The following is a 230,686-nucleotide window of genomic DNA, read 5'->3' as shown; positions in this document are numbered from 1 at the left end:
ACCGTGGTGCTGGTTATGTCACCAGTCGTGTACTGGTGCCTGAGCAGGCCATCGAGGGCGGACGTTTCCGCATTGCCGTGGTGGAAGGCTTCATTTCCAGCATTGTGGTGCAGGGCGATATCGGTCCGGCCAAGGCCGCGATCGAGCGGTTGCTTGCGCCGCTGGTCAATGTCACGCCGGTGAATGTCGCGGAGATCGAGCGCCGCTTGCTGCTGGCGAATGACCTTGCCGGCCTGACCGTCCGTGGCAACCTCGAACCGGCTGCGAATACGCCTGGTGCCTCGGTCATGGTGGTGAAATCTGAGCGCAAGGATTATGACGCTTCGCTGACCCTTGATAACCGCAACTCGCCCTATCTCGGCGGCGCGGAATGGCTCGGCTCGGCAAGCTGGAATTCCTTTGGCAGCAACGCCGATCAGCTCAGCCTGCGGCTCAAGCAATCGTCCCCCTGGGGCCGTTCCTGGTCAGTGGGTGGCGGCTATAGCGGGCTGTTCAGTGACGATGGCCTCACCGCCAGCTTCAATTCCAGCTTCGCCCGTTCCTATCCGGCCAAGGAGCTGAAGCGCCTGGAAATCCAGAGCGACGTGCTGACCAATGCTGCCTCGGTCACCTATCCGTTGATCCGCTCGCGCATGGAAAACCTGCGCCTTACCGGTGAATTCGAATACCGCATGGTGGATACGGACCTCTCGCAGGCGCCCTACAATCGCGACCGCCTGAGCATCCTGCGTGCCGGCATCAGCTATGACCGTACCGACAGCTTCGATGGCATCAGCGCTATCCGCGCCACCATGCATCGCGGCCTCGATATCCTGAACGCCACAGATGCCGGCGATCCGCTGGCCTCGCGCAGCGATGGCCATAGCAGCTACACCAAATGGAGCCTCGACCTGACCCGCGTGCAGCAGCTGCCCGCCAGCTTCAGCCTGCTCGGCACTGCCACCGGGCAGTATACCCGCACGCCTCTGCTGGCCAGTGAGGAAATCGCGCTAGGTGGCCCGAGCTTCGGCCGTGGCTTCGATACTGGCGAAGTTTCCGGCGACAATGGCTGGGCGGTTTCGCTCGAATTGCGCTATACGCCGGAATGGCTGCAGGCAGCCTTCCCTGATGGCATGCAGCTCTACACGTTCATTGACCGCGGCCAGGTCTGGAATATCGGCAGCGTTACGCCGACCAATGACCGCATCAACGTCACCACCGCTGGCGGCGGTTTCCGCGTCAATATCACGAAGAATCTGTTTGCATCGCTGGAGCTGGCTCGTGGCCTCAGCAGGCCGCAGGCGACCATTTCGGATAAGCCGAAGGTCTTCTTCAGCATCAATACCCATTTCTGAGGGCGGTAGTATGGATCGCGCGCGCTACTTCACTTCGCCCTGCTCTGGCCACAGCCTTAAGTTCCGTCTGCTGGCATCGGTTACCAGTTTCCTACCACAGCCGCAGCAGCGAGCGGGAATTGCCGGCGGCAGCCGCAATGCCCGGCGCAAGAGCGCTGCGCTTACCGCCGCTGCCGGTGCTTATGCACTGTCCTCACTTATCACCGGTGCGCAGGCCCAGACCCTGCCGCAGGGCGGCAATGTCGTTGCGGGCTCGGCCAGCATCAACCAGGCGACGCCGAATTCGCTCAACATCGTCCAGTCCACCAATTCGGCGATCATTAATTGGCAGTCCTTCAACATTGGCGCCGGCCAGAGCGTCAATTTCCAGCAGCCGAGTGCCAGCTCCATCACGCTGAACCGCGTGCTGGGCAACGACCCTTCCGCCATTTTCGGCACGCTCACTGCCAATGGCACAGTGATGCTGGTGAATCCGAATGGCGTGTTCTTCGGCCCCGGCTCGCGCGTCGACGTAGGCGGCCTTGTCGCCACCACGGCGAATATCAAGGATGCCGATTTCATGGCCGGCAAGTACCTGTTCGGTACGCCGGGTAATGCCAATGCCCAGGTGGTGAACCAGGGCGATATCAGCATCAAGGATACCGGTCTGGCTGCCCTCGTGGCGCCGCAGGTGCATAATTCCGGTGTGATCCGTGCACGGCTCGGCAAGGTGACGCTCGGCGCTGCCCAGAGCTTCACGCTCGATTTCTATGGCGACGGCCTGCTTTCCTTCGGCATCGGGGCTGAAGCCTCAAACGCCCTGGTGGTGAATAGCGGCCAGATCGCCGCCGATGGCGGTGTGGTGGAGCTTTCCGCCCGCGCCGTGAAGGGCGTGATCGACAATGTGATCAACACGTCCGGCGTGGTGCAGGCCAAGAGTGTTGGCGTACAGAACGGCAAGATTGTTCTCTCTGGCGGCTCCTCCGGCAAGGTGGAGATTTCCGGCAGTGTCGATGCCTCCGGCAGCAATGCCGCTGAAACCGGCGGCAAGGTGATTGCCACTGGTGCCGATATCGTGGTGGGCAAGGGTGCCAGCATCAATGTTTCCGGCCAGGCCGGCGGCGGCCAGATCGCGCTGGGCAGCGATGGCAGTGGCGAACGCGGCCGCGCTGATGGCGTGTGGTCGGATACCGTCACCGTGGCGGGTGGCGCACAGCTCAAGGCCGATGCCATGGATAGTGGCAATGGCGGCCTGGTCACGGTGCTGTCGAATGACCGCACCGTGTTTGCCGGCAGTATTTCGGCGCGCGGCGGTGCCCAGGGCGGCGATGGCGGCTTTGCCGAAATTTCCAGCCATAAGGACATCCATCTCACCGGCTCAGCCGACATGCGTGCGCCGCAGGGCAAGACTGGCACGCTGCTGATCGATCCGACCACGCTCAAGATCGTCAGCGGTTCGGGCGGCACCCAGGATACCGCGGGCAACGATGGCACCATTTCCGCTGGCGACAGCGACAGCGGCGCCAACACAATCTCTCAGTCGTTGCTGGAAAGCCTCACCACCAATATCGTGCTGGAAGCCAGCGGCCTGATCACCGTCGATACGATGACCAACGGCAAGCTGAGCGTGCTGCAGGGCATCACTCTGCGCTCCACCACCAGCGGCGGCATAACGTTCACCGATTCCGCCACCGAAATCTACAGCGCATCTGGCGCCATCAAGCTGGAGGCCAATGGTCCCGGCAGCAACATCACCAATGTAGGCAAGCTGACCACCAATGGCGGCGACATCACTCTGCTGTCGACGGGCTCTATCTCGCTTGCCAATGAAATCCTTACCGCTGGCGGTACGCTGACGCTGCAGGCCTCCAATGGCAACATCACGACCGCCAATTCTTCTCGGCTGAGGGCGGATACCGTTAATCTGATTGCCAGCGGCAGCATCGGCAGCGCCAGCCAGTCGGTGGCGCTGAATACTGGCACGCTGAGCCTCAAGCTGGGCGGTAGCTTCTACATTAATAATATCATCGGCTTGGATGCACTTAACGTCAACGCCACGCATGCTTCGGCCAGCGCCACGAACGCCTACGTGCTGACGGCAGGTAGCCAGACTTACACCATCACCGATTCCACTAGCGAAACTGCCATCGCTGTCACCAATGGCATGAATCTTGGCTGGATCAGCGATCGCACGATCAAGAGCAATGGCCTCAACATCGCCGGCACCTTAAAGCTGACATCGACTGGTGGCGATATCCTGCAGGGCAGCGGTTCTATCAGTGCCACGTCCTATGAGCTCACTGCGAAGGGCAGCACCGGCAGCAACGGCGCGATTGGCAGTAGCGGCAGCAAGCTCAGCCTCCAGGCCAGTGGGGCAGGCAATGTTTCTGCGATTGCCGGCAGTGGCGGTATATATCTTGCCGATCAAGCCAACTCCGGACTGGCGCTGAATAACATTATTGCCAGTGGTAGTAGCAGTATCTCGTCAGGCGGTACGCTGACGGTCGGCAATGTGGCGCTGGGCAGCAATGCGCTGACTCTCGCTTCGACGGGTGGCAGCATTCTCAACGATTCCAATGCTGCTACCACTATCACGGCCGGTTCGCTTGCGTTGCAAGCCGGCGGCAGCATAGGCACGAACGGTACCGCACTCACCACTTCGGCCAGCTCGATTTCTGCGAGTGGCGGAACAGGTGGCATCTATATCACCACCTCCGGCTTTGCCTCTTTCTCCAGCGTTTCGTCCACGTCTGGCGTGATCGCCCTGAATGTTGGCGGCAACGCCACCATTTCGTCGCTGACCAACGACAGCACCAGTGCTGTTACCGTCACCGCGTCTGACGGCATCTCGATTGGCACGCTGAATGCCGGCAATGGCGATGTCACGCTCAATTCCGTCAACTCGATCACCAGCAGTGGTGGAAGCGGTATTACCGCGAACAAGCTGGTGATGACGGGCTCCGGCAGCGGCGGTGCGATCAATGTAACTACAGCGGCCAAGGACATCACTGCCTCGATCTCTTCCGGTATCACCATCAATAATACCGGCAATGTGACTTTGACCGAGATCATCAGCCAGACCGGCAGCATCTCGGTTACCGGCAGCGGCGATATCACGGTCTCCAAGCTGACGACTAAAGGCTCGTCCACTGCCGTGACGCTTAACGCGACCAGCGGCAATATCATCGGCGCTACGGGCAACAAGATCGTCGGCGATGGTCTTTCTATACGATCGAAGGATGTTGGTAGCTCCAGTACCCATATCAACACCTCGGTGGGCACGCTTAGTGTCGAGAATACCGGCAGTTTCTATGTTGATAATACCAACGCGCTGCTGAAATCCCTGGTGATCAAGAATAGCCATAACGGCTCGACACCGAACACCCTGCATTTGACCTCGCCGGGAATGGCGTTCACCGTCACCGACGACGGCAGCAAGACCACGCTCTCGGAAATCAACAGCGCCTTCCTGACCAATCTGATCTTCACCAGCGACAAGACCCTGGTGGTTGGGCAGCTTGATCTGGAGAATGCCTCTTCGGTCGCACTGACCAGCGCCGCTTCTATCATCGACGACGCCAACAAGAATACCCGGATCACCGGCCAGAAGATCACGCTTACGGCTGGTGAAAATGTCGGCGAGAGCGGCAATGCCATCGGCATCAACACCACTTCCTTCGTGGTGACCACCGCCGGCAACCTGTTGATCGATAATATCAATCATTTCGAAGAAATCGGCATCACCAGCACGCATAAGGACAGCGGTGCCAACTACACCTACGCGATCACTGGGCGGCATCTTGATATCGCCCTGACGGATTCCGCGAATGGCTACACCTTCACGCGTCTGATCGACAGCGGTTACGGCGCCGATGGCGCGCTCAAGACCTTCACCTTCTCCGGCGACCGCAGCATTACGCTTGGCAAAATCAATGTCGGTGCGCAGCAGGTTGAGTACACGTCGGATTTCGAGCCCATCACCACGAATTCATCCGTCTCCTTCACCTCCACTGGGGCGATCAAGGATGATGGCAGCGACAGCACGGCAGTACAGGCCGGCTATATCCGGCTGAAGGGCAGCAGCATCGGCGCTTCCGATGCGAATATGGATATCGATATCGTGGCCAAGGGCATCTCTGCCCAGGCTACGGCCGGTGACCTTTATATCACCGCGCACCGCACCGTTAACAACGATGGCCTTGATACGCCGTTGCTGGTTGGCTCCGGCGGCACGATGACCAATGGCTTCAGCGCCACCGGCAATGTGTCGCTCAAGCTACTGGTTGGTGATATCCAGATCAGCAGTAATATCCAATCCGGCGGTACGACAAGCCTGCAGGCCGATGTCGGATCGATTCTTGGCAGCAGTTCAATTTCGTCGAGCGGCAAGCTGACGCTGAAGGCCAGCGAGTCGATTGGCACCGCAACCGCCAGCGTCAACTTCTCTGCCAGCGAAATCGATGCCATAGCCACCAATGGCGTGGTCGCTCTCTACACCTCAAGCAGCAACACCAAGTTCAACGAAGTGACTTCCGGCGGCGCCATCAAGCTCACCGGCAGTTCTGGTAATTTTATACTCGGCAAGATTATCGCCAATACCGGCGCCAGCAGCATAACGGTTTCTGGCGCTTCCACGATCAATGATGACGGCAATGATGCCACAGTCATCCAGGGCAGTGAAATCAGCCTGTCGGCTCAGAGCGGCCTTGGCAACACGAACCAGTTGAAGCTGAACACCACAAAGCTCACTACTTCTTCCTCTGGCGCGGTGAATATTGCCTCTTCGCAGGCTCTCACCGATCTTAGCGTGACGCGGACCAGTAGCTCGGGCGGCGTTTCGATCACCGGCACGGGCCAGACCTTTACCCTGGCCGAAACGGGCAGCGCCTACACCATCAGCACGCTTACTAGTGCCAGCAATCTGAACTTCGCCTTGGGCGCTCAGGGCAGCAATGTCGTGAATGTCAGCGCTGCCAATGTAGGCACTGGCAAATTCACCCTGTCGAGCGGTGGCGGTATTGCCTATGTCGGTTCAGGCAGCGACAAGATCGTCGCTGGTGAGGTCAGTCTGACAGCCGGCAGTACCAGTTCCATCGGCGCATTCAACGCCGCCATTCAGACCAGCACTGGCAAGATGAGCTTGAGCGCTGGTCGCGACATTTATGTCAACAGTTCTGCGGCACTGACTCACGTCTACGTCACCAGCACTAACAGCACGACGGCTAGCGGCACGGCGAGCAAGTTCGGCATCACCGGTGCATCGGGCGCTGCCGTTTCCATCACCGACAGTGGCACCACCCAGACTGTTGATGTTACGGGCAACATCACCGACTTCAGCCTGATCAATCAGAAGAACATCAGTGTTTCGGAAATCGTTGCCACTGGCGCGGTGGTATTGACCACGGCGAGCGGCGGCGCGAATTCCAACATCACCATGGTGGGCGGCGGTGCCATCACCGGTTCGAGCGTTACCCTCTCGGCCAATGGCACCGGTACCGGCAATGGCTCCATCGGCAACAGCACCCGGGCCGTGAAGACCAGCGCGGCGACGCTGAACCTCACCAGCAATGGCAATATCTATATCGATAATAGCAGCACTGCTGTCACTAAGCTGCATGTTGCCAGCACGCACAAGACCGCTGCCACATCCGACGTCAATACCTACAGCTTCAGCAATCTCGGCACCGGTCGTACTTTCACGGTCGCAGATGCCTCTGGCGTCCAGACCCTGGAGATGCAGTCCAGTGGCGCCATGGATTTCAGCTATAGCGTCGATCGTGCGATTCTCACCCGCACCATAACCACAGGTAATATAAACAGTGGCAAGGTCAGCCTTACTTCAACTGGCGGCGCTACTGGCGTAGCCGGCACTATCAATCGGGATAATGGTGGAATTACATCTGCTGAAATAATTCTTTCTGCAAATACGACTGGTTCCAATATTGGCGGTTCCAGTCAATTGCGCATGCTGACATCGAAACTGACGTTGATTTCCGGCGGTAGTATTGATGTCAGTAATACCACCGCCACACTGACTAATCTTTCCCTGGATGTCAGCTTTAGGGCTACCGGCACGCCAAGCAGCGGTACCTATACGTATAACATTGTGTCCGACGGCCTGACTGCAACGCTGGAAGATGTGATCGTCAGCAGCAGCGTCTCCGCTTTCAAGCTGACCAATGTTTCGCAAACCGGTCTGAACCTGAATGTCAATTCAAGCAGGACAATCCAGGTCACCTCGGTCAATGTTGGCAGCGGCACGGTAAAGCTGAATGCCAATAATGGATCTTCTTCGATAAACGCCACCACGACGGGCAGCAGCGTCATTACTGCCGGCCGGCTTGAATTGACGGCGAATTCGATTGGCAACACGAATACCGGCTATTCGACTTTTTATGGCACAGTCGGCACGCTCAAGGCAGTGGCGTCCAGCATCAATTTCCAGAACCAAGGCAATCTGGCGGTAGACGGTATTTCCGGCAGTGGCTCCACGCCCAGCGATTCCATTTCGCTGAAGGTGAATAGTGGTTCGCTGACCCAGGCGAGCAGCTCCACAGAGCGGCTATCGGCAAATGTTGTGAACCTCAATGTCGCCAATGGCAGCATTGGCACCAACACATCCTCGGTGTTGATCAATGCTGGGCAGTTGAGCCTGACCAGCGGCCTGAATGTTTATCTCGACAACAGCGCCGACCTGTCCTCACTGAATTGGACGCTGGGCCATAGCTCCACCACCAATAATTACGGCTTTACCGGCAAGAATCTGTCGGCGACTATTGGCACCAGTACGGCCTCCGGCACCACCACTTTCACCCAGTTCCTTGATACGTCTGGCCTCGATTTCACGCTTTCGGTGGATACCAACCTGGCGTTGGGCACGATCACCGCGCAGTCGGGCCGAGCGTTGAGCCTCACTACCACGGGCACCACCAAGAACATCACCACCACCAATACGTCCCTGGCGTTGACGGCGGATAAGATTTCGCTCACTGCCACGGGCAGCGTCGGGGCTTCGGGTACTGCGATCCAGACTGTAGCGCGCGATCTCGTCGTCAATACTGCTGCAAATGTGCACCTCAACAACGGCACACTTGACCTGCAGACCCTGTCGATCACCAGCAGCCAGGCCACGGGCGGCTCAGCGCCGACTTTCGGCGTGACTGGCGAGAACCTGACTTTCTCGATTGCCGAGACGTCCGGTACCGCCGCCGTGGCGGTGAGCGATACCACTGGCCTTGACTTCACCTTCGCCACTGTGCGGCCGCAGAAGCTGGGGGTGATCAACCTCACCAGCACCGGCAAGGCGACTCTGAGCAGCACAAACAGCATCCTGGGCAGTACATCGAACACCGACCGGCTTACTGCCGGCAATGTGACGCTCAAGGGGGCGGCGCTGGGTTCCAGCACCGACAAGCTTTATATCGATGCGCCGATCCAAACGCTGACCACGGATGGCAATATCTATATCGATTCTGGTGTACATGTTGAAAAGCTGAAGCTGACAAATTCCAGCACCAACAGCACTGCGAACCGCACCTTCTCGATCTCGGGTCTCAAGCTCGATGGCAGCAGTGGCATGTCGGTGCAGGCTACGCATACAAATGCTGGCGGCACGGTGTTCACCACTATCAGCGACACCAGTGGTCTGGATTTCGAACTGGTCAATGATCGCATCATTGAGATCGGCACGATCAATCTCGGCAAAGCCAATCGACTTAGTTTAACCTCTGCTCCGGGTATCAGGGAGACGGACGGTACCTCAAGCATCCTTGCTGGCGATGTGGCGCTTGTCTCAGCTTCTGGTGCTATTGGTCAGACTTCCGGCACCGGTGGCGGCCTGATTGACGTCACTGCTTCCAATTTGTCGGTTACCGCCAATAACGGCGCCTATGTCGATATGAAGCAGCGGACCGTTCTGACCACCACGGTCGGCGGTACCAGTCAGTACAAGGTCAGCGATGGTGATCTGGTAATTGGTAGCGGGAATTTGTCGCTGAATGGCGCAACCACTACTTTGGAAGCAGCCAATGGCTCTATCCTCAATGGCGGTGGCAGCATCTATGGCGCTGGCACGCTGACCCTCACTGCTTCGGGTTCAATTGGCGAGCAGAACAAGGTTTTGTCGCTCCAGGCCAACAGTGGCGGCACCACAACCTTGAGCGCCACCGCCAATGGCGGCGGTATCTATATCACCGAAAGCTATGGCCTCACCGTGTCGTCGATGACTGCGGCCGGGGATATCGTGCTGCAGAGCGGCTCTTCGGGCAGCTCGAGGAATATGACGATTGCCGGCGCGATCACGGCTAACGGAAAGTCGGTGAGCCTTACGGCAATCAATGGCGCCATCAAGTCGACCACCAGCAGCAGCATCGACGCTGCCGCGCTGACCCTGATCAGCAGGGATGGATCGATTGGTGAATCGACCAGCAGCACCACCAAGGTCAAGACCACCGCGACCAAGCTGACCCTGAACAGCAGCAAGGATATCTACGTCACGTCGACTGGGGATCTTACCGATCTTTCGATCGACCGTGCACCGAGCACCGGCACGTCCAACAGCAACGGCGCTCTCACCATCGAGGCCAGCAATCTGACCTGGTCTGCTGCCGACAACGGCACCGCCACGACCTTTACCAATGTGACGGATACCACCGGCCTGAATTTCACCTATCTGTCGCGCGGAAATATTATTGTCGATAAGATCAGCGTCGGCAGTGGCGATGTCACGTTGCAGGCGCGGCAGGGTGTCAGCACAACCGCTGCCACCATCACCGGCACTGGCACTAACAAGATTACCGCTGGCAACCTGAAGCTCTCAACCAATTCCGTGACCAATGCCGATATCGGCTCGTCTGGCACGGCACTGGGCCTGAATGTCTCTAGCCTCAACGCCACCGGAACCAATGTCTATGTCAAGAATGATGGTGCGCTGAGCGCAACGCTCAGCAGTTCAGGCGATCTGAGCGTTACGGCCAATACCGGCGATCTGACCATCAACTCGTTGTCCTATGGTTCCACCAAGGCGCTGACGCTGAAGGCCACCGCTGGCGCCATCAATTATGGCGGCTTACTGACGCTCAGCAGCGGAAGTATTACGCTCGAATCCGCCACCGGTATCGGTTCGGCTTTCGATGCTATGGATATTTCCGTTTCCGGTGCCGGCACGCTGAGCACCACCACAACCGGATCTGGCGGTACCTACCTCAATATCTCAGGCAATCTCTCCGGCGGCCTCACGGCCACTTCCGCTAACGGCCCGATCAATGTCACTGGCAGCGGCAGCCTGAAGCTGACCAGCGCCACCGTAACCGGCGATGCCATCGGCAACGATATCACGGTGAAGGCTGGCACCACCCTGTCTGTCGGCGAAGTCACCGCTGGTGCGAATTATGGCGCCGCAAATCTTATTGCCGGCACCACGATCACCCAACTAACGGGCAGCACGTCGATTGCCGCTAGCAAGATCGGCATCACCGCCGGCTCGGGCATCGGTTCCTCGGGCACACCGTTCGCCGTAGCCGGCAAGTCGGTGTCGCTGTCGGCCAACAACAACGCGATTTATGCCCAGGTGACGGGTGCTACGACTCTGGCCTCGGTGGCCGCGGGTACTGGTGCCGTTACCATCACCACCGGCACCGGCCCGTTCACCTTGCTCGCCAGCAAGATTTCCGGCAGTGCCATCACCATGACGGGTGGCGCCAATACGCTGATTCTCGGCGATCTCAATGCCGGCACTGGCTCTGTCGCGATTACGGCCTCGACCAGCGGCGGCAAGATCCTGGACGATGGCCTCACAAATACCCGCATTGTCGGCGGTTCGGTCAGTCTGACAGGCGATGGCGGCGTCGGCACCAGCACCGCGCGGATGCAGACCACCACCGCATCGCTTACGGCTAATTCCAATACGTCAGGCCCGGGCATTTTCATAGACGACAACGGCACCAGCGAAATCACGCTTTCGGCGCGGGCACGCGGTGGCGATGCCGATATCACGACGGCGGCTGCCACCAAGGTCACTTTGCTCAAGGCGGATGTCGGCAGCGTCAAGCTGGTTGGCAGCAGCGGCGATATCACGCTCACCAGCGTTTCTGCCGATACCACATCGGGCGTGATCGAGATCAACTCGGCCGGCAAGATTCTTTCTACCGGCAGCAGCGATCACATCACCGGCCATACCCTGAAGCTGACTTCGGCCAGCGGTATCGGCACGCTCACCAATTTTGCCGCCGGCACCGGCAGCCCGGTGAAAATCAACGTTTCCAGCATCAACACGCTCTCCGCCACTGGCGCCAGCAGTGTGATCAACATTGCCAATACCGGCAATTTGTCGCTGAACGGTGGCATCCTCAGCCTGGGCAGTGGCGGCAGCGCCTATATCGCGGCCACCGGCAACCTGACCCTGACCCATGCGGTCGATACCTCGATCCCGAACCTGGCGCTGGTTTCGGGCGGCACGCTCACGCTGCCGAATGCGGCGATTTCGACCACCGGCGCGCTGGTGATCAGCGCTACCACCGATGTGGTGAAGAGTGGCGGCGCAGACCGCGAATTCACCCTCTCGGGCGACACGGTGAAGTTCAGCAGCGGTTCGGCCGGTGGCGACACCACACTCAAGACCACCACCGCCAGCCTGGATGCCAGCCTCACCGGTACCGGTGGCCTGATTGTCAGCAACACTGGTAACCTCGCCACCGGCAAGTTCTCCACCACCAACGGCGATATAAGCGTCACCAGCAGCACTGGCATAACTGCCAGCAACGTTAGCGTTGGCGGTACAAACAAGACGGCGACGATCAAGGCGACTACCGGTGATGTCACTGTTGAAACGCTGAATGCTGGCGGCACCGGTACGATCAAGTTGATCGCCGAGGCCGGATCGGTGTTGATGGGCACTTCGCCGTCGATGACCGGCAACACGCTGGATATCACCAGCTTCTCCAGCATCGGCAGCTCGGCCAATCCGTTCACCACCAGCTTTGCCAACTTCGCCGCCAAGGTCACTGGCGCCGGCGATATCCATCTTGGCTTCAGCGGCACTGGCACCACCGGCACGCTGATTACCAGCGATGGCGATATTTATGTCACTGCCAACGGCACTTTGACGGTGGATGGCAGCAAGATCACCGCCGGTAACAGTGGCAATTTGTCGCTGAAATCTACCGGCGCTGTGGCGCTGAACAATGGCTATACCAGCAATGGGACCAATACTGCCAAGTCTGGCGTGACCATCGAAGGCAATGGCATCACGCTTTCGACGATCAGCACCACGGGTGCCCAGAGCTATAAGGGCGATACCTTTACCCAGGGCAACCTTACCGCTAAATCGATTCAGATCACCGGGGGTCTGTATTCGGAAAACAAAGGCACTTTCGATACCAGTGCAGCAAACGGCGATATTCAGGTCACCGGGCAGTTCGATGGTCGTACCAATGACGCCACCTTCACCGCTGGCAGCGGCAAGGTCAGCTTCGGCAACACGGCTTTCAATCTCGGCATCCTGAGCATCACTGCTGGTACGATTAGTCTGGTTGGCGTTGAGACAGAAGGAGCGCAGAGCTACACCGGCGCCACCGAGATCACTGGCAGCTACACCTCGATCGGAGGGGCTATCGATTTCAAGGGTGCCACCAAGCTGATGGGAGATACCACCATCTTCACGAATGGCGGCGCGTTGACTTTCGACTCCACGCTCGATGGCGGCAACGCCCTAAGCATCGAAAGCGGCGCCGGCAACGTCAAGTTCGTGGGCGCGGTGGGCAACACCACCCGGCTTGGCAATCTGCAGATCAACTCCTCAGGTGCCACCAGCTTTGCAAGCACAGTCAAGGTGGCGTCGATCAACACCGATGAGGATGGTACGCTGGCGATCAATGGCGGCTCGGTGGATGCCACTGGCAGTCATACATACAACGAGATTGCTTTCCTGGGCGCCAACACCACGCTTACCGGCACCACCATTACTTTGGAAAAGGGTGTGCAGGGCGTCGCTAACCTGGCGATTGCCGGCAACCTGGCGCTGAACGACAAACTGAGTGTCGACTCAAACCTGGGCACCCTCACGGTCAGTGGCACAACGAGGCTGTACAACGGCACGATCAATACCACCGGCACCCAGACCTACACGGGCTTGGTCACGCTGAACCAGAATGCTACCTTCACCGGCACGACTGTCACGTTCCAGGGTGGTATTGCTGGCGGCAACAGGACGTTGAGTGTCGTCGGCAATGCCGTCTTCACCGGCGATATCGGCGCAGGTTCAGCGCCGAATAACTTCCAGGGCCAACAGGCACCGGCTCCCACCTCTGGCCCGCTGACATCGGTTTCGGTCAGCGGCACCACTGTGCTGGCTGGTGGCACCATCGTCACCTCCGGGAATCAGACTTATACCGGCGCGACCAATCTCACCGGCAACCATTCTCTGACCACCAACACTGGCAAGATCACCTTTGGCAGCACGGTGGATAGCACCAGCCACAGCAACTTGACGCTTAATCTTGGCGATGTCGCGCATACCTTCAGCCACGCCCTGGGTGCCAGCAATGCCCTGGGTACGCTGACGATCAATGCTGGCAGCAATGGCAGCATCAGCTTTGATAACACGGCAACGATCAAGACCACCGGCAATTTGACCTTCACCGGCGGTACCACGCTATTGCTGCCGGCCGATATCAATGCCGGCGGTGCGATCACCGTGGGTGTTCTCACCAGCACCACTGGCGAACCGCAGGCGATCAGCGGTATCACGCCGACGCTGGCCGCCGGCGAGGTCAAGATCAAAGCGGGTGGCAACATCGTGATGGCCGGCCTTTCGGGCAGTGAGACCGACCTGACGATCAGTTCCAGCGGTGGCTATATCAAGATCGGTAGCAAGGATACCGATCAGACCGGCCTGCAGCCGACCAAGAAGATCGTGGTCAAGACGCTGAAGTCCGACCAGGCCAGCAGCATCGACATGTACGGCACCGTGGCTGACCGTTCCGACGCCACGGCCGCTTACATCGTCGGACCGCTGAAGGGGCCGCCGTATTACATCAACGATATGCGCTGGGGTCCGATTGAAAATCAGGTCACCATCCCGCAGAGCGTGGTGCCGCCTCCGACCACCATCCCGACCTCGCCGCAGGCCGGTGCCCTGTTCACCCGCACAGTGGATGCTGGTGGTCTGAATCCGAACGCACTCTTGGCCTTCACCGCACCGACCGTGCTGAACGTCTCACCGGCCCCAACCTTCACGGTTACGCCTTCCGCACCGCAAGGTGGTGGTATCAATCCTGGCACCGTCACGCCGACTACCAGCGGTTCTCCGCTGGGCACCGGCGGCTCTTCGCAGAGTGGCGGCACAAATCCGGGTGCCATCGTACCATCTTCCAGCGGCAGCCCGGTGGGCAGCACTGGTGGCGCGACCGGCAGCGGCGGTGCCGGTACTGGTGGCGGCACGGGCGGCGGTACTGGCGGTGGCACCGGTGGTGCAACTGGCGGTAGCCAGCCTGGCCAGCCGAACTCCGAGCAGCAACAGCAGCAACAGCAGCAGCAGCAGCAGCAGCAGGGTGCAGCAGCGCAGTAAACTGCTATACTGCTGCCATGCCGCGTAAGTCGAAAAGAGGTTCCGCGTTGAACACCCCAGCAGCCACCGACAGTGCCGCCCCCGCGGCGGCGCTGCCGCTTTTCTATAAGCAGCCGAGCCCGCTTATTGCCGACCGTGATGCCGAGCTGACCATGGCAGGTACTGGCGATTACCGTTTTGCCAGTATCACCAATTCGTTGCCGCTGGTGGCGAGCGAATTGCCGCTGGCCTGTAAATTCTATCCGATCCTGTTCAGCGAGGGGGCGGCGCCGCAGATGGTCGCCTTGCTCGGCTTGCGCTCGGGCGAGAACCTATTCGTCGATGCCAACGGTCGCTGGAGCGAAGGCAGCTACATTCCGGCCTATGTGCGGCGCTATCCGTTCATCTTTCTGGAAAATGACGAGCGTACGGAATACACGCTGTGCATAGACCTGGCGGCCCCGGGTGTTGGTACTGGCATTGGCAACCGCCTGTTCGAGAATGGCGAGCCGACCGAATTCACTCGTGCGGCGCTGGATTTCTGCCGCGAGTACCAGGCGCATTTCCGTTTCACGGCGGAATTCACCACCGCGCTGCATGAAGCCAATCTGCTGGTCGATAACCGCGCCGATGTCACCCTGGCGGATGGCGAACGCCTCAGCCTCTCGGGCTTCCAGGTGATCGACGAAGCCCGCTTCAATGCCCTGCCGGATGAAACCTTCCTGCAGTGGCGCCAGCGCGGCTGGCTGCACCTAGTTTATTGCCATTTCATTTCCGTAGGCAATTGGGGCGCTCTGGTGGATCGCTCCGTGCCGAAGGCCGTCTAAGCCGGCTTGCGAGGTATCGTCATGCTCAAGCACATCTTCTCGGTTTTCGTTCTGATTGCGGGTCTCGGTATATTGCCGGCGCAAGCCCAGGACAAAGCCAGCGTTGAAGGCTTCCGCAGCGCCAAGTTCGGCATGGACGAGGCGGCGGTGCGCAAGGCCGCGACCGCCGATTTTGGCAAGGCCGCTGCCGCCATCACGGTGGAAACCAACCAGCTCGAAAAGACCAAGGTATTGTCGCTGAATGCCGATGATCTGGTGCCGGGCACCGGGCCGGGGCGGGTGTCCTACACCTTTGGCTTTACCAGCCAGAAGCTGATGCAGGTGAGCATCGCCTGGATCGGCAAACAGGCCAACGACCAGGAAAATACCCGCCTGCGCAACATCGCGGCGGCTTTGCAGGCTTATTTCACGCAGCAGGGCTATGTGAAGGACAGCGTGATGCTGGAAGGCACGCTGCAGGACGGCACCCAGGTCGGCTTCCGTGGCCTGGATGAGAAGGGCCGCATGACGTTGCTGCGCTATTCCATCGGTCGCACCGACGACAAGGGCAAGCAGGATCTTCCGGTCGTGGTGCTTACCTACACCGAGAATCCGAAGAACCCGGATATCTTCCGCATCAAGCCAGGCTCGTTCTGAGCCGGCTCCGTCGGTAGCGTGGCCAGTTCGGCGGCGCGATCCCACTCAAAAAGTTAGGTTTTAGGCAGCGGTGGGGCAGGGAATGTGGGCCCTGGAAGCCTGTGCGTATTCGTATCGTATTTTAATACATTAAATCTTATATTGACCTTTAATATCCAAACATGTATCTGAATCCCTGGTCATATTCGGGCGCTGGCCATTGTCGGCACCATTGGGGAGACAGCAGGAATGAAGCACGCCAATAAGATAGCCATCGTCACCGGTGCCGCGCAGGGTATCGGTTTTGCCTGCGCCGAACGGCTGCATCAGGAAGGCGCCACGGTGTGGCTGGCCGATCTCAAGGCCGACAAGGTGATGGAAGCGGCGGCGAAGCTGGACCCGGAAGGCAAGACCGCTTTCGGCATGGCCTGCGATGTATCGAAGCGCGCCGATGTTGCCGCCGTGGTTGCCGCTGCCGTGGCCAAGGGTGGCCGGCTCGACATCATGGTCAATAATGCCGGCATCACGGTGTCGAAGTCGGTGCTGGACCTCACCGATGAGGAATACAGCCACGTGCTGGGCGTGAACCTCAACGGCACCTTCTACGGCACCCAGGAAGCCGCCCGCATCATGGCAGCGCAGGGCGGCGGCTCCATCGTCAACATGTCGTCGATGCAGGCCATCCTCACCATCCCGACCAATGTGCCCTACGGCATTTCCAAGGCCGGCATCAACCAGATGAGTCGCATCTTCGCGGTGGCGTTGGCGAAGCAGAATGTGCGCGTGAATGCCGTCGGTCCCGGCACCATTCTCACCGACTTGACGCGCAATGGCGTGCTCTCGAACGAGGAATCCTATCGCCGCATCCTGTCGCGCACGCCGATGGGCCGCTGTGGCGAGCCTGAGGAAGTGGCGAGCGTGGTTTCCTTCCTCGCCAGCGACGATGCCTCCTATGTCACCGGCCAGGTGCTCTACATCGATGGCGGCCGCATGCCGCTGAATTATACCGTGCCGGTGGATGCGCTGCCGGGCGCCAAGAGCTGAAGCGGAGGCCGCTATGACCATCACTCGTATCGGCGCCGGGCCGCGCATGAGCAAGGCCACCCACACCGACAGCCTGGTTTTCACCTGCGGCGAAGTGGCTACCGACAAGACCAAGGATGCCTACGGTCAGACCGTGGAAATCCTGGCGCAACTGGATGCTTCGCTGGCCGCCGCAGGCAGCGACAAGACCAAGATCCTCAGTGCCACGGTGTGGCTGGCGGATATCGCGGAATTTCCCGAGATGAACCGCGCCTGGGATGCCTGGGTGCCGCAGGGCCACACGCCGGCCCGTGCCACCGTGGAAGCAAAACTGGTTTCGGCCACGGCGAAGGTGGAAATCGCCGTGATCGCGCTGCGCTAAGCCGTGCAGATGATGCAGCAGGCAGTAGTGCAGCAGGGGGGGAGCGGGGCGGCACCCTTGGCCGTGGAAATGGCCGAGGTGTGCAAATGGTATGGCGATTATCAGGTGCTGCATGATGTGGACCTGCAGGTACAGCGCGGCGAACGCATCGTCATCTGCGGGCCGTCCGGCTCTGGTAAGTCGACGCTGATCCGCTGCATCAACCGGCTGGAAGAGCATCAGAAGGGGCGTATTGCCGTCGGTGGTATCGAACTGAACCAGGATAGCCGCAACGTCGATGAAATCCGCCGCGATGTCGGCATGGTGTTCCAGAGCTTCAACCTGTTCCCGCATCTCAGCGTGCTGGAGAATTGCATGCTGGCGCCGATCAAGGTGCGCGGCATGACGCGGCGCGAGGCCGCCGATCTGGCGATGCGCTATCTCGAGCGGGTGCGGATTCCGGAGCAGGCCGGCAAATATCCCGGCCAGCTTTCCGGCGGCCAGCAGCAGCGCGTCGCCATCGCCCGCGCGCTGGCGATGAATCCCAGCGTAATGCTGTTCGACGAACCGACCTCCGCGCTTGATCCGGAGATGGTGAAGGAAGTGCTCGATACCATGATCGAGATGGCGGAAGACGGCATGACCATGCTCTGCGTCACCCATGAGATGGGTTTCGCGCGCCAAGTGGCCAACCGCGTCGTGTTCATGGATGCGGGCCGCATCGTGGAAGAGGCGGCGCCGGAGGACTTCTTCTCCAATCCGCGCCATGAGCGCACCCGCAGTTTCCTCGCCCAAGTTATCTGATTATCCTGCCGCACCAGGCGCGGCGCCCAGGGAGCAAGACGTGACCAGCAAGACAAAAGCCACACATCCGCAGGCGATGACACCTGGCGCGCCGCAGGCGATGACAACCGCTGAAGCGGTGGTGGAACAGATCATCCGCAACGGCATCGACACGATCTATGCCCTGCCGGGCGTGCAGAACGATTATCTGTTCGATGCCTTTGCCGGCGCCACCGACCGGCTGCGTTTCATCCATACCCGCCATGAGCAGGGCGCCGCCTATATGGCGCTGGGTGCCGCACTCGCCACCGGCAAGCCACAGGTTTTCACCGTGGTACCAGGCCCCGGCATCCTGAATGCAACGGCGGCGATCTGCACCGCCTATGCGCTGAATGCGCCGGTGCTGGCATTGACAGGGCAGATCAGCAGCAATGCCATCGGCCGTGGCCTTGGTCTACTGCATGAAATCCCCGATCAACTTGGCCTGCTGCGTTCATTGACCAAATGGGCCGACCGCATCCATGCGCCGCATGAAGGCCCGGCCAAGGTTAACGAAGCCTTTGCCCAGATGCAGAGCGGCCGGCCGCGCCCGGTGGCATTGGAATGCCCGCTTGATGTCTGGCCGCGCCGCGCGCCTGTGGAATTGCTGCCGGCCGGCGAGGCGCTTACGGCGCCGATCGACCTCGATGCCGTGAAGGCGGCGGCGAAGCTGCTTGCTGGCGCCGAACGGCCGCTGATTATTGTCGGTGGCGGTGCGCTGGATGCCGGTGAGTCTCTGCGCGAAGTCGCGGAAATCCTGCAGGCGCCGGTTTCGAGCCACCGCACCGGCCGTGGTGCGCTGGACAGCCGCCACCCGCTCAGCGTCAACAGCGCCATCGGGCATCGTTTCTGGGGCAATGCCGATGTAGTGCTGGCCGTCGGCACGCGGCTGCAATTGCAGCAACTGCAATGGGGCCTGGACGACAAGATCAAGATCGTGCGCATCGATGCAGATGCCGATGAACTGAACCGCGTGCGGGCTGCGACTGTCGGCATTGTCGGCGACGCGCGGCTGGCGTTGCAGGCATTGGCCAGCGAACTCGGCAAGATCGCGGCCAAACGTGCTTCGCGTGCCGATGAGGTGCAGCAGGTGCGGGCGCTGTCCGATGCCGATTGGGCGCGTTGCCAGCCGCAGATGGCGTTCCTCGATGCGATTCGCGCCGAATTGCCGGAAGATGGTATCTTTGTCGATGAACTGACCCAGCTCGGCTATGTCAGCCGGCTGCATTTCCCGATCTACAAGCCGCGCACCTTCATCACGCCGGGCTACCAGGGCACGCTAGGCTGGGGCCTTGCCACTGCCATGGGCGTGAAGGCGGCGATGCCGGATAAGGCGGTGGTGGCGGTCAGCGGCGATGGCGGCTTCATGTTCAATGTGCAGGAAATCGCCACCGCCGTGCAGCACCGCATCCCGGTGGTGGTGGTGCTGATGAATGATGGGGCCTTCGGCAATGTGCTGCGCACTCAGACCGAGGATTTCGGCAACCGCCGCATCGCCACCAATCTGAACAACCCGGATTTCGTCAAGCTGGCGGAAAGCTTCGGCGCCCTTGGCCTGCGCGCCAAGACGCCGGAAGAGTTACGCGCTGCGCTGCGCCAGGGCCTGAAATCGGGCCTGCCGACCATCATCGACGTGCCGGTCGGCCCGATGCCAAGCCCGTGGAATGTGTTGCGCTTCGGCCGTTCGCGGCCCTGACCCCGCATCCTTCATTCTGGTCGATTGAATTGATGCGGCATGCCACTCCAGCGGTGGTGTGCCGCTTTCTATTTATGCCGTTTCTATAGTTCGTATCGAAATATGATATAAAATATTCTATATTGACCCATTATATTTATTACTATATTAGGTAAGCAGGCACTCAAGCTGCCAGCAAACACAAGCAACGGAGGGGGTACGGTATGAAATTCAATATCGCTTTGATTTGCGGGTTGCTGCTCTTCGGCACCGCCTCCCAGCAAGCCATGGCCCAGGGCGCGACGCTCGATGCCATCAAGCAGCGCGGTGCGCTCCAGTGCAGCACCATCTCCGGCGGCTCGCCGGGCTTCTTCGAACTCGATGACAAGGGCCGCTGGCACGGCTTCGATTCCGATATGTGCCGCGCCGTCGCCACCGCCATCCTCGGCTCGCCGGACAAGGCCAATTTCGTGCCGCTGAGCTGGCCGCAGCGCTTCCCGGCCCTGCAGTCGGGCAATGTCGATATCGTGGTGAACCACACGAGCTGGACGCTGCAGCGCAATTCCTCGCTCGGCTTCCAGTTCACGCTGCCGTACTTCTTCGGCGGCACCCAGTTCATGATCAAGAAGAGCGCCAACGTCACCACCGCGACGCAGCTCAACGGCGCTACCATCTGTGTGCCTGCCGGCACCACCACCGAGCGTCTGACCGCCGACTACCTGACCTCGAAGGGCCTGCAGTTCAAGATGCTGCCTTTCGAGAAGACCGAGGATGCCCGCGCCGCTTATATCGCCGGCCGCTGCGACACCATCGCGGGCTGGGGCCCGACCCTGGCGGTGTTCGGTGCCCGTCGCGCCAATGATGCGACGCCACATGTGGTGCTGCCGGAAGTGCTGACCAACGAGCCGGTTTCGGCCGTGGTGCGCCAGGGCGACGAGAAGTTTCTGATCCTGGTCAACTGGGTGATCGCGGCGCTGATCGAAGCCGAAGAACTGGGAATCACCAGCGCCAATATCGAGAAGATGAAGGACGACACCGATCCGCGCGTCGCCCGCCTGCTGGGCAAGCTGCCGGGCTTGGGCAAGGGCATCGGTCTGCGCGACACCTGGGCCTATGACGTGATCAAGCATATCGGCAACTACAACGAAATCTTCGAGCGCAATCTGGGCAGCCAGTCGCCCTACAAGCTCACCCGGGGCTTGACCAAGCTGTGGAAAGATGGCGGCGTATTGTACGCGCCGGTTTTCGACTGAGGCTTGAAGGATGCGCACTGTAAGTGCAGGTGGTTCGATCTGGATTATGGTGCGCAGCCTTTGGTTTAATCGGCAGCTTCGGCGCTATCTGCTGCAGGGTTTGTTCCTCGGCGCCGTGTTGGTTGTGGTGGCGAGTTCGCTCGCCAATGTTTACGCGAACCTAGTGCGCCAGGGGATGGCCTATGGTTGGGACTTCCTCTGGCGGGCCACCGGCTGGAAACTCTCCGTTTCCATGCTGGATCAGGGTCTGACCGATCCCTATTGGTGGACCATCCTGATGGGGGTGGCGAATACCCTGGTGCTGGGCCTGCTCTGCATCATTACCGCCACAGTGATCGGCTGCGGCATCGGCCTGCTCCGGCTTTCCGACAATCTCATGGTGCGCACCGTCACCACGGCCTATGTGGATCTGCTCCGCAACGTACCGGTGATCATGCAGATCTATTTCTGGTACGAGGTCTGCAAGCATGCACCCGCCGAGCGGCAGGCTTTCTCTATTCTCAACAGTTTCTTCGTCAGCAATCGCGGCTTCTACTTTCCGTCCCTGCAGATCGAGCCGGGGCAGGGCTATTACCTGCTCGGGCTGCTGCTGCTCTCCTTGGCTGCCATCGTGGTGGCACTGAAGCGCCGTATGCCGCAGGTGCTGCTGGCGATCCCGGTGGCTTTGCTCGCCTATGGCCTGTGGCAGGGCAATCCGCTGTCGCTGCAATTTCCGGCCCTGCAGGGCTTCGGCTTTCGCGGCGGTCATCGCATGCCGGTGGAATTCCTGGCGCTCTACATGGCCATCACCATCTATGCCAGTGCCTATATCGCCGAGATCGTGCGCGGCGGCCTGCTGGCGGTGGACAAGGGCCAGATCGAGGCCGGCCGTGCGCTCGGCCTCAAGGAATCCAGCATCCACTGGAATATCCGTCTGCCGTTGGCAATGCGCAGCGCGCTGCCACCGCTCGGTAACCAGTATCTCATCACCATGAAGGTGACGTCGCTTGGCGCCGCCATCGGCTATGCCGATCTCTTCTCGGTGATTTCCACCAGCATCAACCATGCCGGCCAGACCATCGAACTGCTGGTGCTGATGATGGCCGGCTACCTGGCGATCAATTATGTCATCGCTCAAGGGGTGCAGTATCTCAACCAGCGTTTTGCGCTGAAGGGTAACCGCTCGACGCAGGCCAAACCCTCCTTGTTCAGCCGGTTCGGCGCGCTGCTGCGCGGCCAGCCCAAGCCGGTGCGGTGACAGTATGAAGAATCCCGCCGCCCTGCCTTCCTGGCGCAAGCAACTTTTCGGCACGCCGGGCAATACGCTGCTCACTGTGCTGTTTTCCGCCCTGATCGTGCTGGCGCTGATCTACGTGGCGCGCTGGGCTTTCATCAACAGCATGTGGACCGAGCTGCGGGAAGGCGATTGCGGCACTGTCAGCGGCGCCTGCTGGGCGGTGATCAAGGCGCGCTACCGCCTGATCCTGTTTGGCCTCTATCCCTATGAGGAACACTGGCGTTCGGCCTTGGCCTGTGCCGTGGCGCTCGGCGTGGTGGCGCTGAGTTGCATGCCGTTTTCCTGGACGGCCCGGCGTCTGGCGCTGATCTGGCTCAGCGGTGCGGTGGTATTCATCCTGCTGATGCGCGGCGGCCTGCTCGGCCTGGCGCCCGTCACCACCGACAAATGGGGCGGCTTGGCGCTGACGCTCTATGTCTATCTCGCCACCGTGATCATCGGCGTGCCGCTCGGCATCCTGTTCGCCCTGGCGCGGCAATCCGATCTGTCGGCGATCCGCCATGTCATCACCCTGCTGATCGATTTCGTGCGCTCGATCCCGATTCTCACCGTGGTGTTCTGCGCCGCCTTGTTCGCGCCGTTCATCCTGCCGGGCTGGCTCAATCCCGATACGCTCTATCGCGTCATTGCTGGCTTCTCGGTGTTCTTCGCCTGCTACTACGCCATGATCGTCACCGGCGGCATGCAGGCGGTGTCGCCCGGCCAGTATGATGCCGCCGCAGCACTCGGTTTGGGCTACTGGCATTGTCGGTTTCTCATCGTGCTGCCGCAGGCTTTGCGCACCGCCTTGCCCGCCACCATCAACCACATGGTGATTACGCTCAAGGAAACCTCGGTGCTGATCATCGTCGGCATGTTCGAGTTGACCGCCTCCGGCAATGCCGCGTTCCAGACCGGCAAGTGGCAGGAATACTACATCGAGGTCTACATCTTCGTGTCGCTGATCTATTTCACGCTGTCCTTCACGCTCTCGCGCTATGGCGCCTATCTGGAGCGGAAGATGCGCGTCGGCTACGCCGCGCACTAGCATTGAATTCACGTCCAAGGGAGAGTTCGCCATGTCAGAGCAGAAGACCGTCATCATCACCGCCGCCAGCCGCGGCATCGGCGGCGCCTGCAGCCGCATGCTGGCCTCCAAGGGCTGGCGCGTGGTGCTGATGTCTACCTCCCAGGATTGCGAGACCCTAGCTGCCGAGCTTGGTGGCTTCGCCAGGCGTGGCTCCGTGACGGATACGGCGGATCTTGCGGCCCTGGTCGACCTGGCGATGGAAAAGACCGGCCGCATCGATGCCGTGGTGGCCAATACCGGCCATGGCCCCGGCCTCACTGATGTGAAGGTCGGCCCATCTTATGGCCCGGACGCGCCCGGCCATCTGCTCGATATCGACGACGCAGACTGGTATGCGGCGCTCGACATGTATGTGATGAACGTGATCCGTCTGGCCCGCCTGGTGACGCCGATCATGATGCGCCAGGGCGGCGGTGCCATTGTGGCGGTGTCCTCCAAGATCGCGGTGGAGCCGAAGGCGACGTATCCGACCAGCGTACTGCGCCTCGGCCTGCATGCCTTCGCCAAGCTCTATGCCGACCGCTATGGCCGCGCCGGTATCCGCATGAACTGCCTGCTGCCGGGCCTGGTGGAGAATTGGCCCGTACCGGAAGCTGCCTTGCAGGCGTTGCCGCTGGGCCGCGCGGTGAAGCTCACTGAGATTGCCGAGACCGTGGCTTTCCTGATTTCCGATGCCGCCGGCGGCGTCACCGGCCAGAGCATCCTGGTGGATGGCGGTTCGGCGCGCGGTGTGCGTTAAACGGAAGAGTGTGCGCTAACATAGATCGGGCAGGAGCGGCAGCATGTACACGAATATCCAGTTGCAGATCGCAGGCCAGTGGGTCGGCGGTGCCGCCGGCGCAACGATTCAAATTCTGAACCCGGCCACCGGCGAGGCCATAGGCACGGTGGCAAAGGCCGAGAAGGCCGATCTTGACCGTGCGCTTGCCGCCGCCGAGGCTGGCTTCCGGGTGTGGAAGAAGGTCAGCGGCTTCGACCGCTACAAGATCCTGCGCAAGGCAGCCGACCTGCTGCGCGCCCGTGCCGAAGCCATCGCGCAGAACATGACGCTGGAGCAGGGCAAGCCGCTGGCCGAGGCGCGCATGGAGGCCAATGCCGCCGGCGATATTGTCGATTGGTTCGCCGAGGAAGCCCGCCGCACTTATGGCCGTGTCATCCCGGCGCGGGTTGAGAGTGTGCAGCAGCTTGTCATCAAGGAACCGGTGGGTCCGGTTGCCGCCTTCACGCCGTGGAATTTTCCGATCAACCAAGCTGTGCGCAAGGTCTCGGCCGCCCTTGCTGCCGGCTGCTCGATCATCCTCAAGGGCCCTGAGGAAACGCCGGCCGCCTGCGCCGCTTTGGTGCAGGCCTACCTGGATGCCGGCGTGCCGGAAGGCGTGGTGCAGCTCGTCTACGGCGTGCCGTCGGAAATATCAGAATACCTCATTCCGCATCCGGTGATCCGCAAGATCACGTTTACGGGCTCGACCCCGGTGGGCAAGCACCTCTCGATGCTGGCCGGCGCGCATATGAAGCGCATCACCATGGAACTAGGCGGCCATTCGCCCGCCATCGTCTGCGAGGATGCCGATATCGACCGCGCCGTGGCCTTGCTCTCGGCGGCGAAATTCCGCAATGCCGGCCAGGTCTGCACCTCGCCAACGCGCTTTCTGGTGCATGAGAGCGCCTATGAGCGTTTCGTCGCTGGCTTCGTGCAGGTCGCCAAAGGCCTCAAGGTTGGCGATGGCATGGACAAGGATACCCAGATGGGTCCGTTGGCCAATGACCGCCGTGTGCAGGCGATGGAAATGTTCGTCAGCGATGCGGTGTCCAAGGGCGCCAAGATCCAGGCCGGCGGCAAGCGCATCGGCAACAAGGGCAACTTCTTCGAGCCGACGGTGATGACCGAAGTGCCGCTGGATGCCCGCATCATGAACGAGGAGCCGTTCGGTCCCGTGGTGCCGATCCTGCCGTTTCGTGATCTCGATGCGGCGCTGGTTGAAGCCAACCGGCTGCCCTATGGTCTGGCGGCCTATGCCTATACCCGCTCCAGCAACACCATCGCCACGCTCTCCGCCGGCTTTGAAAGCGGCATGGTGTCGGTGAACCATCATGGCCTGGCCCTGCCGGAAGCGCCGTTTGGCGGCGTGAAGGATTCCGGCTACGGCTCGGAAGGCGGCATCGAGGCGATGGAAGCCTATCTCAACGCCAAATTCGTCACGCTGGCGGCAAGCTGAGACGTTAGGGCGCCTCGGAGGCGGAAGCGGGGAAGCCGCCGCCCAGCACGCGGCTGGCCTGTTCAGCGATCGACACCGCGAGCAGGCCGACGCGGTCGAAATCCTCACGCGGCAGAGTGGCGGCATCGCTGGTCAGCACGATGGAGCCGACCGGCAGCGGCCCCGCACCCCAGACGGGCGCGGCCACGCTGCTGATGCGCGAGGTGGAGCCGCGTTCCGAGGTGGCATAATGCCGCTCGCGGATCATGGCGCATTCGGCGGCGAGGTTGGCATAGTCGCCGGCATCGCTGCGCGTCTCGATCAGGCTCAATGCCTTGGCGATCTTCTCTTCTTCGAGGAAGGCCAGGATGGCGCGGCCCGAGGCAGCGGCATACATCGGCGACCGCTGGCCCGGATCGGAGGAATTCGGCCGGCCTTTCTCGCCTTCCACCTTGTCGAGATAGATGATGTCCGGGAAATCCGCCCAGGCGAAATAGCAGGTGAGGCTGGAGACCTTGGCGGCATAGCGCAGGATCGGCCGGATCAGGCGGCGCGTTTCATTCTGGGCAATGACGCTGGCGCCCAGCTCCCACAGCCGCAGCGTCGACTTGTAGCGGCTGGTGCCGGGTGCCTTCTCGATATAGCCCTCATCGGCCAGGGTCTGGAATATGCGCTGCACCGCGCTCTTGTTCATCTTGATCTCGCGCGACAGCTCGGAAATGCCGCGCGGCGCTTCCGAAGTGGCCAGCACTTCAAGAATTCTCAGGCTTTTACGCAGCGTGGTGCTCATTCGGCGACTCGTCGATCTGGTGTGATGCAGGCTTACCCAGGCTTGCTAGGTCAATTTTGTGTCCGAGTCAAATGTTTGGTTCATAATTCGATACGATTCCGCGTTATAATTTCGCGAAACTAGCCGGCTCATGCTCGAATGACTAGGTGTCAGTGGCCCTGCAAGCAGCGTTTACTAATGAAACTCTTTTTTATATCATTGACTTAACCGTATCTTGTGGGGAGTTGGTAAAAAGGTCGGCAGAAAAATCAGAAAATCATATTGCGATATGATGGTTCTTTATATAAAACGTAATCTCACTAGGTGAGCATGTTTGTTCATAAATGACCGGCGGCCCGCTGGGCTGGCCGGGACGACATAAAATCGTTGGGAGTTGCACGCATGGCCGATGGGTTGGGTTTGCCGTTGGGTAGTTGGCAGTTGCCGGATGAACTGGTGATGCTGCGCGATACGGTCCGGCGCTTCATGCGTGAGGAAGTGCGTCCCATCGAAGACCGCCAGCCGCATGATTGCCACGCCCTGCCGGCCGCCGACCTCAGCATGTTGCAGGCCAAGGCGCAGGCGCTTGGCCTGTGGTGCCTGGCGTCGCCCTCTGAATATGGCGGCGGCGGCCTTGGGCTGCTGGCGCAGGTGCTGGTGGCCGAGGAAGCCGCGCGCTGCAAGATGGGCGCCTATGTGCCAGCCTGTGGTGCTTTCGGCATCGATCCACCCAGCGTGATCTGGCTTGGCAATGCGCAGCAGATCGAACGCTACGGCGTCGCCGGCATCAAGGCCGGCAAGAAAAGCTTTGTGGCGATTTCGGAAGCCTCAGGCGGTTCCGACCCGGCGCGCTCGATTTCCACCCGTGCCGTGCGCAAGGGTGACAAGTATGTGCTGAACGGCACCAAGCTGTGGATCACCGCCGCCGACAAGGCGGAATGGGGCTTGGTCTTCGCCCGCACCGGCGAGGCCGGCGACCGTGGCGGCATTTCCTGCTTCATCGTCGACCGCCATGTGCCCGGCATCAGCGTCAAGCCGATCCCGGTGATCCGCTCCTACGAACCCTTCGAGGTTCACTTCAACGATGTCGAGATTCCGGTGGAGAACCGCCTCGGCGAGGAAGGCGAGGGTTTCGCCGTCTGTCAGAAATGGCTGGTGCATGCCCGCGTGCCCTATGCCGCCGGCGTCATCGGCGTTGCCCAGGAAGCCCTGGAACTCGCCATAGCCTGGGTCAAGCAGCGTTCCACCTTTCGCACCAAGCTGGCCGACCGCCAGTCGATCCAGTGGATGATTGCCGATTCCGAGATGGAGCTGCGCGCCGCCCGCCTGCTGGTCTATCAGGCCGCCTGGCAGGCCGATCTTGGCCACGACATCAAGCTGGAAGCGTCCATCGCCAAGGTGACGGCCACCGAAACCGCCTGGCGCGTGGTGGACCGCTGCGTACAGATGTTTGGTGCGCTCGGCATCGCCAAGGAATTGCCGCTGGAACGCTGGTATCGCGAATTGCGCATCAAGCGCATCGGCGAGGGGCCGTCGGAAGTGCAGCGCATGGTGGTGGCGCGCGCGCTGCTGTCTGGTGCCGCCTGAGGAGGGTTAAGGCATGTCGATCGATTTCGTTGTCGAGGATGGCGTTGCCACCATCACCATCAATCGGCCGGAACGGCGCAACGCGCTGGATGCCGAGCATTATGATGGCCTATCGCGCTGCTGGATGCAGGTGCGCGACGATCCGGCGATCAATGTGGCGGTGATCACCGGGGCCGGCGACAAGGCTTTCTGTGCCGGTGCCGACCTGAAATCCTGGGTCGGCCGCGAGGCCGAGCTGGCGGAATTGTGGCTGACCCAGAAGGGCCAGTTGCTCAACCGGGGCCTGGAAATCTGGAAGCCGGTGATTGCGGCGGTGAACGGTGTCTGCGTTGGCGGCGGCATGACCCTACTGCTCGCCACCGATATCCGCGTCGCCTCCGAGAATGCCATCTTCAGCCTGGCGGAAGTGAAGCGTGGCATCATTGCCGCCAATGGCGGCACGCAGCGCATCATGCAGCAACTGCCCTATGCCATTGCCATGGAAATGCTGCTTACCGGCGACAGCATCGACGCCCAGACCGCACTCCGCTGGGGCCTGATCAACAAGGTGGTGACGCTGGCCGAACTGCCCGATGTCGCCAAGGAATATGCCGACCGCATCGCCGCCAATGCGCCGCTGGCCCTGCAGGCGGCGAAGGAACTGGCGATCCGCTCGCGCCATATGGATATCGCCACCGGCCTGCGCATGGAGCAGTTGACCAACCGCATCCTGCATCATTCGGAAGATACCAAGATCGCCAAGGCTGCCTTCGCCGAGAAGCGCAAGCCGAAATTCACGGGCCGCTGATGCCATGAGTGCGCAGGCCGCCGAAATAGAAAGTGATCTACCGCTCGCCGGCATCCGGGTGCTGGACCTGACGCAGATCTACAATGGTCCCTATGCCACCTTCCTGATGGCGATGGCAGGGGCCGAGGTGATCAAGGTGGAGCCGCCGGGTGGCGAATTCCTGCGCCGCCGCGATGCCCGCAGCGGTGCCGGCGTGCCTTTCGCCATGCTGAACGCCAACAAGAAATCGGTGTCGCTGAACCTGAAGGCAGCGCGCGGCAAGGAACTGTTCCTGGAGCTGGTGCGCACTGCCGATGTGGTGGTGGAGAATTACGCACCCGGCGTGATGGATCGCTTGGGGCTCGGCTATGAGGTTTTGCGGGCACAGAACCCGACGCTGATTTTTGCCAGCGGCAGCGGCTACGGCGTCTCCGGTCCTTACCGGGACTACCCGGCAATGGATCTGACCGTGCAGGGCATGTCCGGCGTGATGAGCACCACTGGTTTCCCGGAGAACCCGCCGGTGCGTTCCGGTGCTGCGCTCTGCGATTTCCTCGGCGGCGTGCATCTTTACGGAGCCATGGTCACGGCACTGCTGCGCCGTGAGCGCACCGGGCGCGGCGTGCAGATCGACGTGGCGATGCTGGAAACCGTTTATCCGACGCTGGCTTCCAGCATCGGCATGACCTATGGCGAGCGCGACGACATTCCGCTCCGCACCGGCAACCGCCATGGCGGCTTGTCGCTCTGCCCCTATAACGTCTATCCCACTGCCGACAGCTATATCGCCATCATCTGCAACAGTGACAAGCACTGGCATGCCCTGCTGGATGCCATGGAGCGGCCAGAGCTGAAGTACGCCGAGCAATATGCCGGCATGCGCCAGCGCGTGGCGCATATGGACGAGGTTGATGCCATGGTGGCGGCCTGGACCTCCGGCTTCCAGCGCGATGCGCTGTTTGAGCGGCTGGTGAAATTCCGCGTGCCGTCCTCGCCGGTGCGCAGCCTGCATGAAGTGATCGCCGATCCGCATATGCATGCGCGTGGCATGCTGCTGGAAATCGATCATCCCACCTATGGGCCGATCACCGTCAACCGCAGCCCGTTGAATTATCTCGGCATAGAGCAGCCGGAATATCGACCGAGCCCGGCCTATGCCGAGGATAACGCCGCGATCTATGGCCAGCTTGGCATCAATGCCGCCGGCCTCAGTGCGTTGCAAGCGGAGAGTGTGATCTGATGCCGGGACAAAGTGTCATCGCCGGGATCGGCAACACGGCCTATGGCAAGCATCCCGGCCGTGACCGCGTGTCGCTGATCGTCGAAGCCTGCGCCAATGCCCTGGCCGATGCAGGTATCGAGAAGGATGTGGTGGATGGCGTGCTGGTCAAAATGGCCAATGCCGAGCCGTCTTTCCTCTATGGCCAGAAGGTGGCCGAGGCCCTGGGTCTCAAGCCGCATGTCGGCGCCTCGCTGGATCAGGGGGGCGCTGCGAATATTGGCCTGATCAGCTATGCCGCCATGGCCATAGAAGCCGGGCTGATGCAGGTGGCGATCATCTGCTATGGCGACACGCCGCGCACAGGCAGCCGCAGCGTCTATCAGCGCCCACGCGGCGACGATGCGGTCTATGGCTGGTATTCCACGGCGGCGGGCTATGCCATGGTGCATCAGCGTTACCGCCAGGAATTCAGGATCCCGGATGAGCATTTCGGCGCTGTAGCCGTGGCCTGCCGCGCCAATGGCGCGCGCAATCCGCAGGCGCATCTGCGCCAGGCCATCACCTTGGATGAATACATGGCTTCTCCCTTCGTGGTCGAGCCGCTGCGCCGCGATGATTGTTGCCTGCTCTCGGATGGCGCCGCCGCCGTCATCGTCACCTCGCGGCAGCGTGCGAAGTCGCTCGGTATCGACAAGGCGGTGCCGATCCTGGGCTTCGGCCAGGGCCAGGAATCCTGGGATGTGCATTTGCGTCCCTCGCTTACCAGCACGCAGGCCAGTGTCTCCGCCGAAAAGGCTTTCCGCATGGCCGGTATCGCGCGCAAGGATATCGATGTGGCGCAGCTCTATGATTGTTTCACCGTCACGCCGCTGCTGACGTTGGAGGATTACGGCTTCTTCGCACCGGGTCAGGCGGCGGCTTTCGCCGGTGCCGGCGGCCTGGCACTGGATGGCGATCTGCCGCTGAACACCAGCGGCGGCCTGCTGTCGGAAACCGGTACGCCCGGCCTGCAATTGGTGATCGAGGGCGTGCGCCAGATGCGCGGCAGCGCCGTATCGCAAATCACCGGCGCGCGTCACTGCCTGATCAGCAACCAGGGCGGCACGATGCATACCCATGCCACCCTGATCCTGGGGGCCGCGGCATGAGCTTTCCGCAGCCCGATATCATGCCGTTGAGCGCGCCCTACTGGGATGGCCTGAAGCAGGGCAAGCTGCTGTTCCAGCAATGCCGCGCCTGCGGCAACCGCTGGCTGCCGGCGCGCGATGCCTGCCCGAACTGTCTCAAGCGCGAGGCGGAATGGGTGGAATCCTCTGGTCGCGGCAGGATAGTGAGCTGGGTGGTCTACCATGTCTCCTACAACGATGCTTTCAAGGACCGCGTGCCATACGACGTGACGCTGGTGGAGCTGGATGAAGGCCCCCGGCTGCTCAGCAATATCGTGAATGGTGATGCGGGCAGGAAATTGAGCCTGCATGCGTCGGTGGCGCTGCAGATCGAGCACGAGGGCGATCTCGCGCTCGCGCGGTTCAAGCTGGTTTAGATTTATTGGTCGAGAGGCGATGATGTCGAAAGTACTGCCCGAATTCATGGTCCATAATGGCAAGCTGACGCCCTATGGCGAAGTCGTGACCCATGTCATGTCGCCGGCGGTGAAGTATGGCCTGTCGGTATTCGAGGGCCTGCGTGGCTACTGGAATGCCGAGGAACGGCAGATGTATGTGTTCCGGCTGCAGGAGCATACCGAGCGCCTGTTCCAGTCGATGAAGCTGCTGCGCTTCGATGCGCCCTTCACGCCGGATGAGATCAACGCCAAGACCCTGGAATTGCTGCGTGCCAACAAGGCAGAGGAGGCAGTGCATATCCGCACCATCGCCTATCTGGATGGCATGGGCGAGCAGGATGTGCGTGGCCCGGTGAGCTATTCCATCTCGGCGCTGGAAAAGGCGCGCAACAAGAATGTGTCCAAGGGGATCCGCTGCCAGGTCAGTGCCTGGCTGCGGCTTTCCGACCTGGCCATGCCGCCGCGCATCAAATGCGGCGGCAACTACGTGAACAGCCGTCTGGCGCGGTTCCAGGCCAAGCAGGATGGCTATGACGAAGCCATCCTGATGAATCAGAGTGGCCATGTCGCCGAAGGTCCAGGTTCCTGCATCTTCATGGTACGGCATAACAAGCTGGTGACGCCGGACCTGACCAGCGGCATCCTGGAAAGCATCACGCGTGACAGCGTGATGGAACTGGCGCGCGATCTCGGCATTCCGGTGGTGGAGCGCACCATGGACAAGACCGAGCTTTATGCCGCGCAGGAACTGTTCCTGGTCGGCTCGGCGGCGGAAGTCGTGCCGGTGGTGAATGTGGATGGTATCCAGGTCGGCAGCGGCAGCCCCGGCCCGATCACCACGCAATTGCAGCAGGCCTATTTCGATGCCACCACCGGCGTGATCGCCTCCAAGCGCCATTGGCTCACCCCGGTGCATCAGCGCTGAGCATGCAGGACCCGAACATGCAGGAGGTTGGCATGCAGGACCTGGCAACCCGGCTCGACAGCCTGAAGGCGGGCGAAGCCACGCCGACGGCAATGTTGCAGGCGCTGGCGGCGGACATTCTGGCTGCCGCCGGGCTTGCCACTGCCGATGCCGCGACTGCCGCCGCCATTCTGGTGCAGGCACAGCTTCAGGGCATTGATTCCCACGGCTTGGCGCATCTGCCGGTCTATGTGCGGCGGCTCTGCGAGCGGTCGATCAAGCCCGATGCGGCGATGGTGCTGAGCCAAGCCGGTCCGGCGGCGAGCGTGCTGGATGCCGGTAACGGCTTCGGTGTGCTGGCGGCTTACAAGGCGATGGTAGAGGCGGTGCGCCTGGCGGCCGGGCAGGGCATCGGCTCCTGCGCAGTGCGCAATTCCAGCCATTTCGGTGCCGCGAACTATTTTGCCGAGATGGCGGCGAAGCAAGGCATGATCGGCATCGTGCTGTCCAATGCGGCGCCGACCATGGCGCCCTGGGGCGGCCGCGAAGCCATCCTCGGCACCAATCCGCTGGCTTTCGCTTTCCCGCGCGATGGCCAGCCGCCGATCGTGATCGATATGGCGACCAGCGTGGTGGCGCGTGGCCGTATCCGCAAGGCAGCGCAAGCCAAGGCTGCGATCCCTGCCGACTGGGCGCTGGATGCCGATGGTGTGCCGACCACCGATGCCGAAGCCGCATTACAGGGCACAATTCAGCCGATGGGTGGGGCCAAGGGCTATGCCCTGGCTTTGGCCATCGAACTGCTCTGCGCTGGCCTGGCCGGCGGTCGTCCGGGTTTCCTGGTGCGCAATCCGCATGACCCGGGGCCGGAGCCGAGCGGCACCAGCCATTGCTTCATCGCCATCGATGCCGGGCATTTCAGCGGCCGTGCCGCTGCGCTACAGGCAGTGGAAGCGGTGGCTGGCCGCATCCAGCAGAGCCAGCCTGCCGCCAACGCGGCACCGCGCCTGCCGGGCCAGCGCGCCGCTACGATGTATGCCGAACGCAGCCGCCATGGCATACCTGTTTCGCCGGCATTGCTGGACAGCCTGAAGGCTGCCGCGGCCATGGTTATGAGGGCAAGCACGTGACGTATCAGATCGCCGTCGATGTTGGCGGCACTTTCACCGATGGCGTGATGCTGGAAGCGGCCACCGACACGATCTGGGTGGCCAAGGCGCTCACCACCCCGGCTGATCCGGGCAAGGGCATCGCGCGCGTCATCGAGATGCTGCTGGAGCAGCTTCCGGCCAGCGTCGCCGAAGGCCGCAAGGCGGTGCATCGCGTGGTGCACGGCACCACACTGATCACCAACACATTGCTGGAACGCAAGGGCGTGAAGACCGCCCTGGTGGTAACCGCTGGCACTGAGGATGTGCTCGATATCCGCCGCGAGACCCGCTACGACACCTACGATCTCGAAATCAGCTTTCCCAAACCGCTGGTCGAGCGCGGCCAGCGCTTCCCGCTCGCCGAGCGTATTGGACCGGCTGGCGAGAACTGGAAGGAAATCGACGACACTGAACTGCAGCAGTTGGCCGAAAGGCTGGCGCGCGAGGATGTGGCGGCGGTGGCGATCTGTTTCCTGCATTCCTGCGTCGATGGCCGCCATGAGCGCCGGGTGCGCGATGCGCTGCGCCAGGCGATGCCGCAGCGCAGCTATTCGATTTCCTCCGAAGTCGCTGCCGAGATCGGCGAATACGAGCGCATGTCCACCGTCGCGGCGAACGCCTATGTGCAGCCGATTGTCGAGCATTACATGAATGCGCTCGGTCGTCGCCTCACCGAACTGGGGCTTGAATCACGGTTGGATATCATGGTGTCCAACGGCGGCTTCACCGAGGCCGAACAGGCGGGCCGCTTCCCGATCCGCCTGCTTGAATCCGGCCCGGCCGGCGGCGTGCTCAGCGCCATCAATTGCGCCGCGATCCATCAGGTGAAGAATATCCTGGCCTTCGACATGGGCGGCACCACGGCAAAATCCTGTGTTGCCGTGGATGGCGTGCCGGCTATCACGCATACCTTTGAATTCGCCCGCGTGCGCCGCTTCCGCAAGGGCAGTGGCCTGCCGGCGGTGAGCCCCAGCATCGACCTGATCGAGATCGGTGCCGGCGGCGGCAGCATCGCGCGGGTCAGCACCATGGGCCTGTTGCAGGTGGGGCCGGAAAGCGCCAGCGCGGAACCCGGCCCGGCCTGCTACGATCTTGGCGGCAGCGATGCGACAGTGACCGATTCCGATCTTTTCCTCGGCCATCTCGATGCCGAGAATTTCCTCGGCGGCCGCATGCGCCTCAGTCTCGCCAAGGCCGAACAGGCGCTGGCTGATTTGGGGCAGCGGCTCGGCGGTATGTCTGCCGAGAAAGTCGCCTGGGGCATCCATGATATCGTGAACGAGAACATGGCCGCCGCCGCGCGTACCCATATCGCCGAGCGCGGCCATGATGCGCGGCATTTCACCCTTGTCACCACCGGCGGCGCCGGTCCGGTGCATGCGGTGGATGTGGCACGCCGCCTGCGTATCGCCCGCGTGCTTTGCCCGGTGGCCTCCGGCGTCGGTTCCTGCCTCGGCTTCCTGGCGGCGCCGGCCCGCGCCGACCAATCCTGGTCGAAGCTGGAAGCGGTTGACCTGATTGACTGGCACGATCTGGGCGACCGCCTGGAAACGGCGCGCAGCGCGCTCGCCAGTGACCTTTCCCATGTCGGCATCGCTGCCGGTGATATCCAATGGCATCTCTGTGCTGAGATGCGCTACCAGGGCCAGGGCGCCAAGGTGGAGGTCGATCTCGGCGATATCGCCTTCGAGGCGCTGAACCAGACGCTGCTGCAGGAGCTGTTCCTCAAGGAATATATCCGGCTGTTCAAGCGTCCGGTGCCGGGCGGCAAGCCGGAAGTGGTGACCTGGCGCGTGGTGGCGCAGTCGCGCGAACGCCACCGCCGCTATGCCTTCCCCGCCAGCGCCAGGCGCCAAACCGAAGCCAAGGCTTCGTCGACGCGCCGGCTCTATCTGCCGGGCGAGAAGAAATTCGCCACTGCGCCGGTTTATGACCGGCATCAGTTGCCGCCGGGCGCGAAGCTCGCCGGACCGCTGGTGGTGGTGGAACCGGAATCGACTCTTGTGGTGGCCTATCCGGCAACGGTGACGGTGCTCGGCGACGGCACGCTGGAAGTAGTGCTGAAGGGAGATGCGTGATGCAGGACAAGCAGGGCATCGATCCGATCACGCTGGAAATCCTCTGGACCCGCCTGATCAGCATGGTGGACGAGGCGGCGGCGACCTTTGTGCGCACATCCTTTTCCACCCTGGTGCGCGAAGCCAACGACTATGCCGTGGTGCTCACCGACCGGCGCGGCCGCAATGTGGTGCAGTCTTCCCAGAGCATCCCGTCCTTCATCTCGACCTTGCCCGCAACCATTCGCAGCTTCATCGCCAAGTTTGGCATCGAGACGATGCAGGATGGCGATGCCTATATCACCAATGATCCCTGGCTTGCCACCGGACATCTGAACGATGCCACCCTGGTGATGCCGATTTTCCACAAGGGCGAAATAGTCGGCTTCGCCGGCGTGGTCAGCCATCTGCCCGATATCGGCGGCCGCCTGCGCAATCCGGCGAACCGCGAATTGTTCGAGGAAGGCCTGCAGATTCCGCCGATGCGCATCCTGCAGGCCGGTGTGCAGAATGATGTGCTGGTGGAAATGATCCAGACCAATGTGCGCCTGCCGGATGAGACTATGGGCGACATCTGGGCTCAAGTGTCCTGCTGCACGTCGCTGGGCGAACTGCTTTCCGCCCTGATCGACGAGACCGGTATCGACTTTGAGCGTTTGACCGACGAGGTCTGCCAGCGCACCGAGACCGCGATGCGCGATGCCATCCGCGCCACGCCGGATGGCGTCTATCAATATACCGTGGAGAATGACGGCCCAGCGGAAATGCCGGGCGGCGTCATCACCATTGCCTGCAAGGTTACGGTTTCCGGCGATGAGGTGCTGGTGGATTACACAGGCTCCAGCGGCCAGGTGAATCTCGCCATCAACACGGTGATGAACTACACCTATGCCTACAGTGCTTATGCGCTAAAAGCCCTGTTCGCGCCGTGGATTCCGAATAACGAAGGCAGCTTCGTGCCGATCCGCATCACCGCGCCAGCCGGTTCGATCCTGAATCCGACGCGGCCCGCGCCCTGCGGTGCGCGCGGCATGATCGGCCATCTGCTGCCGCCCGCGATCATGGGTGCCATGGCGCAGGCACTGCCGGACCGCGTGCAGGCGACGCCCGGCTCACCGTCCAACAACATGCAGGTGGCGGGGCTTGGCGGCACCCGGCGCTATTCCGTTTCCGGCTTCCTCGGTGCCGGCGCTGGTGCCAGTGCGCGTCATAACGGTCTGTCGGCGATCAGCTTCCCGAGCAATCTTTCCAACACGCCGATCGAGGTGCTGGAAAGTCAGGCACCGATGGAAGTGCTGTGCCGCGAAATTCGCCACGGCTCCGGCGGGCGCGGCGAGAAGAATGGTGGCGATGGCATCCGCTTCGCCTTCCGTATGCGCGGCGAGGGCATGGCGATCTCCTCCTTCATGGTCAACCGCATCAAGCGGCCGGCGCCGGGCTTGTTCGGCGGCGAGGATGGGGCAGCGGCCTCCTTTGCCGTCAATGGCAAACAGCGCGAGCCGACCGGGCAACTGGTGCTGCAGCCCGGCGATACCGTGCTGATCGAAACCGGCGGCGGCGGTGGCTACGGCAAACTGAAAAAGTAATCGCATAACGACAAAGTTAGGGTGGGAAACATGGAAGCCTGCATCATCACTGTTGCCATCACCGGCTCGGTACCGCGCAAGAAGGACACGCCGGCGGTGCCGGTCACGGTTGCCGAACAGGTCGAGTCGACCCATGAATGCTATGAGGCCGGTGCCGCGCTGGTGCATATCCATGTGCGCAACGACGATGAGTCCTCGTCTTCCGATCCGGATCGTTTCCATGCCGTGCAGGAAGGCGTGGAGAAGCATTGCCCCGGCATGATCGTGCAATTCTCCACCGGCGCGCGCGGGCGCAAGCTGGAAGAACGTGGCGGCATGTTGAAATTCCGCCCCGACATGGCTTCGCTCGCCACTGGCTCGGTCAACTTTCCCACCTTCGTGAATGAGAACCCGCCGGACTTCATCAAGGGCCTGGCCCAGACCATGAAGGATTACGAGGTCAAGCCCGAGGTCGAGGTGTTCGATCTGGCGATGCTCTACAACGCCGCCGATCTGGTGCGCGAGGGGCTGATCCCGGAGCCGGCACATGTACAGTTCGTCATGGGCGTGAAGAATGCCCTGCCGGCACGGCGCGAGATCCTGGAATTCGAAGTGGCGCAGCTACGCAAGCTGATGCCGGAAGCGACCTGGACCGCCGCCGGCCTCGGCCGACATCAGCTCGAAGTGAACCATTGGGCGCTGGAAATGGGCGGCCATTGCCGCACCGGGCTTGAGGACAATATCCGCTTCGATAACACCCGACTGGCTGCCAGCAATGCGGAGCTGGTCGCCCGCGTCGCCGGCCTCTGCGCCGAGTATGGCCGTCGCCCGGCCACGCCGGATGAGGCCCGCCGGATCCTGGGGCTGCGGCCAGCTTAAGCGGAATAGAACGCCCAATCTGCTATGCCTGTCATGCACCCCGCCGGGAATACCGGCGGGGCGTGCGGTTTGTGCCGCCATTGCCGAGCCCCCTGACTGTAAACTAATGTTACCCGAAGATCATTCAGGGGGCAGGCTGCGGGCTATTGTTGCCGACCCCAGTCATTTGAGCGAGCGGGTCGGGTCATGCTCGATATCACCACAAGCATTCTGATGATCACGCTTACCCTGTTGTTGCAGGGCTGCGTGTTTCTGGTTGTCTGGCTGACGCAGCGCCAACTGCACATCCTCAAGTATTTTGCAGCCGGTTTTATCTGCTATGGCATTGCCATGCTGTTGCTGATTTTTCGCGGCATTTTCAAAGACTATATGAGCCTTAATATCATTGCCCACAATGTTATTATTACGGTAGCCAGTGCATTGATCGTGTACGGCCTGGGCAGACTATTGAAGCAATCGGGTTATCCCCGCTTTCTGCTCGGCTGCGTCGCCTTTGCCGCCATATTCTGGCCGGTCATCATGCTGGTCGATCCAAGTAATGTCGGGCTGCGCGTGCTTGCAAGTAATGCCCTCGGGATGCTGATAGCGGGGGCCATATTCGCAATTCTGTGGCGGGACAGCAGCCAGCCGCGCCTGATCCAATGGATCGGCCTGGGGGTGATAACCATACAATTCTGCGCTCTTTGCTTGCGCAGTATCATCACCATCCGGTTGATGTATTGGGGCAGCGGGACATACGAATCAATTCTTCAGGGCTGGTACTATTTCTTTTTCCATTTTGTTACGAGCTGCCTGTTTCTGGTCATTCTGGGCATGGTGGGATATCGCCTGCAGGCCGACTTGCATGCGCGTAATATTGCCCTGTCGCGCGAGGTCGAAGAACGCAAGCAGCTTCAGGAAACTGCCGCAAAAGCCCTGGAAGCGGAAAAGGCCGCACGCAAGGAGCAGCGCCAATTGCTGCGCATGGTAACGCATGAATTCCGCACCCCCTTGAGTATTATTGATCGCGCTGCCGAGATGATCGACGTGGTAACTGAAAAGTCGCTGCCGGCGGTTACCCAGCGTGTAGAGACCATTCATGGTGCTGTATTGCGCCTTGTCCGCTTTACAGAGCGTTTTCTGGTGGCGGACCGGCGCGAAAAGGATGCGGCGCAGCCGGAAGAATTGGCGTTGCCTGATCTGGTTTCCAGAATGCAGCAGCATTTTCAGGGATGGGATGATGCCGGCCGGCTCCGCTTTTCTCTTGCGGAGGGACTGCCCCGGTATATTGGCGATCCCCAGATGCTTGCTACCGCCCTGATCAATTTGATCGACAACGCATTCAAGTATTCACCGGACGACACTGCAGTAGAGGTGACGGTGTTACGGCAGGCGGATGAGATTGTTCTATCGGTCCGGGATTATGGCATCGGTATACCAGAGGAGGAGGCCTCATCGATTGGAAGCCGATTTTTCCGTGCATCGAACACCACGGCGGCCACCGGCACCGGCCTTGGCCTTTACAATACCCGGAGATTGCTGGATTTTCATAACGGGCGGCTTATCCTGCGGCCTGCACCGGGCCGGGGAACGATAGCGGCAATATACTTGCCCTTACCCGGCATACCATTGAACAACGCTGCTGTGTCGGCATGAACCGAATCTTGATCGTTGAAGATGAACCGGCTTTACGACGGGATCTCGTCGAGTATCTCTCCCTGCTGGGTTATGCCAGCAAGGGGGTGGCAAGCTGCCAGGAGATGAACGAAGAACTGGAGGCAGGGTCTCCTCCCGATGTCATAATACTTGATATCGGCCTGCCTGATGGCAGCGGCTTCGATATGGCGCGGGATATCCGCCGCCGCTGCGATTGCGGCGTGATCATGCTGACCGCGTTGGGTGACAGCGAAGACCGCACGACAGGCTTTGACAGCGGCGCCGATATATATTTGGTCAAGCCGGCTTCTTTGCAGGAAATCCGCGCTGGCGTGCAAAGCCTGCTGCGGCGTCTGCCGAATGCGGGGAAGGCAGCGGTCCATGAAGCTGGGCCTTGGCGTCTTAACGCTGTGGATTGGCACCTGGCCGCGCCCAGTGGCAAGACGATCAAGTTGACGGCCACCGAATTGTCTTTTCTCACCGCTCTTTTCGAGCGTGTCGGCCAGCCCTGTTCCAGGGATTGGCTGGTGCAGGCCATTATCCGGCCACAAGCGGCTGCCGACATACGTAATCTGGACACGGTCGTTAACCGCCTTCGGCGCAAAATACGACAGGCTGTAGAGGTCGAGCCGCCGATCAAAATGATATATGGCCAGGGTTATATATTTAGCGCGCCGTGCCGGATTGAGCGCTGAAAATACACGCCAAATTCGCCATGAAAGATTCTGAAAGAATCCACAAGAATTGAATTGTTGATGCTGGCAAATGCTCGGCGCTAGCTTGGCCCGGTTCCATTGGCCAATAGTCGAGCGTTCCTGTGGGTTTACGTATAATTTATGCCCGAACAGGCGTGTGGATTGACGCCTGTAAAATGCATGTTGTGACCGGCACTGCCTGTGTGTCAGCCCTGCTGCTTGCCTGCGCTATTTCCATGCCGGTTGCGGCTCAGGATGCCGGCAGCATTCTGCGTGAGACGGAGCGTGCAACGGGCCGGAGCCAGCCTGCGCCGGCGCCTTTGGCGCCAATGACACAGCCGCCGCCAGAACAGCCTTTGCCCGAGAAGAAGGGCCAGACCGTCTATGTGAAGGAATTCCGCATCAAGTCGGATGGCATTCCGGCGGAGGAACTGGCACCGCTGCTGCAGGGTTATACCGGCAAGCGCCTGAGCTTTTCGGAACTGCAGGCGGCGGCGCGCAAGCTGAGTGACTACAGCCGCAAGAAGGGCAAGCTGGCGCATGCCTATCTGCCGCCGCAGACAATCCGCGATGGCGTGGTCGAAATCGTGGTGATGCAGGGCAAGCTCGGCAAGGTGAAGGTCGATCCGGCCAGCAAGAGCAGGCTCGATAAAAATCTGGCGACCGGCATTATCGAACACCGGCTGAAGCCGGGCGAGACGCTGGACCTCGGCATCATGGACGAGGCCATCGCAGTGTTGAAGGATGTGCCGGGCGTGAAGGCGGAAGCCTCGCTGCGGGCCGGCGAGCAGGAAGGCGAGACCGACGCCATCCTGCTGCTGGATGACAAGCCGCTGTTCAGCGGTTCGGCAACCCTCGACAATGGCGGCTCGGAGAGCACCGGCGTGGTGCGCGGGCTGGCGACGTTCTCAGTGGAGAACCCGTTTGGCGCCGGCGAGAAATACTCGGCGGTGGCCTTGGCCAGCGAAGGCACGCGCTATGGCCGGCTCGCGATGGCGATGCCGGTGGGTTATTCCGGCCTGGTGTTGGGCATCAATGGCTCGGCCCTGGAATACGAGGTTGGCGGCCGCTTCGGCAATCTGGGACTGAATGGCTACAGCGTCAGCGCTGGCGGCAACGCCACGTACCCGCTGCTGCGTGGTAATGAACTGTCGTTGACGCTTTCGAGCGCCTACGACTTCAAGATGATGCAGGACCGCGCCGTCAGCGCGACCCTGAATGACAAGCGGATCAACAGCGCCTCGCTGGGTCTTTCGGCAACGGTAGTGGATGACTGGTTCGGCGGTGGCAACAACAACCTGTCGCTGACCGGCACGTTAGGGCATCTCAATCTCGACCGCTCGCCCAGCACGGCCGCCAATGATCGTGTCACCGCCGGCACGGCAGGCTTCTATGCCAAGCTGGCGGCCAGCGCGACACGCGAGCAGAAGCTGGACGATGACTGGACCCTTATCACCACGCTGGAAGCGCAGACTTCCGGCAACAACCTGGACAGTTCGGAGAAGTTTTCGCTTGGCGGTATCGACCGCGTGCGCGCCTATCCCAGCGGCGAGGGCAGCGGCGACAGCGGCGGGCGACTGGCGCTTGAGCTGCACCGGAAGATCGGCGACGAACTGAAGCTCTCCGGCTTCTACGATCTTGGCTTTGTGCGCCAGCATACCGATCCCTGGATCAACTGGCAGCCGCGCAGCGACATGCCGAACAATTATGCCATCCAGGGCTTCGGCATCGCCTTGGCCTGGAGCCCGATCCAGGCCCTCACCATCACCACCACGCTGGCCAAAGTGATCGGCCGCAATGCTGGCCATGATGCCTCGGGCAATGACAGCGATGGTGAGAAAAACCGCTACCGTGCCTGGATTCAGGCCGTGTTGCAGTTCTAGGGGTGGGAGCGATGCAAAATATCACGCTCCGGCTCCTCGCCACCACGGCATTACTGGCTTCAGCTACGGTGCAGGCCCAGACGCAGCCGACCACACTGCCGACTGGCGGCAGCGTGGCCGCCGGTGCCGCCACAATCACTCAATCCGGCAGCCGCATGGATGTGACGCAGAGCAGCCAGCGCGGCATCATCAACTGGCAGAGCTTCAATATCGGCAGCCAGGCCTGGGTGAACTTCAACCAGCCGAACAGCAATGCCGTGACGCTCAACCGCGTTACCGGCGGCAATGTTTCGGAGATTCTCGGCAAGCTGACCGCCAATGGCCAGGTATTCCTGGTCAACCCATCCGGTATCGTGTTCGGGCGCGATGCCCAGATCAATGTCGGTGGTCTGGTCGGGTCGACCATGAGCATCCGCGATGACGACTTCATGGCCGGCAATTACCGCTTCCAGCGTAATGGCAGCACCGGGCAGATCATCAACCAGGGCAGCCTGACCGCCAGTGAACGCGGCTATATCGCCCTGCTGGCACCGGAACTGCGTAACGAGGGCCTGATTTCGGCTCGCCTCGGCACGGTGGCGCTCGCCGCCGGCGAGACCGTGGTCATGCAGATCGGCCAGAATGTCTTGCTGCAGGTGGAGCCGGCGACGATCCAGACGCTGATCGACAACCGCGCCATGGTGGTGGCGGAAGGCGGTCGCGTGATCCTCACCGCCAAGGCGCTGGATGCATTGACCAGCAGCGCCATCAATACCTCCGGTGTCATCCGCGCCGACAGTCTGGTGGAACGTGGCGGCGAGATCGTGCTGGAGGCCAGCGGCTCGCTGAATGTCAGCGGCATTGTCTCCGCCAGCGGTACCAGTGGCGGCACGGTGACAGCCAGCGCCAACGGCCCGATCACACTGACCGATGCCAGCATCACCGCCGATGGCAGCCAGGGTGCTGGTGGCAAGATCGAAATCGGCAGTTGGGCTACATCCGCCACCACGGTCAATGCCGGCACCCTGCTCTCGGCCTCGGCAGGGCAGAATGGTGATGGCGGCAGCATTACCCTGTTCAGCCAGGATACCCGCTTCAGCGGCCGGGCGCTGGCTCGCGGTGGCAGCCAGGGAGGCGATGGCGGCTTTATCGAAACCTCCGGCATCCTGCTGGATATTGGTGCCGGCGCGGCAGTCGATGCCAGCGCAGCCAGGGGCCAGGCCGGCGAATGGCTGCTGGACCCGAATGATCTGACGATTGGCTCGACTGGCGCCGCCGCGCTTAGCACGGCGCTGGCCACCACCAATGTCACGCTGAACACCAGCGGCTGTCCCAGCGCCTATGCCTCCTGCGTTTCCGGCACCGGTAATGTGTCCATAAATTCCAGCATCACCCCGACAGTGACAGCCGGCAACACCGTCTTCACCGTGCGGGCCGATGGTGGCGTATCATTAGCCGACAATACGTCCATTGCCGCCACCTCGGGCAGCAACCCCCTGACGGTGCAATTCCAGGCCGGCAATAGCGGCGGCATTTATATCGGCAGCAACTCCTCGATCATCACCCGAGGCGGCGGCGTGATCATGACCGGCGGTGGCACCTCCAGCACCGCGCAAGGTGTTGCCGGCAGCAATGGCGGTCGCGGCCTGTTCATCAATGGCAGCATCATTAATGCCGGTGGCGGTTCGTTGAACCTGCGCGGCAAGGGCGCGGATGGCGTTGCCACGTCCATCGGCATCGATATCGCCAGCGGCTCGCAGATTTCCACCAGCGGCAGCGGCCAGATCCAGCTTACCGGTATCGGCGGCGATAGCACCGGTGGCCCAAATGGCTTCAGCTCCGGCATCAATATCGGCAGTGGCGTGGAGATTTCCACCACCACGCAGGCCATTACCATCTCGGGCACGCAGGCCACCACCAGCACCAATCCGGCCTATGGCATTTCCTTCGATGGCGGCACCCAGCAGACCGCGATCTATTCTGGCAGTGGCGGCATCGGCCTGACCGCCACGGGTGGCAAGATCGGGTTCTCGACGCCGAATGGCAGCGCCACAGTCGCGCTGGGTTGGGATGGCGTCAGCAGCAGCCCAACCACCAACTATGTCAATTTGACCGCCAGCGATGTTCAGCTCGACTCGACAAGAGCCGTGACGCTGAAGGCCGCAAACGTCAATATCAGCGCCAACAGCCTCGCTGTCAGCAGCACCACGACGGCGACGGCAAGCACGCAGGCGACGATTTATCCGTCCACCTTCCCCGGCAGCATCGGCATTGGCACCGGCGCCGGATTGCTGAGCATCAGCGATGCGGTGCTGAGTCGGTTCCAGACCTCCACCTTGCTGAATATTGGCGGCATGTCCAATGGCCCAGTCACCATTGGCGGCACGCTGTCGGCTTTCACTACGCCAGTGCGGATCATGAGCAGCGGCGCCATCACACTGGATAATGGCGCCGCCATCAGCAGCACCGCCACGGGCACCGCGATCACGCTTGCTGGCGCCAGCTTCATCAATAACGGCGGCACGGTCGATGCGACCAACGGGCGCTGGCTGATCCGTTCCGTCAATCCGGCGAATGATACGCGCGGCGCATTGACCGGCTTTGAGCGCTATAGCTGCTCGAATTTCCCGACCACCAATTGCTCGAATGTCCCGGCCAGTGGTAACGGCTTCACCTATACCATTGCCGGCACGGATGTCGGCAATCTGGGCGGCGGCGGCGGTGGGTCAAGCTCGAGCGATTCCGTAGCCGACCAAGCGCGGCGTACTCAGGCTTCTACCGATAGCGCCTCGATCAGCCGGGATGTTGGCAACGCTGTGCAGGTGGCTTCGCTGTCGCTGCCGGATGATGGCCGCCCCAGGCTCTCCGACTTGCTGGCGCTTGGTCAGTCGCCGCTCATCGCGCTTGAGTTTGGCTACACGATCAGCAATCTGCGTTCCGCCGGCTATACCGTCGAGGATTTGCGCGCCGCCGGCATTCCCCTGGCCGAAATCAGGGAAGGGCGGTATTCCCCGGTCTTTATCAGGGAAGCCGGATACAGCATCAATGACATGCTGGCTGCCGGGTATAATATCAAAGACCTGAATGCTGCCGGTTATTCGCTGTCTGACCTGAAGGCAGATGGCATCCCGCTCACCACCCTGAAGGCGAATGGCTATCCCCTGGCAGACTTGCTGGCCGCTGGCTATCCGCTCGCCGATTTGCGCCAGGCTGGCTACGAGCCGGCAGAGTTGGCTCAACAGGGCTATTCCTCCGCGCAATTGCTTGATGCCGGCTACTCGCTCGCAGACCTAAGACAATCGCTCGACCTGACCGACAGCGAGTTGCATTTTGCTGGTTTGCCTGGCCGCTATTTCCAACAGGCCGGTTACAATGCGACCGCTCTGCATGATATTGGCTTCAAGGCGCGCGAACTCCTCGCCCTGGGCTACCCCCCCTCTGAACTGAAACGCTCCGGCTTTTCCGCTGCTGATCTGAAAAGCGAGGGCTTCGATCCGGCCAGTTTGAAGCAGGCCGGCTATGATGTGACCGAATTGCGCGATACCGGCACGCCGCTGCAGACGTTACGGCAAATCGGTTTTGGTACCCCGGAGTTGCGCAATATTGGCTACACAGCATCGCAACTGAAATCCGTTGGCGTTCCGCTCGCCGAGCTCAAAGCCGCCGGCTTCCCACTGGCAGAGCTTCTGGAATCGCAATTCACCGCCACCGAACTGCGGCGCTCGGGCTACCCTGCGAGCGAATTGCGCACCGCCGGTCTTGATATCGTTCAGCTTCGCAGCGCCGGCTATCCTCTCGGTGATCTGGTAAAGGCGGGTTTCCCGCTGCAGGATTTGCGCGGCGCCGGCTATTCCGCCACGGATTTGCGCCGCCAGGGATATAGCATCGGCCAACTGGCATCGGCGGGCTATGGCCCGGCCGATTTGAAACAGGCTGGCTATAGCGCACGTGACTTGCTCGATGCCGGATATGACCTTTCAACCTTGAAGGCATTGAATTTCAGCTATGGGGATTTGCAGCAGGCCGGGCGCAATACAGCAGCGTTGCTGGCTGCCGGATTCAGCCCTGAAGATCTGCGTAAAATGGGGGCGCCAGCTAGCGAATTACGCAATGCCGGCTACTCCGTTGCTGACCTGGCGAGTTTTGGCTACGACCGCAACCAGATCATCCAAGCCGGTTATTCCGTAGGTACATTGTGGCGCAGCGGCTACAGCTTCGATGACCTGTGGATGCTGCCGGGGGCCAATGCAATCCTGTTCCTGCGTGGTGTTACGCCGGAAACAATCACACAAGAGCAGAAGCAGTTGCTTCAGTTTGCTTTCCCTGTTGCAGAAATGCTGGATCTGGGGCTTACCAGCGTCGCCGATATCCTGAGGACAAACCGCTATGCCATCGGCCCTGGGGTGAAATATGCCGACGAGTTGAAGGCGGCAGGCCTAACGCCGCAATCGCTGAAAGATCAGGGCTTCGAGGCAAGCGATTTCCGCAAGGCGCGCTTCCCGATCACGGAAGTGGCGCCGCTCGGTTATTCATTCGGTGATTTGCGCAGCGGTGGCTATCCAGCGAGAGACCTGGTGACGGTTGGTGCCAGCTACAGCGATTTGCGCGGCGTCGGTTATTCCGCTGCCGAAGTGAGGGGAGCGGGCGCCGATCTGAAGGAGTTGCTGCAGGCGGGCTATCCCCTGGCGGAAACCCGCGGCGCTGGCTATGGCCCGAAGGACTTCAAGGCCAATGGCATACCCGTGCAGGATCAGCGCGCAATCGGCCTGACTGTGTCCGAGATGGCGGCGGGCGGATATAGCCTGAGCGACCTGCGGCTCGGTGGCTATCCTGCTGGAGATATCCGCAAGGCCGGCTATGGCGTGTCCGACTTCCTTAAAGGTAGCTATCCTGCGGCTGAATTGAGAGGCGCTGGCTATTCAGCCAAGGAAGTGCTGGCGGCCGGATTCGACAGCGCCATGTTGAAGGCCAACGGCTATACCCCGAAAGAGCAGCGGGCAGCCGGTGTTGATGCCAAGACCCTCAAAGGGCTGGATTACTCATCTTCCGACCTGCGCAATGCAGGCTACAATTCGGCTGATCTGCGGAATGCGGGTTACAGTCTGAGCGACCTGCTGGCAGCAGGCTTTCCACTCAGCGAATTGCGCACGCAGGCTGGTTATTCCGCCAGCGACCTGATCAAGGCGGGCGCTGATATTTCGGTCGTGGCGAAGGCTGGCTATCCCGCTGACGAAATGCGGGCGAATGGTGCTCCCGCGACATTACTGCGCGACGCGGGGTATCACATTCAAGACATCGTCGGCGCTGGCTATCCGCTACCGGATCTCAAAGCGGCCAATGTGCCCGCCTACGATTATCTATACCTAAACCTTCGGCGTACCTACGAGAGTGCGGCCCGCTATGATGAGGTCGTTACCAGTATGCTCAAAGCTGGCTACACCCAGGCCGAAGTAACCAGTGGCATGCAGTCCGCTGGCTGGCCGGTCGGTGCCATCGGCCCTAAAAGCCGTACGAGTCTGGCGCAGTTGCTGAAGGACGGTATTTCCCTGCCGACATTGCTGGCGGTTGGCCACACGGCCGGCAGTCTGTTCCAGAACGGTGTGTCTTTGGCGCAGTTGAGCGCTCTCGGTTTCACCCCGAAGGACTTGTTGCAGCAAGGCGTCTCGGCGCCGAAGCTGGCGGCGGCGGGCCTCGACAAGGCGGCATTGATGAATCTCGGCGTGCCGGAGGCCGATGCCGCCTTGGCGGTGAGGCCGGTGCAGGATATCCGCAAGGCCGGCTTCCCGCCGGCTGCGATGCTGAAGGCTGGTTTCACCGTTGGTGATGTGCTTGCTGCCGGCTATTCCGTCCAGCAAGTCCTGGATTCGGGCATCACATTGAAGCAGATCAGTGAATTCTCTGCCGATCTCGGCCGAATCATGCGGCCAGATAAGGGGCCGGAGAACAACCTGATGAAGTTCTTGCTGCCGCTGAAGCTTAACGTCAGTGAAATGTCGCAGCTTTTCCCAAGTTACAACTCGATGTACAGCGCATTGGCGACTGCGGACGTCAGTTATGACGATGCCGTCGCGATGGGCTTCATGCCGCATTTATTGAGGAAAGCGGGCATCTACAAGAAAGAGAGCTTTTTCTTCGGCCTGATCGAGTTGACCCTGGACGGGCCGGGCAGACCGCAACAATTCTAAGCACCAGAAATACTGATACCGCTGTTATTTGCCAGCAGGACTCTGCTTGCGCCGATGGATTGTCGAAAATCCAAATAATTCAATAGGCTGTGGGAATGTATGGCGGAGAGGGTGGGATTCGAACCCACGGAACGCTTGCACGCTCAACGGTTTTCGAGACCGCCCCGATCGACCACTCTGGCACCTCTCCGCAAGGGGGACCTACTGGGTCCGGCTGGGTGGCCGGACGGGGTCGAAAGCGGCGCGGACCTTAACGTAAGCCACCCGCCCCCGCAAGGCTTGTCCGGGGGTTAAGCTGCACCCCGTTTCCGGCTAGGATCGGCCCCTGGAATCAAGGCCTTGGCAGGCCGCTAGGGACAGGGAGAGACGGGGTAAATGCAGGCGCTGGACGATATCGTGGTGCTGGACCTGAGCCGGGTGCTGGCCGGCCCCTGGGCGACGCAGAATCTGGCCGATCTGGGCGCCACGGTGATCAAGGTGGAAAAGCCCGGCGAGGGCGACGACACCCGCCGCTGGGGCCCGCCCTTCCTCACCGACCCGGAAACCGGCGAGCCGGGCGATGCCGCCTATTATCTCTCGGCCAACCGCGGCAAGCGCTCGGTGACGGTGGACATGGCGACGCCCGAGGGCCAGGAGATCATCCGCGCGCTGGCCGCCAAGGCCGATGTGCTGGTGGAGAACTACAAGTTCGGCGGCCTGAAGAAATACGGCCTCGATTACGAGAGCCTCAGCACACTGAACCCGCGCCTGGTCTATTGCTCCATCACTGGCTTCGGCCAGACCGGCCCCTATGCGCCGCGTGCCGGCTACGATTTCCTGATCCAGGGCATGGGCGGCCTGATGAGCATCACCGGCGAGCGCGACGACCTGCCGGGTGGCGGGCCACAGAAGGCCGGCGTGGCCTTGGCCGATGTGATGACCGGGCTTTACTCCACCATCGCCATCCTCGGCGCGCTGCACCAGCGGGCGCGCTCGGGCCGGGGGCAGTATCTCGACATGGCTTTGCTGGATGTGCAGGTCGGCACGCTCGCCAACCAGGCTTTGTTCTATCTCGTCGGTGGCAAGCCGCCGGTGCGGTTCGGCAACGGCCATCCCACCGTGGTGCCATATCAGAGCTTCCCGACCAGCGATGGCTTCGTGATCATCGCGGTGGGCAATGATGGCCAGTTCGCCAAGCTTGCCGCCGAGCTTGGGCACCCGGAATGGGCCACGGATGAGCGCTTCAAGTCGCCCGGGGCGCGGGTGGTGAACCGCGATGCACTCATTCCGCTGATTGCCGCCGAGACCGCCAAGCGCAGCATGGACGACCTGATCCTGGCGATGGAAAAGCGCGGCGTGCCCTGCGGCCCGATCAACACCGTGGATAAGGTGTTTGCCGATCCGCATGTGCAGGCGCGGCAATTGCGCCGCGATGTGCCGCATAGCCGCTTGGGCCACGTGCCGAGCGTGGCGAGCCCGCTGCGGCTGTCGGATTCGCCGGTGGCCTATGACCGCGGCCCACCGCTGCTGGGCGAGCATACCGACGAGGTGCTGGCCGAACAGCTTGGTTTCGATGCCGGCAAGCTGAAAAGTCTGCGCGAGCGTGGCGTGATATAAAAAAGACCATCGGGAAGGGGAGGAAACCATGCAATTGATGTCGGTGAAGGGTTCGCCCTATGCCGCCCGCGTGCGGCTGCAGATCTATCGCAAGAATCTGCCGGTCGAGGTCATCTTCCCGCCCCAGAGCGGCCTGAAGTCGGCGGAATTCCTCAATCTCAATCCGATCGGCAAGATTCCGCTGCTGTTGCTCGATGATGGCACGCCGCTGCCGGAATCCCATGCCATCCTGGAATACCTGGAGGACAAATTTCCCGAGCCATCCCTGCGGCCCGAGGCGGCGGAGGCACGCGCCCGCATGCGGCTCTTGATGCAGGTCGGCGACCTCTACCTGTTCGCGGCAATCGGCAAGCTGTTCCGCCAGGCCAATCCGGCCAAGCGCGATGCGGAGGCCGTCGCCAAGGCCGATGCTGAAATGCGCCGCGCCCTCGGGCTGGTGGAAAACTGGCTTGGGCCGGGACCGTTTGCGGTGGGTGATGGCTACACGCTGGCCGATTGTTCGCTGCTGCCGGTGCTGTTCTTTGCCGCGCTGATGGCCGAACATATTGGCCTCGAAAGCTGCTTCGCCACGCCTCGGCTGGCGGCCTACTGGGCGGCCCTGCAGGCCGATGCGGTCAGTGCCAAGGTGCTCGCGGAACTGGATTACGGCGCCCGCAAGATGCTGGCGAAATGATCCTCTTGCCAGCCGGCGCGGCTTGACCGAGACTTAACGGCGCATTTCCGGGAGGGAAAGCCATGGGTGGCGGAACATACCGGCTGGTGACGCGCAGCGACTTCGATGGCCTGGCCAGCGCCGTGCTGCTCAAGGAGCTTGGGCTGGTCGATGAGATCAAGTTCGTGCATCCGAAGGATATGCAGGATGGCCTGATCGCCATCGGGCCGCGCGATATCATCACCAATCTGCCCTATCAGCCCGATTGCCACCTTTGCTTCGACCATCACCTGAGCGAAGCCTTCCGCGTTGGCAAGGCGCCGGCCAACCATATCATTCACCCGGCGGCGGCCTCTGCCGCCCGCGTGGTGTGGGAGCATTTCGGCGGTCACCAGCGCTTTCCAGTGAAATTCGATGCCATGATGGCGGCGGTGGACAAAGCCGATTCCGCCGCTTTCACGGTGGAAGATGTGCTCGAGCCGAAGGGCTGGGCGCTGCTTTCCTTCCTGATGGATGCGCGTACCGGGCTTGGCCGCTTCAAGCAGTTCCGCATCTCCAACTACCAGTTGATGCTGGACCTGATCGAGCTTTGCCGCTCCAGCACCGGTATCGATGAAATCCTGGCGCAGCCCGATGTGGCCGAGCGCGCCACGCTGTTTTTCGAGCATGAAGCGCCGTTCCGCGAGCAATTGCTGCGCTGCGGCCAGGTGCAGGGCAATGTGGTGGTGCTGGATCTGCGCAACGAGGAGACCATCTGGGCGGGGAACCGTTTCATGGTCTATGCGTTATACCTGCGCTGTTCCGTTTCGGTACATGTGCTGTGGGGGGTGAACCGCCAGAACACCGTGCTTGCCGTGGGCAAGACCATTTTCGGCCGTGCGCCGGGCCTCGAGATCGGTCCGCTGCTGCTGCATTACGGCGGCGGCGGCCATGCCGGGGCCGGCACCTGCCAGGTCGAGAATGCGGAAGCCGACCGCGTGCTGCGCGAGATCGTTACCAGTTTGCGGGAGGATTTGTAGCCGTCCATCACGTTTAGCCGGGAAACCATAGAGAGCGAGGAGGAAGCGTCATGAATGTCGCGATGATCCTGAAGGACAAGGGTGGGGCCATGATCTCGGCCCGTCCAGGAGATACCGTTGCCGCTGCCTGCCGGCTGCTTGCCGGGCATGGCATCGGTGCAGTGCTGATCCTCAATCCCGATGGTGCCATCGCCGGCATCCTGTCGGAGCGTGATGTGGTGCGCGGCCTGGCGCAGTATGGTGCCAGCCTGCTCGAGCGCGATGTCGATGTCTTGATGACACGCAATGTCATGGTCTGCTCGCCCGGCGATACGATTGAAGATGTGATGCATGTGATGACCAAGCGGCGCATCCGCCATCTGCCGGTGGTGGAGGAAAATCGGCTGGTCGGCATGATCTCGATCGGCGACGTGGTGAAGCGCCGCATTGCCGATACCGAATTGGAAGCCGAAGCGTTGCGCCAGTATATTGCCACCGGCTGATAGGTTGTCTGGCTGATAGCTTTACTGGGCGCTTCGCCGAAGGTCGGGATGGCTGCGCAGGCGGGCTTACGCTATAAGATGCCGATGAAACAGGGTGTATCCGCGATTGTTGCGCGCCGCGACCCGCCAGGTGTTGATCGCCTGGGCGTGGGAGGGCCGTGATGCGCCGCATCCTGGGGGTGATCCTGGCCGGTGGCATGGCGCGGCGCATGGGCGGCGGCGACAAGGGGCTGAAGCTGCTTGGCGGCCGGCCCTTGCTTGAGATCATCATCGAACGCCTGCGGCCGCAGGTGCAGGATACCATCCTCAATGCCAATGGCGATCCGGCGCGTTTCGCGGCCTATGACTTGCCCGTGGCCCCCGACCTGGCGCCGGATTACTCCGGACCATTGGCTGGTGTGCTGGCCGGCATGCACTGGGCGCGAGAGAACCAGCCGGAAATCACGCATATTGTCACGGTGCCGGGCGATGGCCCGTTCCTGCCGCGCGACCTGGTGGCGCGGCTGGAGCAGGTTTGCGAAGCGATGGGGGCCGAACTGGCCTGCGTCGCTTCTGGCGGCCAGCCCAATCCGGTGGTCGGGCTGTGGCCGCTGGCGCTCTATGGCGATCTGCACGCGGCAGTAACGCGTGACGGCATCCGCAAGGTGGATATCTGGACCGCACGGCACCGCCTGGGCGTCACCGATTTCGTCACCGACCCGGTCGATCCCTTCTTCAATGCCAATACGCCCGAGGAACTGGCGGAAGCCGAAGCGCTCTGGCAGCGCTTTGGTGCCAATCTTTAGGCTGCCAGTCTTTAGCCTCGCAGCATCTCCAGGATGGCGCCTGTAAGCGGCTGGCGCGCGTCGCTCGCGGCATACAGCACCGAGAAATGGTTGGTGCCGGCAATGGTCATGGCATGGGCCGGGGTGCCGGCATCGCGGCAGGCGGCATGAAAGGCAAGGCTCTGGTCCAGCCAGGCCTGCGGCTCCAGGCCGCCGACCGCCACCAGGGTCCTGGCCTTCAGCTTCAGCGGCTGGCGCAGCAACGAATTGCGCGCCGCCATGGCGCCATCCAGCCGCACTTCCTGGTTCACGCTGATATGCAGCACCGGCTCCAGGTCATAGACGCCGGAAACCAGCGCCAGGCCGGCGGGATCAGGGCGGGTGCCAAGATCCGCGGGCCAGGGCAGGGCATAGGCGGCAGCGGCGAGATGCGCGCCGGCGGAATGGCCAAACAGCACCAGCTTCCCGGCATCGGCATTGTATTCGCCGGCATGTTTCGCCAGATGCGCCACGGCCTCCTGGGTCTGGCGCACGATCTGGTCCACCGTCACCGCCGGGCAGAGATCGTAATTGATATTCGCCACCGCGCAGCCGGCGGCGAGATAAGGCTCGATCATGAAGCTGTGCAGGTTCTTGTCCAGCCCGCGCCAGTAGCCGCCATGCACGATCACGAAGAGCGGCGCACCGGGCTTCGCCCCCGGATAGAGATCGTAGGTCTGCAGCGGCCCTGTGCCATAGCGGATGTCGTAGCGCCCGAGATGCTTGGCGCGGGTCTGCTCCGAACGCTCCTTGTAGGCCTTGAAATGGATCTCGAAATCCGGCACCGCGCGGCGCGGATTGTATTGCGCTTCAAGCTCATCCGCTGTCAGGCCACGCCATTCCATGCCGTTCGCTCCGTTGCTCGTCGCTGTTTCAGTTCACCGCCGCACGGCGCCGCGCCAGCGCCAGCACCAGGTCGATGGTCGGTGTCTCAAGGCCCACCATGCGGCCGAGTTCGCTGATCACGCCGGTGATCGACTCAATTTCCATCGGCCGGTGCGCTTCCAGGTCCTGCAGCATGCTCGGCTTATGCGCGCCGATGGCGGCGGAATGGGCGATGCGTTCGTCCACCGTGCCAGGAAGCCGGACGCCGAGCGCTTCGGCCACGGCTTGCGCCTCCACCATCATGGCGCGCGCCACGGCGCGGGTGGCCGGATCGCCGGCAAGCTGGCCCAAGGTCGACAGCGTCAGCACCGCCAGCGGGCTGAAACTCAGGTTGCCCCACAGCTTGTGCCAGATCTCCTGGCGGATATCGGCTCGCAACGGCGCTTCGATGCCGGCCTTGATCAGCGCAGCGGCAATCGCCTGCACGCGCGCCGATATGCTGCCATCCGGTTCGCCGAGCGAGACGCGGTTGCCGTGTTCGCGCCGCACCAGTCCCGGCTCGGGCACGCTGGATGGCAGCCACAGCACGCCGCCGATGGCTTGCGCCGGCGGCAGGTCGCGCCACAGGGTGCCGGTGGGGTCGCAGCTCAGCAACGTCTTGCCGTCATGCTGGCCGCCCTGGCCGTAGAAATACCAATACGGAATACCGTTCATCGCCGTCACCCAGGCGGTATCGGGGCCGATCATCGGTTTCAGGCGCGGCGCCAGTGCGGGCAGGGCGGGGGCCTTCACGGTGATCAGCAGCGCATCCTGCGGCCCCAGCGCGGCCGGATCGTCGCTGGCTTTAGGCTGCACGGTGAAGCGGTCGATGCCGCCATCCTCGGTCGGAAGCTCCACGGTCAGGCCCTTGGCCTGGATCGCCGCCAGATGCGCACCGCGCGCCAGCAGGCTTACTTCCAGATCGGCGCCCTGCTGTGCCGAGCGCGCCAGCATGCCGCCGATATAGCCGCCGATGGCGCCGGCACCGATAATGGCAATCCTCATGCCGAAGGTGTCTCCGTCAGGTTCGGCCGGTTGGCGGCCATCCAGGTTTGCAGCCGCTCGCGTTGCACCGCGCTCATGCGCAGGCCGCATTTGGTGCGGCGCCAGATCACGTCATCGGCTTCGCGTGCCCATTCCTGGCGCATCAGCCAGGAGACTTCCGCCGCATAGAGCCCGCCGCCGAAATGCTCACCCAGATCGCTCATCGCTTTGGCATCGCCGAGGATGGCATCGCAATGGCTGCCATGGCGCCGGGCCAGGCTGTGCAGCCAGGGCTGGTCGAGGCCGGCATGGCGCCGTGCCAGTTCGGCGGCGAAACCGCTGAATTCGCCTACATTGCCGCCGGGCAGGATGCCGGTGGCGGTCCAGCCGCTGCGCATGGCGGGGTAGAAGGGTTTGAGCTTGTCCATGGCGTGTTCGGCCAGGCGCCGGTAGGTGGTCAGCTTGCCGCCATAGACCGAGAGCAAAGGTGCCGCATCGGCTTCAAGATCCAGCACGTAATCGCGGGTGATGGCGGAAGGATCGTTCTCGCCATCGTCATAGAGCGGGCGCACGCCGGCATAGGACCACACGATGTCGTCGCGCTGCACCGGCTTGGCGAAATACTCAGAAGCCGAAGCCAGCAGGTAGTCGATTTCTTCCTCGCTGATGCGCGGCGGGCCATCCAGGCTTTGCAGCGCCACATCGGTGGTGCCGATCAGCGTGTAATCCTGTTCGTAGGGAACAGCGAACAGCACGCGGCCATCGGCATTCTGGAAGATGTAGCAATGCTCGCCCTCGAACAGCCTGCGTGTCACGATATGGCTGCCCTTGATCAGGCGCACGGCATTCTTCGGGTTGCGGCCAAAGCCGCCCACCAGCAGGTCGCGCACCCAGGGGCCGGCGGCATTGACGATGCCGCGCGCCGTCACCTCGCGGCTCTGGCCGCTATCCTGGTCCACCAGAGTGGCGTGCCACAGGCTGTTCTCGCGCCGCGCGGCGGTAACGGCGGTGCGGGTATGCACCTCGGCGCCAAGCTCGCGCGCGCTCATGGCGTTCAGCACCACCAGGCGGGAATCATCGACCCAGCCGTCGCTGTATTCAAAGCCGCGCGTGAAGCTGGGTTTCAGCGGTGCGCCGCGCGGATCATTTCTGAGCGAGATACCAACCGAACCCGGAAGACTGACCCGGCTGGCGAGATGATCGTAGAGGAACAGGCCAATGCGGATCATCCAGGCTGGGCGCAGGCCGGGATGATGCGGCAGCACGAAACGCAGCGGCCAGATGATATGCGGCGCCAGGCGCAGCAGCACCTCGCGCTCGGCCAGGGCCTCGCGCACCAGGCGGAACTCGTATTGCTCCAGGTAGCGCAGGCCACCATGGATCAGTTTGGTGGCTGCCGAGGAGGTGGCGCCGGCAAGGTCGCCGCGTTCGGCCAGGATGACGCTGAGGCCGCGGCCGGCGGCATCCCGGGCGATGCCGGTGCCGTTGACGCCGCCGCCAATGACCAGAAGGTCAGCAGGGGGCTGCTGCATGGGGGAAAACAACCACTCAGGTGCTGTGAAATCGACCGTGTTTTATACGGTTAGGCTGAACTTCTGCGCAAGGTCGATGTCCAGCTTGCCGCGCCCGCCATTCTCCCGGTAGGCGAGCGTGGCGGCCTTGCGCGTCTCGCTGTCGGGGGTGGTTTCCTCGGTCTGGGCCAGGCTTTGGGTATGGAAGGTGTTCAGGCCCTTGGCCTCGCGCCAGGCGCGACGGCGCTCCATATGAGCCGGCAATTCGATACCCGGCGCCGGCGGGCCGCCAGCGTCGGTGCGGCGGCGCAGCTTCGGGATGCCGGCCTCTGCCGCCTCGGCGCGGCGCTCCACCACCGCCTCGGCGGCCTTGCGGTCGGCCTGCTGGCCGGCACTGGCCTCGCTGGCGGCGGCGGCGAAATCGGTACGGGGAGCGGTATTGTTGCGTTCGGCAGCGCGGTCCGCCGCATCGCTGGTCCGGCGGTTGCGGGGGTCAACGGCATCGGGTCTGGACCCGGGCGAAGGGGTGATGATCACGCTGCTGCTCACAGCCTGACTCATGACGCCCAAAGCTTAAAAGCCGGTTAAGAGGCGCCATCCTCGGGCGGCAAGGCCGGAATCGACGCCAGGCGGTAGATCTCGACCTCGGCGGCGCGGCCCTTCACAGCGATGCTGCCGATTTCCGGCGGCAGGCTGTCCAGTTCGGCCAGTTCCACGGTGGCATGGCTGGCCAGCACCACCACATCGTCGGTTGCCGCCATATGCTCGCGGCCCAATTGTTCCAGGCGCTGGGCGATATTCACCGTGTCGCCCACCACGGTGTAGTTGATCCGACCAGGGGCGCCGATATTGCCCACCACCACGGGGCCGGAATGCAGGCCGACGCGGATGCGCAGGGCCGGCAGCCCGGCGGCACGGCGCAGCCGGTTATCCTCGGCCAGGGCGGCGGCGGCGTTCAGCACGGCGCGGCAGGCATTCTTGGCATGGTTCTCGTCGCGCTTGATCGCGCCCCACACCGCCATCACGGAATCGCCGATGAACTTGTCGATTACGCCGCCATCGGCCTCGATATGGCCGGCCAGCAGGGCGAAATGGTGGTTCAGCAATTCGGCCACTTCCGGCGCGGTGAGGTGTTCGGCCAGCGAGGTGAAGCCGACGATGTCGGTGAACATCACCGTCACCTCGCGCTGCTTTGACAGATTCACCGCATCCTCGCCCTCGCGCATCAGGCGGCTGACCAGGCGGCGCGGCACGTAATGGCCGAACCAGTTCAGCGCTGACGTAGCGGCATTCACCGCCTGCGCCGCTTCATCCAGTTCGCGCAGGCGCTGGCGCTGCAGCAGCGGCCCATCGAAATCCAGCGCCTGCAGGCGATGCGCCGCGGCAGCCAGTTCGCGCACCGGCTGGCCAATGATGCGGCCCAAGCGCCAGGCGATCAGCAGCGACAGGATCAGTGTGACACCGCCGATAGCGCCTGCGAATTGCAGGCGCTTCACTTCATTCTCGATCTCGTCGAATGGGAAATAGCGCCCGACCAGCCAGGGCCGTTCACCATAGCCTTCCAGTTTCTGATAGAGGAAAATCCAGGTGCGGCCCTCGGCCTCCACCAGATGCGCATCCTGGTCGCGCATCATCGAGCGCGCCAGCAGGCTGTCCTTGCGCCCGCTCCAGATGCGGTGCAGTACCGGATCATGAACTTCCTCCAGGAAGGGCAGCGGCTTCTCATAGGAGAGATAGTATTCGTCGGTCACCAGGCTGGCATGGGCCAGTACGTAATTGTCGTCGTAGAGGATGAAGCTTTGGCCCTCGCCATCGAGCCAGTTATGCCCTTCGGCATCGTCTTTGAGCGCCTTCGATAGTGAGCCGAGCGAGACCAGCGCCGCCATGCCGCCGACGAATTCATTATTCACCAGCAACGGCGCGCGCAGGTTCACCAATGCCTGGCGTAATTCCTGTTCCCAGATCAAGTCGCCCCAAAGCAGCAGCTTGGTGGTCTCGCCTTTGGCCCGGAGTGCGTCCACGATCTGCTCGCCGCTGCGCATCCGCTCCGCCGTGCCGGGCACGCCAAGAAGGCTATCCTGCAGCACATACACACGACCCTTGATGCGGGCAGCCCGCGTGGCGCTGAGGTCCTTCTTCACCACGCCGACAGCATCGAGCTGCGGCACGCCATCGAGCATGGCGGTCAGATAATCGCCGACACGTTTCGGATCATCGATCGAGAGGCCGCCATGCTCTATGCGGTCGCGCAGGCCCTCGAGATGCTGGCGCACCGGCTCCAGCTTGCCGCGGATGCGCTCCATCGAGCGCTCGATGATGCGCTGGTTGCGGTCGCGCAGCAGCTCCACGGTATTGGCGCGACCAGACAGCATGGCGATGCCATAGGCAATGCCGGCCAGGGTCACCAACAGGCCGATACCCAGCACCAGCGCCTGAGCGATGCTCGGGCGCACACGGACGAACCGAAGAGCGGCCATTAAACCAGGGCTTTTACGTCTTGTTGCGCGCCAGCGCTTCCACCTGCTTGCGCAGTTCCTCGAGCTGGCGCTGCAGCATCTCGGCATCGGTGGGCGTGGCATTGCCGGCGCTTGCCGGCGGTTGCATCGGCTTGCCCTCGGCGCTGCTGCCATCGGGCATGCCAAAGGGATTGAACATGGTCATGGCGCGCTGGAACATGGCGATGTTCTGGCGACCCATTTCTTCCAGGCTGCGGAACGGGAACATCTCGCCGAAGGCTTCGGCCATGTATTGCCGCATGTGTTCCTGGTTGCGCTGGAACGAGGCCATCGAGACATCGAGATAGCTCGGCACCAGGCTCTGCAGGCTGTCGCCGTAGAACGAGATCAGGCGGCGCAGGAAACCGATGGGCAGCAGGTTCTGCCCGGTCTTGCCTTCTTCCTCGAAGATGATCTGGGTAAGGACGGAACGGGTGATGTCCTCGCCGGTCTTGGCATCCTCAACGACGAAATCCTGGCCGTCCTTCACCATCTGGCACAGGTTCTCCAGCGTCACATACGAGGAGGTGGCGGTGTTGTAGAGGCGGCGGTTGGCGTATTTCTTGATCTTGATTGCAGGGGCCGCGCCGGTCGCATTCTGGTTATCGCTGGTCGCCACGTTTGCGTTGCTCCGCTGATTATCCACCCTGACATCACATATATCACTCGTATTTACGTTGCAGCGCAAGAGCCAGGGAACGTCCCTGAGGTGCGGTGCGGAAAAGCTGGCGGCACGGGCATGCTCGGCTATACTCTGACCATGGATGACAAAGCCGATGGCCCTTCCGATGCCAAACCCGACGCGGGCGCGCTTGCCAAGCGCTTCCTCGACCTGTGGCAGGAGCAGGCCAGCCTCATCGCTACCGACCCGAAACTGGCGGAACTCTCCGGCATGTGGATGGCGATGTGGCACAAGATGGGCCAGGTAGGCCTGCATGGCGGCGGCCCGGTCCCATCCCCCAATCCAGCCGCAACCGGCCCCGCAGCCGGGCCAAAGCCCGGCAGTGCGCCCGGGGCCGCGCCCGCTGCCGCTGCACCTGGCCACGGCCAACCTGATCTTGCTGAGCTCACTCGCCGCCTGGCCGAGTGCGAAAAACGGCTCGGCGCCCTGGAATCCAGAGCAAAACCCGCTCCACGCCGCGCTCCGCGAAAGCCTAAAACAAGTGCCGCCGGAGCTGTTCCTGGACGCCCTGCTGCAGGAGGCGACGAGTAGGCTCGGCCGCATGGCGCTGGGTATCGGCGCCTATCGCGACCATGCCTATCACCGCGACCTGCCCGATCCGCCGGTGATCTGGCAGGAAGGCACCACGCGGCTGCTGGATTACGGCACGAATGCGGGCGGCAAGGCGGTGCTGCTGGCGCCCTCCCTGGTAAACCGCCATTACGTGCTCGACCTGGCGCCCGGCCAAAGCCTGGTGCGCTATCTCGCCAGCCAGGGGCTCAGGCCGCTGCTGCTCGACTGGGCGGCGCCGGGGCCTGAGGAATTGCGTTTTGATCTCACCGCCTATATCGCCCGGCTCGGCCGGGCGCTGGCCGCCGCCCGTGCAGCACAGGGCGGCAGCCCGGCGGCCCTGCTCGGCTATTGCATGGGCGGCAATCTGGCGCTGGCCGCGGCGCTTCGCCATCCCGATGACGTTTCCGGCCTGGCGCTGCTGGCGACGCCATGGGATTTCCATGCCGGCGGCGCGCATCAGGCCGCCCTGGTGCAGCAACTGGCGCCGCAGCTTGCGCCGCCACAGCCGGATCCTGGCGCCGAGCCGCAGCCGATGGCGGTGGATATGCTGCAGGCCTTCTTCTGGGCGCTCGATCCGCTCACCGTGCTGCGCAAGTTCACCGGCTTCACCCGCACCGACCCGGAAAGCGAGGCGGCGCAGCGCTTTGTCGCCATGGAGGACTGGCTGAATGACGGCATCCCGCTGGCCAATGCGGTGGCGCGGGAATGCCTGGAAGGCTGGTATGGCGGCAATACCCCGGCGCGCGGTGAATGGCGGGTCGGCGGCGAGGTAATGCAGCCGGCGCGCTGGCGCAAACCGGCCCTGGTGGTACTGCCCGAGCGCGACAAGCTGGTGCCAAAACCCTCGGCCGAGGCGCTGTTCCAGGCCCTGCCGGGCGCCTGGCGCCATGATGCGCCGAGTGGCCATATCGGCATGGTAGTGGGGCCACGCGCCGAAACCGGCCTGTGGCAGCCACTGGCCGAGTGGCTGCGCGACTGGGCCTGAGGCTTCCCGGCCAGATGCTTTCCGGCCAGATGCTTTCCGGAATGGCCCGCTCGCCCTAAGTCTAAGGTGTGCAAACGATCCTGTTCCCGCCCGGCTCTTGCCGCACAGCGCTCTCCCCCGGTATCGTTCGCACAAGCAACACAACTTTTTCGACGGATCAGGAGGAAGTCCCATGACCGATATCGTCATCGCCGCCGCAGCGCGCACCCCGGTAGGCTCTTTCAACGGCAGCTTGAGCGGCGTGCCGGCCCATTATCTCGGCCAGGTGGCAATCGATGGCGCGCTAAAGCGCGCCGGCGTGGCGCCGGCTGATGTCTCCGAAGTCATCATGGGCCAGATCCTCACCGCCGCGCAGGGCCAGAACCCGGCCCGTCAGGCCTCGATCAATGCCGGCCTGCCGAATGAAGTGCCGGCCTGGAACGTCAACATGCTGTGCGGCTCCGGCCTGCGCGCCGTGGCGCTTGGCTTCCAGGCGATCAAGAACGGCGACAGCTCGGTGGTGGTTGCCGGCGGCCAGGAAAGCATGAGCCAGGCACCGCATGCCGCCTATCTCCGCGCCGGCCACAAGATGGGCGATCTCGGCTTTATCGACACCATGATCAAGGACGGCCTGTGGGATGCCTTCAATGGCTACCATATGGGCCAGACCGCCGAGAATGTGGCGATGCAGTTCCAGATCACTCGCGAGCAGCAGGATGAATTCGCGGTGAAGAGCCAGAACAAGGCCGAAGCGGCGCAGAAGGCCGGCAAGTTCAAGGACGAGATCGTGCCGGTGACGATCAAGGGCCGCAAGGGCGATACCATCGTCGATCAGGATGAATACATTCGTCATGGCGCCACCATCGAGGCGATGAAGGGCCTGCGCCCGGCTTTCGCCAAGGATGGTTCGGTCACGGCTGCCAATGCTTCAGGTATCAACGACGGCGCTGCCGCTGTGGTGCTGATGAGCGCCGAGGAAGCCAAGAAGCGCGGCATCAAGCCGCTGGCCCGCATCGTGAGCTGGGCGCAGTCCGGCGTTGATCCGAAGATCATGGGCACCGGCCCGATCCCGGCCAGCCGTGCGGCGTTGAAGAAGGCTGGCTGGAGCCACAAGGATCTCGACCTGGTGGAAGCCAACGAGGCTTTCGCCGCCCAGGCCTGCGCCGTGAACAAGGAACTCGGCTGGGATACCGACAAGGTCAACGTCAATGGCGGCGCCATCGCCATCGGCCATCCGATCGGTGCCTCCGGTGCCCGCGTGCTGGTGACGCTGCTGTATGAAATGCAGCGCCGCGATGCCAAGAAGGGTCTCGCCACCCTGTGTATCGGCGGCGGCATGGGCATCGCCATGTGCGTCGAGCGCGACTGATTGTTCCAAGCGGCGCGGGTCACAAAGCCCGCGCCGTTTTAGTATCTGCTTTTTGTTTCAGTTCAGGCGGCACATAAAAAAACCGAGGAGGCTCATCATGTCGCGCGTAGCAATCGTTACCGGTGGTACCCGAGGCATCGGGGCTGCGATTTCCAAACTGCTGCACCAGTCGGGGTACAAGGTTGCCGCCAATTATGCCGGCAACGAGGAGAAGGCGCGCGCCTTCGAAGCCGAGACCGGGATCAAGGCCTACAAGTGGAGTGTGGCTGATTTCACCGCCTGCGCCGAGGGCGTGAAGAAGGTGGAGCGCGAACTCGGCCCGGTCGACATCGTGGTCAACAATGCCGGCATCACGCGGGACGGCACCATGCACCGCATGAGCGAGCCGCAATGGCAGGAAGTGATCGACACCAACCTTGGCGGCTGCTTCAACATGTGCCGCGCCACCATCGACGGCATGCGCGAGCGCGGCTTTGGCCGCATCGTCAATATCGGCTCGATCAACGGCCAGGCCGGCCAGTATGGCCAGGTGAACTATGCCGCCGCCAAGTCCGGCATCCATGGCTTCACCAAGGCGCTGGCGCAGGAAGGTGCGGCCCGCGGCATCACCGTGAACGCCATCGCGCCGGGCTATATCGACACCGACATGGTTGCCGCCGTGCCGGCCAACGTGCTGGAGAAGATCGTCGCCAAGATCCCGGTCGGCCGCCTTGGCCGCGCCGAGGAAATCGCCCGCGGCGTGCTGTTCCTGGTCGCTGATGAGGGGGGGTTCATCACCGGCTCGACACTCAGCATCAACGGCGGCCAGCATATGTATTGATCCGGCCTGAAGCAGGCAAAAAAAGAAGCGGCGGCCGTGAGGCCGCCGCTTTTGTTTTAGCGATGGTTCCGGATCAGCCGAGGTTCTTTTCGGCGAAGCTCCAGTTCAGCAACTGGTCGATCACTGCGTTGGCATAATCCGGGCGGCGGTTCTGCCAGTCGAGGTAATAGGCATGCTCCCACACGTCGATGGTGAGCAGCGGCTTCACGCCGGTGACGGTCAGCGGGGTTTCGGCATTCGGGGTCTTGCGGATGGTCAGCTTGCCATTCTCGAGGCACAGCCAGGCCCAGCCGGAGCCGAACTGGCCAACGGCGGCGGCGGCGAAATCAGCCTTGAACTTGTCATAGCCGCCGAAGCTGTCCTTGATCAGGTCGGCGATGCGGCCGGTCGGCTTGCCGCCGGCCTTCGGCGCCAGCGAATCCCAGTAGAAGTCATGGTTCCAGACCTGGGCGGCGTTGTTGAACACCGCCACCTTGTCGGCCTTGCCGGCGCTCTCCTTGATGATCTGCTCCAGGCTCTTGCCCTGCAGCGAGGCGTCGTCGGCGGCGAACTTGTTCAGGTTGTTGAGGTAGGTGGTGTGGTGCTTGCCATAGTGAAAGCCGATCGTGCCGGCATTCACCACCGGGCTCAGCGCGTCATCGGCATAGGGGAGGGGCTTCATCGAGAAGGGGGCAGTCATAGGTTCCGTCCTTTATTTTTTGCCAGTCGTCTGGTCCAGAGGGAAGGTCTGGCGGCGAGGGGGAAGATAGCGCGCTGGCTGTGGGATGAAACTGTTCCAGGGGTGAAAAATTGCCGGTTCCTGGCCTTGAAATACGATGCCTCGGCACGGAGCAGGCGAGGTCCGGCGCTTTGCACCCTCATGGCTGGTTCTGATGCCGCGAAAGTCCTATGTTTCGTTGCTATGAAACCGGATCCTCGGTGAGTGGGCGGTGTCCATGAAAGTACGGGCAGTGGCATGAATGTGCTGGGCATCGCCGGCTGGAGCGGGGCGGGCAAGACCACCCTGCTGGAGAAGCTGATCCCGTTGCTGATCCAGCGCGGCCTCAAGGTTTCCACCATCAAGCATGCGCATCATGCTTTCGATGTTGACGTGCCGGGCAAGGACAGCTACCGCCACCGCGAGGCCGGCGCCAGCGAAGTGCTGATTGCTTCCGCGCAGCGCTTTGCGCTGATGCATGAGCATCGCGGCGATGCCGAGCCCGGCCTGGCGGAGCTGCTGCAGCATCTGAGTCCGGTGGACCTTGTGCTGGTGGAAGGCTTCAAGCGCGATACCCATGCCAAGATCGAGATCTGGCGCCAGGGTACCGGCAAGCCGCTGTTGCAGCCTGATGACCCGGCGATCATCGCCGTTGCCTGCGATGCCGAGCCGCCGCATCTCACCGCGCCGCGCCTGGATATCGACGATACAGCCGGCATTGCCGATTTCATCGTCGCCTGGTGCCGTTCAGCGGCGGCCGGCGCTGCGCAGCCCTGGCGCAAGCTGAAGCAAGGCACTTAGTCGCAATAGCCTGCTCTAGGCGGCCTGGTAGCCATAGCTGAGATCGAACAGCAGGTGGCGACGGATCGCCTCGTTGCAGGGATAGGCATAGGCCTGCATGCGGATGATCCATTCAATCGTGGTGGCGCCGGCCGCCGTGAAGCGTTCCGTGGCATAGCGGTGCAGCACTGGATAGGCCGGGCTTTCCACCACGCTGTTGGGCTGCGCCAGGGTCACGATCACCAGCAGTGCAACGCCTGAACCCATCAGCGCCGCGCGTGGCAGGCCTGAATGCCAGGCCGGTTTGCCCTGCCGGCGCGGGAAGATGATCAGCAGCAGCAGGAAGCCGAGCTTGAACAGGTGCCCGAGGCCGCCGGCCAGCGAGAAGCCGAGTGCAACCGGTGGCACGATAACGCGTTCAGCGGCTTCGCGGCCGCGTTCGCCGAGCCGGCCTTCGTCCTCGTAATCGGCCAGCGGTGCCAGCAACGGCTCCATCTGTGCCTCGATCAGCGGCTGCAGCAGCGGTTCGAACACGCGGCTTTGCACCTCGTTTTCATCAGCCACCGCCGGCAGCATGGGGAGCGACGCCGCCAGCGCCTGAAAGGGCTGCGGCAGCAGCGTATGCATGCGTGCCTGGATCGTCGGATGGCGGAAGAAATCCTCAAACCGCACCAGGTTCAGCGGCAGGTCAGCGCCGAAACTGTCGCGCATGATGCTCTGTGCCGCATGGTCGGCTTCCTGCTCCACACGGTTGCGCACCGCCAGGTCGATGGCGGCGCGCTCGGCGGCGCTGCCCTGGCGGATCTTGCGGCTGGCGAGGTATTCGCGCCAGGCGGCTTCCTGGCGCTCCGGGATCAAACGCCGCGCGGCGTGATAGGCCTGGGCGCCATCGCTGTAGCGGGCATAGCTCTCGACCACGCGCAGATAAAGCGGCAGCCATACCATATCGTGAAAATCCGCCGCCGTGCCGAAGCAGCCCGGCGTCCCTGGTTCGCAGGCTTCCGTGATGCGCCGGCGCAGCAATTGCCGCATCACGCTCAGCGCGTCCTGCTCCAGGTCGGGCTTGGTCAGCGCCAGGGCCGGGAAGGCGGCGACGAAAGCCTTGGCCGAGGGCGAGCCGCTGCCTTCCGGCCCAAGATCGAGTCGTGCCACGCGCATTTCGCCATTGCTCAAGGCCACGGCGGCGAGCGAGAGGAAAACCGCGTTGCGGCGGTCGCGGGCATCGAGTTCCTCGGTGAGTTCGCGCACCAGCCAGCTCTGGAACCAGAACATGCCGCCGATGCAAAGCGCGGTGAGCAGCAGCGCGCCGCCGAGCTTGGCCCGCCAGGACAGGTCGGCGCGGTTGAGCAGCAGGGGCAGCAGCGCCAGCGCCAGCGCCAGGCCGGACAGGCTGCGGCCAATGCGCTCGACATCCTTGAGCATCTCGGGCGACACGGTGCCGCTCGACACATCAAGCAGTCGCGCCGAAAAGCCGAGTTCGAAGGCGAGATAGAGCAGGGTGAGCCACAGGATCGGCTGGCGGAAGATCGCGAGCCGACCGCCTTGGTTCTTCGCTTGCGACGCTCGGGCGGGGGAGGGCATCAGCCCCCCTTGCGGCTTTCCGGATCGAACAGCACCGGTTCGGGCTGGCGCCGTGTGCCCTCGGCCCGTTCTGGCCGCAGCGGCTTCGGCAGCGGAATGCTGGCGGTCGATTCGAATTCCGGCGCCTCGGCCGCCAAGGTCTGGGCGGGGGGCTGTGCCTGCGGGTTTGGCGGCAAGGCGCCAGCGGGCGCACTGGCCAGGGCTGTCGGTGCCACGATTGCCGGCTTGGCCGGTATCGGCTGCCGCTCCTGCTTGGCCTGCTGCGGCTTGCGGCGGGCAAGATCGGCAAGGCGCCGCTCCATCTGGGCGCGGCGCTTCATCTCGGCCAGTTCGCGGCGGCGCTGTTCGCGCTCGACATTGAGCTGGTTCACCAGGGCATTGGCGTATTGCTGCGTCAGTTTCGCTTCCGCCGAGGCATCGGGATTGAGTGGCAGCGGCGGCTCGCTGTTGTTATTTGCCACCGCGCGCACCGTCGTTGCCGTGGTTGCGCCGCTAGCGAACTGGGGCACGGCATCATCCATCGCGCAGGCCGAGGCCAGCGGCGCGAGCAGCAGCAGAAACAGGCGGTTCAAGCGGCGCAAGATCGTTGTCCCGTGGGGCGTGTTCCCGACCGGATCCACGCCATGACATGCAGCCGGAGCCTAATATTGTGCAGTGCAAAAGGCAGGTAAAATTGCCATAAAACCGCGTCACTTCTGCGCTAGTTGTATTGGGCCGGCGCCATGCTGGTTGACGCTGTGCAGATGGCCCGTGGCAATGGCGAGCTGGGCCAATAGCCGGCTATCCGTCTGTCCCGGGGTGTCGATCAGGTCGGCCACCGCCTTGCCGACAAGGTAGGTGAAGCCAGCGCTGCTGCCCGCCGTAATGTCTTCCGGCCGCTCGACATCGGACAGCACACTTTCCAGGTGATGCAGATGCACCCGCTTGGCGAAATTGGCCAGGGCCTGCTGGCGCCGTGCCGGGTCGCTGTCGCAGAGCAGCAGGCTGGTGGAGAAGGCATGGCAGCCGGTATCGGCGAACAGGTCCACGAGGCGGGAATCCGGCGGCAATTGCAGGATGCGGGTGCCGCCGAAAGGTTGCAGATAGGCCATGATCTCGGCGATGCGGCTGCCCGGTGTGCCGGTGGGAATGTCATGCAATGCGAAGCCGATATATTTGGCCACGGCACTCGGGATTTCGCGCAGGCGGGTGAAATAGGCTTCGCGGTGGCGCGGTACCGACAGGGTGCCATAACTGACATTGGCCACCACTATGCCGCGGCCGCCGCTGCTGAGCATGCGGTGCAGACCGAGCAGGGCGGAAGTGAGCACGTAGCGGTCGATCTGGAAGAGCAGATCCTCGGCATCCTCGACCAGCGGATCCTGCACCAGATGCGCTGGCCGGCTGCTGGGATCATGGATGGCAATGGCGAAATAGGGCGAGAAGGAATGGCGCTTGATGCTGTAGGCGGGATAGAAGCCGGCACGGCATTCCTTGAGGAAAGCGGCCAGCGTCTTGTGCTGGAACAGGCCACCGAGCGGCTGGTCCAGGTCGGCGAGGTCCGGGCCGGCGCCGGTCGCCACCGGGCCGCGCCGCGCTTCCTGCGGCAGGCTGCCTGGCGCTAGCGGTGGTTCATCCTCGAACAGCAGCACATCGCCTGGCGGCGGGCTCGGCAGCGCCGGGTGCAGTGCCTCGGCTTCCGCTGCCGAGCGCACATATTGCACGAGGTCCGGCAGGCTGTGGATCTTCTCCAGGATGATGCCGCGATCCACTTCCGCCACAGCTGACAGCACCGTCACGCCGCTGCCTTCGGGTATATCGCCAAGCACCAGCTTTTCGATCTCGTCGGCGATCACCTTGGCCTTGAAACCGGCTGCACGGCGGTCCAGCCGCGTAAACAATATGAGATAGGTATCCGCCCCGACACGGTAATGCGCATCGGTGACATCAAGGCGTCGGCGCAGCACATTCTCCACAACTGATGCGATGCGTTCGGCACTCTGCTGCCATTTCTCGCCCAGCCGTTGCCTCAGGCCATCGAGGCCGATCAATTGCATGGTGCCGGCCGGCACCTTGACGCTGGCCGGATGAGCGGGCTGCACCTCCACCGCCGGCTCTGGCTGTGCCGCCTGGCGCGGGCGCGGCGGCACAGCCAGCGGCTTCTGGGCCGGCGGCTCATCCTCGCCGAACAGTAGATCGCCCAGGCGATCTAGCAGGGATTTCTGGTCTGAGTGGCTCATCTCGCTGACCGTGACCTATAGATCAACGTCAGCCTATACCCAGTTTATGCAACCGCCAGTGCGGATAAACCGGTATTAACGAAATTTAGCACTACGAAACCGGGAAAATCCGCCCGATTAGCAGAAAATCACAGGATGGTCGGGTTCGGCGCGTCGCCATACACCGCCTTCGGGTCGAAGGTCTTTTCCTTCTCCTCGAAGGTCAGGGCCACCGGGGCCTCTCCCGCAGACTGTTCCGGGCCGGTCGGTACCGAGCGGTAGAAGCAGGAGCGGTAGCCGACATGGCAGCTCGCATCGCCCGGGATGCGCACGCGCAGCCACACGGCATCCTGATCGTCGTCGATGCGCAGTTCCACCACCTTCTGCACCAGGCCGGAAGTGGCGCCCTTGTGCCACAGGGTCTTGCGGCTGCGGCTGTAGTAATGCGCCTCACCGGTGGCGATGGTGCGCTTGAGGGCTTCCTCGTTCATGTAGCCGAGCATCAGCACCTCGCCGGTATCGGCGGCGGTGGTGACGCAGGGCAGCAGCCCGTCGGCGTCGAATTTCGGCGCTAGTTCGTTGCCTTCTTCGACCTGCTCGATGCTGATGCGCTTGGCGAACACGGCTTTCTCTCCTGACCGGATGTCCAGGACCAGTTGTCCTGGGGAATTGGGCCGTTATATATCGTTCAGACCCCCGGTGTTCAACCCGCACCCCAGGAAGGGTTCCGGACCGCCCCATGCTGAATGCCCTGTATAACGAGAAAATCCTTGGATTCGCGGCACATATCGGCCAGACCGAGCGCTTGGCCGACCCCGATGCCACGGTCACCCAGCAAAGCCCGCTCTGCGGCAGCCGCATCACCGTGGACCTCAAGATGGAGGGCGACCGGGTGGTCGGCTATGGCCAGTTGGTGAAGGCCTGTGCGCTCGGCCAGGCTTCAGCCTCGATCTTCGGCCAGCATGTGGTGGGCCAGGATGCCGCCACGCTGCGGCAATTGCTGGCGCGGATGCGGGCGATGCTGAAAGAAGGCGGCCCGGCCCCCGATGCCGAATTCGCTGGCGGCGAATTCACCGATCTGGAAGTGCTGACCCCGGTGCGCGACCACAAGGCCCGTCACAATGCCGTGCTGTTGCCTTTCGAAGCCACGGTGAAGGCCATCGACCAGATCGAGGCCAAGCGCCAGGCGGGGTGAGCTTGCTGGATACGCGAGAGGCCACACACCGCAGGGTTCGTCACCCGCGGACTTGAGCCGCGGGTCTCATGCCGGGATGGCGGCAGTATCGATGCAAGAGACCATTTCTGCTTGAGATCCTCGGGTCAAGCCCGAGGATGACGGCCTAGGGAAGGGGTGCGCCCCTTCTCAATTCACGCCTTGGCCTTCAAGCCGCCGCCTTGGCGACGCTCTGGATCAGATTGATCATGCCTTTGAGGCCGTTGATGCGGTTCGACGTGATATTCTCCCACACGCCAATGCGCTCCAGGAAATCCGGCGGGTTGTCGATGATTTCGCGTGGCGTGCGGCCGGAATAGACCTTGAGCAGCAGGGCGATCAGGCCGGCGACGATCTCGCTCTCGCTGCTGGCCTGATAATAGACGCGGCCATCGCGTGCCGCGCCATGCAGCCAGGCGCGGTTGATGCAGCCCTTCACGCGCCATTCATCGGTGCGCAATTCGTCCGGATAGGGCGGCAGGGCGCGGCCCAGATCAATCAGGTAGCGGTAGCGGTCCATCCAGTCGTCGAACAGCGAGAAGTCGTCGACGATCTCTTCCTGCGCTGCCTTGATGTCGGCCATCTCCGCCATCGTCAGGCACGCCGCCAGGTGGTTTCGCCGCCTTTGTCCTCGAGCAGGATACCGCGGGCCGCCCATTCGTCGCGGATGCGGTCGCTTTCGGCCCAGTTCTTCGCGGCGCGCGCCGCCTTGCGGGCGGCAATCGCGGCCTCGATGGCGGCAGCCTCATCGGCATCGCCGCCTTGCAGCCAAGCCGCCGGCTCCTGCTGCAGCAGGCCGAGCAGCCAACCGGCGGCAACCAGCTCGCCCTTCAGGCGGGCCCGTTCGGCCGGCTCCACCGACTTGTTGGCGGCATTGGCGATGGCATGCAGTTCGGCCAGCGCCTTGGGCGTGTTGAGATCGTCGGAGAGCGCCTCGACGAAGGCCGCCGGTGCCGCCACATCGGCGGCAGCCACATCCTTCAGGCCATCCAGCGTGCGGTAGAGGCGATCGAGCTGCGCCTTGGCTTCGCGCATGCCGGCCTCGGTCCAATCCAGCGGCTGGCGGTAATGCGCCGAGAGCAGGGCGAGGCGGATCGCTTCGCCGGGCGCAATGCCGATCAGGTCGCGCACCAGCAGCACGTTGCCGAGCGACTTCGACATCTTCTCGGCATCAACATTGACGAAGCCGTTATGCAGCCAGTAGCGCGCGAAGGGTTGGCCGCCCAGCGTGCCCTTGTTGGCGCAAGTGCTCTGGGCGATCTCGTTTTCATGATGCGGGAAGATCAGGTCGTGCCCGCCGCCATGGATGTCGATCGGGCCGGAGCCGAGATTGCGGTCGATCATCGCCGAGCATTCGATATGCCAGCCGGGGCGGCCGCGGCCCCAGGGGCTGTCCCAGCCCGGCATGTCATCGGGCGACGGCTTCCACAGCACGAAATCGGCCGGGTCCTGCTTGTAGGGTGCCACATCAATGCGGGCACCAGCGATCATCTCGTCGCGATCACGGCGCGACAGGGCGCCATATTCCTTGAAGCTCGGCACATTGAACAGCACATGGCCATCCGCCGCATAGGCATGGCCGTTGCCGATCAGTCGTTCGATCATGGCGATGATAGCGGCGATATGCTGCGTCACCTTCGGCTCGATCACCGGCGGCAGCACCCCCAGCGCGCCCATATCGGCATGGTAGGCGGCGAGGTAGCGCTCGGTGATGGTGCCGATCGGCACGCCTTCGGCCTTGGCGGCATTGTTGATCTTGTCGTCCACGTCGGTGACGTTGCGGGCATAGACCACAGACGGATACTGCCGCTGCAGCAGGCGGTAGAGCACGTCGAAGGCCACCGCCGGCCGGGCATTGCCGATATGGGCGAAGTTGTAGACCGTCGGGCCGCAGACATACATCGTCACCCGGTTCGGATCGAGCGGGGTGAAGGCCTCCTTGCGGCGGCTGAGGGTATTGTAGATCTGGATCGCCATGGCCCCGGAATATAGGGCTATGGCGATACAGTGCAACCGTCTGAAAGCCCCGCTTACCGCAGGTAATTCACCAGCGAGAGCTGCAGGGTGTCGCGGGTGATGGTGTAGGTGGCTTCCAGCGAGGTCTGCAGCGCCTTGATCAGGGTGGCGGTCTCGGCCGGGTCGGCATCCTCGATGCTGCCGATGCGCTTTTTCAGCACATCGACGGAACGGTCATGGCGGGCCTGCAGTTCCACCAGGCGCTGCTCGGTATGGCCGTTGGTCGAGGCGGTGGTCTTGAGGCTCTGCAGCGAGCTGCGGAGCGAGGCCAGGGCGTCGTCGACGCGCTGGGCATACAGCGTCGGGTCCGAAATATCCTGGATCGCCGAGCGGAAGCGGGTCAGGGAGTCGACAAGCTGCTGGATGCCGGGATCGGTGGCGCTGATGCCATACTGCACACGCTCGTTGTCGTCGGCATAGACCGAGATGAAGTTGTCTTCCGGGGCACCGTTGGTGCCTGTCGTGTCGAAATAGTAGTTGTCCAGTTCGTCGGTGTTGGTGACGTTCAGCCACAGGGGCTGGCCGCCGACGCCGCTGCCTTCATTCGATACCGTGAGGGCCGGCGGCACGGCGCCCGCCGGGCTGTCGGCGACCACGTTGGAAAGCGGCGACAGCACCGGGTTGGTGCCATAATTGCGGCCGGCGAAGAGGTAGCGTTCGCTGTCCTTGGTCTGCAGGAAGGTGCCGACGCGGTCGAGCAGCACGTTGATCTGCGCTGTTGGCGCCGAGGTCGAGGCAAAGAACGAATCGCGGTTCTTGATCATCAGATCCTGCGCCTCGGTAGCCACCTCGATGAGCTGCTCCATGGTGATGGAGTAGAGGCGCACGCGGTTCTGCGCCGTGGTGACGGCGCTCTTGTAGGCGTTGGCGCTCTGCAATTCCGCCTTGAGATCGCCGAGTTCCTGCGCGCGAGTGGAAACGCCGACCAGACCGCCAAGGATGCGGCCAGAGGAAAACTGAGCCTGCTGATTGGTAAGTTCCTGGTTCAGGTTCCGGATCAGGCGGGTCTGGTCGAGGATGCGGGCAAATTGGGTGGAGCCAGTGATAGCGACCATGATTACCTCCCGATATTGACCAGCGTGTCGAACATCTGGGTGATGTTGTTCAGCACGTTGGCCATGGCGGCATAATTGTTCTGCAGGATCTGCAAATTGGCGAGTTCGGTATCAATATCGACGCCGGTGAGGTTGCGCAGCTTCTGATCCATCGTGTGCTGGATCTGCTCGGCGCTGTCGGAATTTTCGGCATTCACGGCGGCATTGCGCGCGTGATAGGCCAGCACATTGTCGACCAGGCCGAAGATGGTGAGGTTGCCGGTGGTCAGGCCGTTGCTCTCGGCGCCGAGGCGGTTGACGTCGGCGGCGCTGATCTGCGTGTTGCGCATCGCCTGCTGCACGTCGCCGGCGGCCAGCACCTTCAGGCTTTCGGTGCCGTTCAGCAGGTTCGCGTTCACCGCGATGCCCTGGGCTTCCTGGCTGGTCAGGCCGCCGAAGGTGAAGAAGTCGGTGCCTTCCGGCGGCACGGGTGCCGGTATGGCGGCTTCCGCCGCGTTGTAGGCGTTGTTAACGATGGTCACCAGGTTGTAGGCGATCGCATCAAGCTGGTTCACATACTTGGCCAGCGTGCCGAGATTGGGATCGCTGGAGCTGACCGCCGTCGTGCTCGGATCGAGATAATCCAGCGCGGCGCGGATCGAGCCGTTGAGGAAGCCGCCGTTCAGCGAGGTGGTGGCGCCCTGATAGGTGATGGTGCCGGCCGAGCCGGTGGAGGAGGGCGTGTAGGTGAATTGCTGCGCGATGGTGCCGGTGATCTGCACGCCGGCTTCGGTATAAACCGTCATCTCGCCGCGATCATTGGTCAGCGTGCGGATGCTGACCAGTTCGGCGATGCGCGACACTTCCTTGTCGCGCAGGTCTTCCAGGTCGCCGGTCGGCTGGCCCGAACCGAGCGCCGAGGCGATCTGCACGTTCAGCTTCTGGATCTGCACCGAGGCATCGTTCAGCGTGTTGACCGAGGTCTGCACCGCGTCATCGGCGCGGGTGCGGAGCTGGGTCTGCTTGGCGTTGAGCTGATTGATGTACACCGCCACATCCTGGCCGCGGCGGATTACTTCGTTGGCAAGGTCGGAATTTTCCGGATTGGCTTCCAGGTTCTTCCAGGCAGCCTCGAATTGCGACAACAGACGCGCCATCGCCGGCTGTTCGCCGGTGGTGATGGTGGCATCGAGGATTTCCGCCAGATCGGCGGTCAGCGTCTTCTGCGTACCGGTGCGGCCGTAATCGGCGCGGGCGGTGTAGAGATCCTGCTGCACTTCCGGCGCCGCGACGCGGCTGATCTGCGAGATCAGCGGCGAGCCCGGCAGGCCATCGATGGCCGGCGTGGTCAGCGTCGCCACCTTGCGCGTGTAGTCCGGGTTCTGCGCGTTGGCGACGTTTGCCGACAGCAGACGGGTCTGCTGCTGCAGGGTGCCAAGGGCGGCGACAGAAGAGGACAGGGCGGCGGTGAGCGACATGGTGGAGTTCCTTCCTTAAGCGGACGGCCCGTTCTGGGCCGCCCCCGGTACGGAATTAGCGGCGGATATTGATCGTTTCCTGCAGCAGTTCGTCGGCCACCGTGATCAGGCGGGCGTTGGCCGAGTAGGCGCGCTGGGCAACGATCATCTTGGAGAATTCCTCCGCGATATCGACGTTGGACTGTTCGATGGCGGCGGAAACCAGATTGCCGACGCCAGAGCCGCCCACCTGGGTCAGCACCGGCGAACCGGAACCGGGGGTTTCGAGGAAGGCGTTGCCATCCACGCGGTCAAGCTCGGTCGGATCGCGGAACTTGGCGAGCTGAAGCTGGTAGAAGGGCTTCACGTTGCCGTTGTCGAAGGTCACCGAGACCTGGCCGTTATTGTCGATCGCCAGGCTCTTGAAGTTGCCGCGCGGCACGCCGTTCTGGCTGAAGTCGTTCAGGCTCAGGGTGGTGCCGGCGAACTGCGTGGTGCCGATGGTTTCGCCATAGGAACCGAAGTCGATGCCGACCGCCTGGGCGCCGGAGCCGAAATCCATCGCCAGGGTGAAGTTGGCATTGTCGCCCACGGCGGCCGGGGCCACCAGGGTGATGTTGCCGTCAGCGGTGGTCATGTCGGAGATGGTGCCGGGGGTCACGGTGGTGGCGCCGATGGTGCCGCCGAAGGTCACGGTGATCGGGCCATAGGTAGCCGGCGTGGAGTTGGCGGCGTTGACCGTCAGGTCCCAGCTATTGGTGGCGGTGCGGGTCCAGTCCAGTTCCAGCGTCTGCGGGTTGCCGAGTGCGTCAAAGATCTGGATCGAGCTGGTCGGCAACGTCACCGGCAGCGCGCCGGTGGAGTCCAGCACGTTGGAGGGCAGGTTGGCCGAGTATTCCACCGAGGTGGTGGCCACCGGGCTGTCGAGCAGGTTGGAGACGCGCACCTCGGTCGGCGTCGCAGAGGTGGTCAGCGCACCGGTAGTCGGATCCTCGGTGATGGCGAAGCCGCGCAGGAAGTAGCCCGAGGAATTGACCAGGTAGCCATCCTCGTTCTGGATGAAGTCACCCACGCGGGTGAAGTAGGAAGTGGTTTCGAAGGTCGGCAGGCCCGTATTCGAGTCGATGCCGGTCTTCTTCGATACCGGGATGAAGCCCTGGCCCGACACCGCGACAGAGGTGGTGGAATTCACCTGCTGGATGGCGCCCTGGGCATTGTTGGCGAAGAAGGGAGAGTTCAGCGCACCGCCCGGCGAGTGGGTGTTGGCCTGGGCAGACGACTGGGTGACCAGCGTGGCGAAGCGCGATTCCACCTTCTTGTAGCCATTGGTGGTCGCGTTGGCGACGTTGTCGGAGATGAAGCCAATCGCGGTCGACTGGCCGTTCAGGCCGGTAATCGCGGTTTGCAAAGCGCCACTGATCGTCATTGTTGCCTCCAGGCAGCGGGTAGTACGGTTTGGCCTGATAAAAGCAAACCCCGTGCCAAGCCGTTTTGGAGGTTCAATGTATTGATTCTGTTTGATATTTCATGCCGACCTCGCTAGGCAGAAATTGCCGGGCGGCAGGGCGTCGGGAGGCCGGGGCAGCTTTTGCCGGGCATGAAAAAAGCCGCCGGCTGGAAGGCCGGCGGCTGCTTCTACTCAATATATCCAAGCATCAGTGCTGCTGCGAGGCATCCTCGCGGGCCTCGGTCTCGCCCTGGCCTTCGCGGGGGGCGCTTTCCAGCACCTGCTCCAGCTCCATTTCCAGGCTGGGCTGCGGCTCGCCTTCGGAGAAGGGAGCGCCACCAGCCTGCTGCTGCGGCTGCTGCTGGTGCGGCTGGCCGTTACCATTGCCGTTCTGCTGCGGGCCATTGGCGGCATTGGCGGCGCGCTGCGCCGGGGCCACGCCTTGGGCCAGCATGATGCGGTAATAGTGTTCCGCATGCTGCAGGAAGCTTTCCGCCTGCACGCGGTCGCCGGAGGAATTGGCGTCGCGGGCGAGCTGGCAATAGCGTTCGAAGATATGGCTGGCAGTGCCACGGATCTTTACGTCCGGGCCATTGCTGTCGAAATTGCGGTGCGCATTGTTGCTGTTCATGCCGCCGTTGTTGCCACCGCCGCCGCCGCCACCACCATGGGGACGACGGCCTTGGGGACGGCCACCGCGTTGACGATTTTTATTCACAGGATCATCTCGCTCTGGATCGCATAGGGCGTTGCTGCTTGGGCAGCCAGGCCGCATTGGCGGCATGGTCGGCCTTTCGATACATCCGCCAGCCGCGCGGTCAGGCGCGGATTCCCGGCGGGGCTTCGATACCAGGGCGGGTCAGGCCTTAGGAGTCTGTATCGAGAGAGCGGTGGCGCTGCCGAGATTATCGGCCCTTCTCCGACCGGCCCTTGGCTTAGCCAATTGGCCGGCTGATACCAGTACGCTGGTTCATGTCGAAGGATCATTCCCGGGGGGCAGCACCACCCCTGCGCCCCAAGATAAGCGGCTATGGGCAGCCTGCCAATAGCCAAATTGGGCTTTTTTATCGGGACTTGCGCGCCAGCAGGGTCCGAATCGTGCCGCCGAGGTCGGCTGCCATGGCCACCGCCCCGAAGCCGGCGCGTTCCAGCAGGGCAGCCACCGCCGTTTCCTGGCCCTGGCCGATCTCCAGCGCCACTAGGCCATCCGGGGCCAGCAGCCTTGCCGCATCGGGTATCAGCCGGCGATAGGCCTCAAGACCATCGGCCCCGCCATCCAATGCGCTGAGCGGTTCATGGCGGGCAACTTCCGGTGCAAGAGCGGCAATCGTGCCGGACCCTATATATGGCGGATTGCTGATTACGATCTCAAAAGCTCCTGCGAGGCCGCTGCCCCAGTCGCCAAGCTGGAAGGTGGCGCGGGCCTCAAGCCCGAGGCTCGCCGCATTGCCGCGTGCCACGACCAGTGCCGCCTCCGACTGGTCGATGCCAAGGCCGTGCGCCTCGCGCAGTTCATGCAACAGGCTCAGCAGCAGGCAGCCCGAGCCGGTGCCGAAATCCAGCAATCGCAATTTTGCCTGGCGATCGGCCACGCGCTCGAGCACGGCGGCAACCAGGGTTTCGCTGTCCGGTCTCGGGTCCAGCACATCGGGCGTGACGCGAAAAGTCAGGCTCCAGAATTCGCGCCGGCCCAGAATCTGCGCCATTGGCTGGCGTGCGGCGCGGCGCACCAGCAAGGCTTTGAAGCGGGCTTCGGCCTCGGGTGCGATGTCGCGATCCGTCTCGATGCGCACGCGGTCGGGCGCAAGGCCGGTGGCTTCGGCCAGCAACAGCACCGCGTCCAGCCTCGGGCTGTCGCAGCCAGCGGCTTTCAATGCCGCCGTGGCCTGGCGCAGGGCTGTATCTATCTTGCTCAATCGTTGAGGGCGGCGAGCCGCCCGGCCTGGTCTTCCGCCGCCAGCGCTTCGATCACTTCGTCCAGCGCCTCGCCGGTGATGATCTGGTCGATCTTATAGAGCGTGAGGTTGATGCGGTGATCGGTGACGCGCCCCTGTGGGAAATTGTAGGTGCGGATACGCTCCGAGCGGTCGCCGGAGCCGACCTGGCCCTTGCGGTCGGCGGCACGTGCTGACGCCAGCTTCTCGCGTTCGGTCTCGAACAGCTTGGCGCGCAGCAGCTTCATCGCCTGCGCCTTGTTCTTGTGCTGGCTGCGCTCGGTCTGCTGCGCCACCACGATGCCGGTGGGAATATGGGTGATGCGCACCGCCGAGTCCGTGGTGTTGACATGCTGGCCGCCGGCACCCGAGGAGCGGTAGACATCGATGCGCAGGTCGCTTTCATTGATGTGGATGTCCACATCCTCGGCTTCCGGCAACACCGCTACGGTGGCCGCCGAGGTATGAATGCGGCCGGAGGCTTCCGTGGCCGGCACGCGCTGCACGCGATGCACGCCGCTCTCGAATTTCAGCCGTGCATAGACGCCACGGCCGGAAATCTCCGCCACGGCTTCGCGCACGCCGCCGAGTTCGGTATCGGCAATACTCATCACCTCGAAACGCCAGCCCTTCTGCGCCGCATAGCCGCGATACATGGCGAACAACTCGGCGGCGAACAGGGCCGCCTCATCGCCGCCGGTGCCGGCGCGGACTTCGAGAATCGCGTTCTTTTCGTCGGCGGCGTCTTTCGGCAGCAGCAGGATCAGCAGGCCGCGCTCGATCTCCGGCATCGCCGCCTGGGCATCCTTCCACTCGGCTTCCGCCAGCTCGCGCATCTCGGCATCGGCTGACGGATCGTCCTTCATCGCCGCGAGGTCGGTGAGTTCGGCACGCTTCGCCTGCCAATGGCGGATACCCTCCACCAGCGGCTCCAGCTCGGCATATTCCTTCGACAGCTTGACGAAGGCTTCGCCGGCGCTGCCCGAGGCCATCTCGGATTGCAGCCGGTCGAACCGCTCGAGCACCTTCTCGAGCTTCGCCTCGGGCAGGGCAGGGAGATCCATGTTATTTCAGCCGCGACGCCAGATCGTTGCGCGGCACTTCCGCCTCGCTGCCGGCCTTGAGGTCCTTCAGCTTCACCACACCCTTGGCCAGTTCATCGCCGCCGAAGATCACGGCGAAGCGGCAACCGAGCTTGTCGGCACGCTTCATGCGTTTGCCGGCATTGCCCTTGTAGCCGAGTTCGACCGCGATATTCGCAGCGCGCAGTTCAGCGGCAAGCTTCACGGCTTCCGCTTCCGCCTGTTCGCCAATCGGCACGATGGCAACGGCTTCGACGGGCGCCACCTGCGGATCGCTCAACAGCACCAGGCGCTCGATGCCGCCGGCCCAGCCGATGCCGGGTGTCGGCTGGCCGCCGAGCTGCTGGATCAGGCCATCATAGCGGCCGCCGGCAATCACCGCGCCCTGGGCGCCGAGATGCGTGGTGACAAACTCGAACGCCGTGTGGGTGTAGTAATCCAGGCCGCGCACCAGGCGGGGATCGACCACGAAGGGCACACCGGCGAGCGTCAGGCCCTGCTTCACGGCGCTGAAGAAATCGCCGGCGGCCTGGGTCAGGTAATTGTCGATCAGCGGTGCATCGGCCACCAGTTTGCGGTCGCCTTCATCCTTGGAGTCGAGGATGCGCAGCGGATTCTTCTCCAGCCGCTTCAGGCTGTCTTCCGACAGGCTGGCCTTGTGCACGGAGAAATACGCCACCAGCGCCTCGCGGTAGGCGGCGCGGCTTTCCGGGTCGCCCAGCGTATTGAGCTGCAGGGTGCATTTATCCAGGATGCCGAGGCGGCGCAGGATATCGGCACCGAGCGAAATCACTTCCACATCGGCCTGCGGTTCGGCGGCGCCGATCACTTCCACGTCGATCTGGTGGAACTGGCGCTGGCGGCCCTTCTGCGGCCGTTCGTAGCGGAACATCGGGCCCCAGGCGAAAGCCTTGAACGGCACATGCTGCTGCAGGCCATTGGAGATGAAGGCGCGGCAGATGCCGGCGGTGTATTCCGGGCGCAGCGCCAGATTCTCGCCGCCGCGGTCGTTGATGGCATACATCTCCTTCGACACGGCATCCGAGGTCTCGCCCATCGAGCGGGCGAAGACATCGGTGAATTCGAAGATCGGCGTCGCCATCTCGCGGTAGCCATAGAGGCTGGCCGCGAGCCGCGCGGTATCGACTACGCTGCGGAAGCGGGCATAGTCATCGGGCAGAAGATCATGGGTGCCGCGCACGGGCTGGAACTGGGCCACGGGTCGCTCCTTGGGTAAAACGGATTGATAGCTAATCAGCCGCGTCGGCGGCCGTGTCCTTGTCGGCCTTCGCGGCCTCTATTTCGCGCGCCTTGGCCTCGACCAGGCGCACAAGATGCTGCACGATATCTTCGTTCTGCAGCCGGTGCGCCGGCTGGCCGGCGAGATAGACCTGATGCGAGCCCTTGCCGCCGCCGGTGAAGCCGATATCGGTTTCACGCGCCTCGCCAGGGCCGTTCACCACGCAGCCGATCACGCTCAAGGTCATCGGCGTGGTGATATGCGCCAGGCGCTGTTCCAGCACTTCCACGGTCTTGATGACGTCGAATTGCTGCCGCGCGCAGGACGGGCAGGAGATGACGTTGACGCCGCGATGACGCAGGTTCATCGACTTCAGCATGTCGAAGCCGACCTTGACCTCTTCCTCCGGCGCCGCCGAGAGCGAAACGCGCAGCGTGTCGCCGATGCCGGACCACAGCAGCATGCCCAGCCCGATGGAGGATTTCACCGTGCCGATACGCTGGCCGCCGGCCTCGGTGATGCCAATATGCAGCGGATAGTCGCAGGCTTCCGCCAGGCCCTGATAGGCGGCGACAGCGAGGAACACGTCGCTTGCCTTCACGCTGATCTTGAATTCGCGGAAGTCATGGTCTTCCAGGATGCGCGCATGGTCCATGGCGCTTTCCACCATGGCTTCCGGGCAGGGCTCGCCATACTTTTCCAGCAGGTGCTTTTCCAGCGAGCCGGCATTGACGCCGATGCGCATGGAGCAGCCGTGGTCCTTGGCAGCCTTCACCACTTCGCGCACGCGCTCGGCCGAGCCGATATTGCCCGGATTGATGCGCAGGCAGGCGGCGCCGGCTTCGGCCGCCTCGATAGCGCGCTTGTAGTGGAAATGGATGTCGGCGACGATCGGCACCCGGGCCTGGCGCACGATCTCCTTCAGCGCCGCCGTCGAGGCTTCGTCGGGGCAGGAGACGCGCACGATATCGGCGCCGGCTTCCTCGCAGCGTCGGATCTGTTCCACCGTCGCCTTGACGTCGCTGGTCAGCGTGTTCGTCATGGTCTGCACGGTGATCGGCGCGTCGCCGCCCACCGGCACCTTGCCGACGAAAATCTGCCGCGACTTGCGCCGCTGGATATCGCGATAGGGGCGGATGCTCATAATGGGGCGTAAGATGGCGCCTTTGGGCGCCGCTCGCAAGAGCGCCTACTCGACTTTCAGGGCGGTTTTCAGGCCGTCCGCATCCAGGGTTACGCCGCGTTTCACCTCGCCGGTATCCCCTAAGCGCGGCAGGGCTTTGCCATCCAGCGTCAACAGGATGCCGCCTGCATTCCCGGTGGCCAGCGTCAGGCCCTCGCGGCCCGGCACGGCATAGGTTTCGCCCGGCGCCATCAGCCGGGTAAACAGCGGCTCGTTATTCGGCCCGCGCACCTGCACCCAGCTTTGCGCTTCGGCCCGGATCACCACGCGGCCAGGATCGCTGCCGAACCGTATGGTGCTGGCGCCTGTAGCAGGCGGCGTGGCCGGGGCTGTTGCCGGAGTTGGGCTCGTGGCGGCCACCACAGGGGCGGGGGCCGCAACAGGCGGAACCGGTGGCGCAGGCGGCACGGTTGCGGCGGCTGCTGGCTGCGACGAGGGCATGGGTTGAGAGGTTGCCGGTGCCGGCGATTTGGGGGGCGGCACAGGCAGCGGCGCGACGGAAGCCACGGCAGCAGGCTGCGCGGTGGCGGCAGGCGCCGTTGGGCTGGATGATGTCGTCGGGGGCGCGTCGATCGGGGCCACCGGCGGCATGGCCGGACGCGGCGCCGCCATGATCGGTGTCGGCGGCGGCACCAGATCGGCCAGGCGGCCGGGCACCGCCTTCACCAATTCGGCGCCGCTGCGGAAGGTTTCCTGATAGCGATACCACACCGCATAGGCGCCGGCGGCGACAGCCAGGGCCAGCAGCACCAGCAGCAGGCGCGGGGTGCGCTGTTCCGGGCGCGGCATTGGAAAAACCAGTTCCTTGCGCTGGCGCGCGATATCGCTTTCGGACTGGAAATTCTGCACCACCTGCTCAGGCTCGAGGCCGAGCGTTTCGGCATAGGTGCGCAGGAAGCCGGTGATATAGATCGGGCCGGGCAGTTCGGTGAAGCGGCCACCTTCGATGGCATCAAGATGCTGGCGACGGATGCGGGTGCGCGCGGCTACATCGACGAGTGACAATCCCTGTCGCTCGCGCACGATCTTCAGGCTGTGGCCGACGCCCTCGTAGGGCCCAGCGATAGAAGCGGCCGGCTTGTCTCCGGCTTCTGCGCTCATGACCGGCTTGATCCCCTTGCGCAACACTGAACTCTACCGCCTAACTCTACAGCGCCATGCTTCGGCAAGTGGCCCGATTTCAGTGAAACGGCCCGACTCAATCGAACGAAAAGAAAACTTTCGGCTCGATTCACAACTGCCAATAGCGGGGCGGATTATTTAAACTATCACACCGTTTTCGCGCGCAAATTCTTCTAATCGTGCACGCAGGCTGTGGTCGGGGAGATAGTAGAGGCCCTCCAAAAATTCCGCAAGCGAGAGAACATCCAGGCTACGGAGCATTTCCTTCACCGGGCCAATCGCATTGGCTGGCATGGAGAGGCGTTCGAAGCCAAGACCGAGCAGCGCCATTGCTTCCAAAGGCCGGCTGCCCATCTCGCCGCACATGGTGAGCGGCTTCTCATACGTTTTGCATTGCTGCACCACCCAGCGCAGGAAGCTGACCATGCTCGGGCTCAACGGATCGTAGCGATCCACCATGCGCGGATTGCCGCGGTCGGTGGCGAACAGGAACTGCATCAGATCGTTGGAACCGACCGAGACGAAATCGACCAGCGGCAGCAGGGCCGGCAACTGCCAGGCCAAAGCCGGCACTTCCAGCATGGTGCCGACCTTCACATCGCGCGGCATCGGCCGCTTCAGCGCCTTCAGCCGCGCCACCTCGCGGTCCAGCATCTTGCGCGCGCGGCGGAACTCGTCCACCTCGGCGATCATCGGGAACATCACATGCAGCACATGGCCTTCCGCTGCCTGCAGCATGGCGCGGAGCTGCACTTTCAGCAAAGCCGGACGGTCCAGCGAAATGCGGATGGCACGCCAACCCATGGCCGGGTTTTCTTCCGGGTGCTTGGCGAGATAGGGTAGCACCTTGTCGCCGCCGACATCGAGCGTGCGGAACACCACCGGGCGTTCGCCGGCATGCTCGATCACGCGGCGGTAAATCTGCTGCTGCGCATCGGCCTTCGGCATGGTCGGGCGCACCAGGAACTGCAATTCGGTACGGTAGAGGCCGATGCCATCGGCATTGGTCTCGTCCAGATGCGCCAGATCGATCAGCAGGCCGGCATTGACCAGCAGCGCGATGCGCTTGCCGTCGCGGGTGATCGGCGGCTCGTCGCGCTGCGCGGCGTATTTCGCCAATCGCGCCTGGCGCAGATGCAGGCTCTGCTCGAAGGCGCGCACCACATCGGGGCCAGGACGCACGAAAATCTGCGCGTGGTCGCCATCCACCACCACCTGATCGCCGGGCTCGACGCGGGCGATGGCGCCGCCGATGCCGCCGATCACCGGGATGCCGAGGGCGCGCGCCACGATGGCGACATGGCTCGCCGCCGAGCCCTCCTCCAGCACCAGCGCCTGTAGTCGGCGGCGGTCATAATCCAGCAGTTCGGCCGGGCCCATCGCCTTGGCGAACAGGATGGCGTTATCGGGCAGGTTTTCCGCCACCGTGCGGGCGGTCTTGCCGGAAAGATGTAGCAGCAGGCGGTTGGCGAGATCGTCGAGATCGGCCAGGCGTTCGCGCAGGTAGGGATCGGTGATCGCCTGCATGCGGTGGCGCGTGTCGCCCTGCACGCGCAGCACCGCCGCCTCGGCGGTAAGCCCGGATTCCACCGCGCCATGCAGCTTGGCGAGCCAGCCGGTGTCATGCGCGAACATCTTGTAGGTTTCCAGCACGTCGCGGCTCTCTCCGACGATATCGTCGTCGGGCGCGTCGAGCATCTGGTTCACCTGATCTCGCATCGAGGCAACGGCGGCATCCAGTCGGCTCTTTTCCAGCGGAATGTCGTCGGCGATGGTCTTGGTGATCTGGATGCGCGGCTCGTGCAGCACCGCCTGGCCGATGGCGAGACCTTCCGAAAGCACGCGACCATCGGCGCGGAAGGGCAGCGACGGCGCCCGCGCCACGGCGGCCACATCCTCGGCGCCGATAAGCTGGCCCGAGGCCACCATCTCGGCCAGCACCATGGAGATGGTTTCGAGGACTTCGACTTCCTCTTCAGAATACTGGGTGCGGGTCTTGTTCTGCACCACCAGCACGCCGATCACGCGGGCATCACGCTGCAGCGGCACGCCGAGCAGCGAATGGTAGATCTCTTCGCCGGTTTCCGGCTTGTAGGCGAATTGTGGGTGGTTCTGCGCGTCCGCCAGCGCCAGCGGGCGGGCATGGGCGGCAATGTCGCCGACCAGGCCTTCGCCGACCTTCAGCCGCGTCTTGTGGATCGCTTCCGGGTTCAGACCTTCGGTGGCGTAGAGTTCCAGCTCGTCGTTGCGCAGCAGGTAGACCGAGCAGACTTCCGCCACCATGTTGGCGGCGATGGAGCGCACCACGCGGGCAAGGCGTTCGTCGACGCTGCCGGCCTCCGCCATGATCTCGCGGAGGCGGCGCAGCAGGCCGCGCGGGCCGGGCGATGGAGCGCGCGCGATCATGCCGGGTCTCCCCGGTCCTGATCGCCCGTCCGGATCACTCCGCTCGGCCTGGCGTCGCCCCCAAAATACATCTAGCCCCCTGCATGGCTCGGCGCGATATTACTCGGCGTCGAGACCGAAAGCGGTGTGCAGCGAGCGCACCGCCAGTTCCGTATAGTCGGCGGCGAGCAGCACGCTGACCTTGATTTCAGATGTGGTGATCGCCTGGATGTTGATGCCCTTGTCGGCCAGGGCCTTGAACATCGTATGCGCCACGCCGGCATGGCTGCGCATGCCCACGCCCACCACGCTCACCTTCACCACGTTCTTGTCCGGCACCAGCTTGGCCCAGTCGAGCTGGCCCTTCATCTTCTCAAGCTGCGCCACGGCGCGGTCGAGATCGGCACGGCCGAGCGTGAAGGTCATGTCGGTTTTCTTGCCGTCTTCCGAGATGTTCTGCACGATCATGTCGACATTGATGCCGGCATCCGACAGCGGGCCGAAAATGGAAGCCGCGATGCCCGGCCGGTCGGCCACGCCGATCAGCGTGATCTTGGCCTCGTCGGCAGAATAGGTGACGCCCGATACGATCTGCTTTTCCACGATCTCTTCCTCATCCACAACGAGCGTGCCGGGCTGATCGGCAAAGCTCGACAGAACCTGCGTGCGTACCCGATGGTTCATCGCCATCTCGACCGAGCGGGTCTGCAGCACCTTGGCGCCCAGCGACGCCAGCTCCAGCATCTCCTCGTAGGTGATCTTATCGAGTTTGCGCGCTTTTTTCACGATGCGCGGATCGGCGGTATAGACCCCGTCCACGTCGGTATAGATATCGCAGCGGTCGGCCTGCAAAGCGGCGGCCAGCGCCACCGCCGAGGTATCCGAGCCGCCCCGGCCCAGGGTGGCGATGCGGTCTTCCGGGCCCATGCCCTGGAAACCGGCCACCACGGCCACGGTGCCGCCGGCCATATCGGCCAGCAGGCGCTCGCCCTCGATGCTCTCGATGCGCGCCCGGCCATGCATGGCATTGGTGCGGATCGGAATCTGCCAGCCCTGCCAGGAGCGCGCCTTCACGCCCACCGCCTGCAGCGCGATGCTCAAGAGGCCGGTCGTCACCTGCTCGCCGGAAGCCACCACCACGTCGTATTCGCGCTGGTCATGCACCGGGTCGATGGCTTTGCACAGATCGACCAGCTTGTTGGTTTCGCCCGACATGGCGGAGACCACCACCGCGACCTGGTGGCCGGCCTCGACTTCGCGCTTCACCTTTTGCGCGACATTCTTGATCCGCTCCACCGAGCCGACCGAAGTGCCGCCGAATTTCATCACCAAGCGCGCCATGCGGCTCGTCCCGTGTCTTGTTCCGTTATAGACTTCCCCTCCCACCGGCTGGCCCGTCCGCCGCCGCGCCGAAGCCCCTGAAAGGGCAGCGTAAACGGAGACGGGAAGGGGCCGGAAAAAGGCGCGTATTAATACGCTTGCGCCGTCTGTTTAAGCAAGCCGAGAGGCGAGATAAAGTTGCCAGCATGAGTGTCCAGGCCGCCAGTGTCGATCCAGCCGAAATAGAGCGGTTTTCCGCGCTTTCTGCCGAGTGGTGGAATCCAGTGGGAAGTTTCCGCCCGCTGCACAAGTTCAATCCGGTGCGGCTTGGCTTCGTGCGCGATGCGGTGGCCGGGCATTTCGGCCGCGATCCCCTCAGCGACTCACCGCTTGCCGGCCTGCGGCTGCTGGATATCGGCTGCGGCGGCGGCCTGGTCTCGGAACCCATGGCCCGGCTGGGTGCCAGCGTGATCGGCGTTGATGCCTCGGAAAAGAATATCGGCGTTGCCCGGCATCATGCCGCCGAATCCGGCCTGGAAATCGATTACCGCTGCACGGCAGCCGAGGAACTGGTGGCGGCGGGCGAGCGCTTCGATGTCATCATGGCCTTGGAAGTCGTGGAACATGTCGCCGATCCGGCGGGTTTCTGCCGTGCACTCGGCCAGATGCTGAAGCCCCCATCTGCCGGGTATCCGGGCGGGATATTGGTCGCGGCGACGCTGAACCGCACCCCCAAGGCCTATGCGCTCGCCATCGTCGGCGCCGAATATATCCTGCGCTGGCTGCCTGCCGGCACCCATGATTGGAAAAAATTCCTAAAACCTCATGAGCTGGCCAAGCTGCTGCGCGATGCCTCGCTCAGCGTCACCCAGGTCGCCGGCGCCAGCTATGCGCCTCTGTCGGAACGCTGGACAATAAGCCGCGATACCGATGTGAACTACCTCATGGTGGCGGTGAAACGCTAAAAATAGTGTTCCCATCCTGTTTCACGTGAAACAGGATGATTGTTCCCTGGGTGTTTCACGTGAAACACGGCCGCCTGAGTTAACCTTTGCGGCGGAAATGCCCTGTTTTGCCCGCACCCTTGCCCCATTACCCCGTTCCGATGGCCTGGTCGTTTCCTGAAACAAGGAGAAAGATCATGCTGTATTGGGCCGTTGTATTCTTCGTTCTGGCCATGGTGGCCGCCCTGTTCGGCTTCGGCGGCATCGCCGCCGCTGCTTCCAGCATCGCCCAGATCCTGTTCTTCATCTTCCTGGTAATCTTTTTCATTACCTTGGTGATGAGCCTGCTGAGCGGCCGCCGACCGCCTCTCTCGTAACCCCATAACCCGCCCCGCCTTGGCCCCGGCTTTTGCTCTGGGTCAAGGCGGGGTCATTTTCGGGGCGTAGGATGGCCGCATGCGCATCCAGCCGAACCCGTCCGATCTCGACCTGCTGTTCACCGATCCAGCCTTGGAGCGTGTCGTCGAGACCCATATCTCCCGGCTCTTTCTCTGCGGCGACCGCGTGTTCAAGCTGAAACGGGCGGTGCATCTGCCTTATGTCGATTTCTCTACGCTGCGACAGCGCCACGACGCCGCGTGCCAGGAACTGGCGCTGAATCGTCGCACCGCGCCGGATCTCTATCTCGGGCTGCGCGCCGTGATCCGGGATGCGGCAGGCCGGCTGCAGCTCGCGCCGCGTGATGCCGAACCGGCCCATGCGGTCGAATGGCTGGTGGAGATGCGGCGTTTCCCGGATGACGCGACGCTCGACCGCCAGCTTGGCATGGGCCGCCTGACTCCGGCACTGATCGAGGCGACGGCAGAAGCGGTTGCCGGTTTCCATGCTGGCCTGGCGCCGCTGGATGGCGATGCCTTGGAGGCGGCGCGGCGCGTGGCGGCAATGAACACGGAGAGCTTTGCGCGGCTCGATCCGGAAGTGCTGCCGGAGATATTCCTTGCCGACCTGCGCCAGGAAACCGAGGAGGCGCTGGCACAACTGGCCGTGCCGTTATCGCGCCGGGGCGCCGAGGGCCGTATCCGCCACGGCCATGGTGACCTGCATCTGCGCAACATCTGCCTGCTGGGTGGCAAGCCTTTGCTGTTCGATTGCCTGGAATTCGATGCCGCGCTGGCGCGCACCGATACGGCGTACGACATCGCTTTCCTGCTGATGGATCTGCTGGCGCATAACCGCGCCGATCTCGCCAACCGGGCGCTGAACCGCTACCTGGAGCAGAGCGGCGATGATGGCGCGCTGCCACTGCTGCCACTTTATATTTCGCTGCGTGCCGCGATCCGCGCCCATGTCGCCGGGCTGCAGCCGCAGCAATGGCCGGAAGCGCGGCGCTACCTGGCGCTGGCGCGGCGCGTGTTGCGCCCGGCCACACCGCTGCTGCTTGCCATCGGCGGCCGCTCCGGCACCGGCAAGACCACGCTGGCCCGCGCGCTGGCGCCGCGCTTCGACGCGGTCTGCGGCGCCGTGGTGCTACGCTCCGATGTGCTGCGCAAGCGGCTGGCAGGTGTTGCGGCCGGTACGCGCCTGCCGCCGGAAAGCTACACGCCGCAGGCCAGCATGCGGGTTTATGCCGCCTTGCTGGAACATGCCCATCAATTGCTTGCAGCCGGTGTGCCGGTGATCCTGGACGCGGTATTCGGCAAGCCGGGCGAACGCGATGCAGCGGCCAAGCTGGCCTTGCACTGCAATGCCGTGTTCCGCGGCCTGTGGCTGGAAGGCGGCACCGATCTGCTCTGCCAGCGCGTGGCGGCACGACGCGGCGATGCCTCGGATGCGACCCCGGACGTGGTGCGTTTCCAGGCCGAAGCGATCGAGCCGCCCGCCGACTGGCTGCATCTCGATGCCGGACAAAAAAGCGGCGACCTAGCTGCCCAGGCCGCCGCGCGGCTTAATCTCGACTAGCGTTTACTCCGCCGCCGCCTTGCTGTCCGGCGCCGGCTTCCAGCGCAGCACCGGCTTGCGCGCGGCCTGGGTTTCGTCCAGGCGGCGGCGCGGGGTCAGGCGCGGTGCACCCTGGAAGTATTCCGCGTTGCCGCCCGCGCGGGCGCGTTCGGCGAGGCCGCGCAGCACGCCGATGAAATGATCGAGCGCATCCTTGCTCTCGCTCTCCGTCGGCTCCACCAGCAGTGCGCCATGCACCACCAGCGGGAAGTAGACGGTCATCGGGTGATAGCCCTCATCGATCAGCGCCTTGGCGAAATCCAGCGTGGTGACGCCGGTATCCTTCAGGAAGGCGTCGTCGAACAGGGCTTCGTGCATGCAGGGGCCTTCGAAGGCCGGGCTCATCACGTCGCCGCAGGTTGCCATCACATAGTTGGCCGCCAGCACGGCATCTTCCGCCACGCGCTTGAGGCCGTCGCCGCCATGGCTGAGCATGTAGGCCAGCGCGCGGATGAACATGCCCATCTGGCCGTGGAACGCCTTCATGCGGCCGAAGCTCATGCCGTTCATGTCGATTTCCACCAGCTTGTAGCCGGCCTGGGTCAGCATCACGTAGGGCAGCGGCACGAAATCGGCCAGCGCTTTCGACAGCACCACCGGGCCCGAGCCGGGACCGCCACCGCCATGCGGTGTCGAGAAGGTCTTGTGCAGGTTGATATGCATGGCATCGATGCCAAGATCGCCCGGCCGCACCTTGCCGACGATGGCGTTGAAATTGGCGCCGTCGCAGTAGAAGAAGCCGCCGACGCCATGGATCAGGTCGGCCACCTGCTTGATCTCGCGCTCGAACAGGCCGCAGGTATTCGGATTGGTCAGCATGATCGCCGCCACATCCGGCCCCAGCTTGGCCTTCAACGCTTCCAGGTCGACGCGGCCATCGGCGGTAGCCGGGATCGGATCGACTTCATAGCCGCACATCGCCGCCGTGGCCGGATTTGTCCCATGCGCGGACTCTGGTGCAAGAATCCGCTTGCGCGCATCGCCGCGCGCGATCAACGCCGCGCGAATGGCCATAAGGCCGCAGAGTTCGCCATGGGCGCCCGCAGCCGGGCTCATCGCCACCGCCGGCATGCCGGTGAGGCATTTCAGCCAGTCGGCCAGTTCACCGATCAATTGCAGCGCACCCTGCACGGTACTCACCGGCTGCATCGGATGCAGGTCGCCGAGGCCCTTCCAGCGCGCCAGCTTCTCGTTGAGGCGCGGATTGTGCTTCATGGTGCAGGAGCCGAGCGGGAACACGCCCATGTCGATGGCGTAGTTCTTGCGGCTGAGCCGCACGAAATGGCGGATCACCTGCGGTTCGGAAAGGCCGGGCAAACCAATCGCGCCCTTGCGGCGCAGGCCGCCAAGGCGCTGGGTTACAGCCGGCGGCTCCGGCAGATCGACGCCGCAGCGGCCTTCCTCGCCCTGCTCGAAGATCAGCGGTTCTTCGTGATCGAGGCCGCGATGACCGCCAATGGTGCCAAGCTGCGCGGTTTCACTGGTGGCGTTCGGGGTGGTGGGACGTCCCTGGCGGTTCAGCATCACAGCACCTCCTCGAGCGCGGCGACCAGCGCCTCGACATCCTCATCCGTGTTGGTCTCGGTGGCGGCGAGCAGCAGCAGGTTTTCCGCTTCCGGCTCGTCGGGCCACAGGCGCGAGGCCGGCACGCCGCCAAGGATGCCCTTGGCCGCCAGCGCCTCGACAACTTCCTTGGCCGGCTTCGGCAAGCGCAGGGTGAATTCGTTGAAGAAAGCCTGGTTCACGACTTTGGCGCCCTTGAGGCCATCCAGGCGTTCGGCGAGTTCGACCGCCTTGCCATGATTGATCTCCGCCAGCCGCACCAGCCCGGCCTCGCCGAGCAGGCTCAGATGGATGGTGAAGGCGAGCGCGCAGAGGCCCGAGTTGGTGCAGATATTCGAGGTCGCCTTCTCGCGGCGGATATGCTGCTCGCGGGCGGAAAGCGTCAGCACGAAGCCGCGCTTGCCGTCCTGGTCCACGGTCTCGCCACAGAGCCGGCCCGGCATCTGGCGCAGGAACTTTTCCTTCGCCGCGAACAGGCCGACATACGGCCCGCCGAAGCTCAACGGCACGCCGATGCTCTGGCCCTCGGCGACGACAATGTCAGCGCCCATCTCGCCCGGCGGCGTGATCAGGCCCAGCGACACCACTTCGCTTACCGCCACCACCAGCAGCACGCCCTTGGCCTGGCAAGCCTTGGACAACGCCGTGAGGTCGCGCACATGGCCGAACAGCGACGGGTTCTGCACCACCACGCAGGCAGTCTGGTCGTCGATCAGCGTGCTCAGATCTTCCGTGCCGGCCACATCCATCGGCGCGGCGACGAAGGGCTGGTCGGTCTGGCGCATCAGGGTGGTGACGACATCGCGGTAATGCGGATGCAGGCCGCCGGACAGCACTGCCTTGTGCCGCTTGGTGACGCGCTGCGCCATCAGCACGGCCTCGCCGCAGGCAGTGGCGCCGTCGTAGAGCGAGGCATTCGCCACATCCATGCCGGTGATCAGCGCCACCTGGGTCTGGAATTCAAACAGATATTGCAGCGTTCCTTGAGCGATCTCGGGCTGATACGGCGTGTAGGAGGTGAGGAATTCGCTGCGCTGGATCAGATGGTCGGCGGCGGCCGGGATATGGTGGCGATAGGCGCCGGCGCCAAGGAAGCAGGGCGCGTCGGCGGGGGAGAGATTCCTCGCCGCCAGCGCCGCGATATGGCGTTCCACTTCCAGCTCGCCGCGATGCGGCGGCAGGTCGATCTCGGGATTCAGCGCCTCCGGTGGCACATCCTTGAACAGAGCATCGATATCGCTGACGCCGATGGCCGCCAGCATGGCTTGGCGGTCGGCGGCGGTCTGACCCAGGTAACGCATGACAGAACCTCAGAGCGTGGCGAGATAGGCGTCGTAGGCGGCGCGGTCCATCAGCGCATCCAGTTCGGCCGGATTGGCGATGGTCATCTTGAAGAACCAAGCACCGCTTTCAGCGGCGGCATTCACCAGCGCCGGATCGGCTTCCAGCGCGCTGTTATTCTCGGTGATGGTGCCGCCGACGGGTGCGTAGATTTCGCTCGCCGCCTTCACGGATTCGACCACGGCGATCTCGCCGCCGGCATCCACCTGGCGACCGGCCTGCGGCAGTTCAACGAACACCACGTCGCCAAGCTGGCTCTGGGCGTAATCGGTGATGCCCACGGTGCCGGTGTTGCCGTCCACGGCGATCCATTCATGATCCTTGGAGTAACGAATATTGGGCATGGGGTTCCTCAGGCTTTGGCGTAACGCTTGGTGATGAAGGGAAGGGTGACGATCTTGGCCGGCAGCGGCTTGCCGCGCACGATGAGCTGCACCGGCGTGCCGGCGGCGGCAGCGGCGGTTTCGACATAGCCCATGGCGACCGGGGCATCGACGCTGGGGCCGAAGCCGCCCGAGGTGACGATGCCGATCTTGCGGCCATCCAGATTCTGCACCTCGGTGCCCTCGCGGGCCGGGGCGCGGCCTTCCGGCTGGATGCCGACGCGTTTGCGGCTTACGCCATTGCTGAGTTGCTGCTGCACCACGGCGGCGCCAGGGAAGCCGCCCTCGGCGCGGCGGCGCTTCGAGATGGTCCAGTTCAGCCCGGCTTCGATCGGTGTCGTGGTGGTGTCGATGTCGTGGCCATAGAGGCAGAGGCCGGCTTCGAGGCGCAGGCTGTCACGCGCACCAAGGCCGATGGGCTTCACTTCCGGCTGGCTCAGCAGCCAGCGCGCGAAGGCTTCGGCTTCACGGGCGGCCAGCGAAATCTCGCAGCCATCCTCGCCGGTATAGCCGGAGCGGGTGACGAAGCAGGCATGCGGCCCGAGCTTCATCTCAGCGCCTTGGCCGAATTGCAGGTCGCTGACCATCGGGTTGAGCCGGGCCAGCACTGCCACGGCCTGCGGCCCCTGCAGAGCCAGCAAGGCCTGATCGGCCAGGTATTCCACTGTGCAATCGGGCAGGCCGCTTTTGAGCAGGGCGATGTCCTGCTCCTTACAGGCGGCGTTGACGATGACGAACAGGTCATTCGGCCGCTTGTTCACCATCAGGTCATCCAGGATGCCGGCGGCATCGTTGGTGAACACGGTGTAGCGCATGCGGCCGACTTCCAGCGCCACCAAGTCGCCGGGCACCAGCCGCTCCAGCGACTTCGCCGGATCGGCGCCGGTGATCAGCACCTGGCCCATATGCGACACGTCGAACAGGCCGGCGGCGGCGCGCGTATGCTTGTGCTCGGTGAGGATGCCGGTGGGATACTGCACCGGCATCTCGTAGCCGGCGAAGGGCACCATCTTGCCGCCCAATTCCTTGTGCAGCGCGTTGAGCGGCGTGAGCTTGAGGTCTTGTGAATCTGCGCCTGGTGTCGCCACGGGTCCTCACGGAGCAAAGAGTCGGTACGGCAAACGGGCTTTCACCCGTCTGCGCCCCCTCTGTCCGTGGACCTGAGAGATTCGTCGGCTTTCCGTAAGGACAGGTGTCCTTTCGGGACGCGACTTACTCCGTCGGTGGGCGGCAGGCCGGGCCTGACACCGCTTTCCAGAGCCTCGCAACGATCCCACGGTCCTTCGGCCTGAGAGTTTCCGGGGCGGTTGCTCCTTCGGCGCGTCGGGCTCGGGTTCCAGTAGCTGGAGCCGCCGACGGCTCTCCCACGGGATCTGAGCGATGGGGCGAGCATAGGCGGGCGGCCAAGCGAGTCAAACCCTTTCGCCCCGCAACGCAAAAAGCCTGGGGAAAACCCAGGTTGACAGGCAAAAACGGCAGAGTAGGGTTGAGTTATACACAAGCCCGCGCCGCCGACTCGGCAGGGGCCATAAAGCTTAAGCCGGGAGAAGTCAGATGAATCCGTTCTTCGTCGAGCAGATGGCAATGTATTCCGCCTATCACCGCGATGCGCGCAACCGCGCCACCCATTTCATCGGCATCCCCTCGATCGTCTTTGCGTTGTTCGTGCCGCTGGCCTGGATCAATCTTGGCAGCGTGGCGGGCCTGCCGCTCACCGGCGCGGTGCTGCTCTGGGCTGTCACTGGCGTGTTCTATCTCTGGCTCGACCGCCTGTTCGGTTTCCTCATGCTGCTGGTCAGCCTGGCACTGCTCACTGCCGCGCATCAGATCGCCATGTTGGGCAGCATGATGGGCTGGAGCGTGTTCGCCATCGCCTTTGTCGGCGGCTGGGTGTTCCAGCTTGTCGGGCATGCCTTCGAGGGCCGCCGCCCGGCCCTGGCCGACAATCTGCTGCAGGCGCTGATCGGCCCGATGTTCCTGGTCGCTGAAACCGCCTTCGCCGCCGGCCTCAAGCCGGAGCTGCATGAGGCGGTGGAGGCGCGCTGGCAGCATTACTCGGTCGGTGCCATGCAGGAACGTGCTGCTGCTGTGAATTGACGCCCCCGAATTGAGGCTGGCATGAATCCGCGCTGGAAGCGTCGGCCCGCAGGGTCGACCTGGGGCGATTTCGGCCCGGACGATCAACTCGGCCGGCTCAACCTGATCACACCGGAAAAGACCCGCCAGGGTATTGCCGAGGTGCGCGAGGGGCGGCGTTTCTGCCTGTCGCTGCCGCTGGAATATCCCGGCGGCAATATCCTCAACCCGCGCCGCCACCCACCGCAGCTTTTTGCCACCTCGCGCGGCGATGTCGGCAACATGGTGCATCGCCTGTCGCTCTACGATGTGCGCCACAACGATGTGATCTGCGATGATCTGGCGCTGATCTACCTGCAATACTCGACGCAATGGGACAGCTTCGCCCATGCCGGCCAGATGTTCGATGCCGATGGCGATGGCGTGCCGGAGCCGTGTTTCTACAACGGCTTTCGCGGCGGCGTGGAGATACCGGAAGCCATCGACCGGGGCGCAATAGGCGAGCGGCGCCCTGACCGCTTCGAGCAATCCGGCGTGAAGGCACTCGGCATCGAGACTTTCGCGCGCCATGGCCTGCAGGGGCGCGGCGTGCTGGTGAACCTGTTCGATCTGGTGGGCCTGCCGCGTACATGGGTCGGCTATGACATCATGATGCGGGCCATCGAGGCGCAGAATGTCATGGTCGAGAGCGGCGACATGCTCTGCCTTTATACCGGCTTCGGCGACACGCTGCTGAGCATGCAGGCCAAGCCGGACCGGCAACGGCTGGAAAATTCCAATGCGGTGATCGATGGCCGCGACGCCCGGCTGCTGAACTGGATCACCGACAGCGGCATCGCGGCATTGATCGCCGACAATTATGCCGTCGAGGGCCTGCCCTCCAAAGAGGGCGGCGAGGAAAGCCACGCCGCGCTGCCGCTGCATGAGCATTGCCTGTTCAAGCTTGGCGTGCCGCTGGGCGAAATCTGGTATCTCTCCGAACTCGCAGCTTACCTCAAGGCGGCGGGCCGCAGTCGCTTCCTGCTTACCGCGCCACCGCTCCGGCTGACTGGCGCGGTCGGCTCGCCGGTGACGCCCATTGCCACGGTATAATGGCCGTGGGTGCGCAACCTCTAATTCGGTTGGTCTCTACATTTGTTCGTGAACCAACAGACAATCGCTAGCTGATTCCGCATCGTATCCGTACCGTTGCTGTAAGCTTTTTGCCAAATACAGACGGGAGGTGCGTCATGGCCTGGTTCCGGAATCTTGGTCTGCTCAGCAAGCTGCTTGGCGTTGTCGGTATCCTCATCTTCACCGCCGGCCTGATGGCCTATGGCGGGGTCAGCGCGCTTGGCAAGATGGAGCAGGCGCTGATCCGCATCGATGATGCTTCCACTCGGCTGGAACATGCCGGGCGCGGCACGGTGAACCTGGTGCAGTTCGTGCGCATGGCGGAAGCGATGACCCGCCGGCTGGACCCGGCCCTGCGCGATACCGTGATCAAGACCGCCGACGATGAACTGCGCCGCTACCAGAGCCGCATGGATCGGCTGAAGCCGCTGATCGACACCGATGCCGACCGCAAGGATTTCGCCGACATGCAGGCGGCAGTGGACCGGTATATCCCGCTCTACCGTGCCGCGCGCGAAGCCAGCGACAAGGGCGATTTCGCCACTGCCGAAGCCGGCATCATCGCGGCATCGGCGCAGTTCAATGCCGCGCGTCAGAGCCTGCGCAACATCGAAGACCGCTACAACAAGCAGCAGGAGGAGGTGCAGAAGGCGGCCCTGGCGGAAGCCAGGATGACGCGCACCGAGTTGATCGTGGTTGCCATTGTCGGCTGTGCTGCAGGCTTGATGCTTGCACTGGGTATTGTCTTGATTGGTGTCACCCGCCCGTTGCAACGCATGATCACCGCGATGCAGCACCTCGCCGATGGTCGGCTCGATGCCCAGGTGCCGGTGTTGCAGCAGACTGACGAGGTCGGTCGCATTGGTGCGGCGCTGGCGGTGTTCAAGGAAAATGCCGTGGAGAAGCAGCGCGCCGAAGCCGAGATCGCGGCGCGACGCCAGGAGGCCGAGGCGCAGCGTGAGGCGCGCGAAGCACGCGAACGTCAGGCGGCGGCGGAAGTTGCCGAGCTTTGCCGCCGCATCACCGCCGGCGACTTGTCAACGCGGCTCAATGAAACCGACAAGGAAGGTTTCCTGCTCACCTTGAGCCAGGAACTCAACCGCCTCTCGGGCACGCTCGGCACCGTCACCGGCGGGCTCGCCAGCGTGATGGAGACCATGGCCAATGGCGACCTGACGCGACAGGTCGATGGGGAATACCAGGGGGTGTTCGCGACGTTGAAAAACAGCGCCAACGGTATGGCGGCGCGCTTACGCGAATTCGCCGGTCGGCTGTTGCAGACAACCGAGGCGGTACATGGCGCAGCAGCGGAAATCTCCACCGGCAGCCAGGATCTGGCGCAGCGCACCGAAAGTCAGGCCGCCAGTATCGAGGAGACGGCGGCGTCGATGCATGAAATCACCACCACGGTGAAGCAGAATGCCGACAATGCCCAGGCCGCCAACCAGTTGGCGAGCACGGCGCGCGACACCGCCGAAACCGGCGGCAAGGTGGTGGGCGATGCCGTGGCGGCAGTGACCCAGATCGAGGCCAGCGCACGGAAGATTTCCGACATCGTGGCACTGATCGACGAAATCGCTTTCCAGACCAACCTGCTGGCACTCAATGCCTCCGTCGAGGCGGCGCGGGCTGGCGAGGCCGGTAAAGGATTTGCGGTGGTGGCGCAGGAAGTGCGGGCGCTGGCGCAGCGTTCCGCCAGCGCTTCGAAGGACATCAAGGCGCTGATCTCCGAATCCAATGCCCAGGTGAAGACCGGCGCCACCCTGGTCAACCGTGCCGGTCAGTCGCTGGTCGATATCGTCGCGGCGATCAAGAAGGTGTCGGATATTGTCGCCGAGATCGCCGCCGCGAGCCGCGAGCAGGCGACGGGTCTGGACCAGATCAACACCGCTGTTGGCAGCATGGACGAGATGACCCAGCGGAACGCGGCACTGGTCGAGGAAACCACGGCGGCGGCGCAGTCGCTCACCACCCAGGCACAGGAACTCGCGGCCTTGGTGCGCTTCTTCAAAACCTGAGCCGGATCGGCTACACCTTTCCTTCCCCAAGCTGAAGGAGAGGGTGCAGTATGAACGGCGCGGAAAGTCTGGTGCGGTCGCTGGTGGCGAGCGGCGTGGAAATCTGCTTCGCCAATCCCGGCACGTCGGAGATGCATTTCGTCGCCGCACTCGACCATGTGCCGGGTATCCGCTGCGTGCTGGCGCTGGCCGAAGGCGTGGTGACGGGTGCCGCCGATGGCTATGCCCGGCTTGCCGGCAAGCCCGCCGCCACCCTGCTGCATCTCGGCCCCGGCCTCGCCAATGGCGTGTCCAACCTGCATAACGCGCGCAAGGCCAATTCGCCCATCGTCAATGTGGTTGGCGAGCATGCCACCTACCATCTGCAATACGACGCGCCGCTGACCTCCGATATCGAGGGCATCGCCCGGCCGGTCTCGGCCTGGATCGGTCGCGCCGAGACGGCTTCAGAAGTCGGGCCGCTGGGTGCCCAGGCAGTTGCTGCGGCGATGACCGGCGCCGGCGGCGTCGCCACCATGATCCTGCCTGCCGATACTGCCTGGAACGAGGCGGAAGGTGTGGCCCCGAAGGTGGCGGTGCCGGCGCGGCGCAAGGTCGACGATGCCGCTATTCGAGCCGGTGCCGAGGCCCTCAAGAAAGGCGGCAAGAATGCCATGCTGCTGCTCGGCGGCAAGGCGCTGCATGCGCGCGGCATCATGCTGGCCGGCCGCATCCAGGCCGCCACTGGCTGCCGCCTCTCCGGCCAGGGCAGCAACGCGCTGATCGAGCGCGGCCCGCATCTGCCGGAAGTCGGCCGCATTCCCTATGTGCTGGAAGTGGCGTTGGGCTATCTCAAGGATGTGCAGCAGCTTGTCATGGTCGGTGCGCGCAATCCGGTGGCTTTCTTCGCCTACCCCGGCAAGCCCAGCGAATTGCTGCCCGAAGGCAGCGCGCGCGTGCCGGTGGCCGCCATCGAGGACGACCTGGAGGATGCGCTGGAGCGCATCGCCGCCGCGCTGAACGCGCCGGAGCGTTTCACGATAGCGCCGAAGCCGGCGATGCCGGCGATGCCGAGCGGCCCGGTGACGCTGGATGGCATCGCCGCCGTGCTGGCCAACCTGATGCCGGACAACGCCATCGTGGTGGATGAATCGATCACCACCGGGCGCGGCATCTTCGCCGCCCTGGCTGCCGGCCCGCGCCATGACTGGCTGCAGAATATGGGCGGCTCGATCGGCTATTCGCTGCCCGTGGCGCTCGGCGCGGCACTGGCGGCACCCGACCGCAAGGTGGTGGCGCTGACCGGCGATGGCAGCGCCTTCTACACCGAGCAGGCATTGTGGAGCTTCGCGCGCGAGAATGCCGATATCACGGCGGTGATCTTCGCCAACCGGCGCTATGCCATCCTGCAGGGCGAACTGACCAATGTCGGCGTTGGCAATCCGGGGCCGCGCGCCGTCGATATGCTGACCCTCGACCGCCCCAATCCCGACTGGGTGAAGCTTGCCGAGGGCCATGGCGTTGCCGCCGAGCGCGCCACGGACCTGGACGGGTTCGCGGCGGCGCTCAAGCGGGCTTTCGGGCAGCGTGGCCCGCGCCTGATCGAACTGGTGTTCTAGTCTTACGAAGCGACCCCGAGCGCCTGCAGCAGTGGCAGGCGGTCGAGGAAGATTTTGGCGTCGGCGGCAAGCTGGGCGATGTTTTCATCCTCGCTCTGCAGCGTCTTGCCGTCCTTCACCACGCGCTGGCCGATGCTGGTCATAATCGCCCAGGCACCCTTGGCGAGCGCTGCGGCGTCTGGCGTCTTCTTACTTTTCTGCTCGCCCAGCACGGCCAGGAACATCTGCTGCAGGCGCGGCACCGGCACGCCGGCGCCGAGCACCGGCGAGGCCATGCACATCACCTCGGTATGCTCGCGCGCCATCTTCAGCAGGGCAGCGTTGAATTGCTGCGCGGCCGGGGCGGCTGCGGCGGCTTCCTCGGCGCTTTGTGCCGCAGTGGCATGGTTGGCGCCAACCAGCAAGGTCACCGCCTGGATGATCTGCAGCGGGTTGATATTCTTCGGCGCCAGCACCGGCACCAGTTCGCCGAGCGTCTTGGGCCGGTAGTTATCCGCCGCCAGGGCCTCGATCAGCGGCGTGTAGACGGCGGGACTGAGGTTCACCTCGCCCACCGCGGCATTCAGCTTCAGCGGCACTTCATTGGCCAGCACGGTCAGCGCCACGCGGCTCTGCATCAGCAGGGCGGTGCGTTCCGGCATGTTCAGCAGGCGCTGGCCACGGGTGAAGATGTCGCGGCGGAACACCTGGTTGACGATGAAATCGCGGGTGCTTTCGCGCAGCAGCGGATTCTGGATGCCGACCAGCATCTGCCGCGACTGCTCGCTGAAATTCACGTTGTCGATATGGTCGAGCAGGTTGGACGAGGCCGCGAAGCTCAGTTTGGCGGTTTCCAGATGCCGCACCGCATCGGCGAAATACATCGGCTTCCAGTCGGCGTTGAAATACTCATGCGCCAGATAGTTGGCCGGCTTGTCCTTCAGGCCCTTGAGGCGGTCGCGGGCGCCGGGCACCTGGCGGAAATAGGCGGCGCCGGCATTATCCACCTGCTCGCCGAAGGCAATCGCCGCCTGGATGCGCTTCTGGATGCCCTGTTCGGCGCTGCCGGCGATATCCTCGTGCAGCTTCATCAGGTGGCGCACCGGCATCGAGGCCGACCAGCCGGGCAAGGTGTTGTAGGACATGTACACCGCGCCGCCGACCGCCAGATGCTTGCGGATGATCGCCACGATCGTGTCGCGGTGCTTGTCCGAAACCCAGGTCCAGATGCCGTGCAGGGTGATGAAGTCGAATTTCGGCAGGTCGTCGCGTTCCAGCAGCTCGGCGAAGCCGTCATCGAGCAGGTTGGCGCCATTGCCGCCGGCCTTGGCCAGCGCGCGGGCGCCAGCGGCCTGATTCGGGTTGAAATCGGTGCCCCAGAAGGAGCCGCGGTTGGAAGCGGCATGGATATTGACGCTGACGCCCTGGCCGAAGCCCAGTTCCAGGTAGTTCACCGGGCCTGAGGACGGCGGCGCAACGCCACGCAACGCCAGGGCAAAGCGCAGATGCGCCGGCGCCAATTCGCGGTAATAGCCATAGGTATAGTCGATTTCCGCGACGTATCCGGCGGTCCAGTCAGGCTGCACAGGCCTCTCCCAAGTAATTCAACCCTAGGAGTGTAGCAAAAAGCCTTCCGATTTATTAAGCCGCAGCCGGAAACCGGGGGCTTTTTCGCCGTTGACAGGCCCGGACCGGCTTTGTATGTTCCGCCCGCTTTTCGCGCCGGTGCGGCTAGCTGCGCCGGCTTTATCATTGCCCGTGTATGGGTTCGACGAGATCTAGGGTTCGTGTCATGAAGGTCATCAATTCGCTGAAGTCCGCCAAGACCCGCCATCGCGATTGCCGCGTGGTGCGCCGCAAGGGCCGCGTCTACGTCATCAACAAGACCAACCCGCGCTTCAAGGCCCGCCAGGGCTAATAGCTGCGGCGGCGCTGGATTTCTGGCGCTGGCTCAAGAGTTTCTCCGTAAACGGCCTGGACGATTCGTCGTCCGGGCCGTTTGTCGTTCGGGGCTTGACGGGCAAGGTTCCACGGGATAGTTGTCAGCTTGTCTGACAAATTTTCGGGAATCGATGCTGCATTTCAGCCAGAGCCATAGCCTGAGCCAGACGGGCGACCTGCCGCGCCCGAGTGGCCTGGGCTCGGCTTTGGCCGACAGGTTGTTGGCGGCGATTCGCGAGGGCGGCCTGGCGCCAGGCGACAAGCTGCCGACAGAGAAGCAGCTTGCCGAGGCCCACAAGGTGAGCCGCGCCGTGGTGCGCGAGGCCATCGCCCGGCTGAAATCCGAAGGCTATGTCGAGACCCGCCAGGGGGCGGGGGCCTTCGTGCTGGCGCGGCCGGGACAGACCAGTTTCCGCCTGACCGCGCCGAATGGCATGGAGACCGGCGACCTGCGCCATGCCTTCGAGTTGCGCGGCGCCATCGAGGTAGCTGCCGCCGAACTGGCCGCGCGCCGCCGCCAGCCCGCCGATCTCGCCGCCATTGCGGCGGCCTTCGCGGCAATGGAAGCAGCCCTGGCCGAAGGCCGCGAGGCGGCCGCAGCCGATGATGCCTTTCATGCCGCCATTGCCGCCGCCACCGGCAATCCGCTGATCCAGCGATTCAGCGATTTCCTGGCGCACCAGTTTTCCGAAACCCGCCAGCTCACCTGGAGCGAGGCCGCGCGTCAGCAAGGCAAGGCCGCCGCCGCACAAGGCGAGCACCAGGCATTGCTGCGCGCGATTGAGGCCGGCGATGCCTTTGCTGCCGCAGATGCCGCGCGGGCCCATGTTGCCGCCGCCGCCGCGCGTTTCGGCTTTGGTTCTGACTGAGGATGCCCCCATGCTGATGCCCGCCCCAGACCCGAAAATCCTCGAACAGCGCGAGGCGCTGATTGCTGATCTGCGCCGTATCGTGCCGGGCGAGGGCGTGATCGTGGATGAGCGATCCTTGCGCGCCTATGAATGCGATGGGCTGACGGCCTACCGGCAATTGCCGCTAGTGGCGGTACTGCCGAGCAATATTGAGCAGGTCTCGGCGGTGCTGAAGCTCTGCTATGAGCGTGGTGTGAATGTGGTGCCGCGCGGCGCCGGCACCTCGCTTTCGGGTGGCGCATTGCCGCTGGCCGATGGCGTGCTGCTCGGCATGGGCAAGTTCAACAAGGTGCTGGAAGTCGATTGGGATAACCGCTGCGCCGTGGTGCAGCCCGGCGTCACCAATCTCGGCATCACCCGCGCCGTGGAGCATCGCGGCTTCTACTACGCGCCGGATCCCTCCAGCCAGATCGCCTGCACCATCGGCGGCAATGTGGCGGAGAATTCCGGCGGCGTGCATAGCCTGAAATACGGCCTCACCACCAACAATATCCTTGGCGTGCAGATGGTGCTGATCACCGGCGAGGTGATCCGGCTTGGCGGCAAGCATCTCGATGCGGAAGGCTATGACCTGCTCGGCGTGGTCTGCGGTTCGGAAGGTTTGCTCGGCGTGGTGACGGAAGTGACCGTGCGCATCCTGCCGAAGCCGACCACCCAGCGCGCCGTGCTGGCCGGCTTCGCCACCTCGGAAGCGGCTGGCGATTGCGTCGCCAAGGTGATCGCCGCCGGCATCATTCCGGGCGGCATGGAGATGATGGACCGTCCGGCGATCCATGCGGCGGAGGATTTTGTTCATGCCGGTTATCCGCGCGATGTCGAGGCCCTGCTGATCATCGAACTGGATGGCCCGCCGGCGGAAGTGGATGACCTGCTGAGCCGCGTCGATCTGATCGCGCGCGGCTGCGGCGCGGTGTCGCTGCGTGTTTCCGAAAGCGAGGAGGAGCGGCTGCGCTTCTGGGCCGGACGCAAGGCGGCCTTCCCGGCGGTAGGCCGCATCTCACCGGATTATCTCTGCATGGACGGCACAATTCCGCGCAAGAAGCTGCCCGAAGTGCTGACGCGCATGGCGCAGCTTTCCGAACGCCACGGCCTGCGGGTGGCGAATGTGTTCCATGCCGGCGATGGCAACCTGCATCCGCTGATCCTCTACGATGCCAATAATCCTGGCGAACTGGAGAAGGCGGAGGAATTCGGCGCCGATATTCTCCGGCTCTGCGTCGAGGTCGGCGGCGTACTCACCGGCGAGCATGGCGTCGGCGTTGAGAAGCGCGACCTGATGCCGGCGATGTTCAACGAGGCTGACCTGGCGCAGCAGGAGCGTGTCAAATGCGCCTTCGATCCCGATCACCGGCTTAATCCCGGCAAGGTGTTTCCGACGCTGCATCGCTGCGCCGATATGGGCGCCATGCATGTCAGCCGCGGCAAGCTGGCCTTCCCCGACATTCCGCGTTTCTAAGGGGTGGGGGCTAAAATGACCGACACATTTCTTCCCGCCACCGCTGAAGATGTACGCCAGGCAATTGCCTGGGCCGCCAACGAGGGCAAACCGCTCAGCCTGATCGGCCATGGCAGCAAGGCCCGGCTTGGCCGCCCCCTATCATCAAATACAGGGGGGCAAAGCGCCCATCTGCTCGATCTCTCCAAGCTCTCCGGCGTGGTGGAGTATGAGCCTGCCGAACTGGTGCTTACGGCCCGGCCCGGCACGTTGATCAGCGATATCGAAGCCTTGCTGGCTGAGCAACGGCAGATACTGGCCTTCGAGCCGCCGGATTTCGGCCCGCTCTGGGGCATGCCGTCGGGGCGTGGCACGCTCGGCGGTGCCATCGGCGCCAACCTCGGCGGCCCGCGCCGCTTCAAGATCGGCGCCATGCGCGACCATCTGCTCGGCTTCCAGGCCGTCACCGGGCGCGGCGAGCTGGTGAAGAATGGCGCCAAGGTGGTGAAGAACGTCACCGGCTACGATCTTTCCAAGTTGCTCTGCGGCGCTTTCGGCACGCTCGCCGCCGTCACCGAGGCGCATGTGAAGGTGCTGCCGGCACCTGAAAAGACTCGCACCGTGGTGGTGTTCGGCCTCGATGATGCCGCCGCCATCCGTGCGCTGGCGGAAGCGGCGCAGTCGCCGCATGAAGTCTCCGGCCTGGCGCATCTGCCGGCCATGCTGGCGGCGCGCTCCGGCATCAGCCGCATCGCCAGTTCAGGCCGTGCCGTCACGCTGGTCCGCGTCGAAGGCACCGATGTATCGGTGACGGCGCGCTGCGATGCGTTGCGCGACCTGTTGGGCAAGCATGGCGAACTTGATGAACTGCATTCGCTCAATTCATCCTGGGCCTGGCGCGAAATCCGCGATGCCAGCCTGCTCGCCCAGCCGCTGGAGCGCGTGCTGTGGCGGGTCAGTGTCGCCCCGAGCAAAGGCCCGGCCCTGGTTGCCGCCTTGCGCGAATGGCATCCCGAGATCGCGTATTTCTACGACTGGGCTGGCGGCCTGATCTGGCTCGCCATCCTGCCGAGCCGCGATGCCGGCGCCGCCGATCTGCGCCGTGCTGTTGCCGAAGCCGGCGGCGGCCATGCCACGCTGTTCCGCGCCGATGACGCCGTGCGCGCCGCTGTTTCCGTGTTCCAGCCGCAGGAGCCGGCGCTGGCGGCCTTGAGCCGCCGCGTCAAGGACAGCTTCGATCCCCAGCATATCCTCAATCCCGGCCGCATGGAGGCGGGTCTCTGATGCAAACCGCTTTCACGCTCGCCCAGCTTGCCGATCCGAATATCGCCGAAGCCAATACCATTCTGCGCAAATGCGTGCATTGCGGCTTCTGCACCGCGACCTGCCCGACCTATGCTTTGCTCGGCGATGAGCGCGACAGTCCGCGCGGCCGTATCTACCTGATCAAGCAGATGCTGGAAGGCGGCGAGGCGGCGACGGAAGAAACCGTGCGCCATGTCGACCGTTGCCTCTCCTGCCTGTCCTGCATGACCACCTGCCCGAGCAGCGTGCATTACATGCATCTGGTGGATCACGCCCGCGCTCATATCGAGCAGACCTACAAGCGGCCCTTCCTCGACCGTGCCTTGCGCGGCCTGCTGGCCTGGCTGCTGCCCTATCCGGGCCGCTTCCGCCTGGCCTTGCGCGGCGCCATGCTGGCGCGGCCGTTTGCTGGATTGCTGCCGGCGAAGCTGCGCGGCATGGTGCAGATGGCCCCGAAGCGGCTGCCCAAGGCTTCGACGCAGGATCGCCCCGGCATCTACAAGGCCCATGGCGAACGCAAGAAGCGCGTGGCGCTGATGACCGGCTGCGCGCAGCAGGTGTTGGACCCGGCGATCAACGAGGCAACGATCCGCCTGCTGAACCGCCATGGCTGCGAGGTGGTGGTGTCGCCGGGCGCGGGCTGCTGCGGTGCGCTGACGCATCACATGGGCAAGGAGCATGACGCGCACCAGAAGGCCAAGGCGAATATCGCCGCCTGGTGCGCCGAGGCCGATGGCGAGGGATTGGATGCCATCGTGATTAATGCGTCGGGCTGCGGCACCACGGTGAAGGATTACGGCTTCATGCTGCGCAACGATGCCGCCTGGGCGGAGAAGGCGGCGCGCGTTTCCGGTCTGGCGAAAGACATCACCGAATTGCTGCTCGATCTCGACTTGCAGCCCAACGGCGCCGTGCCGGCGATGACCATTGCCTATCACTCGGCCTGCTCCTTGCAGCATGGCCAGAAGATCACCACGGCGCCGAAGCAGTTGCTCAGCCGCGCCGGCTTCCAGGTCAAGGATGTGCCGGAAGGGCATCTCTGCTGTGGCTCGGCCGGCACCTACAATCTGCTGCAGCCCGAACTCGCCGGGCAACTGCGCGAGCGCAAGCTGCGCAATATCCAGAGCACCGGCGCCTCGGCGGTAGCGGCGGGCAATATCGGCTGCCTGGTGCAGATCGCCAATGGTGCTGAGGCGACCGGCAACAAGCTGCCGGTGCTGCATACGGTGCAATGGCTGGATTGGGCGACCGGCGGGCCAAAGCCCGAGGGGCTGGACTAGGGCCTGATTGCAGGCCCGACACCTGGCACGTCGTCATGCGCGGACTTGATCCGCGCATCTTGTTCCACTGGGAAAATGTTTACAAACAGTCGAAAAATGAGATGCCCGGATCAAGTCCGGGCATGACGACCTATATGAGGCTCGCACTTATATGGCGCTCTAGCTTTTACTTCTTGCTATCGGCATAGGCGCGGCATTGCTGCTCGGCCTGCATGCGCTGATGCGAGGTCATGGTCTGGCCGGTCTTCAGGCCCTTCTGGATGTCGGACATGCATTCCTGCACCAGCTCGGCATGGGTTTTCTGTACTGGTTGGCCAGGCTTGGCCTGCTGTGCCAGGGCGGGCGCGGCAGCAGCAAGCAGCGCGAGCATGAGAAAAACGCGGATCATGGCAGCTATCCCTGGACGATGTATATCGGTTATAGCACGCCGCCGAGGTAGCTGAAGAGGCGAGCTTCTTAGCATTCGTTAACAGCCGAGAGTGTTGCGGATATGCGCCAGCAATCCGCTGGAACCGGCATGACAGAGCCGGATCACCAGATCGAAACCATCGGCATTGCCGTAATAGGGATCGGGCATCTCGCGCAGCGGCTGTGCCGGCGCGAAATCGAGATAGAGTTTGGCCCGGTTGCGCAATGCCGGCGGCGCCAGCCGTTGCAGGCCCTGCAGGTGGCCGCCATCCATCGCCAGCAGCAGATCGAAATGCTCGAAATCGGCGCGGCTGACCTGGCGGGCACGCAGACCGCTGATATCGACGCCGGCGTTGCTGGCATGGCGGATGCTGCGCGGGTCCGGCGGATCGCCGATATGGTAATCATGGGTGCCGGCGGAATCGACCCGCACGCGGTCAGCCAGTCCGGCCTCGGCAAGGTAGTGCCGCAACATGCCTTCGGCGGTGGGCGAGCGGCAGATGTTCCCTGTGCATACCATCAGAATATTCATGGCGGCATTTTGCCCGGCGCCGGCTCTACCGCAAGCCTCCCGAGGAATAGTAAACTGCCGCCATGCGTGGAGACGAAACCGCCCTGCTTTTTGCCAACGAAGCCTTCTACAACGCCTTCGCCGAGCGCGACATGGTGGCGATGGCGGCATTGTGGGCCAAGGAGAAGCCGATCGGCTGCATCCATCCCGGCTGGCCGCCGCTTTTCGGCCGCCAGGCGGTGCTGGATAGCTGGGAGCGCATCCTGTCCAATACCTCGGCCCCGGATGTGGAAACCGCCGGCGCCGAAGCGGTGTGCTGGGGCGATGTCGGCATCGTCACCTGCTACGAGAAGGTGGACGACACCTATCTGGTCGCCACCAACACCTTCGTGCGCGAGGGCAAGACCTGGAAACTGGCCTATCATCAGGCCGGCCCGGTCTCGACGCCGCCGCCGGGCGGCGCCAGCAACGACGAAGACGACGACGAGGACGAGGATGACGACGAGGCCGTGCTGGCCGAAGCGGAAGCCGGCCTCGAAGACGACGATGACGACGATGATGACGATGACGACGGCGACGATACGCCGCCCTCGCGCTCGATCCATTAAATTTTAAGTTTTCGGCTTCACCAGCCAGTCGATGCGCGTGGCCGCGCCCGGCTCGCGGCCCAGGCGTTCGTTCAGGTATTGCAGCGGCGCGCGAAGCTGTTCGTCCAGCTTCCAGGGCGGGTTGAGCAATAGCAGGCCGGAACCATTCAGCTTGGTGGCATCCCGCGCCGGGCGTATCAGCAATTCCACCCGCAGGGTTTCCGGCAGCGAGGGCGCCAGCGCCTTGGCCCAGGCATCGGTGCTGTCGCGGTCCTTGATCGGATACCACAGCGCGATCTGCCCGGTCTGCCAGCGGCGATGGGCGGCAACCAGTGCCTTGGCCGTCTGGTCGAATTCATCGCGCTGCTCGAAGGCCGGATCGATCAGTGCCAGGCCGCGCCGTGGCGTCGGCGGCAGCAATGCGCCGAGCGCCTCGAAGGCATCGCGCTTGTGAATCCCGATCCTGGCATCGCGGCCCATGTTCCGGCGCAGTGCCTCGTAGGTATCGCCATGCAATTCCACCAGGCTCAAGCGGTCCGGCTCGCGCAAAGCGCGGCGCAGCAGCCAGGGTGAGCCGGGATAATGCCGCAGGCCACTGCCATCGGCTTTCAGTTCCGGATTGAGTTCCTTGAGCGCGGCGAAATAGAGCGGCAGCGCCTTGGCGGCCCGGGCATCGGCCAGCACGGCGCCGATGCCGAGGCGGTATTCGCCGCCGCGCTGTGCCTCGTCGCCGGCCAGATCGTAGAGCCCGGCGCCGGCATGGCTGTCCAGCAGGTGAAACGGCGTCGGCTTGGCGCGCAGCGCTTCCAGCAGATGCAGCAGCACCACATGCTTCAGCACATCGCCGTGGTTGCCGGCGTGAAAGGCGTGACGATAGTTCACCGCGCTTACGCGGGTTTCAGCTTGGCAAGCTCGGCCTCGATGGCCTTGGTCACTTTCGCTTCCGTCGGCTTGGTGGCGGTGGAGAACCAGTCCACCGCGCTGCCATCGCCGGCGATAAGGTATTTGTGGAAGTTCCAGCGCGGCTTGGCGAGTTCGCCGAATTCTGCCGCCAGCCACTTGTAGACCGGGTGAGCCTCGGCGCCGCTTACCTTCTGCTTGTCGGCGAGCGGGAAATCGACATCGAAATTCACCTCGCAGAATTCCTTGATCTGCGCCGCCGTGCCGGGTTCCTGGCCGCCGAAATCGTTCGACGGCACCCCCAGCACCACCAGGCCGCGCTCGCGGTATTTCGTCCACACCGCCTGCAGGTCGGTGTATTGCGGCGTGAAACCGCATTGCGATGCGGTGTTCACCAGCAGCACTACCTTGCCCTTGTACTGTTTCAGCGGCAGCGGCTTGCCGTCGATGCCGGTTAGGTCGAAGTCGTGGAAGCTCATGCCGGTTTTCGCTCGCGCTCGAAAGGGAAGGGCGGCCACGGATAGGAATACGAGGCCGGCTTGCAGGAGACGACGCCTGATCAGGGCCATGACATTTGCCATCGGTTAAGTCTGCGTTAACGCTGCTCAGATAAGCTTGCTCCTTCCCAAAGGCAACGTCCAGTGCCCGAAAGGCATATCAAAAGCCGTTGAGCCGCTGCGGAGGCACGCCATGCCCAGTATTCCCGGTTTACTCAGTTTCATCGCCTGCGGTCTGCTCGGCCTGATCGGTGCTGTCAGCCTGTCGCGCCTGGCGCCGGGCTGGGTGCCGGGCGAAGTGATCCTGCTCAGCGCCGCCTTCGGTGGTCTGCTCTGGGCCTTGCGCGAGCGCTATGAGCGCTTCCGGGTACAGAATCTGCTGCTGGACGAGATCGACCGCCTGGTGCAGGCCGGATCCATCGCGATGCCGGTGCCGGCGCCGCTGCAAGCCAATGACAGCCGGGTTATCGAGAGCCGGCCGGAAGCCCGCGCCGAAACCCGGGCCGAGCCGCGCCTGGCGATGCCGACCATCCTGCCGGATCCGGAGGAAGCAGAGGTTGCGGAGACCGAGATTGCCGACGACACCGCCATCTTCGCCGCCGTGCGCGACGCCCTGAACAACAACCGTGTCGAACTGCATGTGCAGCCGGTGGTCCGCCTGCCGGCGCGCAAGCTGCGCTTCGTCGAATTGTTGGCCCGCGCCCGCGATGCCGAGGGCCGCGAATTGTCGCCGGGCGCCCATATGCCGGCCCTGCAGGCGGCAGGGCTGGCCGCCGAATTCGACGCCCTGATGCTGCTGCGCGGCGTGCAGCTTGTGCGCAAGCTGGAAGCCCGCGCCCGCCATCTCGGCTTCTTCTGCAACATCTCGCCGGCAGCCCTGGCCGACGCACGGGCCTTCGAGACGCTGTATGAATTCCTGCGCCGCGAGCGCGAGCGTGCCGGCACGCTGATCCTGGAATTCGCCCATAGCGGCCTGCGCCAGCTCGACCGCGCCGGCTGGCACCGCCTGGAACGCCTCGCCGGCCTTGGCTTCGGCTTGTCGGTGGATGGCTTCGAGAGCCTGGATATCGATATCGCCGCTTTGGGCAAGCTCGGCGTGCGCTATATCAAGCTGGATGCGCAGTTGCTGCTCGATCCGCGCCATGCCCGCAGCGCGCCGGTGGCACTGGAAGACCTGCTGGAAATCTGCCGCCGCCACGAGATCGAGCCGGTGATCGCCAAGGTGGAGACCGAACGCGATCTGGTGCAACTCGCCGAATATGGCTTCGAACTCGGCCAGGGTCATCTGTTCGGTACGCCGAAGCTCGCCCGCGTGGCTTGACTACTTACCTCGTCATGCGCGGACTTGATCCGCGCATCTCATCAACGAGATCCTCGGGTCAAGCCCGAGGATGACGATGTTGGTATAGTGGTAAGTCACCCCAGCAACATATCCGCCAGTTCGACGAAGCCGCTGCCGCCTTCACCCATCGTGATGAATTTCGGCTTGGCGCTGATGCGGTCGAGAAACGGCCGCACATTGGCGACGCCGACCGAAAGCGGGAAATAGCCGAACATCGGCGCGTCGTTCGGGCTGTCGCCGGAAAACACCACGCTGTCGCGCGCCGCATCCAGGTCGATGCCGAAGCATTCGCTGAAAAACGCCCGCGTCATGCTCAGTTTGTCCCACGCCCCGAACCAGCCGTTGACATGGATCGAGCTGACCTTGGCGGTGGCACCGGCCTGTTCGAACAAGGCCACGATGCGGTCGATGTCGCTGGCGGGGAGTGCCGGCACGTCCTCGCAGAAATCGATGGCGAGGTCGCATTCGCGATATTGCTGGTCGGAGGCGAGCGCCGTGCCCGGCACTTCGCGCAGGATGGTCTCCGCCAGTTGCGCCAGCTTGGCCCGCGACGCCTGGCGCTCGGCCTCGGATTGCCAGAAGCGGCGCTGCATCTTTTTCGCGCGACGGTCATAGCGCATGTAGAGCGCGCCATTCTCGCCGACGATGCCGCTCACCGGCCAGAAGCGGGCGATCATGTCGCACCAGCCGGCCGGGCGGCCGGTGATCGGCACCACGCGGATGCCGGCTGCCTCCAGCCGCTCGAGCGCGGCATAGGCCTTGGCCTCGAGTCGGCCATGGCTGGTCAGCGTGTCGTCGATATCGGTGAGCAGGTAATGGACCTGCTTGCGGACGGGCTCTAGCGCGGCAAGGGATTGCATGGACTGCGGATTTCGACATTTAGAGGGGGTACGAAAGGGTGAGGGGGCGGTGCTTGCCGGTATTTTGGGCAAAAAGTATAGTCGCGCCCCCGATCCGCCGCGTCAACCGCGCCCGGTTCGGCCGGTGGGACTATACAGGATGAAGCGTGCCACGATGAGCCAGCATGGGTTTTACCTTGAGGATTTGTCCGTCGGCATGTCCGCCGTGTTCAGCAAGACCGTCACCGAGGCCGACATCCTGATGTTCGCCGCCGTCTCCGGCGATACCAACCCGGTGCATATCGACCAGGATTTCGCCGCCAGCAGCATGTTCAAGGGCCGCATCGCCCATGGCATGCTCTCGGCCAGCTTGCTTTCCACCGTGTTCGGCACCAAGCTGCCCGGGCCCGGCTGCATCTACCTGTCGCAGGATCTGCGCTTCAAGGCGCCGGTGCGTTTGGGCGAAACCGTAGTGGCCAGGGCGACCGTGACCGAGATCGTGCAGGAGAAGCGCCGCGTGAAGTTCATCTGCGAATGCAAGGTGGGCGATACCGTGGCGATCGAGGGCGAAGCGACGCTGATGGTCAACCGCCGTCCCCATTGACGGCGATGCAGATCATCCGTTCTGCCGCCGAACTGCCCGCCGCCTTGCGCGGCGCCGTGGCGGCGATTGGCAATTTCGATGGCGTGCATCGCGGCCACCGTGCCCTGGTGGCCGAGGCGCAAGCCGTGGCTGCCGGCAACAAGCCTGTCCTGGTGATGACATTCGAGCCGCATCCGCGGCGTTTTTTCGTGCCTTCGGCGCCGCCCTTCCGGCTTGATGCGCTGGAGACCAAGGCGCGTATCCTGGACGGGCTGGGCGTGGATGCCCTGCTGGCTTTGCCGTTCAATGCCGGCCTGGCCGGCCTGGGGCCGGAGGATTTTGTTGCGCGGATTTTGCAGCACGATCTCGGATTGGCCCATGTGGTGGTGGGCTATGACTTCACCTTCGGCAAGGGCCGCGCCGGCGATACCGCCATGCTGAAAGAACTGTGCGCAGCCAGGGGCATCGGCGTCAGCGTGGTCAAGGCGCATGGCGATGGCCATGGGGCTTTCTCGTCCTCGCGCATCCGCGCCCTGCTGCAAGAGGGCAAGCCGGAAGAAGCTGCCGTATTGCTTGGCCGGCCCTGGGAAATCATTGGCGTTGTCGAGCATGGCGACAAGCGTGGCCGCGAGCTTGGCTTTCCCACCGCCAATGTGGCGCTGACCGATTTCCAGATTCCGAAATTCGGCATATACGCCGTGCGCGCCGTCATTGATGGCGAGCGGCATGATGGCGTCGCCAGCCTGGGTATCCGCCCGACCTTCAACCAGACCGATGTGAAACTGGAAGTTTATCTGTTCGACTTTGCCGGCGACCTCTATGGCCGCTCCATGCGGGTGGAATTCCACAACTTCCTGCGGCCCGAGTTGAAATACGAGGGGCCGGAACCGCTGAAGCGGCAGATCGCCGCCGATGTCGAGGCGGCCAGGGCCATGCTGGCGGCCAAAGGTTAATAGCCTCCGGGGGCTGAGAAGTTAACTGTCCCCGGAGGTTAACAGCCCCCGGGAGGTTAACGGCGCTGTCTCGACAGCGTCCGCCGGGGGTGCTAAACCTCGGGCATGACAACCGAAACCGGCCATACGCGCCACTCCGTGGCCCTGCGAATTAGCCGCCCGGTCCTTCTTTAAGGGCCGGGTTCTCTCGCCGTTTTCACTTATATATCCGCGTGTTCCCGACGCGACGCCCTAGGGCCGCCAGCCGAGTGATGTCATGACCAAAGACTACCGCGAAACCGTATTTCTGCCCGAGACCGCTTTCCCGATGAAGGCCGGCCTGCCGGCCAAGGAGCCGGAAATCCTGGCTCGCTGGCAGAAGAACGACCTGTACCGCCAGCTCCGCAATGATTCAAAGGGCCGCGAGAAATTCGTGCTGCACGATGGCCCGCCCTATGCCAACGGCAACCTGCATATCGGCCACGCGCTGAACAAGATCCTCAAGGACGTGATCAACCGTTCGCGGCAGATGATGGGCTATGACGCCAATTACGTGCCGGGCTGGGATTGCCATGGCCTGCCGATCGAATGGAAGATCGAGGAGAAGTACCGCGCCGCCGGCAAGAACAAGGACGATGTGCCGATCGACGAATTCCGCAAGGAATGCCGCGATTTCGCCGAGCATTGGATCGCCGTGCAGAGCAAGGAATTCCAGCGTTTCGGCGTGATCGGCGACTGGAAGGATCCCTACACCACGATGAGCTTCGCGGCCGAAGCCCAGATCGTGCGCGAGATCCAGAAATTCGTGATGAATGGCGGCCTGTTCAAGGGCTCGAAGCCGGTGCTGTGGTCGATCGTCGAGCGTACTGCGCTGGCTGAGGCCGAGGTCGAGTACCAGGAACACACCTCGCATACTATCTTCGCCAAATTTCCGGTGATGAAGGCCAGCAACCCGGCGCTCGAAGGCACCAGCATCGTGATCTGGACCACCACGCCCTGGACCATGCCGGGCAACCGGGCCGTGGCGCTTTCGCATGACGCAGAGTATGTGCGCCTGCGCGTCGATGCGGTGGGTGAGAAGTCGCTGGCCAAGGTCGGCGATGATGTGGTGGTGGCGAAGGACCTGGCAGAAGCCGTGGCCAAGGCCTGCGCCATCGAGAGTTATAGCGTGCTGGCGACGCTGAAAGGCGCCGAGCTGCTTGGCAGCGTCTGCGCGCATCCGCTGCGCGGCCAGGGCTACGATTTCGACGTGCCAGTGCTGGCCGGCGATTTCGTCACGCTCGATGCCGGCACCGGCTTCGTGCATATCGCACCGGGCCATGGCGCCGACGACTACAATCTCGGCGTTGCCAATGGCATCGAAGTGCCGCACACGGTCGATGAGGATGGCAGCTACTTCCCGCATGTGCCGCTGTTCGCTGGCAAGCGGGTGCTGGACGATGCCGGCAAGGAAGGCGAGGCCAACCGGGCGGTGATCGAAGCGATCACGGCGGCGGGTGGCCTGCTCGGCCGTGGCCGGCTGCGCCACCAGTATCCGCATTCCTGGCGCTCCAAGGCGCCGCTGATCTTCCGCAATACGCCGCAATGGTTCATCTCCATGGCCACCAACGACCTGCGCAAGAAGGCGCTGGCGGCCATCGACGCCACCGCCTTCTATCCGCCGCAGGGCCGTAACCGGCTTTATGCGATGATCGAGCAGCGCCCGGACTGGGTGATCAGTCGCCAGCGTGCCTGGGGTGTGCCGATCACCGTGTTCGAGAACAAGCTGACCGGCGAAATCATGCGCGACGAGGCCGTGAACGAGCGTATCGTGCAGGCCTGCCTCAAGGGCGGCGCCGATGCCTGGTTCACCGCCAAGCCGGAGGATTTCCTTGGCAACAGCTATAATCCGGCCGAGTGGAAGATGGTGACGGACATCCTCGATGTCTGGTTCGATTCCGGCTCGACCCACAGCTTCGTGCTGGAGCAGCGGCCCGACCTGCAATGGCCGGCCTCGCTCTACCTCGAAGGCTCCGACCAGCATCGCGGCTGGTTCCATTCGTCGCTGCTGGAAAGCTGCGGCACGCGCGGCCGTGCGCCCTATGATGCCGTGCTGACCCATGGCTTCACGCTGGACGAGAAGGGCCGCAAGATGTCCAAGTCGCTCGGCAACACCGTCGAGCCGCAGAAGGTGATCGATCTGTTCGGCGCCGATATCCTGCGGCTCTGGGTGGTGTCGTCGGATTACTCGGAAGACTTGAGCGTCGGCGACAATATCATCAAGGCCCAGGCCGACGCCTATCGCCGCCTGCGCAACACACTGCGTTACCTGCTCGGCAATCTTGCCGGCTTCCAGGAGGCCGAGCGCCTGCCGGTGGCCGAGATGCCGGAACTGGAGCGCTGGGTGCTGCATCGCCTGGCCGAGTTGGGCCGCGTGGTGCGCGAAAGCTGCGAGGCCTATGATTTCCACCGTATGTATGTGGCGCTCTACAATTTCTGTGCCGTCGATCTCTCCAGCTTCTATTTCGATATCCGCAAGGATGCGCTGTATTGCGATGCGCCGGGCACCGTCCGCCGCCGCGCCGCGCGCACGGTGCTGGATGAATTGTTCAAGTGCCTGACCATCTGGCTGGCGCCGTTCATCTGCTACACCGCCGAGGAAGCCTGGCTGACCCGCTATCCCAGCGAGGATGGCTCGGTGCACCGTCAGGTGTTTCCGGCTTTGCCCGACGCCTGGCTTGATCCGGCGCTCGGCGCCAAGTGGGAGCGGGTGCGCCGCGTGCGCCGCGTTGTCACCGGTGCGCTGGAAATCGAACGCGCCGCCAAGCGCATCGGCTCCAGCCTGCAGGCTTCGCCGCAGGTCTTCGTCGCGCCGGAGGATGTGGAGGCGCTGCAGGGCATCGACTTCGCCGAAATCTGCATCACATCGAGCATCGCGGTGGAGGTCGGCGAAGGCCCGGCCGATGCCTTCCGGCTCGAGGATGTGAAGGGCGTTGCCGCGCTGCCGCGCCAGGCCAGCGGCATCAAGTGCGAACGCTGCTGGCAGGTGCTGGACGAGGTGGGCCATGTGCCTGGCCATGATGACCTCTGCAAGCGCTGCGCCGAGGCGGTAGCGGCCTGATGCCGGATCAGGCGCCGGAAAAGTCGAAGCAGGCGCGGCTGCTGGGCCTCGTCATCGCGGCACTGATCGTGATTTCCGATCAGCTCAGCAAGCCGTTCCTGCTCGACCTGATGGAGAAGAATCCCGGCGGCATCGAGGTGACGCCGTTCTTCAATCTGGTGATGGTGTGGAATCGGGGCGTCAGTTTCGGCATGTTCAGCGGCGCCGGTGACGAGCGCCGCTGGATTCTCATTGCCGCTGCCGCTGCCGTCACCGTCTGGCTGCTGATCTGGCTGTGGCGCGGGCCGGCGCGGCTGGTGACGGTGGCGCTCGGTTTGGTGATCGGCGGCGCCCTGGGCAATATCGGCGACCGGCTGCGCTTCGGTGCGGTTGCCGACTTTTTCGACTTCCACGCCTTTGGCTGGCATTGGCCAGCTTTCAACATTGCTGACTGCGCCATTGTCGTCGGCGTCTGCCTGCTGCTGCTCGACTCCTTGCTGCCCCGGCCCAACGGTCAGCCCTAGGCTGGGCCGGCCCTAAACCAGGGGTATGGATCGCGCCACCCTTCGTTGCACAAGGGTGGAAAAGGTGTCAGAGTTTCCACAGCAACAAGCTGCGGAGTGGGGATGGGCTCGGCCCGCGCAGAGATTGATCCGATCAGGCGGGGCGTATGAGTATTCCCTGGCATCGCCGACTATCGGTCAAGCAGGTGCAGGTCGCCGTGCTGGCGGCGCTGGTGCTTGGCTTCATCTCCAGCATTTTCCAGCTTATCCTCGATGTGCGCAGCGAACTCTCCAGCCGCGATACTGCGATCAATCAGGTCATGGACATGCTGAACGAGCCGGCGGCGCAGGCCGCCTATGCGCTCGACGAGCAGCTTGCCGTGCGCGTGGTCAATGGCCTGCTGCTCTATCGCCCGATCCTGCGCGCCGAAATCCATGACAATTACGGCCGCCGCATGGCGGTGCAGCAGCGCGAGGATACCGAGGGCAACTGGTTGACGCATCTTGTCGGCGCCGAGGACGAGGTGCGGACCCGGCCACTTTATGCCGCGCGCGGGCAGGAGTTGGTCGGCGAATTGCGCGTGGTGGTGGATGGCGACCAGTTCGCCGCCAATGTGGTGAACCGCATCGGCGTGGTGCTGGTCACCGGCTTTGTGCGCAATTTCTTTCTCGCCCTGCTGCTGACGGTGCTGTTCTACTACACCCTGACGCGGCCGTTGCTGGCCCTGGTGGAGCAGTTGAGCCGCGTCGATGCCGAGGACCCCACGGCTTCGCGGGTGCAGATTCCGGCACATCACCGCAACGATGAATTTGGCCTTCTGGCCAGCCGTATCAACGATATCCTGGTCGCGGCGGCGCGGCATTTGAGCGACCGCGACCGCGAGCGCGAATTGCTGCGCATGGTGCTGGATAACCTGCCGGCCCGCGTCACCTTGAAGGATACCGACCGGCGCTACATGCTGCTCAACCACCCGGCCGAATTGCTGTTCGGCATCGAGAATGCCGCCGCTGTCGGCCGTCGTGTCGATGATTTTCCGCTCACCTCGCTGGACAAGGCGAGCCGCCGCGCCTTCGTCGAACAGGCCAATATCAACGACCGGCAGTTGTTCGAGAGTGGCCAGCCGGTGATGAATTTCGAGAATACCTATCTCGACCGCGATGGCCACACCATCACCGCGCTGGAAAGCAAGGTGCCTTTGCGCGATGCCGAGGGCCGCGTGCGCGCGCTGCTCACCATCGCCACCGATATCACCGAACGCAAGCAGGCGGAGCGGGCGCTGGATGCCGCCAACACGCGGCTGCGTGCCCAGGCGCAGGATCTCGAGCGGCTGGCCGGCAGCCTGGCGCGCGAGCGCGAGCATGCCATCGCGGCCAACCGGGCCAAGAGCGAATTCCTCGCCAATATGAGCCACGAATTGCGCACGCCGCTGAATGCCGTGATCGGTTTTGCGGAAGTGATCGGGCTGCGCATGTGGGGGCCATCCTCCGAACGCTATTTTGACTACGCGCAGGATATCGTGGTGAGCGCGCGGCATCTGCTGAATGTGATCAACGATATCCTCGACATGTCGAAGATCGAGGCCGGGCGCTACGAGCTGTCGCTTGAGCCCACCGATGTTGCCCAGGTGGCGGAGGATTGCCTTACCATCGTGAAGGGCAGGGCGCGGGAAAACCGTATCGTGCTGATCAACGAACTGGGCGGCGCGGCCCTGCCGCTGCTGGAGTTGGACGCCCGTGCGGTGAAGCAGGTGCTGCTGAACCTGCTATCCAATGCCATCAAATTCACCCCGCCAGGCGGCCAGGTGCGGCTGGCCGGGGCGGTGGCCGCCGATGGCAGCGTGGAATTGCACGTGAAGGATACCGGTATCGGTATCCGCAAGGAGGATCTGGGCCGCATCTTCGAGCCGTTCTGGCAGGGCGATCCCAGCATCCGCCGGCGCACCGAGGGCACCGGCCTCGGCCTCGCCATCAGCCGCAAATTCATGGAACTGCATGGCGGCAGCCTCGAGATCACGTCGAAGGTTGGCGAAGGCACCGTGGCGATTGTCCGCTTTCCGTCACAAGTTCCTGTGAAATAACATAGATTCGCCGCTGCCCGAGTTGCCCGGCTGCCCTTGTAAGTTGGCGCCCGAGAGGCGATATTAGGCACGGATTACCTGAAGCCTGGGAGGCACTCCATCATGAGTCGACCGATCCGTGCCGGCCGACGCCATCTGGCCCTGCTTGTCTTGCTTGCCCTGCCTCTGGCGCTGACGGGCTGCGACACCGCGCGCGAGGCGCTGGGCCTGAACAAGAAGGCGCCGGATGAATTCGCCGTGGTGACCAAGGCGCCGTTGGTACTGCCGCCGGAATTCGGTCTGCGCCCGCCGGAACCCGGTGCGCCGCGACCGCAGGAAGTGACGGCGCGCGAGCGTGCCCAGGCCGCATTGAGCGGTGGTCGCGGCGAAGCCGCCGGCCAGTTGAGTCCGATGCAGCGCAGCGCCCAGGCCCAGGCCACGCCGCGCAGCCCGGGTGAGGCGCAGTTGCTGCAGCTTGCCCGCGCCAGCAATCCCGACCCGGATATCCGCCGCAAGGTGAATGACGAATTCACCCAGCTTGCCGAGCGCGACAGCCGCCTGGTCGACCGCCTGATCTTCTGGCAGAAGCCGCAGGACCCGAGCGGCACCGTGGTCGATCCGGCCAAGGAAGCCCAGCGCCTGCGCGAGAATGCCGCCCAGGGCAAGGCCGCCAATACCGGCGATGTGCCGACCGTGAAGCGCCGCGAGCGCGGCATTCTGGAAGGCATCTTTTAAGCCGCTGCCGGCTGCCCTATATGCTGCATGACAGGCCCATCCCGGTGGCCTGCCTGCCGCTGCAATAGCCCGAATGCCTTGAGGGGATCCGATGCGCCGTCTGCTCTTCGCTCTGCTCCTCGCCGGCCTGGCCGGCTTCTCTGTTGCCATTCCCGCTTCCGCCCAGGTCTTCAATCCCACCCGCTTCACGCTCGGCAATGGCCTGGAAGTGGTGCTGATCGAGGATCACCGCGCCCCCATCGTCAATCACATGGTGTGGTACAAGGTTGGCGCTGCCGATGAGGCGCCGGGCGAATCCGGCGTGGCGCATTATCTCGAACACCTGATGTTCAAGGGCACGCCCAGCGTGCCGGCGGGCGAATTCTCCAAGATCGTGGCGCGCGAAGGCGGCCGCGACAATGCCTTCACCTCGTCGGATTATACCGGCTATTTCCAGACCATTGCGCGCGACCGGCTGGAACTGGTGATGCGCATGGAGGCGGACCGTATGCACCGCCTCAGCCTCAAGGAAGCCGATGCCAAGCCGGAATTGCAGGTGGTGATGGAGGAGCGCTTAAGCCGCACCGACAATTCGCCGCGCGGCCAGTTTGGCGAACAGATGGATGCGGCGATGTATCTGGCGCATCCCTATGGCCGCCCGATCATCGGCTGGGCGCATGAAATCCAGCGCCTCAATCTGGAGAAGGCGATGGCCTTCTACCGCATGCATTACGCGCCGAACAACGCCGTGCTGATCGTCGCCGGCGATGTCACGCCCGACGAATTGCGTGCGCTGGCCGAGAAGCATTACGGCATGATCCCGATGCGCCCCGTGCCGCCGCGTTTCCGCCCGCAGGAGCCGCCGCAGCTTGCCGCGCGCCGCCTCACCATGCATGACCCGCGGGTGACGCAGCCCTCGCTGACCCGCAGCTACCTGGCGCCCAGCCGCGTGGCAGGCGAGACGCGCCATGCCGTGCCGCTTTCGGTGCTGGCGGAAATCCTGAGCAATGCCACGGGCCGGCTGCATCGCGCTTTGGTCGCCAATGATGGCCCGGCTGCCGGTGCCGGTGCCTATTACCAGTCGCTGTCGGTCGATCCCAGCACCTTCACCTTGTCTGCTTCGCCCAAATCGGGCCGCAAGATTGATGAGGTCGAGGCGGCGCTCGACAAGGTGCTGGAGACGCTGCTGAAGGAGGGCGTCACCGAATTCGAGCTGACGGCGGCGAAGAACGTGATGCTGGCCGATGCCGTCTATGCCCGCGACAGCCTGTTCGGCGCCGCGCGCACCTTCGGCGTCGCGCTCACTGCCGGCTTGAGCGTGGAGCAGGTGGAAGCCTGGCCGCAACTGGTCCGCGCCGTGACCGCTGAGCAGGTACTGGAGGCGGCGCGTCATGTCTTCGATCTGCGCCGCTCGGTCACCGGGCTGTTGCTGCCTAAAGAACAGAGTTGAGGAGTAGGCCGATGCGTCGCTGGTTCCTGGCCCTTGTCGTGCTGCTGTTGCCGCTGGCCGCCCAGGCCGGCCCGAAGATCGAGCGCGTGGTCGGCGCCAGCGGTGTCGAAGCCTGGCTGGTGCGCGAGCCGAAGATTCCGATGATCGCGCTACAGGCGGTATGGCGCGGCGGTTCGGCTACCGATCCCACTGGCCTCGAAGGCCGCGCTGCCATCGCTGCCGACCTGCTCACCGAAGGCGCCGGCGATCTCGATGCCGAAGCTTACCAGTCGGCCTTGCGTGCCGATGCGATTTCCATCGATGCCTCGGCCGACCGCGATTATCTCTCGCTCAACCTGCGCACGCTGTCGGAGAAGCGCGAGCGCGCCTTCGAGCTGCTGGCGCAGACCCTGACGCAGCCGCGTTTCGATGCCGAGCCGATCCAGCGTGTGAAGGCGCAGGCCCTGGTGGCGGCGCAGCGGGCGCGCACCTCTCCCGGCAGCATCGCCAATAACCGCTTCATGGCCATCGCCTTCCCGGGCCACCCCTATGGCCGCCCAGCCCAGGCCTCGGCGGAAAGCCTGGAACGCCTCAGCGCCGGTGATTTCGGCGCCTACGTCAAAAGCGTGCTGGCGCGGCGCAATCTGGTGATCGGCGTGGTCGGCGATATCGCGCCGGAAGAACTGAAGCGGCTGCTGGACCTGAGCTTCGGCAAGCTGCCGCTGGAGCCGCAGCTTGAACTGCCGGGCAAGACCGTGCCGCAGGTGGCCGCCAAGCCTGTCGTGGTGCCCTATGCCAACCCGCAGAGCATTGTGCTGTTCGGTGCGCCGGGCCTGCTGCGCGACGATCCTGATTATTACGCCGCCACGGTGCTGAACTACGTGCTTGGCGGGGGCAGTTTCTCCTCGCGCCTGATGGAAGAGATCCGCGAAAAGCGTGGCCTGGTCTATTCGGTTTCCACCGGCCTGCAGCCGATGCCGGCGGCGGGCCTGTTCGCCGGCTCGCTTTCCACCCGCAACGAGCAGGTGGGGCAGGCTTTGGGCCTGGTGCGCGAGAACCTGCTCACTCTGGCGCGCGATGGCCTCACCGATGGCGAGATCGCCAATGCCAAGGCTTATCTCACCGGTTCCTTCCCGCTGCGGCTGTCATCCAATTCTGCCATTGCCGGCATGCTGACGGCGATGCAGCTTGCCGGACTGGGCATGGATTACATCGACCGCTATGCCGATTACATCAACGCCGTGACGCCCGATGATATCCGCCGCGTGGCGCAGCGCCTGTTTGCCAATGGCGATCTGCTGGTCGTTGTGGTCGGCGAGCCCGGCGGGCTGGGCGGCTGAGCCTGCATGCCGATCCGCCGCCTGCCGGAAACCCTGGTCAACCGCATCGCTGCCGGCGAAGTGGTGGAGCGTCCGGCTTCGGCGGTGAAGGAATTGGTGGAGAATGCGCTGGATGCCGGCGCGCGTCGCGTCGATGTCACTATCAGCAATGGTGGCCGCACGCTGATCAGCGTGGTGGATGACGGCATTGGCATGGCAGCGGATGAACTGCCCGTCGCCGTGGAGCGCCACGCCACTTCAAAGCTCCCGGGTGATGACCTGCTCGATATCAAGTGGCTCGGCTTCCGTGGCGAGGCTTTGCCCTCCATCGGCGCGGTCAGCCGGCTCACCCTGGTCAGCCGGCGCAAGGGCGATGAGAGCGGTTATGCGCTGAAGGTGGAAGGCGGCGCGGTCGGCAAGGTGAAACCGGCAGCCGCTGGCTTCGGCACCCGCATCGAGGTGCGCGACCTGTTCTATGCCGTGCCGGCGCGGCTGAAATTCCTTAAATCTGAGCGCTCGGAATCCCTGGCGGTGCAGGAGATCGTGCGCCGCCTGGCCATGGCCCATGCCGAAGTCGGTTTCACCCTGCAGGAAGATGGCCGCACCAGCTTTCGTGCCGACGCATCGCAGGCCGAGATGCTGCCCGAGGAAAGCCGGCTGCGGCGCCTGGAGCAGATTCTGGGCCGCGACTTCGCCGACAACGCGCTGCCCATCGAAGCCGAGCGCGAGGGCATCCGGCTGACCGGTTTCGCCGGCTTGCCGACCTATAATCGCGGCAATGCGCAGCACCAGTATCTGTTCGTGAATGGCCGCCCGGTGCGCGACAAGCTGTTTGTCGGCGCGGTGCGCGGCGCCTATGCCGATTTCCTCAGCCATGACCGGCATCCGGTGGTGGCTTTGTTCCTGGAACTGCCTGCCGAGCAGGTGGATGTGAATGTGCATCCGGCCAAAGCGGAAGTGCGCTTTCGCGATCCCGGCCTGGTGCGCGGCCTGATCGTCGGTGCGCTGCGCCATGCGCTGGCGGCGGCCGGCCATCGCGCTTCCACCACGGTGGCGCAGGTGGCGCTTGGCGCCCTGGGTCGCGCCGCCGCTGCGCCGACCATGCCGCTGCCGTTTTCCGGCGGGAATGGTCCGGCACGGCCGAATGTCTATGCCTACCAGCCGGAGCGTTTCGCGCCGGCCCTGGCCGATGCCGTGGCGCTCTACAATGCGCCGCCGCCGGAAGCCGGGTCCGGTTTGCAGCCGCAGGCGCGCGCCGATGAAACGCCGGGGCATATTGCGCCGGGCAATTTCCCGCTCGGCGCTGCAAGGGCACAGCTTCACGCCACCTATATCGTGGCGCAGACTGAGCAGGGCATCGTCATCGTGGATCAGCATGCCGCCCATGAGCGCCTGGTCTATGAGCGCATGAAACAGCATCTCAGCACAGGCAAGGTGCCGCGCCAGATGCTGCTGCTGCCCGAAGTCGTCGAACTGAACGAAGCCGAGGCCGCCCGTGTCGCCGCCCGTGCCGAGGAATTGGCCGAGCTTGGCCTGGTGTTGGAAGCCTTCGGCGCCGGCGCCATTCTTGTCCGCGAAGTGCCGGCGCTGCTCGGCGATGGCGACGTGAAGGGCCTGATCCGCGACCTTGCCGACGATCTCTCGGAATACGATGCCGCGCTGTCGCTCAAGGAGCGGCTGGAGGATGTCTGCGGCACCATGGCCTGCCATGGCAGCGTGCGGGCCGGGCGGCGGCTCACCACGGATGAGATGAACGCGCTACTGCGCCAGATGGAAGCGACGCCGCATTCCGGCCAGTGCAACCACGGCCGCCCGACCTATGTGGAATTGCAGCTCGCCGATATCGAAAAGCTGTTCGGCCGGCGCTGATTAATTCAGCACAGGCCGTGCCCGCTCGGCGATGCCGCGCAGGTCGGCGCCCTTGGGCAGGGTGCCGAAAGCGTGGCCCCAGTCGCCGGCCAGCCGCGAGGCGCAGAAGGCATCCGCCACCGCAGCCGGCGCACCGCGCACCAGCAGCGCACCCTGCAGGGTCAGCATCATGCGCTCGACCACGCGCCGCGCCCGGCTTTCGATATCGGCGACATCGGCGAATTCGGCCTTCAGCCCGGCAATCGCCTGATCGAGGCGCTTGTCGGCACCGCTGGCGGAATCGATCTCGGCCAGGAATACGTCCAGCGCATCGCCGGATTTCATCAGCGCACGCAGCACGTCCAGGCACATCACGTTGCCAGAGCCTTCCCAGATCGAATTGAGCGGGATTTCCTTGTACAGCATGCCCATCGGGCCTTCATCGACATAGCCGTTGCCGCCCAGCACCTCCATGGCTTCCACCACGGCCATCGGCGCCCGCTTGCACACCCAGTATTTTACCGCCGGGGTGCAGAGCCGCATGAAGGCGGCTTCCGCCGCGTCCATGTCGCGGCGGTCGAAGGCACGGGCGAGGCGCAAGGCCAGCGAGGTCGCGGCTTCCGATTCAAGCGCCAGGTCGGCCACCACGTTGGTCATCAGCGGCTGGTCGATCAGGTGGCGCTGGAAGGCGCGGCGATGGCTGGCATGGTGCAGGGCCTGCGCCACGGCGCCGCGCAGCAGGCCGGCCGAGCCGAGCGCGCAATCGAGCCGCGTGTAGGTGCCCATCTCGATGATGGTGGGCACGCCACGGCCTTCCTCGCCGAGCAGCTTGCCCCAGGCGCCGTGGAATTCCACTTCTGACGAGGCATTCGACTTGTTGCCGATCTTGTCCTTCAGGCGCTGGATGCGAATTTCATTGCGCGTGCCATCGGGCTTGAAGCGCGGCACGAAGAAGCAGCTCAAGCCGCCCGGCGCCTGGGCCAGCACCAGATGCGCGTCGCATTGCGGTGCCGAGAAGAACCATTTATGCCCGGTGATGATGAAGCCGCCCTGGCCATCGGGCTCGGCCCGCGTGGTGTTGGCGCGCACATCCGATCCGCCCTGTTTCTCGGTCATGCCCATGCCGAGCAGCACCGAGGTCTTTTGCTCTATCGGCGCCGAACGTTTGTCATAGCGGCGGTCATAGATTTTCGGCAGCCAGGTCTTGGCAATCTCGGCATCGCGGCGCAAGGCCGGCACCGAACCATAGGTCATGGTGGTGGGGCATTGGCTGCCCGGCTCGATCTGCGCATGCATGATATAGGCAGCCGCGCGGGCGACATGGGCCCCGGGCTTCGGGTCGGCCCAGGGTGCGCTATGCAGGCCCTGGCCGATGATCAGGCCCATGATCTGATGCCAGGCGGGATGGAATTCCACCTCGTCGCGGCGATGGCCGAAACGGTCGAAGAGTTGCAGTTGCGGCGGGAATTTATGCGCCAGCCGACCGGCCTCGATGGTTTCCGGCGCCCCCAGTTTGGCGCCATAGGCGGCAAGATCAGCCTCGGCCCAGGCAGCACCTTCGCGGCTGGCGGCATCGCTAAGCGCGCGGTCGGAGGTGAAGAGATTGTGGCCTTCCAGCGCTGGCGGCTGGTTGAGCACTTCATGGGTCTCGAAGGCGTTGAGCGCGGACATGGCGTTTCTCCCGGAACTTTGCCGCGACTCTAGCAGTGAAGCGGACTAAGAAAAGCCTGCCCCCGCGTAAACGGGCCGCAAAAATGCCACAGCGCCAAAAAACGGCAGTATAGCCGACTTAAGCTGCGCCGATTGTCTGGCGCGGCTGCTGCCGCTGGAAGCATTCATCGAGCAGGGGGCGTGAACCTCAAAAGCGCATCGCCAGGTTCAGTCGCGCCTGGGCCAGCGCCGGATCGGCATAGCCGCCCCAGGCTTCCTGGCTGATCGAATAGGCGGCCATCAGGGTCATGGCGCGGCGGTCCAGCGCCAGCGGTGTCCAGTGCATCTGCATATCCAGGCTTTGCTGCTGGCCGGCGATGGGCAACGCGTTACGGGTCGTCAGGTCGCGCTTCTGGCCGAGGGCGAATTCGTGGCTGGCGGTGAAATTCAGGCTGTCGCTTAAGGGCACGCCGATCTGCAGGCCGAAGCTGTTTATGTCGCGCCGTTCCGCTGCACGGTATTCGTTCTGCCGCTGTGCCGAGAGGCCGAACTTGTAGCCGCTGGCGAAATGCTGCGCCAGGGAGACGCGGTGTCGGTCCCGGCTGATCGAGGCAGCGGGATCGGCGGCATCGAACAGGCTGTCATAGCCGGCGGAAAGCGTCAGGGTCAGGTTCTGGCTGAGCAGGGCGGAAGCCTGGTTGTCGACGCCGAGGCGTCGCGCACCGCTGCCGGCCAGATCGCTCCAGATCAGCGCGGCATCGGGATTGACCTTGAACTTTACGCCATACTCCTCATAGGCGAGGCCGAACTTGCCTTTCAGCGTGTTGGTCTCGCTTTCGGCATCAATACTGCGACTCAGCGCGTCCGTGCCAGTAAGGGTGAGGCCATCCAGCAGCGGCAGGTCATAGCCGGTGAGCGGTGTAGCCGTCGTGCTGTAGGTTCTGACCTGATAGGGCTGGGCGTGGTTCGGCGTTGTGAGGTCGATATCCTGCATATCCAGCAGCGGACGCTGGCCCAGCAGCATCAAGGCCGGTGTTGGATCGTAGAGCGGTGGCAAACTGCTGTCGCGACCGATGCCGCAGATCGCGGCATCATCGGGACTGACGAAAAGCGGGCAGTCCGGGAACGCATCCTGGGCCAATGCCGGGCCAGTGGAACCCAGCAGCAGAACGGCACAGGTAGCGGCAAAGCGATGCACTCCCCCTCCACGGCATGAATAAGCAGCGGCATGCAGTGGAGGGAGACTCGCCGGTTACTGTGGCGGAATTTGGGCGGCGATTATTCCGCAGCCTGTTTCACTTCTTCAGCCTTGCCGAAGCCACCAGCCGAAGGCGTGGAGATGACGAAGACATCGCCGGGCTGCATCGGCGTCGAGCAGCGGCCCTCAAGCTCGTCGCGCTTGCCATTGGATCGCTCCACCCATTGCCGGCCGGTTTCGCCCTGGCAGCCGCCTTCGAGGCCGAACGGCGGCACAATGCGATGGGACGAGAGCAGCGTCGCGGTCATCGGCTCCAGGAAGCGCATGCGGCGGATGGTGCCGTCGCCGCCCTTGTGCTTGCCCTTGCCGCCGGAACCGCGCCGGATGCGGAAGGATTCCAGCAGCACGGGGAAGCGGAATTCCAGCACTTCCGGATCGGTGAGGCGGGCATTGGTCATATGGGTGTGCACAGCGTCGCAGCCATCGAATGTCGCCCCGGCGCCGCTGCCGCCGCAGATCGTCTCGTAATACTGGTAATCGTTATTGCCGAAGGTGAAATTGTTCATCGTGCCCTGGGCTGCCGACATCACGCCCAGCGCGCCGAAGATGGTGTCGGTGATGCACTGGCTGGTTTCAACATTGCCGGCCACCGTGGCGGCCGGGAACACCGGGTCCAGCATCGAGTTCTTCGGGATGATGATTTCCAGCGGCTTCAGGCAGCCGCCATTCAGCGGGATGTCGCTATCCACCAGGCAGCGGAAGGCATAGAGCACGGCAGCGACGCAGACCGCCGTCGGCGCGTTGTAATTGGTCGGGTGCACGCCGGACGTTCCGGTAAAGTCGATCTTTGCCGTTCTATCGGCGTGATTGACCGTCACCTTAACCTTGATCTCATAGCCGTCATCCATCGGATAGGTGAATTCGCCGTCCTTCAGGCGGCTGATCACGCGGCGTACGGATTCCTCCGCATTATCCTGCACATGGTTCATGTAGGCGCGCACCACATCCAGGCCGAACTGATCGACCATCTTGCGCAGTTCCTGGGCGCCCTTTTCGCAGGAAGCGATCTGCGCCTTGAGGTCGGCGACATTCTGGAACGGGTTACGTGAGGGATACTGGCCGGATTTCAGCAGCGCGACGATCTCGTCTTCCAGGAACCGGCCGCCATCCACCAGCAGCACGTTATCCAGCAGCACGCCTTCATCGGCGACAGTGCGACTGTCGGGCGGCATCGAGCCCGGCGTGGTGCCGCCGATATCGGCATGATGGCCGCGACTGCCGAGATAGAACAGCACCTCCTTGCCGGCCTTGTCAAAAACCGGGGTGATCACCGTGACATCGGGCAGATGCGTGCCGCCGGCATAGGGCGCATTCAGCACATAGACATCGCCGGGCTTCATGTTGCCGGCGCGCTTGCGCATCACGGTCTTGATCGATTCCGACATCGAGCCGAGATGCACCGGCATATGCGGCGCATTGGCGATCAGCTCGCCATCCAGATCGAAGATGGCGCAGGAGAAATCCAGGCGCTCCTTGATATTCACCGAATAGGCGGTCTTTTCCAGCACGCTGCCCATCTGCTCGGCAATCGACATGAACAGGTTGTTGAAGATTTCCAGCATCACCGGATCGACGTCGGTACCGATGGCCTTGCGCTCGGGCAGGGCCTCGACGCGCTTCAGCACCAGGTCGCGGCGCTCGGTAAGCCGGGCCTGCCAGCCCGGCTCCAGCACGATGGTCGACGTGCTTTCGGTGATGATCGCCGGGCCGTTCAGCTTTTCGCCCGGATTCAGCTTCTCACGGTCATAGACTGGCGTGTCATGCCATTTGCCGGCCATGTAGGCGCGGCGGCGGGCAAGTGCTGGAATGGCTTCGGGCGCGCGAATCTCGCCGATGGCTTCCACGCTATCGGGTGCGCGCTCGCCTTCGCCCACCACTTCCACAGCCACCGAGCCGGCGATGAGCTGCTTTTCCGGGCTGATGAAACCGAAACGCTGGCGATGCGCGGTTTCGAAAGCGGCCTTGGTGCTCTCCAGGTCGCCGAAATCCACCACCAGCGGCGAATCCGAGCCACCATAGCGCAGGTGCAGCTTGCGCAGAATGGTGACGCGCTCCGGCGCCACGCCCTGGCGCAGCATCTCGGCCCGTGCTTCTTCGGCCAGCGCATCGAGTTCCTTGGCCAGCGCGGGCAGGGCGGCGGCCTCGAAGCTGCGCTCCACGGTCTTTTCCTTCAGCACGCGCATGTCGGCCAGGCCCATGCCATAGGCGGAAAGCACGCCGGCCAGCGGATGCAGCAGCACTTCCGTCATGCCGAGCGCATCGGCCACCAGGCAGGCATGCTGGCCGCCAGCACCGCCGAAGCTGGTCAGCACATACTTGGTCACGTCATAGCCGCGCGCGACGGAAATCTTCTTGATCGCGTTGGCCATGTTCTCAACCGCGATGGCGAGGAAGCCCTCGGCCATTTCCTCGATGCTGCGGCTATCGCCGCTTTCGGCTTTCACGCGCGCCTGCAGTTCGGCGAATTTCGTCTTGACAATTTCGGCATCCAGCGGCTGGTCGCCATTGGGGCCGAACACGGCGGGGAAGAAATCGGGTTGCAGCTTGCCCAGCACCACGTTGCAGTCGGTGACGGCGAGCGGGCCGCCGCGCCGGTAGCAGGCCGGGCCGGGATTGGCGCCGGCTGAATCCGGGCCGACGCGGTAGCGCGCACCATCGAAATGCAGGATCGAGCCGCCGCCGGCAGCCACTGTGTTGATCAGCATCATCGGCGCGCGCATGCGCACGCCCGCGACCATGGTCTCGAAGGCGCGCTCGTATTCGCCGTCGTAATGGCTTACATCGGTGGAGGTGCCGCCCATGTCGAAGCCGATCACCTTGGCGAAGCCGGCCCGGGTCGAGGTCTGCACCAAGCCGACCACGCCGCCGGCCGGGCCTGATAGGATGCTGTCCTTGCCCTGGAAGTAATTGGCGTCCGCCAGGCCGCCATTCGACTGCATGAACATCAGCCGCAGGTTATTCTTTTCCGCGTCGAGCTGGCTCGCCACCTGATCGACATAGCGCCGCAGGATCGGCGAGACATAGGCATCCACCACAGTGGTATCGCCACGGCTGACGAACTTGATCAGCGGGCTGACCTGGTGGCTGGCGGAAACCTGGCTGAAGCCGATCTGGCGGGCGAGTGCCGCCACCTTGGCCTCATGCTCAGGGTAGCGGTAGCCATGCATGAACAGCACCGCGCAGGCGCGGATGCCATCAGCATAGGCGGCCTTCAACGCGGCTTCGGCGGCGGCGAGGTCGAGCGGGGTTTCGATCGAGCCATCGACCCGCACGCGCTCCGGCACTTCCACCACGCGCTCGTAAAGCATCTCGGGCAACTGGATATGCAGCGCGAACAGCTTCGGCCGGGTCTGGTAGCCGATGCGGAGCTGGTCGCCAAAGCCTTCGGAGACCAGCAGCAGCACGCGGTCGCCCTTGCGCTCGAGCAGCGCATTGGTCGCCACCGTGGTGCCCATCTTCACCGCCTTGATGGCGCCGGCGGGCAGCGGCTCGCCATTCTTGAGCCCCAGCAGGTCGCGAATGCCCTGCACGGCGGCATCCTTGTAGCGTTCCGGGTTTTCCGAGAGCAGCTTGTGGGTGACGATGCTGCCATCGGGCTTGCGGCCAACGATGTCGGTGAAAGTGCCGCCGCGATCGATCCAGAACTCCCACTGCGCGCTCATCTGATCCTCCGTTCAAGGTGACGGCACCATCCCAGGACGTTGATAAATTGTCAACGAATAGTCATCGTCCTAAAGCGAGGCGGCGGCGCGGGCGGCCTGGTCGTAGAGGCCGGACAGGGCCCGCATGGTCTCGGCGATGCGGGCGATCTCGCCCGGCTGTCGGCCGATCAGGGCGGCGGCCTCGGCCAGCAATTCCTCGCGCACCTTGCGATAGCTGAGGCAGGCCTCGCGGCCCGCCGCCGTGGTGGAATAGTGGATTTCCTTGCCGCGTTTCTCGCCGCTCACCAGCCCCAGGCGCTGCAGCTTCTTGAGGCCGTAATTGACGGTGTGGCTGTCTTCCACATTCAGCACCAGGCAGAGATCGGCCAACCGCTTCGGGCGGTCGCGGTGATTCACGCCATGCAGCACCATCACGTCCAGCGCCGCCAGGTCCGGCGTGCCGGCGGCATTCATGCAGCGCACGATCCAGCGGTTGAAGGCATTGGCGGTCATCATCAGGGCAAACTCGAATTCGCTGAGTTCGCTCAGGCGTTCGGATGCGAGATGCGCCGAGGAAACGATCGGCCGGTGGGTTCGCGTTCCCACGGCGGTTTCTTGGGCTTTTGCCGCTTTTGTCACCTTGTTGCCCGGCTTCTTGCCTGCCGCTGCCATCTGCGCCCCCAATGTTCTGCCGTATGTTCCGCTGCCGGCGCAGTAAAGCCGTTCCCGTCCACGAGGCCAAGAGCCGGGCCCGTTCCGGCGCATAACCGTCATGCAGGCCATGCATGGCAGGGGCGCGTTCTTTTCTGGCCCCCCTGTGGGCGCTTTGATAGTGTCCCGCGATGCGTCCCCTGCACCTTTTGCTGCTTATATCCATTTGCGCCGTCTGGGGCTTCAATTTCGTTGCCTCGAAACTCGCCGTTGGCCACTTCCCGCCGATCTTTTTCACCGGCCTGCGCTTCCTCGGGCTCGGGCTGCTGCTGCTGCCCTGGCTGAAGCTGCATAAGGGGCAGATGAGCCTGGTGCTGCAGATCGCACTGTTCATGGGCACGCTGCATTTCGCGCTGATGTTCAATGCCATCAAGATGGCGCATGATGTTTCGGTCATCGCCGTGATCGTGCAGCTTGGAGGGCCGGTATCGGCCCTGCTGGCCTGGCTGATGCTGGGCGAAACGGTGCGCTGGCGCCGTGGCCTTGGCATCGCGCTGGCCTTCATCGGCTCGGTGGTGATGAGCTTCGATCCCGCCATCCTGACCTATGGCATGGCGCTGCTGATCTGCCTGCTGGCAATGGTATCCATGTCCTACGGCCAAGTGCTGGTGCGCCGTATCCAGCATGTCGATCCGCTGGCGATGCAGGCCTGGATCGGCGTGGCTTCTGCGCCCGGCCTGCTGCTGCTGTCGTATTTCTTCGAACAGGGTCAATGGCAGGCAACACAGGCCGCCGGCTGGGGCGAATGGTCGTTGCTGGCCTATTCGATCATCGGCGTGTCGCTGTTTGGCCATGGCGGCGTCTATTACCTGCTGCGGCTTTACCCCGTCGCCCTGGTCAATCCGGGTGTGACCATGGCGCCGGTGATGGGCATCCTGTTCAGCGTCATCATCCTGGGAGAGCGCCTGAGCGAACGGGCGCTGATCGGCGCCGCGATCACCCTGCTGGGCGTGCTGATCGTTACCCTGCGCGATAGCCAGATTGCCGACAAGAAGCCGGCGCAGAGTGTGGAAGAACGCGCCGCGCTGGCGGCAGCGAAGGTCAAAGCTGGTTCGGATTAAGTGGAGTTGAGGGCATGACGGATGTAGTGACCATGCTCGAGCGCGCCTCGCCGAATTTCGACGAACGCCGGTGCCGCAAGCCGGTGGATATGGTGGTGCTGCATTATACCGGCATGCAGACGGCGGAAGCGGCCTTGAACCGCCTGACCGATGCGGAAGCCAAGGTTTCGGCGCATTACGTGGTCGACGAGGATGGCACGATCACCCGGCTGGTGGCGGAAGAGGCGCGCGCCTGGCATGCCGGCGTCGCTTTCTGGCGCGGCATCCGCGATGTGAACGCGCGCTCCATCGGCATCGAACTGGTCAATCCCGGCCATGAATTCGGCTACCGGCCGTTCCCGGAAGCACAGATCGCGGCTTTGCTGCCGTTGCTGCAGCAGATCAAGACGCGGCATTCGATTCCGGCCGCCGGGTTCATCGGCCATTCCGACGTGGCACCGCAACGCAAGGAAGATCCGGGCGAACTGTTCCCCTGGGCGCGGCTGGCGCAGGCCGGCTTCGGCCTGTGGCCCAGCCCCGAATTCCGCCCCTCGCCGCATGCGCCGGAACTGCGCCCGGGCATGAAAAGCGGGGCTGTGGTGGACCTGCAGGTGGCGCTCGACCGCATCGGCTACGGCATCGAGGGCAGCGGCATCTATGACCCGCTGACCGAGACGGTGGTGCGCGCTTTCCAGCGCCATTGGCGGCCGGCGCGGATCGACGGCATCGCCGATCCGGAAACCACCAGCCTGATTCACCACATCGCGCAAAGAGCTTAAACTGGGCGCTTGATACTGGCGCCTCGCGGGTCTATTGCTCGCGGCGGTGCCAGATGGCTGGACGGCCGCGCTCTTTCGGGGGCGAGGAAAGTCCGGGCTCCACGGAAAAGCGGTGCCGGGTAACACCCGGCGGGGGCGACCCCAGGGACAGTGCCACAGAGAACAGACCGCCGCCGCCAGCAATGCCGGCGGCAAGGGTGAAAAGGTGCGGTAAGAGCGCACCGCGCGCCTGGCAACAGGAGCGGCATGGCAAACCCCACCGGGAGCAAGACCAAATAGGGATGGCGGCTTGCGCAAGCAGGCGAGGCTTTTTCCGGCCTGCCATCCGGGTCGGTCGCGCGAGGCATCCGGCAACGGATGTCCCAGAGGAATGGCCGTACAGCCCACGCAAGTGGGTGGACAGAACCCGGCTTACAGGCCGTCTGGCACCATTGTATTTATCGATTCACGCGCATCATGAAGGCCTCGCCGATCTGGCTCGGGCAGGGCATGAAATACGGCTCGAAAAGTTGCGAAAAGCCTTCTCTGGCGCGGGTATCCACGCACCAGGCCTCGCCGCTGTCGGTGACCACGGCCAGGCCGCCGCGGCGCAATTCGAAATGCTGCGGATTGGCCGCGAACATCTCGGCGTTGACACCGCAGGCCACCGCGACAAGGCGGCGGTTGCGCGGATCCATGGCCAGGCAATAGGCCGGATTGGCGGCGAAGAATATCTGGTTCCGCTCGCGCACCGTGCGGGTGATGAAGAAGCCCTGAGTCTGGTTGTCGATGCTGAATTCGCAGGGGCTCAGCAGCACATCGGGGCGCAGCCGGGTGATGTCGCTGCCTGTCGGCTGCACCGTGAGGCATTGGTTGTTGGCGGTGCTGGCGACGACGGAAAAACGCTTCAGTGCCGGGGCTTGGCGCGGCAGGAATTCATTGATGCCGATCTGGGCCCGCGCGGCCGGTATGGCAGCGGCAAGCAGCGGCAGGACAGCCAGCAGGGCCAGGCGGGCCAGGGTCGCTAGGGCAGGGGGACTGAAGCGCACTCGTTCCTCCGGTCTATGTCCCCCGGTGTAGCGGCTCCCGCGCCCCCCCGGCAAGGGTTCATTCTTCCCCAAAGGAACGAGAACAAAACAAGGCATTGCCCAGGTGAGCTACCGCAGCCAAGTTTCTGAAATCTTTAGGCCGAATCGCCATGCCGGCCCAATCATTCTCCATTGACGCCCATCCTAGCCCATGCTATCCCATAACATCCCAAAGGGGCAGTATTTCCGGCCTTTGGGCGGGGCAGCGGGCCGTTTCGACGGCTTTTGGGGGGCATTGTGGAAGTTTTCCTCTCCACATTTCGGAATCGGATCGATGCCAAGGGGCGGATTTCCGTGCCTGCGCCGTTCCGCGCCCTGCTCGGCCGCCAGGGTCCCGAAGGCGGCGTCTATCTCGGCCCTGACTGGGTGGCTGATGCCACCTACGAAGCCCGCGCCCTGGTGGCGGGCGGCAACGAGTATCTCAAGGGCGTGCATGGCCGCATCGCCGCGATGCCGGAATTCTCCGCCGAGCGCGCCGACCTTGAAGACACCCTGCTGGCTTCCCTGACCCTGGCGCAGTTCGACGGCGAAGGCCGCATCGTGCTGCCGCAGGCTTTGCTCGAGCATGCCGGCCTAGCCGCGCCGGGCGAGGCGGTGTTCGTCGGTCGTGGCCGCAATTTCCAGCTTTGGGAGCCGAAGGCCTGGGCCGAGCGCGATGCGGCGGCCAAGGCGCGGCTCAAGACGCAGTTGAAATCGGGGGCGATATCGTGAGCGCCGGCATGGCCTCTGGCTTCGGCCATGATCCTGCCGCAAAGGCCATGCATCTTCCCGTTCTCTGCGCGGAAGTTGTTGCAGCCTTGGCGCCGCGCGATGGCGAGGTTTTCGTGGATGGTACGTTTGGTGCCGGGGGGTATTCCGGCGCGTTGTTGGCGGCGGCGGATTGCAAGGTCTATGGCATCGACCGCGATCCCACCGTGGAGATGCATGCCGCGCGGGTTGGTGCGGCGCATCCGGGCCGCTTCCGCCTGCTGCGCGGCCGTTTCGGCGCCATGGCGGAATTGCTGGCCGATGAGGGCATCGATGGTGTCGATGGCGTGACGCTGGATATCGGCGTTTCCTCGATGCAGCTCGACCAGGCTGAGCGCGGCTTTTCCTTCCAGCAGGATGGCCCGCTGGACATGCGCATGGATGCCTCAAGCGGCGAGAGCGCCGCCGATGTGGTGAACAGCCGCGACGAGGCCGAGCTGGCCGATATCATCTATCTCTATGGCGAGGAGCATCGCTCGCGCGCCATCGCCCGCGCCATCGTCAAGGCGCGTGCCGAGGCCCCGATCACCCGCACGCTGCAACTCGCCGCCATCGTTGCCCGCGTGGTACGCGGCAAGCCCGGCCATCATCCGGCCACCCGCACCTTCCAGGCGTTGCGCATCCATGTGAATGACGAACTGGGCGAACTGCGCCGTGGCCTGCTGGCGGCAGAACGCCTGCTCAAGCCCGATGGCCGCCTCGCCGTGGTGTCGTTCCATTCGCTGGAAGACCGCGTAGTGAAGCAGTTTCTCGACCGCCGCGCCGGCAAGGGCGGCGGCACCTCGCGCCATCTGCCGGAAAATCCCGCCGCCGTCCGCGCGCCGTCCTTCGCCCCGATCCACAAGGGCGCGATCACGGCAGGCGAACAGGAAGCGGAAGCCAATCCGCGTGCCCGCTCGGCCAAGCTGCGCGCCGCCCGCCGCACCGACGCCGCCGCCTGGCCGGCCGACGACATGCAGGAGGCCGCATGAGCCGCGGTTTCTCCTTCATTGCCCTGCTGCTGCTCGGCATCGTCGCCTTCGGTCTGTACCAGCTTTCCTATGAAGTGCAGCGCCTGGAAGACGAACTGGTGGAACTCAACCGCGCTTTGGGCCAGGAGCGCGAGACCATCGGCGTGCTGCAGGCCGAGTGGAGCTACCTGGCGCGTCCGGAATACCTGCAGGACAAGGCGCAGCGCCTGCTCGACATGAAGCCGGCTACCGCGCGGCAGATCACCCGCATCGAGGACCTGCCCTGGCGCCAGGAGCGCGTCGCGCCGCCGGTCGCCATGCCGGCTCAGCCGGCGCCGGCCGCCGTGGCTGCCGCGCCGCAGGCTCCAGTTCAGGCTGCTCCCATGCCGGCTCAGCAAGTCCAAGTGCCGCAAGTTCAGGCGCCGCAGGCTCAGGCGCTCGCTGTGGCGCAGCCGGTGGCGGCCAAGCAGGCGGCGACGCTTGACGATATGGATGGCGATGTGGCTGCCGTGCTCGGCGCCATGCGCGGCAGCAGCGACAAGCCGGCCGACGACAAGAAGCGGGGGCTGCGCTGATGGCACTGTTCCGCCGCACCCCGAAGCCGCGCCCGCCCTGCACGCCCGCCGATATTCCCGGCCGTCCGGCCCTGGTGAAGCTGGAAGGCGAGACCAAGCAGGCGCTGGAAACCGGCCGCTCGCGCCTGGTCATCGGCATCGCGCTGTTCTCGCTGCTGTTCTGCGTCCTGGCAGGTCGCCTGGTGTGGCTCACCGCGATCAAGGGCGTGTCGGAACCCGCCGTGGCGCGCGGCAGCAATCTGGAATTGCTGGCCAAGACCGTGCTGATGGAGCGTCAGCCGGTGGTGGATCGCAACGGCCAGATGCTGGCGACCAACCTCAAGACCGCCTCGCTGTTCGCCGATCCGCGCAAGATCATCAATCCGGATCAGGCGGCGGTGCGGCTGGCCCAGACCCTGCCGGAATTCACCGTTGCCGACCTGCAGAACAAGCTGGCGCCGGGCAAGAGCTTCGTGTGGATCAAGCGCAACCTGACGCCGCGCCAGCAATATGAAGTGAACCGCCTCGGCATTCCGGGCCTGTATTTCCACACCGAGCAGAAGCGCGTCTATCCGCAGGGCAATCTGGCGGTGCATGTGCTCGGCTATACCGATATCGACGGCAAGGGCATTGCCGGCATCGAGCAGTATTTCGACGACAGCCTGCGCGATCCCGCCCGCACCGGCGACCCACTGGAACTCAGCATCGACATCCGTGTGCAGCATATCGTGCGCGACGAACTCTCCAAGGCGGTGCAGTTCTTCGAAGCCATCGGCGGCGGCGCCATCGTGCTCGATATTCATACCGGCGAGATCGTGTCGCTGGTCAGCCTGCCGGATTTCGACCCGCTCAATCCGGGCGAAGCCTCCAAGGATGCGCGCTTCAACCGCATCACGCTTGGCGTCTACGAAATGGGCTCGACCATGAAGACGCTGAATACCGCCATGGCGCTGGATTATGGCACGGTGAAGCTCTCGGGCGGCTATGACGCTACCAACCCGATCCAGATTTCCCGCTTCCAGATTCGCGACGATCATCCGAAGCGCCGCTGGCTCAGCGTGCCGGAAATCTACATGTATTCCTCCAACATCGGTTCGGCCAAGATGGCCGTCGATGTCGGCCCGAATTTGCAGCGCGAATTCATGGGCAAGATCGGCATGCTGAACAAGGTGGCGCTGGAACTGCCCGAAATCGGCGCGCCGCTGATCCCGCGCAACTGGAAGACCGTCGAAACCATGACCATTGCCTTCGGCCATGGCCTGTCGGTGACGCCGCTGCAACTCGCTACCGCTACCGCCGCGATGATCAATGGCGGCGTGCTGCATCCGCCCACTCTGGTGAAGCGTCCGCCGGGCCTGCCGGTGCCGGGCCGCCAGGTGATCAAGCCGGAAGTATCGGACGTGATGCGCAAGCTGATGCTGCTGGTGGTGGAAGAGGGCACCGGCAAGAAGGCCGATGTGGAAGGCTATCTCGTCGGCGGCAAGACCGGCACCTCGGAAAAGATCGGTGCGCGCGGCGGCTATAATCGCAAGGCGCTGTTCAACACCTTCGTCGCCGGCTTCCCGATGCATAAGCCGCGCTACCTCGTGCAGGTGATGATCGACGAGCCGAAGCCGCAGAAGGGCACCTATGGTTTTGCCACGGCCGGCTGGACTTCGGCGCCGACGGCTGGGCGCATCATTTCGCGCATCGCGCCGCTGCTCGGCGTGCCGCCGGTGGACGAGAATGCACCGGACCTCAAGCAAGCCATGTATGTGCCGGTGACCGGCGTGCGGACGCAGGAGAAGAAAATTGCGTCTCAATGAGCTTTGCACCGACCTGCGGCTAGATCCGCGGATCGCGGGGCTCGACATCGTCGGCCTCACTGCCGATAGCCGCGCCGTGCGTCCGGGCTTCCTGTTCGCGGCATTGCAGGGCAGTGCCATGGATGGCCGCCGCTTCATTCCCGATGCCGCCGAGAAAGGCGCCGTGGCGGTGTTGAGCGACAGCGTCGATCCGGCTTATGCCGAGCGTGTTGCTTTTATTGCCGATGCCAACCCGCGCCGCCGCCTGGCGCTGATGGCCGCCGCCTTCTTCGGCGCGCAGCCGAAAGCCATCGTTGCCGTCACCGGCACCAGCGGCAAGACCTCGGTGGCGAATTTCGCCCAGCAGCTCTGGACCATCATGGGCGAGCGTGCCGCCAGCCTCGGCACGCTGGGCCTGATCGCCCCGGGCGTGTTTGAAAAAGTGCCGAACACCACGCCGGATCCGGTGGAACTGCACCGCCTGTTGCATCGCGCCGCTGAAGCCGGCTGCACCCATCTGGCGCTCGAAGCCTCCAGCCACGGCCTGGACCAGTTCCGCCTCGATGGCGTGAGCATCCGCGCCGCCGCCTTCACCAATCTCAGCCGCGACCATATGGACTACCATCCGACGGTCGAGCATTACTTCGCCGCCAAGCTGCGGCTGTTCAGCGAGTTGCTGCCCGTCGATGGCGTGGCGGTGATCGACATGGACAGCGAGCATGGTGCCCGTGTTGCCGAGATTGCCGCGGCGCGCGGCCAGCGCCTGATCCGCTATGGCCGGAGGGGCGAGGAGCTGCGGCTGATCGCCAGCCAGCCGCATGCCGGGGGCCTGCGTTTCCGCTTTGCTGCTTTCGGTGCCGAACATGAAATCGATTGCCCGCTGATCGGCGGCTTCCAGGCCGGCAACCTGCTGGCCGCGCTGGGCCTGGTGATCGGCGCCGGTGCCGATACTGCCAAGGCAATTGCCGCGCTGGCGGGGATTCAAGGCGTGCCGGGCCGCATGCAGCTTGCCGCCACGCGCAAGAACGGCGCTGCCGTGTTCGTCGATTACGCCCACAAGCCCGATGCGCTGGAAACCGCGCTCAAGGCCGCGCGCCCGCATGCCGCTGCCCGCCTGGTGGTGGTGTTCGGTTGCGGCGGCGACCGCGACAAGGGCAAGCGCCCGCTGATGGGTGAGATCGCCGCGCGGCTGGCCGACCGTGTTTATGTCACCGACGACAATCCGCGCAGCGAGGAGCCGGCCGCGATCCGTGCTGCCATTCTCGCCGCCTGCCCGGGCGCCATCGAGATCGGCGACCGCCATGCGGCGATCCGCGCGGCGGTGGCTGAACTGCGTGCTGGTGATCTGCTGCTGCTGGCCGGCAAGGGCCATGAGCAGGGCCAGATCGTGGGTAAGGAAACCCGTCCCTTCGATGATGCAGGAGAAGCCCGCGAAGCCGTGTCTGCGGCTGACGCAGGGTTTTCTTCGGGCATCGAACCATAAGGGAGTAAAGATTAATGGAACCTTTCTCCCTCTGGACTTCCGATGAAGTGGCGCTTGCCGTGAAGGGCCGCGCCGAAACCCGCTGGTCGGCATCGGGCATTTCCATCGACAGCCGCAGCGTTGCCTTCGGCGATCTCTTCGTGGCGCTGAAGGGCCCGAATTTCGATGGCCATGGCTTCGTTGCCGATGCGCTGGCCAAGGGTGCCTCCGCCGCCATCGTCGACCGTATCCCGGAAGGCCTGCCGCCGGGCGCCAACCTGGTGCTGGTGCGCGATACCTTCCAGGCGCTGAACGATCTCGGTGCGGCCGCGCGGCAGCGCTGCGGCGCCCGCGTCGTTGGTGTCACCGGGAGTGTCGGCAAGACCTCGACCAAGGAAATGCTGCGCCAGATTCTCGCGGCACAGGCCCCGACCCATGCCTCGCTCGGCAATCTCAACAATCATTGGGGTGTGCCGCTCACCTTGGCGCGCATGCCGGTGGATAGCCACTATGCCGTGATCGAGATGGGCATGAACCATGCCGACGAGATCCGCCCGCTCTCGAAGCTGGCACGGCCACATGTGGCGGTGATTACCACCGTGGAAGCGGTGCATCTGGAATTCTTCGATAGCGTCGCCGGCATTGCCGATGCCAAGGCGGAGATCGTGGAAGGGCTGGAGCCCGGCGGCATCGCCGTGCTGAACCGCGACAATCCCTATTATGACCGCCTGGCCGCTGCCGCTGTGAAGCATGGCGCGGAGATCGTCAGCTTCGGCGAGCATGCGGAAGCGCAGTCGCGCCTGATCAAGTATGCCGCGCATCCGAATTGCTCCTGCGTGGCGGCGGAAGTGCTGGGCCAGGCGATCACCTACAAGATCGGTGCGCCAGGCCGCCACTGGGTGCTGAATTCCCTGGCCGTGCTGGCCGCCGCGCAGGTGCTGGGCGCCGATCTGGCCCAGGCCGGCCTGACGCTGGCCAGCATCGCTGCACCGAAGGGCCGGGGCGAACGCCATCTGCGCGACTGGCGCGATGGCCAGATCGAAATCATCGACGACAGCTACAACGCCAGCCCTGCCAGCATGCGCGCCGCCTTCACCGTGTTGGCGATGGCCAAGCCGTTATCGCCGCGCGGCCGCCGCATCGCGGTGCTGGGCGACATGCTGGAACTCGGAGCCGAGGCGCAGGCCGCACATATCGGCTTGGCCGAACCGCTGCAGGAAAGCGGCATCGACCTGGTGTTCACGGCAGGGCCGATGATGCAGGGCCTGCATGAGGCGCTGCCGGCCAAGCTGCGCGGCGTGCATGCCGCCAATTCGCAAGACCTGATCGACGGCTTGCGCGGCGCCATCCGCGCCGGCGATGTGCTGCTGGTGAAAGGATCGCTCGGCAGCCGCATGGGCCGGGTGGTGGAGAATCTGTTGACGGCTGCGCCGGCGCCCCGCGCCGCGAGTGGCTGGTAACGAAGGAAAGTTTCAGGATGCTGTATCATCTGCTCTACCCGTTGGCGGACGAATTCACCCCGTTCAACCTGTTCCGCTACATCACCTTCCGCACCGGCGGCGCCATCATGACCGCCATGGTGCTGAGTTTCGTGATCGGCGAGCCGCTGATCAACTGGCTGCGCGCCAAGCAGGGCAAGGGCCAGCCGATCCGCGATGACGGCCCGGAAAGCCACCTGCTGACCAAGCGCGGCACGCCGACCATGGGCGGCTTCCTGATCCTGATCGGCATGGGCACCGGCACGCTGCTGTGGGCCGACCTGACCAACCGCTATGTCTGGGCGGTGCTGATCGTCACCTTCGGCTTCGGCCTGATCGGCTTTGCCGACGACTATCTCAAGGTGACGAAGCAGAACCCCAAGGGCGTGCCGGGCAAGCTCAAGCTGCTGGCCACCATCGTCATCAGCGCCGCCGTGGCCTACTGGATCGGCGCCATCATGCCAGCCCCGCTGAATGGCAGCCTGGCGGTGCCGTTCTTCAAGGATGTGCTGGTCAATCTCGGCTGGTTCATGCTGCCCTTCGCGGTGTTCGTCATCGTCGGCGCCTCCAATGCGGTCAACCTCACCGATGGTCTCGATGGCCTCGCTATCGTGCCGGTGATGATCGCGGCGGCGAGCTTCGGCCTGATCTCGTATTTGGTTGGCAACACCGTATTCGCCAATTACCTGCAGATCCATTATGTGCCGGGCTCGGGCGAATTGGCCGTGCTGTGCGGCGCGCTGGTGGGTGCCGGCATCGGCTTCCTGTGGTTCAACGCCCCGCCGGCCATGGTGTTCATGGGCGATACCGGCTCGCTCAGCCTCGGCGGCGCGCTCGGCACCATTAGCGTCATCACCAAGCATGAACTAGTGCTGGCGATTATCGGCGGCCTGTTCGTGCTCGAAACCGTGTCGGTGATGGTGCAGGTGGCTTCCTTCAAGCTCACCGGCAAGCGCGTTTTCCGCATGGCGCCGCTGCATCACCATTTCGAGAAGAAGGGCTGGAAAGAGCCGACCGTGGTGATCCGCTTCTGGATCATCTCGGTGATCCTGGCGCTTGCCGGCCTTGCCACCCTGAAGCTGCGGTGAGGCGCTGGGCATGATCGCACTCCGGCATAGCAAAGGCAGCACCCACGCCGTGTTCGGCCTCGCGCGCAGCGGGTTGGCCACGGCGCGCGCGCTTGTTGCCGGCGGTGCCGAGGTGCGGCTGTGGGATGATAACGAGGCCTCGCGCCTTGCCGCCGAACAGGCCGGCTTCAAGACGTTGCCGCTGAACGACGCGACGCTCGCCGGCTGCGCCGCCCTGGTGTTGGCGCCAGGTGTACCGCTCACCCATCCGGTGCCGCACGATTGCGTTGCCGCAGCAAAGCGCGTCGGCGTACCGGTGATCGGCGATGTCGAGCTGCTGCTGCGCGAACTGAGCCCCGTGGTCTTCGGCATTACCGGCACCAACGGCAAATCCACCACCACGGCCTTGCTCGGCCATGTGCTCAAGGCTGCCGGCCGCAGCATCGCCATCGGCGGCAATATCGGTGTGCCGGTGCTGGACCTCGAACGCCTGGGTGATGACGGCGCCTACCTGCTGGAGATGTCGTCGTTCCAGATCGACCTGACGCCGGGCTGGCAGGCGCGCATCGCCGTGCTGCTCAACATCACGCCGGATCATCTCGACCGTCACGGCACGATGGAGAATTACGCCGCCATCAAGGCACGCATCTTCCAGGGGCAGGCGGCAGGCGATACCGCAGTGATCGGTATCGACGACGATTACTGCCATGCCATCTACGCCGACCTGGTCAATGAACAATCCGGCCGCGCCATCTGCGCCATTTCCGCCGAGCAGATCCTGGAAGATGGCATTTCGGCGGTGAATGGCGTGCTCTACGAACAGGGCGTGAAAGTCGCCGAGCTGTCGCGCTTCCCGGCTTTGCCCGGCAGGCATAACGGCCAGAATATCGCCGCCGTGTTCGCCGCCGCGCGTGCCGCCGGGCTGGAAGCCGAAGCGATCCTCTCGGCGATCGAGACTTTCCCCGGCCTCAAGCACCGCCTGCAGCAGGTCGGCAGCATCGATGGCATCGCCTGCATCAATGATTCCAAGGCGACCAACGCGGAAGCCGCCGAGAAGGCGCTGGCCTGCTTCGAAACGATCTACTGGATTGCCGGTGGCAAGGCCAAGGAAGGCGGTATCGGCTCCTTGAAGCCGCTTTTCCCGCGTATCCGCCATGCCTTCCTGATCGGCCATGCCGCCAACGATTTCGCCGCCACGCTGGGCCGCGATGTGCCGCATACGCTCAGCGGCAGCCTGGAGCCGGCTATCGACCAGGCGCTTGCCCTGGCGCGGCGCGAGAAGCTGAAAAATGCCGTGCTGCTGCTGTCGCCGGCCTGCGCTTCCTATGACCAGTTCAAGAGCTTCGAGCATCGTGGCGATGAATTCATCCGCCTGATTCAGGAACGCCAGGCCAAGGGGGCCGCCGCATGATCACGCTGTCGCGCACCGATACCTCGATTGTCGGCCGCTGGTGGTGGACCGTCGACCGCTGGCTGCTGATGTCGGTGATGGTGCTGGTGATCGTCGGCTGCGTGCTCACGCTCGCGGCCTCGCCGGCGGTGGCCAACCGCATCGGTCTGTCCAGCTTCCATTTCGTGCAGCGCCAGTTGGTCTTCCTGATTCCGGCCTTGCTGATCATGCTGGCGACCTCGCTACTGTCGCCGCTCGGCGTGCGCCGCATTGCCACGCTGGTATTCATCGGCGCGCTGATCGGCATGTTCCTCACTTTCGTGATCGGCATGGAAGTGAAGGGCGCGCATCGCTGGATCTACTTCGCTGGCGTGTCGTTGCAGCCGTCCGAATTCGTCAAGCCGACTTTCGCCGTGGTTTCCGCCTGGCTGTTCGCTGAATGGCGGCGCGGCAATGGTTTCCCGGGCTGGGCGATCAGCGCCGGCCTTTGCGCCATCGTGCTCGGCACGCTGCTGCTGCAGCCCGATCTTGGCATGGCGGTGGTGGTGGCATCCGTGTGGGCAGCACAGTTCTTCATCGCCGGCCTGCCGATGCTGCTGGTGATCGTGCTGGCTGGCCTTGGTGCCGCCGGCATCTTCGGCGCCTATTCGCTGCTGCCGCATGTGGCGGCGCGCATCGACAAGTTCCTCGATCCCTCGGGCAAGGAGAATTACCAGATCGAGCGTGCCATGGAGGCTTTCTCCACCGGCGGCCTGTTCGGGCGCGGCCCGGGCGAGGGCGCGGTGAAGAATGTGCTGCCCGATGCCCATACCGATTTCATTTTCGCGGTTGCCGGCGAGGAATTCGGCCTGTTCGCCTGCCTGTTCATCCTGGCAGTGTTCGCCTTCATCGTGCTGCGCTGCTTCGGCCGCCTGATGACCGAGAACAACCTGTTCGTGCTGCTCGCTGCTGCTGGCCTCACCACGCAGTTCGGCTTGCAGGCGGTGATCAATATCGGCGTCAACCTGCATCTGCTGCCGACCAAGGGCATGACCCTGCCGTTCATCTCCTATGGCGGTTCCTCGCTGCTGGCGCTGGCTTTCGCCATGGGCATGCTGCTGGCGCTGACGCGCTGGCGGCCAGAGCACGGAATGGTGCGATGAGCGGCATGACCAACATAAGGCGTATGGCGCGATGAAGGCCGGCCCGATCTACCTCGCGGCCGGCGGCACCGGCGGTCATGTCTTCCCGGCGGAAGCGCTGGCGGCGGAGCTAACTGGCCGTGGCCATAAGGTGGCTTTCGTCACCGATCCGCGCGGCAGCGGCTTCGGCAAGGGCATGGCGAATGTGCCGCTCTACCGTGTCTCGTCCGCCACGCCCACCGGCAAGGGCCTGATCGGCAAGGCGCTGGCCGCTCTCGCCATCGGGCGCGGCGTGCTGGAAGCGCGCAAGCTGATCCAGCATCTGCCGCCCATCGCCGCGGTCGGCTTCGGCGGCTATCCGTCGCTGCCACTGATGCTGGCGGCGGCGCAGCTTGGCGTCCCCACCGTGTTGCATGAGCAGAATGCAGTGCTCGGTCGCGTCAACCGCCTGCTGGCCAAGCGCGCCGGCATGATTGCGCTCAGCTTCGAGAATACCCATCTGCTGCCGCTCAATGCACGCACCGCCGTCACCGGCAATCCGCTGCGCCCGGCGATTCTGGAAGCCACCGCCGTGCCGTATCAAGCGCCCGCCGAGGAAATCCGCCTGCTGGTGCTGGGCGGCAGCCAGGGTGCGCGTATCTTCTCTGATATTGTACCGGCGGCGCTCAGCGCTCTGCCCGAAGACCTGCGTGGTCGCCTGCGGGTAACGCAGCAATGCCGCCCGGAAGACCTGGAGCGCGTGCGCGCGCTCTATGCCGAGGCCGGCATCGCGGCAGAGACCAACAACTTCTTCGCTGATGTGGCGCAGCGCATTGCCGCTGCGCATCTGCTGGTGACCCGTTCCGGTGCTTCCAGCACCGCCGAGATCGCCGCCATCGGCCGCCCGGCCCTGCTGGTGCCCTATGCCCATGCCACCGACGACCACCAGACCGCGAACGCGGAAGCCCTGGTGCGGGCGGGCGGCGCCATTCGCGTCAGCCAGAATGATTTCACTGTCGAGCGCGCCACCCGCGAATTGACCGCCCTGCTTGGCAATGGCCCCGGCCTTGTTGCCATGGCGGCGGCGGCCAAATCCCAGGGGCGGCCCGATGCCACCATGGCTTTGGCCGATCTGGTCGAGCGCGTGGCGGCGAATTCCAATCAGTCCAGCGTAGCCAGGAGTGTGGCATGAGGGCGTTGCCTCTCGATATCGGCATTATCCATTTCGTCGGCATCGGCGGCATCGGCATGTCGGGCATTGCCGAGGTGATGCACAATCTCGGCTACACGGTGCAGGGTTCCGACATTTCGGCGAACTACAACGTCAAGCGCCTGCGCGACCTCGGCATCAAGGTGTTCGAGGGCCATGCGGCGGCGAATGTGAATGACGCCGAGGTGCTGGTGATTTCCTCTGCCGTGAAGCCGGACAATCCGGAAGTGAAGGCGGCGCGTGCCCGCCTGATCCCGGTGGTGCGCCGCGCCGAGATGCTGGGCGAACTGATGCGCCTGAAATGGGCCATCGCCATTGCCGGTACCCATGGCAAGACCACCACCACCTCGATGGTCGCCGCCCTGCTGGAAGCGGCGCAGCTTGATCCCACCGTGATCAACGGCGGCATCATCAATGCCTATGGCACCAATGCGCGGCTGGGCGCCGGCGAGTGGATGGTGGTCGAAGCCGACGAGAGCGACGGCACCTTCCTGAAACTGCCGGCCACCATCGCAGTGGTGACCAATATCGATCCCGAGCACCTGGATCATTACGGCACCTTCGACCGCGTGCGCGACGGCTTCAAGCAGTTTGTCGAGAGCCTGCCGTTCTATGGCTTCGCCGCGATGTGCATTGATCATCCGGAAGTGCAGGCGATGATCGGCCGCATCACCGACCGCCGCGTGGTGTCCTATGGTTTCTCGCCGCAGGCCGACGTGCGCGCGGTGAATCTGCGCTTCGACTCCGTTGGTGCGCATTACGACATCCAGTTCACCAACCGCGTCGATGGAACCATCGATACCGTAACCGGCGTGATGCTGCCGATGTATGGCAAGCACAATGTTCAGAATTCCTTGGTCGTCGCGGTGATCGCCCGCGAAATGGGCTTCGATCCGGAAGTGATCCGCCGCGCGCTTGGCGGCTTCAAGGGCGTGAAGCGCCGCTTCACCCGCACTGGCGAGGCCGGCGGCATCGCGGTGATCGACGATTACGGCCATCATCCGGTGGAAATCTCCGCCGTGCTGGCCGCCGCGCGCCAGGCCACCGCCGGCAATGCCAATGCCAAGGTGATCGCCGTGGTGCAGCCGCATCGCTACACCCGGCTGCGCGACCTGTTCGAGGATTTCTGCGCCTGCTTCAACGATGCCGACACGGTGATCGTTGCCGATGTCTATGCTGCCGGTGAGGCGCCGATCGAGGGCGTCAGCCGCGATGCCCTGGTGGAAGGCCTGCGTGCGCGCGGCCATCGCAAGGTGATCGCGCTGGATGCGCCGGAGCATCTGGCGCCGCTGGTGCTGCGCGAGGCCACGGCCGGCGACATGGTGGTCTGCCTCGGTGCTGGCAATATCACCACCTGGGCGAATGCCCTGCCGACTGAATTGCAGAAGCTGATGGGGGCGGCATGATGGCGGCCCGGCGCATGGATGCGGAAGGCTTGATCGCGCAGCTGCCCGCCACGCGCGGCAGCTACACCGCGCGTGCGCCGCTGGCCGATCTCACCTGGTTCCGCGTCGGCGGCCCGGCGGAAGTGCTGTTCCGGCCCGCCGACCTTGAGGATCTTGCCGCCTTCCTGGCCGCCAAGCCCGCCGATGTGCCGGTGACGGTGATCGGTGTTGGCTCCAACCTGCTGGTGCGTGATGGCGGCCTGCCGGGCGTCACCATCAGGCTCGCCAAAGGCTTTTCCGATATCCGCGTTGATGGCGATGTGGTTGAAGCTGGCGCCGGCGCTTCCGATGTGCGCGTGTCGCTGGTGGCGCAGGAAGCCGGCTTGGCTGGTCTGGAATTCCTGCGCGGCATTCCTGGCACCATCGGCGGCGGCCTGCGCATGAATGCCGGTGCGTATGGCGCCGAGATGCGGGATGTAGTGCTGGAAGCCAGCGCCATCGATCCGCAGGGCCGCATCCACCGCCTGCTGCCCGACGACCTTAAATTCGGCTACCGCTTCTGCGGCGTGCCGGCGGACTGGATCTTCCTTGCCGCGCGCCTCAAGGGCCGCCCGGGCGATCGCGCCGAGATCGGCGCGCGCATGGCGGAAATCCAGAAGTCGCGGGAGACGACGCAGCCGATCAAGACCGCCACCGGCGGCTCCACCTTCGCCAACCCGCCTGGGGCTAAGGCCTGGGAACTGATTGACGCCGCCGGCTGCCGTGGCCTGGTGATGGGCGATGCCCAGGTGAGCGAGCAGCATTGCAATTTCCTGATCAATCGCGGCGAGGCGACTGCCGCCGATCTGGAGACGCTGGGCGAGACCGTGCGCCGGCGCGTGAAAGAGCAGAGCGGCATCGAGCTGCATTGGGAAATCCGCCGCGTCGGCCTGCCGCTGGCGGCGAATGAAGATGAGGAGACCACACCATGAGCAAGCATGTTGCCGTGCTGATGGGTGGCTGGTCGTCGGAGCGCGAGGTGTCGCTTACCTCCGGCCGTGCCTGCGTCAAGGCGCTGGAAGGCGAGGGCTACCGCGTCACCGCCATCGATGTCGGCCGCGACCTCGCCGAACAATTGGTGCGCGTGAAGCCGGATGTGGCCTTCAATGCGCTGCACGGCCCCTATGGCGAGGATGGCACGGTGCAGGGCCTGCTCGAGGTGATCGGCATTCCCTACACCCATTCCGGCGTGCTGGCTTCGGCACTGGCGATGAACAAGCCGATGGCCAAGGCGGTGTGGGCCGGCCATGGCCTGCCGCTGGCGGAAGGCAAGGTCGTGCACCGCTCAGCCTTCGCCGCCGGCCCGGTGATGCCGCATCCTTACGTGATCAAGCCGCTCAACGAGGGCTCCTCGGTGGGCGTGCATATCGTGTTTGCCGGCGACAATTACCAGCCGCAGGACGATGCCTCCTGGCGCTTCGGCGAAACCGTGCTGGTGGAACGCTATATTGCCGGCCGCGAAATCCAGGTGGCGGTGATGGGCAATCGCGTGCTCGGCGGCATCGAGATCAAGGCGCATGGCCGCTTCTACGATTACGAAGCCAAGTATACCGACGGCAAGGCGACGCATCTGATGCCGGCGCCGATCCACAAGGATGCCTATGAGCAGGTCTGCGCACTGACGCTGGAAGCACATCTGGCGCTCGGCTGCCGCGGCGTGACGCGGGCCGATTGGCGCTATGACGATACGGCCGGTGAGCCAGGCAAGTTCTACCTGCTGGAGATCAACACCCAGCCGGGCATGACGCCGCTGTCGCTGGTGCCCGAGATCGCGGCGCATAATGGCATCGGTTTCGGTGCCCTGGTGCGCTGGATGGTGGAGGACGCCTCATGCGATCGCTAGTCGTTCTGGCCGATGACCGTCCTTGCGCGCCCTGCGCGCCGGTACCGCCGCCGCAGCGCCCGAAGGGCTATTGCCGGCCGCTGCCGCCAGCGCGCAAGAAGCCGAAAAGCGTGCTGTGGCGCCGGGTGCGCTGGACGCTGGCGCTCGGCCTGCTGCTGGGGCTCGGCGGTGGTGGTGCTTATACCTGGTTCCGCACCGACTGGCCGGAGCGGATCCGCAACGAGGTGCAGCTTGCCATCGGCGAGGCCGGTGCGCTGGTGGATCTGCGGGTCGGCGATATCAGCGTGACGGGTCGTGAGCATACGCCGCCGGATGCGCTGCTGGCTGCCGTTGAGATCGAGCGTGGCGATCCGATCCTGGCCGTCGACCTCGATGCCGTGCGCAAGCGCGTCGAGGGCCTGGGCTGGGTGAAGAGCGCCGCCGTGTGGCGCCAGCTTCCCGATACGCTGCATATCGAAATCCTGGAGCGCGAGCCTTTCGCGCGCTGGCAGATCGATCATCAGGTGCGCCTGATCGACCGCGACGGCCGCGTGCTGGATGACGATGACCGCATCGAATTCGCGCATCTGCTGCGCCTGGTCGGCCCCGGCGCCTCGGACCAGGCCGCCGCCCTGATCGCGATGCTGGAATCCGAGCCGGTACTGGGCCGCCGGGTGGTGAATGCCATCCGCGTGCGCGAGCGCCGCTGGGATATCGAATTCGACAATGGCGTGATCGCCAAGCTGCCGGAGGAGACTCCGGAACTGGCCTGGCGCCGCCTGATCGAACTGGAACAGCGCCACGGCCTGCTGCGGCGCGATTTGGAAAGCGTGGACCTGCGCCTCAACGACCGGCTCATCGTCAAGCTGATGCCGGAAGCAGTGCCGCCGACCACGAATAACGCGCCGGCCAAGAAGCCGGCGGCGAAACGGACATAAGAAGGGGAAGGCACATGGCGGTATCGCGTAATGGATTGATCGCCGGCCTGGATGTGGGCTCGTCCAAGGTCTGCTGTTTCATCGCCCGGGCCGATGGCGGCACGCTCCGCGTCATCGGCATCGGCCACCAGCTTTCGCGCGGCCTGCGCTCCGGCAATGTCATCGACATGGAGGCGGCGGAAGGCTCGATCCGCGCCGCGGTCGAGACCGCCGAGCGGATGTGCGGCGAGACCATCCGCGATGTCTTTGTCAGCATCTCGGCCGGCAACCCGCAGAGCCATACCATGGGCGTGGAAATGGCCATCGATGGCCATGAAGTGAGCGACGCCGATGTCGCCCGCGTGCTGGAGCAGGGCCGCCGCATGGACCAGCCCGGCGACCGCGAAATCCTGCATTCGATTCCGGTCGGCTACACCATCGACGGCTCGCGCGGCATCAAGGAGCCGCGCGGCATGGCCGCCGAGCGCCTCGGCGTCAACATGCATGTGATCACCGCCGCCTCGGGCCCGCTGCGCAATCTGGCCACCTGCGTCGCGCGCGGCCATCTGCGGCTTTCGGGCCGCGTCATCGCCCCCTTCGCCTCGGGCCTCGCCTGCCTGGTGGAAGACGAGATGGACCTCGGCGTCACCCTGATCGACATGGGCGGCGGCACCACCAGCCTCGCGGTGTTCTACGACGGCCAGTTGGTGCATGCCGACGTTGTCCCGCTGGGCGGCGCCCATGTCACCAACGACATCGCCCGTGGCCTTTCCACCCCGCTGGCCCATGCCGAGCGGCTTAAGACCCTCTACGGCACCGTGCTGCCGAGCCAGGCCGACGAGAATGAGATGATCGACGTGCCCCAGGTTGGCGAGACCGAGGAGCATGCCCAGAATCCGGTGCCGCGTTCGATTCTCACCGGCATCATCAAGCCGCGAGTCGAGGAGACTCTGGAGCAGGTGCGTGAGCGACTCGTCGCTTCCGGATTCGAAAAGCTCGCCGGGCGCCGTGTCGTGCTCACCGGCGGTGCCAGTCAACTTCAAGGCGTGCGCGAGCTGGCGGCCCGCACGCTTGACAAGCAGGTTCGCCTCGGCCGCCCGATCCGCGTTGGCGGATTGGCCGAGGCAACAGGCGGCCCGGCCTTCTCGGCCTGCGCCGGTTTGCTCACCTATGCCCTGCAGGAACAGGCGCAGCGCGTCATTCGTCTGGAGGAACCGGAGGTCGAAACCACCGGTGCCATCGCACGAATCGGCCGCTGGCTGCGGGCGAATTTCTAGTGGCGTGGAAATGATGACCTTCAAAAAAACCAGCATCCACGCGCGATCGCAAACGCCGCTTGCAAGCAAGCGGTTTCTCGGTCAATCCAACTTCTAACCCTGGAGGATTAGTGATGGGTATCAATCTCTCAATGCCGGCCACGCGGGAACTGAAGCCCCGCATCGTTGTCTTCGGTGTCGGCGGCGCCGGTGGCAATGCGGTCAACAACATGATCGCCTCCCAGCTCGAGGGCGTCGAGTTCGTTGCCGCCAACACCGATGCCCAGGCGCTGAACATGTCGCTCACCGAGCGGCGCATCCAGCTCGGCACGGCGCTGACCCAGGGCCTCGGCTGCGGCGCCAAGCCCGATGTGGGCCGTGGCGCGGCTGAAGAATCGATGGAACTGATCGCCGAGCACCTGCAGGGCTGCCATATGGCCTTCGTCGCCGCCGGCATGGGCGGCGGTACCGGCACCGGCGCCGCCCCGGTGATCGCCCGCGCCGCCAAGGAAATGGGCATCCTCACCGTCGGTGTGGTGACCAAGCCGTTTTCCTTCGAGGGCAGCCAGCGCATGAAGCTGGCCGAAGCCGGCATCCGGGAATTGCAGCAGTATGTCGATACGCTGATCATCATCCCGAACCAGAATCTGTTCCGCATCGCCAACGAGAAGACCACCTTCGCGGATGCCTTCAAGATGGCGGACAACGTGCTGCAGTCCGGCGTGCGCGGGATCACCGACCTGATGGTGATGCCGGGCCTGATCAACCTGGATTTCGCCGACGTGCGCGCGGTGATGAGCGAGATGGGCAAGGCGATGATGGGCACCGGCGAGGCCGATGCCGAGCATCGTGCCATCGAAGCCGCCGAGCGCGCCATCGCCAACCCGCTGCTGGACGATATCTCGATGAAGGGCGCGCGTGGCGTGCTCATCAATATCACCGGCGGCCCGGACCTGACGCTGTTCGAGGTGGATGAAGCCGCGAACCGCATCCGTGAAGAGGTCGATCCGGAAGCCAACATCATCGTCGGCTCGACCCTGGATCCGAATATGCAGGGCCGCATGCGCGTTTCGGTGGTTGCCACCGGCATCGATGCTGCCGCTCAGGTGAATCCGGAACCGAAGCTGCGCCTGGTGACGCCGCCGGTGCCGCAGCCGCGCCCGGTCGTGCCGGCTGCCACCATGCCGGCCCGTGCACCGGCTGCTGCTGCCGCGGCTGCTGCCGCCCCGCTGGCAATGCCGGTGGTTGAAGCCCCGGCTGCCGCTGCTCCGATTGCCGCTGCCCCGGTTCCTGCCGCAATGGAAGCGGTGAATGCCGCCCCGGCCCTGGATCTGACCACGGTTGTCGCCGAGGTTCAGGCTGCCATGCCGGCTCCGGTTGCCGCTCCGGCCCCGGTGGCTGCGCCCCCCATGACGGCTCCGGTTGCTGCTGACGCGCCGCGTCCGCTCGCCACGCCGGTGATGGAAGCCGCGCCGGTTGCCGCCGCGCCGGTCGCTGCCGCGCCGCAGCAGGGCCTGTTCAACGATGCCGAAGTGGTTCGTGCTGAGCCGCGCAAGGCTGCGGGCATCTTTGGTCGCATGTTCGGCCGCGCTGCCGCCCCGGCCGAGCCGGCGCCGGCTCCGGCCCGTCCGCAGGCCGAGCCGCAGTTCACCGTGCCGGTGATGCGCCAGACCGCACCGCGTGCCGCTGCCGCTGCTCCGGCACCGCAGGTTGCTGCCGCCCAGCCGGTGGCCGAGCTGCCGCCGCAGCCGGCGGTTGAGCGCACCGCCCAGCCGGCTCCAGCCCACGGCCTTGGCCAGACCGCCGGCCGGGTGCAGGAAGACCTGCTCGACATCCCCGCTTTCCTGCGTCGTCAGGCGAACTGAGGAAGCCTGAATCGCTTAGCGTTTCCAAAGGTTTATAGGTCGTAAATGACGAAACATTTGGTTACGAAGAGTGATTTGTTACTGGACGGGGGTGGTTGCTACAACCATCCCCGTACTGTTTCGAGCGGCGCGCGTGTGTGCCGATTCGCAGGGGAGATTTCCTAAGTGCTCACTTCCGGCAAGACGGCGCAGAAGACCCTCAAGAATCGCATCAAGTGCTCCGGCATTGGCCTGCATAGCGGCGCCAAGGTCACGATGACCCTCGGTCCGGCGGCGCCGGATACCGGCGTGGTGTTCCGCCGCGTCGATCTGCCGGGCCAGCCTCTGGTCCGCGCCCGCTACGATCAGGTTACCGATCTGCGTCTCTGCTCCACCATCGGCGCCGGCGAAGGCGTCTCGGTCGGCACCGTCGAGCATCTGATGGCCGCGTTCGCCGGCCTCGGTGTCGACAATGTGGTGGTCGAGATCGATGGTCCGGAAGTGCCGGTGATGGATGGTTCCTCGGCCCCCTTCGTGTTCCTGATCGAATGCGCCGACCTGATCGACCAGGTGGCGCCGCGCCGCTATCTCAAGGTGCTGAAGCCGGTGGAAGTGCGCGATGGCCTGGCCTCGGCCGCGCTGCTCCCCGATGATGATTTCTCCATCGCCTTTGAGATCGATTTCTCGAATCCGATGATTGGCCGCCAGGCGGCGGAATTCTATCTCGCGCCGGGCCGCTTCAAGGCCGATCTGGCGCGTGCCCGCACTTTCGGCTTCGTGCAGGAAGTGGAGCAGCTCCGTGCCATGGGCCTGGCCCGCGGCGGTTCGTTGGAAAACGCGGTGGTGCTGGGCGCCGACCGCATCCTGAATGACGATGGCCTGCGCTACGACGATGAATTCGTGCGCCACAAGGCGCTCGACGCGCTGGGCGACCTCTACCTCGCCGGTGGCCCGATCCTCGGTCGTTACGAGGGCTGCCGCAGCGGCCATGCGCTGAACAACCGCCTGCTGCATGCGCTGTTCGCCGACAAGAGCGCGTTTGCCTGGACCACCTATCCGAAGAGCCGCGAGGCCCAGCCGCGCGTCGCTGAACTGGTGCGTTCGGCCGAACTCGGCTCGCGCATCCGCGCGGCTGCCGAAGCCTCCTTCTAATTCGCTCTTTCTAGTTCCTGGCCCTCGCGGGTACAAAAAAAGCCGCCGGTCGCCCGGCGGCTTTTTCATTGGCTCTAGCCTTGCGGCTTAGTCGTCACCGCCAAGGGTCACCGGGTCGGTGCCATCCTTGTTGCGCTGGGCAATGCTCTTGATCAGGCCGGCCACCGCGGAGCGGATGGTGTTGTCCTCGATCTCGGCGAAATTGCGCACCAGCTCGATGGTGGAGCGGTTCTTGCCGCCATGTTCCATCGGACGGCTGTCCAGCTTCTGCTCCAGGCCTTCGAAGAAGTAGGCCATCTCGACCTGAAGGCGCTGGGCGACTTCAAACAACCGGCCCGCGCTGACGCGGTTGGCGCCGGTCTCGTACTTCTGCACCTGCTGGTAGGAAATCTTCAGGGCGTTGGCCAGTTCTTCCTGGGTCAGGCCCAGTTCGGTGCGGCGGGCGCGGATGCGCTCACCAACATATTCATCAACCCGCGTGGCAATCTTTCCCATGGATATGTCCTCTCGATATTCAATTTGTCCGAGCCAAGCCGGCTGGGTGGGGTAACGTTCTCCCCGCTGCCTTGGCGATCCCGGTAGCCCAGGAGGGTTTGGCCGGCCGTTCCGCGGTATGCGTCCAAAACAAGGAGGATACCAACCGGAACACGATTCATGTTGTAGGCCAGTTCTACACGACGGAAAATCGTTCAGAAGTATAGAGGATACAGCCTTTGGTGGTGTCTCAAAAGAGATTCTGTCGGATTGGAACTAAGCTGTAAGTAGTTCGAAAGGATAATCCTGGGATGTTTTTGTCCAGCTTGGACACAATTGCGGTATCTTCTTACCTTACCCCATTGGAGTCTTTAGGCGGGGAGGCAGGCTTGATTTTGCCCCCTCAGCCATGAGACAGATGGTGGCATGTCGAGCATCGTGACCTCTTCGATTCCGGCGAGTCCGGCGCCGTTGCGCGGCCTCTGCCGGATGCTTGCCGCCGGCTTCCTGCTGCTGGTCCTGGCTGCCTGCGCGGCCGAGGAAAAGCCCTATGTCGAAGAGCCGGTAGACAAGCTCTATAACCGCGCCGTCGACCTTGCGAACCAGGGAAGCTGGGAAGGAGCGGCGAAGACATTCGATGAAGTCGAGCGCCAGCATCCGTATTCGACCTGGGCCACTAAGGCGCAGATCATGGCGGCCTATTCCTGGTATCAGCGCAATTCCTACGATGATGCGATTGCCGCCGCTGATCGTTTCCTGCAGCTGCATCCCGGCCACAAGGACAGCGCCTACGCCTATTATCTGAAAGCGATCAGCTATTACGAGCAGATCGCCGACGTGGCGCGCGACCAGGGCACGACGCAGAAGGCGCTGGATGCGCTGAACGATGTGGTGCAGCGTTTCCCGACCTCGGAATATGCCCGCGACGCGCGGCTCAAGATCGATCTGACGCGCGACCATCTTGCCGGCAAGGAAATGACCATCGGCCGCTACTACCAGCGCCAGGGCCAGCACATTGCCGCAATCAACCGCTTCAAGACCGTGGTGGAGAAATTCCAGACCACCACTCATGTGCCGGAGGCACTGCACCGCATCACCGAGAGCTATCTGGCACTCGGCGTGATCGATGAGGCGCAGAATTCGGCAGCCGTGCTTGGCCACAACTATCCGGGCAGCGAATGGTACGTCGACACTTACGCGATGCTTACCGGCAAGAATGTGCGGCCCGAGGCCAAGGAAGGTTCCTGGCTCAGCCGGCTGTTCTGACCGCGCTGCACCGATGCTGACCCATTTAGGCATCCGCGACATCGTGCTGATCGAGCGGCTGGAGCTGCAGATCGGCAATGGCCTGGGCGTGCTCACCGGCGAGACCGGTGCCGGCAAATCCATCCTGCTCGATGCGCTCGGCCTGGCTTTGGGCCGCCGCGCCGATGCTGGCCTGGTGCGCGCTGGTGCCGCGCAGGGCGTGGTGACTGCCGCCTTCGAAGTTGCCGAGAAGCATCCGGCTTTTGCCTTGTTGGCGGAGCAGGGGCTGGAAGTGGCTGAGGAAGGCATTGTGCTGCGCCGCGTGGTGACGGCGGATGGCAAGAGCCGCGCCTTCGTCAACGACCAGGCGGTCAGCGTCGGCCTGCTGCGCCGGCTTGGCGATACGCTGGTGGAAATCCATGGCCAGAATGACGAGCAGGGTTTGATCGATAGTGCCGTGCATCGTGCGTTGCTGGATGATTATGCCGGCCTCAGCCGCGATGCCGAGGCGCTGAAAGGCCGCTACCGCGCCTTCCGCGATGCCGAGGCGGCGTTGAAGGAAGCCGAGGCTGCCGCCGAGCAGGCGCGGCGCGACGAAGACTATCTGCGCCATGTGGTGGCGGAACTGGAAGACCTGAAGCCGGTTGCCGGCGAGGAAGAGGAACTGGCCGGCCAGCGCAGCCTGTTGCAGGCCGGTGAAAAACTGGCCGTGGCGATGCAGGAGGCCGAGGCGGCTCTGCTCGGTGGCGAACGTGGTGGCGGCGTCGAGGCGCGGCTGCGCAACAGCCTGCGGGCGCTGGAACGCGTGGCCGACCGCGCGCCGGATCAGGTGGCGGCGGCAGCCCAGGCGGCGGAAGCAGCACTCGATGCCGTGGCGCGCTATGCCCAGGAACTGGAGGCCACATCGCGGCGGCTGGATCTCGACCCGCAGAAGCTGGAACGGGTGGAGGAACGCCTGTTCGCGCTCCGCGCCGCTGCCCGCAAGCATGGCGTGCCGGTGAGCGACCTGGCGCGTCTCACGGAACAATTCGCCGAGCGACTGGCGCTGATCGACAACCAGGCGGCAAGCCTGGGCAAGCTCGCCAAGGCCGCTGCTGAAGCGCGTGCGGCTTTCAGCGCCGGCGCCGAAGCGCTCAGTACGGCACGGCGCAAGGCGGCGGCGAAGCTCGACAAGGCCGTGGCTGCCGAACTCGGCCCGCTGAAACTCGGCGCGGCGAAATTCCAGACGGCGGTGGATACGCTGCCGCCCGAGCAATGGACTTCCGATGGCGCCGACCGCGTCACCTTCCAGGCCGCCACCAATCCCGGCAGTGCACCGGGTTCGCTGGCCAAGATCGCTTCGGGCGGCGAATTGAGCCGCTTCATGCTGGCCCTGCGCGTGGTGCTGGCCGGGCGCGGCGATGCCGGCACGCTGATTTTCGACGAAGTGGATCGCGGCGTCGGCGGTGCCACGGCGGCGGCTGTGGGTGAGCGTCTGGCGCGGCTGGCCGGCAAGGTGCAGGTGCTGGTTGTTACCCATTCGCCGCAGGTGGCGGCCAAGGGTGGCGAACATTGGCGCATCGCCAAGCGCGAGGCCGGCCCGGCCAAGGCGCGCACCACCATCACCGAAGTAACCCCGTTGAGCCGCGACGAACGCCGCGAGGAAATCGCCCGCATGCTGGCCGGCGCCACCATCACCGATGCCGCCCGCGCTGCCGCTGACGACCTGCTGCTGCAGAAGGCGTGAGGGATGGGTCCGTTGGCCAGTCTCACTTTCGTCACCCCCGGGCTTGACCCGGGGGTCTCAGGGGCGCTTCCACGAGATGCCCGGGTCACTGTAAGCGCGGGAACGCAAAGCGTTCCTGGGCGCACAGGCCCGAAGGGGCTTGGCGGGCATGACGACGTGGTTTTGAACGGTGCGGCATGAGCCGGCAGCGCGCCAAGCCTGTCGCCGAGCTTTCGCCACGAATGGCGAAGCTGGAACATGCGCGGCTGGAAGAAGAAATCGCGGCGCATGACAAGGCCTATCACGAACAGGATGCGCCGACGGTCTCGGATGCCGATTACGATGCGCTGCGCCAGCGGCTGAAAGAGATCGAGGAACGCTTCCCGGAATTCCGCACGCTTGGCGGGGCCGCCATGCGCGTTGGCGCTGCACCCGCCGCCGGCTTTGCCAAGGTGCGCCATGTCAAGCCGATGCTGTCGCTGGACAACGCCTTCTCGGAAGGCGATGTCGAGGAATTCCTGGGCCGCATCCGGCGTTTCCTGAACCTGCCCGAAGGCGAGGCGCTGACCCTGATTGCCGAGCCGAAGATCGACGGCCTTTCGGCCAGCCTGCGCTACGAGAAGGGTGTACTGGTGCGAGCCGCCACGCGCGGCGATGGCCAGGAAGGCGAGGACATCACCGCCAATATCAAGACGCTGCAGCATGGTGTACCGCATCATCTGAGCGGCAGCGGCTGGCCGGATGTGCTGGAAGTGCGCGGCGAAGTCTATATGACGCGGGAGGACTTCCTGCGTTTCCGCCAGGAGCAGGAGGCATTGGCTGCCGAGCGCGAGGCCAAGGGGCTTTCGGCTGCCGCGATCCGCATCCCGGTCAATCCACGCAACGCGGCTGCCGGTTCGCTGCGCCAGCTTGATCCAGGCGTGACGGCAAAGCGCCCGCTGCGTTTCTTCGGTTATTTCTGGGGCGATGTATCGGCCCCCTTGGGCAAGACCATGCAGGAAGCCCGTGCCAGGCTTGCCAAATGGGGTTTCACGCTCAATGCACCGGTGAAGGTCTGCCATTCAGCCGCCGACCTGCTGGCCTATTACGCCGAGATCGGTGCCCAGCGCGCGACTTTGCCCTATGATATCGATGGTGTGGTCTACAAGGTCGACCGCATCGACTGGCAGGACCGCCTCGGCTTTGTCAGCCGCTCTCCACGCTGGGCCATCGCGCATAAATTCCCCGCCGAGCAGGCCGAAACGCTGCTGGAGAATATCGAGATCCAGGTTGGCCGCACCGGCACGCTGACGCCGGTGGCGAAGCTTAAGCCGGTCAATGTCGGCGGTGTGCTGGTGTCAAACGCCACGCTGCATAATGAAGACGAGATCAAGCGCAAGGATGTGCGCATCGGCGACACCGTGATCGTGCAGCGGGCCGGCGATGTCATCCCGCAGATTGTCGGCGTGGTGCCGGGGCGGCGACCGAAGCACGCCGAAGAATACATTTTCCCGACCCGTTGCCCGGTCTGCGGTTCGCCGGCTGAGCGTGAGATTGACGAAGCCGGCGAAGCCGATGCCCGGCGGCGCTGCACGGGTGGCGTTTCCTGCCAGGCCCAGGCGATGGAAGGCTTGCGCCATTTCGTTTCGCGCGCCGCTTTCGATATCGAAGGCCTGGGCGAGAAGCAGATTGCCGCTTTTTACGAATGGGGCTGGCTGCGGGAGCCCGCCGATATCTTCCGCCTCGGTGCCCATGCCGATGTGTTGATGAAGAAGGAAGGCTATGGCGAGTTGTCGGTCGGCAACCTGCTGCGCGCTATCGAGCAGCGCAAGCGTATCGGCTTCGACCGTTTCATCTTCGCGCTCGGCATCCGCCATGTCGGCCAGGAGCGGGCGCGGCTGGTGGCGATGCATTACGAGACGCCACAGCGCTGGCTGGCGGCGATGGATGAAGCCGAGGATTTGCATGGCGAAGCCTGGGGCGATCTGAACAGCATCGACCGCATGGGGGAAATCGTCGCCAGGGCGATTGTCGGTTTCTGTACGCGACCGCAGAGCCGCGCCGTGATCGACAATCTGCTCAGCAACCTGGACAAGGTGATCCCGCCGGAAAAGCCGGTTCAGGATTCAGCCGTTGCCGGCAAGACCGTGGTGTTCACCGGCAGCCTAGAGAAATTCACCCGCGATGAAGCCAAGGCGCGGGCCTTGAGCCTTGGCGCCAAGGTTGCCGGCTCGGTCTCGAAAAAGACCGACTATCTCGTCGCTGGCCCCGGCGCCGGTTCCAAGCTGGCGGAAGCGCAGAAGCATGGCGTGAGGGTGCTCAGCGAAGATGAGTGGCTGGCGCTGATCGGCGGCTAGCGATGCAGGACGAGACCCATCTGCGCCAGATTGCCATTCCGGATTTACCGGACGTCGCCGGCGCCTCTGCCATCGCGCTGGATTTCGAGACGGCCAATACCATGCCCGGTGGCATCTGCTCGATTGGCCTGGCCTGGATCAAGGACGGCCAGGTGAGCCATGTGGCGCATCGCCTGGTGCGGCCGCGCGACATGCAGTTCAATGGGTTCCATATCGCCATCCATGGCATCGAGCCGCGCCATGTCGAGGACGAGCCGGAATTTCCGGCCATCTGGGATGAATTGCTGCCGCATCTGGAGGCGACGCCGCTGTTGCTGGCACATAATGCCGGCTTCGATATCGGCGTGCTGCGCGACAGCCTTTCGGCCTATGGCATCGCCTGGCCGGCGCTGTCCTATCTCTGCACGGTGAAGATCGCGCGCGCCGCCTGGCCGGAACTGGAAAACCACAAGCTTTCCACCGTGGCGGCACATATCGGTTTCGATCTGCGCCACCATGCGGCCGACAGCGATGCTGCTGCCTGCGCCAGTATCGCGCTGCGGGCTGCCGAGGGCGAACCGCTGCTGGAAAAGCTGCCGGCCTGGGGCATCACCGCCGGCCGGCTGGAGCCGGGCTATCACGAAAGCTGCTCGGCAGCGCGCGAACGCCGCCGCGAATTCCGCCGCAACCGCCTGCCGCCCTGGCTGAGAGGCTAGACCTAAACCGCCGCTGTCGCGCTTTCGAGCCAGCGCCGGGTGTCGTCATCGACGCGCGGGCCGATGTCGCGGCGTACCTCGGCGTGATAGGCGTTCACCCAGTCGATCTCTTCGCGCGTCAGCAAAGCGGTTTCGATCAGGTTGCGGTCGATCGGCGCCTTGGTCAGGGTCTCGAAACCGTGCCAGGCCTTGCCATTCTCGGCTTTCTCGACTTCCTGGCGCACCGCCACGAGATTCTCGATGCGGATGCCGAAGGCACCGGTCTTGTAGTAGCCGGGCTCGTTGGAAACGATCATGCCGGGCTTCAGCGGCACCGGCGTGCCGGCCTTGGAAATGCGGTGCGGGCCTTCATGCACCGAGAGATAGGCGCCGACGCCATGGCCGGTGCCGTGGTCGTAATCGAGGCCAGCCTGCCACAGCGCATAGCGCGCCAGGGCATCAAGCTGCTGCCCGGCAGTGCCATCGGGAAAGCGGGCGCGGGCAATGGCGATATGGCCTTTCAGCACGCGGGTGAAGGCTTCGCGCATTTCCTGCGTCGGCGTGCCGATGGCGATGGTGCGGGTGATGTCGGTGGTGCCGTCGGGATACTGGCCGCCGGAATCGATCAGGTAGAGATTGCCGGTTTCCAATTTGCGGTTGGTTTCCTCGGTGGCACGGTAATGCACCACGGCGCCATTCGGGCCGGCGCCGGAAATCGAGGTGAAAGACAGGTCGCGCAAGGAATTGTCGAGCCGGCGGCAGGCTTCGAGCTGTGCCTGGGCCTGCAATTCGTCGATACCTCCCTTCGGCGCCTCGCGCGCCAGCCAGGCGAGGAAGCGGCTGACGGCGGCACCATCGCGTAAGTGCGCGTTACGGATACCATCCAGCTCCACCGCGTTCTTGCAGGCCTTGGGCAGCAGGCAGGGATCGTCGGCGCGCTTCAGCACGGCGCCGGCGGCTTCCAGGCGGCGGATCGGCCAGGCGCCTGCGGTGGCGGGATCGACCTGCACGGTCTGCTTTGCCTTGCCGAGTGCGTCCAGTGCCGCCGCCAAGGCATCGGGCGCATGCAGCCGCACATCGGGCCCGAGATGCGCCGGGGTTTCCGGCGCCAGCTTACGCGTGTCGATGAACAGGTCCAGGCTGGCATCCCGGCGCAGCAGCGCCATGCTCAGCGCAAAGGGCGTGTGCTTCACATCGCCGCCGCGAATATTGAGCAGCCAGGCAATCGATTCCGGCAGCGTGATCAGCACGGCATCGATGCCGTCCTGTGCCAGCCTGGCGGCGATCTCGGCGCGTTTCTCTGATGAAGCGCGACCGGCATGGGCCATGCCGTGCGGCACCACAGGCGCCAGCGGCGGCGGCGGCTGGTCGCTCCACACCGCGTCGATGGGGTTGCCTTCCACGGCCACCGCTTCCGCCTTGGCGGCCTGGGCCACGGCAGCGAAGCGCCGCAGCGCATCCTCGGTATGCAGCCAGGCATCGTAGCCGAGCTTGTCGCCCGGCTTCAGCGCGGTCTTAAGCCATTCGGTCGGCGGCTGGTCGGTGATGTGCAGCAGTTCGAACAGCGTTGCGTCGACCTGCTGGCGCAATTGCAGCGTATAGCGGCCATCGCTCCACAGGCCGGCGCGTTCCGGCAGCACGATGCAGAGGCCGGCGGAGCCGGTGAAGCCGGTGAGCCAGGTCAGGCGCTGGGCGCGCAGCGGCAGGTATTCGCCATGGAATTCATCGGTCAGCGGGATGATCAGGCCCTGCAGGCCGCGCCGGGCCAGTTCGCCGCGCAAGGCTTGCAGACGCTCGGCCACGGCGGCGCGGTTCTCGATGGCGGCTTGATAGCGTTCGGCCAGCCGCGCCACCAGCAATTCAGCCTGGCCGGGCGCCAGGGACGAGTCATGCGGCAGCAGGCTCAGGCCGGGAAAACGCCCCAGCGGCGCCGGGGCGGCGGCAATGCCGCGCAGATGGGCAGCCAGCGCGGCGGGCAGGGCGGCGAGATCAGGCAGGGGTGCGTTCATGGCGGGGTCCTCTAAGCGATTATGTTTATTCCGTTAACAGCCATTCATCCAGCCCCGTCTCGACCTATGCGTTTTTTGCAAGTCAGCACTCAGATATAAGCCATTGTTGAATCTAGGGTGCAGCGCAATATTGCTCCCGTGACCGGCACCGAGCCGGCCGAACCACTTAGGAGATGAAAATGTTTACCCCCGCTAACGAAGCCAATGCTTTTGCCTATGGTGCGCGGATGGCTCCGCTCAGCACCGTCGAGGTGGAAGCCGAAGCGCGCCGCCTGCGCGCCGTGGCTGTCGCCCAGCTCGCTCCGAAGGCGCTGGAGGGGATCAAGGCCTTGTTTGGCAAGCTGAATTCCTGGCGTGCCGAGCAGAAGGCCATCGACGAACTCTACGGCCTTGATGACGCCATGCTGCGTGACATCGGCCTGACCCGCTCGCAGATCCCCGCCGCCGTCGCCGGCTCCATCTACCGTCCCGCCCTGGCTTCCAACGAGAATGCCACCGTGACGGCCGAGGTGGTGCGTCTGGTGCCGCGCCAGGCTGCCTAAGCTCGCACGGCCAGTAGCAGTCCAGTAGCCAGTAGCAGTCAGTAAGTAAAAGTCGAAGTACAGTCTCAGTATTCGTCTAGTCCGAGTAAGTTGAGTTCCTCCCCGAAAGCCGGGCCAGGTCTGAATCGGAAGTTTCCGGTAACAGATCGGTCCGGCTTTTTCGCATCTGCAACAAAGTATTTCAGTGACTGTATTTCATTCAAGCGAGTGCTAATTTTTCGAACATTTCTGGTGATTTAAGTGGCAGAGAATTTTTCTCTCGAATATTTAATTTTTCTCTCTTGCAAATGTAATGTTGCACTGCAATATGGATGGCGAGACAGGGCGGGAGCGGATTCGAGAGCGGCTCCGTCTCGCCAATGGAGAGAAGTCATGAGCGACATCGGTACCCAGATTCAAACCACCTCGCTGCTTAGTGAGCTGCGCGACGCGCGTCAGCTTTCGGCGGTGGAGGCCGAAGCCTATGCCCGTCGGCTGCGCGCCCAGGCGATTGCCTCGGGCCTGATCACCCTGGCCGGCGCCGTCAAGCGCGGCTGGCAGAGCTTTGCCGCCGAGCCCCCGGCGGTGACCACGGCGGTGCGCCAGGAATATACCCTGCGCCAGCTCGAGGCCGATGTGCGCTACCAGCGCGCCGAAGCCTTCGCTGAGGCGATCTATCAGGTGGTGAGCTTCATCGAGCGCCTGGCCGAGCCGGTGACCCGGCGGGTCAAGGCCTATCTCGCCCGTCAGGCGGCGATGGCCGAACTCTATGGCCTGGATGATCGTACGCTCTACGACATGGGCCTGAGCCGGTCGGAAATCCCGGCCGCGGTGATGGGCAACATCTATCGCCCGCATGCGCCGCAGCTCGACGTTCCGGCCAGCGAAAAGCCGGCAAACGAGAATGCCGGCATTGCGAAGGTTCAGGTGCTCGGCCGCAAGGTCGTTGCCTAACTAACGCAGCGCGATCAGGGCTGGCGCATCCCGGCGGAATACCAGGGTGTGCCAGCCTTCACGCGGCAGGCGCGCGGTGAAGTTCAGTCCCTGCGCGATGTAATGCGCCTTCACCCGGCGCTCCTCGCGGGCCAGCAGCCCGGAGAGAATCAGGTAGCCGCCTGGCGCTACCTGTGATGCAAGGCCCGCCGCCATGGCGCAGAGCGGGCCGGCCAGGATATTCGCCACCACCAGATCGAACGGCCCCGGCAGCTTCGGGTCACGCGGCTTATGCGCCACCAGGCAATGCACGCGGCCGCGCAGGCCGTTCAGGGCCACGTTATCGGCTGCCACCTGCACCGCTACCGGATCGATATCGGCGGCCCAGATCTGGCGCGCGCCGGCTTTCGCCGCCGCCATCGCCAGCACGCCCGAGCCGGTGCCGAGATCCAGCACGCAATTCAAGCGTTTGCGGCGCGCGATATGGTCGATGGCCTGCAGGCAGCCAAATGTCGAGGGCGCCCGGCCGGTGCCGAAAGCCAGGCCGGCATCCAGCAGCAGGCTATGGCTGCCCGGTGGGGCTTTGCCGGCATCATGGGCGCCATAAAGGAAAAAGCGTCCGGCCTGCACCGGCGCATTCAGCTTGTTGGTATGGCGCACCCAATCCTGGTCCGGCAGCTTGCCGGCATAGACTGGCGCCTCGGCATGACCCATTGCGGCAGCAATGGCACTGAGGCGCTGACGCCAGGCCGCTTCATCGGGTGGCGCATCGAACAGCACCTGGAATCGCCAGGGCGCCAGGTCCGGATCGGGCAGGGGCGCGACTTCGTAGGAACTCACCGCCACCGCCTCGGTTTCGCCGAGCAGCTCCTCGAACGGCGCCAAGGCCGCGAAAGGCAGTTCGATCTCGACGAACCAGAAAGACGGCATCACGTCGACTCCACGAAGCTGTCGATCACCTTTTTCTCACCAGCCTTCTCGAACGCGACCAGCAGCTTGTTGCCTTCCACGGCGCGAATGCGGCCATAGCCAAATTTCTGGTGAAATACGCGCTCGCCGATCTCGAAATGACGCGGGCCCTTCGAGGCCGCCGCTGCCGGCTCCTGGCGCGCGCGGCCTTCTATAACCGTGTCGCGCTGCTTCGCCAGATTCCAGCTATGGCCGGCATAGCTGGTCTTGCTGCTGCCGCCAAAGCTGTTGCCGAAAGCGGCGCCGAAGCTGTGCGACTGCGCGCCGCGATAAAGGCCGGGCTGCGAGCGCTGCTCGATATGCTCAGCCGGCAATTCCTCGATGAAGCGCGAGGGAATGGCACTGGCCCATTGATTGTAGATGCGGCGATTGGCGGCAAAACTGATATGGGCCCGGCGCCGCGCGCGGGTAATGCCGACATAGGCCAGCCGGCGCTCTTCCTCGAGTCCGGCCTGGCCGTTTTCCTCCACGGCGCGGCGGCTCGGGAACAGGTCTTCCTCCCAGCCCGGCAGGAACACATAGTCGAATTCCAGGCCCTTGGCGGCATGCAGGGTCATCAGGCTGACCATCGGCTGCCCGGTTTCCTGCTCGGTATCCATCACCAGCGCCACATGATCGAGGAAGCCGGCGAGATTCTCGAAATCGCCAAGCGCACCGATCAGTTCGCGCAGGTTCTCCAGCCGGCCCGGGGCTTCCGGGGTCTTGTCCGCCTGCCACATGCCGATATAGCCGGACTCTTCAAGGATGATCGCCGCCGCCTCGCCATGTGGCAATTCCGCCACCGCCTTGCGCCAGCGCGCGAAGTCGTCCATCAGCGCCTTCAGTGTGGCGCGCGGCTTCGGCTTGAGTTCGTCGGTTTCCAGCAACGTCGCCAGGGTGGCGGTGAGGGAGGTGCGGTTGGCCCGTGCCACGCGGTGGATCGCCTGCATCGTGCTGTCGCCCAGGCCACGCTTTGGCAGGTTCACGATGCGCTCAAAGGCCAGGTCGTCGTCCGGCTGCATCACCACGCGGAAATAGGCGATGGCATCGCGGATTTCCTTGCGCTCGTAGAAGCGCAGGCCGCCGATGACGCGGTATTTCATGCCGATGGTGAGGAAGCGTTCTTCAAAGGCGCGGGTCAGATGCCCGGCGCGCACCAGGATGGCTGCCTGGTCCAGCGCCACGCCGGCACGTTCCAGCGCCTCGATTTCCTCGCCCACCATGCGGGCTTCCTCGTCGCCATCCCACACGCCCTGCACGATCACCTTGTCGCCCTCGGCGATGTCGGTCCACAGCGTCTTGCCCAAGCGGCTGGTGTTATGCGCGATCAGGCCGGAGGCGGCGGCCAGGATATGCGGCGTCGAGCGGTAGTTGCGCTCCAGCCGCACGATATGCGCCTGCTCGAAATCCTTCTCGAAACGCAGGATGTTGCCCACCTCGGCGCCGCGCCAGCCATAGACCGACTGGTCGTCGTCGCCGACGCAGCAGATATTCTTGTGCGCCTGGGCCAGCAGCCGCAGCCAGAGATACTGGCTGACGTTGGAATCCTGGTATTCGTCCACCAGGATGTAGCGGAACTGGCGCTGGTAGCGTTCCAGGATGTCCGGCCTCTGCTGGAAGATGGTCAGGTTATGCAGCAGCAGGTCGCCGAAATCGCAGGCATTCAGTTGCAGCAGCCGCTCGGCATAGAGCTGATAGAGTTTCTGCCCCTTGCCCTCGGCGAAGCCGCGCTCCGATTGCGGCACCTTGTCCGGGCCATAGCCCTTGTCTTTCCAGCGGTCGAATTGCGCCGCCAGCAGACGCGGCGGCAGCGTTTTCTCGTCGATGCCTTCCAGGTCCAGTACCTGCTTGATCAGGCGGAGCTGGTCGTCCACGTCCAGGATGGTGAAGTTGCTTTTCAGCCCCACCACCTCGGCATGGCGCTTGAGGATGCGGTTGGCGATGCCGTGGAAGGTGCCGAGCCAGAGGCCGGAGGAAGCCTCGCCCACCAGTTGCTCGACGCGCTCGCGCATCTCGCGGGCGGCCTTGTTGGTGAAGGTGACGGCCAGGATCTGGCTCGGCCAGGCCAGGCGCTGGTAGAGGATATTGGCCAGCCGGCAGACCAGCACGCGGGTCTTGCCGGTGCCCGCGCCGGCCAGCACCAGCAGCGGCCCCTGCAGATGCGAAACCGCTTCGGCCTGGGCCGGGTTCAGCCGTTCCAGCCAGGGCGGCGGCGGAAAATGGCCTGCTTCCGGCGGCGGCGGCGCCGGTTCGGGTTCGAATCCGGCCAGATCGAAGGGATCGGACATAGCGGGTTACATAGCCCAAGGCCCCCCGCCTGACCACCGCTGGCATTGCCATAAATCCGTCACCGCGCTACGACTTAGGGCAACCACCGGAAGGAAACCCGCCCATGGCTGCCACCGCCGCTGCCCCCCGTCTGTCCGCCACCGCCACCGAAGCGGCAATTGCGGCGCTCAAGCAACTTCTGGGCGACCGCCTCAGCACCGGCCAGGCGATCCGCGAGCAGCATGGCAAGGACGAGAGCTGGCACCAGCCGCAGCTTCCCGATGCCGTCGCCTTCGCCCAGAGCACCGAGGAAGTGGCCGAGATCGTGAAGATCTGCGCCGCCCATGGCATGCCGATCATCCCCTATGGCGCCGGCACCTCGCTGGAAGGCCATGTCGGTGCGCTCCAGGGCGGCTTGAGCCTCGACGTGATGCAGATGAACAAGATCCTCCGCGTCAACGCCGAGGACTTGGATGTGGTGGTGCAGCCGGGCGTGACGCGCAAGCAGCTCAATGAATACCTGCGCGATACCGGCCTGTTCTTCCCGATTGATCCGGGTGCCAATGCCTCGATTGGCGGCATGGTCTCGACGCGGGCCAGCGGCACCAACGCGGTGCGCTACGGCACCATGCGCGAGAATGTGCTGGCGCTGACCGTGGTGCTGGCCGATGGCCGCATCATCCGTACCTCGAAGCGCGCCAAGAAATCCGCCGCCGGTTATGACCTGACGCGGCTTTTCGTCGGTTCGGAAGGCACGCTCGGCATCATCACCGAGATCACACTGAAGCTCTATGGCATCCCGGAATCGATCACCTCGGCGGTTTGCGCTTTCGATAGCCTGGAAGGCGCGATCAAGACCGTGATCGCGACCATCCAGAGCGGCATTCCGGTGGCGCGGATCGAACTGCTCGACGACCTGCATGTCGATGCCATCAACCGCTATGCCAAATACGACATGCCGGTGAAGGATACTCTGTTCCTGGAATTCCATGGCACCGAGGCCGGCACCCAGGAACAGGCCGAACTGGTGCAGGCCATCGCCGCCGATAATGGCGGGCAGAATTTTTCCTGGACCACCAAGCCCGAGGAACGCGCGCGGCTGTGGCAGGCGCGGCATGATGCCGCCTATGCGGCGAAGTCGTTGCGGCCGGGCTGCGAAATCTGGGCCACCGATGTCTGCGTGCCGATCTCGCGGCTGGCGGATTGCATCCTCGAAACCAAGGAAGACCTGAAGCAGAGCTTCCTGATCGCGCCGCTGGTCGGCCATGTCGGCGATGGCAATTTTCACCTCGCCTTTGTCATCGACCGCGCGAACCCGAAGGAGATCGAGGAAGCCGAGCGGCTCAATGCCCGCCTGGTGCAGCGCGCGCTCTCCATGGAAGGCACATGCACCGGCGAGCATGGCATCGGCAGCGGCAAGATGAAGTACCTGATTGCCGAGCATGGCGAGGCGGTGAGCGTGATGCGCTCGATCAAAAAGGCCCTGGATCCCGATAACCTGATGAATCCGGGCAAGATTTTCTCCATCTGAGGCTTTCCCCGGCTCGGCCGCCGCCCGAGTCGAGGCGGCTGGCGCTGCCTGTGGAAAAGTCCTATTCTGTCGCGGTGCAGCATCCGTTCGTATGCGTATGGATGTGTTGAGTCTTGGGAGTCGTTGAAATGAACGCGCGTAAATGGTCGCCCGATAGCTGGCGTGGCAAGCCGATCCTGCAGGTGCCGGAATACCCGGACCAGGCGGCGCTGAACGCTGTCGAGCAGAAGCTGTCGAACTATCCGCCGCTGGTTTTCGCCGGCGAGACCCGCAACCTGACCGCGGCTTTGGGCCGCGTTGCCGAAGGCCGTGGCTTCCTGCTGCAGGGCGGCGACTGCGCCGAGAGCTTTGCCGAGTTTGGCGCCAACAATATCCGCGACATGTTCCGTGTGCTGCTGCAGATGTCCGTGGCGCTCACCTTTGGCGCTGCCCTGCCGGTGGTGAAGGTCGGCCGCATCGCCGGCCAGTTCGCCAAGCCGCGCTCGGCCAATACCGAGAAGCGCGGCGATGTGGAATTGCCGAGCTATCGCGGCGACATCATCAACGGCATGGAATTCACGCCGGAAGCGCGCATCCCCGATCCGAACCGCCAGTTGCAGGCCTACAGCCAGGCGGCGGCGACGCTGAATCTGGTGCGTGCCTTTGCGCAAGGCGGTTACGCGGATCTGCATAGAGTCCATCGCTGGAATCTCGGCTTCGTCGCCAAGAGCCCGGAAGCCGAGCGCTGGCAGGACCTGGCGAACCGCATCAGCGAATGCCTGGATTTCATGGAAGCCTGCGGCATCACGCCGGAGCGTTCTGCCGAACTGCGCACTGTCGATTTCTATACCAGCCATGAGGCGCTGCTGCTCGGCTACGAGCAGGCGATGACCCGCATCGATTCAACGTCGGGCGAATGGGTCGACACTTCGGCGCATATGCTGTGGATCGGCGACCGCACGCGGCAGCCGGATGGCGCGCATGTGGAATTCCTGCGCGGCGTGATCAATCCGATTGGCCTGAAATGCGGCCCGACCAGCGATCCGGATGAACTGATCCGCCTGATCGACATTCTCAATCCGCAGAACAAGCCCGGCCGCCTGACACTGATCGGCCGCATGGGCCATGAGAAGGTGCAGACCTTCCTGCCCAAGCTGGTGCGCAAGGTGCGCCAGGAAGGCCGCCATGTGGTGTGGTCCTGCGACCCGATGCATGGCAACACGCTGACCTCGACCTCGGGCTACAAGACCCGGCCGTTCGACCGCGTGCTGTCCGAAGTGCGGCAGTTCTTCGAGGTTCATCTGGCCGAAGGCACCCATGCCGGCGGCATCCATCTCGAACTCACCGGTCAGGATGTCACCGAATGCATGGGCGGCGCCCAGGCGATTGGCGACGACGATCTCTCCAGCCGCTACCACACCCATTGCGATCCGCGCCTCAACGCCTCGCAGTCGCTGGAGCTGGCCTTCCTGGTCGCCGAGATGCTGAAACTGGAACGCAACAACCGCACCATCCGCCATGCAGCCGAAGCCGACTGACGTCACCCAATTCGTCGGCCCGGCGCTGGCCGCCGAGCTGGAACGCGATATCGAAACGCGCACCGACACCTATTTCAAGAAGACGAAAGAGGTGGTGCAGCATTTCGGCGACAAGACTGTCACCTATGCGGTGTTCATGCGCCGCCCGGTGATTTTCTGCCCGCGCCTGATGGTGGAATGGCTGCAGAAGGTCGCCGCCGCGCGCGGCGTGCATTTCGATATCGAGCTGGTGCATGAGGAAGGCACCTGGGTCGGTGCCGGCGAGCCGCTGGTCTATCTCTCCGGCCCGATGGCGCAGCTGGTCGATCTCGAAACCATCTATCTGCAGAAGCTGGGCGCCGCCTGCGTTGCTGCCTATAACGCCTATTCGATGTGCTGCGATCTGCCGAAGGTGCGTTTCCTCGCCATGGATGCGCGCCATTGCGCTGGTGCCGAGATGGCTGAGATGATGGCCTATGCCGCAAGCGTGGGCAGCCGCGCCGCGCGGCGCGATGTCGGCGCCGCCGGTTTCATCGGCAATGCCACCGATGCCACCGCGCATTATTTCGGCAACGACAAGGGCTTCGGCACCATGCCGCATGCCCTGATCGGCTATGCCGGCTCCACGCTCCGCGCCGCCGAGCTGTATCACGAAACATTCCCGGCCGAGCCGATGACCGTGCTGGTCGATTATTATGGCCAGGAAGTTACCGATGCGCTGGCGGTATGCACCCGGTTCCCGGAACTGGCGCGCGAAGGCCGCCTGCAGGTGCGGCTCGATACCCATGGCAGCCGCTATATCGAGGGCCTCGATCCGCAGAGCTCGTATCAGGTACTCGACCGCCATGTGCCGAACGCCATCCGGCAATACCGCTCGGAAGCGGAACTGCGCTGGATGGTCGGCACCGGCGTCTCGGCTGCTGCGATCTTCCATATGCGCGCCGCACTCGACAAGGCCGGCTATCTCAACGTCAAGATCGTTGGTTCGTCCGGCTTCAATGCCGCGAAGTGCAAGGTGATGGCCAGCGTCAAGGCGCCGATCGACATTGTCGGCACCGGCTCGTATCTGCCGGATAACTGGACCGAGACCTACGCCACGGCGGATATCGTCGCCTATGACGGCGTGCCGAGCGTCAAGGTCGGCCGCGAATTCCTGCTGCGCAAGGTGAAGTAGGGTATTCCAAATACCTCGTCATGCCCGCACTTGATGCGGGCATCTCAATGGCCGCGACCGCCTTGTGTCGGTTTACGCGACCACGGACCCGGCTTGGTACGGTGAGTGGGCAGTGGGTCGACGGGCCCGCGTCACAACCACGGTTTCAAGCGGCGGATCAGCCCCGCCCTGGGATACCTGCTCCCCAAGAGGGGCGGGCGCCATCGACGGTTGCCAGTATAGCGCCTTTCCCCGAAGTCGCAATCACGCCTTCAGGGCGCCGCGTCGGCGCGCTAGGAGCCGGTGGAACTCGGCAGCCTGGTGGCCAGCCAGGGCGATGACCTGGCGGCCAATCCGGCTTTTCCCGGCGAGCTGCAGCCGTGCAAGCGCTACCGCGCCGCATCGGCAGCGCAGATCGCCGAGATCGCCTGCCGGCTTGATCCTGAATTGCTCGGCCGCTCGGCCTCGGTATGTGTCCTGGCGAGGGATGCCCTTGCCAAGCCTGGGCATGACGATGCAAAGAGAGGTGTCATGCGCGGGACATGACGATCCTCCGATGCCTACTCCGCCTTCACATTCGCCACGCGGATCACCTCGGCCCAGCGTTTGATGTCTTCCTGCTGGAATTTGGCGAAGTTGTCGGCATCGCGCACATTCACCGTCATGCCCTGCTTGGTGAAGGTTTCGCGCACGCTGTCCTTCTTCATCGCTTCCAGCACCAGGCCGCGATAGCGTGCCAGCGCCGCGGCCGGCGTCGCGGCCGGGGCGAAGATGGCGAGCCAGGCATCGGCTTCCACGCCGGCCACGCCACCCTGGGCGATGGTCGGCAGTTCGGGCAGATGCGGCGAGCGGTTCGGCGAGGCCACGGCGATGGCGCGCAGCTTAGCCGTCTGCACCTGGCCGAGCACCGTGGGCGTGGTGGCGAAGCTGCAATCGACATGGCCGCCGAGCAGGTCCTGCAGCAACGGCGCCGAACCCTTGTAGGCAACATGGGTGAGGTCGACACCCGCTTTCACCTTGAACAATTCGAGCGCCAGATGCGACGCCGAGCCCGGGCCGGTGGAGCCGCAATTCAGCTTGCCGGGCTGCGCCTTGGCCAGGGCCAGGAACTCGGCGAAGTTTTTCACCGGCAGGTCGTTCTTCACCACCAGGATATGCTGCAGGTCGGCCAGCAGCGCGATGGGCGCGAAATCCTTCACCGGATCATAGCCGCCGCCATTGGGCAGCAGCGAGATGTTGGTGGCATGGGTCTGGTTGGTGGAAGTGAGCAGCATATGGCCATCCGCCGGGCCGCGCGCCACTTTCACCGAGCCGATGGCGCCGGCACCACCGGGCACATTCTCAACGATCACCTGCTGACCGAGATCCTTGGCGATTTCCTGGCCCACCAGGCGGGCGAGCGCGTCGGTCGGGCCGCCAGCCGGATAAGGCACCACCATGGTGACGGTCTGGGTCGGATTCCAGGTTTGAGCGCGCGAGAGGCCGGGCAGGGCGGTGAGCGCGGCCGTGGCGGCGCCCGCCTGGACGAAATGGCGACGGGTAAGCATGGGTTTCCTCCGTATGACTTTCTTGGGCTGATTACAGCTTATCCGGCCCGATGCGCACAAGCTGCTTGCCGAAATTCTTGCCCGCCAGCATGCCGACGAAGGCGGCCGGTGCGGCTTCCAGACCTTCGGCGATGTCTTCCTTGTATTTCAGCTTGCCGGCCTTGATCCAGCCGGCCATCTCCTGGATCGCGCCCGGCCAGTAGGGCATGTGGTCGGAGATGATGAAGCCGGTGACGGTGGCGCGGTTCACCAGCATGTGGCGCATGCCGGTGAAGCCTTCCGGCTCAGTGAGATTATACTGGCTGATGATGCCGCAGAGCGGCACGCGGGCGAAGGTGTTGAGCCGGCCAAACACCATTTCCATGATCTTGCCGCCGACATTCTCGAAATAGACATCAACGCGCTTCGGCGTCGCGTCGCGGAAGGCGGCTTCCATATCGGGCGCCTTGTAGTCGATGCAGGCATCGAAGCCGAGTTCGTTCACCACATAGTCGCACTTGGCCTTGCCGCCGGCGATGCCGACGACGCGGCAGCCCTTGATCTTGGCGATCTGGCCCACTGTGCCACCGACCGCGCCGGAAGCGGCGGAAACCACCACGGTCTCGCCTTCCTTCGGCTTGCCGATCTGCATCAGGCCGTAATGCGCCGTCACGCCGGGCATGCCGAGCACGCCGAGCCAGGTGGAAAGCGGCGCGATGCGCGGGTCGATCTGCACCAGGCCGGTGCCGTCGGTGACGCCATAGCCGCGCCAGCCGAGATTGCCCACCACATAGCTGCCGACTGGGAATTTCGGGTTGTCGGATTGCATCACCTCGCCGACCGTGCCGCCGATCATCGGGTCGCCGGGCTGGAGCTTGGCGAGATACGAGCGGCCCGGATCCATCACGCCGCGCATATAGGGATCCAGCGACAGCCAGATGTTGCGCACCAGCAACTGGCCGGGGCCGGGGGTGGGGATCGGGCGTTCCGCCACCTCGAAATCGGCTTCCGTCACCCAGCCCGTGGGATGCTGCTTCATCAGAACATTCAGGTTCTTGGCCATGATTTCCTCCCTGGTTGATTTGTCGGACAGACTACCCCAAGCCGGGCATTGCGGTAAGCCTGTCGTGGCGTTAAGTGTCTAGCACCATGACAAATTCCCTGAAAATCGCCCTGGCCCAGACCAATGCCGTGATGGGGGACATCGCCGGCAACCGCCGCCGTATCGAGACGGCGCGGGCGGCGGCTGCCGCCAAGGGGGCGGACCTGGTGGTGCTGCCGGAGCTGTGCATCATTGGCTACCCGCCGGAGGACCTGGTGCTGCGCCCGGCGGTGCAGCGGGAATGCGAGCAGGCGGTGCGGGCGCTGGCGGCACAGACCAAGGATGGCGGCCCTGGTCTGCTGGTGTCGTCGCCCTGGGTGGATGGCGGCAAGCTCTACAATGCCGCGATGCTGCTGGATTGCGGCGAGATCGTGGCGGTGCGCTACAAATACGACCTGCCGAATTATGGTGTATTCGACGAGAAGCGCGTCTTTGCCGCCGGGCCGCTGCCCGGCCCGATGGTGTTCCGCGGCGTGCGGCTCGGCGTCATGATCTGCGAGGATATGTGGTCGGCGGATGTGGCCGAATGCCTGGCCGAGACCGGCGCCGAATTGCTGATCGTGCCGAACGGTTCGCCCTTCGAGGCCGGCAAATGGGACCAGCGCCTGACGCTCGGCGTTGCCCGCGTGGTCGAGACCGGCCTGCCGCTGATCTATCTCAACCGCGTCGGCGGGCAGGATGAACTGGTCTTCGACGGCGCGTCTTTCGTGCTCAATGCCGACCGCAGCATGGCGCTGCGCCAGCCGGAATTCGTCGAAGACATCGCCATCACCGACTGGCGCCGCGAGGGCGAGGGTTGGGCTTGCGCCAAGGGCACGATTGCCAAGCCGCTCGACCGCCTGGCCTCGATCTATGGTGCCATGGTGCTGGGTTTGCGCGACTATGTGAATGCCAACCGTTTTCCGGGCGTGGTGCTGGGCCTCTCGGGCGGTATCGACAGCGCGCTTTCCGCTGCCGTGGCCGTCGATGCGCTGGGCGCCGACCGCGTGCGCTGTGTGATGCTGCCCTCGCGCTACACGGCGCAGATCAGCCTGGATGACGCCGCCGAATGCGCGCGTGCGCTCGGCTGCACCTATGAGACTATTCCCATCGAACCGGGTGTTGCTGCGTTCAGTGAAATGCTGGCGCCGGCCTTCGCTGGCCGCAACAGCGACCTGACGGAAGAGAATCTGCAAAGCCGCATCCGTGGCGTCACGCTGATGGCCTTGAGCAACAAGTTTGGCCATATGGTGCTGACCACCGGCAACAAGTCGGAAATGAGCGTCGGCTATGCCACGCTTTATGGCGACATGTGCGGCGGCTATTCCGTGCTCAAGGACGTGTACAAGATGACCGTCTTCGAGCTGTCGCGCTGGCGCAACCAGCATATTCCAATGGACGCGATGGGGCCGGAAGGCCGGGTGATACCCGAACGAATTATCACCAGGCCACCCAGCGCGGAACTCCGCGAGGACCAGACCGACCAGGACAGCCTGCCACCCTACGAGCAGCTTGATGCGATCCTGGAAATGCTGGTGGAGCGGGAACTCTCCGTCGCTGAGATCGTGGCCAGCGGACAGCCTGAAGCGGTGGTGCGCCGCGTGCAGCATTTGCTGTACATCGCGGAATACAAGCGCCGCCAGGCGCCGCCCGGTGTGAAGATCACGGCCCGGAATTTCGGCCGGGATCGTCGCTATCCGATTACGAATGCATTCCGGGACCCGACCCCATCATGACCACCTCCAATTCCACCAAGACCGGCAATTCCACCAAAACCGGTAAGGACCGCGTTTACCTCTTCGACACCACGTTGCGCGATGGCGCCCAGACCCAGGGCGTGGATTTCTCCACCCAGGACAAGCGCAGCATCGCCAAGGCGCTGGACAAACTCGGCGTTGCCTATATCGAAGGCGGCTGGCCGGGCGCCAACCCCACCGACACCGAATTCTTCGCCGCCAAGCCGGCGTTGAAGCGGGCCAAATTCGTGGCTTTCGGCATGACCAAGCGGCCCGGCCGCTCGGCAGCCAACGATCCAGGCCTCGCCGCGATCTTCAACGCCCAGGCCGATGCCGCCTGCCTGGTTGGCAAGTCGTGGGATTTCCAGGTCGATATCGCGCTCGGCATCCCGCTCAGTGAGAATATCGAACTGATCGCCGACAGCATCGCTGCCGCCCATGCCCGTTTCGGCGAGGCGATGTATGACGCCGAGCATTTCTTCGATGGCTATAAGGCCAATCCCGGCTTCGCGCTGGATTGCCTTCGGGCCGCGCTGGATGCCGGTGCGCGTTGGGCGGTGCTGTGCGACACCAATGGCGGCACCATGCCCTACGAGGTCGAGCGCATCGTCGGCGAAGTGGTGCAGAAGCTTGGTGATGGCAGCCGGCTTGGCATCCATACCCATAACGACACCGAGAATGCGGTGGCCAACACGCTCGCCGCCGTGAAGGCCGGCGTGCGCCAGGTGCAGGGCACTCTGAACGGGCTTGGCGAACGCTGCGGCAATGCCAACCTGATCGCCCTGATCCCATCGCTGATGCTCAAGCCCTGGTTCGCCGAGCATGTCGATATCGGCCTGAGCGAGCAGGACTTGACCCATCTCACGGCTACTTCCCGCGTGCTGGACGAGCTGCTGAACCGGGCGCCGAACCGCCATGCCGCCTATGTCGGCGCCTCGGCCTTCGCGCATAAGGGCGGCCTGCATGTCTCGGCGGTGATGAAGGACCCCAAGACCTACGAGCATGTGCCGCCGGAAACCGTCGGCAACCGCCGCCATGTGGTGATGTCGGACCAGGCGGGGCGCTCCAACCTGCTGGTGCGTCTGGATGAAGCCGGCATCCCGTATGATGCCGCCGATCCGCGCCTTGGCAGCCTGCTCGAAGAAGTGAAGCAGCGCGAATCCGAGGGCTATTCCTATGATGGTGCCGAGGCCAGCTTCGAGATGCTGGCGCGGCGCGCGCTGGGACAGTTGCCGGAATATTTTCGCGTGCGCAGTTTCCGCGTCATGGTGGAGCGGCGTTTCAATGCCAAGGGCGAACTCGTCACCGTGTCGGAAGCCACGGTGAAGCTGAACGTGGATGGCGAGACCCTGTTCTCGGTGGCGGAAGGCAACGGCCCGGTCAACGCGCTGGACCATGCCCTGCGCAAGGATCTGGGCCGCTTCCAGAGCTATCTCGATGATCTGCGGCTGGTCGATTTCAAGGTGCGCATCCTCAATGGCGGCACCGAGGCGACCACGCGCGTGATGATCGAGAGCGCTGATGGCCAGGGCAACCGCTGGGCCACGGTGGGCGTGTCGCCGAATATCGTCGATGCGGCTTTCGTGGCGCTGATGGATAGCATCAACTGGAAGCTGCTGCGCGACGGCGCACCCGCTTCACGCCTCTGAAGCAATGGCCGGCACGCATCGGCCGAAACTGGGAGACCTGGCGCCGCCGGGGCCGCTGCATCGCGGCCCGGCGGTGATCCTGGTGGAGCCGCAGCTTGGCGAGAATATCGGCGCGGCGGCGCGCGCCATGCTGAATTGCGCGCTCACCGAGATGCGCCTGGTGAACCCGCGCGACGGCTGGCCTAACCCGGCGGCCTATGTGCTGGCGAGCCGCGCCGATCCGGTGCTGGATGCGGTCAGCCTGTTCAAGACCGTGCCCGATGCGGTGGCCGACATGCACCGCATTTATGCCACCACGGCACGGCACCGCGACATGATGAAGCCGGTGGCGACACCGCGCGAGGCGGCGGCGATGATGCGCGCCGACATGGCGGAAGGCCGCCGCGTCGGCATTCTGTTCGGCCCGGAACGCACCGGACTCGATAACGACCATGTGGCTCTGGCCGATGTGGCGATCAGCGTGCCGCTCAATCCCGGCTTCTCGTCGCTGAACCTGGCGCAAGCCGTGCTGCTGATCGGCTATGAATGGTTCACGGCAGCGGATACCACGGCGCCTCTGGTGCTCGACAACGCCTATGGCGGCTGGGCCAGCCAGGAGGAAGTGGAGGGGCTTTACCGCCACTTCGCCGAGGAACTGGAGGAAGCCGGCTTCTTCCACAATATCGCGCCGAAGAAGGAGGCCATCCTGCGCAACCTGCGTAACCTGCTGCAGCGCATCCCGATGGCGGCGCAGGAAGTGCAGACCTTGCGCGGCATGATCAAGGCGCTGGCACTCGGCCGGCCGAAACGCCCGCCTTACTCGCAGCGCCAGAAGAAGCCCGCCGATCCGGTTTGAACCCCGCTTATCTGGTTTGAACAAAGCTCAGGAGACTGCCATGCCGCAAGCCGTACCGACCCAGCAGGTGGATGATGAGCGCGTGCGGGTGACGCGCTGGGATTTCGCGCCGGGCGCTGCCACCGGCCACCATGTGCATGAATATCCCTATGTGGTGACCTATCTCACCGATGCGCGGCTCAGGATCATCGGTGCCGATGGCGCGGAAAGCATGGTCGAGATGCAGGCGGGCGGCAGCTACTCGCGGCCCAAGGGCGTGGCGCATGACGTGATCAACGCCGGCAGCGCGCCGATGGCCTTCGTCGAAGTCGAGATCAAGCTCTAGCTCTAGCTCTAGCTTATTTCTTCGTCAGCCCCAGGCTGCGGCCGGCCTGTTCCGGCTTGGGCAGTTTGGCATGGCCTTCGAGCATCTTGCTGAACAAGTCCTGATGCTCTGGCAGGAAGGGCGTCGAGCGCCGCGTGCCGAGATCGACATGCACCAGCACCTGTTCGGATGTCGCGGCGAGATAGCCTTTCTCGGCGTGATGCATGGCGATGAAGTAGTGCAGCCGCTTGGCATCGGCGCCAAGGAGCTGGAAGCTGAAGCGCAGCTCATCGCCTTCCACTACCTCTTGCAGATAACAGACATGGGTCTCCAGCACGAAGGTGGAGAGGTTGGTGCGCTGCACGTAGCTCCAGTCGAGGTCGAACGGCACGAACAGCTTGTCCAGCGCCTGATCGAAGATGACGTTGTAATAGCCGACATTCATATGCCCGTTGGCATCGATATGCTCGGGCAGCACGCGCATGCCGGTAAGCTGCATGGGTTGATCGAAAGTGATGGCGGCTTGAGAAGAATTCATCCCGAAATCCCTTGGCGAAACCGTTTCCTCTAGTACGCTAGTGGCATGACCTGGGACCCGACGCAATACCTGAAATTTGCCGGCGAACGCCTGCAGCCCGCCATCGACCTGTTGCAGCGCGTGCCGCTCGCCAGCCCGGCCAGTGTTGTGGATATGGGCTGCGGCGCCGGCAACCTGACGCCGCTGTTCCTGGCCCGCTGGCCGGACGCCAAAATCACCGGCGTCGATTCCTCCCCGGAAATGCTGGCCAAGGCGCGCGCACAATACCCGCAAGCCAGCTATGTCGAAGCGTCATTCGCCGAGTGGCGGCCGGCCGAACCGGTGGACCTGCTTTACTCGAATGCCGCGCTGCATTGGCTCGGCAGCCATGAGACGTTGTTTCCGAGTCTGCTCAAGACCGTGAAGCCCGGCGGCTACATGGCGGTGCAGATGCCGCGCAATTTCGCCGCCCCGTCCCATACCAATATCCTGGCCGCCGCCGAGGCTGGCCCCTGGGCGCCGAAGCTGCTGCCGTTGCTGCGGCGCAACCCGGTTTCCGAGCCGGGTTTCTACTGGCGTTTGCTGCACGACAAGGTGGCCGAGTTGCATATCTGGGAAACCGAATATACCCAGGTGCTGACGGGCGAGAACCCGGTGGCGGAATTCACCAAGGGCTCTGCGCTGAAGCCGCTGCTGGATGCGCTGGCGGGCGAGGAGCGCGCCGCTTTCGAAGCCGATTACCGCGCCCGCATCGCGAAAGCCTACCCGAAGGAAACCAATGGCAGCACGCTGTTTCCGTTCCGCCGGCTGTTCATCCTGGCCCGCGCCTAGGCAGTAAAAGACCTGGGCGCTAATCCGCCTTCAGCTTGAACAGGCGGAATGCCTGTGGCGCCAGCACCACCACCACCATGATGCGGAACACGTGCATCGAGGAAACGATGGCGACCTCGACGCCGAGCGCCAGTGCCACCAGGCTCATTTCCGCGAGGCCCCCCGGCGCCAGCACCAGGATCAGCGTCTCGCGCGAGAAGCCGAGCGGCCCGGCGGCCAGCGTGGTGAGGCCGACCGCCAGCGCGATCATCACCAGCGTCGAGATCAGCGCCAGCTTGGCCAGCCGCCCGACTTCGCGCAAAGCCGTGCCGGCGAAGCGGCAGCCGAGCGAGCAGCCGACCACGACCTGGGCGATGGCGACGATTTCCGGCGGCGGCTTGGCCGCCGACCAGCCCATCAGATGCACGAAAGCCGAGCAGATCATCGGCCCGAGCAATTGCGAGGCCGGCAGCTTCAGCCGCCGCGCCAGTGCCCAGCCGACCAGGCCGCAGCCGACCAGCAGCAGGCCGTCATCAAGGGCCATGGCGCTGACGCCGGGGCCGGGCGTCATCGGCGGCACATAGAAGCCTTCGACGAGGCGGAAGTAGAAGGGAATCGTCATCACCGTGACGAAGATGCGGATGGCGTGGCACAGCACGATGGAGCGCGCATTGCCGCCCATGGCTTCGCCCACCATGGTCATTTCCTGCAAGCCACCCGGCGTGGCGGCGAAATAGCTGGTCACCGGATCGAGGTTGCCGCCCTTGCGGAACACCCAGTAGCAGACCGCCGTGGCGATCGGCACATAGACCAGCATCAGCGCCATCAGGCCGAGCCATTCGCTCCAATGCCGCAGCATTTCCGGCGTGAAGGCCGAGCCGAGCATGACGCCGAGCACCGTGACCATCAGCTCGCGCAGCCGCATGTCGACAAACACCGGCAGCCGCTTCGGCCGCCCGAACAGCGCCAGTGGCGCCACGAAGCACATGGCGCCGAGCATCCAGGCCAGCGGCACGCGCAGCCACAGGAACAGCGCACCGCCCACCGCGCCCACGCCGAGCGTGAAGGCCGTGGCGGCGATCAGCCTCGGCGTCAGTTGCGGGGTGGGGCGGGCTATTGCCACGGGATCAAGCTGGCTTAGGCCGAGAGCCGCCGGCCGAGCCGCACCGCGGTCTGGCCCGCTTTCAGCCGCCGCGTCGGCATGATCAGCACGCAATCGTCATAGGGGGTGCGGATCGTCACCGGGCCATCCTGGGCGATGGCGGTGCCAGCCTGCGCGATGCTTTCCAGGCCGGTGAATTCGCCGATGAAGCGGAATTCGTTGCTCTCGATGGTGACGGCGTCGGTCACTTCGACGAAATGCTGCGTCTGCGCCGGCATCGGTGCCACGCCATGCTGAGCCAAAAATGCATCATCGGCCTGGCCGGCGGCTTTCAGGAAACGCAGCATGGTTTCAATCGCCATCGGCCGGCTGTCGGCGGCCCAATGCTGGCCGCATTCCACCAGCAGCGCGTTCTTGGCACTGGCCGGATTGCTGAAATCGCCGTAATCGCGCATGCGCTTGCCGGCCTTGTGGCCCTCATCGGCGACGACGAAATTCGGCACCCCGACGGCGCGGGCAAGCTCACGGCCCTTGGGCAAGGGACCCGAGAGCATCAGCGCCGGCGAGGGCGTCTGCATCGAATGGATATCCAGCAGCAGATCGGTGTCGCGGATCAGCGGCTCGATCTCGCGCGCGCGTTCCAGTTCCACAGAACTGCGCGAGGAGCGCAGCACATCCTCGCTCCACACGCGGTTCATGTCCTCATCCACGAAGCGCGAGGCGGTCGGCTCCTGCGGATCGAAGCGCATATAGGCGGCGATGTTGCAGAAGATCAGCGTCAGCTTGCCCACCAGCGGGCGGAAGCCACTGCGCAGCAGCAGGTCCAGCGCATGGGCACCACAGACCTCGTTGCCATGGATCAGCGCGGTGATGGTGACGCTGGGGCCGGGCTTGCCGGAGTCGAGGCGATGCGCGAAGGGAATGCCGGTATTGCCCTGGCGCCAGGCATCGATGGGGATGGGCAGCAGCGCGAGAACCGGGCTGGCCGAGGGACCGGGGGAGGCAGCGGTGGCAGAGGCGGGCGGGAGCGGACTCTGGTTCGGGCTCTGGCTTTGGGCCATGGCGGGCTTTTCTCCATCTGCCAATCGTTGGAGGCGGCTAGTTTGTTCGGGTGGCTGCTTGGCGGTGAAATAGCAGAACATCGCGGGCGCGTCATGCTGCTTCGCCACGCTTCGTTTCGCTTCCCACTTACTCCCGTTTGTTCCCGGACATTCCGGCGATTTTGTCACAAGGCTTTTTCCGGGCTCTACCGGCCTGCCCGGCACGACAAAGCGCGCCGACCGGCGAAAGGCCGGCAGCCAGCATTACCTGCCAAAGCATCACCTACCAGAGCATCGCCTAGCCGCGTATGCAGGGTGAGGTATAATAAAGAATATAACAGGAACATAAAGCGGTCAAGACTTGCTTGAGCCGGGCGCAGCGGCGGATTATCCTGGCGCCATGATCGACAGCATCGGATCCAGCCTCGCGGCCTTCAGCCAGGCCGAAGCCCGCCTGACCAAGGCGGTGAAGCTCGTCGCCGAGGGCGGCCTCGACGCCGACGCCATGGCCGCCGCCGCCCAGCTTTTCGCCCAGGCCCAGCTGCAGCAGGCCACTGCCGGCGTCAGCCTGCGCACCGAACTGGAACAGCGCCGCCGCGCGGTGGATATCCTGGCTTAGACTTTGCCTTGCTCCAGCACAGCGGCCTGATCGCGGGCTGCATGCAGGATACGGGCGACAAGGATCGAGCGTTTCTCCCGGATCAAATCATAGTAGATGATCCAGCTTTCCTGCACGGCGCTGCGGGCATTCGGCCCATATTCAGGGCGGGAGCGCCCGAGATGGGGGAAGCGTTCCAGGCGCTTGAGCGCCTTTTCGATCCGCCGCAACACCGCATCGGCCTGAGCCGTGCCGCTCTGCGCGCTGATGAAATCCCAAATACCGAGTAAATCCCGCTCAGCCGCGCGGCTATAGCGGATCGTTGCGCTGGGCCTAGCGTTTCGGCTGCGACTTCCGGGCATGGCGCTTATTGGCCAGGGCGATAATGTCTTCCATCGAACGCTTGGATATAGCGCCCTTGCGCAATTGCTCGAAGCCCAGCGCCACGTCACGCTTCTCCAGCTTGTCCCGCTCGTCCAGCAGGCGCAGTGCCTCGGCCACCACGCTGTCGGCATCGGCATAGGCCCCATTGCGCAGCTTGCGGCGGATGCGGGCGGCGATGCGGGGTGAGAGTTCCAGCGTAGTCATGGCGCCAGTATGCGCGCCCGGCCGGCGGGCGGCAAGCGGGGCTTACGCGACGTGAAATGGGATTCCTGCTGGCGCGGGAATGACAAAGAAAGAGAAAAAGAAAGGGCGGCTGTGTGGCAGCCGCCCTTCGTCTTATCGATGCGCCAGCCGCTTTTACGCGAACGCATCCTCCCAGGAGCCCTGGGTCGAGGCCTTGGAATATTCCGTGGCGCGGTTCTCGAAGAAGTTGGTGTGCTCGACGCCGTTGAGGATCGCATCCAGCCAGGGCAGCGGATTCTTGGCGATGCGGTACATCGGCTGCAGGTTGAGCTGCAGCAGGCGGCGGTCGGCGGTCCAGCGAATGTAGTTCTTCACGTCATCGGCGGAGAGGCCCTGCACGCCGCCGAGTTCGAAGGCGAGGTCGATGAAGGCATCCTCGTGATCGACGATGGTGGAGCAGGCGACATAAAGCTCGCGCTGGAATTCCTCGGTCCAGACTTCCGGGTTTTCCTCAACGAAGGTGCGGAACAGGCGGATGATCGAGTTGGTGTGCAGCGTTTCGTCGCGCACCGACCACGACACGATCTGGCCCATGCCCTTCATCTTGTTGAAGCGCGGGAAGTTCAGCAGGATGGCGAAGGAAGCGAAAAGCTGCAGGCCCTCGGTGAAGGCGCCGAACACCGCCAGCGTCTTGGCGATATCCGCCTTGGTCTCGACGCCGAACTGCTGCATGTAGTCGTACTTGTCCTTCATCTCCTTGTAGCGGAGGAAGGCCGAGTATTCTTCTTCGGGCATGCCGATGGTATCGAGCAGGTGCGAATAGGCGGCGATATGCACCGTCTCCATGTTGGCGAAGGCGGCCAGCATCATCTGCACTTCGGTGGGTTTGAACACCCGCGCGTAATGCTTCATGTAGCAGTTCGAGACTTCCACATCGGCCTGGGTGAAGAAGCGGAAGATCTGCGTCAGCAGGTTCTTCTCGCCCGGGGTGAGCTTCTTCTGCCAGTCCTTCACGTCATCGGCCAGCGGCACTTCCTCGGGCAGCCAATGCACGCGCTGCTGCGTCATCCAGGCCTCATATGCCCAAGGATACTGGAAGGGCTTGTAGACCGGTTTGGCGTCGAGAAGCGGCATGATGGAATCCCCGTGACAGCGCACTGATAATGGTTTGATTCGTCGTCAATCCATTATTGCAACTGGGATTCTTCGGAGCAATAGGTAAACCCAACATGTAGTGCCTTTAATATTGGGGCGATCTATATGTTGATATTTCTATTATAGCTTGATGAAAAGGCTGTGAGTTATTTGGGGATGAATTGCTGCAAGCTATTGGTAAGCCCCTGCAATTCGGTGCGCAGCCGGGCAATGTCGCGGTCGGGCAGCGGCAGCAGGCAGGACAGCCCCTCTTTCATCGCCGCCACGCCGGTTTTCAGGTCGCGGCCCGCCTGGGTGAGGGCAATGCGCACCAGGCGCTCGTCCTGGCCGTCGCGCTGGCGGGTCAGCAGGCCGGCAATTTCCATGCGCTTGAGCATCGGGGTGAGGGTGCCGGAATCGAGATGCAGCCGTTCGCCGAGCTGCTTCACGGTGAGGCCGGGGCCGGGCAGCCCGTCCTGCTCCCACAGCACCAGCAGCACCAGATACTGCGGATAGGTGAGGCCGAGCGGTTCCAGCTTGTCGCGGTAGAGCCGGGTCATGGCGTTGGACGCGGCATAGAGCGCGAAGCAGAGCTGGGCGTCGAGCTTGAGATTGGAATCGGCGGACATGGCTATAGCCTCCCCGATTGGCGCCGGGCTCCGCAAGAAGCCCGGCGCGGTATCGTGGATCGGAATGGGACTTAGACCGTCGCCTTCACGGTGGCGTCGATATTGCCACGGGTCGCCTTGGAATACGGGCAGACCTGATGCGCGGCATGGGCGAGCGCGTCGGCGGTGGCCTGGTCTAGGCCCGGCAAATGCACCACGATGGCGGCGTTCAGGCCGAAGCTGGTCTCATCCTTGCCGATGCCGATGGTCACGGTGACGGTGTTGCCGGCCGGCAGGGTCACGCCCTTGCCGCGGGCGACCAGGCCCAGCGCGCCCTGGAAGCAGGCGGCATAGCCCGAGGCGAAGAAGGTTTCCGGATTGGCGGCATTGCCCGGGCCGCCGAGTTCCTTCGGCATCGCCAGCGTCATGTCGATGATGCCGTCGGCCGAGGTGACGCGGCCGGAGCGGCCGCCGGTGGCGGTGGCGGTGGTGGTGTAAAGCGGGGTCATGGTCGGTCTCCTGTTGGGTGGCCCCCAGTTCAAGGGCCGTTGCTGTCTGACGGGATAATTAATAGCGCACAATTTAATTTTGAACAAGCTAAATTTTGATGACAGCGGTCACATTTGGGTGGTAACGCCTTGGGCGTCACCAGGGTGGTTCGCCACGGAGTCCGGACACGCCGACACCAGAAGTTTCGAAGGTGCAATTGCTGCTTCCCAGTGGAACTCAGGAAGCCGTGGCTATCAGTGAGCAGCAAGAGCCTACAGTGCTGATGCACCCTTAGCTAAACGCTCGAGACCATCATAATGGTCGGGTGCAACCGCTTTTATCATCTCAAGAAGATAAGTCGTGTTCTTCTGCGTCTCGGCGACGAGGGCTGGGTCGAAGCCTTTGCCCGTCATGTGTGATAGGTCATTCGTGAACTTGTAGATGGCGGTTTTTTTGTTGTCGTCAAATTTTAGTTTATCGAGTTTCTTGTACAGATTCTCATTGGATGGGACATGAAATTCGAGAAACGTCTCCAGCAGTTTCCTGGCAATATTTGGAATGTTGTAGGACGATTGAATCGTGCCGTCCGACTCAAACGTGTATAGAAGTTTGAAGAGGTAATGATACTCGGTCGGATGCTCAACAAGAAGTTGGTCAAGCTTCATGAGATGTGAGCTTCTTCCGGCTGCCGCTTCTGTGCAGACAATCATAAGATAAGAGCGTTGATTCTGTTTGGCTCCGTGGTCAAGCCAATTTAGCAATAGCTTCAAGAAATCGAAGTTGTGGGTGAACAGGAAAACCTGCTTGGCTTCCTTGACCGCATTTTTCAAGTAAGAAAATGCTTGGAATATTGCTGCTGCGTCTAGACTGGATATTGGGTCGTCAATGACTACGATGCCTTCCTTGATATCGAAGTCCTGGTCACCAAGTTGCACAATGAAGTAAAGAAAGGCGATGGCAGTCTTCTCGCCTTCGCTTAACCGCCGCGCAGGTTTCCCCCGGCGCTTTAGTCGATATCCGTCATCGCCCGAATCAAATGTCAGGTCTGTACGGCCAAGAAAAGCATTGAGCTTGCTGGTCATTTGAGCTCCACCAGCGTGCGCGCTTGATACCTTCGCCTTTTTTTCGCTAATGGATTTCAGCAGCTCATCAAGACTGCGAGCGTCTCCTAAATCGGCGGCGCCGTCCCTCAGCTTTTTGATAGTGTTCTGCGTGGCGTCTATTTTTTCGTCGAACTCTCTCACCTGCGGCGCGATGGACGACAGATAATGCGTTTCAATGGCGTGCCTAGCTGCTTTTTTCTGCGCCTCGAAATCAGCCGATTTGGCATTGTGCCTGTCAATTAGCGCTCTGACCTTATCCAGAGACTGGAATAAAGCCGTAGTATCCACGGCGATTTCGATAGCATACGGCTTCGAGCGTTCGGTCAGCTTTTTCGATAGAATCTCCGCCACTTTGCTTACTGCAGTCAGTGCACTGGTCCTTGCGGTCTCGAATTCCTGGGCTGTAGCTTCAAAATCCTCCCGGATCTCGGAAAAAAGGCCCGCCTTCGGTGGTATCTGGACGCTGGAGATAGCTGCGTTGATATCATGTGCCGTTTTAATCTCTGCTTCGATTTCAGTCTTCAGTTGCTGGTCCGCAGTGCTGAAATGCTCAGAAAGCCTTTTCAGCCGTTCTTCCGGCAGTTTCTGCCCGCAGAATTCGCAATCCTTCGACTCATGCGTGCGGTGGATTTCCAAACCGGTCTCGACCCAGAGTGATATATCCGGCTTCTCGACAAGTCGGCTTAGCGCATCGACCTGAGACGCACGCTGAGTCAGAATTCCTGTAGCCGTGACCAGCGTGCTCAGCGCAATCTGAATGTCTATTCCGGCGCCTGACTTGGCCTTCACCTTTGGCTGAGAAATCTGCGGCACAGCTTCCGCCTGTTCCTGACGGATAGTTACTCGGTGAATGTCGAGTTCGGCCTCCGAATATGTCTTTGGCGTCGTCAGCTTTTTATAGGCGGCTTCTGCGTCCGGTTTGCGATAGCCACGCAGAGTTGTCCCACTCGTCGCCTCGCCGATCGTCTTAGCAATGGCCGAAAATGCCTTTCCCTTGTCGGTCTCAAGCTTTGTCAGCGCCACCGTCTCGACGTCGAGCTTGGCTTTCCGGTCGTCGTGCGCGGCCTGTTCAGCCTTTATTTCTTCAGCGAGCTCTTTGTTTTCCTGGCCAACAATGAGGATATGCTTCAGCGGTCCGTTGAACTGACCTATGTTCGCTTCGATATAGTCCGAATTGAAAACACGGATTTTCCGTGGGCTCGGCTGCCCCTTGGCCAGCGTGCCTGCGTCAGTCGTTATCGAATAGTCGAGGTCGGGGTAGTCTGCATGCGCGCCGGTCTGAAGCGCAGTAAAAAGCCTGGACAACGTTGTCTTGCCTGAGCCGTTCTCACCGTAAATCAGGTTGAAGCGTTTGAAGGGGGGCAGATCCACCGCTGCAGCAAAATCTCCAAAGACCCCGAGGCCCTTAATCTTGTTGATTGCCGTAAGCATCCTAGCCCCCGCCGATCTATTCCCAGGAACAAGTTACCAAAAATAGAAGTGTCTTACGCCCGTTTATTTCTCGCAATAGTTGTTTTAGGACTAAGGGCACCGAATTAATTCAAAATAATCAGGAGTAGTATTAATTGGCGAAACACGGCCATCACAAGTCGGCGGCCAGCCTGGCAGCGAGAGGTGCCCCGCTCACGAACAAGTCACGCCTGCACCACGATTTTGCCGTGATCGGGAGTCATATCTCCTGCACCGGCAGCGCTCGCGGGGCGCGGCTGGGGGAGCCGCCACCGCACTGCCAGACCTTGAGGCCGAGCCTTAAGGTCAGACCCTGAGGGAAGTATCCCTCCGGGATGTTGCATCTGGAGGTGCGTCATGGGCCAGCTATCGAAACTGCATTCCTTCCCTCATCGCTTCGACCATCGCGGCATCGGGCTGCATCACACACCGCCGCGCAAGACACGCCTGCCCTGGGAGGCCTGGGCAATGCTGGCGTTGGCTGTCGCCATCGGCCTGTCGCCCTGGAGCTTCGGCTTCACCGGCCTCGCCAGCGCCACCATGAACAGCGTCATCATCGGCATGCTGGTCTTCGCGCTGGCCGGCCTCACGCTTACCCTCCAGGATCGCTGGGAGGGCTGGGGCAATCTGGGCCTCGGCGTCTGGCTTTGCCTCTCGCCCTGGCTGTTCGGCTATTATCCCATCAGCCAGGCGGCCTTGCCGCATGTCGGTCTTGGCTTGGCGGTGATGCTGGTGGCGATTCTCGATCTCTGGCGCGGCTGGGGCGAGGATGACGGGGAGCATTGACGTACAGGTTCCTGGTCCTGGCTCTTAACGCTGGACGGCGTCGCCCTATATGCTGGGCACAGCAGGAGGGCGCCGATGGCCGACCGCGACACGAAATCCTTTCCGATCCAGTTGGAAGATGCCGAGTGGCGCAAGCGGCTGGATGCCGCCGCCTATCAGGTGCTGCGCCATGCCGCTACCGAGCGGCCCCATACCAGCCCGCTCAACCATGAGAAACGCGCCGGCCAGTTCCTCTGCGCCGGCTGCGGCTCGGCGCTGTTTGACTCCGAGACCAAGTTCGATAGCGGCTGCGGCTGGCCGAGCTTCTACCAGGCCAAGGACGGCGCGGTGGCGACCACAGAAGACAACAGCCATTTCATGCGCCGCACCGAAGTGCTCTGCGCCAAATGTGGCGGCCATCTCGGCCATGTATTCCCGGATGGCCCGGCGCCGACCGGCGACCGCTATTGCATGAACGGCGTGGCACTGAAATTCAAGCCCAAAGGCTAAGCCATTGGCGTGTATATACAATAAGAAATACTATTTTTTGGTTTATTAAATAGAAAAACGTCCCAGAATAATGCTGTTCCGGCCTGAGGCGAGGCCGGTGCGGCATGGGGGCGAGCATGACGAACAGCGAAAGTCTGGCGCGGTGTGGCGCGGAAGAGTTCCTGCGCCAGGAAGCAGAATTGCTGCAAATCAAGCCGGGGGCCGAGATCGGTGCCCTGGCGCTCTCGGGCGGCGGTATCCGTTCGGCGTCTTTCGCCCTCGGGCTGCTGCAGGCTTTTGCCAAGGCGGATGCGTTGCAGGCGTTCAAATATCTCTCCACCGTTTCCGGCGGCGGCTATGCTGGCGCGGCGCTGAACTGGGGCCGCCATATCACCGGCCTCGACCCGAAAGATTTCCTGCTCGATCCCTCGCCACAGAAGAATCTGCCGGTCGGCGCGGACTCGCTGCTGGCGCATATCCGCCGCCGCGCCAATTACCTGGCGCCGAACAAGCGCATCGATCTGCTGGCGGCGGGCTACAATGCCATGCGCGGCGCCATCGCCTCCTTCCTGTTCTATAGCTGGATGATGCTGCTGGGATTCGTGGCTGTGGCAGCATTGGCTTATGTGGTGGGCTGGGGCGTCGAACATTTCTGCGATGCCATCCCCAAGCTCGCGGGCCTGGTCGGTGCCTGCGGTTTCGAACCGTCCTTCGTGGCGCGCGCCGGCCTTGGCGGGCTGGCCGCTCTTATCGTCGTGCAGGTTGTTGCCACGCTCTGGGCCTTTGCCTATTTCCTGCGTGATTTCGTCAGCCAGGATGATTACGCAACACGGCTGAACGTGGTGGTGCAGTCGGGATGGGAACTGAAACTCTATCTCGGCGCCCTGGTGGCGACCCTGCTGCCGACCCTGCATGGCCTCATATCCGCCGCGCCGATTTTCGGCGCCGGCACCGATGTCGCCAGCCAAAGTCTGGTATCCGCGATCATTGCCGCGGTGGGCGGTATCGCGGCCAAGATTTCCACTTTCAGCCAATTGAATCCGAAGCAGCGCGCCCTGGCGCTGCGTGGTGCCGCCATACTCATCCTGGCGGCGCTGCTGTTACTGGTCTATGCCGCCGGCTCATGGGTTGTCGGCACTGTACTCGGCGCGGCGGGATGGGCGCCGGTGGCGGCAGTGGAGGATGCGGTTGATCTGGCGATGCAGCGGGCGGCGCTTGGCGGCGCCGTGATCCTGCTGCTCGGTTCGTTCGTGGTGTGGTGGCTGGCACCGGGTCTGCCGGGGCCGAATTTCCTCTCCATGCACCGTTTCTACCGCGATCGACTGATGGAGATTTTCCTGCCGGAGTTCAACGGCATCGCCTGGATATCGCGCGACGACAAGCACTCGCTGGCGGGGCGCCGACGCGGCAAAAAGCCACTCACCGAGGCCCTCAACAGCCTGACCAAGCGCAGCCAGCAGGAAACCGTCTCGCGGGAGATCGGGCTGAATGTTTCGGTGTGGCATGATCCCGATACCTTCTCCCTGGTATCGGCCAAGCCGTCAGCGGATGCAGAGGGCGAGCCCTATCTCTATCCGCTTATCAACACCAACCTGGTGGCGGTGCATGCAGAGCAGCAGTTGCTGTGCCAGCGCGGCGGCGACAGCTTCCTGTTCTCGCCGCTCTTCTGCGGCAGCGATGCCACCGGCTGGATCGATTCCGAAAGCTATATCGGCGGCGAGGGCGACCGCGCGCTATCCTACATCACGGCGGTGGCGATTTCGGGTGCCGCGGCCAATCCGAATACCGGCGAAGGCGGCGCGCTGCAGCGCAGCCCCGCCGTTGCCACGCTGATGACCTGGCTGAACCTGCGGCTTGGTTACTGGATGCCAGCGCCGAGCCGCGTGCGGAAGGATGCGGCGGGCAAGGTGCAGCGTCCGATTGCGACGCTGTGGAATCCCGGTTTCACCAGCCTCTGCCATGGCGGCGCCTCGGAGAGCGGCGGCGACTTCATCGAAGTGTCCGATGGCGGCCATTTCGACAATATGGGCCTCTATGAATTATTCCGCCGCCGCGTGCGCTGCATCATCCTGTCTGATGCCGCCGCCGACGAGCAGCGGCAATTCGGCGACCTTGCCCATTCGCTCACCCTGGCGCGCAGCGATTTCGGCGTCTCGGTCTATTTCGGCCCGCCGGAGGAAATGAATGCGGCGCTCAACGACAGGGGCTACGCGCTTGGCGCCATACGCTATCCAGCAGTGGACAACCTGCCGGTGCTGGAGGGCTTGCTCATCCTGGTCAAGCCGACACGCCTGAAGTCGATGCCGGTGACGAGCTGGGCCTATGGCGAGGCCAGCCCGGCGTTTCCGCAGGAGACCACGGCAGATCAGTTCTTCTCGGAAAAGCAGTTCGAGGCCTATCGCCAGTTGGGCCGTCATATCGGCACCACTTTGATGCAGGATATGGATGGCGGCGGCGGCATGGATGATCGGTATTGCGTGCTGTGCGACGCACAGCGGCGCTTCCATGGCGATGCCGTTCCGCAGAATGCAGCGGCGGGCAAAATCGATTTGGGCCCGCTTAAGAGAGTATTGGGGCCCGGGATGAAAGTCGCCGGATAAGGCCGATGAGTAGCCGGTAAGACCGCCGCAAAAGAAACGGCCCGGAATTTCTTCCGGGCCGCCTCGGCTGCTAAATTGTTTCCCGCTGCTTACTGGCAGGCGAGGCATTCCTCGTAATTCACCGCCTCGCGCGGGCCACCGCCGGCCTGGGCCATTTCCAGCGGCAGTTCGGCTTCCACCACTTCGCCCTGCGGACGCTCGCCTTCGTTGATACGGCCGACCACCGGGATCGCCATGGTCATCACCGTGGCCGGTGCCGTTGCCGGCATCGCCTGGCCGGAAATAACCGTCTGGCCGGAAACCTTCTCGGCGCGCTGGATCGACAGCGAGCGGCAGTAATAGAGGCTCTTGACGCCCTTCTTCCAGGCCTGGAAGTGGATCTGGTGCAGATCGCGCTTATGCACGTTGGCCGGCAGGAAGATGTTCAGGCTCTGCGCCTGGCAGATATAGGGCGTGCGGTCGGCGGCGAGTTCGATCAGCCAGCGCTGGTCGAGTTCGAACGCGGTCTTGAACACCGCCTTGTCGTCGTCGCTGAGGAAATCGAGATGCTGCACCGAGCCGTCGTTGACGGTGATCGACGACCAGGTTTCCTCGTCATTCTTGCCATAGGTCTCCAGCACCTTCTCCAGATGCGGGCTGCGCACGCTGAAGGAGCCCGAGAGCGTCTTGTGCGTATAGGCATTGGCGACGTTCGGCTCGATGCCGGGCGAAGCGCCGCCGGCGATGATCGAGATCGAGGCGGTCGGCGCAATCGCGATCTTGTGCGAGAAGCGCTCCATGATGCCGTATTCGGCGGCATCGAGGCAGGCGCCGCGCTCTTCCGCCAGGGCGCGCGAGGCGGCGTCGGCCTGTTCCTTCACATGCTTGAAGATGGTGCGGTTCCACACCTTGGCCATCACGCTTTCCCACGGCACGCCATTGGCCTGCAGGAAGGAGTGGAAGCCCATCACGCCAAGGCCCACCGAACGCTCGCGCATCGCTGCGTAGCGGGCGCGGGCCATGCTGTCCGGCGCGGTCTTGATGAAATCTTCCAGCACGTTGTCGAGGAAGCGCAGGCAATCCTCGATGAAGTTCGGCGCGTCCTTCCAGTCATGGAAGTATTCGAGATTGAGCGACGACAGGCAGCAGACGGCGGTGCGCTGCTGGCCATGCTGGTCGATGCCGGTCGGCAACGTGATCTCGGAGCAGAGATTCGAGGTCTTCACCCGCAGGCCGGCCAGCTTGTGATGCTCCGGCAGGGCGCGGTTCACATGGTCGATGTTGACGATGTAGGGCTCGCCGGTCTCGATGCGGGCGGTGAGGATGCGGATCCACAGCGCGCGGGCCGACACGGTCTTCTGCACCGTGCGGTCATGCGGGCTGAGCAGGGCCCATTCCTCGTCCTTCTCCACCGCGCGCATGAAGGCATCGGAGATCAGCAGGCCGTTATGCAGGTTCAGCGCCTTGCGGTTCGGGTCGCCGCCGGTGGGGCGGCGGATCTCGATGAATTCCTCGATTTCCGGGTGGTCGACCGGCAGGTAGACGGCGGCCGAGCCACGGCGCAGCGAGCCCTGGCTGATCGCCAGCGTCAGGCTGTCCATGACACGGATGAACGGAATGATGCCGGAGGTCTTGCCGTTCTGACCGACCTTTTCGCCGATCGAGCGCAGGTTGCCCCAGTAGCTGCCGATGCCGCCGCCGCGCGCCGCCAGCCAGACATTCTCGTTCCACAGGCCGACGATGCCATCCAGGCTGTCATTGGCTTCGTTCAGGAAGCAGGAGATCGGCAGGCCGCGATTGGTGCCGCCGTTGGACAGCACCGGAGTTGCCGGCATGAACCAGAGCTTGGAGATGTAGTCATACATCCGCTGGCCATGGGCGGTGTCGTCGGCGTAGTGGCTGGCCACGCGGGCGAACAGATCCTGGTAGCTCTCGCCAGGCAGCAGATAGCGGTCGTCCAGCGTCGCCTTGCCGAAATCGGTCAGCAGGCGGTCGCGCTGGCGGTCCATCTCGATGCGAATGCCACGTTCGGTCTGCAGCGTGTTCAGCACGGTTGGTTCCCCTTTCTAATTCCGCCTGGCCGATTCAGAATCAGCCCCCCAGCGCAAAATGCGATGTCGTTTTTGCTGGATCAGCCAGCACTAAATCTAGATCTTGTGTCCGTCGATGAGTGCACCTTGCCGCGCTCACCCTACTTGGCTTGAAAAACCGGCTTTCCGGGTTTTCAGGCTGTCGCGGCGCCCCACACGGCACATCCCCGACGAACACTAGATATGGTAGCCACTCTTAACGGACCGTCAACAGGATGTGTGAAACATTCCTGCAAAAAATCCTGTTGACCACAACGCCGATGCGTGGGCGAGCCCATTTTACTGCGTGTCGCTGCATTCTCGGCAGTGCAAAATCATGGTCATGTGGATGCAGTGAAAGCCGGGGATAAGATCAAGATTTGGGAAAAATGCACCGCCAGGGCGAGCCGTTACACCCGTGGCGCTCGCTGGGCTTGCCGGATTTATCCACAGGGCGAAACAGGCGCAGGTTGCCCAAAATGAATCGGCCTTCCGGCGGCCTGCCCGCCGGCCATTAACCCCATCTGCTCACCAGCCATTAACCATTGCCCCCTAGGGTGCAGGATAGGCAGACCTGTGCAAGTTGTTGCGCGGCCGTGATTTGGTGCTTCAATGGAGCAGCCGAAATCCGGCAATGGCGGGGAGATTCTGGCATGCTGATCAAACATCCGCGGGCAGACATGGCGGCGGCGGCGCAAGCGGCGGCGTCGCAGGGCGCGCATGACCGGGCGGAGGCCGAGGCCAACGAGCTGATCGGCCTGCCGAAACTGGAGCGCCAGCGCCGGCTGCTGGTGATGATCGGGGCCGGCATCAGCCTGTTCTGGCTCGCGCTCTGCGCCAGCTACATCCAGATTTCGATCGGCTGGGGCAATCTGTGGCAGGCGTTGCCGCATGAGATCGGCGCCTTCATCGCCGGTGTTGCCGCCCCGCTGGCCTTCCTGTGGCTGGCGCTGATGAATCTGTGGCGCGGCACCACCGTGAAGCAGCAGGGCGCCGTGCTGCACCAGATCCTGCTCGACCTGACCTATCCGACGCCGGAAGCCGAACGCCGCGTCTCGGCTTTGGCCAACGCCCTGCGCCGCCAGTCGCGCGAGATGGAAGAGGCCGCCCAGGGCGCCACCGACAAGGTGATGCAGCTTGGTCAGGCCATGGCCAGCCAGCAGGATGCGCTGGTCGGCACCGTGCAGAATATCGATGCCGCCATCGCCGAACGCGCCAAGGATCTGAGCCGCACGCTCAGCAATGCGCAGAAGCAGATCATTGCCGTGGCCGACCAGCTTTCCGGCGAACTCGATGGCACCGTGAAGGGCATTGCCGGCCGTTTCGAGGAACAGTCGGGTGTGCTGCTGAGGGCCGCCGAACAGGTCGGCCAGGAAGTCGAGGCCAAGGTTTCCGGCATCGGCCACACTGTCACCACCCAGGCGCAGGTGCTGCTGCAGGCCGCGGATGTGATCGTGCGCGAGGTCGAGACGGCGCGCGGCATCTTCCAGGGCAAGGCGCAGGAAATCAGCCGCATCACCTCGTCGATCCAGTTCCAGAACGACCGCGTCGATGAACTCTCGCGCAAGCATGGCGAATTGATGGATGCCGCCGTGCAGCGCGCGGCGGAAGTGGCGCAGGCGATTTCGGCGCAGCTTGAGCAGAAGATCGCCGCGCTGGAGCAGGCGGTGCTGCGCGCTTCCGGCCAGGCCGAGCAGATCGGTTCCAGCTTTGCCGATACCGCGCACAAGCTCACCTCGGCTGCCGAACTCACCGTCGTCCGCGCCCAGACGGCGGGCGAGAGCTTCGGCCGCGAAACCACCTCCTTCCAGTCGGCGACCAAGCGCGCCATCGAGACGGCGGAAGCCGCCGGCACCGTGCTGCGCGAACGTATCCGCGAGATGGAGCAGACCACGTCCACCGCCATCACCCGGCTGCGCGATGTCGGCGAGGTGGTGCGTTCGGAAGTCGGCCAGCTCGACGACCAGGGCGGCCGCGTTGCCGAACGGCTGCGCAATGCCAGCGACGACATGCGCACCCGCACCCAGGCGCTGGAGACTGCTGCCGCTGCCGCCAGCCGCCAGGCCGAAACCTTTGCCGAGACCGCGACCCAGGCCGAGCAGCGCCTGCGCCTCACCGGCGATCTGGTGCGGCATCAGACCGACCAGCTTGGCCATGCCGCCGAACTGGCGGATCAGCGTTTCGCCGCTGCCGGCGATACGCTGCGCCGCGAAGGCAACAACCTGACCGCCACGCTGCAGCAGCTTGCCGACAAGGCCTTGCAGATCGGCGATGCGATGCAGAGCCGCGCCCAGGCGCTGGACCATGCCGCGTCCTCGGCTTTGGGCAAGGCAGGCCAGGCCGACGAGATCATCAAGCACCGCGTCGAGAGTCTGGCGCAGGCCGGCCGCGAAGCCATTGCCATGGCCGCCAGCGTGCAGGAGACCATGACCCAGGCCAACCTGCTGCTGGCCCAGGCAACGCAGCGCAGCCACGAGCAGGTGGGCGAGGCCGGTGGCCTGCTGCGCCGCCACGCCGAGATGCTGGAAGAGACAGTGGGCGATATCACCAAGCGCCTGGCCGATACCGGCAGCGAAGTGCGCGAGCAGGTGGATGGTCTGGATCAGGCAGCGCAGCGCACCGCGCAGCGCCTGCGTGCCGCCGGCGACAGCGCCGGCCAGGATGCACTGCAATTGCAGACCGCCGCCGAACGCGCGGCGCAGCGCCTGCACCAGGTCTCGGAATCCGCCCAGGTGCAGGCCCAGGCGCTGTCCGCCAGTTCGGAACGCGCCGCCATGGAAGCCCAGCTTGCCGGTTCCACCGCCCAGGCCCGTGCCCGCGATCTTTCCGACCTGTCGCAGCGCGTTGCCGAGGCCATGGTGCTGCTGGCCGAGCGCGCCGATGCCCAGAGCGTGTCGCTGGTCAATCTCAGCGCCAAGGCCAAGGACGAAGCCGAGGCGCTTGGCGCCACCGCCGAACGCGCCAAGGCCAATCTCGACATGGCCGGCGAAACCGCCAAGGCGCGCAGCGAGGAATTGTCCGACGCGGCGCAGAATGTGGTGGGCCGCACGCTCGATCTGCGCGACACCATTCACGACCAGGCCGAAGCGCTCACCGATCTGGCGCGCGAACTCAACCGCCAGGCCGAGACCATCCGCGAGAACTTCCGTGGCCGCGTGCAGGAACTGGCGGAAGCCTCCGATACCGCCGCCGCCAAGACCGCGCATATCGGCGACAGCCTGCGCCGTCAGGCCCACGAAGTCGCCCGCGTCTCCGACGAAGCGGTGGCACGTGTTGCCCAGGTCGGCACCACCTTCGATGCCCGTGCCCGCGAGATCAACCTGGCGGTGGGCACCGCCTCGGGCCGTATCGACGATGCCTCTGAGACGCTGCGCAACCGCACCCGCGAACTGGCCAGCGTGGTCGAGGATGCGATGAAGCAGACCGACCGCATGAGCGACGGTTTTCGCCGCCATGCCGACGACGTGGATGCCCGCGCCGGCCGCGCTTCCGAGAAGGTGGCCGAGATCAACGAGCGCCTGTCGCGCACCGCGACGGAATTCTCCGCCGTTACCGACCGCGCCACGGCGCGCGCCGCCGAGACGGCGGAAGTCCTGTCGAAGCGCGCGCAGGAGCTTTCCTCGGCCGCCGCCAAGGCCGCAAGCGAGGCGGCTGCTGCCGAAGCCAGCCTCAAGGCCGATGCCGCAGCCCTGGCCGAAGCCGCGCATACCGCCAGCGTGGAGGCGGAAGCCTTGCGCAAGGCCACCGCTGCCTTCCGCGGCGAGCAGTTCCTCAAGACCGCCGCCTTCATCACCGGGCATCTGAACTCGCTGGCCATCGACATCACGCGGCTCTTGAACCGCGACTTGTCGGAAGACCTGTGGCGCCGCTACTACAAGGGCGAGCGCGGCCTGTTCACCCGCAAACTGATCGACCAGCGCGACCTCGACAAGATCAAGTCGAAATACGAGAGCGAGAGCGAATTCCGCGATTATGTTGATCGTTACTTGGCCGAATTCGAGCGCGTGCTGGCCGGTGCCAAGGGCGTGGAGCATGAAGAATTGCTCACCTCCGCCTTCGTTACCGCCGATATCGGCAAGGTCTACCTGCTGCTGCGCGAAGCGGTCGGCAAGATCCGCCATAGCTGATGCCGCTGACCGACTGGATCGGGCGCGAGGAGAGCGCCACGGATGTGCTGCGCTCGGAGCCGGTGCGGGCGCTGGAAGCAGCACTCGACCGCGATGGCGCCGCTTATACGGCGGGCACGGCGATGCCGCCCTTGCGCCACTGGCTCAGTTTCTGGGTGATCGCGCCGCGTTCCGGCCTGGGCCGCGACGGCCATCCCAAGCTTGGCGGCTTCCTGCCTGATGTCGGCGCCCATTGGGGCCGCCCGGCACGCCGCATGTGGGCCGGCAGCCGGCTCGACTTCCACCATGACCTGCCGCTGGATCAGCCGGCCACGCGCCGCGCGGTGATCGAGGCGGTGAGCGAGAAGCATGGCCGCAGCGGCGGCCTGGTGTTTGTCACCGTGCGGCAGGACATCAGCGATGCCTCGGGCCGCCTCTGCGTCACCGACCGGCATGACATTGTGTATCGCGAGGATGGCAACAGCCAGACCGTGCCCGAGCCGGCCCCTGCGTCGATATCGGGGGATCAGCAGCATGAACAGGCTTTCCTGGCTGATGCCACCTTGCTGTTCCGCTATTCGGCGCTGACCTTCAACGGCCATCGTATTCACTATGACCGCGACTATGCCCGCGAGGTGGAAGGCTATGGCGGCCTGGTGGTACATGGGCCGTTGCTCGCCACCTTGCTTTGCGATTTCGCCCGCGCGCTCAGGCCGCAGCAGGCGATGGCTCGATTCAGCTTCCGTGGCCGCCGCCCGGTGATCGATGGTCAGGGCTTCACGCTCTGCGCCAAGGATGCCGCCGATGGCGGCCTGGCCTTGTGGATCCGCGACCATGAAGGCATGCTGGCGATGACCGCCGAGGCGGCTTTCTCATAAGCGGGTAGCGCTGGAATGGATGATTTCGTACCGCCGCAGGGTTTTGATCTGCTGGCCATCAAGAGCGGCTTTGTCGGCCTGATCGGCCCGTTCTACCTGCGCCGCAATGGCGATGAATTCGTCTACGGCTTCAAGACCGTGGAGCATCATGGCAACGTCAACGGCGTGATGCATGGCGGCGTGCTGTTCGCTTTCGCCGATACGATCTGCGGGCAATACATCATCGCCAATCTCGGCCGCGTCTGCGCCACGGTGTCGATGACCTCGAACTTCTTCAGTTCGGCCAATCCGGGTGCCTGGGTCGAGGCGCGGCCGCGCATCGTCAAGGCAACGCGCTCGCTGTGCTATCTCACGGTGGAACTCACCGCCGGCGATACCCCGGTCTACAACGCCAACGCCATTTTCAAACTCTTCGGCCCCGCCGCCGGCCACGCCTCATCGACGGGCGTGTGATTGAGAACTGAAATGGGGCCCCTGTAAGCGCGCGAACGCTGAAAGCGTTCGTGGGCGCACAGGCCCGAAGGGCCGGCGCGAGGGTGACAAGATTGTGGGGCGGGGTTAGGCTGTAACACTGCTTTTCTTCTTTTTTAGTCATCCTCGCGGAAGCGAGGATCCCATTTATTCCAATGACGACAGGCTGGGTCTACATCGTTACCGATAAGCCGTATGGCACGCTGTATATTGGCGTGACCAGTGATATGGCGCGCCGTGCCCATGAGCACCGCGAAGGCTCGATCGAGGGTTTCACCAGGCGCTATGGTCTGAAGCGGCTGGTATTCGTGGAGGCTCACGAAGACATCGGTTTGGCCATCGAGCGCGAGAAGCGGCTCAAACAATGGCGCCGGGCCTGGAAGATCGACCTGATTCAATCAGCCAATCCGGAATGGCGTGATCTCTATGACGATCTGTTGCGCTGAAATGGGACCCTCGCTTCCGCGAGGGTGACGAAAATAGAAAGCAACGAAGAATTTTTGAGTCATTCCCGCGGAAGCGGGAAGCCCATTTTCAGCCTGAAATGTTGTGAAAATCACCCCAATACGGCGCGCAGGGTCGCCACCACGGCGACGCCGGCCAGCGCGCCGACCATGTCGCGGCCGGTATAGCGCATGGTGAGGAAGGCGGCGGCGAAGCCGCCGATTTCCGGCCAGCCGGCCTTGATCGCCACCGGCGCCAGGATGGCGCCCATGATCGCCATCGGGATCGATTGCAGCCAGGCTTCCACCCAGGGGCTCGGCTTGACGAAGCGCATCATCCAGAAGCCGCTGGCGCGGCAGAAATACGACATCGCGGCCATGGCGAAGATGGCGAGCAGGGCTTCTGTCGAGATCAGCCCAAGTATCATTCCCTCAGGCATCGGCTGACGCCCGCTTGCGGGTTTTCCAGAAGGCGCCGAACACGCTGCCGGCAATGGCGCCGATCACGATATACCACTGCCCCGGAATCACCTGCGCCGCGAGGATGGCACTGCCGCCGCCGACCAGCAGCGGCCAGGCATCGTCGCGGCCTTTCCACATCGCCACCGCCATGGCGGTGCAGAAGGCGGTGAGCAGGAAGTCGAGGCCAAGGGATTTTGGCGAGCCAAGCAGGCTGCCGGCGAGATAGCCCAGCACCGTCCCGGCGCACCACACCAGATACTGCGTCGCGCCGCTGCCGAACAGGAAGCCGCCTTCCAGGTTGCCCTGGGCATGCATGCGCATCGCCATGATCCAGTTGCCGTCGCCGAGCATGAACAGGCTGGCATAGGCATGGCTCGTCGGCATGCCGGCCAAGGCCGGGCGCAGCGAGGCGCTCATCAGCACATAGCGCGCATTCATGGCGAAGATGGTGGCCAGCATGGCCAGGATCGGGAAGGGCGCATGCCAGAGCTGCAGCGTTACTACTTGGCCTGAGCCGGTGAACAGCAGGGCACTCATCAGGAAGGCGGCGGTGAGGCCGGTTTCCGCCGTGCGCGCCAGCACGCCGAAGGCCACGGCATAGATGAATACGCCGGGCACCAGGCCGGCGGAAACGCGGGCGCCTTCCAGCGCGCCGCGCCAGGTCAGCCGGAGAGGTTGCGATGTGGTGGTCATGACAGCGACTGTGGCGCCAGAATCGGCAGCGATGAACGGGAAGCGGAGGATGCCGCTGCTAGACCCGCTTGTCGAGCCAGAAGCGGAAGCAGTTGGCGAACAAATTGGGATGCCGGCGCTCATACTCGGCCCAGTGGCTCAAGTTCACCGCCTGGGGATCGTCGGGGTAATCCGCGAGATAGTCGCGCAGGATATTCTGATCGGTGAAATCGAAGCCGAGGAAACGCAGCCCGGCATCGCGCGCCAGGTCGCCAAGCTGTTCCGGATAGTAGCGATGCTCCTGGCGATGGAACACCAGGTCGCGGAAATCGGGCAGGTTGTAGAAGGCCGGCGATTTGCGCAGGCGCGCATAGAGTTCGGCATCCAGCTGCGGCAGGTCGATGCGGAAGCGGCGGATGTCGTCGGGCGTATCGGCATAGCCATGCTTGGCGATGAGCTGGCGCGACAGCACCACATCGCGGCGGGCGACTTCGCTGTAGAGCCCGAGCATCATGTAACCATCGGGCTTGAGCAGCATGGTGAGCTGCTTCAGGCCGGCCAGCGGGTCGCGCATGTGATGCAGCACGCCGAAGGATTCAATGATGTCGAAACGCCGCGGCAGTTGCCCCAGCTTGAGAATGTCGGCCTGGGCGAATTCGATATTCTTGTAGCCGAGTTCCTGGGTCTTGCGCTTGCCATAGGCGAGGCTGGCGCGGCTCAGGTCCACCGCCAGCACCTGGGAATTGCCGTAATTGGTCGCGGCGAGAATGGCATGCTGGCCAGTGCCGCAACCGGCAACCAGCACATCCGGTCGGTCGACGCTGATGCCAGGCAAGCGCCGTAATGGCAGCACTGAACGAATGACCTGTCCGACCGAGGCATTGAAGCCGATGATCGGCTGGTTCCAGCGCGGGAAGGGGCTTTCCTCATACATCTCGCGCACGAACTGGCTGGTGGCATCCTCGATCGGCGTTGCGTTCGGCATGCTGGCGGCCAGTTCGCGCTCATAGAGCGGTTCGTCGAGCTGTACGCGGCGCAATTCGCTGATTACCCCCGGCCAGCGCAAAGCCGCCAGGGCGGCGGCATCGGCGCGGCGGTAGATCGGGCGATAGCAGGCATACAGCGCCAGCAGGCTGGCACCGGGCAATTGTCCCGCGGCGACAACGGCGCTGATCTGCTGATCCAGCAGTGCCAGGCGTTCGCGTTCCGCCGCCGTCTCCGGGTCTAGGTAATCGGCATGGAAGTTGCGCGCCGCCAGTGCATCGAGCCAGGCGGCATGCGTTTCCAGGGCTTCCGGCTTGGCCAGCGCCAGCCACAGCGCGGCGCGGCGCAGCACCGCGCAGAGCGTTTCAAGGCGGGAGTCCACCACCTCGCCATAGCGCAGCCAGCGCAGCAGCACGTCGTTGTCGCCGAGCTTGGGAAACTGTGGTGAATCCATCAGCCGGGCAAGCAGTTTCGGTTGCTGCTCCATCACACCGAACAGCGACAGGATGGCGCCATCGAGCAGCAGCGTGCCCTCGACGATGCCGGTAAGATCGCGCGGCGACACGCCGGGCTTGCCGATCAGCGGCATCACCGTGGCGAGCAACGCCGGGTTCGGCTGCTTGAGGCGCCATTTGCGCAGGCTGCGGGCATAGAGGATGCGATAGAGCGGGTGATCCGGCCGTAGCTGCAGCGCCTGCTGATAGTAGGTCAGCGCCACATTCGGCTTGCCGAGAGCGCCTTCGATAGTGCCGAGGCGGAAGCGGATTTCGGCATTATTCGGATTATGCTGCTTGCCCATGCGCAGCGCGCCGCGCGCGCTTTCCAGGTCATCCAGGCGCTTATAAACATCGGCCAGCATCATGTATGCTTCGGCGCTGGTATTGTTGAGGCCAAGCGCCACGCCGACGCTCTGCTTGGCGCCTTCGGCATCGCCGAGGCCGAGCAATGCCTGGGCCAGCGTGATGTGATAATTCTCGTAATGGAAATCCAGGGCGATGGCCTGGCGCGCCAATTCTTCCGCCTTGGCCAGGTCGCCGCGGGCCAGCGCGATATGGGCGCGGGCATGCACCGCATCGGCCATGCCGGGTTCCTGCTCCAGGATCGACGCGATCAGCCTTTCCGCTTCCTCGTGGCGCTGCTCGTTCACGGCCTTGAGGGCGGCCTTCAGCAGCGGCAGCAGATGGGCCTTGGCGGCGAGGGATTCGGGCGAGGGGAGTGGCATTTTGCTTTGCAACGATAAGGGGCGAAGGGCTAGGGTCCGGACTCATTCGGGACAGGCCCGGGATTGGCCAGGGAGGGCCGCCGGTTAGGAGCAAATCGCAGCGCGTAGTGGGACTACGGGCAAGATTTGCGACGACATCCGGCGGCCCTCCCTGGCCAATCCTTGCGGGCGCTGTGCTTTTCTTGCCTGGCGTTGCCGAAAACCCTCACCGATGCCCCACATCGCTTTCGGCTTTTCTCCTAGCCAGGCAAGAAAATCACAGCGTCACGGGCCTGTCCCCAATGGGTCCGGACCCTAACCTGAAGCCAATACTATCGCCCATGGGGAGTAAACGAAATGAAAACGAGCCCGGTGACGCCCGCCGACCTCAGCCGCTCGGTGATCGCGGTACCGCCGCTGGCACGGCATGGCGATTTCAGCCTCAACGAGGCCGCCAACGCGGCCCTGATCCGGCATCTCGAAGCCGGTGGCGTGCGCACCCTGATGTATGGCGGCAATGCCAATTTCTACAATATCGGTTTAAGCGAATATGAGCGCGTGCTGGACTTCCTGGAAGCGACGGCGGGACCCGATACCTGGCTGCTGCCGTCCTTCGGCCCGGATTATGGCCGGCTGATCGACCAGGCGAAGATGCTGCGCCCACGCCGGCTGCCCACCGCCATGGCCTTGCCGATGACCTTTCCGATGACCCCGGCCGGTGTCGCGATAGCGCTGCGGCGTGCCGCCGAGGCGTTAGCCAAGCCGATCGTGGTCTATATCAAGTCGGATAACTATATCGATCCGGCCGAACTTGCCCGGCTCGACCGCGACGGCCTGCTGGTCTCGGTGAAATACGCCGTGGTGCGCGCCGATACGCTGAACGACAATTACCTCCGCGCGATCCTGCAGCAGATCGACAAGTCGAAGGTGGTGAGCGGCATCGGCGAGCGGCCGGCAATCCAGCATCTGCGGCATTTCGGCCTGGCCAGCTTCACCTCCGGTTCGGTCTGCCTCAGCCCGCGCGGCTCGATGGCGATGCTCAAGGCGATCCAGCGCGGCGACGATGCCGCTGCCGAAGCATTGCGGGCGCAGTTCATGCCGCTGGAGGATCTGCGCGATGAAATCAACCCGATCCGCGTGCTGCATGATGCGGTGTCGCTCGGCGGCGTTGCCGATACCGGACCGATGCTGCCGATGCTCACCGGCCTGAACGAGGCGGAGGCCGCCCGCGTGGCGCCTGCAGCCCGGGCGCTCAGAGCCTGGAACGAGGAACTCGGCGCGGCGCGCGCGGCGGAGTAGGGGGGGCGGCATGAGATGCGCGGACTTGATCCGCGCATCTTCGGCAATTAGGCCGCGGGCGGGTTGCGGAAACGCATCAGGCCGATGCTGATCATGGTCATGATCAGTTCGTTGTCCTGATTGAACACCTCGATCAGGAAGCGGCCCGAGCCGATGCCGGGGCGGCTTTTCGATGGCGTCTTTTCCTGGCAGGTGAGGCGGGCGCGGATGGTGTCGCCCGGCCGCACCGGCTTCTTCCAGGTCAGGTCATCGAAGCCTGGCGAGCCGAGGCTGGCTTCGACATTGACGGCGGAATCGACGATCAGCCGCATCACCGTCGAGGCCGTGTGCCAGCCGGATGCGACGAGCTGGCCGAAATTCGAACTCTTCGCTGCCTCCGGGTCGATATGGAAGGGCTGCGGGTCGAATTGCCGGGCGAAGCGGATGATGGCTTCCTGGGTGAAGGTATAACTGCCGGTATCGCGCGGCTTGCCGATTTCGACATCCTCGAAATACTGCATGCTCAACCCTCCGCCTTATTGGCTGCGGCTGGCTTGCGGCGGCCATACATGCCCTTGCCGCGCATGGTCAGCACCATCTCGCCGTTCTGATTGCGCATTTCATAGAGCGTCGAGATCACGCCACGGTCGGGCTTGGATTGCGACGGCTTCACCGCCGTCACGATGCCGCGCAGATGCAGCGTGTCGCCCGGCCGCACCGGGCGGACCCAGCGCAATTCATCGATGCCCGGCGAGCCCATGGAGGTGGAACCTTCCAGGATGTTGTCCACCATCATGCGCATCATCAGGCCGGCGGTATGCCAGCCCGAGGCGATGATGCCGCCATAGGGCGTCTTGGCCGCCGCCTCGCGGTCGATATGGAAGGGTTGCGGATCGTATTCCCTGGCGAAGGCGATGATCTCTTCCTCGCTCACGGTACGCGGCGGGAATTCGGTCACCTCGCCGACAGTGAAGTCGTCGAATGTGCGCATGCTCTACTCTCAGGCATTGAAGCGGAAATGGAACACATCGCCATCTTGCACGATGTATTCCTTGCCTTCCAGCCGCATCTTGCCGGCCTCGCGGGCACCGGCCTCGCCCTTGCCGGCGACGTAATCGCCATAGGCGATGGTCTCGGCGCGGATGAAGCCTTTCTCGAAATCGGTATGGATCACACCGGCGGCTTCCGGCGCCTTGGCGCCCTTGCGCACCGTCCAGGCGCGGGCTTCCTTCGGCCCGACGGTGAAGAAGGTGAGCAGTTCGAGCAGCGCGTAACCGGCCTTGATCACGCGGGCGAGGCCGGTTTCGGCCAAGCCGAGATCGCCGAGGAAAGCCTGCTTCTCTTCATCCGAATCAAGCTGCGCGACTTCGGCCTCGATGGCGGCGGAAATCACCACGCAGCCGGCACCCTGCTTGTCGGCCATGGCCTTCACGCGGGCAGAGAAAGCATTGCCCTCGGCAGCGGCGGCTTCCTCGACATTGCAGACGTACAGCACTGGCTTCGAGGTCAGCAGCATCAATTCCTTGTAGATCTTCTTCTCATCATCGGCCGGCTGCACGCTGCGCGCCGGCTTGCCATCGCGCAACGCCACCAGGATGCGCTCGATCAGCGCCACGCGCGCCTTGGAATCCTCGTCGCCCTGCTTCGCCTTCTTGGTCAGGCCATCGACGCGCTTCTCCAGGCTGTCGAGATCGGCCAGCATCAGTTCGGTCTCGACGGTTTCGGCATCGGCCACCGGATCGACGCGGCCTTCGACATGGGTGATGTCGCCATCCTCGAAGCAGCGCAGCACATGGCAGATCGCATCCACTTCGCGGATATGGGCGAGGAACTGGTTGCCCAGGCCTTCGCCCTTGGAGGCGCCGCGCACCAGGCCAGCGATATCGACGAAGCTCAACTGCGTCGGGATGATCTTCTGCGAATTGGCGATCTTGGCCAGCACGTCCAGGCGGTCATCGGGCACGCCGACCAGGCCGGTATTCGGCTCAATCGTGCAGAACGGGTAATTCGCGGCCTGCGCGGCGGCGGTCTGCGTCAGGGCGTTGAAGAGAGTCGACTTGCCGACATTGGGCAGGCCGACGATGCCGCATTTGAAACCCATCTTACTGTTCCTTCGGTTTCGCGCCCTTGAGCGGATTCTTCGGGGGAGAATCCTTCTTGGGCGGATCGTTTCTGGGCGGCGTCAGTTTCAGCGCCACCTTGTTCATGAAGCCGACATCGTCGCCGCGCGCCAGCGCGGGAGCGGCATCGGCGATGGCCTCGAGCAGCGGATTGAGCCAGTCCTGCTCTACCTTGGAGAAATTCTGCAGCACGAAGCCGAGTACCTGCTCCTTGCCGGGATGGCCGATGCCGAGCCGCACGCGGCGGTAATCGGCGCCGATGGCGGCATCCACCGAGCGCAAACCGTTATGGCCGGCATGGCCGCCGCCCAGCTTCACCCGCAGCTTGCCCGGCGCGAGATCGAGTTCGTCATGCAGCACCACCACCTGGGCTGGCGGCAGCTTGTAGAAATGCGCCGCTTCGCCCACCGACTTGCCCGACAGGTTCATGTAAGTCTGCGGCTTCAGCAGCAGGGTCTTGATGCCATCCAGCACGCCTTCGGCCAGTTCGCCCTGAAAGCGCTTGCGGAACGGCGCGAAATTGTAGCGCTCGGCGATGGCATCAATGGCCATGAAGCCGATGTTGTGGCGCTGTCGCTGATGTTCGGGGCCGGGGTTGCCCAGGCCGACGAGGAGCAGCATCGGGCAGTCCTGAGCGGAATGGCAAAGATGAAGACCGGGCGGCGCCGAGGCGCCGCCCGGGATACGCGATTACTTCTTGCCAGCCGGCTTGGCGGCCGGAGCCTTGGCGGCAGCAGCCGGGGCCTTGCCAGCAGCAGCGGCCGGAGCCTTGCCAGCGGCAGCAGCCGGAGCCTTGCCACCAGCGGCAGGCGCGGCAGCAGCGGCTTCGGCCTTCGGCTTCTCTTCCTCGGCCTTGGTCGGCGGCGCGATGGTCGCAACGGTGAAGTCGCGATCCTGGATCACCGGCTTCAGGCTGGCATCCAGGTTAAACGCGCTGATATGGATGGAATGATTGATTTCCATGCCAGCCAGGCTGATCGAGATGTTTTCCGGGATGCTTTCCGGCGAAGCGTAGAATTCGACTTCGTGGCGCACGATGTTCAGCACGCCGCCGAGCTTCAGGCCCGGGCTGGCTTCCATGTCGCGGAACACCACCGGGATGAAGACGCGGATCTTCGAATCCTTGCCCACGCGCTGGAAATCGACATGGATCGGCCGGTCGGTGACCGGGTCGAGCTGCACGTCGCGGGCCAGCACGCGCTCGGACTTGTCGCCGAGCTTGATGTCGAACAGACGCGAGAAGAAGCTGCCCTTGTGCAGTTCCTTCATCAGTTCGCGGTTTTCGATGGAGATCAACTCCGGGGTCTTCTTGTCGCCATAGATGACCCCCGGCACGTGGCCCTTCAGCCGCGTTGCACGGGCGGTCCCCTTGCCGGCCCTCGACCGCGCTTCAGCGGCGATCGTCGTTACTTCACGCATGATACACTCCTCATTGCGCTTGTTGTCCACGATCCGGGCCTCATTGCCCGAACCGTTTCCGACGCCGGCCTCCAGGGGTGCCGCGCGCCGAAACTCTGAAACTCAAACCGTCAGTCGAACAGGCTCGAAACCGAGCTTTCCTCGCTGATGCGCCGCATCGCTTCGCCGATCAGCGGTGCGATCGACACCTGGCGGATATTGCGCGCCAGGCGCTGCGCCTCGGTGGCGAGGATGCTGTCGGTGATCACCAGGCCTTCCAGCTCGCTGGCGGTGACACGCGCCACCGCGCCGCCGGAAAGCACGCCATGGGTGACATAGGCATAGACCGACTTGGCGCCATGCTTCTTCAAGGCTTCCGCCGCGTTGCACAGCGTGCCGGCGGAATCGACGATATCGTCCACCAGGATGCAGCGCCGGCCTTCCACGTCGCCGATGATGTTCATCACTTCCGACACGCCGGCGCGCTCGCGGCGCTTGTCCACGATGGCCAGGTCGGCATCCAGGCGCTTGGCGATGTTGCGCGCCCGCACCACGCCGCCGACATCGGGCGACACCACCATCAGGTCATCGCCCTGCAGATGCTGCTTGATGTCGGCGGTAAGCACCGGGCCGGCCATCAGGTTATCGGTCGGGATATCGAAGAAGCCCTGGATCTGGCCGGCATGCAGGTCCAGCGTCAGCACGCGGTTGGCACCGGCGGCAGTGATCAGGTTGGCCACCAGCTTGGCCGAGATCGGCGTGCGCGGACCCGGCTTGCGGTCCTGGCGGGCATAGCCGAAATAGGGGATCACGGCGGTGATGCGGCGGGCCGAGGAACGCTTCAGCGCGTCGATGCAGACCAGCAATTCCATCAGGTGGTCGTTGGCCGGATAGCTGGTCGACTGGATGACGAACACATCCTCGCCGCGCACGTTCTCGTGGATCTCGACGAACACTTCCATGTCGGAGAACCGGCGCACGCTGGCCTTGGCGAGCGGCACGCTGAGGTAAGCGGCAATGGCTTCCGCCAGCGGACGATTGGAATTACCCGCCAAAACCTTCATCGATGCGCCTGTGTTGGAATCCTGGGGAGGAAAAAATCGCGCGGACTATAGCGGCGCGGACGGCCCCTGTAAACCGCGAAAAATCCATTTTTATCAGCGCTTTACGCTCTTGAGCCGGTCCAGCATGTCGCGCAGGCCATCGGCCCCGCCTTGCGCCGCCGCCTTGGCCGTATCGCCCCAGGCGCCATTCAGCGAGCCGCGCGGCACCCGGTTGGCCTGATTCACCGTGCCGAGCCGCTGGCCGTCCGGGGCAAAAAGGCTCCAGGCCAGCACCACCTGTTGCAGCCGGGGGCCGACATCGCTGACCACGATGGCGCAGTCCACCAGATAGTCGGCGGCGGCGGGGTCCGCCACCACGCGGGCGATGCCGGCGCCCTGCAACTGGTCGCGCAGCGCGGCGGCCAGGGTCTTGTTGCCGTCGCCCGGCGCGCCATCGAAGGGCAGCAGGGCCAGTTTCGGCAAAGCCGGATCGAGGGCGGCTTCGATCCGCTGGTTGCTTTCCAGCGCCTCCAGCGACTGCACCACCCGCTGCGCCATGGCGCGGGTGAGCGACAGCCGGGTGGCGTCGGACGCCTGTTGCAGCGCCTCCACTGAGAGTCCGAGCGGGAAATCCTCGCCGTTCAGCGGCGGGCTGCCGCGCCGTGCCAGTTGCCAAGCCCAGACCAGTTGCCCCTTGGCATCCTCGATCAGCGTTGAGACCAGTTCGGCGGAAGCGGCAGAGCGGACATTGGCGCTGGCCGGCCAGTCCAGCGCCACCAGCGCGGCGGCGAGCTTGGCGGCGAAGTCGCGCGGCAACTCGTCCGGCGCATTGGCCAGGGTGACGGGCAGCACATACAGGCTCTGCTCGCCCACCGGCATGGTCAGCGGCATGAGTTGGCCGGTTTCCTTCTCATCGGGCAGGAAGGGCTGCGGCAGCGGCTGGCAGGCCGCGAGCAGCACAGCCAGCAGGCAGGTCAACAGGAGGTGCGGTCTAACCAATGACACAGCTTGCCACCAGGCCGAGCAGGCAGAAGACCAGGAAGAGGAACATGTGCGGCATCCAGAGCCCCGCCCCTAAAGCAAGGCGATGGCCGAGACCTGACGGCCGTAATCGGCTTCCTTGTTCAGGGTCATGCGGCGGTAGCTGTAGAAATTCTCGGGCTCGCTGAGTGTATCGCGGCACAGATCCTCGAAAGCGATTCCGGCATTGCCGAGCCGCCGCGCCAGATAGCCCGGCAGGTCGAATTGCCAATGACCCTCGCGCTTGCCGGGGCCGAAGAAATCGGCATTCGCTGCATCAGCTGCTGTGAATTCGGCGCGGAAGGGCTCGCTCACCTCGTAGCTCTGCTGCCGGATGGTGGGGCCGATGGCCGCGCGGATATGTTCGCGCCGCGCACCAAGCTGTTCCATCGCTTCGATAGTCGCATCGGTGACGCCAGCCAGCGCGCCGCGCCAGCCGGCATGGCAGGCGCCGATCACCTGCGCTTGCGCATCGGCGAACAATACCGGCGTGCAATCCGCCGCCAGCACACCGAGCGCCACGCCGCGCTGCCGACTCACCAGACCATCGGCCTTGGGCCGCGCCGTGATGTCGTATTGCGCATCCACCACCACCACCTCGCGGCCATGCACCTGATACAGCGAGGCCAGCCCGCCGGCGCCAAGCGCGGCGGCGACACGGCGGCGGTTCTCGGCCACGTTCTCTGCCGCGTCGGCGGAGCCGGGGCCGCAATTCAGCGAGGCATAGAGGCCTTCCGACACGCCGCCGCGGCGGGTGAAGAAGCCATGGCGGATGCCGGCCAGGCTGGCAAGAACGGGGGCAGTGAGAGAGTCTGCTGTCATGGGGCGAAACCGGCAGGGGGCGGCGCATCGCGAAGCGTCAGCGCCAGGGCCTGGAAGAGTCTGCCCATGGCGGCATCGGCGGTCAACCGATGCAGGGCTCCATCGATGGCCTCGGCCTGGGCCGGTGTGGCGCGGGCTTTTAGCTGCTGCGCCCGCAGCCCGATGCCGAGCCGGTTGAGCAACGCGCCCTGGCCGATGGGTCCATGGGCATTGAGGCCGGCGCGGCGCGCGGTCTGGCCCAGGCTCTGGAAATCGACATGGGCGGTGAGGTCGACCTCGCCGGGGGTGGCCAGCGGATCGGCATAGGCATGGCCGCGCACCGCCTGGAAGCTATCGCCGAAACCAGATGTCTCCGGGCCATAGTCGATGAACAAAGCCGCGCCGCCCTGGGCCTGCAACCGCGCCGCCAGGGCTTCGATCACTGCATGGCTGGCCGGGCTGGTTTCCCAGATGCTGCCTTCCGGCGCTGTGCGCGCCAGCGGGAAGGCATCGCGGCTCAGCACGATATGCAGGCCGCCATCATCGGAGGCAGCGATGCGACGTTCGCGCCAGGCGCCATGCTGCCGCTGATATTGCTTGATCGGCAGCGCATCGAGGAATTCATTGCCGAGCACTATCAGCGGCGCGTCATCGGGCAGGGCCGCGATCTCGGCGCACCAGGTGGCGTCCGGTACCGCCTGGGCCTGCATGGCGCGCAGCTTCGGCGAGGCTTCGACGAACAGGGGCAAGAAGGGTGCCACTTTCCGCGTCGCGCGCAGCGCATCCTGCATCAGGGTGCCGCGCCCGGGGCCGAGTTCGACGAGGTAGCAGCGCGATGGTGCGCCGATGCGCTGCCAGCAATCGGCAGCCCAGAGGCCGAGCAATTCGCCGAACATCTGGCTGATTTCCGGCGCGGTGATGAAATCGCCTGCCGCGCCAATGCTCTCTCGCGTGGTGTAATAGCCGAATTGCGGATGCAGCAGGCATTCCGCCATGTAGTCACTGAGGCTGATCGGCCCTTCCGCCGCGATGCGACGCCGGATCAGTTCAAGCAGCGGCGCTGTCATCACGGCGTGCCCGGGCCATCAGCCACAGCCCCAGCAGCACCATCGGCAGCGACAGCCATTGCCCCATGGTGGTGCCGGCGATGAAGTAACCGAGCTGCTGATCAGGCTGGCGGAAGAATTCGCCGATGATGCGCGCCAGGCCGTAGCCGACCAGGAACAGGCCGCAGAGCGTGCCGGGCTTTTGCAGCGCATCGCTTTTCATCCGCACGGCATTGACCAGCAGGAACAGGATCAGGCCTTCCATCGCGGCTTGATAAAGCTGGCTCGGATGGCGCGGCTCCGGCCCGCCGGTGGGAAACACCATGGCCCAGGCGACATCTGGCGCCACGCGGCCCCAGAGTTCGCCGTTGATGAAATTGGCGATGCGGCCGAAGAACAGTCCGATGGGGGCAACGCAGGCGATGATGTCGGCGAAGGCGAACAGCTTCACGCCGCTGCGCCGGCAATAGAGATACATCGCCAGGATGACGCCGAGCATGCCGCCATGGAACGACATGCCGCCGCTCCACACGGCCAGAATCTCGGCCGGGTTATGCAGGTAGTAGAGCGGATTGTAGAACAGCACATAGCCGAGCCGGCCGCCGAGCACGACGCCGAGCGTGGCCCAGACCAGGAAGCCGTCGATCTGTTCCGGCGTCACCTTGGCATCCGGCTTGCGCGCCAGCCACATCGCCATCTGCCAGCCCAGGATCAGGCCGGCGATATAGCTCAAGGCATACCAGCGGATGGCAAACGGCCCCACCGCCACGATCACTGGATCGATGGCCGGGAAGGGCAATGCCAGCAGCGTCGGCATTACTCTTCGTCGCCAGCCGCCTCGCCGTGGCTGCGCGGGCGCAGCGTCGGGAAGGCGATCACTTCGCGGATGGTCGGCGAATTGGTCAGCAGCATCACCAAGCGGTCGATGCCGACGCCAAGGCCGCCCATCGGCATCATGCCGGCGGACTGGGCTTTCAGGAAATCCTCGTCCACCTGATGAGCTTCGTCGTCGCCGGCATCGCGCTGCGCCTGCTGCGCCTCGAAACGCGCACGCTGCTCCTGCGGGTCGGCCAGCTCGGAGAAGGCGTTGGCGATTTCCCAGGTGTTGCAGAAGGTCTCGAACCGCTCGGCGACTTCGGGCCGCTCATGGTTGGCCTTGGCCAGCGGCGAGATCGCCTTCGGCAGTTCCACCACATGGGTCGGCTGGATCAGCTTCGGCTCGACGAAATGCTCGAAGCAGGCTTCCACCAGCTTGCCCCAGCTTGGCCCGGCTTCCACCGCCTGGCGTGCCTTGGCCTGATCCGCTTCCACATTCAGGTCGAAGCCGGAATGTTCCTTGATCAGTTCCAGCATGGTGGCGCGGCGGAACGGCCGCTTGAAGCTGATGGTGTGTTCGCCGAACTGCACCTCGGTGCCGCCGGTGGCGGCAATCGCCGCCGCCTCGATGATGCGCTCGGCAATGTCCATCATGTCGGCGTAGTCGGCATAGGCCTGATACAGCTCGATGGTGGTGAATTCCGGATTGTGGCGCGGCGAGATGCCCTCGTTGCGGAAGCAGCGGTTGATCTCGAACACTTTTTCACTCAGGCCGCCGATCACCAGGCGCTTGAGATGCAATTCCGGCGCGATGCGCATGTAGAGCGGAATATCCAGCGCGTTGTGATGGGTGACGAAGGGCTTGGCGATGGCGCCGCCGGCAATGCTGTGCAGCATCGGCGTTTCGACTTCGAGGAAATCCTGCCCCGGTGCTGTAAGAAACTGGCGCACCGCCTGGATCACGCGGAAGCGCGTGCGCAACGTGCGGCGGCTGTCCTCGTTGCCGATCAGGTCATATTCGCGGTGGCGGTAGCGCTGCTCGACATTCTTCAGGCCGTGCCACTTTTCTGGCGGCGGTTCCAGCGCCTTGGCCAGCACCACGATACGGTCCAGGTCCACGGTGATCTCGCCGCGCTTGGTGCGGCGCACCTTGCCTTCCACGCCAATGATGTCGCCGAGATCCAGCGCCTTCATCACGGGTGCGAATTCGCCCTGCACCTGATCCTTGGGCGTATAGACCTGCAGCTTCACCGTATCGTCCAGGATGTCGATGAACATGCCGGAATTGCGGATCGCCATGACGCGGCCGGCGACCTTGACGCGGTCCTCGCTGCGCTCGTCGGGCTGCAGATGCGCCCAGGCATCCTGCACCGCCTGGTTCTTGTGGCTTTTCGGGAATTTCGCCGCGTTATAGGGGTCGAGACCCATCTGGCGCAGTTGCGCCAGCTTGGCTTCACGGTTGGCGCGCTCGTTACTGGCGCCGCTTTCCGGGGTGGTCTGATCGGTCACGGTCGGTCTAACTTTTCTGGCTAACTTTATCCGGCGGAATGGGCGCGGAAACTAGCATCCGGGGCGCTGCTTTCCAAGGCATTGGGCTTGCGGCATCGGGGTTTAGCGCCCATATAGCCTGTATCCATCAGGAGGCCTGCCATGCAATCCGACAACCGTGTGCTGAACGACCTGTCCAAGCTAGCCACCGGCGCGCTGGGTGCGCTGCAAGGGGTGAAGACGGATGTGGAACAGGCGTTCCGCCAGAAGCTGGAACAGGCGCTGGCCGGCATGGACCTGGTGCAGCGCGAGGAATTCGACGCCGTGAAGGCGATGGCCCAGGCGGCGCGGGAAGAGAATATCCAGCTTTCCGATCGCCTCGCCGCGCTGGAGGCGCGACTCGCCAAGCTGGAAACGCCGCCGCAGCCGCTGTCGCTCTCGGGCGGCGACGCGGCCTGATCGACACGACTCGGGCGCGTTAGAGTCGCATCCCGAGTCGCGGTGATTTACCCACAGTTTTGCGCCGCTTATCCCCGCCGTTTCATCGATTTATCGCAATTCCGCCCTTGCATGGGCGGGGGGCGCTGCATAACCTAAATCTATGGTGTTAACGCTTTCGCAACACCTAGATATGGGTTGGCCTGGGATATGGGTTTGCCAGGAACCGGTTCGCCGCCGGTTTCGTGCGTGGCCGGTTCCAAGAGTAGGTGGGGGGCGGTAGATCATGCGGCCATTGACCGAAGTGGATAACACCACCCGTCTGGGCAATCCCCTCGATTTGGTCGAGCATATCGTTTCCGAACAGGAATGGCCGTTCGAGCGCCAGGGTGCCGATGAACTGACCGTCGGCGTCTCAGGCCGCTACTGCGAGCACCAGCTCTGGTTCTCCTGGCGCGAGGAGCTCGGCGCGCTGAGCTTCACCTGCGCCTTCGATATGAAGCTGCCGCCGAACCGCAAGCGCGACCTGCATTCGCTGCTCGCTTACGTCAACGAAAAGGCGCTGATCGGCCATTTCGACTATTGGTCGGAAGAGGGCATGGTGGTGTTCCGCCAGGCCCTGCTGCTGCGCGGCGGCAACGGCGCCACGCCGGAGCAGATCGAGGACCTGATGGAAATCGGCCTGGGCGAATGCGAACGCTTCTACCCGGCTTTCCAGTTCCTGGTCTGGGGCGGCCGCACGCCGGAAGACGCGGTGGCGGCGGCGATGTTCGACACGGTCGGCGAAGCGTAAGGCGGCGAAGCCTAGAGCTTAACGTCGAAGCCTGATATCCAGGCCGTCCCGATAATCAAGCACGGATAGAAGCCATGACGGCGCGGATTCTCCTGGTCGGCTGCGGCAAGATGGGCGGCGCGCTGGTGCATGGCTGGCTGCGCCAGGGCATCCCGGCGAGCGATATCGTGGTGGTGGAACCCAACCCGGTCAGCGATCTGCCGGCTGCCGTGCGCCAGGCGCGCGATGCCGCTACTGTGCCCGGAGAATTCAGCCCCGATATCGTGCTGCTGGCGGTGAAGCCGCAGGTGATGGATGCGGTGGCGCCGGCCTATGGCCGCTATGCCGCGTCTGCTTGCTTCCTTTCGGTCGCGGCGGGCAAGACCGTGGCGACGCTGAACCGCCTGCTCGGCGGCCAGGCGGCCATCGTGCGCACCATCCCCAATACGCCGGCGGCAGTGGCCGAGGGCATCACCACCTGCTTTGCCGGGAATGGAGTTTCCGCCGCCCAGCGCGAGGCCTGCACCAGGCTGCTGGAAGCCGTGGGGCAGGTGGCCTGGGTGGAGCGCGAGGACCTGATCGATGCCGCCACCGCCGTGGCCGGGTCCGGCCCGGCCTATGTCTTCTGGCTCACCGAATGCATGGCGGCGGCGGGCGAGAAGGTCGGCCTGCCGGCGGAACTGGCGGCGCAGCTTGCCCGCGCCACGGTGCAGGGGGCCGGCGCGCTGATGAAGCAGAGCCCGGAAAGCCCGTCGCAACTGCGCAAGAATGTCACCAGCCCGAACGGCACCACCCAGGCGGCGCTGGACGTGCTGATGGCCGCCGATGGCCTCGACCCGCTGATGGCCCGCGCCGTGGCCGCTGCCGAAAAGCGCTCGCGGGAACTCGCCGGCTAGGCCACTTGCCTCGGCCCGCCGCAGACCCCACATTTATCGAAGCCCCCTATTTTGGAGCGGGGCGGCAGGAGCGTGGCCATGGCGAAGCGCAAAAGCAGCAAGACGGGTAAATCAGGCGCGGCGGCCGCTCCGGTGGATCCGGTCGATACCATGCTGAGCCTGGTGGCCACCACCGGCTGGCTCAACCTGTCGCTCGGCGCCGTGGCGCAGGAAGCCGGCTTGGGCCTTGCCGAACTCTACCGCCAATACCCCTCCAAGCTGGCGCTGCTGCGCGGCTTTGCCGCCCGTATCGACGCCGCCATGCTGGCCGCGCTCGGGCCGGGTGGGGCCGGCGAGGGCAGCGCCAAGGACAAGCTGTTCGAGGCGCTGATGGCCCGTTTCGACGCCCTGGCGCCCTATAAGGAAGCGGTGCGGATGTTGTCGCGCGATCTGCCGCGCGATCCTGTCGCCGCGCTCTGCTTTGCCGAGAGCGGGCTGGCCAAGGGGCTGGACTGGGCCCTGGCCTCGGCGCAGCTCGATGCCGCGGGCTGGCGCGGCGCCCTGCGGCGCAAGATCCTCGGCGCGGTTTATCTCGATACCCTGCGGGTCTGGCTCAAGGACGATACCGCCGATCTCAGCCGCACCATGGCGCATCTGGACAAGCGCCTGGGCCAGGCCGAGGCCCTGCTGAGCAACCAGGGGAGTTTGCGCGGGGTTTTCTCGCGTCTGCGAGAGAAAACCGCAAACTGATCAATAAGATACTGAAAAATCTGTAGATTTTATTTTGCTGCACTGCACAAAATTCCCTTGACCGGGTGCAGGGGCGTGCCTATATTCGCGGCATAGGTTTTTTCCGAGCACCGTCTCGCCCCCGTCCCAGACCCTGTTCAACACTATCCCCCGATGGAGCGTTCCATGACCAAGACCGAGTTCCCGTTCGCGGCTTTCGACTTCAGCAAGATGTTCGACGCCCAGAAGCTGTTCGACCCCGCCAAGATGTTCGACACCCAGAAGATGTTCGGCGAGTACAAGCTGCCGGGCTTCGATGCCGAGGCGCTGGTCGCCGCGCAGAAGAAGAATCTGGAAGCCATCGCCAGCGCCAACAAGAAGGCGTTCGACGGTTATCAGGCGCTGGCCAAGCGTCAGGCCGAACTGTTCCAGCAGTCGATCGACGAAGTGCAGGCCCAGGTCAAGGATGTGATGGCCAAGGGTGCCAAGGACGTCAACCCGACCAAGCAGGCCGAGCAGGTCAAGGCCGCCGTCGAGAAGGCCTTGGTCAACCTCAAGGAACTGGCCGAAATGGCGGCCAAGACCAATGCCGAGACCTACGAGACCCTGAACAAGCGCGCCACTGAAGTGGTTGAGGAAGTGCGCGCCGCTTTCGCCAAGCTGGGCGCCCACTAAGCAGCCAGAGTAGCTTAAGCAGTCAGACTATCGACAGCAGCCAGTAAATCGGTTCAAACAGCGGGCGGGAGGCAACTCCCGCCCGTTTTGTTTTCGCTTGAGACAGGTCGCGTCATGATCAGCATTGATGACTTCCACAAGGTTGATATCCGCGTCGGTACCATTGTCGGTGCCGAGCCGTTTCCCGAGGCGCGCAAGCCGGCGATCAAGTTGAAGGTGGATTTCGGGCCGCATATCGGCGTGAAGAAATCCTCGGCGCAGATCACGGCGCATTACACACCGGATGCTCTGATCGGGCGGCAGGTGATCGCGGTGGTGAATTTCCCGCCGCGCCAGATCGGGCCGTTTCTCTCCGAGGTGCTGGTGTTGGGCCTGCCAGATACGCAAGGTCAGGTAGTGTTGCTTGGTCCGGATCAACGCGTGGAGAATGGTGGCCGCATGTTCTGAGGCAGGGCTGCACGGGGGCATGGGTTGACCCCCGCGCCAATGCCGCAGACAATCGGGCCACAGACAATCAGGCAAAACCGCCAACAAGCAACCGCCCAACAAGCAACCGCGCCGTCTCGCGCTTCATCGCATCGCCCCATCACCATGCTGCGTCTTCTGCCTTTCTTCGCCATCCCCTGCCTGTTTGCTTGGCCGGTTCTCGCCCAGGCGCAGACTGCGGCACCAGCCGAGCATGATTGCGTGGTGCGCCAGTTCGTCACTGCGCGACAGGTGAACAATCTCGAGCCGCAGGGCGAGGTGGAGCGTTACGAGGCCGGCACCGAGCGCGGCTATGCCTTTGCCCGGCTTGACTGCACCAATGTGGGCAGCGGCGAAACCTTCTATTTCCGCTGGATGCAGGGCGACCGCGAAGTCGCCAAGTCGCGCGCCCGCGTCGATGTCAGCCGCAACTGGCGCATCTGGTCGCAAATTCGGCTTTCTCCCGGCGAGTGGGTGGTGCAGTTGCAGGACAGCGCCGGCCGCGTGCAGGCCGAGCGCAAATTCAGCGTCGCCGCACCGGCAGCAACGGAATAATCGAAGCCAGACGCTACAGCGGCAGCTTGATGCAGACGCGCAGGCCGCCGAGCGGTGAGTCGCGCAGGCTGATATCGCCGCCATGGGCCAGCACGGCATCGCGGGCGATGGAGAGGCCGAGGCCAGCATTGCCCTGGCCGGAATAGCGCGCCGGGTCGGCGCGGTGGAACGGGCGGAACACCTTGTGCCGCTCCTTCTCCGGGATGCCGGGGCCATTGTCGTCGACATGGATTTCGATACCACCCGGCACCGCGACGCTTTCCACCCGCACCTTGCTGCCATAGCGCAGCGCATTCTCCACCAGATTGGCGAGCGCGCGTTTGAAGCCCAGCCGGCGCAGCGGCAGCACGGGTGCGCTTTCCACCGACATATCGACCTGCCGGCCGCTGCGGCGTACATCATCGGCCACCTCGCGCAGCAGGTCGCCGAGGTCGGTCGGCTCGGTGCTCTGTTCGGTCTGGCCGCGCGCGAAGGCGAGGTAGGCGTTGATCATGGTTTCCATTTCGGCCAGATCGCGCTTCAACTCGTCGGCCTCGGCATCCTGCTCCATCATGGAAAGCTGCAGCTTCATCCGGGTGAGCGGCGTACGCAGATCGTGGCTGACACCGGCCAGCATCTCGGTACGTTCGCGGATATGGCGGCGGATGCGGTCGCGCATTGCCAGGAAGGCCAGCGCCGCAGCGCGCACCTCCGTAGCGCCCGAGGGCCGGAAGCCAGGCATGTCGCGGCCTTTGCCGAAGGCATCGGCGGCCTGCGCCAGGCGGCGGATCGGGCGGATCTGGTTGCGCATGAAGACAGCGGCGATGCCGAGCAGCAGCAGCGAGCCGCCAGCCATCCACATGATGAAGATATAGGTGGAGGTGGAATACACCCGCTTGGCGCGGGCCAAAGTCACCATCAGCCCCTCGGGCAGTTCCACCAGCACGGCGATATTGTCGTCGCCGCGCTGGGTGTCGATGGCGAAGGGCTCGTCGATGATCTCGGACAGGGCCTGGTTCAGCATGCGGTCTAGGATCGACCAGTTGCGCGGCGGCGGCAGGTCGGTGGGCAGCTTGGCGCCGGGCAGCACGCGCACCTCGATCTGCATCCGCGCATAAGCCAGCGAGACATACTCATCGAATTGCGGCGTGCCCTTGGTGCGCTCGTAGATCTCGATCATCATGCCGATATCGCCGGCCAGGCCGAGCGCCAGACGGCGGCTGACGGTATCCCAATGGCGTTCGTAGAAGGCATAGGTGACGATGCCCTGCAGCGCCAGCACCGGGATCACCAGCATCAGCAGCCAGCGGCCGAACAGGCTGCGTGGCAGGATGCGTTTCAGCATGAGGCTTATTCCGCCCAGAGCACGTAGCCCTCGCCCCACACCGTTTGCAGGTAGCGTGGGTTGCGCGGGTCTTCCTCGATCTTGCGGCGCAGCCGCGTGATCTGCACATCGACGGCGCGGCTTTCGCTGGCCGAGGCATTGCCGCTGGCGGCGGTGCTACCCTGGCCATCGGCGGCCAGCGCGGCCCGTGGCACCGTGGCACCGGGCCGGCGGGCCAGCACACGCAGCAAGGCGGCTTCGCCCGTGGTGAGCGGCACGATCTCTTCGCCGCGCTTCAACTCGCCGCGCACGATATCGAACTGGAAATCGCCGAAATGCACCGGCTTGGCCGAAGGCGCCACCGGGGCGGCACGCTGCGCGCGGTTCAGGATTGCCTGGATGCGCAGCACCAGCTCGCGCGGCTCGAAGGGCTTGGGCAGATAATCGTCGGCGCCGCTTTCCAGGCCGGTGATGCGGTCCTCGGCCTCGCCGCGCGCGGTCAGCAGCACCACCGGCACGCTGTTGCCGGTCTTGCGCAGGCCGGCGACGAAATCGAAACCGTTCTGCCCCGGCATCATCACATCGACAATCAGCAGATCGAAGGTGACGGCGGCCAGCTTGGCGCTGGCATCCTCGGCGCTGTCGGCGCCGGTGACGCGGAAGCCGGCATTGCTGGTGAGATAGCGTGTCAGCAGCGTGCGGATACGCTCGTCGTCGTCGATGACCAGGAGATGCGCCTGCTCGCCGCCCATCGCCCGCTCCGTCAGCGCCGCTGGATCGAGCGCAGGACCGCCGCCCGCGCCGGTTCGTCGATCAGGCCGGCCAGCACCTTGCGATAGCCGGCCACGGCCTCGGCGCCAGCCTCGCGATAGGCCTCGGCCACCTTGGCCTGCTGCACGGCGCTGATCTGGCGTTCCAGGTTGCGGCCGGCCTCGGTGAGGAAAAGCTGGCGTTGGCGGCGGTCGCGCGTGCCCTGCTGCTGACGCACGAAGCCGCCTTCGATCAGTGCCGACAGCACACGCGAGAGGCTCTGCTTGGTGATGCGCAGGATGCTCAGCAATTCCGCCACCGTGATGCCGGCATGGCCGCCGATGAAATGCAGCGCCCGGTGATGCGCCCGGCCGAAGCCATACTGGTCGAGGATCTCATCCGGGCCGCGGGTGAAGTCGCGGTAGGCGTAGAACAGCAGCTCGATGCCCTGGCGCAACTCGTCCTCGCGCAGAAACAACGGGTTGGCCATGGTTTTGAGGTCGCTCATGGCTTCGTATATGGGGCAAGGACCGGAGTCGCCGCAAGGCCAAGTGCAGGCCGGGGAGGGCGGGAGAGCAAAAAATATGGCAGGGATGTTGACATACTTTGATCATAATGTTACCTGATTGGCAAATATCGGGTAATATTAGTACCCGATTGATGCATTTGGCGACAATTGCTTAGGCGAGTGGCAGTATTTCGCCGGGCAAAAGCGAAGCAGCGCAGGAGCGTAACCATGAGCACTCAATCCTATGACGATCGCGATGGCTGGGTCTGGTATGACGGCGGCTTCATCCCCCACCGGGAAGCCAAGCTGCATGTACTGAGCCATGCGCTGCATTATGCCTCGGCGGTGTTCGAGGGCGAGCGCGCCTATGACGGCGAAGTGTTCAAGCTGACCGAGCATAGCCAGCGCCTGATCGATTCCGCCAAGCTGCTGGACTTCGAGATTCCCTACACCCTGGAGCAGATCGACCAGGCGACCCGCGATACCGTGGCCAAGAACGGTTTCCGCGACTGCTACATCCGCCCGATTGCCTGGCGCGGCTCCGAGATGATGGGCGTTTCCGCCCAGAGCTCGAAGATCCATCTGGCGATTGCCGTGTGGGAATGGCCGAGCTACTTCTCGCCGGAAGCCAAGATGAAGGGCATCCGCCTGCAGCTCAGCGACTGGCGCCGCCCGGCCCCGAACACTGCGCCGACCAAGGCGAAGGCGGCGGGCCTGTACATGATCTGCACGCTCTCCAAGCATAAGGCCGAGCGCGATGGCTACCAGGATGCGCTGATGCTCGATTGGCGCGGCCAGGTGGCGGAAGCCACCGGCGCCAACGTGTTCTTCGCCAAGGACGGCAAGCTGCATACCCCGATCCCGGATTGCTTCCTGGATGGCATCACGCGCCGCGCCGTCATCGCGCTGGCCAAGGCACGCGGCATCGAGGTGATCGAGCGCGTGATCCAGCCGGAAGAAATGAGCGGCTTCTCCGAATGCTTCCTCACCGGCACCGCTGCCGAGGTGACGCCGGTTTCCGAGATTGGCCCGTACCGCTTCACCCCGGGCCCGCTCTGCAAGCAGATGATCGATGCCTTCGAGGGCGCCATCCGCCCGCGCAAGGCGGCGGCGGAGTAGGACGCATACCGCATTCCCCCGGACTAGCGCCGGAGGCACTTGAGTTGCGATGCCCGGGCCAACACCCGGGCATTTGCATTTCCTACCACGTCATGGTCCGCGAACGCGGACCATGACGGTACTAGCTGAGTTCCGTCCCCCTCGCGAACGCGAGGGTCCCATTACAGACAGCAAAAATGGGTTTCCCGCTTTCGCGGGAATGACGAAATAGGTGGGTATGATGAAGCAGGCCTAGTCCAGCAGCAGCGGGTGGACGCGTTCGTAGTCGAACTGGCGGATGACTTCGCCATGTTGCAGCGCTTCGCCGACCAGGCCGCCGAGCAGCATGTCGACGCCATGGCCATCGGACGAGAGCGGCGCCAGCACGGTCTCGAATTGCAGCACGCGGTTGCTCGGCTGCACGACGTAATGCCCGGCGGCGAAGGCGGGGCCGCGCGTATCCACCGGGATCGAGAAGAAGCCGAAGACTTTCGAGGCGCGGTCGGCGAACAGGCCTTCATTCACCCATTGGCTGGTGCTCTCGCGGCCCATCTGCTGCACGATGCCGGTGCCGACCAGGCGGAACTGGAAGCGGCGCGGATTGCTGTAGACATTGATCAGCGACACGCAGCTAAGGAAACCGACCATGTCGTCGGGCCGCAGATCGCGCCGCGCTGGCAGCATGCCGTTGCGTTCGCGGGTCTTGTCGCGCCAATAGGCGAGCAACGTACGCAGCGAATCGGTGCGCAATACATCAGTGGTCACGCTCGGCGCGAACGTCGCCGGCGGTGCAGCCGTCAGCGGCTGACTCACGGCCACGCTCCGCCTGGCCGGTTATTACCTTTGCCCCACATCCCTGTCGGTCCTCTGAACCCCCACCCCTGAGGGCCGCGAACGCTAGCATGCGGGCCTGCAATGGGACAATTGAAAATGAAACGCCGGTTGCAGGGGGCGGTTTGCGGCCTGCGAGCATCCTGGCCGGGATTATCACCGCCTCGATTACTCGCGGAGCGGTCCACTAGTCCTGGGACCAACGCTGTGCCGCCGCATCATCCTCGGCCTTGGCGGCAACCCAGCGGCGCTCCCCGGCGGCTTCCTCCAGCTTCCAGAACGGCGCCTTGGTTTTCAGCCAGTCCATCAGGAAGGCGCAGGCCTCGAAGGCGGCCTGGCGGTGCGCGGAAGCAGCGATCACCAGCACGATGCGGTCGCCGGGCAGCAGCTTGCCATAGCGGTGGATCACCAGGCAGGCATCCAGCGGCCAGCGGTTCCAGGCTTCCGCCGCGATGGCCTCGAGCTGGCGTTCGGTCATGCCGGGATAATGCTCCAGCGTCAGGCTGGACTGACCCATACCGTCAGGCGCGATGTCACGCACCAGGCCGGTGAAGCTGACCACGCCGCCGATCTGGTGCCGGCCGCGTGTCAGGCGCTCCATCTCGGCGCCGATATCGAAATCCTCGCGCTGGACGCGGATTTCCGGCTGCATGCTCTAGCCCCCGGTGACCGGCGGAAACAGCGCCACTTCATCGCCGGGCTTCACCGCATCGTCGCTGCGGGCGTAATCCTGGTTCACCGCCACGCGCACCATGGCCGGATCGGTGAGGGCGCGCTGATATTCCGGGCCGCGCTGGCGCAACCAGTCGAGCAGGGCGCCGACGGTGGTGATACTGGCGGGCAGCGCGAGCGATTCCTCCGCCAGCCCGATGCGTTCACGCAACGTAGCGAAATACAGCAGCTTGATCATTCCGCGGCTTTCGAGTCATTGCCATTGCCCGACTTGGCATCGGCATCGCTTTTCGCCGCATCGCTCGCCGCCATGTGGCGCAGGCCGGTGATCAGATAATCCCAGCCGGTATAGAGCGTGAGGATGGCGGCGATCCAGATCAGCACCTCGCCGATGAAGCGGGCATGAAGCCAGGCGAAGGCATAGTCGCCGACGATCAGGAAGCCGAGCGCGATGAGCTGCGCCGTGGTCTTCCACTTCGCCAGCCGGCTCACCGGCACCTTGACGCGCAGCTCGGCAAGGAATTCGCGCAGGCCCGTCACGGTGATCTCGCGGCACATGATCACCACGGCGGCGAGGCAGGTGATGCGGTCAATGCGCTCGAAGGCAATCAGCATCAAAATCACGGCGCAGACCAGCAGCTTGTCGGCGACCGGATCGAGGAAGCGGCCGAGATTCGACATCTGGCCCCATTTGCGCGCCAGGTAGCCATCGAACCAGTCGGTGATGCCGGCGGCGGCGAACAGCGCCAGTGGCACCCAGGCGCTCCAGGCGCCGGGCAGGTAGAAGGCGGCGCAGATTGCCGGGATGGCCAGGATGCGCGAGAGGGTAAGCAGGTTGGGCAGGCTGCTCAGCATGGCCGGATTATCGCATACCGCCGCGCTTTAGCACAGGCTCGGGCCGCATCCAGGCCGCCATGGAAAGGCCTAGCCGCCATGGAAATGATCATAGATTTTCTTCGCCACCGCCTTGCTGATGCCCGGCGCGGCTTCCAGGTCGGAGAGGCCGGCGCGGGCCACATCCTTGGCCGAGCCGAAATGCAGCAGCAGGGCCTTTTTCCGTGAGGCGCCAATGCCGGCGATTTCATCCAGCGGCGAGCGGAACTGGTCCTTGGCGCGCTTGGCGCGGTGGGTGCCGATGGCAAAGCGGTGCGCCTCATCGCGCAGTCGTTGCAGGAAGAACAGCACCGGGTGGCGCGGTTCCAGCATGAACGGCTCGCGGTTCGGCAGGAAGAACTGCTCGCGCCCGGCATTGCGCTCCGGCCCCTTGGCGATCGCCACCACCGGCTGTTCCGGGATGCCGAGATCCTGCAGCACCTGCATCGCCGCCGCCAACTGGCCGCGGCCGCCATCGATCACGATCAGGTCCGGCCATTCGCCTTCGTTGCGCTGGCGCGTCGCGGGTGTTTCCAAAGCCTCGCCATTCTCGCCGGCGGCTTCGGTTTCGGCTTCAGTTTCAGGAAGGGCCTCGGCCTCGGCCTCGGCTGCGGCGTCCGCTTCGAGGCTCTTTTCCTTAAGCAGGCGCTGGAAGCGGCGGGTCAGCACCTCGCGCATCATGCCGTAATCGTCGCCCGGCACCAGGTCCTCGCTGCGGATGTTGAATTTGCGGTAGGCCGATTTGCGCAGGCCCTCGGGCCCGGCCACGATCATGCCGCCGACCGCATGGCGGCCCTGGATATGGCTGTTGTCGTAGACCTCGATACGCGCGGGCGGCGCTTCCAGGGCGAACAGCGCGGCGACGCCGGCGAGCAATTCGCGCTGGGTGGCGCTTTCCGCCATCTTGCGCCGCAGCGCATCGCGCGCGTTGTTGATGGCATGCTCCACCAGGTCGCGCTTGGTGCCGCGTTGCGGTATCGCCACCTCCACCTTGAAGCCGGCATGCTGGCTCAGCGCCTCGGCGATCAGTTCCACATTCTCTACCGGGTGGCTCAGCAGGATCAGTTTCGGCGGTTCGCGCTGGGCATAGAACTGGCCGATGAAGGCATCCAGCACGTCGCCGATCTCGACATCGCGGGCATGAGACGGGAAATAGGCGTGGTTGCCGAAATTCTGCCCGGCGCGAAAGAAGAAAATCTGCACGCAGACCTGGCCGCCTTCGGCATGGGCGGCGATCACGTCGGCATAGTCGATGCCGGTGAGGTTGACGTCCTGCTTCTGGCTGATATGCGCCAGGGCGCGGATGCGGTCGCGCAATTCCGCTGCTGTCTCGAAATCCAGCCGCTCGCTGGCCGCCTGCATGCGCTGCTGCCATTCGGTGAGCACCGCGCGGTTGCGGCCCGAGAGGAAGTCGCGCGCCTCATCCACGATGCCGCTATAGCCCGCCGCATCAATGCGGCCGACGCAGGGCGCACGGCAGCGTTTGATCTGATACTGCAAACACGGGCGGGCACGGCTGGCGAAATCGCTGTCGCTGCAGTTGCGCAGGGGGAAGGCGCGGGCCAGCGCATGCAGCATGGTATTGACCGCACCGGTGGAAGCGAAGGGGCCAAAATAATCGCCAGGAATATTGCGCGCGCCGCGATGCTTGGTGATGCGCGGGAATTCATGGTCGCGGGCAACCAGGATATAGGGAAAAGACTTGTCGTCTTTCAGCAGCACGTTGAAATGCGGCTGCAACTGCTTCACCAGGTTGGCTTCGAGCAGCAAGGCTTCCGCTTCGGTATGCGTCACCGTAACGTCGACGCGCATCACCTGGCGCACCATGCGCTGTATACGGATGCTCAGGCCGTTCAGCTTCGCGTAGTTGGCGACACGCTTGCGCAGGCTGCGCGCCTTGCCGATATAGAGCACAACGTCGTTCGCACCGATCATGCGATAGACGCCAGGACCCAGCGGCAGGTTTTTCAGACTTTGCTGGATAACCGCCGCGCCGCGCTCAAGCCCGCTCGGCAACGCCTCATCGCTGGGCATTTTTCCGGGCATTCCGGCGTCTGATTCGATCCGCTCCGACTCGCTCATGCGCAGCTTGCTGGCTCAGAAAATCCAATGATTACACGGCCTTGACGAAAGCGCCCCAAGCCTGTGGATAACTTTGTGGGGAAACTATCCCCATATTGTGGTTTTCTCCACCGGGAACCCGGCAAAGGCTGTATGCGTCACATCCGACCCTGCGTACAAGCTGTTGTTCTGCACGGGCTTTCCCGGCTTATCCACAGCGTTGCGGCGGACTGACATAAATTTGGTGCATCGCAACAAGCGGGGCCGGGCGCTGTGTACAAACCTCGGGTCGGGATTCGAACTCGCCCTCAAAGTCAAGGTCGATATCGGCGGGCAATACAAATTCCTTTTGAGGAAAATCAGCCTGCAACCCGTTCAATTTCAACGCCCACACCGGCGGCGGCAGATATCGCGTCCGGCTTCTCCACCCTAACGCGCGTGCGCTGCACGCGAGGATCGGCAAGGCACAGTTGCGCCAGCTTTTCGGCCAGGGTTTCCACCAGATCGATATGGCCTTCCTCAAGCAATACCTTGGTGCGGTTCACCAGTTGCTCGTAGCAGACCACGTCGGCATAGCCGCTCGGCGGTTCGCCGGGCGTCTCCTGCACCCACAAGTCGAGATTGATCACAACCCGCTGGCGGTGTTCGCGCTCGGCATCATAGATGCCGATGCTGGCCATCAGGGTAAGGTCGCGCACGAAGACGCGGCGCAGGGTTTTCGCCGGCAGCGACGGCAGCGGAAAATCGGCCCAGACGGCACGGGCGCGGTCGTGAATGGTCATCTCATTCCTCCGGATCGGTGGCGGCACCGGTTCCGGGTGACGGCCAGGGCAGATGCTGGCCGCCATCCAGGGCGATCATTTGGCCGGTCATGGCCGGCGCGTCAAGCAGGAACAATACCCCTGCGGCGATCTCTTCCGGGTGTGCGCCGCGCTGCAGCGGCGTCGAGCGCCATTGCTGGGCGAATTGTTCCGCCGACTGGCGGCTGCTCGGCAGCACCGGGCCGGGCCCGATGCCGTTGACGCGGATACGCGGCGCCAGCGCCATGGCGAGCGTCTGGGTCAGGGTCCACAGCCCGGCCTTCGACAACGTGTAGGTGGCGAAATGCGGCGTCAGGCGCCAGACCCGCTGATCGATGATATTGACGATATTGCCGGCGACGCCCTGCGGCAGGGCGGCGGCGAGTGCCTGGGCGAGAAAGAACGGCGCGCGCAGGTTGGCATCCATGTGGCGCTGCCAGGAGGCGAGGTCGGCGCTGTCGATGCGGTCATACTCGAACAGCGAGGCATTGTTCACCAGCAGCGATACCGGCCCCAATGCGGCGGCTGCCTCGGGCAGCAGTTTCAGCACCGCGTCATGGTCGCCGAGATCGGCCTGGATGGCGGCAGCGCGGCCACCGCGCGCGGCAATCTCGGCCACCACCGCCTCGGCCTCGGCGCGCGATTGATTGTAATGCACCGCCACGGCATAGCCGCGTTCGGCCAGCGCCAGCGCGATGGCGCGGCCGATGCGCACGGCGCCGCCGGTGACTAAAGCCGTGGGGGCTTTGCTGTCGATGGTGCTCATCGCCGCTTGCCGCTGCCGCGATAGGTGCGTTTGCTGCCGGCGCGGCCGGCGGTGGAGCGCCCGCCAGGACGCGGCGCGGTATAGGTGGCGGCGTCTTCCGCCAGGCCGAGCGGCTTGCGCACCACCATGGTACCGGGCAGTTCCAGTTCGCTCAATTCCAGGCGCTTGATCTCGTCGCGCAGCCGGGCGGCTTCCTCGAATTCCAGGTTGCCGGCGGCCTCGCGCATGCGCTTCTCCAACTCGGCGAGATGGGTCTTGAGATTGTGGCCGACCAGATGACCGTCGCTGGCATGCTCCACGTCCACGGTATAGTGGTCCTGCTCGTAGACGCTTTGCAGGATATCGCCGATCTGGGTACGCACGCTTTCCGGCGTGATGCCGTGGGCGGCGTTATAAGCCTGCTGCTTGGCGCGGCGACGGTCGGTCTCGTCCAGCGCGCGGCGCATCGAATTGGTCATCTTGTCAGCATAAAGGATGACGCGGCCATCGACATTGCGCGCGGCGCGACCGATGGTCTGGATCAGCGAGGTCTCGCTGCGCAGGAAGCCTTCCTTGTCGGCATCCAAAATCGCCACCAGGGCGCATTCCGGGATGTCGAGGCCCTCGCGCAGCAGATTGATGCCGATCAGGATGTCAAACACGCCGAGCCGCAGGTCGCGCAGGATTTCGATGCGTTCCAGGGTGTCGATGTCGGAATGCAGGTAGCGCACCTTCATGGCGTTGTCGTTGAGGTATTCGGTCAGGTCCTCGGCCATGCGCTTGGTCAGGGTGGTCACCAGCACGCGATAGCCCTTGGCGATCACCTTCTTGCATTCGCCGAGCAGGTCGTCGACCTGATGCTCCACCGGGCGGATTTCCACCGGCGGATCGGTCAGGCCGGTCGGGCGGATCACCTGTTCCGAGAACACGCCGCCGGTGCGCTCCATTTCCCATTTGCCCGGCGTGGCGGAAACGAACACGCTCTGCGGCCGGAAAAGATCCCATTCCTTGAAGCGCAGCGGCCGGTTGTCGATGCAGGAGGGCAGGCGGAAGCCGTATTCCGCCAGCGTCGCCTTGCGCCGGAAGTCGCCCCGGAACATGCCGCCGATCTGCGGCACGGTGACATGGCTTTCATCCACGAATAGCAGCGCGTTATCCGGCAGGTATTCGAACAGGGTCGGCGGCGGCGCACCCGGCGGCCGGCCGGTGAGATAGCGCGAGTAATTCTCGATGCCGGCGCAGGCGCCGGTAGCCGCCATCATTTCCAGATCGAAGCTGGTGCGCTGCTCCAGCCGCTGCGCTTCCAGCAGCCGGTTCGAGCGGGTCAGTTCGTCCAGGCGCAGCTTGAGGTCCACCTTGATCAGCTCGATAGCCTGCTGCAGCGTCGGCTTCGGCGTCACATAGTGGCTGTTGGCATAGAGCTTCACGCTCTTCATCTCGCCAGTGCGCTGGCCGGTCAGCGGATCGAATTCGACGATGCTTTCCAGTTCGTCGCCGAACAGCGACAGGCGCCAGGCGCGGTCTTCCATATGGGAGGGGAAGATTTCGATGCCGTCGCCACGCACGCGGAAAGCGCCGCGCTGGAAGGCGGCATCGTTGCGGCGGTATTGCAGTTCCACCAGGCGGCGCAGCAGCAGGTCGCGATCCAGCATCTTGCCGGCTTCCAGCGCCAGGGTCATGGCGGTGTAGGTTTCCACTGAGCCGATACCGTAGATGCAGGAAACCGAGGCGACGATGATCACATCGTCGCGTTCCAGCAGCGCGCGCGTCGCCGAGTGGCGCATGCGGTCGATCTGCTCGTTCACCGCCGCGTCCTTCTCGATATAGGTGTCGCTGCGTGGGACGTAGGCTTCCGGCTGGTAATAGTCGTAATAGGAGACGAAGTATTCCACCGCGTTGTTGGGGAAGAAGTTCTTCATCTCGCCATAGAGCTGGGCGGCCAGGGTCTTGTTCGGCGCCAGGATCATCGCCGGGCGGCCGGAGCGGGCGATGATCTGGGCCATGGTGAAGGTCTTGCCGGAACCGGTGACGCCGAGCAGCACCTGGTCGCGTTCGCCCTTGGCTGCCCCCTCGGTCAGTTCCGCGATGGCGGTCGGCTGGTCGCCGGCCGGCTCATAGGGGGCCTGCAGGTCATAGGCGATGCCGCCCTCGCTCTTGTCCGGGCGTTCCGGGCGATGGGGCAGGAATTCCGGGAAATTCGCGTCCGCGAAACGGTCCGGATCCTCGATCTCGCGCTCGATGCTCAGGGTCTGTGCTTTGGCCATGGCGCAGAATATGGCGTGCCTGGGCGCGTCTGGCGAGTCCGGGCTGTCCGGGTTATACAGGGGGACTATTTTTGGGAGATTTTCGGCGATGACGGTAATCGTGACCGGTGGTGCCGGGTTCATCGGCTCGGCGCTGGTGCGGCAGCTCAATGCGGCTGGCGAGTCGGTGGTGACGGTGGACAAGCTGACCTATGCCGCCAACCTGGACAACATCGCCAACCTGCCCAATCCCGGCCTGCACCGCTTCGTGCAGCTCGATATCTGCGACCGC

General features: G+C 64.0%; 194 protein-coding genes, 1 tRNA gene, 1 other RNA gene and 1 riboswitch (1 of these 197 cut by a window edge). Of the genes, 114 read left to right on the top strand and 82 right to left on the bottom strand.

Going from position 1 to position 230,686, the window contains the following annotated elements:
• From V6B08_RS14325 to V6B08_RS14265, 13 genes are all read left to right on the top strand, one after another.
• A protein-coding gene (locus tag V6B08_RS14325) for a ShlB/FhaC/HecB family hemolysin secretion/activation protein (RefSeq protein WP_341982036.1) crosses the window boundary here: on the top strand, positions 1 to 1,334 show its 3' portion. 322 nt of this gene lie to the left of the window's left edge; only the last 1,334 of its 1,656 coding nucleotides appear in the window; the start codon falls outside the window, past its left edge; its stop codon occupies positions 1,332 to 1,334.
• Between the two features lie 10 nt (positions 1,335 to 1,344).
• A complete protein-coding gene (locus V6B08_RS14320) occupies positions 1,345 to 14,877 on the top strand; it encodes a filamentous hemagglutinin N-terminal domain-containing protein (protein ID WP_341982034.1) in 13,533 nt (4,510 codons plus the stop codon).
• Between the two features lie 47 nt (positions 14,878 to 14,924).
• Complete coding sequence (locus V6B08_RS14315) at positions 14,925 to 15,683, top strand: SapC family protein (protein ID WP_341982032.1); 759 nt, start codon at positions 14,925 to 14,927, stop codon at positions 15,681 to 15,683.
• 21 nt (positions 15,684 to 15,704) lie between these two features.
• The gene (locus V6B08_RS14310) at positions 15,705 to 16,319 is read left to right on the top strand and encodes a hypothetical protein (protein WP_341982029.1); all 615 of its coding nucleotides are present in this window, start codon (positions 15,705 to 15,707) and stop codon (positions 16,317 to 16,319) included.
• 228 nt (positions 16,320 to 16,547) lie between these two features.
• Positions 16,548 to 17,342: an SDR family NAD(P)-dependent oxidoreductase gene (locus tag V6B08_RS14305; protein WP_341982027.1), complete on the top strand. Its 795-nt coding sequence runs from the start codon at positions 16,548 to 16,550 to the stop codon at positions 17,340 to 17,342.
• Between the two features lie 13 nt (positions 17,343 to 17,355).
• Positions 17,356 to 17,703, top strand: a complete 348-nt coding sequence (locus V6B08_RS14300) for a RidA family protein (protein WP_341982025.1) — start codon at positions 17,356 to 17,358, stop codon at positions 17,701 to 17,703.
• A gap of 69 nt (positions 17,704 to 17,772) precedes the next feature.
• Positions 17,773 to 18,486, top strand: coding sequence for an amino acid ABC transporter ATP-binding protein (locus V6B08_RS14295; RefSeq protein WP_341983489.1), 714 nt, complete (start codon positions 17,773 to 17,775; stop codon positions 18,484 to 18,486).
• Between the two features lie 40 nt (positions 18,487 to 18,526).
• Positions 18,527 to 20,200 carry a thiamine pyrophosphate-dependent enzyme gene (locus tag V6B08_RS14290; protein ID WP_341982023.1) on the top strand — a complete coding sequence of 558 codons (1,674 nt, stop codon included), beginning with the start codon at positions 18,527 to 18,529 and terminating at the stop codon, positions 20,198 to 20,200.
• Between the two features lie 203 nt (positions 20,201 to 20,403).
• A complete protein-coding gene (locus V6B08_RS14285) occupies positions 20,404 to 21,432 on the top strand; it encodes an amino acid ABC transporter substrate-binding protein (RefSeq protein ID WP_341982019.1) in 1,029 nt (342 codons plus the stop codon).
• A gap of 46 nt (positions 21,433 to 21,478) precedes the next feature.
• A complete protein-coding gene (locus V6B08_RS14280) occupies positions 21,479 to 22,669 on the top strand; it encodes an ABC transporter permease subunit (RefSeq protein WP_341982017.1) in 1,191 nt (396 codons plus the stop codon).
• 4 nt (positions 22,670 to 22,673) lie between these two features.
• Positions 22,674 to 23,735: an amino acid ABC transporter permease gene (locus tag V6B08_RS14275; protein ID WP_341982014.1), complete on the top strand. Its 1,062-nt coding sequence runs from the start codon at positions 22,674 to 22,676 to the stop codon at positions 23,733 to 23,735.
• Positions 23,736 to 23,766: 31 nt separating this feature from the next.
• Entirely contained in the window at positions 23,767 to 24,516 is a 750-nt protein-coding gene (locus V6B08_RS14270; RefSeq protein ID WP_341982012.1) for an SDR family oxidoreductase, read from the top strand.
• Between the two features lie 43 nt (positions 24,517 to 24,559).
• Entirely contained in the window at positions 24,560 to 25,993 is a 1,434-nt protein-coding gene (locus V6B08_RS14265; protein WP_341982010.1) for an NAD-dependent succinate-semialdehyde dehydrogenase, read from the top strand.
• A gap of 4 nt (positions 25,994 to 25,997) precedes the next feature.
• On the opposite strand, the gene V6B08_RS14260 is transcribed toward V6B08_RS14265, so the two are convergent.
• Positions 25,998 to 26,762 (bottom strand): IclR family transcriptional regulator, encoded by a 765-nt coding sequence (locus V6B08_RS14260; protein WP_341982008.1) that lies wholly within the window; start codon positions 26,760 to 26,762, stop codon positions 25,998 to 26,000.
• A gap of 381 nt (positions 26,763 to 27,143) precedes the next feature.
• Between V6B08_RS14260 and V6B08_RS14255 the strand changes: the two genes are divergently transcribed.
• The 14 genes from V6B08_RS14255 to V6B08_RS14190 all read left to right on the top strand — a co-directional run bounded on the left by V6B08_RS14255 (position 27,144) and on the right by V6B08_RS14190 (position 48,813).
• Positions 27,144 to 28,328 (top strand): acyl-CoA dehydrogenase family protein, encoded by a 1,185-nt coding sequence (locus V6B08_RS14255; RefSeq protein ID WP_341982006.1) that lies wholly within the window; start codon positions 27,144 to 27,146, stop codon positions 28,326 to 28,328.
• Positions 28,329 to 28,341: 13 nt separating this feature from the next.
• Entirely contained in the window at positions 28,342 to 29,115 is a 774-nt protein-coding gene (locus tag V6B08_RS14250) for an enoyl-CoA hydratase/isomerase family protein (protein ID WP_341982004.1), read from the top strand.
• 4 nt (positions 29,116 to 29,119) lie between these two features.
• Positions 29,120 to 30,334, top strand: a complete 1,215-nt coding sequence (locus tag V6B08_RS14245) for a CaiB/BaiF CoA transferase family protein (protein WP_341982002.1) — start codon at positions 29,120 to 29,122, stop codon at positions 30,332 to 30,334.
• Positions 30,334 to 31,464: a thiolase family protein gene (locus V6B08_RS14240; RefSeq protein ID WP_341982000.1), complete on the top strand. Its 1,131-nt coding sequence runs from the start codon at positions 30,334 to 30,336 to the stop codon at positions 31,462 to 31,464. The genes V6B08_RS14245 and V6B08_RS14240 overlap by 1 nt, the downstream gene beginning before the upstream one ends.
• Positions 31,461 to 31,859 carry a Zn-ribbon domain-containing OB-fold protein gene (locus V6B08_RS14235; protein WP_341981998.1) on the top strand — a complete coding sequence of 133 codons (399 nt, stop codon included), beginning with the start codon at positions 31,461 to 31,463 and terminating at the stop codon, positions 31,857 to 31,859. Before V6B08_RS14240 ends, V6B08_RS14235 begins: the two co-directional genes overlap by 4 nt.
• Before the next feature lie 22 nt (positions 31,860 to 31,881).
• Positions 31,882 to 32,805 (top strand): branched-chain amino acid transaminase, encoded by a 924-nt coding sequence (locus tag V6B08_RS14230; protein ID WP_341981996.1) that lies wholly within the window; start codon positions 31,882 to 31,884, stop codon positions 32,803 to 32,805.
• 32 nt (positions 32,806 to 32,837) lie between these two features.
• Complete coding sequence (locus V6B08_RS14225) at positions 32,838 to 33,914, top strand: Ldh family oxidoreductase (RefSeq protein ID WP_341981994.1); 1,077 nt, start codon at positions 32,838 to 32,840, stop codon at positions 33,912 to 33,914.
• Positions 33,911 to 36,013, top strand: coding sequence for a hydantoinase/oxoprolinase family protein (locus V6B08_RS14220; protein WP_341981992.1), 2,103 nt, complete (start codon positions 33,911 to 33,913; stop codon positions 36,011 to 36,013). Before V6B08_RS14225 ends, V6B08_RS14220 begins: the two co-directional genes overlap by 4 nt.
• On the top strand, positions 36,013 to 37,578 hold the full coding sequence (locus V6B08_RS14215) for a hydantoinase B/oxoprolinase family protein (protein ID WP_341981990.1): 1,566 nt from the start codon (positions 36,013 to 36,015) through the stop codon (positions 37,576 to 37,578). The genes V6B08_RS14220 and V6B08_RS14215 overlap by 1 nt, the downstream gene beginning before the upstream one ends.
• Positions 37,579 to 37,608: 30 nt before the next feature.
• A complete protein-coding gene (locus V6B08_RS14210; protein ID WP_341981988.1) occupies positions 37,609 to 38,436 on the top strand; it encodes a 3-oxoadipate:acetyl-CoA acetyltransferase in 828 nt (275 codons plus the stop codon).
• Between the two features lie 186 nt (positions 38,437 to 38,622).
• Positions 38,623 to 40,071, top strand: a complete 1,449-nt coding sequence (locus V6B08_RS14205) for a sensor histidine kinase (protein WP_341981986.1) — start codon at positions 38,623 to 38,625, stop codon at positions 40,069 to 40,071.
• A gap of 8 nt (positions 40,072 to 40,079) precedes the next feature.
• Positions 40,080 to 40,766 (top strand): response regulator transcription factor, encoded by a 687-nt coding sequence (locus V6B08_RS14200; protein ID WP_341981984.1) that lies wholly within the window; start codon positions 40,080 to 40,082, stop codon positions 40,764 to 40,766.
• Between the two features lie 329 nt (positions 40,767 to 41,095).
• The gene (locus V6B08_RS14195; protein ID WP_341981982.1) at positions 41,096 to 42,649 is read left to right on the top strand and encodes a ShlB/FhaC/HecB family hemolysin secretion/activation protein; all 1,554 of its coding nucleotides are present in this window, start codon (positions 41,096 to 41,098) and stop codon (positions 42,647 to 42,649) included.
• An 11-nt stretch (positions 42,650 to 42,660) separates the two neighbouring features.
• Positions 42,661 to 48,813 (top strand): two-partner secretion domain-containing protein, encoded by a 6,153-nt coding sequence (locus V6B08_RS14190; RefSeq protein ID WP_341981980.1) that lies wholly within the window; start codon positions 42,661 to 42,663, stop codon positions 48,811 to 48,813.
• A gap of 100 nt (positions 48,814 to 48,913) precedes the next feature.
• Here V6B08_RS14190 and V6B08_RS14185 read toward each other — a convergent pair.
• Positions 48,914 to 49,003 (bottom strand) — tRNA-Ser (locus V6B08_RS14185).
• Between the two features lie 185 nt (positions 49,004 to 49,188).
• On the opposite strand from V6B08_RS14185, the gene V6B08_RS14180 reads away from it, so the two are divergent.
• The 5 genes from V6B08_RS14180 (at position 49,189) to mobA (ending at position 53,347) form a co-directional block, all read left to right on the top strand.
• Positions 49,189 to 50,409, top strand: a complete 1,221-nt coding sequence (locus V6B08_RS14180) for a CaiB/BaiF CoA transferase family protein (protein WP_341981978.1) — start codon at positions 49,189 to 49,191, stop codon at positions 50,407 to 50,409.
• 28 nt (positions 50,410 to 50,437) lie between these two features.
• Complete coding sequence (locus tag V6B08_RS14175) at positions 50,438 to 51,082, top strand: glutathione S-transferase family protein (RefSeq protein WP_341981976.1); 645 nt, start codon at positions 50,438 to 50,440, stop codon at positions 51,080 to 51,082.
• A gap of 62 nt (positions 51,083 to 51,144) precedes the next feature.
• The gene (locus V6B08_RS14170; RefSeq protein ID WP_341981974.1) at positions 51,145 to 52,080 is read left to right on the top strand and encodes an exopolyphosphatase; all 936 of its coding nucleotides are present in this window, start codon (positions 51,145 to 51,147) and stop codon (positions 52,078 to 52,080) included.
• Between the two features lie 50 nt (positions 52,081 to 52,130).
• Positions 52,131 to 52,562: a CBS domain-containing protein gene (locus V6B08_RS14165; RefSeq protein ID WP_341981972.1), complete on the top strand. Its 432-nt coding sequence runs from the start codon at positions 52,131 to 52,133 to the stop codon at positions 52,560 to 52,562.
• 161 nt (positions 52,563 to 52,723) lie between these two features.
• Entirely contained in the window at positions 52,724 to 53,347 is a 624-nt protein-coding gene (gene mobA / locus V6B08_RS14160) for a molybdenum cofactor guanylyltransferase MobA (protein WP_341981970.1), read from the top strand.
• A gap of 11 nt (positions 53,348 to 53,358) precedes the next feature.
• Here mobA and V6B08_RS14155 read toward each other — a convergent pair whose 3' ends face one another.
• The 6 genes from V6B08_RS14155 to phaR are packed head-to-tail and all read right to left on the bottom strand — an operon-like array spanning position 53,359 to position 59,838.
• The gene (locus tag V6B08_RS14155) at positions 53,359 to 54,210 is read right to left on the bottom strand and encodes an alpha/beta hydrolase (protein WP_341981968.1); all 852 of its coding nucleotides are present in this window, start codon (positions 54,208 to 54,210) and stop codon (positions 53,359 to 53,361) included.
• A 28-nt stretch (positions 54,211 to 54,238) separates the two neighbouring features.
• The gene (locus tag V6B08_RS14150) at positions 54,239 to 55,234 is read right to left on the bottom strand and encodes a ketopantoate reductase family protein (RefSeq protein WP_341981966.1); all 996 of its coding nucleotides are present in this window, start codon (positions 55,232 to 55,234) and stop codon (positions 54,239 to 54,241) included.
• Complete coding sequence (gene glpD / locus V6B08_RS14145; protein ID WP_341981964.1) at positions 55,231 to 56,745, bottom strand: glycerol-3-phosphate dehydrogenase; 1,515 nt, start codon at positions 56,743 to 56,745, stop codon at positions 55,231 to 55,233. The genes V6B08_RS14150 and glpD overlap by 4 nt, the downstream gene beginning before the upstream one ends.
• Before the next feature lie 42 nt (positions 56,746 to 56,787).
• Positions 56,788 to 57,285, bottom strand: coding sequence for a hypothetical protein (locus V6B08_RS14140; RefSeq protein ID WP_341981962.1), 498 nt, complete (start codon positions 57,283 to 57,285; stop codon positions 56,788 to 56,790).
• A gap of 23 nt (positions 57,286 to 57,308) precedes the next feature.
• Positions 57,309 to 59,201, bottom strand: a complete 1,893-nt coding sequence (locus V6B08_RS14135) for an adenylate/guanylate cyclase domain-containing protein (protein ID WP_341981960.1) — start codon at positions 59,199 to 59,201, stop codon at positions 57,309 to 57,311.
• 13 nt (positions 59,202 to 59,214) lie between these two features.
• Positions 59,215 to 59,838 (bottom strand): polyhydroxyalkanoate synthesis repressor PhaR, encoded by a 624-nt coding sequence (gene phaR / locus V6B08_RS14130; RefSeq protein ID WP_341981958.1) that lies wholly within the window; start codon positions 59,836 to 59,838, stop codon positions 59,215 to 59,217.
• Between the two features lie 120 nt (positions 59,839 to 59,958).
• Here phaR and V6B08_RS14125 point away from each other — a divergent pair, with 120 nt between their 5' ends.
• The 4 genes from V6B08_RS14125 to phbB all read left to right on the top strand — a co-directional run bounded on the left by V6B08_RS14125 (position 59,959) and on the right by phbB (position 63,606).
• Positions 59,959 to 60,432, top strand: a complete 474-nt coding sequence (locus V6B08_RS14125) for a hypothetical protein (protein ID WP_341981956.1) — start codon at positions 59,959 to 59,961, stop codon at positions 60,430 to 60,432.
• A complete protein-coding gene (locus tag V6B08_RS14120; RefSeq protein ID WP_341981954.1) occupies positions 60,383 to 61,438 on the top strand; it encodes an alpha/beta fold hydrolase in 1,056 nt (351 codons plus the stop codon). Before V6B08_RS14125 ends, V6B08_RS14120 begins: the two co-directional genes overlap by 50 nt.
• A 172-nt stretch (positions 61,439 to 61,610) precedes the next feature.
• On the top strand, positions 61,611 to 62,786 hold the full coding sequence (locus V6B08_RS14115; protein WP_341981952.1) for an acetyl-CoA C-acetyltransferase: 1,176 nt from the start codon (positions 61,611 to 61,613) through the stop codon (positions 62,784 to 62,786).
• A gap of 97 nt (positions 62,787 to 62,883) precedes the next feature.
• Positions 62,884 to 63,606, top strand: coding sequence for an acetoacetyl-CoA reductase (phbB, locus tag V6B08_RS14110; RefSeq protein WP_341981950.1), 723 nt, complete (start codon positions 62,884 to 62,886; stop codon positions 63,604 to 63,606).
• Positions 63,607 to 63,679: 73 nt separating this feature from the next.
• Here phbB and V6B08_RS14105 read toward each other — a convergent pair whose 3' ends face one another.
• A complete protein-coding gene (locus V6B08_RS14105; RefSeq protein WP_341981948.1) occupies positions 63,680 to 64,285 on the bottom strand; it encodes a superoxide dismutase in 606 nt (201 codons plus the stop codon).
• Positions 64,286 to 64,561: 276 nt separating this feature from the next.
• On the opposite strand from V6B08_RS14105, the gene mobB reads away from it, so the two are divergent.
• Positions 64,562 to 65,104 (top strand): molybdopterin-guanine dinucleotide biosynthesis protein B, encoded by a 543-nt coding sequence (gene mobB, locus V6B08_RS14100; RefSeq protein WP_341981946.1) that lies wholly within the window; start codon positions 64,562 to 64,564, stop codon positions 65,102 to 65,104.
• 15 nt (positions 65,105 to 65,119) lie between these two features.
• Here the strand turns inward: mobB and V6B08_RS14095 are convergent, their stop codons facing one another.
• The 4 genes from V6B08_RS14095 to hisI all read right to left on the bottom strand — a co-directional run bounded on the left by V6B08_RS14095 (position 65,120) and on the right by hisI (position 69,485).
• Positions 65,120 to 66,664, bottom strand: coding sequence for a hypothetical protein (locus tag V6B08_RS14095; protein ID WP_341981944.1), 1,545 nt, complete (start codon positions 66,662 to 66,664; stop codon positions 65,120 to 65,122).
• Entirely contained in the window at positions 66,664 to 67,245 is a 582-nt protein-coding gene (locus V6B08_RS14090) for a hypothetical protein (protein ID WP_341981942.1), read from the bottom strand. Before V6B08_RS14090 ends, V6B08_RS14095 begins: the two co-directional genes overlap by 1 nt.
• A 108-nt stretch (positions 67,246 to 67,353) precedes the next feature.
• Positions 67,354 to 68,883 (bottom strand): hypothetical protein, encoded by a 1,530-nt coding sequence (locus tag V6B08_RS14085; RefSeq protein ID WP_341981940.1) that lies wholly within the window; start codon positions 68,881 to 68,883, stop codon positions 67,354 to 67,356.
• 128 nt (positions 68,884 to 69,011) lie between these two features.
• A complete protein-coding gene (gene hisI / locus V6B08_RS14080; protein WP_341981938.1) occupies positions 69,012 to 69,485 on the bottom strand; it encodes a phosphoribosyl-AMP cyclohydrolase in 474 nt (157 codons plus the stop codon).
• A gap of 116 nt (positions 69,486 to 69,601) precedes the next feature.
• Here hisI and V6B08_RS14075 point away from each other — a divergent pair, with 116 nt between their 5' ends.
• On the top strand, positions 69,602 to 70,057 hold the full coding sequence (locus V6B08_RS14075; protein WP_341981936.1) for an iron-sulfur cluster assembly scaffold protein: 456 nt from the start codon (positions 69,602 to 69,604) through the stop codon (positions 70,055 to 70,057).
• A gap of 187 nt (positions 70,058 to 70,244) precedes the next feature.
• On the opposite strand, the gene V6B08_RS14070 is transcribed toward V6B08_RS14075, so the two are convergent.
• From V6B08_RS14070 to V6B08_RS14010, 13 genes are all read right to left on the bottom strand, one after another.
• On the bottom strand, positions 70,245 to 70,658 hold the full coding sequence (locus V6B08_RS14070; protein WP_341981934.1) for a SufE family protein: 414 nt from the start codon (positions 70,656 to 70,658) through the stop codon (positions 70,245 to 70,247).
• Between the two features lie 11 nt (positions 70,659 to 70,669).
• Positions 70,670 to 72,052, bottom strand: a complete 1,383-nt coding sequence (cysS, locus tag V6B08_RS14065) for a cysteine--tRNA ligase (protein WP_341981932.1) — start codon at positions 72,050 to 72,052, stop codon at positions 70,670 to 70,672.
• Between the two features lie 53 nt (positions 72,053 to 72,105).
• Positions 72,106 to 73,146 (bottom strand): flagellin family protein, encoded by a 1,041-nt coding sequence (locus tag V6B08_RS14060; RefSeq protein ID WP_341981930.1) that lies wholly within the window; start codon positions 73,144 to 73,146, stop codon positions 72,106 to 72,108.
• Between the two features lie 2 nt (positions 73,147 to 73,148).
• Complete coding sequence (gene flgK / locus V6B08_RS14055; protein WP_341981928.1) at positions 73,149 to 74,603, bottom strand: flagellar hook-associated protein FlgK; 1,455 nt, start codon at positions 74,601 to 74,603, stop codon at positions 73,149 to 73,151.
• Between the two features lie 55 nt (positions 74,604 to 74,658).
• On the bottom strand, positions 74,659 to 76,008 hold the full coding sequence (locus V6B08_RS14050; protein WP_341981926.1) for a flagellar hook protein FlgE: 1,350 nt from the start codon (positions 76,006 to 76,008) through the stop codon (positions 74,659 to 74,661).
• Positions 76,009 to 76,237: 229 nt separating this feature from the next.
• The gene (locus V6B08_RS14045; protein WP_341981924.1) at positions 76,238 to 76,747 is read right to left on the bottom strand and encodes a DUF4167 domain-containing protein; all 510 of its coding nucleotides are present in this window, start codon (positions 76,745 to 76,747) and stop codon (positions 76,238 to 76,240) included.
• A 346-nt stretch (positions 76,748 to 77,093) separates the two neighbouring features.
• Complete coding sequence (gene prmC, locus V6B08_RS14040) at positions 77,094 to 77,945, bottom strand: peptide chain release factor N(5)-glutamine methyltransferase (RefSeq protein WP_341981922.1); 852 nt, start codon at positions 77,943 to 77,945, stop codon at positions 77,094 to 77,096.
• A complete protein-coding gene (prfA, locus tag V6B08_RS14035) occupies positions 77,942 to 79,027 on the bottom strand; it encodes a peptide chain release factor 1 (protein WP_341981920.1) in 1,086 nt (361 codons plus the stop codon). The genes prmC and prfA overlap by 4 nt, the downstream gene beginning before the upstream one ends.
• A gap of 1 nt (position 79,028) precedes the next feature.
• Positions 79,029 to 80,264 carry a histidine--tRNA ligase gene (gene hisS, locus V6B08_RS14030; RefSeq protein ID WP_341981918.1) on the bottom strand — a complete coding sequence of 412 codons (1,236 nt, stop codon included), beginning with the start codon at positions 80,262 to 80,264 and terminating at the stop codon, positions 79,029 to 79,031.
• Positions 80,265 to 80,295: 31 nt separating this feature from the next.
• Positions 80,296 to 81,429 (bottom strand): flavodoxin-dependent (E)-4-hydroxy-3-methylbut-2-enyl-diphosphate synthase, encoded by a 1,134-nt coding sequence (gene ispG, locus V6B08_RS14025; RefSeq protein ID WP_341981916.1) that lies wholly within the window; start codon positions 81,427 to 81,429, stop codon positions 80,296 to 80,298.
• Between the two features lie 45 nt (positions 81,430 to 81,474).
• The gene (locus tag V6B08_RS14020; protein WP_341981914.1) at positions 81,475 to 82,569 is read right to left on the bottom strand and encodes a helix-turn-helix domain-containing protein; all 1,095 of its coding nucleotides are present in this window, start codon (positions 82,567 to 82,569) and stop codon (positions 81,475 to 81,477) included.
• Positions 82,570 to 82,728: 159 nt separating this feature from the next.
• On the bottom strand, positions 82,729 to 84,996 hold the full coding sequence (gene ptsP, locus V6B08_RS14015) for a phosphoenolpyruvate--protein phosphotransferase (RefSeq protein ID WP_341981912.1): 2,268 nt from the start codon (positions 84,994 to 84,996) through the stop codon (positions 82,729 to 82,731).
• 99 nt (positions 84,997 to 85,095) lie between these two features.
• Entirely contained in the window at positions 85,096 to 86,316 is a 1,221-nt protein-coding gene (locus tag V6B08_RS14010) for an aspartate kinase (RefSeq protein WP_341981910.1), read from the bottom strand.
• A 185-nt stretch (positions 86,317 to 86,501) separates the two neighbouring features.
• Between V6B08_RS14010 and ubiG the strand changes: the two genes are divergently transcribed.
• From ubiG to V6B08_RS13995, 3 genes are all read left to right on the top strand, one after another.
• Positions 86,502 to 87,260: a bifunctional 2-polyprenyl-6-hydroxyphenol methylase/3-demethylubiquinol 3-O-methyltransferase UbiG gene (gene ubiG / locus V6B08_RS14005; RefSeq protein WP_341981908.1), complete on the top strand. Its 759-nt coding sequence runs from the start codon at positions 86,502 to 86,504 to the stop codon at positions 87,258 to 87,260.
• Between the two features lie 176 nt (positions 87,261 to 87,436).
• Positions 87,437 to 87,616 carry a DUF1328 family protein gene (locus tag V6B08_RS14000; protein WP_341981906.1) on the top strand — a complete coding sequence of 60 codons (180 nt, stop codon included), beginning with the start codon at positions 87,437 to 87,439 and terminating at the stop codon, positions 87,614 to 87,616.
• A 79-nt stretch (positions 87,617 to 87,695) separates the two neighbouring features.
• Entirely contained in the window at positions 87,696 to 89,198 is a 1,503-nt protein-coding gene (locus V6B08_RS13995; protein ID WP_341981904.1) for a bifunctional aminoglycoside phosphotransferase/ATP-binding protein, read from the top strand.
• A 3-nt stretch (positions 89,199 to 89,201) separates the two neighbouring features.
• On the opposite strand, the gene gcvPB is transcribed toward V6B08_RS13995, so the two are convergent.
• From gcvPB to gcvT, 4 genes are read right to left on the bottom strand one after another with little or no spacing between them, the layout of a single operon-like run.
• Positions 89,202 to 90,761: an aminomethyl-transferring glycine dehydrogenase subunit GcvPB gene (gcvPB, locus tag V6B08_RS13990; protein WP_341981902.1), complete on the bottom strand. Its 1,560-nt coding sequence runs from the start codon at positions 90,759 to 90,761 to the stop codon at positions 89,202 to 89,204.
• Positions 90,761 to 92,101 carry an aminomethyl-transferring glycine dehydrogenase subunit GcvPA gene (gene gcvPA / locus V6B08_RS13985; protein ID WP_341981900.1) on the bottom strand — a complete coding sequence of 447 codons (1,341 nt, stop codon included), beginning with the start codon at positions 92,099 to 92,101 and terminating at the stop codon, positions 90,761 to 90,763. The genes gcvPB and gcvPA overlap by 1 nt, the downstream gene beginning before the upstream one ends.
• 9 nt (positions 92,102 to 92,110) lie before the next feature.
• Positions 92,111 to 92,485 carry a glycine cleavage system protein GcvH gene (gene gcvH / locus V6B08_RS13980; RefSeq protein WP_341981898.1) on the bottom strand — a complete coding sequence of 125 codons (375 nt, stop codon included), beginning with the start codon at positions 92,483 to 92,485 and terminating at the stop codon, positions 92,111 to 92,113.
• 8 nt (positions 92,486 to 92,493) lie between these two features.
• A complete protein-coding gene (gene gcvT, locus V6B08_RS13975) occupies positions 92,494 to 93,612 on the bottom strand; it encodes a glycine cleavage system aminomethyltransferase GcvT (protein ID WP_341981896.1) in 1,119 nt (372 codons plus the stop codon).
• A 178-nt stretch (positions 93,613 to 93,790) separates the two neighbouring features.
• Positions 93,791 to 93,901, bottom strand: a riboswitch (glycine riboswitch).
• Between the two features lie 177 nt (positions 93,902 to 94,078).
• On the opposite strand from gcvT, the gene V6B08_RS13970 reads away from it, so the two are divergent.
• From V6B08_RS13970 to V6B08_RS13955, 4 genes are all read left to right on the top strand, one after another.
• Positions 94,079 to 94,621 (top strand): Mpo1 family 2-hydroxy fatty acid dioxygenase, encoded by a 543-nt coding sequence (locus V6B08_RS13970; protein ID WP_341981894.1) that lies wholly within the window; start codon positions 94,079 to 94,081, stop codon positions 94,619 to 94,621.
• Positions 94,622 to 94,642: 21 nt separating this feature from the next.
• The gene (locus V6B08_RS13965; protein WP_341981892.1) at positions 94,643 to 95,692 is read left to right on the top strand and encodes a cyclase family protein; all 1,050 of its coding nucleotides are present in this window, start codon (positions 94,643 to 94,645) and stop codon (positions 95,690 to 95,692) included.
• Between the two features lie 137 nt (positions 95,693 to 95,829).
• Positions 95,830 to 97,731, top strand: a complete 1,902-nt coding sequence (locus tag V6B08_RS13960; protein WP_341981890.1) for a methyl-accepting chemotaxis protein — start codon at positions 95,830 to 95,832, stop codon at positions 97,729 to 97,731.
• 50 nt (positions 97,732 to 97,781) lie between these two features.
• A complete protein-coding gene (locus V6B08_RS13955) occupies positions 97,782 to 99,329 on the top strand; it encodes an acetolactate synthase large subunit (protein WP_341981888.1) in 1,548 nt (515 codons plus the stop codon).
• A gap of 2 nt (positions 99,330 to 99,331) precedes the next feature.
• Here V6B08_RS13955 and V6B08_RS13950 read toward each other — a convergent pair whose 3' ends face one another.
• Entirely contained in the window at positions 99,332 to 100,894 is a 1,563-nt protein-coding gene (locus V6B08_RS13950; protein ID WP_341981887.1) for a methyltransferase regulatory domain-containing protein, read from the bottom strand.
• Positions 100,895 to 101,100: 206 nt separating this feature from the next.
• On the opposite strand from V6B08_RS13950, the gene ykgO reads away from it, so the two are divergent.
• From ykgO to glcF, 5 genes are all read left to right on the top strand, one after another.
• Positions 101,101 to 101,226, top strand: a complete 126-nt coding sequence (gene ykgO / locus V6B08_RS13945) for a type B 50S ribosomal protein L36 (RefSeq protein WP_290980092.1) — start codon at positions 101,101 to 101,103, stop codon at positions 101,224 to 101,226.
• Between the two features lie 154 nt (positions 101,227 to 101,380).
• A complete protein-coding gene (locus V6B08_RS13940) occupies positions 101,381 to 102,118 on the top strand; it encodes a FadR/GntR family transcriptional regulator (protein ID WP_341981885.1) in 738 nt (245 codons plus the stop codon).
• Between the two features lie 10 nt (positions 102,119 to 102,128).
• Positions 102,129 to 103,616: an FAD-linked oxidase C-terminal domain-containing protein gene (locus V6B08_RS13935; protein WP_341981884.1), complete on the top strand. Its 1,488-nt coding sequence runs from the start codon at positions 102,129 to 102,131 to the stop codon at positions 103,614 to 103,616.
• 15 nt (positions 103,617 to 103,631) lie between these two features.
• A complete protein-coding gene (gene glcE / locus V6B08_RS13930) occupies positions 103,632 to 104,879 on the top strand; it encodes a glycolate oxidase subunit GlcE (RefSeq protein ID WP_341981882.1) in 1,248 nt (415 codons plus the stop codon).
• The gene (gene glcF, locus V6B08_RS13925; protein WP_341981881.1) at positions 104,879 to 106,180 is read left to right on the top strand and encodes a glycolate oxidase subunit GlcF; all 1,302 of its coding nucleotides are present in this window, start codon (positions 104,879 to 104,881) and stop codon (positions 106,178 to 106,180) included. Before glcE ends, glcF begins: the two co-directional genes overlap by 1 nt.
• 166 nt (positions 106,181 to 106,346) lie before the next feature.
• Here glcF and V6B08_RS13920 read toward each other — a convergent pair whose 3' ends face one another.
• Positions 106,347 to 106,568, bottom strand: a complete 222-nt coding sequence (locus V6B08_RS13920) for a hypothetical protein (protein WP_341981880.1) — start codon at positions 106,566 to 106,568, stop codon at positions 106,347 to 106,349.
• Between the two features lie 78 nt (positions 106,569 to 106,646).
• Positions 106,647 to 107,120, bottom strand: coding sequence for a low molecular weight protein-tyrosine-phosphatase (locus V6B08_RS13915; protein WP_341981878.1), 474 nt, complete (start codon positions 107,118 to 107,120; stop codon positions 106,647 to 106,649).
• 62 nt (positions 107,121 to 107,182) lie between these two features.
• Between V6B08_RS13915 and V6B08_RS13910 the strand changes: the two genes are divergently transcribed.
• On the top strand, positions 107,183 to 107,707 hold the full coding sequence (locus V6B08_RS13910; RefSeq protein WP_341981877.1) for a nuclear transport factor 2 family protein: 525 nt from the start codon (positions 107,183 to 107,185) through the stop codon (positions 107,705 to 107,707).
• A gap of 3 nt (positions 107,708 to 107,710) precedes the next feature.
• On the opposite strand, the gene V6B08_RS13905 is transcribed toward V6B08_RS13910, so the two are convergent.
• A complete protein-coding gene (locus V6B08_RS13905; RefSeq protein ID WP_341981875.1) occupies positions 107,711 to 108,568 on the bottom strand; it encodes a 23S rRNA (adenine(2030)-N(6))-methyltransferase RlmJ in 858 nt (285 codons plus the stop codon).
• A gap of 5 nt (positions 108,569 to 108,573) precedes the next feature.
• Positions 108,574 to 109,065 (bottom strand): glutathione peroxidase, encoded by a 492-nt coding sequence (locus tag V6B08_RS13900; RefSeq protein WP_341981872.1) that lies wholly within the window; start codon positions 109,063 to 109,065, stop codon positions 108,574 to 108,576.
• Positions 109,066 to 109,276: 211 nt separating this feature from the next.
• Between V6B08_RS13900 and V6B08_RS13895 the strand changes: the two genes are divergently transcribed.
• Entirely contained in the window at positions 109,277 to 110,404 is a 1,128-nt protein-coding gene (locus tag V6B08_RS13895; protein ID WP_341981870.1) for an EAL domain-containing protein, read from the top strand.
• A gap of 95 nt (positions 110,405 to 110,499) precedes the next feature.
• Here V6B08_RS13895 and V6B08_RS13890 read toward each other — a convergent pair whose 3' ends face one another.
• A complete protein-coding gene (locus tag V6B08_RS13890) occupies positions 110,500 to 111,285 on the bottom strand; it encodes an HAD-IIB family hydrolase (RefSeq protein WP_341981868.1) in 786 nt (261 codons plus the stop codon).
• Between the two features lie 196 nt (positions 111,286 to 111,481).
• On the opposite strand from V6B08_RS13890, the gene V6B08_RS13885 reads away from it, so the two are divergent.
• The 9 genes from V6B08_RS13885 (at position 111,482) to mutL (ending at position 123,749) form a co-directional block, all read left to right on the top strand.
• Positions 111,482 to 111,868, top strand: a complete 387-nt coding sequence (locus tag V6B08_RS13885; protein ID WP_341981866.1) for a MaoC family dehydratase — start codon at positions 111,482 to 111,484, stop codon at positions 111,866 to 111,868.
• Positions 111,869 to 111,873: 5 nt separating this feature from the next.
• On the top strand, positions 111,874 to 112,800 hold the full coding sequence (locus V6B08_RS13880) for a bifunctional riboflavin kinase/FAD synthetase (RefSeq protein WP_341981864.1): 927 nt from the start codon (positions 111,874 to 111,876) through the stop codon (positions 112,798 to 112,800).
• A 256-nt stretch (positions 112,801 to 113,056) separates the two neighbouring features.
• Entirely contained in the window at positions 113,057 to 115,879 is a 2,823-nt protein-coding gene (gene ileS / locus V6B08_RS13875) for an isoleucine--tRNA ligase (protein ID WP_341981863.1), read from the top strand.
• On the top strand, positions 115,879 to 116,382 hold the full coding sequence (gene lspA / locus V6B08_RS13870) for a signal peptidase II (RefSeq protein WP_341981860.1): 504 nt from the start codon (positions 115,879 to 115,881) through the stop codon (positions 116,380 to 116,382). The genes ileS and lspA overlap by 1 nt, the downstream gene beginning before the upstream one ends.
• A gap of 146 nt (positions 116,383 to 116,528) precedes the next feature.
• The gene (locus V6B08_RS13865) at positions 116,529 to 118,439 is read left to right on the top strand and encodes an ATP-binding protein (protein WP_341981858.1); all 1,911 of its coding nucleotides are present in this window, start codon (positions 116,529 to 116,531) and stop codon (positions 118,437 to 118,439) included.
• Between the two features lie 102 nt (positions 118,440 to 118,541).
• Positions 118,542 to 119,153 (top strand): DUF3035 domain-containing protein, encoded by a 612-nt coding sequence (locus V6B08_RS13860; RefSeq protein ID WP_341981856.1) that lies wholly within the window; start codon positions 118,542 to 118,544, stop codon positions 119,151 to 119,153.
• 91 nt (positions 119,154 to 119,244) lie between these two features.
• Positions 119,245 to 120,582 carry a M16 family metallopeptidase gene (locus V6B08_RS13855; RefSeq protein ID WP_341981854.1) on the top strand — a complete coding sequence of 446 codons (1,338 nt, stop codon included), beginning with the start codon at positions 119,245 to 119,247 and terminating at the stop codon, positions 120,580 to 120,582.
• Positions 120,583 to 120,593: 11 nt separating this feature from the next.
• The gene (locus tag V6B08_RS13850) at positions 120,594 to 121,901 is read left to right on the top strand and encodes a M16 family metallopeptidase (RefSeq protein WP_341981852.1); all 1,308 of its coding nucleotides are present in this window, start codon (positions 120,594 to 120,596) and stop codon (positions 121,899 to 121,901) included.
• Between the two features lie 6 nt (positions 121,902 to 121,907).
• On the top strand, positions 121,908 to 123,749 hold the full coding sequence (mutL, locus tag V6B08_RS13845; RefSeq protein ID WP_341981850.1) for a DNA mismatch repair endonuclease MutL: 1,842 nt from the start codon (positions 121,908 to 121,910) through the stop codon (positions 123,747 to 123,749).
• On the opposite strand, the gene V6B08_RS13840 is transcribed toward mutL, so the two are convergent.
• The 4 genes from V6B08_RS13840 to V6B08_RS13825 form a co-directional block, all read right to left on the bottom strand.
• Positions 123,750 to 125,399, bottom strand: coding sequence for an isovaleryl-CoA dehydrogenase (locus tag V6B08_RS13840; RefSeq protein WP_341981848.1), 1,650 nt, complete (start codon positions 125,397 to 125,399; stop codon positions 123,750 to 123,752).
• Positions 125,400 to 125,586: 187 nt separating this feature from the next.
• Complete coding sequence (locus V6B08_RS13835; RefSeq protein WP_341981845.1) at positions 125,587 to 126,576, bottom strand: hypothetical protein; 990 nt, start codon at positions 126,574 to 126,576, stop codon at positions 125,587 to 125,589.
• Between the two features lie 80 nt (positions 126,577 to 126,656).
• Positions 126,657 to 130,298 carry a hydantoinase B/oxoprolinase family protein gene (locus V6B08_RS13830; RefSeq protein WP_341981843.1) on the bottom strand — a complete coding sequence of 1,214 codons (3,642 nt, stop codon included), beginning with the start codon at positions 130,296 to 130,298 and terminating at the stop codon, positions 126,657 to 126,659.
• A gap of 69 nt (positions 130,299 to 130,367) precedes the next feature.
• Complete coding sequence (locus V6B08_RS13825) at positions 130,368 to 130,883, bottom strand: winged helix DNA-binding protein (protein ID WP_341981842.1); 516 nt, start codon at positions 130,881 to 130,883, stop codon at positions 130,368 to 130,370.
• A gap of 236 nt (positions 130,884 to 131,119) precedes the next feature.
• On the opposite strand from V6B08_RS13825, the gene V6B08_RS13820 reads away from it, so the two are divergent.
• From V6B08_RS13820 to rnpB, 3 genes are all read left to right on the top strand, one after another.
• A complete protein-coding gene (locus V6B08_RS13820) occupies positions 131,120 to 132,049 on the top strand; it encodes a DMT family transporter (protein ID WP_341981840.1) in 930 nt (309 codons plus the stop codon).
• Positions 132,050 to 132,063: 14 nt separating this feature from the next.
• Positions 132,064 to 132,807 carry a peptidoglycan recognition protein family protein gene (locus V6B08_RS13815; protein ID WP_341981838.1) on the top strand — a complete coding sequence of 248 codons (744 nt, stop codon included), beginning with the start codon at positions 132,064 to 132,066 and terminating at the stop codon, positions 132,805 to 132,807.
• Between the two features lie 49 nt (positions 132,808 to 132,856).
• Positions 132,857 to 133,237, top strand: an RNA gene (gene rnpB / locus V6B08_RS13810) — RNase P RNA component class A.
• A 7-nt stretch (positions 133,238 to 133,244) separates the two neighbouring features.
• Here the strand turns inward: rnpB and V6B08_RS13805 are convergent.
• Entirely contained in the window at positions 133,245 to 133,835 is a 591-nt protein-coding gene (locus tag V6B08_RS13805; RefSeq protein WP_341981836.1) for a hypothetical protein, read from the bottom strand.
• 333 nt (positions 133,836 to 134,168) lie between these two features.
• Here V6B08_RS13805 and V6B08_RS13800 point away from each other — a divergent pair, with 333 nt between their 5' ends.
• The 17 genes from V6B08_RS13800 to lpxC all read left to right on the top strand — a co-directional run bounded on the left by V6B08_RS13800 (position 134,169) and on the right by lpxC (position 154,031).
• Positions 134,169 to 134,585, top strand: coding sequence for a division/cell wall cluster transcriptional repressor MraZ (locus V6B08_RS13800; protein WP_341981834.1), 417 nt, complete (start codon positions 134,169 to 134,171; stop codon positions 134,583 to 134,585).
• A gap of 8 nt (positions 134,586 to 134,593) precedes the next feature.
• Positions 134,594 to 135,592 carry a 16S rRNA (cytosine(1402)-N(4))-methyltransferase RsmH gene (gene rsmH, locus V6B08_RS13795; protein ID WP_341983488.1) on the top strand — a complete coding sequence of 333 codons (999 nt, stop codon included), beginning with the start codon at positions 134,594 to 134,596 and terminating at the stop codon, positions 135,590 to 135,592.
• The gene (gene ftsL, locus V6B08_RS13790) at positions 135,589 to 136,146 is read left to right on the top strand and encodes a cell division protein FtsL (protein ID WP_341981832.1); all 558 of its coding nucleotides are present in this window, start codon (positions 135,589 to 135,591) and stop codon (positions 136,144 to 136,146) included. The genes rsmH and ftsL overlap by 4 nt, the downstream gene beginning before the upstream one ends.
• Complete coding sequence (locus V6B08_RS13785) at positions 136,146 to 137,930, top strand: peptidoglycan D,D-transpeptidase FtsI family protein (RefSeq protein WP_341981830.1); 1,785 nt, start codon at positions 136,146 to 136,148, stop codon at positions 137,928 to 137,930. Before ftsL ends, V6B08_RS13785 begins: the two co-directional genes overlap by 1 nt.
• A complete protein-coding gene (locus tag V6B08_RS13780; protein WP_341981828.1) occupies positions 137,917 to 139,392 on the top strand; it encodes a UDP-N-acetylmuramoyl-L-alanyl-D-glutamate--2,6-diaminopimelate ligase in 1,476 nt (491 codons plus the stop codon). Before V6B08_RS13785 ends, V6B08_RS13780 begins: the two co-directional genes overlap by 14 nt.
• Positions 139,393 to 139,406: 14 nt before the next feature.
• Positions 139,407 to 140,831, top strand: a complete 1,425-nt coding sequence (locus tag V6B08_RS13775) for a UDP-N-acetylmuramoylalanyl-D-glutamyl-2,6-diaminopimelate--D-alanyl-D-alanine ligase (RefSeq protein ID WP_341981826.1) — start codon at positions 139,407 to 139,409, stop codon at positions 140,829 to 140,831.
• Between the two features lie 17 nt (positions 140,832 to 140,848).
• On the top strand, positions 140,849 to 141,937 hold the full coding sequence (mraY, locus tag V6B08_RS13770; protein WP_341981823.1) for a phospho-N-acetylmuramoyl-pentapeptide-transferase: 1,089 nt from the start codon (positions 140,849 to 140,851) through the stop codon (positions 141,935 to 141,937).
• A gap of 10 nt (positions 141,938 to 141,947) precedes the next feature.
• Entirely contained in the window at positions 141,948 to 143,327 is a 1,380-nt protein-coding gene (gene murD, locus V6B08_RS13765) for a UDP-N-acetylmuramoyl-L-alanine--D-glutamate ligase (protein WP_341981821.1), read from the top strand.
• The gene (gene ftsW / locus V6B08_RS13760) at positions 143,324 to 144,448 is read left to right on the top strand and encodes a putative lipid II flippase FtsW (RefSeq protein ID WP_341981819.1); all 1,125 of its coding nucleotides are present in this window, start codon (positions 143,324 to 143,326) and stop codon (positions 144,446 to 144,448) included. The genes murD and ftsW overlap by 4 nt, the downstream gene beginning before the upstream one ends.
• A gap of 31 nt (positions 144,449 to 144,479) precedes the next feature.
• On the top strand, positions 144,480 to 145,598 hold the full coding sequence (gene murG, locus V6B08_RS13755; RefSeq protein ID WP_341981817.1) for an undecaprenyldiphospho-muramoylpentapeptide beta-N-acetylglucosaminyltransferase: 1,119 nt from the start codon (positions 144,480 to 144,482) through the stop codon (positions 145,596 to 145,598).
• Complete coding sequence (murC, locus tag V6B08_RS13750; RefSeq protein WP_341981815.1) at positions 145,595 to 147,022, top strand: UDP-N-acetylmuramate--L-alanine ligase; 1,428 nt, start codon at positions 145,595 to 145,597, stop codon at positions 147,020 to 147,022. Before murG ends, murC begins: the two co-directional genes overlap by 4 nt.
• A complete protein-coding gene (gene murB, locus V6B08_RS13745) occupies positions 147,019 to 147,972 on the top strand; it encodes a UDP-N-acetylmuramate dehydrogenase (protein ID WP_440588815.1) in 954 nt (317 codons plus the stop codon). Before murC ends, murB begins: the two co-directional genes overlap by 4 nt.
• Positions 147,969 to 148,883, top strand: coding sequence for a D-alanine--D-alanine ligase (locus V6B08_RS13740; RefSeq protein WP_341981813.1), 915 nt, complete (start codon positions 147,969 to 147,971; stop codon positions 148,881 to 148,883). Before murB ends, V6B08_RS13740 begins: the two co-directional genes overlap by 4 nt.
• Positions 148,871 to 149,800, top strand: a complete 930-nt coding sequence (locus tag V6B08_RS13735; RefSeq protein WP_341981811.1) for a cell division protein FtsQ/DivIB — start codon at positions 148,871 to 148,873, stop codon at positions 149,798 to 149,800. Before V6B08_RS13740 ends, V6B08_RS13735 begins: the two co-directional genes overlap by 13 nt.
• 14 nt (positions 149,801 to 149,814) lie before the next feature.
• Entirely contained in the window at positions 149,815 to 151,056 is a 1,242-nt protein-coding gene (ftsA, locus tag V6B08_RS13730) for a cell division protein FtsA (RefSeq protein ID WP_341981809.1), read from the top strand.
• Between the two features lie 113 nt (positions 151,057 to 151,169).
• A complete protein-coding gene (gene ftsZ, locus V6B08_RS13725) occupies positions 151,170 to 152,900 on the top strand; it encodes a cell division protein FtsZ (RefSeq protein WP_341981807.1) in 1,731 nt (576 codons plus the stop codon).
• A gap of 165 nt (positions 152,901 to 153,065) precedes the next feature.
• On the top strand, positions 153,066 to 154,031 hold the full coding sequence (gene lpxC / locus V6B08_RS13720; protein ID WP_341981804.1) for a UDP-3-O-acyl-N-acetylglucosamine deacetylase: 966 nt from the start codon (positions 153,066 to 153,068) through the stop codon (positions 154,029 to 154,031).
• An 87-nt stretch (positions 154,032 to 154,118) separates the two neighbouring features.
• On the opposite strand, the gene V6B08_RS13715 is transcribed toward lpxC, so the two are convergent.
• Positions 154,119 to 154,526: a helix-turn-helix domain-containing protein gene (locus tag V6B08_RS13715; protein WP_341981802.1), complete on the bottom strand. Its 408-nt coding sequence runs from the start codon at positions 154,524 to 154,526 to the stop codon at positions 154,119 to 154,121.
• A gap of 468 nt (positions 154,527 to 154,994) precedes the next feature.
• Here V6B08_RS13715 and V6B08_RS13710 point away from each other — a divergent pair, with 468 nt between their 5' ends.
• The 4 genes from V6B08_RS13710 (at position 154,995) to V6B08_RS13695 (ending at position 160,486) form a co-directional block, all read left to right on the top strand.
• Positions 154,995 to 155,771, top strand: coding sequence for an outer membrane protein assembly factor BamD (locus V6B08_RS13710; protein WP_341983486.1), 777 nt, complete (start codon positions 154,995 to 154,997; stop codon positions 155,769 to 155,771).
• 13 nt (positions 155,772 to 155,784) lie between these two features.
• On the top strand, positions 155,785 to 157,476 hold the full coding sequence (gene recN, locus V6B08_RS13705; RefSeq protein WP_341981800.1) for a DNA repair protein RecN: 1,692 nt from the start codon (positions 155,785 to 155,787) through the stop codon (positions 157,474 to 157,476).
• Positions 157,477 to 157,652: 176 nt separating this feature from the next.
• Positions 157,653 to 159,791 carry an NAD-dependent DNA ligase LigA gene (gene ligA, locus V6B08_RS13700; RefSeq protein ID WP_341981798.1) on the top strand — a complete coding sequence of 713 codons (2,139 nt, stop codon included), beginning with the start codon at positions 157,653 to 157,655 and terminating at the stop codon, positions 159,789 to 159,791.
• Between the two features lie 2 nt (positions 159,792 to 159,793).
• Complete coding sequence (locus tag V6B08_RS13695; RefSeq protein WP_341981796.1) at positions 159,794 to 160,486, top strand: 3'-5' exonuclease; 693 nt, start codon at positions 159,794 to 159,796, stop codon at positions 160,484 to 160,486.
• 2 nt (positions 160,487 to 160,488) lie between these two features.
• Here the strand turns inward: V6B08_RS13695 and V6B08_RS13690 are convergent, their stop codons facing one another.
• Entirely contained in the window at positions 160,489 to 162,474 is a 1,986-nt protein-coding gene (locus V6B08_RS13690; protein ID WP_341981794.1) for an aminopeptidase P family protein, read from the bottom strand.
• 179 nt (positions 162,475 to 162,653) lie between these two features.
• Here V6B08_RS13690 and V6B08_RS13685 point away from each other — a divergent pair, with 179 nt between their 5' ends.
• Positions 162,654 to 163,016, top strand: coding sequence for an RSP_7527 family protein (locus tag V6B08_RS13685; RefSeq protein WP_341981792.1), 363 nt, complete (start codon positions 162,654 to 162,656; stop codon positions 163,014 to 163,016).
• Between the two features lie 372 nt (positions 163,017 to 163,388).
• Positions 163,389 to 163,949 (top strand): DUF1127 domain-containing protein, encoded by a 561-nt coding sequence (locus V6B08_RS13680; RefSeq protein WP_341981789.1) that lies wholly within the window; start codon positions 163,389 to 163,391, stop codon positions 163,947 to 163,949.
• Here V6B08_RS13680 and V6B08_RS13675 read toward each other — a convergent pair whose 3' ends face one another.
• Positions 163,950 to 164,858, bottom strand: a complete 909-nt coding sequence (locus tag V6B08_RS13675) for a 50S ribosomal protein L11 methyltransferase (RefSeq protein ID WP_341981788.1) — start codon at positions 164,856 to 164,858, stop codon at positions 163,950 to 163,952.
• Positions 164,858 to 167,164: an ATP-dependent helicase gene (locus V6B08_RS13670; protein WP_341981785.1), complete on the bottom strand. Its 2,307-nt coding sequence runs from the start codon at positions 167,162 to 167,164 to the stop codon at positions 164,858 to 164,860. Before V6B08_RS13670 ends, V6B08_RS13675 begins: the two co-directional genes overlap by 1 nt.
• Before the next feature lie 104 nt (positions 167,165 to 167,268).
• On the opposite strand from V6B08_RS13670, the gene V6B08_RS13665 reads away from it, so the two are divergent.
• The 4 genes from V6B08_RS13665 (at position 167,269) to V6B08_RS13650 (ending at position 171,870) form a co-directional block, all read left to right on the top strand.
• Positions 167,269 to 168,675 carry an FAD-binding oxidoreductase gene (locus tag V6B08_RS13665; protein WP_341981783.1) on the top strand — a complete coding sequence of 469 codons (1,407 nt, stop codon included), beginning with the start codon at positions 167,269 to 167,271 and terminating at the stop codon, positions 168,673 to 168,675.
• Between the two features lie 128 nt (positions 168,676 to 168,803).
• Positions 168,804 to 170,192 (top strand): class II 3-deoxy-7-phosphoheptulonate synthase, encoded by a 1,389-nt coding sequence (locus V6B08_RS13660; protein ID WP_341981781.1) that lies wholly within the window; start codon positions 168,804 to 168,806, stop codon positions 170,190 to 170,192.
• Positions 170,173 to 171,345, top strand: coding sequence for a nicotinate phosphoribosyltransferase (locus V6B08_RS13655; RefSeq protein WP_341981779.1), 1,173 nt, complete (start codon positions 170,173 to 170,175; stop codon positions 171,343 to 171,345). The genes V6B08_RS13660 and V6B08_RS13655 overlap by 20 nt, the downstream gene beginning before the upstream one ends.
• 282 nt (positions 171,346 to 171,627) lie before the next feature.
• Positions 171,628 to 171,870: a hypothetical protein gene (locus tag V6B08_RS13650; RefSeq protein WP_341981777.1), complete on the top strand. Its 243-nt coding sequence runs from the start codon at positions 171,628 to 171,630 to the stop codon at positions 171,868 to 171,870.
• A 14-nt stretch (positions 171,871 to 171,884) separates the two neighbouring features.
• On the opposite strand, the gene V6B08_RS13645 is transcribed toward V6B08_RS13650, so the two are convergent.
• Positions 171,885 to 172,871 carry a Bug family tripartite tricarboxylate transporter substrate binding protein gene (locus V6B08_RS13645; RefSeq protein WP_341981776.1) on the bottom strand — a complete coding sequence of 329 codons (987 nt, stop codon included), beginning with the start codon at positions 172,869 to 172,871 and terminating at the stop codon, positions 171,885 to 171,887.
• 31 nt (positions 172,872 to 172,902) lie between these two features.
• On the bottom strand, positions 172,903 to 173,913 hold the full coding sequence (locus V6B08_RS13640; protein WP_341981775.1) for an NADP-dependent oxidoreductase: 1,011 nt from the start codon (positions 173,911 to 173,913) through the stop codon (positions 172,903 to 172,905).
• Between the two features lie 86 nt (positions 173,914 to 173,999).
• On the opposite strand from V6B08_RS13640, the gene V6B08_RS13635 reads away from it, so the two are divergent.
• From V6B08_RS13635 to V6B08_RS13620, 4 genes are read left to right on the top strand one after another with little or no spacing between them, the layout of a single operon-like run.
• A complete protein-coding gene (locus V6B08_RS13635) occupies positions 174,000 to 175,667 on the top strand; it encodes an NAD+ synthase (RefSeq protein ID WP_341981773.1) in 1,668 nt (555 codons plus the stop codon).
• On the top strand, positions 175,664 to 177,316 hold the full coding sequence (gene cimA, locus V6B08_RS13630) for a citramalate synthase (protein WP_341981771.1): 1,653 nt from the start codon (positions 175,664 to 175,666) through the stop codon (positions 177,314 to 177,316). The genes V6B08_RS13635 and cimA overlap by 4 nt, the downstream gene beginning before the upstream one ends.
• 4 nt (positions 177,317 to 177,320) lie before the next feature.
• Positions 177,321 to 178,151 (top strand): RNA methyltransferase, encoded by an 831-nt coding sequence (locus tag V6B08_RS13625; RefSeq protein WP_341981769.1) that lies wholly within the window; start codon positions 177,321 to 177,323, stop codon positions 178,149 to 178,151.
• A gap of 40 nt (positions 178,152 to 178,191) precedes the next feature.
• Entirely contained in the window at positions 178,192 to 178,476 is a 285-nt protein-coding gene (locus V6B08_RS13620; RefSeq protein WP_341981767.1) for a cupin domain-containing protein, read from the top strand.
• A gap of 13 nt (positions 178,477 to 178,489) precedes the next feature.
• Here the strand turns inward: V6B08_RS13620 and V6B08_RS13615 are convergent, their stop codons facing one another.
• Positions 178,490 to 178,993 carry a thioesterase family protein gene (locus V6B08_RS13615; protein ID WP_341981765.1) on the bottom strand — a complete coding sequence of 168 codons (504 nt, stop codon included), beginning with the start codon at positions 178,991 to 178,993 and terminating at the stop codon, positions 178,490 to 178,492.
• A 45-nt stretch (positions 178,994 to 179,038) separates the two neighbouring features.
• On the opposite strand from V6B08_RS13615, the gene V6B08_RS13610 reads away from it, so the two are divergent.
• On the top strand, positions 179,039 to 179,803 hold the full coding sequence (locus V6B08_RS13610) for a methyltransferase domain-containing protein (protein WP_341981763.1): 765 nt from the start codon (positions 179,039 to 179,041) through the stop codon (positions 179,801 to 179,803).
• Between the two features lie 19 nt (positions 179,804 to 179,822).
• On the opposite strand, the gene V6B08_RS13605 is transcribed toward V6B08_RS13610, so the two are convergent.
• Together V6B08_RS13605 and V6B08_RS13600 are read right to left on the bottom strand one after the other, a co-directional pair.
• Complete coding sequence (locus V6B08_RS13605; RefSeq protein ID WP_341981761.1) at positions 179,823 to 180,905, bottom strand: AbrB family transcriptional regulator; 1,083 nt, start codon at positions 180,903 to 180,905, stop codon at positions 179,823 to 179,825.
• Positions 180,906 to 180,919: 14 nt separating this feature from the next.
• Positions 180,920 to 181,945, bottom strand: a complete 1,026-nt coding sequence (locus tag V6B08_RS13600; RefSeq protein WP_341981759.1) for a M14 family metallopeptidase — start codon at positions 181,943 to 181,945, stop codon at positions 180,920 to 180,922.
• Between the two features lie 340 nt (positions 181,946 to 182,285).
• Between V6B08_RS13600 and V6B08_RS13595 the strand changes: the two genes are divergently transcribed.
• Positions 182,286 to 182,543, top strand: coding sequence for a hypothetical protein (locus tag V6B08_RS13595; RefSeq protein WP_341981757.1), 258 nt, complete (start codon positions 182,286 to 182,288; stop codon positions 182,541 to 182,543).
• On the opposite strand, the gene V6B08_RS13590 is transcribed toward V6B08_RS13595, so the two are convergent.
• The 6 genes from V6B08_RS13590 to V6B08_RS13565 form a co-directional block, all read right to left on the bottom strand.
• A complete protein-coding gene (locus tag V6B08_RS13590) occupies positions 182,540 to 182,884 on the bottom strand; it encodes a type II toxin-antitoxin system RelE/ParE family toxin (protein WP_341981755.1) in 345 nt (114 codons plus the stop codon). The genes V6B08_RS13595 and V6B08_RS13590 overlap by 4 nt on opposite strands.
• Positions 182,856 to 183,110 (bottom strand): hypothetical protein, encoded by a 255-nt coding sequence (locus V6B08_RS13585; protein WP_341981753.1) that lies wholly within the window; start codon positions 183,108 to 183,110, stop codon positions 182,856 to 182,858. Before V6B08_RS13585 ends, V6B08_RS13590 begins: the two co-directional genes overlap by 29 nt.
• A gap of 153 nt (positions 183,111 to 183,263) precedes the next feature.
• A complete protein-coding gene (locus tag V6B08_RS13580; protein WP_341981751.1) occupies positions 183,264 to 184,223 on the bottom strand; it encodes a ribonucleotide-diphosphate reductase subunit beta in 960 nt (319 codons plus the stop codon).
• 167 nt (positions 184,224 to 184,390) lie between these two features.
• Positions 184,391 to 184,852, bottom strand: a complete 462-nt coding sequence (locus V6B08_RS13575) for a MarR family winged helix-turn-helix transcriptional regulator (RefSeq protein WP_341981749.1) — start codon at positions 184,850 to 184,852, stop codon at positions 184,391 to 184,393.
• A gap of 71 nt (positions 184,853 to 184,923) precedes the next feature.
• Positions 184,924 to 185,340, bottom strand: coding sequence for an Ohr family peroxiredoxin (locus tag V6B08_RS13570; protein WP_341981747.1), 417 nt, complete (start codon positions 185,338 to 185,340; stop codon positions 184,924 to 184,926).
• A gap of 252 nt (positions 185,341 to 185,592) precedes the next feature.
• Positions 185,593 to 187,854: an AAA family ATPase gene (locus V6B08_RS13565; RefSeq protein WP_341981745.1), complete on the bottom strand. Its 2,262-nt coding sequence runs from the start codon at positions 187,852 to 187,854 to the stop codon at positions 185,593 to 185,595.
• A gap of 375 nt (positions 187,855 to 188,229) precedes the next feature.
• Here V6B08_RS13565 and V6B08_RS13560 point away from each other — a divergent pair, with 375 nt between their 5' ends.
• The 3 genes from V6B08_RS13560 to V6B08_RS13550 all read left to right on the top strand — a co-directional run bounded on the left by V6B08_RS13560 (position 188,230) and on the right by V6B08_RS13550 (position 191,726).
• Positions 188,230 to 188,658 carry an SPW repeat protein gene (locus tag V6B08_RS13560; protein WP_341981744.1) on the top strand — a complete coding sequence of 143 codons (429 nt, stop codon included), beginning with the start codon at positions 188,230 to 188,232 and terminating at the stop codon, positions 188,656 to 188,658.
• A gap of 75 nt (positions 188,659 to 188,733) precedes the next feature.
• Complete coding sequence (gene msrB, locus V6B08_RS13555; RefSeq protein WP_341981742.1) at positions 188,734 to 189,147, top strand: peptide-methionine (R)-S-oxide reductase MsrB; 414 nt, start codon at positions 188,734 to 188,736, stop codon at positions 189,145 to 189,147.
• A 116-nt stretch (positions 189,148 to 189,263) separates the two neighbouring features.
• Positions 189,264 to 191,726 carry a patatin-like phospholipase domain-containing protein gene (locus V6B08_RS13550; protein ID WP_341981740.1) on the top strand — a complete coding sequence of 821 codons (2,463 nt, stop codon included), beginning with the start codon at positions 189,264 to 189,266 and terminating at the stop codon, positions 191,724 to 191,726.
• Positions 191,727 to 191,815: 89 nt separating this feature from the next.
• On the opposite strand, the gene V6B08_RS13545 is transcribed toward V6B08_RS13550, so the two are convergent.
• Positions 191,816 to 193,714, bottom strand: a complete 1,899-nt coding sequence (locus tag V6B08_RS13545; RefSeq protein WP_440588826.1) for a ribonucleoside-diphosphate reductase subunit alpha — start codon at positions 193,712 to 193,714, stop codon at positions 191,816 to 191,818.
• Positions 193,715 to 194,427: 713 nt separating this feature from the next.
• Here V6B08_RS13545 and V6B08_RS13540 point away from each other — a divergent pair.
• The 4 genes from V6B08_RS13540 to V6B08_RS13525 all read left to right on the top strand — a co-directional run bounded on the left by V6B08_RS13540 (position 194,428) and on the right by V6B08_RS13525 (position 199,675).
• Entirely contained in the window at positions 194,428 to 197,901 is a 3,474-nt protein-coding gene (locus V6B08_RS13540; protein ID WP_341981738.1) for a coiled-coil domain-containing protein, read from the top strand.
• Entirely contained in the window at positions 197,901 to 198,758 is an 858-nt protein-coding gene (locus tag V6B08_RS13535; protein WP_341981736.1) for an HTD2 family dehydratase, read from the top strand. Before V6B08_RS13540 ends, V6B08_RS13535 begins: the two co-directional genes overlap by 1 nt.
• A 15-nt stretch (positions 198,759 to 198,773) precedes the next feature.
• A complete protein-coding gene (locus V6B08_RS13530; protein WP_341981734.1) occupies positions 198,774 to 199,211 on the top strand; it encodes a PaaI family thioesterase in 438 nt (145 codons plus the stop codon).
• Between the two features lie 173 nt (positions 199,212 to 199,384).
• Positions 199,385 to 199,675 (top strand): GIY-YIG nuclease family protein, encoded by a 291-nt coding sequence (locus V6B08_RS13525; protein ID WP_341981732.1) that lies wholly within the window; start codon positions 199,385 to 199,387, stop codon positions 199,673 to 199,675.
• 110 nt (positions 199,676 to 199,785) lie between these two features.
• On the opposite strand, the gene V6B08_RS13520 is transcribed toward V6B08_RS13525, so the two are convergent.
• Genes V6B08_RS13520 through V6B08_RS13510 form a run of 3 tightly spaced genes read right to left on the bottom strand, consistent with a single transcriptional unit; the run spans position 199,786 to position 203,012 of the window.
• A complete protein-coding gene (locus tag V6B08_RS13520; RefSeq protein ID WP_341981731.1) occupies positions 199,786 to 200,112 on the bottom strand; it encodes an AzlD family protein in 327 nt (108 codons plus the stop codon).
• Positions 200,105 to 200,827 carry an AzlC family ABC transporter permease gene (locus tag V6B08_RS13515; RefSeq protein ID WP_341981729.1) on the bottom strand — a complete coding sequence of 241 codons (723 nt, stop codon included), beginning with the start codon at positions 200,825 to 200,827 and terminating at the stop codon, positions 200,105 to 200,107. The genes V6B08_RS13520 and V6B08_RS13515 overlap by 8 nt, the downstream gene beginning before the upstream one ends.
• Before the next feature lie 58 nt (positions 200,828 to 200,885).
• Positions 200,886 to 203,012 carry a methyltransferase domain-containing protein gene (locus V6B08_RS13510; protein WP_341981726.1) on the bottom strand — a complete coding sequence of 709 codons (2,127 nt, stop codon included), beginning with the start codon at positions 203,010 to 203,012 and terminating at the stop codon, positions 200,886 to 200,888.
• A 336-nt stretch (positions 203,013 to 203,348) separates the two neighbouring features.
• Here V6B08_RS13510 and V6B08_RS13505 point away from each other — a divergent pair, with 336 nt between their 5' ends.
• The gene (locus tag V6B08_RS13505; RefSeq protein WP_341981725.1) at positions 203,349 to 204,290 is read left to right on the top strand and encodes a dihydrodipicolinate synthase family protein; all 942 of its coding nucleotides are present in this window, start codon (positions 203,349 to 203,351) and stop codon (positions 204,288 to 204,290) included.
• A gap of 47 nt (positions 204,291 to 204,337) precedes the next feature.
• Here the strand turns inward: V6B08_RS13505 and V6B08_RS13500 are convergent, their stop codons facing one another.
• The 11 genes from V6B08_RS13500 to lysS form a co-directional block, all read right to left on the bottom strand.
• Complete coding sequence (locus V6B08_RS13500) at positions 204,338 to 204,790, bottom strand: MaoC family dehydratase (protein ID WP_341981723.1); 453 nt, start codon at positions 204,788 to 204,790, stop codon at positions 204,338 to 204,340.
• A 2-nt stretch (positions 204,791 to 204,792) separates the two neighbouring features.
• Positions 204,793 to 205,260: a MaoC family dehydratase gene (locus V6B08_RS13495; protein ID WP_341981721.1), complete on the bottom strand. Its 468-nt coding sequence runs from the start codon at positions 205,258 to 205,260 to the stop codon at positions 204,793 to 204,795.
• A gap of 9 nt (positions 205,261 to 205,269) precedes the next feature.
• A complete protein-coding gene (gene ychF / locus V6B08_RS13490) occupies positions 205,270 to 206,370 on the bottom strand; it encodes a redox-regulated ATPase YchF (RefSeq protein ID WP_341981719.1) in 1,101 nt (366 codons plus the stop codon).
• 1 nt (position 206,371) lies between these two features.
• The gene (gene pth / locus V6B08_RS13485) at positions 206,372 to 207,010 is read right to left on the bottom strand and encodes an aminoacyl-tRNA hydrolase (protein ID WP_341981717.1); all 639 of its coding nucleotides are present in this window, start codon (positions 207,008 to 207,010) and stop codon (positions 206,372 to 206,374) included.
• 69 nt (positions 207,011 to 207,079) lie between these two features.
• Positions 207,080 to 207,808 (bottom strand): 50S ribosomal protein L25/general stress protein Ctc, encoded by a 729-nt coding sequence (locus V6B08_RS13480; protein ID WP_341981715.1) that lies wholly within the window; start codon positions 207,806 to 207,808, stop codon positions 207,080 to 207,082.
• Positions 207,809 to 207,918: 110 nt separating this feature from the next.
• Positions 207,919 to 208,851, bottom strand: coding sequence for a ribose-phosphate pyrophosphokinase (locus V6B08_RS13475; protein WP_341981713.1), 933 nt, complete (start codon positions 208,849 to 208,851; stop codon positions 207,919 to 207,921).
• Positions 208,852 to 208,944: 93 nt separating this feature from the next.
• Positions 208,945 to 209,808 carry a hypothetical protein gene (locus V6B08_RS13470; protein ID WP_341981711.1) on the bottom strand — a complete coding sequence of 288 codons (864 nt, stop codon included), beginning with the start codon at positions 209,806 to 209,808 and terminating at the stop codon, positions 208,945 to 208,947.
• A gap of 96 nt (positions 209,809 to 209,904) precedes the next feature.
• Positions 209,905 to 210,672 carry a peptidoglycan editing factor PgeF gene (gene pgeF / locus V6B08_RS13465; RefSeq protein WP_341981709.1) on the bottom strand — a complete coding sequence of 256 codons (768 nt, stop codon included), beginning with the start codon at positions 210,670 to 210,672 and terminating at the stop codon, positions 209,905 to 209,907.
• Positions 210,669 to 211,718 carry a class I SAM-dependent methyltransferase gene (locus V6B08_RS13460; protein WP_341981707.1) on the bottom strand — a complete coding sequence of 350 codons (1,050 nt, stop codon included), beginning with the start codon at positions 211,716 to 211,718 and terminating at the stop codon, positions 210,669 to 210,671. Before V6B08_RS13460 ends, pgeF begins: the two co-directional genes overlap by 4 nt.
• Positions 211,699 to 212,514, bottom strand: coding sequence for a prolipoprotein diacylglyceryl transferase (gene lgt / locus V6B08_RS13455; RefSeq protein ID WP_341981705.1), 816 nt, complete (start codon positions 212,512 to 212,514; stop codon positions 211,699 to 211,701). Before lgt ends, V6B08_RS13460 begins: the two co-directional genes overlap by 20 nt.
• A complete protein-coding gene (gene lysS / locus V6B08_RS13450) occupies positions 212,514 to 214,022 on the bottom strand; it encodes a lysine--tRNA ligase (RefSeq protein WP_341981703.1) in 1,509 nt (502 codons plus the stop codon). Before lysS ends, lgt begins: the two co-directional genes overlap by 1 nt.
• A 141-nt stretch (positions 214,023 to 214,163) precedes the next feature.
• Between lysS and V6B08_RS13445 the strand changes: the two genes are divergently transcribed.
• The 7 genes from V6B08_RS13445 to V6B08_RS13415 all read left to right on the top strand — a co-directional run bounded on the left by V6B08_RS13445 (position 214,164) and on the right by V6B08_RS13415 (position 218,510).
• Positions 214,164 to 214,460, top strand: a complete 297-nt coding sequence (locus tag V6B08_RS13445; RefSeq protein WP_341981702.1) for an accessory factor UbiK family protein — start codon at positions 214,164 to 214,166, stop codon at positions 214,458 to 214,460.
• Between the two features lie 265 nt (positions 214,461 to 214,725).
• Positions 214,726 to 215,232: a type III secretion system chaperone family protein gene (locus V6B08_RS13440; RefSeq protein WP_341981700.1), complete on the top strand. Its 507-nt coding sequence runs from the start codon at positions 214,726 to 214,728 to the stop codon at positions 215,230 to 215,232.
• A gap of 74 nt (positions 215,233 to 215,306) precedes the next feature.
• Positions 215,307 to 216,107 carry a pyrroline-5-carboxylate reductase gene (gene proC, locus V6B08_RS13435; protein WP_341981698.1) on the top strand — a complete coding sequence of 267 codons (801 nt, stop codon included), beginning with the start codon at positions 215,307 to 215,309 and terminating at the stop codon, positions 216,105 to 216,107.
• A gap of 78 nt (positions 216,108 to 216,185) precedes the next feature.
• Entirely contained in the window at positions 216,186 to 216,836 is a 651-nt protein-coding gene (locus tag V6B08_RS13430) for a TetR/AcrR family transcriptional regulator (RefSeq protein WP_341981696.1), read from the top strand.
• Between the two features lie 165 nt (positions 216,837 to 217,001).
• Entirely contained in the window at positions 217,002 to 217,490 is a 489-nt protein-coding gene (locus tag V6B08_RS13425; protein ID WP_341981694.1) for a phasin family protein, read from the top strand.
• A gap of 114 nt (positions 217,491 to 217,604) precedes the next feature.
• Positions 217,605 to 217,937 carry a tRNA-binding protein gene (locus V6B08_RS13420; RefSeq protein WP_341981692.1) on the top strand — a complete coding sequence of 111 codons (333 nt, stop codon included), beginning with the start codon at positions 217,605 to 217,607 and terminating at the stop codon, positions 217,935 to 217,937.
• 144 nt (positions 217,938 to 218,081) lie between these two features.
• Positions 218,082 to 218,510, top strand: a complete 429-nt coding sequence (locus V6B08_RS13415; protein WP_341981690.1) for a DUF2914 domain-containing protein — start codon at positions 218,082 to 218,084, stop codon at positions 218,508 to 218,510.
• Positions 218,511 to 218,523: 13 nt separating this feature from the next.
• On the opposite strand, the gene V6B08_RS13410 is transcribed toward V6B08_RS13415, so the two are convergent.
• The 3 genes from V6B08_RS13410 to V6B08_RS13400 are packed head-to-tail and all read right to left on the bottom strand — an operon-like array spanning position 218,524 to position 221,071.
• Positions 218,524 to 219,834 (bottom strand): ATP-binding protein, encoded by a 1,311-nt coding sequence (locus tag V6B08_RS13410; protein ID WP_341981688.1) that lies wholly within the window; start codon positions 219,832 to 219,834, stop codon positions 218,524 to 218,526.
• 5 nt (positions 219,835 to 219,839) lie between these two features.
• Positions 219,840 to 220,565, bottom strand: coding sequence for a response regulator (locus V6B08_RS13405; RefSeq protein WP_341981686.1), 726 nt, complete (start codon positions 220,563 to 220,565; stop codon positions 219,840 to 219,842).
• 11 nt (positions 220,566 to 220,576) lie between these two features.
• The gene (locus V6B08_RS13400) at positions 220,577 to 221,071 is read right to left on the bottom strand and encodes a MarR family winged helix-turn-helix transcriptional regulator (protein WP_341981684.1); all 495 of its coding nucleotides are present in this window, start codon (positions 221,069 to 221,071) and stop codon (positions 220,577 to 220,579) included.
• A gap of 228 nt (positions 221,072 to 221,299) precedes the next feature.
• Between V6B08_RS13400 and V6B08_RS13395 the strand changes: the two genes are divergently transcribed.
• On the top strand, positions 221,300 to 222,190 hold the full coding sequence (locus tag V6B08_RS13395) for a branched-chain amino acid aminotransferase (RefSeq protein ID WP_341981682.1): 891 nt from the start codon (positions 221,300 to 221,302) through the stop codon (positions 222,188 to 222,190).
• A gap of 231 nt (positions 222,191 to 222,421) precedes the next feature.
• Here the strand turns inward: V6B08_RS13395 and V6B08_RS13390 are convergent, their stop codons facing one another.
• The 8 genes from V6B08_RS13390 to uvrB all read right to left on the bottom strand — a co-directional run bounded on the left by V6B08_RS13390 (position 222,422) and on the right by uvrB (position 230,415).
• On the bottom strand, positions 222,422 to 222,982 hold the full coding sequence (locus V6B08_RS13390) for a PAS domain-containing protein (protein WP_341981681.1): 561 nt from the start codon (positions 222,980 to 222,982) through the stop codon (positions 222,422 to 222,424).
• A 205-nt stretch (positions 222,983 to 223,187) separates the two neighbouring features.
• Entirely contained in the window at positions 223,188 to 223,652 is a 465-nt protein-coding gene (locus V6B08_RS13385; protein WP_341981680.1) for a molybdenum cofactor biosynthesis protein MoaE, read from the bottom strand.
• A 3-nt stretch (positions 223,653 to 223,655) separates the two neighbouring features.
• Complete coding sequence (gene moaD / locus V6B08_RS13380) at positions 223,656 to 223,910, bottom strand: molybdopterin converting factor subunit 1 (protein ID WP_341981678.1); 255 nt, start codon at positions 223,908 to 223,910, stop codon at positions 223,656 to 223,658.
• Positions 223,907 to 224,527: a CDP-diacylglycerol--glycerol-3-phosphate 3-phosphatidyltransferase gene (gene pgsA / locus V6B08_RS13375; protein WP_341981676.1), complete on the bottom strand. Its 621-nt coding sequence runs from the start codon at positions 224,525 to 224,527 to the stop codon at positions 223,907 to 223,909. The genes moaD and pgsA overlap by 4 nt, the downstream gene beginning before the upstream one ends.
• Positions 224,528 to 224,596: 69 nt before the next feature.
• A complete protein-coding gene (gene uvrC / locus V6B08_RS13370; protein WP_440588814.1) occupies positions 224,597 to 226,579 on the bottom strand; it encodes an excinuclease ABC subunit UvrC in 1,983 nt (660 codons plus the stop codon).
• 386 nt (positions 226,580 to 226,965) lie between these two features.
• The gene (gene folB / locus V6B08_RS13365; protein WP_341981674.1) at positions 226,966 to 227,388 is read right to left on the bottom strand and encodes a dihydroneopterin aldolase; all 423 of its coding nucleotides are present in this window, start codon (positions 227,386 to 227,388) and stop codon (positions 226,966 to 226,968) included.
• A 1-nt stretch (position 227,389) separates the two neighbouring features.
• On the bottom strand, positions 227,390 to 228,172 hold the full coding sequence (locus V6B08_RS13360) for an SDR family oxidoreductase (RefSeq protein ID WP_341981672.1): 783 nt from the start codon (positions 228,170 to 228,172) through the stop codon (positions 227,390 to 227,392).
• Positions 228,169 to 230,415 (bottom strand): excinuclease ABC subunit UvrB, encoded by a 2,247-nt coding sequence (gene uvrB / locus V6B08_RS13355; protein WP_341981670.1) that lies wholly within the window; start codon positions 230,413 to 230,415, stop codon positions 228,169 to 228,171. Before uvrB ends, V6B08_RS13360 begins: the two co-directional genes overlap by 4 nt.
• Before the next feature lie 88 nt (positions 230,416 to 230,503).
• Here uvrB and V6B08_RS13350 point away from each other — a divergent pair.
• Positions 230,504 to 230,686 (top strand): NAD-dependent epimerase/dehydratase family protein (locus V6B08_RS13350; protein WP_341976798.1); only part of this gene is annotated, 183 nt, incomplete at its 3' end.

The organism is Ferrovibrio sp. MS7 (assembly GCF_038404985.1).
Lineage (GTDB): Bacteria > Pseudomonadota > Alphaproteobacteria > Ferrovibrionales > Ferrovibrionaceae > Ferrovibrio > Ferrovibrio plantarum.
This window is presented reverse-complemented; position numbering and strand designations above follow the sequence as displayed.

Coding starts and splice junctions, on each gene's coding strand:
- V6B08_RS14320 (WP_341982034.1), top strand. CDS start 1,345: ATGGATCGCGCGCGCTACTTCACTTCGCCCTGCTCTGGCCACAGCCTT.
- V6B08_RS14310 (WP_341982029.1), top strand. CDS start 15,705: ATGCTCAAGCACATCTTCTCGGTTTTCGTTCTGATTGCGGGTCTCGGT.
- V6B08_RS14305 (WP_341982027.1), top strand. CDS start 16,548: ATGAAGCACGCCAATAAGATAGCCATCGTCACCGGTGCCGCGCAGGGT.
- V6B08_RS14300 (WP_341982025.1), top strand. CDS start 17,356: ATGACCATCACTCGTATCGGCGCCGGGCCGCGCATGAGCAAGGCCACC.
- V6B08_RS14295 (WP_341983489.1), top strand. CDS start 17,773: ATGGCCGAGGTGTGCAAATGGTATGGCGATTATCAGGTGCTGCATGAT.
- V6B08_RS14285 (WP_341982019.1), top strand. CDS start 20,404: ATGAAATTCAATATCGCTTTGATTTGCGGGTTGCTGCTCTTCGGCACC.
- V6B08_RS14280 (WP_341982017.1), top strand. CDS start 21,479: ATGGTGCGCAGCCTTTGGTTTAATCGGCAGCTTCGGCGCTATCTGCTG.
- V6B08_RS14275 (WP_341982014.1), top strand. CDS start 22,674: ATGAAGAATCCCGCCGCCCTGCCTTCCTGGCGCAAGCAACTTTTCGGC.
- V6B08_RS14270 (WP_341982012.1), top strand. CDS start 23,767: ATGTCAGAGCAGAAGACCGTCATCATCACCGCCGCCAGCCGCGGCATC.
- V6B08_RS14265 (WP_341982010.1), top strand. CDS start 24,560: ATGTACACGAATATCCAGTTGCAGATCGCAGGCCAGTGGGTCGGCGGT.
- V6B08_RS14260 (WP_341982008.1), bottom strand. CDS start 26,762: ATGAGCACCACGCTGCGTAAAAGCCTGAGAATTCTTGAAGTGCTGGCC.
- V6B08_RS14255 (WP_341982006.1), top strand. CDS start 27,144: ATGGCCGATGGGTTGGGTTTGCCGTTGGGTAGTTGGCAGTTGCCGGAT.
- V6B08_RS14250 (WP_341982004.1), top strand. CDS start 28,342: ATGTCGATCGATTTCGTTGTCGAGGATGGCGTTGCCACCATCACCATC.
- V6B08_RS14245 (WP_341982002.1), top strand. CDS start 29,120: ATGAGTGCGCAGGCCGCCGAAATAGAAAGTGATCTACCGCTCGCCGGC.
- V6B08_RS14240 (WP_341982000.1), top strand. CDS start 30,334: ATGCCGGGACAAAGTGTCATCGCCGGGATCGGCAACACGGCCTATGGC.
- V6B08_RS14235 (WP_341981998.1), top strand. CDS start 31,461: ATGAGCTTTCCGCAGCCCGATATCATGCCGTTGAGCGCGCCCTACTGG.
- V6B08_RS14230 (WP_341981996.1), top strand. CDS start 31,882: ATGTCGAAAGTACTGCCCGAATTCATGGTCCATAATGGCAAGCTGACG.
- V6B08_RS14225 (WP_341981994.1), top strand. CDS start 32,838: ATGCAGGACCTGGCAACCCGGCTCGACAGCCTGAAGGCGGGCGAAGCC.
- V6B08_RS14215 (WP_341981990.1), top strand. CDS start 36,013: ATGCAGGACAAGCAGGGCATCGATCCGATCACGCTGGAAATCCTCTGG.
- V6B08_RS14210 (WP_341981988.1), top strand. CDS start 37,609: ATGGAAGCCTGCATCATCACTGTTGCCATCACCGGCTCGGTACCGCGC.
- V6B08_RS14205 (WP_341981986.1), top strand. CDS start 38,623: ATGCTCGATATCACCACAAGCATTCTGATGATCACGCTTACCCTGTTG.
- V6B08_RS14195 (WP_341981982.1), top strand. CDS start 41,096: ATGACACAGCCGCCGCCAGAACAGCCTTTGCCCGAGAAGAAGGGCCAG.
- V6B08_RS14190 (WP_341981980.1), top strand. CDS start 42,661: ATGCAAAATATCACGCTCCGGCTCCTCGCCACCACGGCATTACTGGCT.
- V6B08_RS14180 (WP_341981978.1), top strand. CDS start 49,189: ATGCAGGCGCTGGACGATATCGTGGTGCTGGACCTGAGCCGGGTGCTG.
- V6B08_RS14175 (WP_341981976.1), top strand. CDS start 50,438: ATGCAATTGATGTCGGTGAAGGGTTCGCCCTATGCCGCCCGCGTGCGG.
- V6B08_RS14170 (WP_341981974.1), top strand. CDS start 51,145: ATGGGTGGCGGAACATACCGGCTGGTGACGCGCAGCGACTTCGATGGC.
- V6B08_RS14165 (WP_341981972.1), top strand. CDS start 52,131: ATGAATGTCGCGATGATCCTGAAGGACAAGGGTGGGGCCATGATCTCG.
- mobA (WP_341981970.1), top strand. CDS start 52,724: ATGCGCCGCATCCTGGGGGTGATCCTGGCCGGTGGCATGGCGCGGCGC.
- V6B08_RS14155 (WP_341981968.1), bottom strand. CDS start 54,210: ATGGAATGGCGTGGCCTGACAGCGGATGAGCTTGAAGCGCAATACAAT.
- V6B08_RS14150 (WP_341981966.1), bottom strand. CDS start 55,234: ATGAGGATTGCCATTATCGGTGCCGGCGCCATCGGCGGCTATATCGGC.
- glpD (WP_341981964.1), bottom strand. CDS start 56,745: ATGCAGCAGCCCCCTGCTGACCTTCTGGTCATTGGCGGCGGCGTCAAC.
- V6B08_RS14140 (WP_341981962.1), bottom strand. CDS start 57,285: ATGAGTCAGGCTGTGAGCAGCAGCGTGATCATCACCCCTTCGCCCGGG.
- V6B08_RS14135 (WP_341981960.1), bottom strand. CDS start 59,201: ATGGCCGCTCTTCGGTTCGTCCGTGTGCGCCCGAGCATCGCTCAGGCG.
- V6B08_RS14125 (WP_341981956.1), top strand. CDS start 59,959: ATGCTCGGCTATACTCTGACCATGGATGACAAAGCCGATGGCCCTTCC.
- V6B08_RS14115 (WP_341981952.1), top strand. CDS start 61,611: ATGACCGATATCGTCATCGCCGCCGCAGCGCGCACCCCGGTAGGCTCT.
- phbB (WP_341981950.1), top strand. CDS start 62,884: ATGTCGCGCGTAGCAATCGTTACCGGTGGTACCCGAGGCATCGGGGCT.
- V6B08_RS14105 (WP_341981948.1), bottom strand. CDS start 64,285: ATGACTGCCCCCTTCTCGATGAAGCCCCTCCCCTATGCCGATGACGCG.
- mobB (WP_341981946.1), top strand. CDS start 64,562: ATGAATGTGCTGGGCATCGCCGGCTGGAGCGGGGCGGGCAAGACCACC.
- V6B08_RS14095 (WP_341981944.1), bottom strand. CDS start 66,664: ATGCCCTCCCCCGCCCGAGCGTCGCAAGCGAAGAACCAAGGCGGTCGG.
- V6B08_RS14085 (WP_341981940.1), bottom strand. CDS start 68,883: ATGAGCCACTCAGACCAGAAATCCCTGCTAGATCGCCTGGGCGATCTA.
- V6B08_RS14075 (WP_341981936.1), top strand. CDS start 69,602: ATGCTGAATGCCCTGTATAACGAGAAAATCCTTGGATTCGCGGCACAT.
- V6B08_RS14070 (WP_341981934.1), bottom strand. CDS start 70,658: ATGGCCGACATCAAGGCAGCGCAGGAAGAGATCGTCGACGACTTCTCG.
- cysS (WP_341981932.1), bottom strand. CDS start 72,052: ATGGCGATCCAGATCTACAATACCCTCAGCCGCCGCAAGGAGGCCTTC.
- V6B08_RS14060 (WP_341981930.1), bottom strand. CDS start 73,146: ATGGTCGCTATCACTGGCTCCACCCAATTTGCCCGCATCCTCGACCAG.
- flgK (WP_341981928.1), bottom strand. CDS start 74,603: ATGTCGCTCACCGCCGCCCTGTCCTCTTCTGTCGCCGCCCTTGGCACC.
- V6B08_RS14050 (WP_341981926.1), bottom strand. CDS start 76,008: ATGACGATCAGTGGCGCTTTGCAAACCGCGATTACCGGCCTGAACGGC.
- prfA (WP_341981920.1), bottom strand. CDS start 79,027: ATGGATCTCCCTGCCCTGCCCGAGGCGAAGCTCGAGAAGGTGCTCGAG.
- ispG (WP_341981916.1), bottom strand. CDS start 81,429: ATGAGCATCCGCCCCTATCGCGATATCCAGCGGCGCAAGTCGCGGCAG.
- V6B08_RS14020 (WP_341981914.1), bottom strand. CDS start 82,569: ATGAGCGCAGAAGCCGGAGACAAGCCGGCCGCTTCTATCGCTGGGCCC.
- ptsP (WP_341981912.1), bottom strand. CDS start 84,996: ATGATCGCGCGCGCTCCATCGCCCGGCCCGCGCGGCCTGCTGCGCCGC.
- V6B08_RS14010 (WP_341981910.1), bottom strand. CDS start 86,316: ATGGCGCGCTTGGTGATGAAATTCGGCGGCACTTCGGTCGGCTCGGTG.
- ubiG (WP_341981908.1), top strand. CDS start 86,502: ATGAGTGTCCAGGCCGCCAGTGTCGATCCAGCCGAAATAGAGCGGTTT.
- V6B08_RS14000 (WP_341981906.1), top strand. CDS start 87,437: ATGCTGTATTGGGCCGTTGTATTCTTCGTTCTGGCCATGGTGGCCGCC.
- V6B08_RS13995 (WP_341981904.1), top strand. CDS start 87,696: ATGCGCATCCAGCCGAACCCGTCCGATCTCGACCTGCTGTTCACCGAT.
- gcvPB (WP_341981902.1), bottom strand. CDS start 90,761: ATGCTGAACCGCCAGGGACGTCCCACCACCCCGAACGCCACCAGTGAA.
- gcvPA (WP_341981900.1), bottom strand. CDS start 92,101: ATGCGTTACCTGGGTCAGACCGCCGCCGACCGCCAAGCCATGCTGGCG.
- gcvH (WP_341981898.1), bottom strand. CDS start 92,485: ATGCCCAATATTCGTTACTCCAAGGATCATGAATGGATCGCCGTGGAC.
- V6B08_RS13970 (WP_341981894.1), top strand. CDS start 94,079: ATGAATCCGTTCTTCGTCGAGCAGATGGCAATGTATTCCGCCTATCAC.
- V6B08_RS13965 (WP_341981892.1), top strand. CDS start 94,643: ATGAATCCGCGCTGGAAGCGTCGGCCCGCAGGGTCGACCTGGGGCGAT.
- V6B08_RS13960 (WP_341981890.1), top strand. CDS start 95,830: ATGGCCTGGTTCCGGAATCTTGGTCTGCTCAGCAAGCTGCTTGGCGTT.
- V6B08_RS13955 (WP_341981888.1), top strand. CDS start 97,782: ATGAACGGCGCGGAAAGTCTGGTGCGGTCGCTGGTGGCGAGCGGCGTG.
- ykgO (WP_290980092.1), top strand. CDS start 101,101: ATGAAGGTCATCAATTCGCTGAAGTCCGCCAAGACCCGCCATCGCGAT.
- V6B08_RS13940 (WP_341981885.1), top strand. CDS start 101,381: ATGCTGCATTTCAGCCAGAGCCATAGCCTGAGCCAGACGGGCGACCTG.
- V6B08_RS13935 (WP_341981884.1), top strand. CDS start 102,129: ATGCTGATGCCCGCCCCAGACCCGAAAATCCTCGAACAGCGCGAGGCG.
- glcE (WP_341981882.1), top strand. CDS start 103,632: ATGACCGACACATTTCTTCCCGCCACCGCTGAAGATGTACGCCAGGCA.
- glcF (WP_341981881.1), top strand. CDS start 104,879: ATGCAAACCGCTTTCACGCTCGCCCAGCTTGCCGATCCGAATATCGCC.
- V6B08_RS13920 (WP_341981880.1), bottom strand. CDS start 106,568: ATGATCCGCGTTTTTCTCATGCTCGCGCTGCTTGCTGCTGCCGCGCCC.
- V6B08_RS13915 (WP_341981878.1), bottom strand. CDS start 107,120: ATGAATATTCTGATGGTATGCACAGGGAACATCTGCCGCTCGCCCACC.
- V6B08_RS13910 (WP_341981877.1), top strand. CDS start 107,183: ATGCGTGGAGACGAAACCGCCCTGCTTTTTGCCAACGAAGCCTTCTAC.
- V6B08_RS13900 (WP_341981872.1), bottom strand. CDS start 109,065: ATGAGCTTCCACGACTTCGACCTAACCGGCATCGACGGCAAGCCGCTG.
- V6B08_RS13895 (WP_341981870.1), top strand. CDS start 109,277: ATGCCCAGTATTCCCGGTTTACTCAGTTTCATCGCCTGCGGTCTGCTC.
- V6B08_RS13890 (WP_341981868.1), bottom strand. CDS start 111,285: ATGCAATCCCTTGCCGCGCTAGAGCCCGTCCGCAAGCAGGTCCATTAC.
- V6B08_RS13885 (WP_341981866.1), top strand. CDS start 111,482: ATGTCCGCCGTGTTCAGCAAGACCGTCACCGAGGCCGACATCCTGATG.
- V6B08_RS13880 (WP_341981864.1), top strand. CDS start 111,874: ATGCAGATCATCCGTTCTGCCGCCGAACTGCCCGCCGCCTTGCGCGGC.
- ileS (WP_341981863.1), top strand. CDS start 113,057: ATGACCAAAGACTACCGCGAAACCGTATTTCTGCCCGAGACCGCTTTC.
- lspA (WP_341981860.1), top strand. CDS start 115,879: ATGCCGGATCAGGCGCCGGAAAAGTCGAAGCAGGCGCGGCTGCTGGGC.
- V6B08_RS13865 (WP_341981858.1), top strand. CDS start 116,529: ATGAGTATTCCCTGGCATCGCCGACTATCGGTCAAGCAGGTGCAGGTC.
- V6B08_RS13860 (WP_341981856.1), top strand. CDS start 118,542: ATGAGTCGACCGATCCGTGCCGGCCGACGCCATCTGGCCCTGCTTGTC.
- V6B08_RS13855 (WP_341981854.1), top strand. CDS start 119,245: ATGCGCCGTCTGCTCTTCGCTCTGCTCCTCGCCGGCCTGGCCGGCTTC.
- V6B08_RS13850 (WP_341981852.1), top strand. CDS start 120,594: ATGCGTCGCTGGTTCCTGGCCCTTGTCGTGCTGCTGTTGCCGCTGGCC.
- mutL (WP_341981850.1), top strand. CDS start 121,908: ATGCCGATCCGCCGCCTGCCGGAAACCCTGGTCAACCGCATCGCTGCC.
- V6B08_RS13840 (WP_341981848.1), bottom strand. CDS start 125,399: ATGTCCGCGCTCAACGCCTTCGAGACCCATGAAGTGCTCAACCAGCCG.
- V6B08_RS13830 (WP_341981843.1), bottom strand. CDS start 130,298: ATGAGCGCGCAGTGGGAGTTCTGGATCGATCGCGGCGGCACTTTCACC.
- V6B08_RS13820 (WP_341981840.1), top strand. CDS start 131,120: ATGCGTCCCCTGCACCTTTTGCTGCTTATATCCATTTGCGCCGTCTGG.
- V6B08_RS13815 (WP_341981838.1), top strand. CDS start 132,064: ATGACGGATGTAGTGACCATGCTCGAGCGCGCCTCGCCGAATTTCGAC.
- rsmH (WP_341983488.1), top strand. CDS start 134,594: ATGGCCTCTGGCTTCGGCCATGATCCTGCCGCAAAGGCCATGCATCTT.
- ftsL (WP_341981832.1), top strand. CDS start 135,589: ATGAGCCGCGGTTTCTCCTTCATTGCCCTGCTGCTGCTCGGCATCGTC.
- V6B08_RS13785 (WP_341981830.1), top strand. CDS start 136,146: ATGGCACTGTTCCGCCGCACCCCGAAGCCGCGCCCGCCCTGCACGCCC.
- V6B08_RS13775 (WP_341981826.1), top strand. CDS start 139,407: ATGGAACCTTTCTCCCTCTGGACTTCCGATGAAGTGGCGCTTGCCGTG.
- mraY (WP_341981823.1), top strand. CDS start 140,849: ATGCTGTATCATCTGCTCTACCCGTTGGCGGACGAATTCACCCCGTTC.
- murD (WP_341981821.1), top strand. CDS start 141,948: ATGATCGCACTCCGGCATAGCAAAGGCAGCACCCACGCCGTGTTCGGC.
- ftsW (WP_341981819.1), top strand. CDS start 143,324: ATGATCACGCTGTCGCGCACCGATACCTCGATTGTCGGCCGCTGGTGG.
- murG (WP_341981817.1), top strand. CDS start 144,480: ATGAAGGCCGGCCCGATCTACCTCGCGGCCGGCGGCACCGGCGGTCAT.
- murC (WP_341981815.1), top strand. CDS start 145,595: ATGAGGGCGTTGCCTCTCGATATCGGCATTATCCATTTCGTCGGCATC.
- murB (WP_440588815.1), top strand. CDS start 147,019: ATGATGGCGGCCCGGCGCATGGATGCGGAAGGCTTGATCGCGCAGCTG.
- V6B08_RS13740 (WP_341981813.1), top strand. CDS start 147,969: ATGAGCAAGCATGTTGCCGTGCTGATGGGTGGCTGGTCGTCGGAGCGC.
- V6B08_RS13735 (WP_341981811.1), top strand. CDS start 148,871: ATGCGATCGCTAGTCGTTCTGGCCGATGACCGTCCTTGCGCGCCCTGC.
- ftsA (WP_341981809.1), top strand. CDS start 149,815: ATGGCGGTATCGCGTAATGGATTGATCGCCGGCCTGGATGTGGGCTCG.
- ftsZ (WP_341981807.1), top strand. CDS start 151,170: ATGGGTATCAATCTCTCAATGCCGGCCACGCGGGAACTGAAGCCCCGC.
- V6B08_RS13715 (WP_341981802.1), bottom strand. CDS start 154,526: ATGGGAAAGATTGCCACGCGGGTTGATGAATATGTTGGTGAGCGCATC.
- V6B08_RS13710 (WP_341983486.1), top strand. CDS start 154,995: ATGCTTGCCGCCGGCTTCCTGCTGCTGGTCCTGGCTGCCTGCGCGGCC.
- recN (WP_341981800.1), top strand. CDS start 155,785: ATGCTGACCCATTTAGGCATCCGCGACATCGTGCTGATCGAGCGGCTG.
- ligA (WP_341981798.1), top strand. CDS start 157,653: ATGAGCCGGCAGCGCGCCAAGCCTGTCGCCGAGCTTTCGCCACGAATG.
- V6B08_RS13695 (WP_341981796.1), top strand. CDS start 159,794: ATGCAGGACGAGACCCATCTGCGCCAGATTGCCATTCCGGATTTACCG.
- V6B08_RS13690 (WP_341981794.1), bottom strand. CDS start 162,474: ATGAACGCACCCCTGCCTGATCTCGCCGCCCTGCCCGCCGCGCTGGCT.
- V6B08_RS13685 (WP_341981792.1), top strand. CDS start 162,654: ATGTTTACCCCCGCTAACGAAGCCAATGCTTTTGCCTATGGTGCGCGG.
- V6B08_RS13680 (WP_341981789.1), top strand. CDS start 163,389: ATGAGCGACATCGGTACCCAGATTCAAACCACCTCGCTGCTTAGTGAG.
- V6B08_RS13675 (WP_341981788.1), bottom strand. CDS start 164,858: ATGCCGTCTTTCTGGTTCGTCGAGATCGAACTGCCTTTCGCGGCCTTG.
- V6B08_RS13670 (WP_341981785.1), bottom strand. CDS start 167,164: ATGTCCGATCCCTTCGATCTGGCCGGATTCGAACCCGAACCGGCGCCG.
- V6B08_RS13665 (WP_341981783.1), top strand. CDS start 167,269: ATGGCTGCCACCGCCGCTGCCCCCCGTCTGTCCGCCACCGCCACCGAA.
- V6B08_RS13660 (WP_341981781.1), top strand. CDS start 168,804: ATGAACGCGCGTAAATGGTCGCCCGATAGCTGGCGTGGCAAGCCGATC.
- V6B08_RS13655 (WP_341981779.1), top strand. CDS start 170,173: ATGCAGCCGAAGCCGACTGACGTCACCCAATTCGTCGGCCCGGCGCTG.
- V6B08_RS13645 (WP_341981776.1), bottom strand. CDS start 172,871: ATGCTTACCCGTCGCCATTTCGTCCAGGCGGGCGCCGCCACGGCCGCG.
- V6B08_RS13640 (WP_341981775.1), bottom strand. CDS start 173,913: ATGGCCAAGAACCTGAATGTTCTGATGAAGCAGCATCCCACGGGCTGG.
- V6B08_RS13635 (WP_341981773.1), top strand. CDS start 174,000: ATGACAAATTCCCTGAAAATCGCCCTGGCCCAGACCAATGCCGTGATG.
- cimA (WP_341981771.1), top strand. CDS start 175,664: ATGACCACCTCCAATTCCACCAAGACCGGCAATTCCACCAAAACCGGT.
- V6B08_RS13625 (WP_341981769.1), top strand. CDS start 177,321: ATGGCCGGCACGCATCGGCCGAAACTGGGAGACCTGGCGCCGCCGGGG.
- V6B08_RS13620 (WP_341981767.1), top strand. CDS start 178,192: ATGCCGCAAGCCGTACCGACCCAGCAGGTGGATGATGAGCGCGTGCGG.
- V6B08_RS13615 (WP_341981765.1), bottom strand. CDS start 178,993: ATGAATTCTTCTCAAGCCGCCATCACTTTCGATCAACCCATGCAGCTT.
- V6B08_RS13610 (WP_341981763.1), top strand. CDS start 179,039: ATGACCTGGGACCCGACGCAATACCTGAAATTTGCCGGCGAACGCCTG.
- V6B08_RS13600 (WP_341981759.1), bottom strand. CDS start 181,945: ATGGCCCAAAGCCAGAGCCCGAACCAGAGTCCGCTCCCGCCCGCCTCT.
- V6B08_RS13590 (WP_341981755.1), bottom strand. CDS start 182,884: ATGCCCGGAAGTCGCAGCCGAAACGCTAGGCCCAGCGCAACGATCCGC.
- V6B08_RS13585 (WP_341981753.1), bottom strand. CDS start 183,110: ATGACTACGCTGGAACTCTCACCCCGCATCGCCGCCCGCATCCGCCGC.
- V6B08_RS13580 (WP_341981751.1), bottom strand. CDS start 184,223: ATGCCGCTTCTCGACGCCAAACCGGTCTACAAGCCCTTCCAGTATCCT.
- V6B08_RS13575 (WP_341981749.1), bottom strand. CDS start 184,852: ATGTCCGCCGATTCCAATCTCAAGCTCGACGCCCAGCTCTGCTTCGCG.
- V6B08_RS13570 (WP_341981747.1), bottom strand. CDS start 185,340: ATGACCCCGCTTTACACCACCACCGCCACCGCCACCGGCGGCCGCTCC.
- V6B08_RS13565 (WP_341981745.1), bottom strand. CDS start 187,854: ATGCTTACGGCAATCAACAAGATTAAGGGCCTCGGGGTCTTTGGAGAT.
- V6B08_RS13560 (WP_341981744.1), top strand. CDS start 188,230: ATGGGCCAGCTATCGAAACTGCATTCCTTCCCTCATCGCTTCGACCAT.
- msrB (WP_341981742.1), top strand. CDS start 188,734: ATGGCCGACCGCGACACGAAATCCTTTCCGATCCAGTTGGAAGATGCC.
- V6B08_RS13550 (WP_341981740.1), top strand. CDS start 189,264: ATGACGAACAGCGAAAGTCTGGCGCGGTGTGGCGCGGAAGAGTTCCTG.
- V6B08_RS13545 (WP_440588826.1), bottom strand. CDS start 193,714: ATGGACCGCCAGCGCGACCGCCTGCTGACCGATTTCGGCAAGGCGACG.
- V6B08_RS13540 (WP_341981738.1), top strand. CDS start 194,428: ATGCTGATCAAACATCCGCGGGCAGACATGGCGGCGGCGGCGCAAGCG.
- V6B08_RS13535 (WP_341981736.1), top strand. CDS start 197,901: ATGCCGCTGACCGACTGGATCGGGCGCGAGGAGAGCGCCACGGATGTG.
- V6B08_RS13530 (WP_341981734.1), top strand. CDS start 198,774: ATGGATGATTTCGTACCGCCGCAGGGTTTTGATCTGCTGGCCATCAAG.
- V6B08_RS13525 (WP_341981732.1), top strand. CDS start 199,385: ATGACGACAGGCTGGGTCTACATCGTTACCGATAAGCCGTATGGCACG.
- V6B08_RS13520 (WP_341981731.1), bottom strand. CDS start 200,112: ATGCCTGAGGGAATGATACTTGGGCTGATCTCGACAGAAGCCCTGCTC.
- V6B08_RS13515 (WP_341981729.1), bottom strand. CDS start 200,827: ATGACCACCACATCGCAACCTCTCCGGCTGACCTGGCGCGGCGCGCTG.
- V6B08_RS13510 (WP_341981726.1), bottom strand. CDS start 203,012: ATGCCACTCCCCTCGCCCGAATCCCTCGCCGCCAAGGCCCATCTGCTG.
- V6B08_RS13505 (WP_341981725.1), top strand. CDS start 203,349: ATGAAAACGAGCCCGGTGACGCCCGCCGACCTCAGCCGCTCGGTGATC.
- V6B08_RS13500 (WP_341981723.1), bottom strand. CDS start 204,790: ATGCAGTATTTCGAGGATGTCGAAATCGGCAAGCCGCGCGATACCGGC.
- V6B08_RS13495 (WP_341981721.1), bottom strand. CDS start 205,260: ATGCGCACATTCGACGACTTCACTGTCGGCGAGGTGACCGAATTCCCG.
- ychF (WP_341981719.1), bottom strand. CDS start 206,370: ATGGGTTTCAAATGCGGCATCGTCGGCCTGCCCAATGTCGGCAAGTCG.
- pth (WP_341981717.1), bottom strand. CDS start 207,010: ATGCTGCTCCTCGTCGGCCTGGGCAACCCCGGCCCCGAACATCAGCGA.
- V6B08_RS13480 (WP_341981715.1), bottom strand. CDS start 207,808: ATGCGTGAAGTAACGACGATCGCCGCTGAAGCGCGGTCGAGGGCCGGC.
- V6B08_RS13475 (WP_341981713.1), bottom strand. CDS start 208,851: ATGAAGGTTTTGGCGGGTAATTCCAATCGTCCGCTGGCGGAAGCCATT.
- pgeF (WP_341981709.1), bottom strand. CDS start 210,672: ATGACAGCAGACTCTCTCACTGCCCCCGTTCTTGCCAGCCTGGCCGGC.
- V6B08_RS13460 (WP_341981707.1), bottom strand. CDS start 211,718: ATGACAGCGCCGCTGCTTGAACTGATCCGGCGTCGCATCGCGGCGGAA.
- lgt (WP_341981705.1), bottom strand. CDS start 212,514: ATGCCGACGCTGCTGGCATTGCCCTTCCCGGCCATCGATCCAGTGATC.
- V6B08_RS13445 (WP_341981702.1), top strand. CDS start 214,164: ATGCAATCCGACAACCGTGTGCTGAACGACCTGTCCAAGCTAGCCACC.
- V6B08_RS13440 (WP_341981700.1), top strand. CDS start 214,726: ATGCGGCCATTGACCGAAGTGGATAACACCACCCGTCTGGGCAATCCC.
- proC (WP_341981698.1), top strand. CDS start 215,307: ATGACGGCGCGGATTCTCCTGGTCGGCTGCGGCAAGATGGGCGGCGCG.
- V6B08_RS13430 (WP_341981696.1), top strand. CDS start 216,186: ATGGCGAAGCGCAAAAGCAGCAAGACGGGTAAATCAGGCGCGGCGGCC.
- V6B08_RS13425 (WP_341981694.1), top strand. CDS start 217,002: ATGACCAAGACCGAGTTCCCGTTCGCGGCTTTCGACTTCAGCAAGATG.
- V6B08_RS13420 (WP_341981692.1), top strand. CDS start 217,605: ATGATCAGCATTGATGACTTCCACAAGGTTGATATCCGCGTCGGTACC.
- V6B08_RS13415 (WP_341981690.1), top strand. CDS start 218,082: ATGCTGCGTCTTCTGCCTTTCTTCGCCATCCCCTGCCTGTTTGCTTGG.
- V6B08_RS13410 (WP_341981688.1), bottom strand. CDS start 219,834: ATGCTGAAACGCATCCTGCCACGCAGCCTGTTCGGCCGCTGGCTGCTG.
- V6B08_RS13405 (WP_341981686.1), bottom strand. CDS start 220,565: ATGGGCGGCGAGCAGGCGCATCTCCTGGTCATCGACGACGACGAGCGT.
- V6B08_RS13400 (WP_341981684.1), bottom strand. CDS start 221,071: ATGAGCGACCTCAAAACCATGGCCAACCCGTTGTTTCTGCGCGAGGAC.
- V6B08_RS13395 (WP_341981682.1), top strand. CDS start 221,300: ATGAGCACTCAATCCTATGACGATCGCGATGGCTGGGTCTGGTATGAC.
- V6B08_RS13385 (WP_341981680.1), bottom strand. CDS start 223,652: ATGCAGCCGGAAATCCGCGTCCAGCGCGAGGATTTCGATATCGGCGCC.
- moaD (WP_341981678.1), bottom strand. CDS start 223,910: ATGATCAAGCTGCTGTATTTCGCTACGTTGCGTGAACGCATCGGGCTG.
- pgsA (WP_341981676.1), bottom strand. CDS start 224,527: ATGCTGAGCAGCCTGCCCAACCTGCTTACCCTCTCGCGCATCCTGGCC.
- uvrC (WP_440588814.1), bottom strand. CDS start 226,579: ATGCCCAGCGATGAGGCGTTGCCGAGCGGGCTTGAGCGCGGCGCGGCG.
- folB (WP_341981674.1), bottom strand. CDS start 227,388: ATGACCATTCACGACCGCGCCCGTGCCGTCTGGGCCGATTTTCCGCTG.
- V6B08_RS13360 (WP_341981672.1), bottom strand. CDS start 228,172: ATGAGCACCATCGACAGCAAAGCCCCCACGGCTTTAGTCACCGGCGGC.
- uvrB (WP_341981670.1), bottom strand. CDS start 230,415: ATGGCCAAAGCACAGACCCTGAGCATCGAGCGCGAGATCGAGGATCCG.